The following is a 230,686-nucleotide window of genomic DNA, read 5'->3' as shown; positions in this document are numbered from 1 at the left end:
AAAAAAATGAATATGGATTACAGATTGATGAGATGCTTGAAAAGCTTTATATACACGGCATAACAGATATTTTGCTAGAAGGTGGAAGTAAAATGAATGCTTCCTTTTTACAGCAAGGTGCAATCGATAAATATGTAGTATATATAGCACCTAAAGTTTTGGGTGGAAATCTATCGTTAACGCCGTTTGCTGGCTATAATCCCTCTCTCATGCATGAGGCATGGAATGTTGAGTTTGCATCATTTGATAAAATAGGCGAGGATTTGCGTATTATTGCCTATCCAAAGCAGGGTGAAAAAAAGTGAACTATCAAGCAGATGTCTGTATAGTAGGGGCAGGTCCTGCTGGTGCATTGTTAKCCTACCTACTTGCTAAAAAAGGGCTGTCAGTGATTTTATTAGAGCAAAATGTAGCACTTGGTCAGGCATTTCGTGGCGAGCATTTAAATGAGGAAGGGGAGGCTGTTTTAAAAAGCCACCATCTTTTCGAAGCAGTCGAGGCACTCGGTATATTACGAATGGAGAAACTTGAGTATTATGCTGGTGGCAGAGCATTKAAAACAATTCTTCCAGATGAAGCAATAGGACATTTAGGCATTCATGTACCACAGGCAAATTTATTAAAAGGAATTTTACAAAAAGCACAGCTGTTCCCTAACTTTACATGCTTGCTACATACAAAGGTAACAAAGCTGATCGCGGATGCTACTGGTCATTWTAGAGGCGTTATGGCGATAAAAAACVGGGACCCTATACAAATCGATAGTCAGTTAATTATCGGTGCGGATGGTCGTTATTCTACTATTCGTAAGCAAGCACATATTGATGTTCAGAAACAGAAGCATGGCTTTGATTTACTGTGGGCTAAAATTCCTGCGCCAGCTGATTGGGAACCATCCATAAAAATGGCACTCATCGATGATAAGCAGCTGTCATTGTTTACACAAGTTGGTGGTTTTCTTCAAATAGGCTGGAATATTGAGCAAGGTAGTTTCCCTCAGCTTCGAAAACTAKCATTTACACCCTTTATCCAGCAGCTTRTGGAGGCATTTCCAGAATTAACGAAGACAGTGCAGGCACAGATAACTTCCTGGCAGGATTTTGTTTTGCTTGATGTCTTTAGTAGCCATTGTAATAGTTGGGGGACAAAGGGCCTTGTCTTGCTAGGRGACGCTGTTCATACAATGACACCAACAGGCGCTTTTGGGCTGAATAGTGCACTAAAAGATGCAGATTGTCTTGCATCATTGCTAAATAAAGACACACTAGCACAATTTAACGTACAATATTTTCAACAAATGCGTAAGCAAGCCATTGAGGAAGTATTAGCAAAACAAATTGAAAAAGAACAGACATTTGCTTCTAACTTTATAAACAAGGCTTCGTGAAAGGACGAACAACTAGATGAAGTTTGGCTTTGATATAGATGACACATTAATTGATTTACGAGCACATGCCTTTTCACTTTATAATAAAAAGCTTGGCAAAAAGGTTTCCTTTGAAACCTTTCAAGCGATACAACGAGTAGAAATTCATGAACCATTTGGATTAACAGATGAGGAAGGAACTGCCTTGTGGAATAGCGCATTGGAAGAGATCTATTTTACGGACTGTCCATCTTTTGATGGTGCTTTAAAAGCCCTCCAAGCTTTAGCAGAGCAGGGACATGACATTTACTATATTACATCTCGTCCAAAGCAATATTGTGCGCAAACAAAAGCTTGGATGGAGGCACAGGGCTTTCCAATAACAGACGGTCATTTTTTTTGTGGCATGCAAGATGCAGAAAAGGTAGCCATTATAAAAGAGCTTGCTTTAGATATTTATGTAGATGATAAACCAGCAGTACTTGAGACACTTCATGATGTGACAACTAAGGTAATCTTAAAGAATCAATCTTATAACCAGCATGTAAATCTTCCACGTTTATATGATTGGCAAGAGTTTCAAACGATGTTAACAAAATAAAGGATTGGTGCAACGACTAACCGTTGTACCGATCCTTTTTTGCTAAAATCGACTAAGTTTAAAGGTAGATAAATCTTGTTTACTTTTGCCTTCTATAATTAAATCTGCAAGAGCTTCTCCAACGGCACTACTAAATTTAAAGCCATGACCAGAAAAACCTGCAGCAATCACAATATTCTGATGTTCAGGTAAAAAGTCGATGATGAAATCTTCATCTGGTGTCATCGAATACTTACATGTTTTTCCGTATTTAAGCGTTCCATGCTGAGGCATAAACTGATCAWTRAAGTWTTKTAAGTYAMCAKCATCAGACGCATCAAHVGGACGTAGAGBGTCGTDKGGWTTAAHYACVTCACCVCCATCGTGTCGTCCAAGTTTTAACCCCGCTCCATCAATACTTGGAAAGCCGTAGTAGGTTGAATCGGCAAATTCAAAGCAATAGGCAGGAAAAACTTCATCACGATACAGCTGCTTATCTGCCTCAAACCATGCAAAGGTTTTCCGCGTTGGTGTGACGGGTATGCTCACATCTACTGTTTGTAATAATTCTGTTGCCCATGCACCCGCCGTTACTATTAATTGCTTTGCTTTATAGCTATTATGTACTGTTTGTACCTGTACAATAACACCAGCTTGGATAGCCAATACTTTTTCATTTGTTCGGAGGCTTGCACCCGCCTCCAAGGCTAATTTTTTATAGGCTTGGATACATGCTTCAACACGAAGGACACCAGCTGTAGGTTCAAAGCAAGCAACTAAATTTTTTGGCAAGAATAACCCTGGCCATKTGTTCATTGCTTCAGCAGGTGAATAGTGTTCAAGCGCTAAATTATAGAGCGCAGCACTAGCCTTCACATTTTGAATGAAGGCACATGTTGGCTCTCCAATATTAACTACACCAGTTTGTAAAAATAAGCTTTCATTTGCTAAAGACTCTAGCTCTTGCCAAAGCTCGCCAGCTCTTTTTACAAAAGGTACATAGCTAGCTCCTTCACCATAGGCAAAGCGAATGATTCTTGTATCCCCATGATGACTACCTTCTTCATGGGGTGGAGTAAAGGCATCTAGCATAAGTACATTTTTTCCTTCCTTTGCTAAAAAGTAACCAGCCGCCATCCCCATGGAGCCAGCACCAACTATTATGACATCATAGTCCATTTTAATCCCTACTTTTTTACTCTAGTATAACAGATTTATAGGAAAGGAAACAGAATTTTAGAAAATAAATAGACACAGCACCTGCAATCCGAATGGACTAGAGATGCTGTGCGTTGAGATAGCTACTATTTTGAGCTTGGTAAAATTTTATTAAGGAAAATCGCTACGAGCGCAGCGGTTGCAATAGGCGAACCAAATAAATACTGCACGGTTGTAGGTAAGGAATACAGGAAATCATTAGGCAATAATGTCAATGCTAACGTTAAAATAACAGGAATCGCGATGACATACATTTCCTTTTCACCAATATGTTCATTTTTCATGACCTGTAAACCACTAATGGCTATTATGCCGCAGACGATCACAAATACACCACCAATAACAGCTGAAGGAATTGCTGAGATGAGTGCTGCTAATTTACCAGAGAAGCCGAAGACGATAAACCAAATACCTGCTGCTATAAAGACACGACGGCTCGCAATCCCAGTAATAGAGATAACACCTGCATTTGTTGAATAACCTGTCACAGGAGTGGAGCCAAGTAAAGAAGCAATAAAGCAGCCAATTCCTTCACCAACAACACCACGGTTAATTTGTTTATTTGTTAAAGGTTGGTCGATGACATTGCTAATGGCAAACCATGTTCCTGTTGTTTCAGCCATTAAGACAATATATATAATGACCATTGTGATAATAGCAGAAAAATTAAAGCTAAAACTAAAATCTGCAAATGGAATTTGTGGCATGCTAAACCATTTGGCTTGCGATACAGGAGATAAATCTAAAACACCCATGATATTTGCTGCAATACTACCAGCAATTAAGGCGATGATGACAGAAGCAATTCGGAATAGACGTCCTTTTTGATGGAAGACTGTGCCTAACATGACACAAATAATTAATACGAATGCTGAGATAAGTGCTAAATAAATGTTTTGATTTATGGATGCGCCTGCACCATTAAAAATATTATCACTTAAACCAACAGGCATTAAGGACAATCCAACCACAAAGATAATCGTTCCACCAACAATTGGTGGAATAAATGTTTGGACAATTTTATTGAAGATACCTGTATAGCCTAAAATAATAACCAAAATGGCTCCAATTAAACTAGCACCTAGCACAGTACTCCAACCTAAATCACCACTACCACTTGCTGCATAGATCCCAACAATGGCACCAAGTGGAACATAGGATGGACCTTGTGCCATCGGTAATTTCATACAAMAATGTKTTYGSACAATCGTCGCGACCCCAGCTGCAATAAAGGTTGATTGAATCAAGGCGCTTGCCTGACCAGTTTGTAGACCGATTAGCATGGCAATTAAAAAGGGCACCACATAAACATCCATAGCCATAACATGCTGTAAACCGAGTAGAGCAGACTGACCGAACGAAATTTTTTCATCTGGTAACACGGTTAATTGTGTTTGTTTTGTTTGATTAGTTAGTTTTCTATGTTGTGTTTCCACGAAGTTGTACACCTCAAAATGATAGATTTTTATTAGAGAATAAGAGAATGGTTAGCCTCTCGTATGAACTTTATTTCCTTGCACCCATACCTCGCGGATATTTTCTGGGCGTACAAGATACATGATTTTTTGGAATATATCGTGTAAATCTTCATTTGGATCAAAAATCGGAAGCCTAGCAGTAGGAATTTTTGTATCGATAATTTGTACATCCCATGTATAGTTTTCCTGTAAACGGCCAATTGGAAGACTTAAGCTTTCTCCACCACCAGCTGTCGCTAGATAGAAGGCCTCATTTATTGTAATGCGTGAATTTGGGATACCACGCTTTTCGGCGGAAATGGTTGTATCTACACCATCCTCTAGCATTCTCGATGACATAACAGCTTGTCTTGCATTATCAAAAAGACTTGGAGAAAATCCGCCTGAAACATCTGAACCTAGTCCAATATCAACGCCCATTGCATGAAAGCGGGCGATTGGAATCACGCTGTTAGCAAAATAGGCATTAGAGATTGGACAATGACCTATGGCAGTGCCAGTTTCAGCAAATAATCTGGCATCCTCATCGCTTAAGAAATTACAATGAGCCATGACAGATTTTTCACCTAACAAACCAAAATTATGTAAGGCGACGGCATCATTTTTGTTGAATCGTTCTTTAACGTAGCTGTGCTCCCAGTCACTTTCACTACAGTGTGATTGGATATGTGTATCATACTTCGCAGCTAATTCACCTAAGCCCTTTAAGGCACCGTCTGTACAGCTTGGAATAAAGCGAGGAGTGACAACGGGGTAAACACCCTGTTTAGTCGTTTTGGCTAAATTTTTTACAGCTAAAATAAATTCCTCCGTATCCTCTAATGCGGTTTTTGTGTTTTCATCTCGATAAAAATCAGGATTCTGTTCAGGATCGTCCATGACCACTTTTCCGACTAATCCTCGTTGTCCCTTTTCAGCACAGATTTTCGCTAAAAGTACACTGGCCTCCTTATGGACCGTCGCAAAATATAATGATGTAGTTGTACCATTGGCAAGTAGTGTGCTTACTAAATCCTCATAAACTTCTTGAGCAAATACTAAATCGGAGAATTTTGATTCGATAGGGAAAGTATAGGTGTTTAACCAATCGTAAAGAGGAATGTCTAAAGCTGTCCCAGATTGTGCCCATTGAGGTGCATGTACATGCAAATCGACAAATCCCGGTAGGAAATATTGGCCTTCAGCTAATGCATGGAAGTTATTTTGATCTTGATATGTAATTAATAGTTGTTGGTAATCAGGTTGTTCGGGAGCGATAGTTTTAACAATCATACCGTCAGCATTAATGAAAAATAAATAATCCTTTAAAATGTGAACGTCAGTAGCAGATTTACTAGTAAAAGCTGTTCCTTTGAAAATACGCGTATATTCAGACATAAAAACCACCTTAATGTTCGTTTATTGATAATAACACGGATTATTATAGGCTATAAAAACTATTAAGTCTACAAAAAAACGAATATTAATATAATGACTAAAGAAATGCATGCACCTTTTTAACTACATTTTTACAGCTTTGACAAGCGTTGATAGATAATAAAAGAAGGCATCTATTTGAGAGTGCCTTCTTTCTATATGATCGATTCATTGATGATGTGAAGAAAATTATTAAAGGATGTGGAGTGATGCAATTCATTTTTTCTTGTACAAAGGTAAATCGGTCGTTGGATATCAATGTCCTTAATAAAAACGCGGGCAACTTGCTGCTGTAGAATAAAGCTAGAAGCTGCTATGGATGGTGCTAGCATTGTACCAAAACCTGCCGCAATGGCATGTATGGATTCATTAATCCCGTCTAGTTGTAAACCTACTTTCGGTGGAGGAATTTTATGCACTTTACATAGKGCATTTAAGTATTCTTTTGTGGAACTACCTTGTACCCTTGTGACGAAGGGCTGCTGCATAAGTTCTGCAAGCGATACTGTTTGACCTGCCAGATGATGATTGTACGGCACAATAAACCAATAATCCAAATTCATTAGAAATTGATAATTAATATCAGCATGATGTCCATCTTCTTTGACGATAAAAGCTAAATCAGCTTTATAATGGAGTAAATCCTCAATCACTTGCTGGGAATTGGCGGTCTTTAAATGAATATGTGTTGCTGGATAAACTTGTTTAAATTGAGCTAACCATTTAGGTAGTAAAAAATGGGAGGGAACATGCGTGGAGGCAATTTGCAGTTCTTCATTGCCCGTATTTTTAAGCTGTTCAACTTTATTTTCAATATCAGTTTCTAGATCAAATAAGCGCTGTGCCTGTTTGTATAAAAAAGTACCATTTTGTGTTAGCGAAATGCCCCTACCTTTGGCTTCTAGCAGTGTCAAGCCTAGTTCTTTCTCTAAATTTCGAATTTGAATGGTTACAGCAGGCTGACTTATCATAAGTGTCTGTGCCGCTTTGGAAACACTATTGAGTTCAGCCACCTTTGTAAATAAACGTAAAGCATGTAAATTCATGTCGTTACACCTTTCATAAATTTTTTTTATGCTTTTATATACATTATATATTAGATTTATTAATTTGCGCTCTGTATCCTTTTAATTACAGTAGAATATATGAGAGGGGGGTTCATCATGAATCGACAACATATAGGAATTGTCTTTGGAGGAATTTTATTATTAGTTGTTGCTATGGGGATTAGTCGATTTGCCTTCACACCGATTCTACCCTTTATGCGTCATGATGTAGGGTTTTCATTGGAAGTGGCTGGTTTTTTAGCTTCAAGCAATTATATTGGTTATTTCATTGGCGCATTATGGGCAGGGTTCATTTATCGTCAACGTAAAAATGTTTTAATGGTAAGTGTTGTTACCAATGTCCTATCTGTTATATTAAGAGACATAATAGAAGTGTATAGTGTTTGGCTAGTTCTGCGTTTAATTGCGGGCATTACAGGGGGCCTTATTTTTGTGTTAACATCGAGTATTATTATGGATTACTTGGCGAAGCATTCATTATCACGATGGTCTGGCTATGTATTTAGTGGTATAGGCTTAGGGATTGCTATTTCAGGTTTATGTGTACCTGCTATAGAAGCAAGATTTGCTTGGCAGGGTGCATGGTTAGGCTTAGGAATTTTATCAGCGATTTTTTTATTTATTACCTCTTATTTATGGAGAAGTTTAGTGGTGCAGGACATCACAAAAGTTACGAAATCTCTTGATACAAAAATGACAAAGGGTTTTATGCCATGGCTGATTTTATCCTATGGTTTAGAGGGGTTAGGCTATATTATTACAGGTACTTTTTTAGTCGATATTATTCATAATATTCCTTCTCTTCAAGCTTACTCTTCCTATAGCTGGGTCATTGTGGGGCTCGCGVCTATTCCATCAGCTCCTGTTTGGACGGTCTTATTAGAGAAGTTTTCAGCTATAAAAATTTTGTTTGTGGCATACATACTGCAAGTGGTTGGTATCCTGTTACCTKTTTTTGCACAAACGGTATGGAGCGTTTTATTAGCATCTTTTTTATTCGGTCTAACCTTTGTAGGAATTGTCACGCTAACTACTTCCTATGCTCGACAGCTATTCCCGACAAAGAGCGGATTCGTTGTTTCTTTATTAACAACCTTTTATGCTTTTGGACAAATTATCGGACCGATTATCGCAGGAAAACTGGTTGAAGTTTATAGTAGCTATAAAGCAGCACTTATATTTGCTGGTGTCATAGTGTTTCTTGCATTGCTCGTTATGGTAATTGGTAGATGGCTAACTGTAAAAAAAGAAGCTGTTGCTGAACATACAATTTCTATATAACGCATAAAAGCCAGAGATCCTATTTGGATTTCTGGCTTTATCATTTACTTAAAGAAGCCGTGCCTCTATCTACATGATATTAAAAAATAAAATAAAAGTCTATATATTTTTTTCTTTATATGGAAAAATAGACAAGTGCACACAGGACGTAACGTTACGATTTTACTTTGAAATGGGGACTGTAAATGAACACAGAACAAGCTATTCAACGCTGGAATCGATATGCGGAAAGGTATACAGCAAACTACGATGAGCAGGGGGATATTCATCGTGTCATACTGTTAAATCCCACTATCTTTTCTTTGCTAGGTGAGGTAGATGGAAACCATCTATTAGATGCAGGATGTGGAGAAGGCTATTTAAGCAGATTACTGGTAAAGAAGGGTGCAAGAGTAACAGCTGTTGATTTTTCACAAAAAATGCTAGACATTGCTATGGAAAGAACACCACAGCAGGAAGCTATTCAATTTTTACACGGGAATTGTGAAAATTTATCCTTTTTAGCAGATGAACAATTTGATGGTATTGTTTCAAATATGGTTCTCCAAGATTTAGAGGATTATCAGGCTGCTCTATGTGAGATGTTTCGATTATTAAAACCTAATCGCACTTTTATTTTTTCGATTTTACACCCATGCTTTGTGACACCAAATAGTGGATGGATGAGACATGAGCAGCTAGATCAACAGTATTGGAAAGTCCAACGTTATTTTTATGAAGGGGAGTATCACCAGCTAGATGCTGACCCACCAATAGTTCTATACCACCGAACATTAACAAGCTATGTGCAAGCAATTAGGCAAGTTGGATTTACTATTGAGACTATTGTAGAGCCCAAGCCATCACAAGACATGCTAAGGAAGTACCCTCAATTTGCGGAAGATTTGCATTGTGCAGATTTTATTGTTTTTAAATTAAAGAAATAAAGGAGAAGTACCGATGCGTTTATTTCATGTCAGTGAAGACCCTACTATTATGATTTTTCATCCTCGACTGCCTGAGCGACCAGATTTAGATGCCAAAAAAGGGCTAGTATGGGCAATCAACGAAAGATGCCTGCCAAACTATTTAACGCCAAGAGATTGTCCGCGTGTCTGCTTTCATGCAGGAGATCAAACAACAGAGCAGGACAGACAGCAATATCTACATCAAGCTTCACATGTAGTAGTCATAGAAAACAAGTGGTGGGAAGTATTGAAAACTACAAGTCTTTACCTATATGAGTTTGATAGTAATGGATTCACTTTACAGGATGATATTGCGGGCTATTATACGAGTGAATTAACACAAATGCCCATCCATGTCTCAGAGATCAATGATATAGCTAAAGCATTATTGGAGCGCAATGTTGAATTGCGAATCGTGGATAGCTTATGGGAAATACATGATAAAATCCAAACTACAAGCTTAAATTGGTCCATGTGCAGAATGCGCTTTGCACAACCAAGATTCTAAAAACAAGCCTCGTTATGCACCTATTGCATGGACGAGGCTTATTTATTATTAGACAGTCGATGTTTGTTCAATTGGTGCTGAAGAGATATTGACTAATTTCTTGTCTTGATATGTAAAAATATAATCATAGTTAGTTGTTTCATTGAGCATCTTAGGTAAATAATATTTTAAGTCCGCAATACCTACATTTTCAGGGTGTAAAATCCAAGTAAGCTCCTTCCAATCAAGAATGCCCTCAGCAACCTTTATCGGTGTTACATATGGAAAAGATTCAGGTAGTTCCGCTATAAACGCATACATACAGCCATAGTTAACAACGCCAKCTGTCCAKGTAATCTTACCCTTATAGGTAATATCCTCAACCGTAATGCCTGTTTCTTCTTTAATTTCTCGTAAGGCACCAGCTAATGGTGTTTCATCCTGTTCAATTTTGCCACCAACACCATTCCATGCGCCCATCCACTGAGGCTTATCTCTATTCAATAAAAGGATATAATCACCTTTCTTCAGAAAACAAATTGTAAATTCAGCCAAGTTTGTTCCTCCCTTTTCTTTAGTTATCTGAATTGGCAGGAGACCAGCCAGTCTGCTGACTCCAATGATTTGCTTGTTTTAAAATTTCCCATATGATCGATTCTTTAGATTTTGTATAAAGTTGACGATTATATAGGTATTTCTTAGCCAATTCATATTTTACCTGCTCATAGCGACGACAGTAATCTGGATGACGGCGCAAAAAATCTCGAAATAATAAGGCTAGCTGCTCTGCCCAACTACCAGCCTGTCGAACATGAATATGTACTCGTCTATCTCCAGGAGCCTCTCGAAAATAGCGTTTAGACTTGTCTGGATTTTCTGCTCGATAACTTAAACCTAGAGATTCTAATGGAGCTTTAAATGCTGCCAATGGTGTAAACGATGTGACGGATATTTGTATATCAATTACAGGCTTTGCTGCTAGCCCTGTTACAGCAGTTGAGCCCATATGATCAATTCTCAGCGCTATGTTTCCTAAGGCCTCCCTTAATTGACAGCCTATGCTATGAAATTCCTTAGCCCATTCATCTGTATAAGGTAAAATCAAAATAGGATCAGGCATTTTATCTCCTCCCTTGGTCTTCATAATTATTGTAGCATGCGTGTTATAGTGGAATAAAGATAGTAGAGGGAGTGAGAAAACGATGATTTTAATAAGTGCTTGCTTAGCAGGTTTAAATGTTCGTTATAATGGCACAAACAGTCTAGATGAAAAAATACAAAAGCTTGTGTTAGAAAATAAAGCTGTCACGATTTGCCCAGAGCTGATGGGAGGCTTTTCAACGCCCCGCGAACCGGCTGAAATTGTAGGTGGCAATGGACAAGATGTACTTGATGGCAACGCAACAGTGGTTGAAAGTTCTGGACGAGATGTCACAGATTTATATCTGAAGGGAGCCTATGCAGCMTTACAAAAAGCACTTGAGGTAGGGGCAAMTCATGTCATTTTAAAGGAATATAGCCCATCCTGTGGCAGTKCAAAGATTTATAACGGTGCGTTTAATGGAACAAAATTAGCTGGCGAAGGAGTAACTACGGCATTGCTTCGAAGAAACAATATCGTCGTGCTATCTGAAGAGAATTTTTTTGAATGATTAAAGAGAGGCCCCTAAACTAGTAGGGGCCAAATTTATTTATTCAACAATTAATATGCGAGGCGACGTTTTAGCAATTATTTTGGTCGAAATCCAGCCGCCAAAAATGGCAGCTATATGTGAATCAAACTGATTAACACTTAAGTAGTCCCTTATAATATTAGCTATATCATTTTCGTCTTCAACAATTAGTACTTTGATGTTCCCGTTGCTCATACATACTATCTCTCCTTAGTAAGATGTCTAAATCATTTTCTTCGGTTGACTAGGAAAAAAAACAAAACAATGATAAGGAATGCATAGATTATAATCCATGTGTATTGCCAATAAAAAACGTTGGGTATAACTTCAATTTGATCGCCCACACTCATCATTTCTAATGAAAAATGAAGAGGAGGAAGTAACCAAAGAAGTCCAGTTAGAATAGAATCTTTTAAAGTAGCGATCACGACAGAAATAATAAGGATGCCTATTACACCCCACCACGTATTTCGCCTATTTTTCACGAGTTCCCTAGTAAATAAAGCAGTGAGTGCAATGGCAAGTAACGATAAACTAAAATGAGACAAGAAACCTAGTAAAATATGTAATAGTTTGGGCTTCTCAAAAAATGCCTCTATTAGGATAGGATAGATGACAGAAACACAGCTTAGGCTAAAGGCAAGCAGCCCACAAATGATGAATATCCCTAAATTGTAGTCTATTGTTTTTCTCGTATGAAGGGTAGTAATCATTTTTTGTCCTTCATCTTCAGCATGAAATAATGTAACAGTAAACCAGCCCATTAAAAAAAAGAGCACAAGAGATGTAAATGAATAACTATCTAATATTGGATTAGGGACAAAAGTATAATTAACGATAAGACATAGAATGAAGATTGTAAAAGGTGGAACGTATTGATAGGTTCTTAAATAATTTATCAATTGATAACGTACTAAACTGCTCATCTTTTTCGATTCCTCCTTTCAAAAATGAGAAGAGAATTGTTCTTTTTTGTAGTGGACAGTAGCTAAATATTTAATTGAAGCATTGTGTTGTAATAATTTCAGTAAAATTTGATCTGAATCCTTTGCTGGAACAATCGTCACTATTTCATAATGTCCATTCACTAAAAGTTGTTGTTGTTGAATCTCTATCGAAGGTATGATTTCATCGAGTAATGATAGGCTAGCAATCTCAAAAATTAATCGATGCGTTGGATTGCGATCGAAACCCTCTATCTGAATGATCGTATTCTCTTGAATAAGTAAAACGGAGTCTACAAGGTTTTCGAGTAATTTGGTTTCATGACAGGTTAAGAGGATACTGAGTCCTTTGCTTCTTACTCTAGCTAAGATTTGTTCGAAATCATTTTGTGCCTTGGCATCAAGTCCTGACAATGGTTCATCCATTATCAGTAGATCAGTTTCTTCTAGCATCGCCTGCATAATCATCACCTTTTGCTTCATCCCTTTAGAGAAATGGACAATCCTTGTATCTTTTTCCTCTTTTAGTTGAAACATCTCAAGTAATTCTTCTATCTTCTGCAAAAGCTGCTTTTTAGCCATACCTCGTATACAGCCCATGTGATAAAGATATTCTTGAGGTGTAAATAAAATATGAGAAGGAGTTGTTTCTGGTACATAGCCAACTTTTAAAGACGTTTTATGCTTCACAATAGAACCACTGTCGGGTTTAATGAATGCTGCAATAATCTTGAGTAAAGTGCTTTTTCCAGAACCATTTTTCCCCACTAGAGCAATGATTTGATTGGACGCAATTGAAAACGATACATTCTCTAAAATTTTTTTCCCATTGTATTGTTTACAGATGTTTTGTACTTCCAAAATAGTAGTCATCTTCACACACCTTTATTTTTGGATAATTCTTCTCCATAAAATAATTATAATGAAAATCGACCATTCACTTCAATTAAATTGGTTATATTTCCTGTTTTTAGTTATTTCAGTTACATAAAAAAGCTCTGCTTTTTAAATAGCAGAACTTTTAAGGATTGATTACAACGAACGATATTTTTTTAAACTGATAATATTTAACGTAATGAAAACAATGGCAAAACAAGCAAGAATGCTGAGATTCACTATAATATCAGAAAGTGAATAACCTTTATACATCACACCATTCAATGCGTCCGCAGCATAGTATAGAGGCATGATACGCCCAATGTTTTGAAGCCATTCCGCCATACTATCCAGCGGGAAAATACCCGAAAAGAACACTTGAGGAACAATAACAAGCGGAATAAATTGCATCATTTGAAATTCTGAAGCGGCAAAGCTAGATAGCAACGCACCTAAGGATAACGAGACAAGAGCAACCATCATATTGATGAGTAGGACAAGCCAGATGGAGCCTACATGGACAATATCGAGCACATAAATACCAAACAGGACGATAATAATTGTTTGCAGGAACGCAAATAAACCATAGCCAACCATATAGCCTGCTACAATTTCTGAACGTTTAATCGGTGTCGCTAGTAAACGCTCCAATGTTCCAGAAGTACGCTCCTTTAATAAGGCAATGCCCGTAATTAAAAAAACAAAGAAAAAAACAAAGAAGCCAATGAGCATAGGACTAAATATATCAAAAATAGCCGTATCCTGATCACCATAAACATAGTCCGTTTTCATACTGCCTATAGAGGCTTGTGTAGGCTGTAAGATTTGAGCAAGTTGCATCATTAAAGCCTTTGCCAGAGAAGGATCATCATTTAATAAAGTTAACTTACTAACATTTTGCTCTACTGCTAGCCAACCATTATACTCTTTATCTTGTAGCTGTTTTTTTGAAAAATCATTGTCCACGATAATGGTAAAATCAGTCTCTTTTAATTTGTCGATCAATGGGGCGGGCGCATTAGAGACCACAAGTGTGACGGAAGCCTCTTCACTATTGAAAATAAAATACATTAAGGATAAGACAAGAAGTGGGGCTAAAAATAATAAAGCAAGTGTCCGTCTATCTCTTTTCATTTGTTGGATGATTCTTGTGATGATAGCACCTATTCTCATTGAACGTCACCTCCAGCTTTTACAAACACCTCATCAAAGTCTTTTGCTTGATATTGTTCTTTTAACTCTTGTGGGGTACCCTGTGCAATAATATGTCCACTTCTCAGCATGGCCAATTGATCACATCTTTCCGCTTCATCCATCGCATGCGTCGTCACTAAAATGGTTTTTTGTTCTTGATCTTTTAAACGAATCAGTTCTTGCCAAATTTCCTTTTTTAAGACAGGATCTATCCCCACCGTTGGTTCATCCAAAATGAGTAGTTTAGGATTTTGAATAAGGGCAATAGCAAGAGATAATCGACGTTTCATTCCCCCCGAATAATTTTCTACTTTTTGTCGTAAGTCATCTGTTAAACGAACGAGGCTTGCCGCATAGGCTACTCTTTCTATTCGTTCCGCTTTAGATAGTGAATAAAGCTTTGCAAAAAAATGTAGATTTTCTTCTCCCGTTAAATCTGTATAAAGTGCATCTGATTGTGCCATATAGCCAATGTCATTTAATAATTGTTTATGAGGAACATTCAAATCTAATACTTGAATAGTACCCCTATCAGGTTTCAGCATGCCCATAATCATTTTGATTAGTGTTGTTTTACCACAGCCTGACGGACCGAGTAAGCCCATTAACTGTCCCTTAGGAACATCCAAAGAAAGGGGGGCAATAACTTGCTTATGTTGAAATCGTTTTTCGAGAGACTTAATAGAGATTGCCTGGTTGCCCATATGGTCCTCACTCCTTCACTGAACACAATGTTGATTTGATAAAAATTTTACGGTAGCATGTGAGCAAATACAATCAACAGTTTATCAGCAAGTGTTAAGTAAAGGGAGGGAAATATGTGTCTGTACATGAAAAAATGAATTTTGAAACGAAGCAAGCCATTAAAAATGCTTTTATCCAACAAGTAGAGGAGGTAGGCTTTGAGCGTGTGACTGTAAAGAATTTAGCGTTTGTAGCTGAAATTAATCGTGGCACGTTTTACTTACATTATTCAGATAAATATGATGTGATGGAGGATTTGCAGCAAGAGCTATTAATGGAGTTAGAGCGCTATGTCAAACATGTTCAGCCGTTGGATGCTTTTCAAACGTTAAAAATGGGGCAACTCTATCAGCCATTTATCAAGGTGATAACGTGTATAAAAGAGCATGCACCAGCTTTTCGTATGTTATTAGGAGAGCAGGGGAGCCCTAGCTTTACACAAAAGGTGAAAATGATCTTTGGAAGTCATATTTTAGACAGATTATCGCTTATACGCAAGGAAGCACAAGATCCAGAGTTTCAACAATACTTACAAGCCTTTATAGCATCTGCCATTTTAGGGGTCATTCAGGAGTGGTTGGACAAGGGGAAMGAGAACTTAACAGTAGAAGAAATGGTCGCTCTACATTTTCGATTAATACGTTTTTTAGGAAATGTAGTAGGTACTATTTAATGAAAACCGCTACAGCACTGGATCTGTAGCGGCTAGAAATTTAGAGATGTAAATCTCGTTTTACAAAAAAACGAATTGCTAGACTATAGCAAAGCAAGCCAATGAGGAAAAGTGTACCTAGCATCCACCAGCAAGAGCTATTTTGTTGAATTAATTGAACGGAATCGAACAATGAATAGATTGTAATGTATTGTAATTTGTCTAGTGAACCACCCATATTGCTCAGTGCCTCAATCAGATAAAAGGCAATGGGAATGCCAGCACTATAGGCATAGGATGTTCTTAAATCTTTCGTGCTGCAAGACATAAGAAAACAGAATCCACTAATGGCAAAGTGCAATAAAAATAGCCCGAAATTTAACAGCAGTAGGGCCGTTATGTCCAGCTCATTAGGGAATAATATTTCTGCAAAGACAATCATGACCAACGTAGTAACAGCAAGGAGTGTAAAAAGGCTGATGATCAAAAATAGTGCTTGTGTAAAGACAATTTTAAAACGTGTATTCGGTGTAGCGATTAAGTATGCCATCGAACCATTATCAATATAGCCCATGATGAGCTTATTGGCTAACATGATAGAAAATACCAAAGGAAGAATCATTAATAAAAATCCATATAAATAGGTGGAGWRAWATTCTWTYAASGTWKMRCSWATKMTNSYCATAYMWAMRGCTGCCATCATCTCAGGCATTGTTTCTGTTAATTTTTTTAGTGTATCCGTCATTTCTGGGTTATACATATAAATTACACTGACAATATATAGCMKTRSTMSWMYRAWRWWYATRGTGAATAGTTTAAGAGATCCCAATAACAAATGCTTGAATCACAAACAATGCCTGATTAAGCACCTCCACTTTCGTAATAATGCATAAAAATATCTTCTAGTGACTGGGAAATAACGTCTAAGTCTATAATTTTATAGTTAGATAGCGTATGGAGAAATGCTTGAAGGTCTCCCATTATAGTAATCATAACTTTTGTAGAAGAGATACGTTCAAGTACATATTCCTCATCAAGGAAGCGAGTGAGCTCTTGCTCATCTTGAAACTCAAGCATGTATTTTTTAGATTTACGTTTCTTTAAATCTGTAATGGTTTCAGTCGCCACGATTTTACCTGCATTAATAATCGCTACACGATCACAAGTTTTCTCTACTTCTTCAATCATATGAGAGGACATGAAAATGGTCGTTCCTTTGTCCTTTTCAGCTAAAATGAATTCAATAAATTTGGTTTGCATGAGCGGGTCTAAACCACTAGTAGGTTCATCTAGAATGACAATTTCGGGATGATGCATGAAGGCACAAACTAAACCAACCTTCTGCTTCATACCTTTCGACATTTTTTTTATGAGCCGAGAAGCATCTAATTCAAAGAAATGCATTAATTCCTCGGCATGTGTGTAATCATTCATCCCTCTTAACTTAGCAATAAAGTGAATAAATTGCTTACCCGTCATTTTATCAATAAACGCAATTTCTCCAGGTAAATAGCCAACAACTTGTTGGATGGTTGCAGATGCCTCCCGACAATTTAAACCGTTAATGAAACAAGAGCCCTCAGTTGGCTGTAAAAAACCCATTAAATGGCGTATGGTTGCGGATTTTCCTGCCYCATTTGGTCCTAAAAAACCGAACACTTCACCCTTTGGAATTTGTATATGAACATTTTGTATACTATAAAAATCGCCAAACTTTTTAGTTAAATGGTTTACTTCAATCATGGACACGTCACTCACCCCATTTTATTGATACAATAATGTTTTCAAAAATAGAAAATATTCACTAGCCTCTTCCATGCATTGCTCGATTAATTCATTAAAGAGCTCTTGATTATCTACATGCGCTTTTAATCTTTCCTCATAACGATGACTGATACCATCTGTTACCCATTGAATAGTATCAATTGCCTTTTTTATATCCAAATTTTCTCGGAATAAACTAGTATCAATTCCTTCGAATGCAGTTACATAAGCATTTTTTTGAAAAGCGGCATTGTAATGATTTAGTTCATCTCGTACCTCAGAGCTTGTTTCAGCATAGTCCTTTTTCAAAAAATCAAACAGCGCATGATATTGCTTCATGAGATCAATTTTAATTTTCATGATCTGTTCATAACGCTTAAAAATATCAGACTCTGCTAAATCAATTTGGCGATTAAGTGCCACGGAGAATTTAGTAGGAGTATCGTCATATAAGAAAAGATATAAATTTTTTTTACTACCAAAATAGTGATATAAAATGCCYTTKGATATATTRGCATTGCTMACAATTTTGTTTGTTGAAGCGGTAGCATAGTTATTGAGCGAAAATTCCCTTAAGGCAGCATTAATAATTGCTTGGCGCTTTTCTTCGGTTAAATTCATAAAAGCTTGATACAATTTTTTACTCCTTTCCGTCATATTTTATGCCATTATATAGAAATTGACTACTGTGGTCAATGTGATTTGGGAAAATAAAAAAGAACATGATTGTGACCATTTCCAATAGTCTCACTCATGCTCTCCATTGCTTCAGTTTACTTATCATAATAATTGTTCAATGCAATTTCTAAACGTTATTCTAAATGCTTTGAAATATAGCTTAGAACGAATTGCTCTTTGTCCATTTCAATTTGTGCGGACTTGAAAAATTTGGTGAAAAAACCGACTTTATGATTTTGGGAATATTGCTGTAATGCTTCTGTACGTAATGTAGAAACGATTTCATTTTCTATATGACGCTCTCTAATCTTTTGGACAATGTCCTTCACGCTATTTTCTTGCAGCTCGGTAATTTGATTTTGTAGATGCTCATTTTCCTGCTTTAGCTCCAACGTTTCTTTTTGAATTTCTTCCACTTGAAGGATAGAATCGGTCGAAAGACGTTGAATGTTTTTGTCAAGAAAGTCCTGATTAATGTTAACTTGTAATGTCCCTTGCTCTTCATTCGKCAAAATCTGAAAAAGAMCTGTTTGAATCATTTGCTGTAGGACGTTTCCAAGCAAATCGATTTTATGTGATAAATCCTCAGAATCCATGGTCGTTGCGGTAATTTGGTGTTTCAGCAACTGACCGTTATCATCAATACCTAGCAATAATTTAATCCCCCTTACACGATACTCATCCTTCAATAATAAAATCATGCGCAATCTCAATATAGCAGGTAGGTTTAAACGAATATTGCTATTTGTATTGGGCGAAACATTGTCAAAAATATACTGTTCAAATGGTTTTAAATAGTAGCGAAGCATGGCGTCTGTAATATCAAACCAGCCCGCGACTTCTGCAATTGTATAGTGTTTCGATTCATCGATCTCTGCTAAATACCCATCATTATAGAGGTTTTCCTCTAAAGGTGTATGTTGCAGTGCCACAAACAATGGGTCATCTTGCACAATTTCAAGTACCATTTCTTTTGTATCATTTACTTTAAGCATCCTTACACACCCCACTTTATTTTTCCCATGACTAAATGTTCCCTATATAGGTTTCTATTCGATTGGCAGCAATTGTATGCCTATTTTATGTAGGAAATAGTCATTAGAACGAAGTACCTTTTAATCTTTTATGAATCTTAAGGGAAATTGTACTGATGTTCAGGAGGAAGTTAATACAGAAGAATTACCATCCTATACATTTTATTTTTTATAGATAAAAGATTATAATTAGTGTAAAATTACACTTAAATAATCATATTATATTTTTGTGGAGGTGAAGCTGAAATGAAAAGATGTATTCAAAGTATGTTGTCGCTATTTCCATTCCCGTTTTTATTTCATTTTTACGAGTATAATAGCCACCTCTCAAACCAAGAGGCTAGCTTCTTATTTCCGTTATTTCTTTTTTTCATTATTGGAGTTGGCATAGTATCTAGAAATGATCATCTACCTTTGTTCATTGTCCTAAATTTTTTGATGACTGCTTTGTCTTTAATGKKAGGCCATTTTTTTATAGATGATGATGGAAGTTGGTTTAAGCCTTTTGGAAGAGATGTAGCCATTATCTTTGTTTCATATTTTTATGTTTTAGGGCAATTAATTATAAGAGGGATTAATATTGGAATCATAAGACATAGAGTAAAAGATTAAAATTACAATAAGTCGTATAAGAAAGGACCATGCCTTTATAAGAAGAGAGGGAAATATGATCATTACTATTGATACAGCTAAAAATGAAGATTATATTGCGATCAATCATCTTGGGGAAACGGTTACTTAAACGTTATAAAGAATGGGGAGGAGGCTACATCTATAGAATTAATTGTGTGAGTTCAATACCAATGAAATTGAATTTTATGAGCATTTAGGGATGAAGAGTGTAAAAAGAAAAATGAAGATGAATATAGAAATCAAGCAATTAAGTCACTCATGAATGAAAATGAGCGACTTTTTTGTTTTCACCGTATGAGATCGTGTTGATCTACTAGCTAAATAATGTCAATTATTAAGAAAAAGTTAAGAATTCTCCTTGCAAATCTTTAAGAAAGTCTCTTTATAGTTAAAACCATCAATAAAGAAAGCAAAGCGAGGAGACAACTAAATGCAGCTCATCACCTTCCTTACTGAATTTATAAAGCATCCAAAAACAATAGGCGCTATATCACCTAGTTCTAAGAAATTAGCGCATAAAATGGTGCAACCTATTTGCTTTGAGACGGCTCAATGCATTATAGAGCTTGGCCCTGGGATGGGGGCCTTTACAAAGGAGCTTGTGAAAAGAAAAAAGCCAGCTACATTACTTGTTCTCATTGAACATAATGCGATTTTTTGTGAGAAACTGCGTAGGCAATTTGCTCATGTAGCCAATGTTGTAGTGATCCATGGTTCAGCAGAAAATTTGAAGCAATATTTGACGGATTTGAATATCAAAAAAATAGATTATGTTATTTCTGGACTGCCATTTACATCGTTAAAGGCGGAAGTATCGTGTTGTATTTTAAAAAATGTGAGGGATTGTTTGTACAATGGAAAATTCATTACTTTCCAATATTCACTTGTGAAAAAATCATTTTTTCAAACCTATTTTCAGAATATTTCACATGAGAAAGTATGGATTAATATGCCACCAGCCTATGTATTGAGCTGTAGGCTAGGAAATACGAGGGTCAGCTAATGGAGCTAAAGGATCTTTTATTATTTATTGAACAATATGGCTATTTTGCTTTGTTTTTTAGTTTATGGCTAGGGATCATAGGCATGCCACTACCAGATGAAATGATTGTCATGAGTGGTGGTTTTCTATCGTCGCTAGGAAAATTGATCATATGGAAATCTTTCTTACTTACTTATTTAGGCGTTGTTTCAGGGCTTTCTCTAGGATTTATACTTGGAAAACTATTTGGTCATCGTGTACTCGATAAACTTGTGAAAAAGAAAAAGGCAAAGTACTTAACCAAATCACAAGAATTGTTAGATCAATATGGACACTTTGCATTAGTCCTGAGTTACTTTATTCCAATTGTTCGACATATCCTCCCTTACTTGGTGGGAATGAATAATATGTCTTTTAAAACATATGCCTTATTTTCCTATACAACAGGCTTTGTCTGGACATTGATTTATTTTACACTAGGTTTATTATTTGGCAGTCAAATTGAATATATTTCTTTGATTGCTACGAAATATGGTATGTACTTTGGGTTATTCATCGTGACTGTTAGCTGTATTTATTATTTTTATATACGGAAAATAATAAAATAGCTAAAATGGAGGAGCATTATGAATGGAAAATATTTGATTAATGGTGGGATTAGATGAGTAATGAAACAATTTTAATTGTAGATGATGAAAAAGAGATAAGAAATCTGATAGGCATTTATTTGAAAAATGAGGGGTTTCATGTGTTAGAGGCATGTGATGGAGAAGAGGGCTTACAGTTAGTAAAGAAGCATAAAGTACATTTAATTGTATTGGATTTAATGATGCCTAAAGTAAATGGCATTGAAATGTGTATGAAGGTAAGAGAAATAGCAGAAATGCCTATTATTATGCTAACTGCCAAATCTCAAGATATGGATAAGATTAGTGGTTTAACGATAGGTGCTGATGATTATGTGACTAAGCCCTTTAATCCGTTAGAGCTAATTGCACGTATTAAATCACAGCTCCGTCGCTATCTGAAAATGAGTGGCTTACATAGCAGCAATAGAGAGGAGCTGGAAGTTGGCGATTTACGTATCAATACAGCGACACATGAAGTTTTTGTTAACAATGAAAGAGTAAAGCTGACACCTAGGGAGTTTGCTATTTTGGAATTGCTTGTTAGTAACCCTGGCATTGTCATGAGTGCAGAGCAAATCTATGAAAAAGTTTGGAAAGAGGAAGCATTTCAATCGGAAAATACTGTAATGGTACATATTCGAAAAATTAGAGAGCGAATTGAGGCAAATCCAAGGAATCCACAATATATTAAAACCGTATGGGGAGTAGGGTATAAAGTTGAAAAAGTTCTCTAGGCTTTTAAAGTTCCCAAGGTTTCTGAAGCAAATTGGTGCGAAAATAAAAAATAATATTCAACGTAGCATTCGTATTCAACTATTTACAACGTTTTTATTATGTGCACTTGGCAGTTTTTTAGTGGCACGTGCAGTAGTGCCATTTTTTGAGAATAACAATGAGACAGTGATTGTGGATTATAGTGGTAGTATGAAGATGATGTATTATCATGCACAGGATACAGCAGCATTGGCAACCCAAGAAAATAGTGTTGAAGCATTAAGAGAATTGATCGATCAAGAAAATGGAAAAATAGAAAATGAGGACAATGCATTCAAAATTGTCGTCACAGATGAGGCAGGTAAGATCTTATATAAAACAAAGCAGGTAAAAGAGCAACAAATCGATTTGCATGAAGAAATAAGGCATGTCATGGGCTTTACAATGAATCAACCTTTTGAAAATGCCTATCATATGATCGAAACTTCTCGTGAAGAGTTTACTACATTAGTGCCACTAACTTTACAAGATAAAAATTATTACTTCTTTGTTAGTGGACTTCCACAAGGAGAAGCCATCACAAGTACGAATGAAGGTCCCATACCTTTTTTCATTGGTGTTATGTTGTTTATCGTATCATTTTTCTCGATAACAAAACGCAAAATGAATCAAATTGAGGCATTAGCAGAGKGGRTTMTKKAAATCRCAAAAGGAAATTTARCCTTTCGTATTGAGAAAAAARGMCAAGATARAAKTGCWTCMCWAACGRATAATGWWAATAAAATGGCAGGAGAAATTATGACAAGAATAGAGATGTAGAGGAAAAATGAGCAACAAAGAAACGGGCTTAATGCAGATGTTTTACGTGACCTTAGAACAACTCTTACCTCAATCATGGGTTATTTGCGTTTATTAAGAGAAGAGAAGTATGAGACAAAAGAGCAATATGACGAATATTTGAAAATAGCCTTTTCTAAATCCGAACAATTAAACAATTTAATAGACGATTTATTTGAATATACTAAGCTCACGAATGATAAAAATACTTTAATGCGACAACAAGTTTGTGTAAATGAGCTGCTCGAACAACTAATGGAGGAATTAGTACCGTTAGCAGAGGAGAAACAACGTATTTTTATAAAACATTTTCCAGAGAATCGAATTGTTGCTGCGCTGGATTCGGAAAAGATTGTACGAGTTTTTGATAATCTCCTCATCAATGCGATCAATTATAGTACTGCTGAAGGGAAAATTATGGTTTCCCTTGAAGGACAAGCACACCATGTGCGTATTTGTGTAGCGAATCAAAGTGATGCCTTTACATCGGTGGAGCTTGCTAGTTTATTTGAGAGATTTTATAAAAAAGATCAATCGAGAACAAATGTAACCGAGGGCTCAGGGCTTGGACTAGCGATTGCCAAAAGTATAGTGGAGCTTCACGGAGGAACGATTCACGCAAAATACAAAAATGAGACACTGTACTTTATTATCACATTGCCGTTAGCAGCTACATAACTGACTACAATGGAAGAATAGTAATGGCATGTTGTGTTTGTGTATGATGTGACAGCATGTCTTGCAGGGTTGCTAGGGTAGCTGTGTTTCTGATTAATAATTGGATTTCAGTATGCTTGTATTGTCGTTGAAAGTCCATAATATAATCTGCAATGATATGTAAATTATWTTGATTTTTAATCTCTACCTCAACGAAAAATGGCAGTGTTAAATCTGGCAGCTTAATACTGCCACCACGTCGAATCCAAATTGCTTCCTGCACATAGTAGCGGATCGGTAATTGGCGGTTACTAGCTATAAAAATATCCATAAAAAACTCCCTTCAGTGTCTAATTACAGCCTAATGGAAATGCATTCAGTCGTCAAAAGAAAACATGTAAAAATCTGATTGAAGATTTTTTCATGTTTTTTTTGTTTGTTTTTTGTTGAATTTGATTTGAATATGTCCGTTTTTTGGACTAATTGTAAAGGRCGTGTAAACATTAATTTAATCCATTGTAAATGATATGTACAGCTAGCTTAAAACTATTAATAATAAAGTCTGACAACAAGGAAAGGGTTGAATGGATTGGCTATCAATGTACAGGAGATGATTTTCCAATTTCTTGGAGGGTTAGGCTTATTTCTTTTCGCTATTAAATTTATGGGAGATGGCTTGCAGAAGGCTGCAGGTGATCGACTAAGAGATATTTTAGATAAATTTACAACAAACCCATTGATGGGTGTACTAGTTGGTATTGTGGTTACAGTTCTCATACAATCAAGTTCAGGTACGACCGTTATAACTGTTGGACTAGTGAGCGCAGGACTTATGAAATTGCGTCAAGCAATAGGCGTTATTATGGGAGCTAATATTGGGACAACCATCACAGCATTTATTATAGGAATAGATGTAGGTGCTTACGCATATCCAATTATGGCAGTGGGCGCGATATGCTTATTTTTCTTTAAGAWARGTTTCATTCAAAATATTGGACAAGTATTATTCGGGTTTGCAGGTTTATTTATTGGTTTAGAGCTTATGAGTGGTGGAATGAAGCCACTTAGAGATTGGCAACCATTTTTAGATTTGACTGTACAAATGTCTGATGTGCCGATTTTAGGGGTATTAGTAGGAACGATATTCACCCTGATTGTTCAATCTTCCTCAGCTACAGTAGGGATTTTACAAGGGCTTTATGCTGAAGATTTAATAACTTTACACGGGGCATTACCTGTCTTGTTTGGAGATAATATTGGTACAACGATTACAGCAATTCTAGCCGCTTTAGGTGCTTCTATTGCAGCAAAGCGAGCAGCTGCCACACATTTACTATTTAATGTMKKKSGYACAAWYAWCTTTATGMKCMYATKGGGATYMTTTRCRMACTATGTGGAATSGATTGCAGGGGTGCTCAATTTAGAGCCGAAAATGCAAATAGCCTTTGCACATGGAACGTTTAATGTCATCAATACAATCATTCAGTTACCGTTCATAGGTGTTTGGGCTTATGTCGTAACGAAACTAATTCCAGGCGAAGATTCAGTTATTGAATACAAACCAAAATTTTTGGATAAAAATTTGATTATCAAATCACCATCAGTGGCATTAGGTCAAGCAAAAATGGAAGTAGTGCGCATGGGCGAGTATAGTATTCAAGGTCTAGAAGAAACGTTAACGATTTTGAAAACGGATGATGCTAAGTTAATCGGCAAGGTCGGCCAATTGGAGGAAGCCATTAATAATTTAGACCGCAAATCAACGGAATATTTAGTGGAGCTATCAAAACAATCTCTATCAACCCATGATTCCCAAGTGCATCATGCTTTATTTGAAAATATTCGGGATATCGAACGAATTGGTGATCATGTAGAAAATATAATTGAGCTTCTGCAATACAAGGATAGTAATCGCGTTCGTTTAAGTCAACAAGCGATGCAGGAGTTAGAAGATATGTTTGTTTTTACATTAGAAACTGTGAAAATGTCTATTGAATCCCTTGATAAGCGTGATCTTTCCTTAGCACAGCAAGTGATAGAAAAAGAAAATGAAATTGATAATATGGAGAGACGTTTACGTAAGTTGCATATTAAGCGATTAAATGAAGGAGTTTGCTCAGGTTCAGCAGGTATTGTATTTGCGGATATTGTGAGTAATTTAGAAAGAATTGGTGATCATGCTTCTAACATAGCGGAAACCGTTATTGCCTAATATTAAGCTGTTCAGTGGAGATAATCTGCTGAACAGCTTTTTTATTAGGGGAAGGATAGAATTGTTAAAATGACGGATAGAATTTCAAAACTGACGGATAGAATTCTCAAACTGACGGATAGTCATAAGCTTCTATGGCTTCTAAAAAATAAGTTAGGATGGGGGATTGTACTTCGTCCTTACGATAAATAAACCATGTAGGAATATGTGCTTGCTTGTTCTTTATCTTGTGCAATGTTAATGCTTGTGTTGCCATATATTTTTCCGCAATGGCAAGTGGTAGTAAGGTAATACCTAACCCAGCAGCAACACAGCCAATAATACCGTCAAGCGTACCAAGCTCCATTCGATTTTGTGGTCGAACCCCTTCTTCATGTAACCAATGTTCCAAGATGGCTCGATAGGAACAGCCATGTCGGAATGTAATCACAGTGCTTCCCTCTAAATCCTGTAGATGCTTAATAGGTTTATGCTTGCTAGAAGTGAGAATAACAAGCTCTTCACAGACAAACTCTTTCATCATTATATTTTCTTTATAAACAGGTCCGGTAACAAATGCGCCATCTAGTTCATAGTTTTCTACCCGTTCAATATTGTACTGAGAAGGGCTTGTTAATATGGTGATATCCACTTGTTCATGTGCTTGATGAAATGTGCTTAACAGAGTTGGTAAATGCAATGCAGCAGTTGTTTCCATCGAACCAATTCGTAAAACGCCTCGTTGTTCCTCCGTTTCATGTATGATCTCAAAGGTTTTTTCATAGAGATGAAGCATTTTTAGGACTAACTCGTAGAATTGTTCTCCTTTTGGTGTTAGCCGTATCCCTCGATGTCCACGATAAAAAAAGGTTGTTTCGTAGATTGCCTCAAGACTTTGTATTTTCATAGAGATATTGGATTGTGTGTAATTAAGTGCTGTGGCAGCTTTAGAAAAGCTACCTGTTTGGACGACTGTTCGATAAATCGTTAAATCATTAATATTCATATGCCCTCCAGCTATCAATTTTATTGATACTTATTATAAAGAATTAGATCTATTTTTGATACCTAGATATTCGATATAGTGAAATAGAAGGAGTGATGATATGCACAAGCAAACCGTACGCTATTTAATCGGGGGTATTTTTGCTTTAGTTATTGCTATGGGCATCGGCCGTTTTTCGTATACGGTTATTTTACCTTATATGCAAGAAACTTTTGAATTTAGCCGAGCAACAGCAGGTTACTTAGCAACAAGTAATTACTTAGGTTATTTGGTTGGAGCCTGGGTGGCAGGTCGTTTACCAATAGGGAATAAACGTATTCTCTTTTTGCAAATTACCCTTGGTATCAGCATTTTAACAACAGCCTTCATGGGCTTTACAAATGTAATCATCATTTGGTATTTATTACGATTTATCTCGGGTGTTGTGAGTGCTTTTATTTTTGTTGTTATAACAAGCCTTATACTAGACCAGTTAGCCAGCAGTAGTCATATGCATCTATCGGGGCTGTTCTATAGTGGGGTGGGAATAGGGATTGCATTAAGTGCGGTAATTGTTTCACCAATCCAAGCTGTTTTCCATTGGAATGGAACTTGGATCGTATTAGCTTTATTTAGTATTGTATTGTTTGTCTTGATTGTACTATTCATTAAGCCTATTACACCAAGTAAACAACTAGTGGAAAGCCAGATAATTTCACAGAAAACGCCTCCTCAGTCTTGGATGAAATGGTTAATCATCGCTTATAGCTTAGAGGGGCTTGGCTATATTGTCACAGGCACATTTATTGTATCAATTGCACAGGAGTCGACAAGCTTTCATGGAGATGCAGCCTTTGTATGGTTTGTTGTGGGTGTTGCAGCAATTCCCTCATGTATCGTTTGGTCTAAGCTAGCACAGCGTTATGGCTATGTGAAAATTTTACTCATCTCTATGCTACTGCAAGCGATAGGTATTGTTTTACCTGCGCTAGCTACAAATTCGATGACCCTTTATGCTAGTGCCTTCATTTTTGGGGCAACCTTTATGGGAATTACAACTGTTTGTACAACATTAGCGAGGAAACTTGCACCAGTTAATAGTCATCAAATGATAGGTTATTTAACGGCTGGCTATGCGCTCGGACAAATGATTGGTCCATCCATTGCAGGCACACTTGCAAGTTACACAAATAGCTATCAGTATGCCTTAGTTGGGGCTTCCTTAGTAGTAATGCTGGGAGGATTATGTTTAATAGGAGGCGTAAAATATGATAGAAGCAACTAAAAAAAGTAAGTAAGGCATAGTGCGCCTTACTTACTTTGAAATTAATGGATATCTCGTTTCTTAAAGTTACCACCACGAACTTCTGACACATCAGAAATGACTACAAAAGCGCCTTCGTCGATGTCTTTAATAATCGAAACTAATTTATTTTCTTCCATACGGTTAATGACACAGTTTAAGATTTCTGTTGGTTCATTGGAGAAACCACCACGTCCATGTGTATAGGTAACACCACGTCCTAAGCGGGCTTGGATAGCGTCTCCAATCTCCTCGGATTTTCCACTAACAACACGAACTTCTTTTGATTTTTCTAAACCAACTTGGATAATATCGATAACATTTTTGGCAATATAGTAAGTTAACGCTGAGTAGAGAGCACTCTCTAAGCCAAAGATAAAGCTTGCCCCTAAGAAAATAAAGGCATTGATAAATAATATAATATCGCCGACTGAAAATGGAATTTTACGTGATAATAGTACAGCTAAAACCTCTGAGCCATCTAAAGCGCCACCATTTCGTAGGACAATTCCAATACCCACACCAAGGAGCATACCACCAGATAAGACAATTAGGAGGGGATCATTTGGGCCTAAAATGGTTTTGACGTCATGTAAAAGCACTGTAGAAATCGATAATGCTGCAATACCAGCACTACTCATTAAGGCAAAGGTTTTTCCAACTTGCTTGTAGCCGATATAAATGAACGGAATATTTAATACAAAGAGCAGTACGCCTAACGGGATACCAAAGAGGTGCGCACCCATAATACTAAGACCTGTTACACCGCCATCAATGACAGCATTCGGAATTAACACGGCCTCTAGTCCGTATGCAGCTATAACTGCCCCAATAATGATCATAATTAATTTTCGTATATTTTCTAGTGACTTTCCTTTTTTCATAAATCTTCTCCATTTCTCTACGTCAATAGTACCTAAGGCTTTGGAATAATATTTAAAGCAATTGTTTTAGTCTCCAAACCTTTATTTGAGTCGGTCATATTATAGTATTTAGTTAATAAATCGTTTAATTCATTTTCAAAGTTTTTGAATTGATCGTCCGTTAACGTTAAGTCGATTAAAGAAAAAGTTGCTAAATCTGTTGTGCTTTCTTTTTCATCAAGTGAATGCAAGTAATTTTGATATTGAGATAGTAAAGCCAATTGATAGTAGGAAATATAATTTAATTTTTGCTTGGTTGTGAGTTGAGTCCAATCCTCCTTACTAAGTTTTGCTGCTCCTTCATTTAATGCATAAAACTTCTCTGTAACAGAACGAACTTTTCGCTCTTTCACAATTTTTATGATATTTTCATCGACTAAAATTTGGATATGACGATATAGAGTGGCTTGTGGTACATCTTTAATGACAGAAATCATCTCCAATGTGCTCAAACCCTCTTCTTTATTGTGCATCAGAGCTTGTAAAATTTTCATTCTCACAGGGTGCATTAATACCTCTGCTTTATTACGCATAAACCGATCCTCCTACCAGAAAATGAGATAGTATCAAGGGAAGCAATCAAATGTTATCAATTTGAGAACATTATCAAAAAATATACTATAGCGTTTTTTTAAAGATGTACAGTAAAAAGGTAATGAAATTTTTTCATTCTTTTGTTATCATTATTGATAATGATAATGAAAGGGGTTATAAAAATGAAATTACACTATGGTTTTGAAGACTTAAATCAAATTGATTGGGTAAGCATACTACCAATTCTTTTACCATTTGTACTCGTAGGTTTTTTACTTATCACTGTTGCACTAATAGATTTATATAAACATAGAGATAGCAGAGAAAACATACTAATGTGGGCCATTATTATTTTGTTCTTTAATACAATTGGTTCTGTTCTATATTTCGTGATGGGAAGAAAGGATGTCAATAAACGTGCGCTTAGAAATTAATAATATTACGAAAAAATTTAAACAGAAAACGGCAGTAAGTAGTTTTTCAATGGTTATAGATTCGAATGAATGTGTAGGGCTTATTGGACCAAACGGGGCAGGGAAATCTACATTAATTCAGATTATTGCTGATATTCTTTATGCAGATGAAGGGGACATTGTACTTGATGGGCAAAAAATTTCAAAGATGAAAAATCATATTGGTTATTTACCACAGTACCCTAATTTCTTCTCGTGGATGACCGCATCTGAAACTTTAGCCTTTATGGGGACACTTTCGGGTATTTCGAAAAATCAATTACAAAAAGACATCCCAATTCTTCTGGAAAAGGTAGGCTTAGGGAAAGAAGCACATGCTCATGTTGGAACATTTTCAGGAGGTATGAAACAGCGTCTTGGAATCGCACAAGCTTTATTACACAGGCCAGCTTTCATCATTATGGATGAACCAGTTTCAGCCCTAGATCCAATTGGTAGACGTGAAGTGCTGAATCTATTAAAAGACATAAAAAAAGAAACGACCATACTACTTTCTACACATATTTTAGGCGATGCGGAGGAAGTTTGTGAGCGCTTTGTGGTCATTAAAAATGGTTACAAAATAGAAGATGCAACAAAATTAGAGTTACTTAATCGCTATCAAGATTCAGCTATCTTTTTAGCGGTTCAAAAGAAAGATGTTAAGTGGCTAACAACGATTGAACATTTACCTTATGTAAAGAGAATCGAAAATTGTGGGGATGGTTTTAAAGTATATGTCAATCATTTGGAAGAGGACGCCCATCGATTGCTACAGTACGGATTGGATTCAAATGTACTATTTACAAAGTTTGATCTTGGCCTTCAAGAAAGCTTAGAAGAAATATTTTTAGAATTGGTGGTGTAATTTGAAGTGAATACGTTTATAGCACTAAGTAAAAAAGAAATGAATCAAATGACAAAGGAATATAAAGTCGTTTGGCTACCAATCGTCTATATCCTCCTAGGTTTAACTCAGCCGATTATGATGTATTTCTTGCCTGCTATTTTACAATCAATGGGTGGTATAGAAGGGATTATAATTGATCCAACAATGGCAAAGCCAGGAGGAGAAGAAGTGCTTGCTTCAACCCTTAATTCGCAATTTGATCAATTAGGTATAATCATCCTTGCTATTGCAACGATGGGTATTATTCAAGGAGAAAAAGCGAATGGAATGATGGCCTTCATTTTAACAAGGCCAGTATCAATCACATCCTACTTAAACAGTAAACTCCTTACTCATTTTATTTTAGCCGTCCTATGTATTTCGCTTGGCTATGCAATGTCCCTTGGCTATACATCTTATTTATTTACCTCTGTACCGATAATGCGCGCATTGATAGCTTTAGCATTTTATTGTATTTGGCTGTTGTTCATCATTACATTTGTTGCCATGATGAGTACATTTTTTAATAGTACACCATTTATTGCTTTAATTAGTATTGGTGTCTTATTTATTTGTCGTTTTTGTGCTGGTTTACATCCATTCTTAGATGTCATAAATCCAGCTAGTAATAGTTTGTATGCTACAACGATAATCATGACAGGTGACATAGAAAAATGGTATAGCTTTAATATAATTGTCACACTGTTACTTGTACTATCCATGATGGCTATCATGCATCATTTTATTGCCAAAAAGAAATTTTAATATGGAGGAAATCCTCGACAAATGAATGTAAAAGTAAATCGAAGAAGCAAAATTCCATATTATCAACAACTCACACAGCAGTTGCTTTTATCCATAGCGACTGGAAGCTTAAAAAAGGGGGAACATTTGCCTTCAATTCGCCAGCTAGCAGCACAAACAAACCTCAATCTGCATACAGTTCATAAAAGCTACAAAGAGCTTCAAAAAAAGGGGATCATCACCATTAAGCCTCAGTCTAGAGCATTTATTATCGTAGATCCTAATAAAGCAACGACTATTTCATGTCACCAAATAGCTATGAAAGTGGAGCAATTATTGATAGAGGCTTATATTTTAGGCATGAAAAAATCTCAACTAAAAGAAATGTTTTATGACATTTTACAAAAGTATTATACGGAGAGTGAAAGAGATGGCTACTGATAACCTAGTAACCATCTCTTACTATTTTTATTAAATTAAATTAAAAACACAGCAACTATCGTTGTCACAATCAGTCCAATGACTACAGGAATTAAATTTCGTCTTGCCAGTTCAAATGGGCTGACATTACAAATAGCAGCTGCTGGGATTAATGCCCAAGGAATTAGTGTACCACCACCAACCCAAATCGCTGTGATTTGCCCTAAAGCTGTTAAAGTTGCTGTTCCATCACCAATAGCATTCCCGAATAGACTACCAACCGAACCTGCTAAAGAAATTCCGGAGAAGCCCGAACCATCTAACCCAGTAATGGCACCAACAACTGCCAATGTAACAACAGCAATTTCCTTTGTTAACGGAACTATTGCTGCAAGACCGACACCCAGATCATTGACAATACCGTGTGAAGTAGCGGGGAGGTGATCTCCAAGAATTTGTGTAAAGCCAGCATCTCCAAGATAGAAGAAAGCAGCAATTGGAATTACGGGTCCGAAGACTTTAAAGCCGAATTGAAATCCTTGAATCAAATAACTTGTTGTCTTTTCTAATCCCGCTGATTTATGAGCAACCATACTAAGCAACAATAAAATAAAAACAGAGGTTCCACCGATCAAAGCCGTTGCATCGCCGCCCGTTAAATTGAATACTGACATAGCGATAACGTCTAAGATAAAGGCAATAGGAATAAGTACGGCGAAGAATCGTTTTTGCCCAATTGACAGTAAGTTTTCCGCAGTTTCTTGTTCACCCTCCTCCTCCTCATTGTTGCCAGTATTTAAAAGTAGCGTTCCTCGTTTCATATCACGTCTTAAAAAAATATAAGCAACAATTGTCGTTACAACGCCCATTGTGATAACAAGCGGAATACTGGCTGAAACAACATCTCCAACAGGGATACCAGCAGCATCAGCCGTTAATTTTGGAGCCCCTTGAATGACAAAATCACTCGATAATGCAATACCATGCCCAAATAAGTTCATGGCCATGGCAACCCCCAGTGCTGGGAGGCCCGCCCGAATCGCAACAGGCAAGAGCACGGCTCCTAATAGCGCTACTGCAGGTGATGGCCAGAAAAACCAAGAAATAAACATCATTAAAAGTCCAATCGTCCAATAAGCGAGTGCGGGTGTTTTAATGATCTTTGTGAAAGGGGCCACCATAACCTCATTAATACCTGAAGACATCATGACCCGACTCATCGCCACGATAATCGAAATAATAAGAATCGTTGATAGCAGCTCAGTTATGGCATAAATAAAGCTGTTAAACACACCACTTATGGAAGAAGTAAAATCACCAGTTGCAACAATCGCTAGCATAAAGATGCCTACTACACAAATGAGGGTGGTATCGCGACGTTTAACCATAAATCCGATGATGAGCACAATAAAAACCACGTAAATCCAATGGAGAGCTGTGAATTCAATCCCCATACGTTTCCCCCTCAATATTCTGATTCTATAGAATATGAAGAGAAAAAAAGATGGTGATGATTTTAAAAAATTTTGATCCTGGTGAAAAGCAGTCTGAATTAATGGGTAATTAAAATAAATTATTTGATGTAGATCAAGTAATCATAAAAGGAGAGGAATTAGAGCTTGCCATTAAAAATGAAAGTTGAATTAAACGAGTAAAGGTGAAGCAATAATCAGTTCTATTGACTTTATAGTCTTAACAATTTATTATATAGACCAGTCATTATAATTTCGGAGGGGAAAATGTCTAGAAATCAAGAAAGTAAAATGAAAATTTTATCAACCGCGTCAACACTGTTTCAAAAACAAGGGTACCATGCTACTGGATTAAATCAAATTATTAAAGAGTCGGGTTGTCCAAAAGGTTCGCTTTATTATTATTTTCCTGAAGGCAAGGAGCAATTAGCGACAGAGGCAATTAATCGAACAAAAGATTTTGCTGCTCAAGAGTTGAGAAATTTATTTTCACAGCATGATGATGTAATAAAAGCTTTAGAGTGTTTTTTTGGGCAATGTTTAAGTTTCAATCCAAAAATTGCACATGATGGAATTCCACTAGCACTTATTTCTTTGGAAACTTGGCATATGAGTGAGCAACTTCGTTTAGCATGCAAGAATGCCTATGAAGAACTTATCATGATATTAAGAGAAAAGTTTATCCAATCAAATTGGCCCCCTGAGGAAGCTACAGAAATGGCGTATTTAGTCTTTAGCATGATAGAAGGTGGCAGTATTTTCGTACTCACTTACAAATCAAATGAGTCACTTAAAAGAATCTGTAAAAGTATCATAGAATTAATAAAGTTAAAGCAAAAGGAAATTCGCAGAAAACTTAGAAATGAGCTTTAAGATCTCGTAAAGTTCGAAAGGAGGAAGTTGGTAAATGCCATTGGATAACATTTCAAGTAACTTATAGTACAAAATAAGGAGTGCTTGATATTTGCTAAAATCATATATTCATTCATTTTTAAACTCAAAAGAAGAGGGGTTTAGTGGAAATATCTTAGTGGTTGATCAAGGAGAAACAATATATAAAGAATCATTTGGAAAAGCTAATTATGAATGGGATATACCAAATACAGCTATTACAAAGTTCCGTATTGGATCTGTAACTAAAATCTTTACTACCATTGCAATTTTAATGCTAGTTGAAGAGCAAAAGTTACAGTTACATAATACTGTGGATAATTTTATTCCTAATTTTCCAAAAGGTAACCAAATTATGATCGAACATCTATTAACGCATACATCTGGCATTGGTAATATTACTGATCAACCTGATTTTTTATTAAAATCTTATCAACTACAATCACCAGATGATTTAATAAATTGGATTATTTCTTGTTCATTCAAATCTATACCAGGGAAAGAGTTTAATTATTCTAATTCAGGATACATTGTATTAGGTAAGATTATAGAAATGACAAGTGGTTTAAGTTATGAAGAGTTTCTTAAACAAAAGATTCTTCAGCCTCTATCTATGTTAAATACTGGTCTTGATTATAACGTGGCTATTCAAAAGTATAAAGCAAGCGGTTATGAGTTAGAAAAAAATAATATTTATCATGCTAGTTTCATCAATATGTCTAACACCTATTCTGCTGGTGGGTTATTTTCTACAGTAGAAGATTTACAATTACTTGATGATGCAATAAAAAATAATTGTTTACTATCGAAAAATATAACAACTCAGATGCTTTCATCAGGTCGTTTTGGCCATGGATATGGATGGAACATTACTAAGACAAAAAAGAATAATGCGCTCATTTTTCATCATGGCGGGATTAATGGTTTTACTTCCTCCTATTTAAGGTTGATAGAAAGTGACGCAACAATTATTGTTTTAAGTAATATATCTACGTTGTTAACATCAACTGTTGCCAATCAAATTGTAAGTTATATAGAGAATAGAGACTAGGGGTACAGACTCTTTTTCATATGAGAAGAAACATGATTACGGCTTAGGAGTTATTCCTAAGTCTTTTTGAAATAGTATAATTAAAAGGTTGCATTCGGTACGCAAAGTGCTGGTAAGCCCATATAAATTGCAACAGAGAAGATTAGTGGTTCATATAGCGCAACAGTTGTTAATGGAAGAAACAGGGATATACATCGTCAACTCATAACAAATCACTTTAAGATGAATGGCATACAAATTGTTAGACAATAACTAGCAGTTTGTGTGCATTTTTTATAGGTTATTATTGAGTAACTCATATCGCAAATTATCTCCATATACCGGTCTGATCAACTTAACACCATCTTTTTTGCATTTATAAATTTTCTCTTAAAAGGTACTTCATATTATTTAGTTACCTACCCAAAACAAGATATTTGAAAGAAATGAGTTTATAGATTAAAATACTTTTATAGATTATCGATAATCTATAATCCATAATATATAACGCTTTTAGCTAATCACCCTATACACTGAACTATGTTAAAATAAAAAGATATAAATTTATTGGAGTGGTTTAATGGGGTTTGATGAAAATTCAATTTCAAAAAAAACAATTTCTGAGCAAATAGCTGAACGATTATTATTCCGCATATTTTCTGGTTACTATGAACAAGGTCAGCGCTTAATAGAGGCAGAAATTGCAAAGGAGTTACAAGTAAGTCATGCACCTGTCCGTGAGGCTCTATATCTTTTACAAAAAGATGGTGTAGTTGAAAAAGTACAACATAAAGGTGTAAGAGTGAAGATTATAACGGATCAGGAATTAAAGGATTATTTGGAAGCGCTTTATCATCTATTGGATATTGCACTAACCAAGTGTGAATCTAAATGGACTGCCGATTTGCAAAATGAACTATTATTTCGATTTGAAGCTATGAAACAAAGAAAGTCTGCTGAAAATATTTATGAATATGTTGTTTCGTTTGCCCACTTGTTACAATTGTTTTTTGATGTTACAGGAAATATTGCTATGCTACGATTCTTTAAAGAAACAATATTTGTTACAAATGTAGCTGCACAAACAAAATGGAAGATGAATCTAGTTGAATCCTATCATATGTCCATCAATACTTTTATCAAGTGTATAGAAGTGTCGGATTTTGATCATGCACGAGTAGCTATTAAGGATGTTATTTTATGGTACCAATTTAAATAATTTTATGGGGGTAACATAAATGAAAGCTGCAGTTTGGCATGGTGTGAAAGATATTAGAGTTGAAGAGGTTGAATTACGCGCTTTAAGAGAAGAAGAAGTGAAAGTAAAAGTAGCGTGGGCTGGTATTTGTGGAAGTGATTTGCATGAATACGAAGAAGGTCCGGTTTTCGTACCAGTTAATGAAAAAGCTGAATTAACAGGTGAAGTTGCCCCACTTACAATGGGACATGAATTTGCTGGTATCATCGAAGAAGTTGGCTCTAAGGTTACTGACTTTAAGGCTGGGGACCGAGTTGTCATCAACCCTACATTAACATATAGAAATAAACATGAAGAAGTCGATCGTTATGATGGATTTAACTTCATCGGTTTACATGGAAACGGTGGATTTGCGGAATATGTTAATGTCCCTGTAACGAATATACATCGTTTAGCAGATAACTTAACATTACAAGATGGTGCACTGGTAGAACCAATGGCTGTTGCTGTACAAGCTGTTAAAGATGCTGGGGTTACATTAGGTGATTCTGTTGCTGTATTTGGAGCTGGACCAATTGGATTATTAACAGTAATCGCTGCAAAAGCATCAGGTGCTAGTAAAGTTATCGTATTAGATTTATCCGATGATCGATTAGAAAAGGCAAAAGAATTAGGTGCAACCCATGCTATTAATTCAGGTAAAGAAAATCCTGTACAAGCAGTTCGTGCGATTGTTGCAGATGGGGTTGATGTATCCTTTGAGGTGGCAGGAGTTGCTCCTACCTTTAAACAAGCAATTGATGTAACAAAACCTCGTGGTAACATGATGATTGTTTCGATTTTTGCAAGACCAATCGAATGGAATCCAATGCAACTTACAAACACAGGTGTTAATGTATTATCATCCATTGTTTATACACCGTCAATTTTCCAAAGAACAATTGATGCAATGAGCGCTGGTCAACTAAATCCACAAGGGATCATCACAAGTCAAATTGACCTAGATGAGATTGTTGAAAAAGGATTCAAAACGTTAACAAATGACAAAACACAATCTAAAATTTTAGTCGAAATAAGCGGAGAAAAATAAAATTGAGAGGAGTATGGCTGATGACAGCCATGCTCTTTTTTTATAGTCTGGAGGAGTATGGAGCTTAAGAAAAAATGACAAAAGGAATCGAGAATGAACTTCTCGACTCTTTCAGTAACTTAATCTCTTTCCCTAGCTCTCTGTGTGTCTCTAATATTCTTTTGAACCGTGATGGATGCAAATAAACTTAGAACAAATGACATACCATAGAACCCTTTTTCGCTTAAAACAATACTTCCAGCATTATATAACCCAATGCCCATTAATGAAATAGATACAATAAGTGCAACCCAGCTAATACCATAATAAATACTAGTAACTGGTATTCCCTCTTCTTTATCTCTTACTGCTTTTTGTAAGGATATTGCTGAATAGAGTCCAAATATTAAAACAGCTAGGTAATATCCTTTTTCGTTTAGTTGCATCGTTGCATTAAACAAGCCTATAAAATATGCCGTAACACCTACTAACAATGCGCCCCAGGAAGCCCCCTTGAAAGCAGCAGTTGGTTCCCCCTCTTTTCTTTCTACTTTAACTTTCGGATTAGGCTGCTTTTCCTTATCTAATGAAGACTCATTTTGATTAGACAATATCTTTCTCCTCCTTCTATCACTGTATAAAAACATTCTATCATTCTACAGGGAGGTTATGAGAATAGAAATTTTTCTAAATCTCGCTCTTCAATAATAATTTGGCTGTTATTTTTACTGGAATATAGAGTTAATATGGCTTTCTCAAATCTGAAAGCACTCTTATCATTCCTTGGTAAAATTGTGTTCTACACCGAGAACATTTTTTTGCTGTGATTTGCTGTAATTATTTTGAACAGATAAGAGCTAGGTGTATAACTTTTTTTCATATTATTCAAATAGACAGCTGAATATGTTAGGTGTATATGTCTGCCTGTTATTGCTATGTCTACCGCTTATTACGATTCGTGCCACCGATGAAAAAATAATTGAAATGGTTGATAAAGCTGTGAATACCACCGTTTATAGATTTAATTAAATCGCTAGTCCGATCACTTAGAAAGTGATTGCGCCACTGTAACCAACTTTTTTACTCCTTCTCTTAGCTGTTTTTCGTTTGCATAGGAATAGCTTAAACGTATCCAGGAGGATAGTTGTTTTAATGGATCACAAACTTGACCTGGCACAAAGGAGATCGATTGTGCGATGCTTCTAGATAATAATAATTCAGTTGGAAGATCGTCTGGGAGCTGTACCCATAAATTTAGACCGCCTTTTGGACTGTTCCATCGCCAGCCTGTTACAGCTAGCTCTTCCTCCATAATTTCCTTTCGAATCTGTAGGGCAATCCGGATTTTCTCCAAATGTTGTTGCAATCTTAGTGAGGAGAAGTAATGGAGAAAAATTTTTTGATTGAGAAGTGGGGAGCCATTATCAGCTAGCGATTTTTCTGTTAATAGTGATTTCATTAATGATGATGGACAAATAACAGTTGCAATTCTCAAACCAGGAGAGATGTATTTGCAAAAGCTTCGGATATAAATGACTGTCCCAACACTATCAAATGTGTAAATTGGAGCTGGTGGGGCTTGGTCAAAATAAATGTCGTGATAGGCATCGTCTTCTATTATTAGAAACCGATAGTGCTCAGCTAATTCCACTAATCTTTTGCGCTGCTCAACAGAAACCGTATAACCAGTTGGATTATGGAAGGTAGGGTTGAGATAAAATAGGCGTGGCTTGTATTTTTTAATATAGTATTCGACCTGTTCTAAATCGTAGCCCTCAGGGTGGATATCCACCGTAACAATCTGAGCTCCTTGTGCTTTAAAGATATCAATCGCAGCACTATAGCTTGGACGTTCAAATAAAACGACGTCTCTTGGCTTAATAAAAGCTTGAGCAATTAAGTGAATGGCTTGCTGTGAGCCAGATGTTATTAACAGTTCATCTGGACTCAAATGTGTTTTATAGTGGTTGATAAAATATTGGGTCAGTGTCTCACGTAGCTCTAAATCACCCTGTACCGTTGAGTAGGTTGCCAGTACTTTCGGATATAGGTCAAACACTTCCTTCACGTAATTTGAAAAATAGTGATTAGGCAAAAGATTAGGATCAATCAATGCCTGAGAAAAATGATAGGAAACAGATGGCTGATGGATTTCGGATAAATGATTTTTTTTTACGTATGCTGAAACAATGGGATTGTCCTGATCTAAACATTCAATATATTTTGTTACAATTGATTGGACAAAATAGCCTGATTTATCTTTTACATAAACTTTGTCATGCTGTTTTAATAGTTGATAAGCTTTTAATACCGTTAGCCGATGGACATTCATTTCAGATGCTAATTGCCGGACGGAGGGAAGCTTTTCATGTTCTTTCCATTCTTTACGCTCTATTCGGTGCAGTACATCATCATAGACTTTCTTAAAAAGATAATCTTCATTTTGATTTGCTTTGCCCACATCGATTCCTCCTATTCAAACCGATTGTACCACGAACCAAATTGATCTGTTCTATCCTTTTTAATCTGTTCTATCCTACTTCTTTTATGATAGAAAAAGAGGAGGAGTTTGATATGGTAATGATTAATTATTTATTTATGTGTTTGATTTTTGKGACAACATTTTTAGCAATTAAAGTTGWTRTTGATGCAGGAGTTCCTCCGTTTTTATCAGCTGGTCTTCGTTTTTTCATTGCCGGTTTACTACTATTTAGTTTTATGGTTTGGCGCGAAAAAACGACAATCCGGTTATTATTTCGAAAAGAAATGTTTTTTACAGGAGTGGCCTTAACCTTTGGAACGTTTGCCACATTATATTGGGCAGAACAGTATGTGACATCTGGAATCGCAGCTGTCTTATCTGCTACAGGTCCAATGATGATTATTGTTATTCAGACATTTATATTGAAGCAAAAAGGAGACCGAAAATCATTTATTGGTTGTGTTGTCGGAGTCATTGGTGTTACCTTCTTAATCTTACCTAGTTTTGCAATTGAGATTAGTCCCTTCTGGATGGTTGGTTGTTTCGCTATTATTTTAGGTGAAGTTTTCTATGCATCTGGAACAATTTATACGAAGCATGTCATCCAAAAATTTGGAACAACATCTCCAATTGCTTTAAATGCAGCACAAATGATGCATGGAGGGATTTTATTAATCATTTTGTCACTTTTTACTGAGAACATTCAGCTTCATTATCTTTTAAGTCCAGCTTCAATTGGTTCTCTTTTTTATTTGATTATTTTTGGTTCAATGATTGGTCACAGCATTTATTATTGGCTTGTGTCACGAACAAATCCTGTTTTTCCGTCCACATGGCTGTATATTTCACCAGTAATTGCCGTTATATTAGGTGTTACCTTCTATCATGAATATATTTCGTGGTTAACAGGAATAGGTACGCTGACGATTATTGTTGGAACGATTCTAGTCAATTTTGAAACATTGAGAGAGTTGCTTTGGCGGAAGAGGACCGTTCTTCAGGATGTAAAAGAATAATAAAATCTAATCATAAAGGGGAAGAAATGATGAAAATTTCTAGGGGAGTAGAGATTCTGGAGCTTAAATTTAACGGAGCCTTCATTCATCCAACGCTTTTATGGGATCAGGAGATGGCTGTTTTAATTGATACTGGATGTTCAGGTCAAATGGAAGATTTACGTAAGGCAATGGAAGAGGTAGGCGTGTCGTTCAACCAATTAAAAGTTGTGATTTTGACACATCAGGATATCGATCATATAGGCAGTCTTCCTGAAATATTGCAAAATTGCGGTAGTGATATAAAAATTTATGCGCACGAACTAGATAAGCCTTATATTCAGGGGGATTTACCGCTTTTGAAAGACGGGCACATAGAGAATCCACCCAAGGGGAAAGTGGATGAGACCTTGAAAGACGGTCAAGAACTACCATATTGTGGAGGAATACGAGTTATCCATACGCCAGGACATACGCCTGGCCATATTAGTTTATATTTGAAGCAAAGTAAAACGCTTGTTGCCGGCGATTCGATGTATAGTGTAAATGGTACACTGGGAGGGATTCATGTTCCAACCACTTTAGATATAGAGGTTGCTCAACAATCTTTAAAAAAATATGTAGACCTAGACATTGAATCGGTGATTTGTTATCACGGAGGATTATGCACGGTGGATATTAAAGAGCAGATTCAAAAGCTTTGAATCTTAAAAATAATGATTAAAGATGAAATTTCCTTAGAAAACCAAATGTTTAGAGGCTCGCTCGAACCGTAACAGGCAAGAGTACAGCCCTCCAACGCTTGTAAAACTTCTGTTTTATTGTGAGCCAGCTCATGTTATAATGAGGCACTTAAGATACTTAAGCTCTTTTTTTAACGGATGCCAAGAAAAGCCTCCGCGGAACGATTAAATATGGAGGTGTAAGGAAATGAATAAACGTTGGACGATTGGTGAAATTCAGAAATTTGTTGAGAACAATTCAGAAAGTAAGTTGCTAACGACTGAATACCATGGTTTTTCTCAAAAGCTACTATTTAAATGTGCATGTGGTACTAACTTTGAAAAAACATTTACGAAATTTAAAAATAAAAACCAACGAAAATGTGATGTATGCCAACCGCCAAAAGAGTCACGTTAAACGTTTGCGGCCGTTCTAATACTATTAGTGAACATTAAAAACATCTCACTTCTATGTTCTTTATAGAGGGGGGTGTTTTTTTTGATTGGATTATTACAGTATAAGATTTATGCTGAAGGAAATTGAGAAAAAACATTCAATTTAACATTCTTTATTAATGAAATACAAAGATAAAAGCCAAACCCTTGATACATGTGGGTTTTGGCTTTTTTATCATTTTTAAAAATTAGGTTTTCCTCTACGAGAGGATACATTATTAACGAAAAAAAGATTGTAAAATAACAATCTGTGATATATATTGGAGATTATGATTTTTTTCGACATCTCAAAATCATAAACAAAATTTCATCAATAGACAAGTTTTGAGAGGGAAGTGAATAATCAAGATGTATCTTTATCCCCTATTAGTAGTGATTGCAGCTAGTAGTTTTGGTATCGTTTCAACTATTATAAAACTGGCAATGCGTAGTGGCTTTTCTGTATCTGAGGCAGTTACAAGTCAGTTTTTTATCGGCTTTTGTATAGCAGTATGTATTTCCTTAGTTACAAATAGATCAAATTTTAGCTTTAAAGGCGTTAAAATCCTTCTGTTTGCAGGCATGTTAACAGGGTTAACAAATATTTTATATGGTCATTCTTTAAACTTTTTGCCTGCTTCCTTGGCAGTAGTATTACTGTTCCAATTTACATGGATTGGTATGCTGATTTCTTGTATCACAAAACGGCAATTTCCAAGTAGAATAGAATTCATCTCTTTAATTATATTAGTAGCTGGAACCATACCAGCTGCAGGTATAATTGATGTTGATTTGTCTCAAATACCTTTTCAAGGGTGGTTATGGGGTTTAGCAGCTGCTCTTTGTTACTCCTTATTTTTATATGTAAACGGAAAGACAACCGCAAGTATGACAACCTCTAATCGCTTAGTATTGGTTTCTTTCTTCGCTTTCATGACGACTGCGGCTTTTCAGTCTCCAGAAATTATTTGGAATGGCACTTTGTTTAACGAAGGACTGTGGATTTATGGTTTAGCATTGGGGTTATTTGGCATGATTATACCAGTTTTCTTATTCACAATTGCAGTGCCTAAAGTGGGATTAGGTATGTCATCCATATTGAGTGCTGTTGAATTGCCAATCGCGGTGATGGTATCAGTTATCCTCTTAAGCGAAACGGTTACAACTTTGCAGATAGCAGGTATTGTCATAATCGTTATCGGTATCAGTTTACCAACTTTGCTTGATAAAGATGGATTATTAAAAAATGTAAAAGCTAAATACAGAAAATCTGACAAAGTAGCAAAAGGATCTTCGATTTGAAGATCCTTTTTTTCATGTCAATTAAGCAATGTCATAGCAAAAGAATCATTAGGTCCTTTCTGTATTTATTTAATGACGTACTATTTTTTTGTTCATACGCTGTTCATATTGTTGTCATAGGCAGTACACCTTCATTGTATAAGCTATCCTTAGCGGTTTATGAAAGTAGCCGAGATAGATTGATAGGGAGAAGAGTATGAAAGGGAGGTGTGGCACGAGAAGAAAGGAAAACACAGTTATCGCTTGCTGTTCTATACCCTCGTGCCAAAATAATGAAAAAAACGATAACCTTTATAAGTAGAATAGTAGTAGGTTTAATTATAGCCATATTACTTTTATTAGCGGTTGTTTTCCTTGTTGATATTGTTTGTAGCAAAATGGAGCAAGGAAAACTAGAAACTTATGGTCAGTCTGTCACCGTAGATGGGAAAAAAATGAATGTCTTTATCCAGGGAGAAGGAGAAGAAACCGTCGTACTCTTACCTGGTTATGGAACAGCAGCACCAGCACTTGATTTTCAACTACTAGTAGATGAATTATCTCCATTTTACAAGGTTGTGGTCATTGAGCCTTTTGGTTATGGATTAAGTGCTCTTACGGAAAAAGAAAGAAGCACTGAGAATATTGTTAGTGAAATCCATGAAGCATTACAGCGTCTTCAAATTGAGCGTTATATTCTAATGGGTCACTCCATTTCTGGCCTTTACGGATTGGATTATGTGAACAAATATCCAAAAGAAGTAAGTGCATTTGTCGGGCTGGAAAGTAGTGTTCCGACAATAAGTGAAAGTAAGATTGAACCTTCAGTAATAACTACTTTAAAACTACTAAAAAAATCAGGTTTAGCTAGATTGCAGGTGAAGCTTAGTGATGACCCATATGTCGAACTACCCTATGATGAGAAAACAAAAGAACAACTGAAAATTCTTAAGCACAAAAATATGTATAATCTCAGCCAGTTAAATGAAGCTGAAATGATGTATGCTAACTTTAAAGCGGCTGAAAGTTTAATATTCCCTAAAAATCTTCCAGTTATTTTGTTTTTACAAGAGAAGCATCCAGTAACGGACAGATGGATACCAGAGCATAAAAAACAAATAGCTAATTCTGTCCATGGGAAAGTGATGACATTTGAAGGGGATCATTTCTTATATCGTACAAAAGCAAAAGAAATCGTTGAAGACTTTAGAGAATTTATGAAAGAGATAAAGTGAATGTTCTAAGAAAGATTTTTCATTTCTAAATGGAAAAAAACAGATTTAATTATTGTATTGCTTAATAGTGAAGTATTTAGTGCGTATGAGCAGCAAGCATATTATTATAGACCTAATTATTAACAAATAACCAGGCGCTCAAATGAGAACCTGGTCTTTTTTTGTGAACCATATGTTTTAATCCCAATGTTTAGATCTCAGAGCGGAAGTTATTTCCAAGGTTGCTACCCAAACCAAAATAATGACGAAAATTATAAATTAGTGGACTCCATTTATTTGGATCAATATGATTTTCGTCAATAATTATTTCTTCGTGGGCATGTACTTGTGTCGTTTGGGTCTCAACGATAGCAAAATTAGGAGAATAATCTGGAATACGTATATGTTTTACCTTTGCTTCGATTTGAATAGGACACTCCATAATTCGAGTAGGAATAACCGTTGTAGACCCAATAGGTGTTAAGCAACTAATATCACATTTCTCTTTTCTAAATGTAAAACCGATCTGTTTCTTAAAATCTGGAACTGGATTTTTTCCTGTGTAAGGAGCTAACTGTTCCACGTTTTCCCAGAGAGAGGGGTCTGGGATATTTATGACACATTCAGGATGATGTTCTAAGTTTTCAATTGCCTTTCCTCCAAGACCAATCCCTAAGATAATGCAATCTCCTAATACCCAAGAAGAAGATAAAGGGCTAATATTTACTGTTCCATCCTCATTTAACGTACTTAGTAAAATTACAGGAAATCCATAATATAAAATTTTAGGATTTATTATTTTGGTATTTGGCATTTGTTGCATTATTTTCATTTTTAGTTCCTCCCATAAATGTTTTCACTGTCAGACTCATTGTAAAATATAAACATTTCGACGTTCATCGAAGTGTTGATTACAAAATTGATACTTCAATCTATAATGTTGAGCAAAGGTATAGTTTCAAGTCTCCCTATTGCGAAAGTCCTGAAAGTAACCAGTCCGACGCTTGATCATTTTGTACAAACTTATGAAGAAAAATTGTTACAAGTAGTAGCTTTATCTGAGAATCAAAGGCTTTCAGAAGCCTTCCAAATAAAATCTTTTTCACAAGAAATAGGAGATGATTTGCAAGAAATTGCTTTTAGGAAGAGGATAAAAGATAGAGAAATGAAATGAGTGAGGTTGATGGATCTTTGGGTATAAGAGGGAGGCTTCAACTTAATTGACAATGATAATCGTTATCGATAAGGTAGGGATAGGCGAGAGCCGTCATCCCTACCTTTTTATATTTTTGGTAATGAATAAGATGAAAACTATAATTCAACCCAACTACCGAGGACTACACCTTGAAAAAGCAGTAACTTATTGTGGTACGTGCAGTTTGCTGTATGACAAATATTGGTTTTCCAAACAAATTACTATTGAAATGAGGTATATAAGTATGAAAATCGACGTAAATCAGCTTGCAGAGCATTTAGCAAACACTCCTTTCCAAGTAAAAGGAATCTATCGATATTCTAGAAATACAGGTGTACCTTCCGCGGATTATACAGATTCTTTTCCAGGATTTGTTTTTCCCCTTTCTGGAAAAATAGAATTTCAATTTAATGGCACCCCTTACATCTTTTCTCCAGGAAAAGTTGTACACGGGGGAGCGAAGATGAAACTAAATCAAAAAAATTTTGATGATGCAAATTGGGAATATATTCTGGTTTTGTACAGGATATGTACGGAGAATTTAGCAGAGACAAGCTTTTCACATCAGCATTTTGAATTACCGATAGGACAATCTCCTCGTCTAATCGAGTTAATTATGCGTCTATGGCATGTATATAATCAGCGTGGAGGTATATCAATGTTTCAGACAGAAATGCTATTTCGTGATGTACTGAATGAAGCATTATTATGTGTAGCTAATCGACAAAATAGCTGTGCGTCTCACACTCTATTCGAACGAATAACTACTTATATTCATGAAAACTATTATCAAAGCCTTTCCATTACCTCTCTTGCCGAACAATATAACGTTAATCGAAATCGACTATCCTATATATTTAGAAAGCATGCAGGGATGGGTCCAGCAGAATATTTATTAAACTATCGTATAAACATGGCTCAAAAAATGCTATTTACAAGTGAAGTGCCTGTACAACAAATTGCAGAAACGGTGGGAATTACTGACCCCTTTTATTTTAGTAGAGTATTCAAGAAGCAATTTGGTATCTCTCCTACTGAATATCGAGATAAGTTCATCAATAATCCATGCTAAGTTCACCAAGCATCCATTCTCCGCCAAACATGACTTTACTATACTAAGTGTATATCAGAGATATTATGTTGGAGGAATTTCAATGCAAAAGATTAAAGGACTGCTATTTTTAATGCTACTACTAGCAGGTATATTGGGAGGTTGTCATAAATCGCCTGCTGAAAATAAGGGGTTAACTACAGAAGACATATCTTCATCAGCAGCTAATGTAGAAGAAACTGCTTGGCCTAGAACAATTAAAGATGCCCTAGGTAAGGAATTTGTCATCGAGAAAGAACCAGAAAAAATTGTTTCATTATGGTATTTTTACCCTGAAATTTTAGTTGCATTAGGTGAGCCACCTGCAGCTTCTACTGATAAAGAATATTTATCCACTTTGTCTTATTTAAACGGTAAGCTAGATTCAACAGAGGAATTAGGCGATAAATTGTCTCCTAGTATTGAAAAAACGCTATCGATTGGTCCTGATTATATTTTAGCAACAGAACATCATGAAAAATTGTATGAATCCCTAGAAAAAATCGCCCCAGTCATTACGTTGCAATCACAGGACATCTACGAAGACTGGCAATATGGACTTCGCACAGTAGCCAAGATTATCGGAAAAGACGATGAGGCGGAAAAAGTAATTGATAAAATGATGAAAGATATCTCAACAGGACGTGAAGCATTAAAGTCAATTCAAGGAGAGTCTGTAGCGCTTATTTTGTCTTGGGACGGAAAAACGTTTAATGTTCTTGGTGAAGATAACCCTGTTTATACACTTGCTTTCGATAAAGAAAAGGGCTTGGGTCTAACACCAGATCATACATTTAAAGGGAATAATAATCAATTCGCTGCATTTGAAGGCATCTCAACTATTCAAGCAGACCATATTTTCCTTATCGGTGATATTACAAAAAAGGAAGCATTAATGAGTGAGTTAAATCAAAGCAATGTCTGGAATAATATGAATGCCGTAAAAAAAGGTAATATTCATTTAATGGATACTTCCGCTATTACAGGAGGTCCATTAGCTATCGAGTACGCTTTGCAAAATATAACAGAAGCCTTACAAAAGGACGAATAATAGGAAAAACCTTTTCCAAAAGTAAATAAGGAGAGATGAATATGCAAGATCAAGTTATCCATATAAATGAGAAATTATCCGAATTAAAGGAGCTTTGGTCACCGAAAATTATTGGTGAAATACACGATTTTCAATTCAAAGTGGTGAAGATTGCTGGGGATTTTATATGGCATGAACATCAAGGGGCTGATAAGGTATTTATTGTGCTCGAAGGGGAGATGTTTATTGCTTTTCGGGATGGTCAGGTGAAAATATCCAAAGGTGAGATGTTTATTGTTCCTGGAGGAGCGGAACACATGCCCTTTGCTGAAAAGGTATGCCATATTATGCTTGTGGAGCCTAAGTTCATGTAGGCATTACCAGAATAACAAAAAGAGATAGATGATTTTTTATCTTACCCCTTTAGATTAATCTAAAGGGGTATTTACCTTGGGAACAGTTCGTTATTAAGCTAAACCACCATTTACGAAGATTACTTGTCCATTTACCCAACGTGCTGGTCCTGCTAAAAAAGAAACAACTTCTGAAATATCCCTAGGTTCTCCTAGTCTTTCTAATGGTACAGCATTTGCTAAATTATGAATCTGTTTTTCATCTTTTCCATTGAAGAACAAAGGTGTTGCCGTTGGTCCAGGAGCTATTGCATTAACAGTTATATCTTTTCCTCTTAATTCACGAGCTAGAATCATTGAAATAGATTCAACAGCTGCTTTACTTGCTACATAAGCACCATAGTTTGGAAATTGGCTACGAGTAACAGAGGTAGAGAAATTAATTATGGAGCCACCTCTCCTTACTCGTTGTGCAGCTAATTGTGAGATAACAAATGTACCTCTGATGTTTGTGCGATGCATTTTATCTAAATCATTTAAATTCAAATCTGCAATTGGACTAAGTAACATGATTCCTGCTGTATTTATCACGACATCTATACCACCAAAAGCGTTTTCTACTTGATCAAAAGCCATACTCATTTCTATTTCATTTGCTACATCACCTCCCACACCTATAGCATGTCCTTTATCAGCTAATATTTCTTCAACTAATTCGTTAGCCTTTGATTCACTTGAAGAAAAGTGAACGCCAACTGCATAACCTTCTTGTGCTAATTTTGCTACAACAGTACGTCCTATCCCTCCAGATCCGCCTAATACCAAAGCAACACGTTTATACATTTCTTTCACCATAAAATTCATCCTCCACAACCTGTTATTAAAAGTTACAATTTTTTAATTTTGTAACTTTGTTATTGTATATTACACATGTTATAGTTACATTGTCAACAAAATGTAACTATGAGAAGCGAAAGGAGTATATTTAATGGCTATTCTTTCAGAAGAGAAGATTTTTTCTACGGCTGAAGCAATTATTTTAAGCAAAGGTATAAATAAAACAACATTATCAGATATTGCAAAGATGCTAGGCGTAACACATGCTGCGCTTTATAAACACTATAAGAATAAGGATGATTTGCTCCAAAAGCTTGCCCTTAAGTGGTTGGATAATACTTCTAAAGATTTGTTTGAATGGAGTCCTAAAAAAGGCGTTGATGCGGAAATCGCTTTACATGATTGGCTATGGCTTCTTCACGTCACAAAAAGAAATCTGTATCAAAATCATCAAAAAATGTTTCTGTTGTATACAAATTATATAGAAACAAATAAAGATTTAATTAAAGATCATCTCCAGCATCTTGCTAAAAAAGTTGAAGAAATTAGTGGTTGGGAAAATAAGGGGATGGCAGTTATTGTAGCTTTTACTTACTTCCATAATCCTTATTTTGCTGAACGGTGGAATCAGGGGGACCATCTACATTTGTTTGAACAGGTTTGGTCTGTTGTTAGTAGATCTCATTAAGTCTTGATCTTTCAAAGTAAGTACTGCTTGTTGTGATGATCAAAATTATAAAACGGATTGGGAAATAAGCATTTTCCCAATCCGTTTCTTTTTATTAATAGATTCAGCTAAGGCAATCTATTTCTTTTTGGAAGATAGGATAATGTGGTAAATGAAGAATTTGCAATCAAAGCATTCCGATACTCAATTGAATATTTCTAACGAGGCATAAATGGATAATAGAATCGTAGATGTAATTTCAGGAGGATAAAAATTTATGATTCTGTATATCATTATATCGAAAAAATAATGAAATCGGATTAGATTGAAAAAGGAATTATTTGTAAAAATAATTAAAACAGCTACTTTTGCCGTTAAAGGTTATAGTATTACTAAATTATAGAAATTTTTTATGAAAAGATTCCCTATATAACCAATGCAGTATTAAAATTACCTTATTTTTAGCGTTTATTTATTGGTAATGAAGTTATATTATTGTCTTGTAAAGCAAATTACAGTTTGATTGGGATATTTAATCATGAAAAATTTAGAAGATTGCTTTACATATAATTGGTTGAATTATTATTTGTGGGAATGATTTATACATATTTTTATAATTTTATAATTAAATAGCGCGATAATATTGTTCTCACAGAATAATATAATTTATTAAAATTCTGGAGGAATATACTATGACAAAACAAAACAAAGGTCGTAAATTTTTCGCAACTACAGCTACAGCAGCACTTGTAGCATCAGCAATCGTACCAGTAGCATCAGCTGCGGAATTTCAAGATGCAGCTAGCATTTCATCTTGGGCAAAAGAAGCTGTTCAATTTTTAACTGATAAAGGCTACATCCAAGGCGATGAAAAAGGAAACTTCAACCCAGCTGGTACACTTACTCGTGCAGAAGCGGCTGAAATTTTATCAAAAGCATTAGATTTAAAAGCTACTGGTACTGAAGATTTTTCTGATGTTAGTGAAAATGATTGGTTCTATAATGCTGTACTTGCAACTTCACCAGAATTATTTGATGGTATGGGCAATGGTAAATTTGAGCCTAAAGCTCAATTAACAAGAGAACAAGCTGCTAAAGTCATCGTTCAGGGCTACCAATTAACAGGTAAAGCAGATCTTAGCCAATTTGCAGATGCTTCTAAAGCTTCTAAATGGGCTGTATCTTACTTAGAAACAGCTGTAGAAAATGGTGTAATCAATGGTAAAGGCTCTTTATTAGCACCACAAGATAAAATTAGCCGCGAAGAATTCGCTACAATGGTAAAACGTACGATTGATGCAGTTCAAGAAGTAACACCAGCTGTAGAAGCTGTAAAAGGACTTAATGCAAAAGAACTTGAAGTGAAATTCAACACAGCTGTTGATGCAAAAGATGCAGCAATCACAACAAAATATGCTGTTGAAGGTGTAGCAATCACTAACGCAGTAGTATCTGAAGACGGTATGACAGTTACGTTAACAACTGATAAAGAAGTAAAATTAACAAATGGTAAAGTAACTGTAAAACCAATTAAAACAAAAGCGGATGCTAAAGTTCTAACTGAAGAGTTCAACAAATTAATCACATTTGCAGATACGACTCCTGTAAGCGTTAATTCTGTAGAAGCTAAAGGTACTAAAGCTGTTATCACTTTCGACGAGCCAGTACAAAGTGAAGGAACAATCAGCTTAAATGGTACAGAACTATCAAAAGAGCGCTATACTTTATCTGGTAAGAAATTAACAATTACTGGATTAACAGCAGAACAATCTTACAAAGTAGACATTGTTGGTGCAACTGACTTCGCTAATAATATCTCAAATCCTATCGCAGTTAACTTCACAGTTTTGAAAGCAGACGTTGATAATTCAAAACCAACTGTTTCTACAGCAGTGAATGGTACAGAAATTACGTTTGATTTCTCTGAAGAATTAATGAAACAAAATCTTAATGCAGATGCAGAGACTAAAGAATATGCAAAAGTAACAGTAGGATCAACTGTATTCTATTTAACAGATGCTGATATTAAAGATACAGAGGATAAAACTGTATTCACTATTGATGCTAAATCTGCTTTAGGTACAGCTACATTCATTAATACAAACATTAAAGTAGAAGGACAAAAAGATTTAGCTGGTAATGCAGGTGATGCATTTGAGTTCAATGCTATTCTTTCAAAAGATTTAACACCTGCTACACTTGTTTCTGCTGCTACTAAAATGTTAGTAGCTGATGATGTAAATGCTACTACAGACGTTGATGCATTATACCTTACTTTTAGTGAGCCAGTAAAAGTAGAAGGAAAATTAACTGTTAAAACACAAAATGGTATTGCTTACACTACTGGAAAAGAAACAGCAGTAAAAGCAGATGCAGGTTTCGATGTAGATGGTAACGGTAAAATCGAGGGTGCAGAGAAAAACACTGTAAAAGTTGACATTGATCTAGATAGCAATTCAACATACACTTTCGAGTTATCTGCTAAAGCAGTAACAGATTTAGCTGGCAATGTAACTGCTGATACTGTTACTTTCAATGTAACAACAGGCGTATTTGAAGCAACACCTGAAACACCAACAGATTCATTAGTATTCGGCGCTACTCCAGTTGTTGTAACTGACAATAACGTATTCACAGTTGAGTATGCTAAAGATGTGACTGCAACAGCTACAAATGCTGCTAACTACACACTTGGAGGAAAAGAACTTCCTGCAGGTACGCAACTTCAGTTTGTAGATGGTACTAAGAAAGTAAGATTCACTTTACCAGAAGGTTCTATCACAGCTAATGGTAATTATGTACTTGAAGCTAGCAATGTAGTAGATACAAAAGGTAACACGCTTAAAGGTGGAAAAGTGACAACTCAAGTAGCACTTAAAGAAAATATTGTTCCTGTTGCTACTAAAGTAACTGCAGTAGATAGCAAAACATTTACAGTAGATTTCTCTGAAAATATTGCTGATCAAGCTGCTCCAACAGGTGTTACTGTTAAAATTGCAGGATCAACTGTAGAACTTGCTTCTATTACAGTAGCTGGTGGTAAACTTACTGCGACAACTAAAGCTGACTATGCATTAACTGACAGCATTGTAGTTGAATTCAAATCAACAAACCTAGTTGATGCTAATAACAACAAAGTAAAAGACGGTTCTATTGCAAAATAATTAAATCGTTCATTGAAAAGCCCTGTGGAGATTTCCACAGGGCTTTTTTAGTGTTTAAATATGGATCATGCTAATAGGAGAGAAAGACCTGCGAGAGGTTGATTTCCGTTCCGCCAGCGGTCCTTTCCAGGGGGCGTCCGATGAGCCGCTGTGTTCGCTCCAGGGTCTCCTCTGAGACGCTATGATCTGACCCCAAAAATATAAACTTTTTTACGAAGCTTTTCGATACTCAACGGGACTTTTTCCGTTGAGTTTTCTTTTAATCCGCTCATGATTGTAATAGTAAATATAATCTGCTAATGCTTTTGTAAATTCTACATAGTTTTTAAACGTAGTTGTGTACAGAAATTCTGATTTCAGAATACCAAAAAAGCTTTCTATTACGGCATTATCTAAACAATTTCCTTTCCGTGACATACTTTGCTTGATTTCATGCGTTGTCAATAACGCTTTAAAACGGGGTATTTGATATAACCATCCTTGATCAGAATGAATGATTAAGCCACTCTTTTTCGATAACTTTGTATACGTAAACGCCTTTTTAAAAGACTGTTGAACTAACTCAAAATTAGGTGATTTTGATACCTCATATCCAACGATTTCTCGATTGAATAAATCTAATACAGCCGATACATAGATTTTTTGACCGTTTATTTTAAACTCTGTGACATCGGTTACCCATTTCTGATTGGATGCAGTGGCTTCAAAATCACGTTGGATGACATTCTCTGCGACATAGCCGACTGTCCCTTTATACGAACGGTATTTTTTAGGGCGTACCGTCCCTTTTAAGCCCAATTCTTGCATCAATCGTTGTACCGTTTTATGGTTGATGAAAAAACCTTCATTTCGGAGGGCAAGACAAATACGACGATAGCCATAACGCCCCTTATGGTGATGAAAAAGTGTCTGGATTCGTTCTTTGATCGCCTGATATTTATCTGGTTTTACCCATTTTTGAAGATGATAATAATACGTACTTTTCTTGATTTTTGCCACTTTTAATAGAGCTTGAAGTGGAAATTCCAGCCTTAGCTCATACACAGCTCTCATTTTTTCTTCGGTTTGAATGCTTCCTTTTCTTGAACTAAGGCTTTCAACTTTTTTAAATAGGCATTTTCCATCCGTAAATACTCAATTTCCGCTTTTAACTCTTCCGTTGTTTTTTCATTTAAATCAGACGAAGGTGGTTGTTTTTTTGGCATTGATTGGTGCTCCTTTTCTATTTGATAGAGCACCTTTCCAGCCTTGGACATCCACTGTTTTTTCCATCTCCGAATGGTTTCACGAGAAGGAATATTAAACTTCGCAGCAGTCTGAAGGAGCGAATCGCCCGTCTCTATCAGGTGTTGAATTACTTTTATTTTAAAAGAATCTTCGTAATTCGTGAACCCTTGAGGACGAATAATTCCTTCAATGCCATGGTATCGATATAATTCAATCCATAATCGAACGTACTGTCGATCCCTCTGTAATCTATTGGCAATCTGATACGTACTTTCCTTTTCTTCAATGTAAGCTAGAACTGCGGCTAACTTTTGTTCATCAGAAATCACTAACTGCACCCCCTATATTAGATTTTTTAAGTCCAATATTTTGGGTGCAGTTCACTAAATCCCCTAGGAGTGACGCTGGCTCCACTCCAATCAACCATTCTGCAAAAGTGTTTTTTCCTTATTTTTCATACTAGCAGAGCGATCAAAATAGCCCATGATTTGCATGATTAGAAAAAGGATAGGTTTTTATTTTCAATGTAGAGAAGTGATGCGTGATAACCCCTCTTCATAAAACCTTCACTTTATTTGAAAACCTTTGCTAATAAGGTAACACTTTTGTGGGGGAGGGGAGGGCTACTTGACTCCCGTGGGATAGCAAGACAGGCAAAACGCTAAACGGAGTGGTAGCGGAGGAAGCAATTCGGCGCTCGCCCACAGGAAAGTAAGTAGCCTGCAACGGAAATTCATTTTCACTTTTTATTGATTGCTTTTTTAACACTATGAAACCCCTTGGTAGATTTCCACAGGGTCTTTTTAATTTGTTTCTTCTTATTTAATAATGCACCACAGAAGAAACATTAGTATTTCAGTAACGGTAAGCACAAAATAACAGGTTCTCAACTAAATATACACCAGTTGACGGAAACAAATCGACGACTGGCTGTGCATATTGAACGGCTATTTGTAAGGGAATTTGCTCGGGATAGGTCCAAAGGCAATCCAATGATATTTAAAGAATCTGCCCATCAATAGCACGACCATCCATGTGACGAATAGAGCAAAGATAAAGCCACCAATGCTCCATAGGTGATAGATTATACTATTACCACCAGTACTTAATTGTCTATAAAGGAAAAGGAAAAATGGATGCAATAGATAGACGCCAAATGATACTGTTCCTAGATTGATTAAGCCATTTACAAAAGCATGGTTCCATTTATCATAGATCCAGAAAGAAAGCTGTAATAAGACAATACAGGCTGTTAAAGATTGTAGCTGAAAAACTAGCTCAAATATTGTGCTGTTCACTATATAGGTTTGTGATGTATAAACAAAGTAATATAAATAAACATTATATATAGTAGAAATTAGCCATATACACCACACAAAAAGTATCTTGATAGGAAAATTTTCTTTTTTTAGTTGAAGCCATCCTTTGTATTTTTCAAAATAAATTCCTAAAAATGCCCCTGCTAAGAAATAAAAGAGATAGGAAAAAGCGATACTCCCTCTATAGGGATACTGCCATAACTCAGCGTTTAATAGAATAAAGACCCATTGAAGAACGAACCCAATCCAAATTAAATAAGGAGATAGTGCTGGTTTTTTCTTTAAAATATATAGGAATAATGGGAACATAAGATAGAATTGAACAATAATAAAAATATAGTATAGATGCGTATACGCTTTGCCTAATAAAAGTTTTTCTAGAAATTCGATACTAAATAGAGAACGCCATGTGTCTACTAAATCATGTGTCACATAAAATTGCATCGCTGCATAATAAAAAATAGAAAAAAAGAGATAAGGAATGAGTATTTGGGTCACTCTTTTTTTATAAAAATGAATGATAAGCTCCTTTGTTAAATCCTTTTGTATATAATTGTAAAATAATACAAAGCCACTTAAAAAAATAAAAGCAGGGACAGCGAATTTAGGGGAGATATTGAAAAATACATAAAATGGATATAATTTTGAGTCACTAGATAAAGTCGTTACAGGTGTACTAGTAGAATGAATAAGAAGAACAGCTAGAATGGCTAAAGCCCGTGTAATAGCTAATTCATTAATATGTGCTCGCTTCATACGATCATCTCCAAAGTATTAATTATAGTATTGAATTCCCAGAATACTGCCTACATACTCTATTGGTATGCTTGTTAGTACAAATTTAGACAAGCTTTGTTGCCTAAATTTGTCTAAAGGAAACAAGTGGGTTGTTCATGAGCTACTATAAAGCGCTTTTATGTCAGGGAGATGTCAACAATAAAAAAAGCTACCACGCTCGCTTTGCGTAGTAGCTGTATGTTGTTATTTGCCAACTAGAATTATTTTCTGGGAAATAGAATAAAGAAGGAAGCTTAATTAAACTCCTTATAATGCAACAAGGATTCTACCTCTTGCTTGACCCTTCAGTAAAATAGGTAAAACATCAGGAAGTTGTTGTAGTGTTACCTCTTGCTGAATAAAATCATTAAGGTTTGCTGGTTTGAAATCAGTCGCTAGTCGATGCCAAATGTTTAATCGAATGTCCATTGGGCAATAAACAGAATCAACTCCAAGTAAACTCACGCCTCTTAAAATGAAGGGAAATACACTTGTAGGAAGCTGTGTACCTGCCGTTAAACCACTACATGCAACAGCCCCACCATATTGAATTTGGCTTAATAATGAGGCAAGTGGCTCTCCACCAACAGAATCAACAGCAGCAGCCCATTTTTGTTTGCCTAATGCTTTAATTTTTCCATCATAAACCTCTTCACGATTTACTATTGTAGTAGCCCCGAGTGATTGTAAATATTCATGTTCAGATTCTTTTCCTGTGCTCGCTTCAACTTGATAACCCAGTGTTGAAAGAATAGATACGGCAAAGCTACCTACACCACCTGTAGCCCCTGTCACAAGAATTTTCCCCTTTTCAGGATGAATACCATTTTCCTCTAACTTTTGAACAGATAATGCAGCTGTAAATCCTGCAGTACCAATTACCATAGCCTCTTTAAGGGAAAGTCCTTTTGGAAGCGGTACAATCCATTGCGCTGGGATGCGGGCATATTCACTAAAGCCACCAAAATGGGAAACACCTATTTCATAGCTAGTTGCAATGACCTCGTCATCAATTTTAAAGCGAGAATCCTCAGAAGAAACAACAGTCCCAGCTAAATCAATGCCAGGAACAAAAGGATAAGACGTAACGATTTTACCATCAGGAATAGAGGCAAGACTATCTTTATAATTAATACCTGAATAACTAACTTTAATTAATACCTCACCCTTTGGTAGATCTTCTAAAGTTAACTTGTTCACTTTCACTGTAAATGCATCATCTTTATTGACTACTAACGCACTAAAATTTTCTGCCGTCATCGTAAACGTCCCCCTACAATTTTATTCCATTAAACAGTATCAAAATTATTCTGACCGGTCAACATAAAATTGGATTGTTGCTACTCTTCATGTATAATAACTTCTATCAAGTCATCGGAGGCTCCTATGAAAAAGAAAGAGGAAGAACGTAAAAAACAGATTATGAAAGCAGCCTTTAACGCTGTTTCACAATTAGGTTATGATAAGGTTACACTACAAGACATAGCCAATCATGCCAGTGTCTCAAAAGGGGTAGTTCACTACTACTTTACAAGCAAACAAAACATTTTATTAGAATTACTTGAATCCACTACGAACAAAATCTACAGCTATGAAATCCAAGAAATAGGCAAGCATCAAACAGCTATAGACAAGCTTCATGCCTACTTAAATGCTGTATTTGTATCCCCTATAGAAAATAAAAAATTTTACAGGGTTTATTTAGACTTTTTAGCTCAGGCAAATAGCAATGAAGAGTACAAAAGAATTAACTTAAAATTTTATGAGAATTGCTGGGGAATTGGACAAGAAATTATTGAATTAGGAAAAAGAGAAGGTGTCTTTAGTTCAGACATTGATTCCTTAACCTATGCAAAAATGATGAGGGCAATGATTGATGGTTCATTAATTCAGTGGTTAACCTGCGATTTAGAAGAACAACATAAATTTTATAAAGAAACCTGTTTGAATAGTATTGTGCGATTATTAAAATAGGCAATTGAAAAGCCTTATTACTATTGTAGTAAGGCTTTTTTTTGCCGTAAAAAAGAAGAATAATTGAATGATCTTGGAAAATATTTATTAACATATTGCATTTATAGATAAAATTACCGTCAAAATTTTCGGAAAAAACTATAAAAAAAGAACAGTTTTAATATTTTGTTTAGTAATTTTTTACAAAAATACGCACTAAAAAGGAAAAAATTGTTTTGTTATGCATTGAAATAGCGTTTATGCAATCGTTTATACAAGAATAAATCTATGTTTTTAATAATTTAAACTGTATAAAAATTTAAAATAATGTCGAGTTGAGTCAATGTTGCAATTTCTTTATACTGTGAAAGTAATTGTTGGAGAGGAGAAAACATCATGAATAAAGAAGTGACAATTATTGGGGTGCCCATGGATTTAGGTCAAACAAGAAGAGGCGTAGACATGGGACCAAGTGCTATCAGATATGCGGGGGTAACTGAACGACTTGAGAGACTTGGTTATTCGATTTACGACGAAGGGGATTTAACTATTGACTTCGTACACGAAGATAAAGACGCAGAAGGAAAGACAAACTTAAAAAATTTAAAAACTGTCACAGAAAGTAACGAGAAGCTAGGCCAAAAAGTAGACCATGAAATTTCTTTAAACCGTTTTCCTTTAGTTTTAGGTGGAGACCATAGTATTGCTATTGGAACATTAGCAGGAGTTTCCAAGCATTATGAGAATCTAGGTGTCATTTGGTATGATGCCCATGGCGATTTAAATACTGGTGAAACATCTCCTTCAGGAAATATCCATGGCATGTCTTTAGCTGTAAGCTTGGGCCTTGGACATCCAGCACTTACAAATATCGGAGGCTATGCTCCAAAGGTAAAGCCTGAAAACGTTGTTATCATTGGTGCTCGAGATTTAGATCCTGGAGAAAAAAAGCTTATTAAGGAAATTGGTATTAAAGTATACACGATGCATGAAATTGATCGTTTAGGAATGACGAAAGTAATGTCAGAAACGATTGACTATTTAAAGGAGCGCACAGACGGTGTTCACCTATCATTAGATTTAGATGGACTGGATCCAAATGATGCACCAGGTGTAGGCACGCCAGTAGCAGGTGGTATTAGCTATCGTGAAAGTCATTTAGCTATGGAAATGCTGTCAGAAGCAAATATTATTACTTCAGCAGAATTTGTTGAGACAAACCCTGTATTAGATCAATACAATAAAACGGCTATTGCTGCGGTAGCTTTAATCAGCTCACTATTTGGCGATACATTACTTTAAGCCATGAATAGAAGTCATTTTGTATCCCAGAAGGAAGAACTTTTCTTAAAAAATTAGGTCGCGACAACCAACTATAAGAAAATAGCTCTCCCTATAGTAAGTTTACAATACAATTTAGCTATTCAATAGCCTTTATTTTGTCAGAAAATTGACAGTTCATAAAATATATAAAACAGTTTATCTATTAACATTCAAATTTTAGATTGTTATCTGTTTTGTACGAAAAAAAGAAAGTGCTTACACAGATAATGAATGTAAGGAGTTTTTTATGGCAGCAGAACAATATGAATTAAAAAGAAGTATGAAAGCAAGACACTTATTTATGATTTCACTTGGCGGATGTATTGGAACTGGTTTCTTTCTTGGATCAGGCTACACGATTAACCAAGCTGGGCCAACTGGTGCCATCCTAGCTTACTTAGTAGGCGGAGCAGTTATGTATTTAACAATGCTATGTTTGGGTGAATTGTCTGTTGCTATGCCGGTATCAGGTTCATTCCAAACGTACACAACGAAATTTATCGGTCCTGCTACTGGTTTTGCCGTTGGATGGCTATACTGGCTAGGTTGGGCAGTAACTGTTGCTCTTGAGTTTTTAGGGGCTGGACAACTAATGCAAAGATGGTTTCCTGATTCACCAGTATGGATGTGGTGCCTAATATTTGCAGCACTACTCTTTGTATTGAATGGTTTATCAGCAAAAGCATTTGGTGAAGCAGAATTTGTCTTCTCCAGCATTAAGATATTGGCAATTATTATGTTCCTTGCGGTTGGTGGAGCAGCTATGTTTGGGCTAATCGATATGAAAGATGGAACAAATGCCCCTTTCCTTACTCATTTTTATGAGGGTGGATTGTTTCCTAATGGTGTAACAGCACTGCTTATTACAATGATTACCGTGAATTTTTCATTCCAGGGTACAGAATTGATTGGTATTGCTGCTGGGGAGAGTGAAAATCCTGAAAAGACTATCCCTAAATCTATTAAGCAAACTGTTTGGCGTACGCTGTTCTTCTTTGTGTTATCCGTATTTGTACTTGCAGCAATGATACCAATGGATAAAGCAGGGGTGGTGGAAAGTCCATTTGTAGTCGTATTAGATAGCATAGGTATTCCATATGCAGCAGATATTATGAATTTTGTTATCCTAACAGCCTTATTATCTGTCGCAAACTCGGGTCTTTATGCTGCAACACGTATGCTGTTTTCACTATCTGTCGAAAAGATGGCAAGTCCCGTTTTAGGGAAAGTTAATAAAAGAGGTATCCCAATGAATGCATTACTAATCACACTCGCTGTAGCAGGTCTGTCTTTACTGTCAAGTGTATTTGCTGCTAATACAGTCTTTGTGTGGTTATTATCTCTAGCAGGCTTAGGTGCACAAATTGGTTGGATTGCGATTACAGCATCTCAAATTGCATTTAGACGCTCCTATATACGCCAAGGAGGAAAAGTAGAGGATTTAAAATTCAAAGCGCCGCTGTATCCAGTGATCCCTATTTTAGGTTTATTAGCGAACTGTATTGTTATGGCAAGCTTGGCTTTTGATCCAGCTCAACGTTTAGCACTCTACTGTGGTGGAGCATTCTTCATTGGTTGTTATATCGTTTATTATTTAAAAGTGAAAAAAGTGACGAATTTAGAAATAAACCAACAAGAAGTCCAATTAAAATTAAATCAAAAAATATATCTTTAATATCAAAGAGTAGCTACTTACATGGCTACTCTTTTCTTCATAGAGAAGCAACAACAAAGACGTATTTAACAAAGAATAGTTCCAATAATAAGAGAAAAAATTTATTGTTTTTCGATAAATAAATATTGAAATAAGATAATTTATCATTTATTCTTCATACAAGAAGCAATTTAATTATGAACAAGTTCATTTGAGGTGGATTCATGTTGAAGAATTTTATTAAAGACTTAGGAGTCTTTACGTATCATCAATCATTATCTTGTATTTTTCCCGTTGTGATATTTGCTACACTTGCACTCTCTAAAGCCATTCAAATACCTGGGGTAGGAAGATATGACTTTATTCTGGCAATCTGTCTATTGACTCAGTACTTGATGTATAAATTTGGTTTAGAAACAAAGGATGAAATAAAAGTCATTTGCTTGTTTCACATTATTGGGCTCGTGCTCGAACTATATAAAGTGAATTTCAATTCATGGTCATATCCTGAAGAGGCGTGGACAAAAATAGGGGGTGTGCCTTTATATAGCGGATTTATGTATGCGAGTGTAGCAAGTTATATTTGCCAAGCTTGGCGTAGGTTTGATTTAAAAATTGTAAGCTGGCCAAAAAGTTATGTAGCTATTCCACTTGGAGCCATTATCTACTTGAATTTTTTCACACACCATTTTATTTATGATTTTAGATGGCTGTTAATGGCACTACTATTTATTGTGTTTTATCGTACTGTTGTAAAATTTACAGTACGGAACAAAGTCTTTAAAATGCCCATCGTTGTATCGTTCTTTTTGATTGGCTTTTTCATTTGGATTGCTGAAAATATTGCAACGTTCTTTGGAGCATGGTCCTATCCAAATCAAGAGGTGTCTTGGTCGATTGTTCATTTTGGTAAAATCAGTTCATGGTTTTTACTTGTAGTCATTAGCATTATGATTGTTGCGCAACTTAAACTATTCTATCGTAATGTAGGTGAAAATTTGGAGAAGAAATCATTCAATATATGACATTCATTTGTAGAACTAGAGAACTTCTAAGAAAATAGTATGGGCTTTTGATAAACTAGTATTTTTACCTTGTACCCATGCCCTTTCATCAAACTGTCCCTTTTTTAACGTGCAATACTGCTGTAGACTCCTTTTTAGAAGAGGATAGGGGGAATGATAATGGTAACAGATATTCGGATGATAAATAGAGCTTGTACAGATGAAAAACAAATTAAACAATTATTAGAAGGCGCACAAACTGCATTTCTTGGTTTGGTAGATCAACATATGCCATATGTTATTCCGCTAAATTATGTTTACAAAGACGGAAGTTTTTATTTTCATGGTGCCAACGAAGGAAGAAAAATAGATATTCTAACAAATAATCGGAATGCATGTATCACAATAAGTGAAAATTATGGAACAATGGTAGACCCTATTCCTGCTAAGACTGATACGGCTTATATAAGTGTAGTAGCAAATGGTTTGGTGGAATTTGTTACTGATTTAAATGAAGCTACTGCTGCTATGCAGGCAATGCTTGATAAATATGTACCAGATTATTACCAAGCACCTTTATCAAAAAAGCATATCGAAAAATATCAGTCATCTTTAGGGAGCAAAACGCTTGTTCTCAAAGTGAAACCGACCAGTATAACTGTAAAAGAGAATAAATTAAATAAACAAATGCTATATTACGCAGGTAGAGTGGTAACACAGGATATGAGTCGAAAATCTACTACTACAGCAATCAATCCAACAAATTAATTACCAGAAAATGCGAGGCTTGGGATATAACCTAAGCCTATTTTTGATGTAGTAATAGTTCATTATGAAGCTATCTATGATTTTGTTAATATAAACTTATTAAAAGTAGAGCTGGAAAGATGTTTTCATCTAACTACCCTAATAATAGATATAGTCATGCGTAAGTGCTATAATGCCTGTGAAAAATCATTGGAAAACAAGTGGGGAGAAGGAGAGGGCAATACAGTTGAATATATTAGTTGTTGACGATGAAAAGGAAATTGCAGATTTAATAGAACTTTACTTAAAAAATGAAAACTATCATGTATTTAAGTTTTATACGGCTCAAGAGGCTTTGGCATGTATTGAGCATGAGAAAGTAGATTTAGCTGTTCTGGATATTATGATGCCTGATATAGATGGGTTTACTATTTTACGAAAAATCCGAGAAACACTAAATTTTCCAGTGATAATGCTTACGGCAAAGGAAGAAGAAATCGATAAAATAAATGGATTTTCTCTGGGAGCAGATGATTATATAACAAAGCCATTTCGTCCATTAGAGTTGGTTGCTCGTGTAAAGGCACAAATACGAAGGTTTACTTTCTACAACCAAGGTTCGAAGCAACAGGAAGATATCATTGATTTTGCTGGCTTGGTGATTAATAAAAACACACGACAAGTCTTTTTAAATGAAAGGTCCATATCCCTTACACCTACGGAGTTCGCTATTCTTTGGTATTTATGTGCAAATCGAGGGACAGTTATTAGCTCAGAGCAATTATTCCAAGAAATTTGGGGGGAAAAGTACTTTAGCAGCAATAACACGGTAATGGTTCACATTCGACATTTACGGGAAAAAATGAAGGATGCTGCGGAGAACCCAAAGTATATTAAAACGGTTTGGGGAGTGGGGTATACCATTGAAAAATGAGTTTGGCAAACTGAAAAGGAAAATGGTTCTACAAATTATTTCGATACTTGTCATCGCTAGCATCATAGGCTTTTTTATTAATTTTGCATTTATTGATGGGGTCTTACAAGCTCCCTTTGCAGATGCTTTTATTGCTTTTTGTGAAAATGTCTTGCAACTTGATTATTATGCTGCAAGCAATGCCTATCATGTGTTATTTCGACAAAATAAATCGCTTTGGCTTGCGATAGGATTTATTTTATTATTATTGATTATTTTCTATATCGCCTTGTCTCGATTTACCCGATATTTTCATCAAATTAGTTCAAGTATTACCATGCTTGCTGATGAGTCAGGGAAGGAAATTGAGCTCCCAGCTGAACTCGATTTTTTGGAAAAAAAATTAAATAACGTGAAATATAAATTAGAAAAGCGTGCAAGGGATGCACAAGAAGCTGAGCAACGAAAGAATGATTTAGTTGTCTATTTAGCGCATGATATTAAAACACCTTTAACATCCATTATTGGCTACTTAAGTCTTTTAGATGAAGCGAGGGATATGCCGGTAGAGCAGAAAGAAAAATATGTGACGATTACATTAGATAAATCTTATAGACTGGAACAACTAATCAATGAATTTTTTGAAATAACCAGGTTTAATTTACAATCCATCATTTTAGAGAAAGATTCTATTCCTTTACAACATATGTTAATGCAAGTGGCCGACGAGTTTTATCCATTGCTGGCACCAAAGGGTCAAAAAGCCATCGTCAAATTAGATGAAGATATTACTATCTATGCAGACGGTAATAAGATAGCAAGGGTATTTAATAATATTTTAAAAAATGCAATTGCCTATAGTGATCCAAATAGTACAATTGAAATTAGTGCGCAAAGCGAAAATAATCAGACATTTATTTCGTTTACGAATACAGGGAAGACGATCCCTCCTGAAAAATTAAAAATGATATTTGAAAAGTTTTACCGCTTAGATAGTGCAAGGTCTACCCAAACAGGAGGTGCTGGGCTTGGTTTAGCCATTTCTAATGAAATTGTACAGGCCCATGGCGGAACCATTACCGCAACTTCTAGTAATGATACAACCGTATTCACCGTGATGATTCCAACCAATTCTTAAGAAACCTTAAGAATTCACTAATAGTAAATTAAAAATAAGCTCCTTTTTTTATGGTTGAATAAAAGCATAAAGAGAAGGAGTTGTTTTTATGTTCAAGAGAAAAGGTATATTGAGTTTATTGTTCTTATCCATACTGATTTTCGTTTATTTACTATTGAAAGAATCGCCAATGACTTTACGTCAGGAAATAGATCATGCACCAAAAGTAGTACAAACAGCCAGTCAGCATATGCTCGATCTTGATATGTACAGTTCGAATGCAATTTTAGTGAATTTGGATGAAAATCAAATTGTTTTAGATAAAAAAAGTGAGGAAAAGATTTATCCTGCTTCTTTGACAAAAATGATGACGGTTCTAGTCGCGATAGAGCAGATCTCCAATTTACAAGAAGAAATCATTTTACCTAAACATATCTTTCGGGATTTATTAGAGGAAAATGCGTCAGTGGCGGGCTTTCTCCCAAATGAAAAGCTGACAGTAGAAGATTTGTTGTATGGCTCTATGTTGCCATCAGGTGCAGAGGCATCACTAGGTTTAGCTGAATATGTTGCGGGGTCAGAACGTGGATTTGTGAAACTGATGAACGAAAAGGCGCAGCAGCTAGGCATGAAAAATACGCACTTTGTGAATACAACTGGACTCCACCATTCAGATCATTATACAACTGTAAAGGATATGTCTTTACTTTTACAATACGCCTTAACAAACGATGATTTTCGAAATGTTTATACAGCAGAAAGATATTCTATAAAATCAACAAACCTTCATCCGGAAGGCATTACTTTTACCAGTCGCATGTTTCAGCATATGACGTCAAGTGCATTGCCAGGAGGGGAAATTTTAGGTGGAAAAACTGGCTATACAGAAGATGCAGGCTTATGTTTAGCAAGCTTAGCCCTTATAAATGGACAAGAATATGTGCTAGTGACAGTAGGAGCGGACGGCAGCCCTAGAACGGAGCAATATAATATTACCGATGCCATTTCGGTATATAGTCAATTATAACTAGCCCTAATAGTGTGTGATTAGAGAATAATTCATTTTCTAGTCACACTTTTTTGTAGTTGTAAAAATAATAGAATTGAATAATAGATGGGAGATTCCATATAAGTCTCTATAACCAACATGTTGTTGGTATGGCAGAAATAATTTATTAATTTTAATCTTCAGAAAAATGATATATAGTAAATATGATCAAATACATTCATCTTTAAGGAGGATACTATGGGGAGATTAGTTCATTTTGAAATTCATGTAAGTGATATGGATCGAGCTAAGGATTTTTATGGGGAAGTTTTTGGATGGTCATTTCAGGACTGGAGTGAATATGCAGGCATGCCTTACTTCGGTGCCGTGACAGGTGAAGATGGTGAACTTGGCATTAACGGTGCTTTAATGCAACGCCAAGGGCCTCCACCAGAAACAAACCAAGCGTTGAATGGCTATGCTTGTACAATGGGTGTTGAAAGTTATGATGTAACGGAAGCAAAAATTCTTGAAAACGGGGGCAAAGTAGCCATGCCAAAGTACGCATTACCAGGAATGGCATGGCAAGGCTATTATATTGATACGGAAGGCAATGTATTTGGTATTCACCAGCCCGATAAAAATGCCAAATAGTATTGAGGGATAAATCGCTCTAAGAAGGAGGGAACCCGCTCCTAAAGAAGCGAAAACCCGCTCTTAAAAGTGTGAGAGCCACTCCACTGTAGTGAAAAACCCACTCATTAGCAGTTGAAAGTAGTAAGACCTATGTTCGAGAAAACGAGCATAGGTCTTTTTTGATTATCAGATAGGTAAATGGGGAGATTTGTAAATATATAATGTTTTATTTTGGTAAATTTGGTATCGTTGAATGAGATAATTTATCAAATGATACATAGTATGCAAGGAGAAATAGCAATGAAAAAAAGAAGCTTTATGTTATTTTTATTCGCACCAATATTGATTTTAGCATCTTGTAGTAGTGAGGATAAAAGTGTTACTGCTAATGAGAAAAAGTATATTTCATCGATACAGAAAAAGGAGGTCTATGAGATTCAACAGCCTGCAAAAGTCAATATTGCTAGAGGTTCAATCATCAATAATATGAATAACGCTTTAAATATTAATGAAATTGAAAGAGGGCTCATGAATTTATCGGTGAATCATTTCTCAACTGACAAGTTTTATATGCAGGAAGGTCAATATCTCGAAGAGAAAATGATCAGCCAATGGTTAAGTAGAAAAACAGATGAAGGTATTGGGTTAAATCCAGCCATTGAAACTAGAAGTGACAATGTGCTAGAGGATGAAAAAAAGTATCCTTTGATTCTCTCACATGTGTTAGAACAAAATTTTATTAATAAAGAAAATAACAAAGTAGAGGGACTATCGATCGCGATCTCGTTAAATGAATTTTATGATATACGAGTTTCCGATGCCAATGGTTTAATTTACACAGGCCAAGTGAAAGTAGACCAAAATGATGATGATATCAACGATGTTAAAAATTATGGGAAGGAAGTAGCTAAAAGGATTCTTGAGGATATTAGAAAAAATGAAAAATATCCGAGAGTCCCTATTTATTTAACTTTATATCAAGAATCTAATATAAACGATATTATTCCAGGCATATTTTTAGCTGAAACCTTTATTCCTAAAGATACAGATACCATAACAAAATGGTTTGATATAGATAAAAAGCATTATATATTCCCATCAGATGCTTTATATAGTTTGGACCAAAATATGTATAATAAATTATTAATTTTTAAAGAGGATATTCAAGGTGGATTTAAACATTTAAATCCTAAAATCATGGGAAAACTTCGTTATGAAGATGGCAAATTAACAGATATTAATCTAGAAATACACGTACCACTGGTTAATGATATTGAATTAATTGGCTTGTTACAGCTCACTAGTACAAAAATAAATACAATTTTATTTGACTATATCCCCATCACCATTCGGGTAATCGATCAGAAGCAGGATGTTGGAATTGTTCTCTGGGACCCAACGGAAAAACAAATTTTTGCATCACCTATTTGAATAGAAAAAAGCTAAAGGGTGAAGCTCCATATTAAATTTCGTAACTTGTATTTATATCTACTGTAATTGAAGAACCATCATTATTATCAAATTTCATGAACCATTGACCAGCTTGGCTTGCATCCAACTCGTAAGTTGAAGTAAATGATTGTCCAGATTTAATGATCTCTCCGTCTATCCAAACCGTTCCATTAGGTGCAGTTAATATAAACCTAATAGATTGTGAGCTGTTATTTTTCACATAAATTTGAATTGTATCAGTGCCATTACTAGGTGCTTTAAAATTAAAGCTCATCGAACCCTGACCAGTTGGAAAGGTAGAAGACGTTGTAAGAAGAGAATCATCACTTTTTTCAGCTGTGGGGGTAGAATAAGATTCCTCAGCAGAAGCACCAAGGTTCGGCGGAATAGATGGTTGGAGTATAGGATCTTCTATAAAAGATGCTCCACCAATTGGAAATATAAAAAGAGTAACTATAAATAAAGAGGTAAATTTTCTCATGATTCCTCCGCTTAAATATTTTTGAATTATCTCAATAATACCTTTATTTAACTTTATAGTAAATATTAGTTTGGTTGCTTATTTTTCATTTGTTAGAGGACCTTCAAAAACTTAATAGACATTCATTGCAATCTCTGCCATGAATGATTATTATGAAAATGATAATCGTTATCAATTAAAAAGAAGGAGAGTAGCAATGAAAAGACACCTTATTATTGGAATGCATTTAGCTGTTTACGGTAATCATGGCAAACAGGGTGCCTTGATAGAAGAACATATTGCATTTGCGCAGCGTGCTGAAGCAGCGAAATTAGATTTTGTATTTAAGGCGGATTATTTAACAGCTCATCCAGAATTAATGGCTAAAATGAAAGGAACAGTTGGCTTAGACCCTAACTTTTTAATGGCGATGGTGGCAAGAGAAACGAAACAGATTGGCTTAGTAACAACGATTTCCACATCCTTTACGCCACCTTATCTGATTGCGCGTCAATTGCAGTCCTTAAATTGGATTAGCGAAGGACGAGTTGGATGGAATATCGTAACCTCTATAGATGGCGCCCATAATTTCAGCAATGAGCCCATGCCTTCTTCCGAGGAGCGTTATGCTAAAGCGGCAGAATGTACAGCGGTGGTCAAGCAGCTATGGCATAGTTATCCCTATGAAACATTAGAAATGGATGGGAATTTAGAGAAAATAAAAGAGCTTGTTAAGCCAATTGAGTATGAAGGAGAATTTTTCCATATAAAAGGTCCCTTAAATCTCCCAATGCATCCAGCAGGAGAGATTCCACTCTTCCAAGCAGGAGCGTCGGATGTTGGGCGGCAATTTGCGGCTACTGTTTCCAATGCGATTTTTGCGGCTACACCAGTCATGGAGGTGGGTATTGAGATGCGTAATGATTTGCGTCAGCAGGCTATAGAAGTAGGTCGTTCAGCCGACGATATTCGCTTATTACCCGGACTCTATTTCTTTATAGGGGATACATATGAAGAAGCACTCGAAATGCACCGACAAGCACATGCACATTTAACACTTGAGCGGCGCTACAGTGCTTTAGAATCTGTGATTGGCATGGATGTTCGTCATTTGGCACTTGAAGATCAGGTAACGATTGATATGCTGCCATCAAAAGATCAACAAGTACGTAGTAAAACACATGCAGATTTGGTACGTCGTTATATTGTAAACAATGAACCAACAGTCGCAGTATTGTTAGCACGCCCAGAGGTAATTGGCTCAGCCCACCTTGTAGCAATCGGTACACCACAGGATATTGTCGATCAAATCGTTACTTTTTATGAAGAGGGTGCATTGGATGGCTTTATTGCCATACCAGGCGGACCTGCGAAATCTTTGGATTTGTTCTTTAGCGACGTTATTCCCATGTTAGTAGAGCGGGGGTTATTCAGAGCTGAATATGAAGGTAGCACATTACGTTCCCATTTAGGCTTAGATGTGCAATCCCCTATTAATAGCTGAAAAAGGGCAAGCCATAAGCTTTGCCCTTTTATTGCTAGAAACTCATTCGAATATTAATAGGATAAAGATAAGGTGATTCAGGTTGTTCGATTGTTACCCAATCATCAATATGGATAACAGGTAAGCTTGCACCTTCATATGTTGTTTGACTAATTGTACCGACCACTTCAATCCATGTATCTTCTGTGAGTGTAGGAGCGTCCGAAAACTCTGTCAGAAAGCCGACGATACTGGCATCGGCGACGCAATGCGTAATAAGAAATCTTGAAATCACTAGTTGCTTTTCTGTAAAATTTTCTTCTTTTAAAACAAAGCCCTTCAACTGTATTTTCTTCCCCAAATAGTTAGCCAAATTTTGATTAATTTCTTCATAATAAATCGTGTAGTCCTCATCGGTCATTTTTAGCATGGATTGTTGGGATAGCTGTTGCTTTAATTGCTCATATTGTTTTTTTGTCATTTCCTGTTTTTCCTCTGTCAGTCGGGGATCAGCTTCATGTTCATCATAGATGTTTTCATCAATCGTTTCATTTGAAGTGAGGTAATCCTCTATTTTAGATGATTGATTTTGCTGGGTGAGAATAAATGCACCACCTTTTTTATCAGCGATGGATGCATCTAAAATTTTTGCTGGCACCAAGAAGCCTGTCATTATTGGTGTCATGATAATGAGGTAGGCTATCATTTTTTTTCGGGTAAAGGCTGTGTGACCATGGTCGTGATGGGAGCAGCATGCTTGTCCCGTTTGATCACATGAATGAGGAACCTTTGAAAAAGATATAATTCTTGTCACTTGAACAAGAAATAGTATAAAAAATAAAATGGCGGCTGTTTTACTCAGCCCTTCATATTTAGGGTTGATAAATTTTGTTAGTTCTCCGGTCCAATGTAGGTTGGCAATCATAGCCGAAAAGGCGAGTAACATGAAGGCTCTTAGCGCTTGTTGAACGTGAAATTTCATGGTTTTCCCCCTTAGAGATACGCTGAAAGAATCCATATACTAATGTAGACAACTGTAGCCACTAAGGCGATTAACCAAAAAACAAATTTTAAACGAAATACGCTCATCAACATAATGGTATTTTTCAAATCGATCATAGGGCCAAAAATAAGAAAGGCTAGAATGGATGGAGTGGAGAAAATAGCACTAAAGGATGCGCCAATAAAGGCATCTGCCTCAGAGCAAAGTGACAGAATGAAGGCTAAGCCCATCATAACTAGAATGGAGGAGGGTTCACCTTCTCCAATGGCTACGAGTGTTTTGGTAGATATATAGGTTTGTACAAAGGCAGCTAAAAATGCCCCGATAATTAAGTATTTACCCATATCAAAAAATTCATCGATGGCATGTTTGACCATATTTAATAATTTGGTGAAGAAGGATGTTTGTTGACTAGGGATTGTTAATGAGTAGGGCTGTAAAGAGCTCTTAAATTGGGAGCCTTTAAAAAATAAGCTGATAAGTAATGCTACTACAATAGCGATGACAAAGCCAACAAGCATTCGAAGGCTCGCTATTCTTAAATCATTTCCAAATGCCATATAAGTAGAAAGAATAACAACGGGATTAATAAGTGGACCAGTTAACATAAAGCCTATAGCTGCATGTATAGGTACGCCTTTGACAATCAATCTTCTAACAATCGGAACAATCCCACATTCACAGGCTGGAAATAATGCACCTACAAGACAACTCATGATAACTGCCATCACAGGGTTTCGGGGAATCCACCTTTGGATATGTTCCTCTGTTATAAAAATCTGAATAAAGCCAGCAATCAGTATTCCAATTAAGACAAATGGTAATGCTTCAATTAAAATACTTAAAAATATCGTATTTAAATTGAGTAGAGAGGAACTAAGGTCGTTTAGAGCTGAGACGTTGAATAACAGTAGTTGTAGCATGCCTAGGAATAAAATGAAGAGCAACCAAAAATTCAATACATATTTAGAAAAATGGAGACGTTCCACATAGACCTCCTTAAAGTGTAATGGTTACGTTTTAATTCAAGATATGACATAGATGATATTGTTAGTACTTCAAAAAAGGAAAGAGAAAGTAAAAATTGATTTCTACCATCCTTTTACTTTCCCTCTATATCGAATTATTTATGAGAATACTTAGTTCTATATTGTTTAGGGGTAATTCCCGTAAATTTTTTGAAAACTTTAATGAAATAGCTTTGATCTGTGAAATTAAGTAATGAACCGATGTCTAGGATTGGATAGTTGGTAAATGTTAAGAGTTTTTTCGCCTCATCAATCCTTTGCTGCTGAATATATTCACTAAAGGAAGTACCTACTTCCTTTTTAAATAAGGAGGAAAGATAATTGGGGCTTAGGTGGCAAATTGCTGAAAGCTGGTCGAGTGTTAGATCCCCATACAACTCATTTTCAATAAAATGGATACAGGTAGTAATGGGTCCAGAATACTTCATTGTATTTGCCTGTGATACACGGCTTGTATAGTCGTAAATAGCTTCCTCCATTAACGAAAGAATTTCGATTAAACTGTTTTGATCTTCTAGCTTTTGAATGTAAAAATCATTTAATGTAAAGGCTGTTTCTTCATTTAAACCACCCTCAATTGCTGCACGGCAAATAAGTGCAATGCCTGTAATCATCAAATATTGAACACTTCTTAAATTATTGCGTTTTGATAGTATTCCAAGTTCTGCTTGCTCAACAATGGAATAATTCAAAACTTCATTTAGTTTCTCTATACGCCCATTTTTCACATTGTCTAACAATATTTTTTCATAGTAAAGATTTGTATGAACAATATCATTTCTTCTTGCATAGGAGAGCTCAAGCGTAGTATTTTCCTCATGACGAATGAGAGGTCTTAATGCTTGGTTGTGATAAATGACAGCAGATTTATTTAATTTCCTTTGATAGATGGCGTAATACACAAATAAACTAATGGCTAAACTTTGTTGATAATGAAGAATAGGAATCAGCTCTTGATTAACACTTGTCTTTATGTCTTCCACTTCTGGAGAAAGGGAAGGGCCAACTACAATTGCACCTAAATATTGATCCTCTTGCTGCACATTAATATAGAAAAAATTAAMCTCAGCATAAGAGAAAAAAATTGGATAGGCATTAGAATCTTTATGGTAAGGATATGTTTTCAACTGTTCCTTTAAAGAAATGTAAGATGGATTATTTGTTGATGAATAGTCAAAGATTATTTTTCCTAATGAATTAATATAAGTGACTGGAAGATGATGTGTTTCATAGATTAATTGGCTGATGTATTGAAGATCAATAGTGTTAATTTTCATGTTCCTACACTCCAGTTCGTAATAATTCTATTAAAATGTAAGCATTTACATTTTTATTGGATAGACATTGAGAAAGTACTATTTTGTGTAGAATAATACAATAAATAAAGGAGAAGTAGCAATAAAATAGACAGTGACTTTAAAATGTTAGGGAGGAATAGAAGATGGATCTTTTGAATAAAATTGCAGTTGTAACAGGCGCAGGAAGCGGAATTGGAAGAGCTAGCAGCTTGAAACTTGCTAGCAATGGTGCAAAAGTGGTGGTAGTGGATTTCAACAAAGAAACAGGGGAAGAAACAGTAAGCTTGATTAGAGAACAAGGCGGGGAAGGTATTTTCGTTCAGGCAGACGTTTCAAAAAGTGAAGACGTTCAGAAATATGTCAATACTGCTGTTGATACGTACGGACGTATTGATGTATTTTTCAATAATGCTGGGGTTATTCAGAAAATTTCTCCGCTAACAGAGATTGAAGATGCAGAATATGACCGTATTATGTCAATTAATGTGAAGGGTGTATTCCTTGGCTTAAAATATGTTTTAAAAGTAATGGAGGGACAAGGAAGCGGTTCAATTATAAATACAGCTTCTACAGCAGGAGTTCGCAGTGAGCACAGTATGGCTGTCTATTCTGCAAGTAAGCATGCAGTAGTGGGTTTAACAAAATCAGCTTCTTTGGAGTATGTAAAAAAAGGTATTCGGATCAATGGTATCTGTCCAGGAGGAGTAGAAACGGCATTAACAAACAGTGTAACTGCGATGTTTGAAACAGGTGGCTATGTGCCAGAGGAGATTCCAAATATGAGAATGGGACGCTATGCAAAACCAGAGGAATTAGCAGAAATGGTAGTATACCTAGCATCGGACAAAGCAAGCTATATGACAGGCTCTATTGTGTTAGTAGATGGTGGTTTAACTTTATAATGAAAGAAGAAATCCAGTGAATCATTTCACTGGATTTTTTGCGGTAATGAATCGAATCGCTATAGGGTGAATTTTTTGAGCTCATTCATCAACGTATTAGTCATAGCTTCAAGATCGTCTATCTTAGCACTAATTTTTTGGAAGGAAAGTAGCTGTTCTTGCGTTGATGCCGATATTTCTTCTGTGCCAGCAGCAGTTTCTTCTGTAATAGCAGAAATATTTTCAATGGTACTATTTACTTGCTGGCTCATTTCATTCGTTTGTGCCATTTCTCTTGTGAGGTTTTGTAAATCGCGATGGATATTTGTTATGTGCATGGTAATAACAGAGAATGATTGTTCTGTCTCTACCATGGATTGAGATTGCTCATTTGACAGCAGATAACCTCTTTCAGCCGTAGTAAGGATGTGCGTAATGCCATCTTGAATATGCGAGACCATTGAAGTGATTAAATTCGTAGCATTCTCCGTTTCAGAAGAGAGCTTTTTAACCTCCTCGGCAACAATGGCAAACCCTTTGCCTGCTTCTCCAGCTCTTGCAGCCTCGATAGCAGCATTTAGTGCTAATAAATTTGTTTGGCTAGCAWTCGTATGGACAGCATTGGCTGCGCCWTCAATTTCCGAAGTGAATTGAGAAAATTGAGTTACAGCTTCCTTAATATCAAGTGATGTGGTTGAAATATCCTTTGYAWTGGAAGATTGTTTTTCTAATGAATATTGACCATTWTGAACAGCCTCCAGAGCTTGTTTACCAGTGTCAGCCGATTGCTCACTTGTACGCATTACATCCCTAAATTGATCTGCCATATTATTCATTTGGAGTGCCACTGATTGAATGTCTTCTGACATCGTATAGCTGCCTTTTGCTAATTCGTCGGTTGAGGTAGCGACTTGATTACTACTTTCATGAATATTGTTCATATGGCTCGTCACTTCTTGTGTAAACAAATTAACATCCTTTCCAATATTATCAATGGATTGTACAGTACTTTTTAAATTATTCATCATGTCTGCAAAGCTTTTTGTTAATTGATCAATCTCATATCGACTGTATGCTTGATAGGAAAGGGTAGAAGTATCCATTGTTAAGTTTCCTGTTGCTGCAGCCTGTGCGCAATCTACAATCTGATTAATGGGTTTGGTAATTCTTTTCGCAGCTACATAGGAATAAAGTATCGTAGCAATAATTAATAGCACACTACCTATGATGGTAGAGGTTGTAATGAAACCTATTTTTTGCTTCGTTACTTGGATCATTTCTTGATACCATTCGTTCGTTTCTTTTTTGAGCAAATACATATCGTTTAAAATTCCTTTAATTCTGATGGACTGCTTTTTAATTTCAGAGCGATTGTTTTCTTGAAACCCGCTTTCAGTCGCCTTTTCTAGATTTTCAAATTTACTAGCTATTTTTTCGACGATTGTCTGATGTTCAGGTATTCTCGTTAGGGAGGCTAATGCATCTAAATTACTTTTTGTTTCTTGTAAAATAGCGAGCGCTTCGTTTTTATTGGCTTCACTATCCAGGTAGGTAAAATTATTTAAAGATTGGCTGGCAACAACTAAACTTTGCTCTAGTTCTTTCACTGTAAGTAAAAGTTTCGTATCATCCTGTGCTGTTGTTTGGATCGTGAATGTTTGTATGATAATAAAGCCGATCATAGCCATAGCCAATACGATTGGAATCAATGTGTTCATAAATAATTTCTTACGTAGTGTCACTGGTCATTCCTCTTTTCCGCAGTAACTTTTATCGTACCTGAAATAATGGCTTCTTTCGCTTTTTCGATAGCAGTCTGTTGCTCAGCTGTCAGTTGAATTACACGAATATCTGCTAGTCCCACACCCTGATCCGCTAAACCTAATGCAAAGGATTTTTCTGTAATTTTACCATTTTCTACTAATGTCTTAGCGAGTTGATAGACGGCTAGATCAACATTTTTAAGCATGGATGTGACAACTGTTTTTTCGGCAACAAAAAACTGATCGATATCAACACCTGCTGCATAGATCCCCATTTCCTCTGCCTTTTTTATCGCCCCAAAGCCAGTAAAGCCTGCTGCATGGTAAATAAAATCAACGTTATTTTTGATATACCTTTCTGCTATTGCTGCACCAGCCTGGGTATCGTCAAAGGTACCAGCATAGTCACTCATAATTTCAATCGATGGCTGTACATAACGTGCCCCTTCGATAAAACCATTTTCAAAGTGATGGATAACAGGAGCATCTGCTCCACCAATAAAGCCAACTTTTCCTGTTTTACTTGTCATAGCGGCAATCATGCCAACTAAAAAGCTACCTTCTTGTTCTTTAAAGGTAATCGAAATGATGTTGTTAATATCAGATTGCCCGTCAATCAGTATAAATTGCTGAGAGGGATTTTGTTTTGCAGTCTTTTCTAGTGCTTCTTGTACAGAGAACCCGAGACCAATGATGATATCATATTTTTCTGCTACAAGTTCATTCAGCTTTTCCTCGTATTTACCATCAGGAGCCTCTTTGTAATCAAACAAAATGCCTAGCTCATCGCGCGCTTTTTCTAAGCCTTTAAAAGCGGAATCATTAAATGATTCATCGCCTAGTCCTGCATCTGATAGTAAAATTCCTATCTTATATCCTTCAGTTGATGTTTCTGTCGGTGCTGAGGAACAGCCTGCTATCAACAGAGTGATCAAAAGAAAACTAGTGAATAATTTCTTCAAATTTTGTGTACCTCCTGTTGTGTATAAAATATATATCGGCAAAAACTTAATATTTTTAGTCTGATGTCAGACATCCGTGCAAAAAATTTTTAGGATGTCTAAGAATAATGAATCATTTCTATATACGTCATTTTTTTTTAATATGATGCTAGATTACTGATCACCGAATTGATCTACAAAGGAGGTCGTCGCACGTCTTGTATGTACAGCACTATAAAAGCCTAACGCAAATAGCGTCAGGCTTTATATGTTCTAAACAGCGCCGAATAATTTTAATAAATTAATAATAATAATGCCGATTACCCCAAAGTCTGAATCACCGAAGGTTGTGCCCTCATAGCCAATGTCTCCCATAAAGATAAGGAGTATGGCTGGAATAAAGCTAATTAATAAACCATTGGCAAAGGCTCCGGACATCGCACCAATTCTACCGCCAGTAGCATTTCCAAAGACMCCCGCCGCAGCAVCTGTGAAGAAATGTGGAACAAGACCTGGTACGATGACTTTTAGTCCGATGAAGGGGAGTATAAACATGGAAACCAGCCCTGCTATAAAACTAAAAATGAAACCAATAATAACGGCATTTGGTGCAAAAGGAAAGATGGTTGGACAATCAAGTGCTGGTTTTGTGTTTGGTACAAGCTTATCTGCAATGCCTTTGAAGGCTGGAATAATTTCAGCAATTAACATCCGTACACCTGCTAAAATAATATAAACACCCGCTGCAAATGTAATCGCTTGCATAATAGCGAAAATAATAAAATTTGAGCCAGCTGATAATTGTGACTCAATATAGGAAGGGCCAGCAAAAAGGGCAACAATTACAAAGAACACACTCATTGTTAAGGAAATAGCAACTGAGGTATCTCGTAAAAAGCCTAATGCTTTCGGAACCTGTATATCTTCTGTGGATTTCATTTTATTACCAAAGAGCTTACCAATCTTTGCAGAAACATAATAGCCAACACTGCCAAAGTGACCAACAGCAAAGTCATTACTCCCTGTTATTTGTCGAACTGTCGGCTGTAAAATGGCAGGGAACACGACCATACAAAGTCCAAGAATGATAGACCCAACAAGAATAAGAGGTGTACCACTCATCCCTCCAACTGATAATGAAGCGGCGATTAAACAAGCCATAAATAATGTATGATGTCCAGTTAAAAAGATATATTTTAATGGCGTAAATCGCGCAAATAGTAGATTCATAATCATACCAAATACCATGATTAGTGCAGTAGCTGTACCAAAATTAGTCTGAGCAGCTGCCACGATGGCCTCATTGTTAGGAATGACTCCTTGTACTTGAAAGGCATGATCGAACATTTTACTAAAATGATCTAAAGAGCCAATTAAGACAGTGGCACCAGCTCCGAGGATGACAAAGCCCATTATCGTTTTTAATGTACCTGACAGAACAGTGGAACTTGATTTTTTTTGAATAAGTAAACCAATAAAAGCGAATAGGCCGACTAATATAGCTGGTGTTCCTAAAATGTCATGCATGATAACATCTAACATACCAACACCTCATCCTATCCAAATTTTTAATGCTTAAAGCAACGGTTCAAGCTTTTCTTTTATTTCTGAAATACTCATCATATTTACGATGCTCACAATGATTCCTTTGTCTTTCGCTAATTCATTCACGATATCTGCTGCCCCTAAATAAATATCTGCTTTCTCCGCCTTGGCAGACGCTAAATCTGTATGCGTTACCTCTGCATCTTTCCCCAATACTTCTAATGCTTTTTTAACATTCAATTCTAAAATAAAGCTACTTCCTAAACCGCTCCCACACACGACTAAAATTTTCATTCTGTTGACTCCTTTGTCGTATATTGTTTGATTTTCTCCCATATCATGTCCGCATGTTGACAGGCGATTAGGTCATCAATCTGATCGGGTTCTTGTAAGACTAATGCCAAATCAGCCAACACCTGTAGATGTGAAGCATTGTCAATGGCAGCTAGCACAATCAGTAGGTAGACAGGCTGATTAGGGCTAAAAAAAACAGGCTTTTGTAATCGTAGCAAGCTTATGGCTAGTTCAAGAACCCCATCAGATGGCCGTGCATGAGGAATGGCTACTTTGGGTGTGATGACAACGTAAGGACCATAGTATTCAATAGATTGAATCATGGCTTCGACATAGCGCTGTTCAATTTTGTGTTGTTGTACTAATGGGCTAGCCGCTAAATGGATTGCTTCTTGCCATGATCGGACAAAGTTTGCAAGCTGTATACAATCTTTTGTCAACAGCTTGGTTAGCAAGGACAACCCTCCTTTCATAAAAATATCTTCCCATTCCATGTTATTACGACTGTATGTGGAATTATGTCATCGTAGAAGACATTTTTAATTGCTTTGCTATTTCATAAACCGACATTTTGACAAATTCATCCTTTTTATGATCTAAGCGCGTTTTCGGATAAATCAATTGAATTTTTCTATTTAGTGTTACATCATGTAGATCTTTCTTCAGCAGTACACCTGATTTTAATTCTTCTTCTATTAAGGAAACAGATAGAAACGCCAAGTTTTTGCCAAAGGTCAGCATCTTTTTAATCGTGCTCACAGAATCCAGCTCAATTGTGTAAATAGAAGGCTGAAATGGGTCCATCCACTTTTCAATGAAGTGATTCGTGGAGCTAGAGGATGTATGCAACAATAGCTTGTACTTAAGAATATCTTCTTTGGTGATGTCTTTTTGTGCTGCTAGCTCGTGAGATGGGCTGAATGCCAATATAAGTGCATCTTCACCGATTGTTTCGTMATGAAGTAAAGGATTTTCCTGCTTAGTCTCCATGATGAGCCCGAAATCTAATTCTTGTAGTGCTACCTTTTTTTCAATTTCAGGTGCTKTTTTTACTTCTAATGAAWTGCGAATCTCAKGATAGGTCGTTGAAACTTGWTGAWTTWAATCTGGCATAAAAATATGGGCAGGTAAGCCACTCGCCCCTAGTCGTAATGAACCGATATGGCCTGCTAAAAGATTTTCAATAAAACGATCCATATCCTTTTGAAGTTGAACCATTTGACGAGCGTAATGATACACACCTTCGCCCGCTTATTTTAAACGGTATCCTCCAGCATTTGTTCGAAATAAATGAATACCGTATTCCTCCTCTATAGAGCGAATATGAAATGATACGGTGGGGGCTGTAATGCCAAGTGCTTTGGCGACAGGGGCTAATTTTTTTAATTCTACAAGTAAGCAAAATGCCTGTAATTTACTATTGTTCATTTTATCCTCCTAAAGGAAATTAGAAAAAATCTTGTATTTGCTTTAGTTTATTAGATTTTTTTTAACGTGTTATTAATAGTAGATTAATATTTTCTAAATATCTGGAATTTATAGTTGTAAGTAACGAGGAGGATACTTATGATTATCTCTTTANNAANTCTCTACNCAAAATATGGGCAGTCTCAAGCATTGTGGCCGTTTGATGTGGAGTTAGATTAGCAATTTATTACGATTCTCGGACAATCAGGCTGTGGCAAAACAACTTTATTAACGTTGATAGCTGGCCTTGAACAGCCATCAAAAGGAGAAATACGATTTGATGACACCGTCATTTATTCTTCGGGGTCTCGTAAAAATGTCAAACCAACTAAGCGTAATATTGCCATGGTTTTTCAAGATTTTGCTCTATGGCCACATATGACCATCTTCCAAAATATTGCCTTTGGCTTAAAGGGCATTATTCCGAAATCAGCTATTCCTGAACGAGTCGAGCATGTGATGCGATTGGTAAAAATGCAAGGCTATGAGAAACGAAAGCCAGGTGAATTATCGGGTGGACAACAGCAGCGAGTGGCATTAGCTAGAGCTTTAGCGACCAAACCGCAATTAATTTTATTTGATGAACCTTTATCCGCTCTCGATGCTGTTTTAAGAGAGCAAATGCAAGATGAAATCATGCACCTCATTCATGAGCTTAATTGCCAAGCCATTTTCGTAACACATGATCAAACAGAGGCCATGACAATGTCTGATCAAATTATCGTTATGGAGGCAGGGAGGATTGCTCAAATTGGCTCGCCTGAGGAAATTTATCGTGCACCAGCAACGCCCTATGTGGCAGATTTTATTGGCAAAGTGAATTGGCTTCACAATCGACAATCAATTGTGCGACCTGAGGGTGTTTCGAGAATATCGCGTCCTGGTACGATTGCCAAACAAGCGCAGATTGTGAAAAGTACATTTGTTGGCGATCGTTATCTAGTACAAGCACAGGTAGAAGGACAGTATTGGAGCTTTTATGAGAAGCAGCCATTAGAGCATGGAAAAAGATTGCAAGTTTTTATTGACGAAAAACAAATCTATCAATTGGAGGGTTTACATTGAAGAAACGACATTTTAAATTATGGGCAACTGCTGGCATTTTATTGGTCYTAGCATTAGCTGGCTGTGGTAATAAAGAGGCAAAAGAGACGAATGAAGCAAGTGCAAAGACACAGGAGGAGAAAGTTCTGACAGTGTATTCTGCTGGGCCAGATGGTTTAGCTGCAAATATTCAGCAAGCATTTGAAGAAAAAACAGGGATTAAAGTGGAAATGTTTCAAGGAACTACGGGTAAAATTCTCTCTCGTTTAGAAGCGGAAAAAAATAATCCTGTAGCTGACATTGTTGTACTTGCCTCTGTTGCCTCAATGGCTGGGTTAAAAGCAACAGATCAATTGCAAAGCTACGAAGCGGCTAAAAACAAGGACAAAATTAACAGTGATTGGTCGGATCAAGATGGATATTTTTATGGCTACAGTGCCTCTGCTTTAGGTATTGCCTATAATACGAAAAATACGACACAGGCGCCTACGGATTGGTCTGATTTAGGAAAAGCTGATTGGCAAAATAAAATGAATATACCAGATCCAAGTCTGTCAGGCTCTGCTGTTGATTTCTTATTTGGCTACACAGCAGCAGAAAAAACAGCTTGGAGTACGATTGATAGTTGGAAGAAAAATGGCTTACAAGTCAATGGTGCGAATAAAGAAGCCTTGGATGCGGTTATTACAGGCGAGAAAAATGCCACGATTGCAGGTGTAGATTATATGGCTTATAAAGCAAAAGCAGACGGTGAGCCAGTGGAAATTATCTATCCGACGAGTGGGACAGTAGTTAGTCCAAGAGCAGTAGGTATTTTAAAGGATGCACAACATGTAGAATCWGMMCMMSSYTATGTTGATTTTTTATTGTCAGATGAAGGGCAAAAGCTAGTAGCAGATGCTTACTTATTACCAGGGAATAAAGATATTGCTGTGAAAAATCGTGCAGCATTAGATGAAATTCCACAGTTAACAGTTGATTGGATGGGTGCGGAAGCGAAACAGCTGCAAGTACTAACAAAGTTTACGGATTTAATTCGCTAAATAAAGGGAGGTTGATATACCTCCTTCTAGTTTTCATAGAGAAGGGTTGACATGTCATGATAATGGAAGGAAGACGAGCTTTTGGATTTTTACTGACAATTGTCATCATATTTGCTATCGCACCGTTGATGGCCATTTTATTTTATACCTTTATAAAAGAGGGACATGTTGATATATCACAGTTTAGTCGAATGTTTACACACGATAGAATATGGAAAACGCTTGGAAATTCGATGGTTTTAGGGATTTTCGTGATTATTGGGACAACAATTATCGCATTACCTATGGCTTTCATTCGTACGAAAACAAGTTTATATCAATATGAATGGCTCGATATAGTGTTAACGATTCCATTTATGACACCTCCCTATATTGGTTCGATGGGCTGGATTTTGTTTATGCAGCACAATGGTTTTTTACAACAGCTTATTCCAAGTGCTGCTTGGATGACAGATTCCTTCTTTTCCTTATTTGGCATGGTAGTGATCATGAGCCTACACCTGTTTCCGTTTTTGTATTTAATGCTGAAAAATACATTGCTTCGCATAAATGGCTCATTTTTAGATGCAGCGCTGATTTTTGGGCGAAGTTCTTTGCAAAATTGGCTAAAAGTTGTGTTACCTCTTTTACTTTCGAGCTATGTTTTGGGAAGTCTCCTTATTTTTATTAAGACGCTTGCTGAATTTGGAACGCCAGCTACATTCGGCAGTCGGATTGGGTTTCAAGTGTTTACAACCGAAATTCATTCCTATTTATCAAGATGGCCAGTTGATATTCGCATGGCAACCTCGCTATCCTTATTCTTATTGTCAGTTTGCTTAGTCATTTGGTATTTCCAAAATCTCATTGGACGCAAATATACATATGGTGTGCTATCAGGAAAAACACCTGCTAGACGTGAGATCAAGGACAAGTGGTATATAAAAACAGCTTCTTGGACTTTTGTAGGGCTTGTTTTATTGCTATCTATCGGCATTCCTTATTTCTCTATTATCGTGACCTCTTTGCAAAAGGTACGGGGAGATGGTTTACAGGCAGGGAATTTCAGTTTGGCTTCTTATCAAGAGGTCTTCACTAGTGGAAGTGCAGGATTGACAGCATTTTTAAATAGCATTGTTTTTTCTATCATGACGGCCTTGATAACCGCCATAATAGGTTTATTCATAGCTCTTTATATTAAAAAAGGAGAAACCAGAAAGCAGCAAATATTAGACTTCTTTAGTTTAATGCCTAATATTATTCCGGGGATTGTCTTTGTTGTAGGTTTAATTATGTTTTGGAATGCTCCTTGGCTTCCCGCAACAATTTATAACACAAAGGCAATGGTAATAGTCACATACTGTGTACTGTTTTTACCTTATTCGGTGCAGTATATAAAGTCTTCTTTTTCACAATTGGATGCCTCTATTTTTCAATCAGCTGCTATTTTTGGACGTAGTAACATTGCGGTTTATCGTCGCATCATCCTACCACTTTTGATGCAGGGTATTTTTACAGGAATGATGATGACTTTTATTATTTCAATGCGAGAGCTTGTAGCTGGCCTTTTAATTTTGCCACCATCCGTAGAGACAGGGGCAACCTTTATCTATAGCCAATTTGAGCAAGGTAATGTAGGGGTTGGAATGGCAGTAGCTGTTATAACCGTCCTTATGACTGTTATTTTTATGTTCCTATTGGGTTGGCTGCAAAAACGAGGAGGGCAGGCCAATGCTTAGTGTTGAAATTTTAGGTGGTGTAGGCGAATATGGGCGCAATTGTTTTTATATAGAAAATCAGAGGCAGGCCATTTTATTGGATTGTGGCATTATGAAAAATACACAAAAAACGCCACCAAATATTACATTTAATCATATTGAAAAGCTAGTTGCTGTCTTTATTTCTCATTCGCATATTGATCATGTAGGGGCATTGCCAATACTACAGAACATGGGCTATACGGGWCCGATACTAATGAGTCATACAACTGCTCAGCAGCTTCCACTGCTTATCCCACAAGTCAGAACTTTCTATCCAGATACGATTGGAAAATGGATAGAGGTCAATGAATATCTTGCCTTTCAATGGGGATATAGTGGGCATTTAATTGGAAGCGTGTGGTACAAAATTCGTTTTTTTGATGAAATGATTTTTTTCTCTGGTGATTATGTAGTCGATTCGTATTTATTAAAGGCGACCTTGCCAGAGGAGGATGGAACGGTTTATGATGTAGCGTTTATTGATAGTGGACATGCGGAAAAATGCATTCGAAATCTTGAGGTGTTACAGCAGATGGCTATGTATGTAAAGGCTCATCCCAATCATTCATTTATATTCCCCTCCTCTTTTTCGGGCAAAACAGTCGATATTATGACGTATCTTTCCGAACATACAACTCGAGCGATTAGGGTAGATGCCAAGCTACAACCTTTATTGGGGCATTATGATGAAGAACATGAAAATATTTGGCCGAATAAAGTGATGCTTTTAGAACGACTCAAGCAAAAACAGGACAGTGACCATGTACTGTATTTTGTCTCAGAGCAGGATGTGGCTCAAGTGGAGGAGCTTGCAAAGGATTATCCGACGGCAATTTTTGTTCATACAGGCTATTCTCGTCATGCTTACAATCCAGCTAGCTTAAAGCATATCTCTGAGGAGTTCTTCTATAAAACACATCCAGACTATTGGGATTTAGTGGAACTGTCACAGAGACTTCGTGCACGACAAACGATCTATTTTCACAGTACACATACAAATTTAACAACAACATTTCCGAAGGAGGAATTAAAGCGTGACTAAACTAAAAAAATGGGCATTTTATCTGTGTGTCTTGGGCTTGATAGTGATTAGTATGATGGGTGTGAATACAACACAAGCGAAAGCAGCCATTGAGCCAGGCCATGAAATTAAATTCAATATTAAACCTGAGATTTTTAACGAATCAGCTATTGTCCAGGCTTTTCAAGCAACTAAAAAGGATGACGTAAAAGTTTATTTTTATGATACGCTGGACCAATCGTTTCTACGTCATGACTATATACACCGCTTACGTGTATATAAGGGTAGTAATAAAATGGATATAACCTACAAAAAGCGTTTTTTAAACACACCTTTAAGTGAAGCAATGGCAGAAACAATGAATCATGGTTTTACTGGTTCTGAGTCAAATTATAAGTTTGAGCTAGATATTAAGGGAGATCATCGTACATTTACGATAAGCCGAAAGGAATCTTTGAAGACTTCTGCTGAAGTCTCTTATGATTCAGTTGCTACAAATGTTGCGAAAAAACTCATTCTTGAAAATGCGCCAAAGAAAATTGTAAATTGGAACTCCGRAGCATGGTATAAAAATACGTTGTCTCAAGTGGTCGTATATGGGCCTGCTAATGCTACGAACTATAAMGGAAGCTTWTTAGGACATGAAGCGGATATAGAGGTATGGCAGTACAAAGGCGATATTATGGTTGAACTTTCTACGAAGGTAGATGATGCGGCTCAAGCAGCTACTATAGAAAAGCAATGGTATGAGCAACTATTATCCACTGGCTATCTAAGCGGGGATCAACGTGGTAAAACGGCATTTGTTATGGATAAATGAATAGGACGATAATGATTTCGCCTCATATAGAAATGAGGCGAAATTTTTCTTTGGCAACAGAGAGATTAAAAAAGTAGGTCCATGTTTGTTCTAACTTTGATAATTTCGCTTACACTTACTATAGGACGAACTTTGGGTGATATGAGGGGGAAATAACATAGCGAAAAAAATGGGCATTGTTACACTACTACTTTTCGGTGTTTACGTGCTTTGTATGTACTGGTATATTTTCCACAGCGGTGGTGGTAAAATACCAAGTGCCTTACAAGGAACGGCGGCAGATCCAGTGATGTTTATGTCTGGCAAGGAGCTTTTTTTAAGTGGTGAATATTCAAAAATACGGAACTTTGTATTCTTTGTAGCCACACCTTTAGAATGGCTTATTTACTTCTTGATTTTACTATTGGGTGTATCTCGTTATTTCGAAAATGTGACGACCTCCCAAACGAAGTGGAAGCTATTGCAAAATGCGGGTTACTTATTCCTATTATCTTTATTGCTCTATATTGTGCTATTCCCACTTGATTATTATCKMTATCAKCTAAGCAAAAGCTATGGCATCAGTACACAAGCATTTGCATCTTGGATGAAGGATGGTGTCATTGATTTTTGGGTGAATTTTGGCACTAGCTTGATTATTGTTACGGTGATTTATTGGCTCATTAAAAAGAGCGAAAAAAGATGGTGGCTCTATGCTTGGCTTTTAACTATCCCCTTTACAATCTTTGTGATGTTCATTCAGCCAGTTGTCATTGATCCTTTGTACAATGATTTTTATCCACTAAAAAATAAAGAACTGGAAACAAAGATACTTTCACTTGCTACACAGGCCAATATTCCGGCAGAGCATGTTTATGAGGTCAACATGGCAGAAAAGACAAATGCTTTAAATGCTTATGTGACAGGAATTGGGAGCAATTCGAGAATTGTGCTATGGGATACTACATTAAATAGACTAACGGACAATGAAATTTTATTTATCATGGCACATGAAATGGGACATTATGTTGAAAAGCATATTTATTTTGGCATTGCAGGCTATTTATTCTTAATGTTAATAGGGCTATGGCTAACAGCGAAAATTATGCGTCGCTTGATTTCACGATATGGACAGGTTTTAAAAATTAATAAAATCAGTAGCATTCGTTCCTATCCATTATTTTTACTCATTACTTCTATTTTACTATTTGCTTCCAATCCAGTATCCAATTTTATATCGAGATATCAAGAAACGAGAGCCGATCAATATGCTATTAACCTTATGAATGATCGAGAAGCGGCTGTAACAGCATTTCAAAAGCTAACGATTTCAGGCTTAAGTGAAGTGAACCCGCCACTCTTAGTGAAGTGGTTCCGTTATACACATCCACCGATGCTTGAGCGAATCTATAAAGTTGCGGATACAGGGGAACATAAACAAAATATGCCTTTAAAGGAAGAACAGAAGAAAAAGTAAGAGGATAGGTTTTTCAGGAGAGTAAATTGGGTAGTCTATGACAAAGATGTATCAAAAATTGGTCGTTGATTGATAGGGGATAGCATTATGCGAAATGTGATTATAATTACACTTTCTTCCATTTTAGTGGCCTTTGCCTATAATTATTTATTGATTCCCCATGAAATCTTGAGTGGTGGGTTGAGTGGTATTGCCATCATGCTTGGGATTATTACCCCTTTAAATACAGGCGTGTTAAATTTACTGCTTAACCTACCTTTACTGATTTTAGGTGTGATGAAGCTCGGCAAGCGATTTATTAGCTACACCATTCTTTCGGTGGCTGTGTTATCAGTGAGTTTATATATTATTCCAATACACAAAGCGACACAAGAGCCAATCCTCGCGTCCTTATTTGGTGGTGTTATTGTAGGGTTTGCAATGGGCATGATTTTCCGAGCAGCTGGCTCCTCAGGGGGCTTTGATATAATTGCTATGCTACTTAGCCGGAAACGTGATTTTCCGCTCGGTACGTTAATTGCCGCTATGAATGGAATCGTAGTGGCTGCTTCTGGCTTTGTCTTTAGCTGGGATGCGGCGTTGTTAACCCTTGTGTCCATTTATGCAACTGGAAAAGTAGTGGATACAATTCATACGAGCCATATTAAATTAACGCTGATGATTATTACGAGTAAAGGGGGCGAGGTCAAACAGCAACTATTAGAAAAGCTACATCGTGGAGTAACGATTATCGATGCAAAGGGAGCGTATTCAGGCGAGGGTCGGAAAGTATTAATTACTGTTATTACGCGTTACCAACTAGCTGATGTGAAAAGCACGATTAAGGAGACTGATCCAAAGTCGTTTGTGAATATTTTACAGACGACGGAAGTAATCGGGATGTTTGATCGTGGTACAACTAAATAATGCTATTCTCTACACACGTTTTAGGTTATACTTACCATAATCGAACGTGTGTTTTTATTTGAGGGGACGGGATTGTAAAGATGGAAAAAGAAATAATTCATGCTTACTGTATACAGCTTCATGGAACAACGTATGACTATCAAGAGGAGTGGCAAGCAGATCGCTATCATATCGGTGGAAAAATGTATGCCATGCTTGGAGGAAATAGAACAGGTAAGCCTGTTCTTACATTGAAATGTGAGCCTTCTCGAGCGGAGGAATTACGAGAAGCCTATGCAAGCATTATACCTGGTTACTATATGAATAAAACCCATTGGAATTCCATTTATATGGATGCTGAGGATGTCCCGATGGATTTGGTAGAGAATCTTATTAAGCATTCGTATGAACTTGTTTTCAATAAATTAACGAAGAAAGCACAGCAGGAAATTCAATTGATTGGCAACCCATCAAACAAGTAATGAATAGCGCATTTACCTTTTTGGCAAATGCGCTAATGACTAATTATAACCATGCTCACCATAAGGTTTTAGTGTCTCAAGCCATTTTTGCTCCAGCTTTTCGAGCTCTTTTTTTTCATCGAAATAGCCTTCTTCTTTTTTCTTTAAATACTCAACGATTTCCACCTCAAAAGCTTCTTGACCATATAAATTGTAATCTGCCTGAAGCACCTTATTCGTATGTGTATTGGTTTTTAGCATAAATTGAAAGCCATTTAAACGCKTTAAATTATTAAAGCTCCCCACAAATAATTTGCCTGTTTGTGTATTGGTCATTGTAAAAACGCCAGCTTCAATTTTCATCTCTTTATACATTTCTTTTAACTCTTTTTTATGAKCCATTTTTATTAACCTACTTTCTTATTTTTTTACCCAATAGGCACTGCCATCTGCTTTCCGKTCAARAAAACCGWATTMAATTAAGTAACGACGTAWGTGAACATAGTCTTCATACATCGGTTTAATCACTTCATTTAATTCTTTTTCAGTATAATGCTTTTCTTGGTCAAAAAGATTTGCAATTGCACGCAGCACTACAATTTTCTGTTTTTCGCGCTTTGGAAAGCGAACCAGTTCCTTGCCAACACCGTTTGGAAATAGCTTCTCTAATAATTGCTGTTCTTCCGTGAGGGTAACGTTATAGCGATCGTCGACCATAGTAGCTGTTTTATGAATAGGCACAAATGGTTCCTCCTTCTGATCTTGTTCTTTTAGTAACTCCATCATCACCATCAATGTTTTGGCTTGGCGTTCCTTTTCTTTTAAAGCAAAACGGTGATGGCGAATCGTGGTGGCACTGCCAATCTCTAATTCTTCTTTTATCTCCTGATCTGATTTTCCCTCATAAAATAAGCGTAAAATATGACTTTGATGTTCTGTTAAGCCTGTCATTTTTTTATTGAGACCGTTTAAATAATGAAAAACAGAATGGTGAGCCAATGTAATATGGTGTCGCATCATTTTCTCTGCTTCATATAATAAGCCCTCTTGAGGATAAATAATGCCTTTTTCTACTTTTTCACCGCATAGTAGGCACGTGAAGTGTGTCGCTTGATCGATATATCCCTTTTTTAGATCATCGATAGGAGCTTGCCAAAATAATTCATTTACATCCATTGCAATCCCTCCTTGATTTAACATTTCAACTATTAATTTGTTTGTTATTTWATATTTNNTCTAACAAAATGTTTGTATTAAAGCAATAAAAAACACATCGTATTCTAAACGATGTGTAAAATGGTTGGCTCATATTTAGTTATACTTTCTCTTAAATAAGATCATAGATGCTAGAGAAAGAACTACAATTGTACAGACAATCACAATTAGACTTGTTGTGGAGCTAAGTATATGTCCATTTAGTTCATAAACAATGCCATAATTCATTTTATAATCTTCCACATAAGAAACGGGCACACCATCAAAGACATTTGCAATAGAGCTCTCCATAAATGCATTGCGTAATAATAGTKTTGTATGGCTAATTGGAAAGTACATGATTATATGTTGTGCAAAGCTTGGTAGAGCTCCAAGAGGTACATAAACACCACATAAAAATCCAAGTAATGTACCAACAATTGTGCCGAGTGTTGAGAAAGCATTTTGGGTCGACACAAATAACGAAAGAAATAAATTAAAAACACTCGCAAGCAAGACAGATAAAAACAGTATGCTCAATACCTGAATAAAATCCCCAAAACTTAGAATCTTACCTCCCGTTGTGACAATAAAGATTTCACAGCCAAGGAGCGCAATAAAGGAAAAAATACAGCCGATAATAAATGCATTGAGCACATAGCTCAACTGAATAGTTGCACGAGAAAGGGGAGCTGTTAAAAAGTCGGCTTGTACTTTGGATTCTTGGTCTTTAACAGCGATACCATAGGCACCAAGTGTAGTCGAAACAGCAATCATGGATAGTAAACCTGCTACTAGCCACTCATTGACCATGGTGATCAATTCAGGTGTAGCTTCTGTTAGTTGTTCAATGGCATCTACCTGCATTTTTTGGAGAAAGACAGCGTACAACACAATGACAATAATGACTGACAGTAGGGAGAAGAACACCTGTGTTTTATCCCGTCTAAATATTTTGTTATTACGCAGAACTAGACTAATTAATGCTTCCACTACGCAACCTCCTCCTCTGCCATAATATGAAGAAAGACATCATCCATTGATCCTTTAATGACTTCGAAGGAGGCGATAAGTGGCTCAGCTTTTTTTAAAAGGGGAAGTGCTTGTAAGGTAGACGTTAAACGGATGGTGTATATCCCTTGATTCTCTGTGTAGGAGATCGCATTTTCCTCAAGAAACTTCACACCCTCCTGTGCATTTTGAAAAACGAGAGCCATTGAATCATAGGCATATTTTGTTTTTAGTGCATCGGGCGTTCCCTGTGCGACAATTTTACCTTGCTTTAAGACAGTGACTTGGTGAGCGACTGCCGCTTCCTCCATATAATGGGTCGTTAAAAAAACAGTCATATTGGTTTCCCGTTGTAGCTGCTTAATCGCCTGCCAAACAAATTGACGTGTTTGTGGATCTAAACCCGTTGTAGGTTCATCCAGAAATAAAATACTTGGACGATGAATCAGTGCACGAGCAATATCTGCTCGCCTTTTTTGTCCCCCTGATAATGTTCCATATTTTTTCTCTTCAATATCCTCTAAATGCAAATAGGTGGAAACAAATTGATAGTTATCGGTAAGYTGTGCTTTCGAWAAACCATATGTTTTACCTCGATGGWGGATATTTTCACGTACAGTTAATCGCTCATCTAATAGACTTTGCTGGAAAACGAAACCAATAGAKTWACGGAKWTYCGYRKKCYMRKTGYTKGTATCAAGAGACAGACCATTAATAGTTACTTGAGCACTCGAKTTTTTTAGTAAAGTACAAAGTATTTCAATCGTTGTAGATTTACCTGCACCGTTWTMACCTAAAAAAGCGAATAGGGTGCCTTGTTCGACTGTAAAAGAAATACCTTTGACAGCTTGCTGTTCTCCATACTGTTTACATAAATTTTCAACTTTTATCGCAAACGTCATAAGTGGTTAATCCCTTCTCTTTTGAATTTCTTTATTGATTTTTTCAATATCATTTAATTGAAGAACATATAGAATACACCAAACAATCAAGTAAATAATGGCTTCAGCAATAAGTACATACCATACACCTGAATCAAACCAACTACCAAAATAGCCTGCGGTTAGTACACATGCTGTCACCGCTACTAAATGGAGAAGAAGCTGAACTGTAAAAGGCAATTGCTCCATATCAAAAATGACGGATAGCAAACCAATGGCAATGCCAAGGATGGCCGCGATAACAATTTGCTCCAATAATTCTGTTCCTGAGGCCACCGCATTATTTGATAGGACGCTAAGTGTCACTAAGACATAAGAGGAGCTAAGGGAAATGAGTAGACCGATAATCATCATGCGTAAATACTTCATGCTATGAATCCCTCCCAATACCTAAGTGTCTCTTTAATTCTTTTAAATATTTTCGGCTGACATGAATGGCTACGTCATTTTCAAGTAATAGCTGTGTAGTGCCGATTTTGCCCATTTGAATAGAGGATATTTTATGGATATTGACGAGTGTAGACTTACTCACGCGTACAAAATCTTTGGCTAGCTGAGCCTCAAGCTCATATAATTTTCGCTTGGACTCAAACTCTTGCTCATCTGTCTGTAAAAATACTTTGGCATCCTCTGCGTAAATGGAATAAATATCGGAAATTTTTAAGAGATGAATTTCTTGTTGGTCATACCCATCTAGCATAGTAGTTTGGGATGCTTGAAGCTGTCTCATCAATCTTTCAATTTGCTCATTATATTCCTTGGCATGAATATGAACCTCAGTTTCCTCGAGCTCATGATTGATGGTTAAATGAATTTTCATAGGAGGCCTCCTTTAAAAACGCAGAATCAGGTATTACTAATGTAGCATAGAAAATTTTAGCAAGGATAAATTGTTCGATAAGAGGTTTTATTTGTTGGATAACAGGTTCTTTTTCAACGATAGCAAACAGCTCAAAAGTCGGTCCAGTAGAAAAAACGGTTTATAAAGGTCATAATAGGCTTATCGAGTTGAAGGGGTTGCTACCATGTTTATTTTTGATAAGCATATGTTCATCACATTATGCATTGGTTTAATAGGTGCTGTAGTTTTTCAATTTTTCCATATACCGATGCCTTGGCTGTTAGGAGCGATTACAGCGGTGCTCATCGTGCAGCTATCCACCAACGTCCAATTAAAATGGCATCATTCTTTCCGCAATTTTGGTTTAGTCGTAGCAGGTTATTCTATCGGCTATGCCTTTACACCAGAAGCTGTACAGGACATCAAGCTTTTTTTAGGAAGCATGGTCGTGTTAAATATCATATTTATTTTGTTGTTTTTTGCGGTAAGTTTCCTTGTTGCCAAGCGGACAGATTTAGATTTTGCGACTGCCTTAACGTGTTGTGTTCCTGGGGGCATGTCGCAGGTTGTGGCATTTGCGGAAGAGCAACAAGAGATGGATATGGTGGTCATCACATTCTTTCAAATCCTTCGCGTTCTTTTAATCGTTGGCTTTGTTCCTTTAATGGTGGCAGGGGCAGGTGGCAATAGTTCTATGATTGATGGAACATACACATGGAACCTTGTTGGCATACTTGTGGTATGTGGTGGCGCAGGGTGGCTAGCACAAAAGCTAAAAATTCCAACAGGCTATATGCTAGGCCCAGTGTTTTTACTAATGGGCGTTAATATGGCAGGGATAGAAGTGCCAAAATTACCATTATCGCTTCTGCATATTGCTCAACTCATGCTAGGAATTTATATTGGATTATTATTAAAAAAAGAGGATTTACATTTATCGAAGAAGCATATCTTTTATGCGTTTGTTTCGGCGGGCATTTTTATTGGGGCAGCCTATGGTTTAACATTTGTGATGGCAGCGTTGTACAGCCTTGATTTTAGGACAAGCKTTTTAAGTATTGTTCCTGGTGGTCTTGATCAAATGKGGATTATTGCCGYTTTGGTCCATGCAAATGTCACGATTGTCACGGCCTTTCAGATTTTTCGTGTACTAGTTGTCTCGATTTTTCTGGTGCCTGTGGTAAAAGTATTTGTAAGAAAAGTGAAAACATGATGGGGCTATGAATCAACCTCTCATGTTTTTCTTTGTGCGAATTTCGATCAAATAGAACTTTTGAATAATGATAAATGAACGTTAAATTTTCCCTTTCCAAATAATCCGAATAATGTTATGATAGCCATAACTACTATGAACGGAGGTGAGAAGGMATGAATAAAAACGCTACGAAAACATGTGTAAAAGTGGATACGGCTATGTATTTTGCACGTGTGATTACTTTCGATTTTGCGAACAACGGGATAGGTCTGTCCATTTTTAAGCAAAATCAAATAACAAACGTAGCGAATTAACCATTCTTTTTCACACATTTAATTGAGAAGAGGACTGCTTGTTAATGAGCAGTCTTTTTTGTGTTCTAAAGATGTTTTCGCACGTTTCAKTGGAGGAAAAAACGATGYAAATGAAAGCTGAACAAATTCAAAAAATTATGGGTGGCAATATATTATTCGAGAACCTACAGCTAGAGGTAAATAGTGGTGAACATGTGGCGATTGTTGGTGTAAATGGCAGTGGAAAAACGACTTTATTACAACTGCTTGCAGGGGTAGAGATACCTGACAAGGGACGAATAATTAAAAGTAAAGAAGCGACGATTGGCTATTTACATCAGATTCCACATTATCCACTCCATGCTGTGAAAGAAGTGCTGGAGGAAGCATTTGCGGATATTTATGCAATAAAGGCAAAAATGACAGCACTTGAGCAAGAGATGCAGTCGACGGTCACGGATAAAATATTACTACAATATGGGCAATTGCAGGAGCAATTTATGCTATTAGGGGGCTATGAAGTAGATGCACAGCTAGCAATGATTGCAAATGGACTAGGTATTTCAGATATGCTAGAGCAGCCATTTAGTAGTTTAAGTGGTGGGGAAAAAACAAAGGTTATGCTTGGACAAATTTTATTGAAAAAGCCCTCTATTTTGTTATTGGATGAACCAACGAACCATCTGGATATGCAAGCTATTGAGTGGCTTGAACATTATGTGCGAAACTTTGAGGGGATTGTCATTGTCGTATCCCATGATCGTCAATTCATGAATCAAGTAGCCCAGAAGATTATTGAAATTGAGGATGGGGAGGCTTTTACGTATAACGGCCATTATGATGCCTTTATAGCACAAAAAGAAGCAAAAATTGAGCAACAGTTTGCAAATTATGAAGAGCAACAAAAGAAAATTAAAAAGATGCAAGAAACAATTAAACGATTAAAGCAGTGGGCAAATGAGGCGAATCCACCAAACGCATCCATGCATCGACGTGCAAAGAGTATGGAAAAAGCATTAGCACGTATCGAGCGAGTAAAGAAGCCCCTCACTAAAAAGAAAATGAATTTAGCTTTAACGATGGCTGAACGCAGTGGTAAAGAGGTCGTGCTTTTGCAAGCCATTGATCATGGCYWKRMWAAGCCTTTATGGAAGGAAAGCAATCTAGCTATTTATTTTGGCGAAAGATTAGCGATTGTTGGGAGCAATGGTAGTGGAAAATCAACATTATTAAAAATGATATTAGGGGAAATCATTCCTAATCAGGGAGTGTGTCAGATTGGAAGTAATGTGAAATTTGGATACCTTTCCCAGCAATTTGAACATCCAAATCCTGCTATACGATTAATTGATGCCTTTCGTGAAAGTGTCGCCGTGTCAGAGGCGGAAGCTCGCCATATACTCGCACGATTTTTGTTCTATGGCTATGATGTCTTTAAAAAAGTGAAGGACTTAAGTGGTGGAGAAAAAATGCGTCTTCGTTTAGCACAATTAATGCATGAGGATATCAATGTCTTAATCTTAGATGAGCCAACGAATCATTTAGATATTGAAGCAAGAGAAGTATTGGAAGAGACACTGGAATCCTTTGAAGGCACGATTATTGGGGTGTCACATGACCGCTATTTCTTACAGAAAATTTTTACGAAAACGGCGTGGATTGAAAACCAGACTATTCAAGTTTTTGAGGGAGATTATGAGTGGGCTAGAGAAAAACGACAGGAACTTGCAATGAAAACGATTGAAAAACAACCAGTAAATAAAACGCAGCCACCTAAAAAAGAATTACCGATTGAACAACAAATTGAAAAATTAGAGACAAAACTACAACAACCATCGCTTGCTAAAGAACAACGGCAGAAGCTTGAACTTCAATTAGAAAATTTATATGAAAGATGGTTAGAAGGGGGCACAGAGCATGTTTAATTTAGAACGCATTATGCAGCTTGATATAGAGTATGTGAAGAGTTTCAGTGAAGTGGAGGTTTGTAAGGAGGGGGTCTTATTTTACAATCAGGCTATCCCAACCTATTACGATGCAAATCATGCACAGATTTGGAGAAAGGTTGAGCAACCGGATTTATTTTTACACGACATCAAAGATTTCTACCAATCAAAATCTCTGATCCCACGGATTTATTTATATAATCTAGAACAAAATCAGCTATGTATAGAGGCATTAGAGACGCACGGCTTTCAATATGAGCATTTTGTTAATGAAATTCAGTACTGGGATGGTGAATATGCGATACTTCCACCTAATCCTGCCATTCAAATTGAGCGTGTAACGGATGCAAATATGGAGGAAGCATTAGCAGTAGAAATGAGCATTTCTGCATTTGGGGAGCCTTCATTAATAAAAAAGGCATTTGAGCAAACCTATCATTCGTCACATTTTACGTATTATCTACTAAGACTAGATGGGGTGGCGTGCTGCTCAGCAAATATTTTTGTGTCAGAAAATCAAGGTAGGATTGAAAGTGTTGCAACAACTGAAGGCTATCGTGGTCGAGGTTTAATCGGCTATATGCTGCAGCATATTCAACAGCAATCAGTCAAGCTGGGATTGGACGATCTTTGGATATTACCAATTAGTGAACAGGTTGCCAAAGTCTATGAGAAGGCAAATTTTAAATCGGTGGGCTCCATGGCATCGATTCATGCGTTTACTGAAGGGAAGAGCATTCAAGATATCCGCCAACAGGCTTAAATAGCTACACATAAAGATCGCCAAATTCCTGTAGTGCTTACAAGGAATTTGGCAATTTTTTAGAACTGTACTTGTCAATTTTGATTACAGGTTGCTTTAATGAAGGGATGCTTTAAAATATAATCAGCAAAAATTATTTCCTGCTCCTGTAGAACGATAGCTGCTCATTACGACATCAAATTCCTCAGGCCTCAGTTAACAGCATTGTTTTTATCCATTGTTTGATATAAATTTGCGAGATGCAACATACACGGGTTAGTTGGAGAAGGTGGACCATTCATTTTTGCGATGAATGCCTATAAATGGAGGTGGGAGCTGTTTTATTGGAGCTTCTGTTACTTATTTTAATCGTGTAGTATATGTCTAATCGTTTGCGAATGAAACTTGTTAAAGGATAAGTAGGAATGAATGAAAACTAGTAAAATCCTGAATAGTATCGACTATTCGGGATTTTTGTTTTATTGTTAAAAAGAAGGATTTTCAATTATTAAAAGTTTTTTACTTGAAAAAATGTCGTATTCGATTTATTGTCTTTAGAGATACTTGTTTAATGGACTTGGAGGATATGAAATGCACGGAATTTATATACGCTATAATGTCTCAGATGAAACCCAAGCAGCACAATGGCCCAAAAAAATGGATGCATTTGCGTATGTTCAACGAGAAAAACCACAACAAGACAATGATAACTTGCTGTCAAAAGAAGAGCTAAAAAACCATGCCATTCGCTATATTAAAAGCTTGAAAGACAATGCAAGTGTCCATTTAGTAGAGCAGCGCAACGGTGAAATTGAACATTTTGATCGACGCTACATGGAGTCATTAAAGTTAAAGGAAAGCATCGATTCCCAACTTATTAATCTAGAAGAAATACGCTTATTATTGCAATTAATGAATGTCTTGAATTTATCCCATGCTTTTGGAGAAAATGCTGGCAAGCTACTTCGTCAAATAACGCCATATGCCAAAGAGGTAGAACATCCAACATTCCAAACAACACGCGTTGAGCGCCATTTTTATTCGGAGCTAATTGAACAAATTGAAATGGTTTACGCACGAATTATGCGTCAGCACAACCCATCGACAACGGAAATGCAGCAATCAGAAAAGCTCTGGACAACTGTCTGTGAGCAAGCAATAGAAAAAGTAGAAGCACGAATCGAACGTTTATCATCTATTAAATTAAAGCATGAGAAAAATTTACTAGAGTTTAGTCACTTAAAACAGCAAAATATCGAAGCGAAGGAACGCTTAGATCTAGCTGTCCATGAGCTGGATGCCATTTTAAATGTATTAGAATCATAAGAAAAGCATGTCTCTGTCAAAATCGGAGACATGCTTTTTATGTTGTCGTCGGATAGAGGGACAAAAGTGACGGTAAGCAGTGCGAAAGTGGTGGATAGCTTCGTAAGATTGACGGATAGCTGTGCTTTACTTCGCTTTCTCCTCTGTTTGATCCCGCTTAGTTTGGCGTGAAAGGCGGATTAAATCCAATCCAAGAAGCACAACAATGATATAGAATAGAGGACTTGTGAACGATAGGCCAATTTGTGATTGACCGCCAAGTAATGTTAAAACAATCCATAATCCAACTGTATACAATGTTAATCCGATATAAGCCTTTTTTGATAATCTTTTATATCTACCCTTGTCGAAGGCTAGCTGAATGATGACAAGCCCAACTAATATAAGCAATATTATTTTTTTAGTCAGCATCGCAGCAATAGCTGTATCAGGGAAGAAATCATTAACGAATAATAACGTGAAAAATATTAAAATTACAAAATTTAAGATTGTCGAAAGCTTCATGCCATTTCTCCTTAGTTGTCAGAATACTTTTCTATTGTAACATGGTTCTAATGAAAGCAAAAAATAATACTTTAAAGAAGAGTTTGAAAAATTTTGAAACTTTTCCTGAGGTACATCCGTATAGTAGGTAATATGATGAAAAGGGGTGAGCAACTTGACGCTATTTGGCTATTCACTCGAGCAGATCTTTTTGGTGGTTTTGATTTTCGCTGGCCTTGCCACAGTATTGGTTATGTTTTTTGGTGATGCAGTCGAAGGTATTGGGGAAGGACTACCCATTTTTAATCCGAGTGTCATTCTATCTTTCATTACGTTGATGTCAGCAGCAGGTTTTATTTTAGAAAAACTAGCCTGGTTCTCTAGCGTTTGGAACATCATTGCTGCATGTATCATCGGTGCTATTTTAAGTTCCATCTTTTATTTATTTGTTCTCGTTCCGCTACGTTCCGCTGATGTTTCTTTAGCTTACACAGAGGAATCGCTAGGCGGGCAATTAGGAAGAGTTATTGTGCCAATTCCAGTAGATGGTTTTGGCGAGGTTGTTATCGAAACGACAAGTGGCATGATTTCAAAACGCGCAACGGGCTATGATAATGAAGCTATTGACTATGATGAAACCGTACTTGTTGTGGATGTGAAGGACGGAACACTTTTTGTTAGAACGTACGAGAAAAAATTTGTTTAAAGGAGAGATATGTCTATGTCAACTGATATCTTAATTGTTTTAGGAATTGTAGCATTTGTATTAATTGCCCTAGTCGGCTTATATGTGACAAAGTATCGTACGGCGGGTCCTGATGAAGCACTGATTGTGACAGGTAGCTATCTCGGCTCTAAAAATGTACATAAGGATGAGTCGGGGAATCGCATTAAAATCATTCGTGGGGGCGGTACATTTGTATTCCCTATTTTCCAACAAGCACAGCCGTTAAGCTTACTTTCTAGTAAACTAGAAGTGACAACGCCTGAGGTGTATACAGAGCAAGGTGTTCCTGTTATGGCAGATGGTACAGCCATTATTAAAATTGGCGGTTCCATTTCAGAAATTGCGACAGCAGCAGAGCAGTTTTTAGGCAAGCAAAAAGCAGAGCGCGAAGGGGAAGCACGTGAAGTATTAGAAGGTCATTTACGTTCCATTTTAGGATCTATGACGGTTGAAGAAATCTACAAAAACCGCGATAAATTCTCACAGGAAGTTCAACGTGTTGCTTCACAAGATTTAGCAAAGATGGGTCTTGTCATTGTATCCTTCACGATCAAGGATGTACGAGATAAAAATGGCTATTTAGACTCACTAGGGAAACCGAGAATCGCACAGGTAAAGCGAGATGCTGATATTGCGACAGCAGATGCAGAAAAAGAAACACGTATTAAACGTGCAGAAGCGTCTAAGGAAGCACAAAAGGCAGAACTAGAGCGAGCGACGGAAATTGCAGAAGCAGAAAAAGAAAATCAATTAAAAGTAGCTGAGTTCCGACGTGAGCAGGATATTGCCAAAGCGCGTGCTGACCAAGCGTATGAGCTTGAAACTGCTCGTGCTAAGCAGGAAGTAACGGAGCAAGAAATGCAAATTCGCATTATCGAGCGTCAAAAGCAAATTGAATTAGAAGAAAAAGAGATTTTACGTAGAGAAAAGCAATATGACTCTGAGGTTAAAAAGAAAGCAGATGCAGATCGCTATGCAGTGGAGCAAAATGCTGCAGCTGAAAAAATGCGTGAGCTTGCACAGGCTGATGCGGAAAAATATCGTATTGAATCATTAGCAAAAGCAGAGGCAGAGAAAATTCGTTTGGATGGTCTTGCCAAAGCTGATGCAGAGCGAGCACAAGGGGAGACGGAGGCTGATATCATTCGTTTACGTGGTCTGGCTGAAGCTGAAGCTAAACGTAAGATTGCCGAAGCCTTTGAATACTATGGTCAAGCAGCTGTACTGGATATGGTTGTACGCATGATGCCAGAGTATGCAAAAGAGCTTGCAAGTCCACTTGGCAATATCGATAAGATTACAGTGGTCGATACTGGTGGTGGAGAGGGAAGTGGTGCGAATAAGGTGACATCTTACGCAACCAATTTAATGTCTACACTTCAAGAAACATTAAAAGAAACTTCTGGTCTCGATGTAAAAGAGCTGATCGAGAGCTATGCTGGGAAGCACACATTGCGTCCAGAATTAGAGCAGATTGCTTTAGGACTTGAAAAAAAGCAAGCACCTGAAGAAACGAAAGAAGCGGTAGAACAATCCTAACAAAAAACGACCTGATGATCTCATCAGGTCGTTTTTTTATAGTTGTTGCTGCCATTCACTTACAAGCATGCCATAAATAACGTGATTTACATAATGATCGTAGAGCCATTCTGCAGCTCGAATGGTTCCTTCTTGCATGAATCCAAGACGTTCTGGGATTGCGCGACTTTTGTGATTGGCTTCAGCAACACGAATTTCAACTTTATGAAGCTTCAATGTTTCAAAGGCATATTGCAATAAAGCTTTTACCGTTTTCGTCATGATGCCATGTCCTTGTGCTCCTTCGCTCAACCAATAGCCAATAGTGCCGATTTTATTGCTCGGGTTAATCGCGTTAAAGCCTGCAATGCCAACAATTTCATTTTTAAAGAGAATGACTAGGGAGAGGCTACTGTTCGCTTCATGGCCCTTAATACAGCCCTCAATATAGGCTTTTGTATCCGCCAGTTCTTTTGTGAAATCTAGCCATGGTAGCCATTCTTTCAGATATTCCCTCGAGGCATCCGTTAATGCAAAAACCTTCTCTGCATCTTCAGGTGCGATCATCCGTAAAGCTAAATCTTGGTTTATGGTAATTTGCATTATTGTTCACCTCATTATTATTTTAACGCATTGTGCATAAAGCCTTTCATTTCTCGGCTAAGTAAAGTTAATTCTTCTATAATTTCGCTGAAATCCTGTACGAGCTGTGCTTGCTCATTTGTTGCATCATTGATTTGTCCCATATTTTGCTTTAGATTATCTAGATTTCTATTGATATTCCGTAATGATGATTCTATATTTTCGGTAGCACTAGACGTCTCAAAGGACAGCTTTCGAACTTCCTGTGCCACAATATTAAAGCCAGCGCCGTGCTGTCCAGCACGTGCAGCCTCGATGGATGCGTTTAAACCTAATAAATTAGTTTGGCGAGATATACTTTTAATTAAATCTGTCACGGCATTTGTTTTTTCAGAGTCCTCTAGGGCATGCTGTGCCTGCTTATTAATTTCCTCACTAGTGGCTGCTAATTCCTCAGAATGAGAAGCGATTGTATGTACTTTATCCTGTAGACTGTTGACGATCTTATCCATCGTAGCCATATAATCTTCAAGTTTGAGCTCATTATCTATTGGTAAGCCAAAAGCTAATGCACCTACTACTTGACCATTTTCACGAATGGGGAATGAAAAAGCATTGATTGCTACACCGTAAACATCCTCTGGTATCACCACATCTGCATTTTGTCCATTAAAGGCGATGAAAACATTTTGGTCATTGGCGTTAACTTTTTGTCCATCATGGTAGCCGGAATCCACACGTTTACCTGCTAAGTATTTAACGACTGTTTCATTTTCCTTTTCAACAACAGCTACAATGGCTTCTTGTTTTAATGCTAGATGAATATAAGGTGTTGCGAGGGCTAAAGCTTCAATAATTTTCATAAAAATTCCTCCAAGTCTCGTCAATGAAAATGGTTGTGTCATCTGTCTTCATTGTGACAATGGTTCTAGATGATTACTTTTACTGTAGCACAATATTTGCCAAGTCAAAATAGCTATTTATATTTTTTATTAAAAGAAGAACATACAAATCCGAAGTGCTTTTATTTGTCAATTATTATTTTTTTGCAGCGGTGAAAATGAAGGCCTTTTTGTCTATTTTTTGACAAGGAGACGTGTGTTTTGCGAAATATTGTATTAGAATAATAGTAGCATGTGGAAGAAGTTAAGGAGAGAGTTTCATGGACTATATACAAAAGGGTACGAGGGCGTTTCATAAAGCGAATTGGGCCTTATTTTTAGCAGGCTTTATTACGTTTGCTAACCTATATGTAACGCAGCCATTACTACCAACATTTTCAGAAGCATTTCACGTCTCACCAGCTGTAGCAAGTTTATCTCTTTCAGTAACTACCTTTGCATTAGCGGTGAGTTTAATAATTGTCAGTTCGTTATCAGAAGCATGGGGAAGAAAATCATTGATGACGATTTCTATTTTTGCAGCTTCTGTCCTGACACTAGCTCTTGCATTTTCACCTAACTTTGAAATAATTTTAGTTTTACGTGTTGTACAAGGCATCGTTTTTGCAGGTTTACCAGCAATCGCTATGGCTTATTTGGGAGAAGAGATGGAACCAGCAAGCKTAGGGGTTGCCATGGGCTTATATATTAGCGGTAATTCAGTAGGGGGACTTAGTGGACGAGTTATTATTGGTACCTTAACGGACCATTATAACTGGCATACAGGCATGATGGTACTAGGAGGAATCAGCCTGCTAGTTAGTTTATTGTTTGTCTGGATGTTACCAAGCTCCAAACATTTCAGCGCGCGACCTTTACAATTAAAAGCATTGACCAAAACCCTACTGCAACATTTAAGAGATCCTTGTATGCTGTGTCTTTATGGGATGGGGTTTCTTTTAATGGGAAGCTTTGTCACACTTTATAATTATATTGGCTTTAAACTAATGGCACCTCCCTATAATTTAAGTGCCACAATTGTAGGTTGGATATTTGTCATTTATTTAGTTGGGACATTTAGCTCGGCATGGTTTGGCAGTTTAGCCGATCGTTATGGTCGCCAACGAATGCTCTTACTGGCCATTGCCATTATGTTAGCTGGAGCTATAGTAACGCTCAATGGGCTACTTACTTTAAAGATTATAGGGATAACCGTTTTTACCTTTGGCTTTTTTGCATCTCATTCAATTGCAAGTGGCTGGGTGAGCAAACGAGCATCCCACGATAAAGCACAAGCATCTTCTCTCTATTTATTTTTCTATTATTTTGGTTCAAGTGTTGGAGGAACAGTAGGAGGCGTTTTTTGGATGAAATATGGGTGGATGGGTGTTATAGTGATGATTGCTCTGTTTTTATTCATTGCTTGTGTCCTATCATTTTTATTAAAAAGATTCATTGTTAGACAACGTATCACAACATGATGTGAGGTGTCATTTTGCAGGAATTACTTTTCTATTTTTTCATTATCCTAGCAGCTTCTATTTTACAAACCAGTACAGGTTTTGGTTTTTCCGTTATGGCTACGCCTTTTTTACTGTTGCTTTTTACACCACAAGAGGCGATGCAAATAAATATAATACTGTCCCTTGTTATTTCATTTTCACTCATATGGAAGGTGAGACATGATATTGATGTAGCGTTGCTTAGTAAGGTGATGATCGGTAGTGTTGCAGGTGCTCCTTTTGGTAGTATACTATTTGCCTTAGTCGATGTGACGACATTTAAGCTGCTCATCGCTATCCTTCTTATAGGGCTTACGATTCTATTGATTAAAAATTTCTCTATTCAACAAACAAGGAGTAGAGATTATGGCGTTGGTTTTATATCAGGTATGTTCACAACAAGTATTGGGATGGCTGGACCACCACTGTTGCTCTATTTTGCGAGCACACATAGAAATAAAGAAACCATTAGAGCTGTTTCACTAGCCTACTATATATTTATCTATCTAATTAGCTTACTTTCTCAAGTCATTTTTGAGGGTACAAGTAAAATGGTTTGGATATATAGTATGTATGCTTTGCCAATTGTTTTCTTAGGACTTATTTTTGGACAAATGCTATTTACGCGATTAAATCAAAAATTGTTTAAAATCTTAATTTATTTTCTATTAGTAGCAGCAGGCTTAATTTTGTTGATCCAAAGTTTATGGACAATGCTATAAACAACAAAAAGAAGTATGGAAGGATAATACATCCTCCCATACTTCTTTATTGTTAACCCATAATATTGTAGCCAGCGTCGATGTAGATCGTCTCACCAGTCACACCACGTGATAGGTGAGATAGCATAACAATCGTCATATCTGCTACTTCGTCTTGTTGAACATTACGTTTTAAAGGAGCTGTTTCTTCAATTTTGTGTAAGATTGTGTTAAAAGAAGGAACACCTTTTGCAGCGAGTGTACGAATAGCACCAGCTGAGATAGCATTGACGCGAATATTATCTTGGCCAATATCAGCAGCAAGATAGCGCATAGAAGCCTCTAATGCAGCTTTTGCAACGCCCATCACATTGTAGCCATCAAGTACTCGTTCTGCACCTAAGTAACTCATTGTAACGATAGAGCCACCCTCTGTCATGTATGGATGAGCTGCTTTTGCAGTGGAAATAAGTGAATAGGCACTTGTATCTTGTGCGAATGCATAGCCTTCTCGAGTTGTTTCAAGGAAGCGGTTGTGTAAATCTTCTGCATGCGCAAAAGCCACTGAATGTACAATCCCATGAATAACGCCAACCTTTGAGCCTATTTCTTCAAAAGCTGCTTTTGTGCTGTCGTCACTATTCACATCACATTGAACAACAAGAGAATCGGATTGTCCGATATTTTCTAATTGTTTTTGTAATTTTTTTAATGAACGTTCTTGACGATAAGTGAAGATGACATTTGCACCAACGTCAAATAAACGTTTAGCAATGCCCCAAGCAATACTGCGATCATTTGCTACGCCCATGACAACAATGTTCTTATCTTTTAATTGTAATAAATTATCCATCATTATGAAGAAMTSYYWTSTKARMTWATAWYRKTMMTTAGAAAAAATTACTAAAAACTTATCATATAGAAAATATCGTTGCAATAACAAGATGAAAAGAGAAGTAGTTTAGAGAGCAAAAAAAATTCATCTCTTTACAGTAGAGACGAATTAAAAAGTGTGCTATTTTATTTTGTTACATAATGATCATACATATCTACTGCTCGATTAACAGCACTACTGACAGTGATTCTAAAGCAATTTTGTGACCGAATGACCTGTGCCAATATTTTGATTGCTCTTGTTTGATTTTTATGGAATAAAGCATTGTCTGTTTGAAAATCATCGTCTAAAAAGGCAAGATAATAAGGTATTCGATTTTGTGGTTTTAACAAATCAGATTCTGCACTTTTTTCAAGTGTATCGTACACCCATAAATCGATGGCATTTCCTAAGTGGAAGGCTGCAAAATACTGAAAATCATCATTCACACATTCTTTTACTTTCTGAATTATTTGAATTTTTCGGAGCTCATCTAATAAGAATGTATTGATGGAATAATAGATGGCTTTAGAAGGATTTAGAATGAGCTCATCGGTCTGCTGCGATTTTAAGAAAACCCAGTTATTTAACACGTTTGCCCATGCGTCCACATTATTCAAACATTTCGCACAAACATCTGGAAATATTGATTGCCACTTTGCAGCAAGATTTTTAAATCTATTCATATGGTCTTGATCAATATAAAATAAACTATGCTCAACTTGTAACTGCTCAAACATTCACATTCCTCCAATAGATTGGTATGTATAGCAATGGACCATATGCCTATTATCTTGATGCAAAAGATAGCCAATATTTTAATCAATAAGAAGGCATCCCCTGAAGGATGCCTTTTAAGATATACATCAACGGAAGACTATTCAAATTTTAATGAGTCACCATCGAATGTTTCATCTGCTACTTTGATAGAGTCTGTTGGACAACCTTCAAAAGCGTCTTGCATATCTTCCAATAGATCCTCTGGAACTTCAGCAGTTCCCATGTTATCATCTAAAATAACGAAGGCAATGCCTTCATCATCATAATCATAAATGTCTGGCGCTGCGGCTCCACATGCGCCACAAGCGATGCATGTATCTTTATCAACTATTGTGTATTTAGCCATTTTATTCTCTCCTTTAACGATGTTCCTACAAAGCTTCATACTCATTTTAAAGATGTTTATCTTACATTTCAACTTAAATACTATTAAATTGGAGGAATTTGCGTCAATGTTTCATCAAATTTTATTGCAAATCTTTCAAAAACTCAATAAAGAGCGGACGATTTCGGCTGCCTATCATGTCCTAAGAGGGAAGCGTTCAGGCCAGACGATTCAAGATATTGGTCTTTTTCAACTGCATCAATATTTTGGCCTCTTGCCAAAACTATCTCGTACTACATTTGATGAGGCTGTAAACTTATTTATGCAGAATAGTTGGTTAAATGTGCAGGAATCTGGTCATTTTTACATGGAAACGCTAGGATTACAACGTGCACAACAAACGCCAACCTTTTTCTTTGATGGTTGGCACTATCGGGGAAATGAGCATGTGTTTTTTGCGAGGCTCTCTCTCATTGTACAAAGTTTGTCACATCAAGCCGCAGCCGTTCGTACCTTTTCACCGATTAGTAGAGATACAATGATTCAAGCGTGGGTGCGAACTTTTTTACAGGCACATCATTATAAGGAAGGTCATTTACAGCAGCAATTATTGACAGAATGTAATCATGTGCTAACTATTCTCCCTGTGTCAGATGCAAGCAAACAGCTTGTTCTGTATCGTTTAAGTGGTTATCAATTACCAGGATGGACGTGGCAACAGCTTGCAGATGAACGGAAGGAAACTGTACTGGATAGTCAATTAGCTTTTATTGAAACCCTACATATATTATTAAATGAAGTGCATCAAAAAATAGATGATTACCCATTGCTAGGGCATGTGGCAGAAGGATTAAAAGTTAAAATATTGCTAACAGATTCTGCACAACAAACCGCACAATTATATGAACAAGGTTATTCGATGGAGCAAATTGTTCAAATGAGAAAACTAAAACAAAGTACAATTGAGGATCATTTTGTGGAATTAGCTATGTATGAACCGAACTTTTCTATTGGCCCATTCGTCTCCTATGATGAAGCCCAAAAAGTGTGGCAGGCATCGAAGMAGTATCAAACAAAAAAATTGAAAATATTACATGAAGCTTTAAACGATATGAGTTATTTTCAATTAAGGCTTGTCCTTGCGAAAGGAGAAGTATAAATGGAACTTGAACAATTATTGCATAAGCATTTTGGTTATTCATCATTTCGGCCAGGACAGAAAGAAGTCATTGAGGCATTACTACAAGAACAAGATGTTATTGCCTTATTGCCAACAGGAATGGGAAAATCACTCTGCTACCAGCTACCAGCCTATACATTAGAGAAACCTGTACTAATTGTTTCACCCTTACTGTCATTAATGCAGGATCAAGTAGAAGAGCTGAGGCGTTTTGGGGAAAAGAGGGTGGTAGCTTTAAATTCCTTTTTATCACTAACAGAGAAACGTTATGTATTACATTATTTAGAGCAATATCGTTTTATTTTTACTTCCCCAGAGATGCTGCTCCAGCAACAGGTACAAGAGAAACTGGCGCAGATGAAGCTAGGTTTAATCGTAGTAGATGAGGCACATTGTATCTCACAATGGGGCTTTGATTTTCGACCAGATTATTTACGAATAGGTGACTGGCTATCGAGAGAAAATCGTCCGCCAATTTTGGCATTATCTGCTACGGCAACAAAGAAGGTTGTTCGAGATATACGGGAAACTTTATCTCTCAAAGCTCCATTCGAGTTTATGTATAATGTTGACCGCCCGAATATTCATTTAGGTCGTGTAGTAGTGGAGGATAAGGCTGATAAAGCTAGATGGCTCATGCACCATGTTACGGAAACGGCAGGACCTGGTATTTTATATGTTTCCTCACGTAAACGTGCGCAACAATATAGCGAAGCCTTATTACAAGAGGGCGTTCGTGTTGCTGCATATCATGCTGGCTATGGGGTGGAGGACCGGCAATTTATTCAACAGCAATTTATAGCTGGTGAACTTGATTGGATTGTTGCAACAAACGCTTTTGGTATGGGCATTAATAAGCTTGATATACGGCAGGTCATTCATGAATCAATGCCTGCCAATATAGCGAATTATATGCAGGAGATTGGACGTGCAGGGCGGGATGGTCACTCTGCACTTGCTATATTACTGTATGCTGAAGGTGATGAGGAGCTGGCTAAATTTGTTGTGACAGGCGATTTACCAACTTTACATCATGTTGACCGCTACCAGGAGCTGCTATCTCAGCAAATACAGCCCATCCAAATGCTGAAAAATGGGGAGTTAAGTGAGACAGCCTTCCGTGTGTTAGACTATTGGCTGCAACGAGAGTCTTCGGAACAAGTGAAGGTCCGATTAAATCATTTAGCACTAGAGAAATACAATGCAGTGAATGAAATGCTTCAAATCATACAGACAAAAGACTGTATTCGTGAACATTTAGTCGGGTAGTTTGGGCAAAAATTGCAGAAAAAGCAGGAAAACTGTTGTGAAAATTGTGGAATCCATTATGATGTAATCAAGAAAGTACGCTTAAAAGAGAAAAAGAAAGTAGAAATGGCAACGTGGGAAAGTCGATTGCAAMAATTATTAATGGGTAATTAGACTAAAACTGACGGTCATTTACTTTTTTCGTAAAATTCGTCATAATAGAGATGATAGAAAGCGTAGTAAGGTTGGGGGAAAGGCGAATGAATAAAGAAGATTATCGCGATAAAATAGAAGAGCATCGTCAATCGTTTGAAGATGAGCAAAAAGAACAGCAATCCTTATCAAGAGTTTCCAGAATGAATAAAAACGGTAATAAAAACAAAAAGCCAAAAAATTCGAAACGTAAGACACCGTTAATGACGATTCTGTTTGTTATTTTTATCTTGATACCATTAACAATTCTTATTTATTTTTGGAAATTTTATGAACCAGGAAAAACGATTGAACAAGCCGAAAAGGATACAGCTGAACAGGTTGTCGAATTAGATCCTTCAGAAGCATCTGCGTCAGATAAAGACAAGGAAAAAGATGATAAGGGTCAAGACGCTCAGGGGGATAAGAAGGCTCAAGAGCAATCTCAAAAAGATGCTGATAAGTTAGCAGCGGAGCAAAAAGCTGCTGAAGAAGCGAAAAAGGCTCAAGAGGCGAAAAAGGCAGAGGAAGCAAAAAAAGCCGAAGAAGCTCGAAAAGCTGAAGAAGCAAGAATAGCTCAACAACAAGCAGAGGCAGCAAGAAAAGCAGAAGAGGCTAGAAAAGCGGAAGAAGCAAAACAAAATGCTAAAGCAACGACACATACTGTAAAAGCAAATGAGAACTTATACCGAATTGCATTAAATCACTATGGCGATGGCAGTGAAGCGACTTTAGCTAAAATTCGTGCTGCTAATGGGATGTCCTCTAATACTGTAATGGTTGGGCAAGTCATTAAGTTACCTTAATAGAATTTTTTATCGTTATATAGGTTTTCTAGTATAAAATTACAGACAAACGTTCACACCAAAACGTACGTCTGATTTAGCAAAAAGGCGATTCGTTTTTTAAGAAGAATCGCCTTTTTGCTGTCGTAAGGAGAAGTGAGAAAATGCTATATTTAGGGCTATTTCTTTTGGTAGTCATCGCCCCTCCACTTTATATGTGGAAGGTGGCACATGAAAATAATGTATTGTCTCACCAGCTTTCATTACAGGGTGAACAGGAGAAGGTACGATTATTTTTTATTTCAGATGTTCATTTACGTAAAATAAGTAAGAAAATGATTGCACAGTTACAGGGACATCATTTTGATGCAGTAATTATTGGCGGTGATTTTGCGGATAGCCGTACACCGATTGATCGTATTCATGAAAATTTATCATTATTAACGTCCCTTGGACCAACCTATTTTATTTGGGGCAATAATGACAGAGAAATTGGGGAAGAAAGACTGAAGGACATTTTACAGGCATACCATGTTCAAATTATTGTCAATGATGCCGTACAGCTTCCGCTTAAAAATAGCTTTTGGTTAAGTGCTATTGAGGATACAACTGTTAAAGAATATAGTTTTGAAAAAGCTTTTGCAAAGATAGGAGATCAGGATTTAGTTGTTTTTATCGCCCATAATCCAGAGGTTTTTGCGAAAGTTCGGGCTAAATATCGTGCGGATTTAATGATGGGGGGACATTTACATGGAGGGCAAATCAGATTCGGTCCATATGGTGTCCATCCAAATGGTTCCTATCGTCGGCGTGATGGTGTCATGACTTTAGTAAGCAATGGCTATGGGACGACATTAGTACCTTTTCGATTTGGTGCAAAGCCCCAATGTCATATAATTGACATTGATATATCGAGTAAATAAACAACCAAAACGTGTGAGAAGGCGTATAATAAAAAAGTATCGTCTATTCTATGAAATGTGAAAGCATGGAGCAGCAATTTTTGCTGTTCAAATTCGATTGGAGTGTCAAGAAATGCAGCAAGCAGATGCAATTATTGTTGGAGGAGGCCCATGCGGCTTAGCAGCAGCAATAGCTTTGCAAAATATTGGTTTACAACCTATTGTGATTGAAAAAGGAAATATCGTCAATGCCATCTATCATTACCCTACACATCAAACATTTTTTAGTACGAGTGAACGGTTAGCCATTGGTGATGTACCATTTATTATTGAAGGACGTAAGCCGAAACGCAATCAAGCCCTTGTCTACTATCGAGAGGTCGTCCGTTTAAAAAATATACAAGTTAATCGCTTCGAAAAAGTACAAAGTGTTGTAAAAAATAATGATTTGTTCACGGTTACCTCCGATAAGGAAATATATGAAACGCCCTATGTTGTCATTGCAACAGGTTATTATGATCATCCGAATTATTTAAATATCCATGGTGAGGAGTTACCTAAAGTTTTCCATTACTTTAAAGAGGGCCATGAATTTTTTGATACGGATGTTCTAGTTATAGGCGGCAAAAATTCAGCGATAGATGCCGCGTTAGAATTAAATAAAGCTGGGGCTCGTGTAACCGTAGCCTATCGTGGCAGCGAATACTCTCCAAGCATCAAGCCATGGGTATTACCCGAATTTGAAGGGGTAGTCAAAACTGGAGAAGTTGACATGCTTTTTAATACAAATGTATTGGAAATACGTGAGCACGAAGTTGTTTTAGAAGTAGAGGGTCAAGAGAAAATAGTAAAAAATGATTTCGTTTTTGCTATGACTGGCTATCATCCTGATCACTCCTTTATTAAAGCGATGGGAGTGGACATAGAGGAAGAAACGGGTCGTCCTTATGTTACGCCTGAAACGATGGAAACCAATGTTGAAGGACTATTCATTGCAGGTGTTATTGCAGCAGGAAATAATGCCAATGAAATTTTTATTGAAAATGGTCGTTTCCATGGCGAATGTATCGCTCAAACTATTGAGCAGAGAAAAAAATAACGATCGAGGCTGTATAGGCATGTAGCTTATACAGCCTTTTTAGCAAGGAGGCAGCTCAATGATTGGCTTGTATTGGCTCTTGAGTTATTTAATAGGAAACATCTTGACGGCTTATTTCGTTGGTAAGATATACGGTGTCAATTTGCAGGAAGAGCGTAGTAAAAATTTAGGCGCGCGTAATGCGGGAAGTGTGATTGGGAAAACAGCGTTTATTTTGACTCTTCTTGGCGATTCATTAAAAGGTGTACTTGTTGTCGGATTAGGACGCATGTGGCAATTGGATGAATGGGTCCTTATTGGCGGAGCTGCATGGGTGATAATTGGCCATCTATTTCCGATTTGGCTGAAATGGAATGGAGGGAAAGGTGTAGCTACTTTTATTGGTGTGGGTCTCGCCTTATCGCCAAGTCTTTTTTTATGGATGATTATTGGTACAGCACTTATATCTGCATTTACTAGAAGTCTGACACTTGGCATGGTTGGGGGCTTTGTTTTTTATATAGCCGCAATTATACAAGCAGGGAAATTAGAGCCATATGGACTTTTAATCATGGCAATCGTGTGTATGCTTATTAAGCATATGTCTAATATTCAGGAATCATTGAAAAGAGGGAAGTGAAGGAAATGTATTGGTGTAAAATTGCCAAGACAAATGAAGAATTTGAGGCGATTGCTCGATTGAATTATGAAACATTTGTAGAAGAAATTCCTCAGCATGAGGTAAATGCATCGCGAAAAAAAGTAGACCGATTTCATCAGGAGAATACCTATGTCGTTGTTTATAAGCAAACAGAATTAATTGGCATGGTGGCGTTTAGAGATCAACGACCATTTTCTATTGATGAAAAGATTGGTAAGGTCGAGCAGTATTTATCGAAGGAAAATTGTGAGAAGCTTTGTGAAATTCGTTTGCTTTCCGTGAAGAAAGGTTATCGAACGGGGCGAGTTCTATTGAAGCTTACTCAGGCCTTAACTACATTTGCCTACGAAAAAGGCTATTCTGCTGCAGTGATTTCAGGTACAACGAGAGAGGAAAAACTATATAAGCAGATGGGTTTTAAGCAGTTTGCACCAGCTGTCGGGGAAGAGGGTGCGATGTTTTTACCGATGGTGCTCACTAGACATGAATTTGAACAATCATTACAACATAGACTAACGACGGAACCCTCTACATTTTATCCTGGGCCGGTGAGGCAATTAGAGACAATTGCTCATTCAGATTTATCACATCGTTCATTACCTTTTTATGCGCTTTATGAACGAGTGCAGAAGAGGTTACTGCATTTATCGAAGTCCAATCATGTTGGTGTAATCGTAGGAACGGGAACGCTAGCAAATGAAGTAATGCTTGCACAACTAAAGGCACAGCAATTAGGAAAAGGGCTTATTCTCACAAATGGAGAATTCGGTGAACGTTTACAGAAGCAAGCCGCTCGTTGGTCATTACATTATGATGTGGTAGAAAAAGAATGGGGAACAGTATTTGATGACAAAGAACTGGCTTCACAGCTTGAGACGGGGTCTTATCAGTGGATGTTGGCAGTACATGGTGAGACTTCCACGGGAACTTGTAATAACTTAGATATTCTTAAAAAGCTTGCTAAACAATACAATGTAAAGTTATGTATAGATTGTATTAGTTCGTTCGGTGCCATGCCGTTCTCTTTACAGGACTGCTATTTAGCTACGGCTGTGAGTGGTAAGGCCATTGGTGCGTTAAGTGGGCTAGCATTTGTATTTTCGCAATCACTTGCACCCCCATCTGCCAATCTACCCGCTTATCTTGATTTAGCAAATTATCAGCAAGGTGTCATACCATTTACATTACCTGCTGTATTACTGAGCAATGTGGAGACTGCATTGCAAGCCTATCCAGCACGTTATGAGCAGCTACAGCAACGCTTTCAATCACTGCTGCAGCTACCAATCATGCAATTTCAATATCCAACTACTCAATATCCGATGTTGATAACTGTTCAATTGCCTAATAATTATGCCAACCTACTTATTGATTTAGCATTAAACGGGCTATTCGTTCATGGTGAAAGCCAGTATTTACGCCAAAAGAATTTCATTCAATTTTCTGTGATACAGCCAGATTTTGATGAAGCTTTGGCTCGACTTAGCGAGATACTGGGCTATTATGAACAGGTGATCGAGACTTTAGCGTTACAAGAAAAAGTCCTTTAAATTTAAAGGCGAGCCAGTTGTGTTAAGGCCTATTAATAATTTTAAGCGTGCCTTTTGACCATTAATACCTGTGGCGAATATGGCGCCTAAGTCTTCTAGCATTTTACCGCCGCCCATATAGCCATAAACACCTTCTGCAATTCCATTAAAGCAGCGGGAAACAAGTACAACTGGGATGTCTCGCTGTATAAGGCTTTCAATTCCCTTTACAACAGATGGCGGGACATTCCCTTGACCTAGTCCTTCTAGCACAACACCATCATATTTACATGCAAGCACGACATCCAATAAATCTTCTTCCATTCCAGCGTACACTTTTAGCATTGCAACACGCTTAGTTAAATTGTTAACATCTACATATTGTCGACGAATTGGTGCGTGATGGAATAAGATTCTGGATTTTGTAATAAGGCCAATCGGTCCATATTGTGGAGATTGGAAAGTATTTACAGAACTTGTGCTTGTTTTTGTTGTATTTACAGCAAGATGAACCTCATCATTCATCACAACAAGCACACCTTTATCACGTGCTTCTTCATCAACAGCTACTCGGACTGCCTCTACTAAATTATAAATCCCATCTGCTCCAAGTTCGTTAGATGAACGCATTGCTCCTGTTAGCACAATCGGAATGGCTAAGTTCGTAGTTAGCTCTAAGAAATAGGCGGTTTCTTCCAATGTATCCGTACCGTGGGTGATGACCACACCGTCAATTGGCTGTGCGTCAATTTGTTCCAAAATCAAGTTACGCAATAAAAGCATCTCTTTCGGTGTAATATGTGGAGAAGGAAGGTTAAAAGCTTCTATTTCGATAATGCTTGCTAGTGAAGCCAGTTTATTACTTTCCTTCATTAGAGGATTTTCCTTATTAGGCATGACCGCTCCTTCAGCACTCATCGCCATGGAGATTGTGCCGCCAGTATGAATTAATAAAATTGTTTTTTTCATAAAAAAATAAATCTCCTTTTAAAAAGTTTTTTTGTCATTACATGGTATAATAATAGCAGTCTATTGTTGAAAGGAGCCGGCATCATGATCATTTTATTATCTGCTGCCATTGCTCCCGGTCTAGCGCTTTTTAGTTATTTCTATTTGCGCAATCAGATGGCTACGGAGCCAAGAAGAACTTTACTACAAACGTTTTTATACGGCGCATTTTTAACGTTCCCAATCATGTTTTTACAGTATGTATTAACAGAGGAAGGGGTTTTTCGATATCTTTATCTTCAAGACGTACTATTTTCAAGTGTCATTGAAGAATTTTTTAAATGGTTTGTGCTATTAATTGCCATCTATAATCATATAGAATTTGATGACCCTTACGATGGTATATTGTACGGGGCAAGCATTTCACTTGGCTTTGCTACGATTGAAAATGTTCTTTATTTACTTTCATTTGGCTTAGACACGGCATTTATGCGAGCCTTATTACCAGTATCGAGTCATGCTTTGTTTGGTGTCGTAATGGGCTATTATTATGGACGGGCTAAGTTTTCGAAACTTGTTAAGACAAAAGAGATGATAGCTATGGCGCTTTGTGCACCAGTCGTACTTCACATTCTATACAATACAATATTATCATTCAAAGGTCACTGGGTTTATTTAATGATTCCTTTTATGTTGTTTTTATGGTGGTTTGGCTTGCGCAAAGTGAAGCTTGCACATTATCATCTGGTGCAGCATCTTCACATGCAAAAGAAAATATAAAGCGTAGAAATCGTCAAAGATTTCTACGCTTTATTTCATTTTTATCATGTATAAATTACTCCTTTTGTTTCAAGCTATAAAAAAAAGGAGTGATAAAAGTGCGTTTAGTAAGCATACTTTTTGCTTTGATATTAGGAATTAGTATAATTGCGATTCCTCAAAATGATGCAAATGCATTTAGCGATCAGCAAATTACTCGAGGTGCCTATGGAGATGATGTCATTGAATTGCAAGCAAGGCTACAATACTTAGGTTTTTATAAGAGTAAAATTGATGGCAAATTTGGCTACAACACATACTGGGCTTTACGTAATTTCCAAGAAAATTATGGGTTACCAGTAGACGGAATTGCAGGCGCTAAGACAAAGAAAGCGTTAACGGGCAATTCAGATTATGACGAAAAATGGGTGAAAGCTCAATTAAATGCAGGAAATCAATTTACTTATTATGGTGGGCAGCCACTTGATCAGCAAGTGAAAAAGAATACTAGTGGTGGCAGTAGCAATAGTAGTGGAAGTAGTAATAATAATGGAACACAGACACAAGTTCCTCCCAAATATACAGAGCGTGATTTACAGCTAATGGCGAATGCGGTATATGGAGAGGCAAGAGGAGAACCATATGAAGGACAAGTAGCAGTTGCTGCAGTTATTTTAAATCGTTTGGAAAGCCCAGATTTCCCGAATACTATTTCAGGTATCATTTTCCAACCGTTAGCATTTACGGCTGTTGCAGATGGGCAAATTTGGCTTGAGCCAAATGAGCGAGCGAAAGAAGCGGTTATTGATGCAATGAACGGCTGGGACCCTTCTGAAAATGCATTGTATTATTTCAATCCAAAAACTGCAACGAGCAAATGGATTTGGTCACGTCCACAAATTAAACAAATTGGAGAGCATATTTTCTGTTCATAGAAAGGAGGAACCTAGATGAAAACTTGGCTCGTGGTCTTAACGATTGCCGTTATTGGGTTAGGGGCATACAGTATTGATTTACATGGAGATAAAGAAGATTTACAACGTACCGTGCTAGCACAATATACAGATAAGTTAACGGATGCATCTGAAAAACTTTCCCATCTTCAACGCTCAGTATCACAATCCCTGTTGTTTCAAGATGAGCAGGCGATTCACAATGAACTAGATTCGGTTTGGCGTTTAAGCTCAGAAGTTCGTTCTTCAATTGCGAATATTCCAATAGGACAAGAACTATCAAGTGAATGGATGAACTATCTAGGGCGACTTGGCGATGAAGCAAAAAGGACAGCGAAAACAGGGGATTATGAAGCTTGGCGTGAAAAAATGCCCCAGGTTTCAACGAATTTACAATCTCTTTCCGATGAATGGACAGCTGCAACCGTCGATTTCTATAAGCATGATGGGAAAATGGATGTTTGGCTACAGCAAGTAGATAATAAAAATCCAAATAGCCAATTTGATACTGTAAAAGATACATTAAAGGGCTACGGCGAAAAGGATTTCCCGTTAACTTTATCTGAATCTGATTGGCAGAAAAAAATTGAGTTAAAGGCATTACAGGATGCAGTTATTACCGAAAAAGAAGCTCTAGAAAAAGTGAAATACTTATTTCCAGTCATTAAAGATGCCACATTTACAGTTACAAAAAGTAGTGATACAGCACCATATCCTTTTTATCATATCCAATTCCACCAAGGGATTCGATTAGGCTATGTTGATTTAACAGAAAAGGGTGGACATTTATTATCCTATTTAGTAGAACGTCCTGTGGATGAAGCCAAGTTATCACAAGAGGAAATCATGAAAAAAGCGCAGGAATATGTGAAGAAATTAGGCATGAAAGATGTAGCCTATGTGGAATCACGAGAAAATCATCAAGCTTGGCATGTGACATTTGCTCGTGTCCATCCTGGAGATAATGCGTTAATCTACGCTGATGGTGTTCAATTGAAAGTGGCGAAAGATACAGGTGAGCTGTTAGGTGCAAATGCAATGGAATATATTCAAGAAGAAAATATTAAAAAGCAAACAGCTAAGCCGATTGATTGGAAAACGTTCTTCCAAGACGATATCCAAGTACAAGAGGTAAAAAATATCTACACAGATAATGGACAATTTGAGCAACGTCTTTGCTATGAGGTCATTGCATTGCGTGATGGTAATACGCAGGAAACATTTAGAATTGTTATTGATGCGGAAAACCATAATGTATTAAAAGTGGAATATCTAACTTAATCAATGATGCTTCCGCTCTGTATCAACTTGACATGAAAATACTACCAATTTTTATAGCCAAAATAAGCTTCTCATGAGATAATTAAACTATATTTTTCGCACGGGGAGATGCTCATGGAAATAAAAATTGGTACACAATTACAACTTGAACCAACTTATACAGAGCGTTTGGAGAAATTCCGCTGTAAAGTTGTAGAGCAAAAAGATAATATTCTATATATTGATTATCCGGTTAATATGGCAACAAAGAAAACGGCATTTTTAATAGATGGCTCAGAATTTAGAGCAACTTTTCGTACCGAGGATAAACAATCCTTTGCCTTTAATACAGAGGTAGTTGGCCGTAAAGCAGGTAATATCCCAATGATTATGTTGCATTGTCCAACACCAGAGGAGTTTATAAAAATTCAGCGACGAGAATACGTTCGTGTGGAGACACAAGTAGACGTTGCTATTCAGTTGAAAGATTATAAATATCAGCTTGTGACTGTGGATATTAGTGCAGGAGGCCTAGCAGTCATGTTGAAAGGTCAAGTAGCTTTCACTGAGGGTGATGAAGTAAAACTAACCATCGTATTGCCATTTGCCAATGGAGATGTCAAGTATGTCATTACGGAAGCGCTGATCGTACGTATTTTTGAAAAAGAGGATAAACGCATTGCAACAATCCAACTAACAGATACAGATGATGTCGATCAACAGCATATTGTCCGTTTTTGCTTTGAACGTCAATTAGTCAATCGTCGTAAAGAAATAAACCCTTTTAATGTTTAATATCCTTTATGAATATTTTGATGAAGCCCTCTCCTAGTAGAGGGCTTTTTTGAGGTTATATGATACAATAAGAGGTGCAGAAAGTAGGGAAGAATATGAAGAAAAACATTCAAATTGCGATAGACGGGCCTGCTGGTGCTGGCAAAAGTACAATCGCGAAAATTGTTGCTGAAGCACTTGGCTTTACTTACATTGACACAGGTGCAATGTATCGAGCAGTTACGTATAAAGCGATGCAACAAAACATACATTTAGATGATGAAGCAAAATTAGCAGAGATGCTTGAAGTAAGCACAATTGAATTAAAACCATCACCTCAGGGACAGCTTGTTTTTTTAGATGGTCACAATGTGTCAGCGGAAATACGCTCTAATGAGGTCACTTCATCAGTCTCACAAGTAGCTGCCCATGCGAAGGTTCGTGAGCTATTAGTTGCTCAACAGCAAAAACTTGCAGCTAATGGCGGTGTTGTCATGGATGGCCGCGATATTGCTACACATGTCTTAAAGGATGCAGAACTAAAGATTTTCATGTCTGCAACAGTAGAGGAGCGTGCTAGACGACGCTTGATTGATAATCAAAAAAGAGGAATTGACTCCTCTCTTGAAAAACTTCAGGAAGAAATTGCGCTACGTGATAAAAAGGATAGTGAGCGTGAAGCATCGCCACTGATTCAAGCTGAAGATGCGATTTTTTTAGATACAACAGCATTGTCCATTGATGATGCAGCACAAGCTATTTTAAAATTAGCAGAAGAAAAAATGCTATAAATCCTAAAATTTCAGACATTTTTAGAATTTAAAGGATTTATTTTTGTCTTTGTCTTCAATATCGAATAAAATAGTAAGGGAAGATGCGAAGGAGGGTTACATATGTCTGAAGAAATGAACTATGCAGAACAAACGTTTAACGAGGGTGATATCGTCAAAGGCATTGCCGCGCAAGTTGATGAAAAGGCAGTATCTGTATCAATTCCAGGTGCTCCGTTTGATGGTATTGTACCGATTAGTGAATTATCTAGCTTACACATTGAGAAAGCGTCTGATGTCATCTCAGTTGGAGATGAATTAGAATTGATGATTACAAAGGTTGAAGAAGAAAACTTTGTCCTATCAAAACGTAAAGTGGATGCTCTAAAAGCATGGGATACACTGGAGCAGCAATTTGCCGCTGAGGAAATCTTTGAAGCGGAAGTAAAGGATATTGTTAAAGGTGGTCTTGTCGTAGATTTAGGTGTACGTGGCTTTGTACCAGCATCGCTTGTAGAGGACTATTTTGTTGATGATTTTGAAGGCTATAAAGGGCAAACATTAAGCTTTAAAATTGTTGAGCTTGATAAGGATAAGAATCGCCTTATTTTATCTCACCGAGCAGTGGTTGAAGTAGAGAAAGCTTCGCAAAAGAAAAATGTGATTAATCAAATAAAAGCTGGCGATGTATTGGATGGTAAAGTACAGCGTCTCGCGTCATTTGGTGCATTTATCGACCTAGGTGGTATTGATGGTCTTGTACACATCTCGCAAGTATCACATGAGCATGTGAGTGATGTGAGTGAGGTTTTAGCTGAAGGACAAGATGTAAAAGTAAAAGTTCTATCAGTGGACCCAGAAAATGAACGTATTTCTTTATCTATTAAGGAAACAATTCCTGGACCATGGTCTAATATTGAAGAACGTGCCGCTAAAGGCACTATTTTAGACGGTAGAGTGAAGCGACTTACTTCATTTGGCGCATTTGTGGAAGTATTCCCAGGCGTTGAAGGTTTAGTGCATATATCGCAAATTGCGCATAAGCACATTAACACGCCTCATGAAGCACTAAAAGAGGGACAAGAAGTACAGGTAAAGGTTCTTGATGTCAACGCTGACGAAGGCCGTCTAGCCCTTAGTATTAAAGAATTACTAGAAAATCCTGAAGCAGAAGAAGTAATCGACTATGAATTACCTGAAGAGAATACAGGCTTCTCATTCGGTGATGTGATTGGCGATAAACTAAAAAACTTTAAATAATGTATAAAGCGAGGATGCTTAAATGTATCCTCGCTATTTTTATGGTTGATAGGATTTTGAAAGTGAAGGATAGCGATTGAGGAGTGGATAAAATCTTTGAATTGAAGGATACAACTTTAAAAGTAGCGGATAAGATTTCAGAAGTGAAGGATAGCAAATAAGAAGAGGATAAAATCTTTGAATTGAAGGATAAAACTCTAAAAGTAGCGGATAAGATTCTCAAAATAAAGGATAGCAATTAAAAAGGCGATAAAACCTAAATAACTCGGATAGTTTGCTTAAAAAAATGAGGTAACACCTTTTATCACCATACATAGCGTTCTACATTATGGATATGATATGATATAATGGCATTTTTCGTGTATAATAGCGAAAGACAAGAAGTTGGAAGGATGAAGTACAGATGACGAAACCAGTAGTAGCCATCGTAGGTCGTCCGAACGTAGGTAAGTCGACGATTTTTAATCGTATCGTTGGAGAACGTGTTTCGATTGTGGAGGATATCCCAGGCGTAACACGTGACCGTATTTATAGTTCGGCAGAGTGGTTAACACACGATTTTAATATTATTGATACAGGTGGCATTGAAATTGGAGACGAGCCGTTTTTAGAACAAATTCGTCAACAAGCTGAAATCGCTATTGATGAAGCAGACGTTATTATTTTCATGACAAATGGTCGTGAAGGGGTAACGGCAGCAGATGAGCAAGTTGCTAAAATTCTATACAAAACAAAAAAACCAGTCGTATTAGCGGTCAATAAAATTGATAATCCTGATATGCGTGAAATGATTTATGATTTTTATGCACTTGGCTTCGGTGAACCTTGGCCTATTTCAGGTTCCCACGGTTTAGGTTTAGGGGATTTATTGGACGAATGTGCGAAACATTTCCCGAAAGAAGATGAAGAACAATACGGTGATGATGTCATTAAATTCTCTTTAATTGGTCGCCCGAATGTTGGGAAATCCTCTTTAGTGAATGCTTTCCTAGGGCAGGAACGTGTTATTGTTAGTAATATTGCAGGGACAACACGTGATGCGATTGATACGCCTTATGCATATGATGGACAGGAATATGTCATTATTGATACGGCGGGTATGCGTAAAAAAGGAAAGATCTATGAAACAACCGAGAAATATTCTGTGTTACGTGCGCTACGTGCTATTGAACGCTCAGACGTTGTTTTAGTAGTGCTGAATGCAGAAGAAGGTATTCAGGAGCAAGATAAAAAAATCGCTGGCTATGCACATGAGGCTGGAAAAGCTGTGATCATTGTTGTGAATAAATGGGATGCCATTGAAAAAGATGAAAAAACAATGAATGTCTTTACACAGCAAATTCGTGAGCATTTCCTATTTTTAGATTATGCCCCAATTATTTTTGTATCGGCGAATACAAAACAGCGTGTGCATCAAATTTTACCGATTATCCAACGTGTCAGCGAGAATCATGCGATGCGTATTCAGTCCTCTATTTTAAATGAAGTGATTGAGGACTCAGTGGCTCGTAATCCAGCACCGACAGATAAAGGTCGTCGTTTACGTATTTACTATGCTACTCAGGTAGCGATTAAGCCACCAACATTCGTTATTTTTGTGAATGAACCTGAGCTTATGCATTTCTCATATGAACGCTTCTTAGAAAATCGCATCCGCGAAACATTTGACTTTGAAGGGACGCCAATTCGTTTAATTACACGTGCGCGTGCTTAAGGCAATAGCTATAGACRTACAATACGCCAACCCGACATTATTGTTGGGTGGCGTCTTTTTACAAGAAAGAACTTACTTAATAGACAACCCAACAAAGGGAGGATTTTGTTATGGAAAAAGTTTGTGTGTTAGGGGCAGGCTCATGGGGTACTGCACTGGCAATGGTACTAGCGGAAAATGGACATGATACGCTTGTATGGACACATAGAGCTGAGCAGGCAGAAGAAATCAATCAACTGCATACGAATAAAAAATATTTACCAGAAACCATTCTACCTGTAAATTTACATGCGACGAGTGATATGGCACAGGTAKCTACTCATGCAGAAACCATTGTTGTGGCTGTTCCAACAAAAGCGATTCGTGAAGTATGCGAGAAACTAACGGCTGAATTAACAAAAAAAGTGTTGTTTGTCCATGTTTCGAAAGGAATTGAGCCTGACTCATTAAAACGAATATCTGAGATTTTAGCAGAAAGCTTACCAGCAATGTATGTGGAAGAAATTGTTGTTCTTTCTGGGCCAAGTCATGCAGAAGAAGTGGTACTGCATCATCCTACAACGGTTACTGCAGCTTGTGCTAATATTGATGCTGCTGAAAAGGTACAGGATTTATTTATGAATCAGTTCTTCCGCGTCTATACAAATGAGGATATCATTGGTGTAGAAATAGGAGGAGCTTTGAAAAACGTTATCGCTTTAGCGGCAGGTATTACTGATGGCTTAAATTATGGAGACAATGCAAAAGCGGCACTTATTACGCGAGGTCTTGCAGAAATTTCACGGTTAGGTGTAAAAATGGGTGGTAATCCATTTACGTTCTCAGGACTTACAGGTATGGGGGACTTAATTGTAACCTGTACAAGTGTCCACTCGCGAAACTGGCGTGCAGGTAATATGTTAGGGCAAGGTATGAAGCTACAAGAAGTGCTGGATCAAATGGGCATGGTCGTAGAAGGTGTCCGTACCACGAAGGCAGCCTATCAATTAGCAGAGAAATATGATGTCGCCATGCCGATTTCCACAGTGCTCTATAGTGTGCTATTTAATGATGTTGAACCGAAAGTGGCAGTAGATGCCTTAATGATGCGTATGAAAAAACGAGAAATAGACGATATGAAGCATTAATATTAATTTTTTGATTAGACTTGTCATTAAATGGACATAAATAAGGTGTCTCAACCAATCTGTTGAGACGCCTTATTGTGTGCCACTAGTTGAATAGAAATACAAGCTAAAAGAGTTGTCCATTTCTTGATAGTTATGGGACAACTATTTCTTTTTAGCAAAAGCACATAGTATAATATACTTTGATTGTGTCTTGACATTCAAAGAAAGGTGGTTTTTTGAAATGGGCCCGTTAGCTCATATGCCTGCGCTTGATGTAATGTGGGTGTCGTTTTATTGCATCGCATTTATGATTATATCAGTCGGCTTAATTTATTTAGCACGAAATAAGATTTCAAATGTATTTTTACGAACAGTCGTAAATTTATGTGCATACATACTGTTTGGACTTGGCACATTTTTAATGGTACTTGTAGTTGCCACTTGGCCAGCATAAATAATAATGAGGTGTCAGTAACATGAAAAAACTAAGTGCTTTGCTGTTGGTATTTGCAACCGCCATACTGTTAGTAGGATGTGCGTACCCAGAAGAAGAAAAAAGGGCTAAGGTCACGCCTGATGTCGATCAACTAGCGGCAGTTCAACGTGCTGTGGATGAATACCGTGAAGCAACAGGTGGACTAGTACCAATTAAAAATAGCGAGCTAGATACGGATATCTATATCAAATATTTAATCGATTTTGAAAAACTTATGCCGAAGTATTTGACGACAATTCCTGGAAATGCCTATGAAAAAGGTGGTATATATCAATATATCATTTGGGACCCTGAAAATGAGGCATCGGTCAAATTAGTAGATTTAAACGCGGCAGAGCGTATACGTGAAATAGGTATTCGTAAACTATCTACACAGTATTTACCAATAAAAGGGTCAATTTCAGATAATGTTTATCAGATCAACTATAAAGATTTGGGTTATAAAACAGAGGTAACTGTAAAAAGTCCCTATTCTGGCGTCGAGTTACCGCTTTTCATGACTGGTGATGGTGAATTACATGTAGACTATGCTGTGGATTTAGGCCAGCTTTTAAAAGAGGATAAGCCGAATGTAAAGCCAGGTGATGATATTCGCCAACTGCTTGTCGACAAATTTCCAGTGGTGCCTGCCTATTCTATTCCATATACAGTGGACGAGAATGGAGAGCCTATCTATGATATGAAAACGTATAATACGGATGTCAAAAAAGCGAAAGAATTACAAAAACAAGAGGCAGAAGCCGCCGAGAAAAAAGAGAAATAGCAAACAAGCTCCTTACATTTGTGAGGGGCTTTTTCATATTTGTCTACAGGCTTGCATATAGTGAAAAAGCGTAGATAAAGGAGGCAGAAACCTTGAGTGAAGCAGTATTTAGAGAAATTGCAGAGCGCACAAATGGCGATGTTTATATTGGTGTTGTCGGTCCAGTACGTGTAKGTAAATCAACATTTGTAAAAAAGGTAATGGAATCAGTCGTGTTACCAAACATTGTGGATGAAACGGAAAGAATGCGAGCACAAGATGAGTTGCCACAAAGTTCTCCGGGGCCAGTCATTATGACTGCTGAGCCGAAGTTTGTGCCTGCCCAAGCAACCCGTATTGTGGTCGGTGAAGATGAAATGCCATTCCAAATTCGATTAGCAGATTGTGTTGGTTATATTATCGATGGGACAAAAGGCTATGAGGATGAAAATGGACCAAAATTTGTTCATACGCCTTGGCATACGGAGCCAATTCCATTTCAGGAAGCCGCTAAAATTGGCACAGATAAGGTGATTCGCGATCATGCGAATATTKGTATTGTCGTAACGMCTGATGGTACAGTGAACGGAATCAGTCGACGAGCAGCAGAGAAGGCAGAAGAGGAAATTGTAGAGCAATTAAAAGACATCGGCAAACCATTTGTCATCTTACTCAATTGCCAAATGCCTGCGAGAGAAGAAACGGTTCAGCTTCGCAHTGRATTGTTTGAACGTTACAATGTCCCTGTTATTGCGATGTCCATTGATCAAATGAGAGAAACGGATATTCAATATATTTTACAAGAGGCGTTATTTGAATTCCCAATTCGTACCATTGAGGTGGAAAAACCAGACTGGCTGGATGTATTAGATGCTACACATCCATTAAATGTTGCATTGATTGATTCGATGGAGGAAGTCCTTTCTTCTGTTATGAAAATTCGAGATGTGCAACAGGCGTCAGATGCCTTTAAAGCCATTGACTTTATTGACCAAAGTGAAGTTGTTCATGTAGATGCAGGTGTAGGAACAGCTGTAATTCGGGTATCCCTACAGGGTGAATTGTATAAATCAGTTTGTAATGAATGGCTAGAAGAACCAATTGAAACGAAAAAAGATTGGTTACTCTTTATCAAAGAGGCGGCAGAGGCAAAAGAGGCCCAAAAACGCTTTAAAAGTGCTATTCACGATGCTGATACGACAGGCTATGGCGTGACATTGCCAATGATGCAGGAATTTGAGCCAACAGCCCCAGAGCTCATTAAACAGAATAATTTCTTCGGCGTACGAATGAAGGCAAAAGCGCCATCCTATCATATTATCCGAGTTGATATGGAGTCAGAATTTGCACCGTTAATTGGCTCAGAGTTCCATAGTCAGCAACTTCTAAAAGATTTAAATCATGCTTATTTACATGATCGTGATGCCTTATGGAATACACAATTATTTGGCACMCCATTGCATGAAGTAKTAAAAGAGGGGATTCGTTATAAAATGGATGCAGTTCCATCTACTGCCAAAAAACGTATGCGTCAGACGATTGAACGAATGGTTAACGAAGGAGATCGTGGTTTAGTAACATTTATTTTATAGTGATAAAATTCAGAAAAAATGCAAAAAATATACGCAGGGCTTTTCGTTTTTATGCGAAAAGTCCTTTTATTTTTGTTTTTTGGGTGAAAAACTGATTTTTTGGTTATAATCATGTATGAATACAGTTGCGTAGCGGTTTTCTATGTGTTACTCTTTTTACAGAATTGGTTCATGACCCTTTGAGAGGAGGTGAATGGTGTGAATAAAACAGAATTAGTAAACTCTGTTGCTGAAGCTGCAGGTCTTTCTAAAAAAGACGCTTCTAAAGCAGTTGAAGCTGTATTTGATACAATTCAAGATGCTCTTGCAAAGGGTGACAAAGTACAATTAATTGGTTTTGGTAACTTTGAAGTASGTGAACGTGCGGCTCKTRRAGRTCKYWWYSCRCRMMCTGSYMMASAWAWMGAAMYMGCTGCTAGCAAGGTGCCTGCTTTCAAACCAGGTAAAGCGCTTAAAGACGCGGTAAAATAATACACGTCTAGTAGTTACATAGAGCAGTCTTCATGTTAACGAACATGAAGGCTGCTCTTTTTAACTTCAAATTTGAATTTTACATAATAATATACAGTGATTTTCTTATCTAGAAGCGAATTTCTGATGAATCAGGTAAGTCATTTTGCGCTTACCTTTTGGATGTGCTACGATGCATAGGGAAATGTGTAATGTTTTGATATGCAGGAGGGTTTTTTGATGTCGAATATTGATTTATTAAAAATAGAAGAAGCGGTAAAAATGATTTTAGAAGCGGTAGGTGAAGATGTAAATCGTGAAGGTTTATTGGATACGCCGAAGCGTGTAGCAAAAATGTATGCCGAAATGTTCAGCGGCTTGCATGAGGATGCTAAAGATTATTTTAAAACGGTATTTCATGAGGATCATGAAGAACTAGTGCTTGTCAAAGATATACCTTTTTATTCGATGTGTGAGCATCATCTAGTACCTTTCTATGGCAAAGCACATGTTGCATACATACCAAATGACGGCGTTGTTGCTGGACTGAGTAAGTTAKGACGTGCAGTGGAGACGATTGCCCGCAGACCACAACTACAVGAGCGTATTACCTCTTCAGTAGCAGACACAATAATGGAGATGCTTTCGCCAAAAGGTGTCTATGTTGTGATCGAGGCTGAGCATATGTGTATGACAATGCGTGGATTAAAAAAACCTGGTTCTAAAACGGTGACATCTGTTGCACGCGGTATTTATGAGGAAGATGAAGTGAAACGTAGAGAAGTACTATCATTTATTCAAATGTCTTAAATTGCGTGTCTAATTATGTTATGATGAACTAAGAATTTGTCGGATTTAAGGAGTGTACAAAGATGTCACAAGATTATATTGTTATTCAAGCAGAAGAAGATGGTGTACATGTCATTGGATTAACACGTGGAACTGATACGAAATTCCATCATTCAGAGAAATTAGATGCCGGCGAAGTAATGATTGCTCAATTTACAGAACACACGTCTGCCATGAAAATACGCGGTAAAGCGCAAATTCATACAGCACATGGCGTGATCAATAGCGAAGCGAAAAAATAAGAAATTTTGTTTCTGACGATAGGTTTTAATGCTGTTCAACGTTCTACAACACATATAAAAACACTAGATGTGAAAAACTTAGTATAAGGTCTATGGGCAGTTAGCATTCCAACATTCAATTATGGGAGAGCTTTACTGCCTGTGCTATGAAGAAAGCAAATTTTTTTTATTCCGCATCGTTGCGTATGCTATAATGACTCAGTAAGCAAGCGTTTGGCCTTGTATAGGGCTAACGTATCTGAAAGTGAAATGGAGTAAGGTCTATGAATGCAACATACMTTCAAAATTCAATTGCACAGTTAAAAACAGAGATTTTCATGGATGTTCGTCATAGAACTTTGCAAAAATACACAGGTGTACCTGTGCTAGATGAAAATCAACTGTTTTATTTGTTAATCCCGTTTTTGAATGGTGAAGAGTGGCAACAAGAGCAACAAGAGGCTGCAATTACTGTTGGCATAGTGTACGCAGCATTAGCGGCTCACGATCATATAAAAGAATTAGACGCAACATCAAAAGAACAGCAGCTTACCGTATTAGCTGGGGATTTTTATAGTGGTCGTTATTATGAAATATTAGCAATGTCAGGGAATGTTGCATTAATTCGAAACTTGTCACAAGGTATTGTGGCACGATGTGAAAACCAAATTAAGGTTTATGAAAATAAACAACGAACAATGGAACAGTGGTATACATCGATGAGTACGATAGAATCTGGGTTAATTGCTCAATTTTTTGATCTTTATTCTTTCAGTGAATATATACCACTTATAGAAAAAAGCTTATTAATCTTGCGTTTAGAAAAAGAATGGACAGCTTATCAACGTGGGCAAATGTCTTTAATGGGTAAGGCACTAGAAGAAAGTGTCAGACGTAATGGCGCAACCTTTAATAGCGTCATCCAAGGGAAAATTGTGCATTTAAAAACAGAGCTATCACAGATCATTAATCAGGCATCCTTTTTACAAAGTGATATCAAACAAGCTTTACATGCACATGTAGAGGCATCCATTGCTTCTACTAACGGATAAGAGAGGTTTTTCAAAATGGCTAAAACGAAAGAAGAACACGTTCACGAAGTATTTGAAAGTATTTCGGAAAACTACGATAAAATGAATGGTGTAATTAGTTTCCAGATGCATGTTGGCTGGCGTAACGATACGATGAAGCACATGGCTGTAAAACCTGGATCAAAAGCACTTGATGTATGCTGTGGCACCGCAGACTGGACAATCGCATTGGCAGAGGCTGTTGGTGAAAGTGGAGAAGTAAAAGGGCTTGACTTTAGTCAAAACATGCTGAAAGTTGGCGAAAAAAAGGTAKAGCCATACCCACAAATTGAACTCATTCATGGAAATGCAATGGAGTTGCCTTTTCCAGATGATACGTTTGATTATGTGACAATCGGCTTTGGTCTTCGCAATGTACCTGATTATTTACAAGTTTTGAAGGAAATGCATCGTGTTGTTAAACCGGGTGGAATGGTGGTTTGTTTAGAAACATCTCAATCTGAAATCCCTGGTTATCGTCAGCTGTTCCGTTTTTATTTTAAATATATAATGCCGATATTTGGTAAAATATTTGCGAAAAGCTATAAGGAGTATTCTTGGCTTCAGGAATCTGCGAATGATTTCCCAGGTATGAAAAGGTTAGCGGCATTGTTTGAGCAGGCAGGATTAGAAAAAGTAACGTACAAAGCATACAGTGGCGGGGCTGCGGCAATGCATATGGGCTTTAAAAAGATACGTTAATGGGGGAAGGTTTTCACACGTGGAAAAGATGAAGTTAAAACTACTCTATTCCGATTTGAAATCAGATATCGAAATCATTGAACAAGAGTTAGAAAAAGCGGTGGACTCATCTTCATATTTGATCAACGATGCTTCTCTCCATTTATTACAAGCTGGTGGCAAACGGATAAGACCAATTTTTGTGTTACTAGGCGCAAAATTTGGTGATTATGACATTGAGAAGATGAAGGRTGTAGCAGTKCCTTTAGAACTCATTCATATGGCATCGCTTGTACATGATGATGTCATTGACGACTCCAATATGCGAAGAGGGCGCCCAACTGTCAAATCACAGTGGAATAACAGGGTAGCAATGTACACAGGCGATTTTATTTTCGCACGTGCGCTGGAATATATAACAAAGTTAGAAGACCCACTTGTTCATCAAATTTTAGCGCGTACGATGGTGGAGATTTGTAACGGTGAAGTCATTCAAATTGAAGATAAATTTAGATTAGATCAAGGTTTAAAAGATTACTTTAGAAGAATCAAACGCAAAACAGCATTACTTATTTCTTCAAGCTGTGAGCTAGGAGCTGTGGCAGCGGGGGTTGATGCTAAAACAGTTCGGCATTTAAAGCGCTTCGGCTACTTTGTAGGCATGAGCTTCCAAATTATCGATGATGTTTTAGATATTATGGCAACCGATAAAGAACTAGGGAAGCCAGCAGGTAGTGACTTACTACAGGGCAATATTACTTTACCGATTTTATTGTTGAAAGATGATCCGGAGATGCAACCATACTTAGTTAAAGTGTTTGCAGGCACGTTAACAGAATCGGAACGTCAAAATATGTTGCAATATGTGCGTAAATCTCATGCGATTGAGCAAGCTAATCGTATGAGTGATAAATATTTGAAAAAAGCCTTACAAGAAATTGATGCTTTACCAAAACATCCCGTTAAGAAAAAATTACGTGATGTAGCATTGTTCATGGGTAAGCGCAAATTCTAGCTTTTTGTTGTACAAAAGCTCATTTTTTGTTAATATTTATCGGTAGGTGTAAAACCTGTTAGACGAATTTAAGGAGTGTTTTAAACATGGCAATTGAACAAACTTTTTTAATGGTTAAGCCTGACGGAGTTGAACGTCAAGTAATTGGAGACATCGTTGATCGTTTCGAACGTCGCGGTTTTGTAATGAAAGGTGCTAAATTAATGGTAATTCCTAAAGAATTAGCAGAAAAGCACTATGCTSAGCATGCTGARMSTCSATTMTYTRGTGAAWYAGTTGATTTCATCACTTCTGGTCCTGTATTCGCTATGGTATGGGAAGKCGAGAACGTAATCAAGCTTGCACGTACAATGATGGGTGCAACGAAACCTGAAGAATCTAACCCAGGTACAATCCGTGGAGACTACGCAACAACTGTTTCTCACAACATCATCCACGGTTCTGACTCTCTTGCTTCTGCAGAGCGCGAAATCGGCTTATTCTTCGGTGAAGATTTAGTTTAATTTCGAATAGATCAAGCAATCTCAATTTTTTGAGATTGCTTTTTTATTGCGCAAAAAAGGGGAGGGATCATTCCGACGAATAATCTCTTACTAGAAACATATAGAATTGTTAAAAACTTCTTAGTCATGTACAATAAATAATGTAATATTCTGATAATTAAGTGAGGAATAGTTGAGTAGACTCGTCAATAAACTAAGAGGATGACGAGGAAAAGGGGTTATGGACATGAGAGAAGTGGTGATTGTAGCAGCTGTGAGAACTGCTATAGGAAGAAGTAAGGGCGCATTAAGTCAAGTTCGAGCAGATGATTTAGCAGCTGATGTATTACAGGAGGTTGTAAAGCGTGCAGGCATTGGTAAGGAACAAGTAGACGATGTCATTTTGGGGTGTGTGACGCAAACAGCTGAACAAGGGGCAAATATTGCGAGGACCTCTTTATTAATGGCTGGATTCCCCGATAGTGTGCCAGGTGTAACCATTGATCGTCAGTGTGGTTCAAGCCAACAAGCCGTGCACTTCGCAGCACAGGCAATTTTAGCCGGGGATATGGACATTGTCATTGCTGGTGGGGTAGAAAGTATGTCAAGAGTACCAATGGGCTCAAACATGCAACATGCCCATGCTAGTAACCGCTTACAGGAAAATTATGATATTATCCATCAAGGATTATCAGCAGAGAAAATCGCTTCCCAATGGTCTTTATCGAAAGAACAGCTAAATAGCTATGCTTATCAAAGCCATCAACGGGCGATTTCCGCCATTAGAGCGGGTCATTTCCAAGCTGAAATACTACCCATTCAAGTTCCACAAGAGGATGGCTCAGTGACAACATTTGCGGTAGATGAGGGTCCTCGTGCAGAAACTACCGTTGACATTTTAAATGGATTAAAAACCGTCTTTCAAGAGAATGGCGCGATTACTGCGGGCAATGCGAGCCAAATGAGTGATGGGGCCTCAGCTGTAGTCGTAATGGCATTGGATAAAGCGAGAGAACTAGGCATTCAACCACTCGCTAAAATTGTGACAAGAGTGGTCGTGGGCTCTGATCCGACATTAATGCTGACAGGGCCAATCGAAGCTACTAGAAAAGCATTAGAACGGTCAGGGCTCAACATTGAGGATATCGACACATATGAGGTAAATGAAGCCTTTGCACCTGTGCCGCTCGTATGGCTGCATGAAATAGGAGGAGACCCACAGAAGCTCAATCCTGATGGTGGAGCCATTGCACTGGGACATCCATTAGGGGCAACAGGTACGAAATTGTTAACGACCATGCTCTATCGAATGGAGCGAGAGAATTATCGTTACGGCTTGTTGGCGATTTGTGAGGGAATGGGAATGGCCAATGCCACGATCATTGAAAAAATGTAAAAGGGGATATGTCTGATGAAGGAACATGAAGTGGTGGCAGTCGTAACAGGGGGTGCCTCTGGTTTAGGAGAGGCAACCGTTCGGAAATTAATAGGACAGGGTGGCAAAGCAATTATTTTTGATGTCAATGATGAGCGTGGACAAGCTCTAGTGGAAGAATTAGGTCAAAATGTCCTTTATGCACGAGTAGACGTCACAAAGGAAGAGGAGGTGGCGACTGGCCTTGAGCAGGCTATTGCAGCTTTTGGCAAGATCAATGTTGCAGTGAACTGTGCTGGCATTGCAGATGCGAGTAAAGTTATTTCGAAGCGTGGTATACACGCCCTTGCGTTATTTGAAAAAGTGATTGCTGTTAATTTAGTTGGCACGTTTAATGTCATCCGTCTAGTGGCAGAAAAAATGCAACATAATGAGCCAAATGAGGATGGACAGCGTGGCGTCATTATTAATACCGCGTCTGTGGCTGCATTTGATGGGCAAATCGGACAAGCTGCTTATAGCGCGTCAAAAGGTGGCGTAGCAGCCATGACGTTGCCAATTGCAAGAGAGCTTGCGGAAATCGGTGTCCGAGTGATGACCATAGCGCCAGGATTAATTGAAACACCAATGTTTGCTTCGTTACCTGAGCCTGCACGAACAGCTCTTGCTCAAATGACACCATTCCCTAAACGACTTGGAAAACCTTCGGAATATGCTCTTTTKGTTGAAAGTATTATCCACAATGGCTTGTTAAATGGAGAGGTCATTCRACTAGATGGTGCCATTCGCATGCAACCGAGGTAACGGCAAAATCTAGTTCAAATAGTTTTTGTTTTGATTGTTTCTAAAATCGTAGATGAAGGGAAGCGGTATCATGCATATGATGGATACACCTTTATTATTAACAAGTTTTTTGAATCGTGCAGAACGATTTTTTCACTCAAAGAAAATCTATTCTCGAACAAGTGCCACTACTATTCACGAATTTACGTATAAAGAATATGTCAAACGGACTCGCCGATTAGCCGATGCTTTGACGAAACTAGGGATGGATCGAGGAATGAAGGTGGGCACATTTGCTTGGAATCACCATCGCCATTTGGAAGCCTATTTTGCTGTACCATGTGCAGGAGCAGTATTGCATATGATTAATATTCGATTATCCCCTGAGCATATTGCCTATGTCATCAATCATGCCGAGGATGAAATATTATTAATAGATGATAATCTGGTGCCACTAATTGCACCTATCGTCTCTCAGCTGAAAACGGTAAAGCATTATATCATTATGGGTGATGCTGTTGCAGTAGAAACTTTACCGATTCCAAATGCTCTTTCCTATGAATCGCTACTTGCGGAGGCAGATGAACATTTCACATTCCCAGAAGATTTAGATGAAAATACACCTGCAGGCATGTGCTATACCAGTGCAACGACGGGCATGCCAAAGGGAGTAGTCTATACACATCGCAGTATTGTACTTCATAGTTTAACAGCTGGTCTCGCTGACAGTATTGCAATTTGTGAGTCGGATGTGGTGTTACCTGTTGTGCCAATGTTCCATGCGAATGCATGGGGATTACCATTTGCCAGTGTCGCATTTGGTTCTACACAGGTCTTACCGGGACCTATGTTTACACCACAGCTATTGCTAGAATTATTTGATGTATATAAAGTTACATTGACAGCAGGTGTACCGACCATATGGCTGGGCGTTCTACAGGAGCAGCGTCAAAACCCTCGTGACCTATCGTCTATGCGATTAATTGTTTGTGGAGGTTCTGCTTCACCAATTGGTCTTGTCCGAGGCTTTGAGCAAGAACTTAATATCCCTTACATGACAGGTTACGGTATGACGGAAACCTCACCTCTTGTAAGCCTATCCACGTATTTAACACATATGCAGGACTATACGGCTGATGAAAAAATGAATGTTCGGATTACACAAGGTATGACGATGCCACTTATTGATACAAGGATTGTCAATGAAAATGGTGAAGTGCCTTGGGATGGCAAAACGATGGGAGAGCTTACGATTAGAGGACCATGGATTGCTAATGAGTATTATCAGGATGAACGAACGGAAGAGGCCTTTAAAGACGGCTGGCTCTATACAGGCGATATTGCTGTGATGACAACAGATGGCTATATAAAAATTACCGACCGTACAAAGGATTTAATTAAGAGTGGTGGCGAATGGATTTCTTCAGTAGAGCTTGAAAATGCATTAATGTCCCATCCAAAGGTCTTTGAGGCAGCTGTTATTGCCATTCCACATGAAAAGTGGTTGGAGCGACCGTTAGCTTGTGTCGTAGCAAAGCCAGAGTTTAAGGGTTCTATTACAAAAGAAGAGTTACTAGAGAGTCTACAGCACCAATTCCATAAATCATGGGTTCCTGATGATATTGTCTTCATTGACGAGGTACCAAAAACGTCTGTAGGTAAATTCTTGAAGGCTAAATTACGAGAAGATTTAAAAGAGTATCGCATACAAGTCTAACGATAATGGATAGAATGAGGGTGGTGAAAAACTACCTTCATTTTTTATTGGAATAAATTCCTGAAAAATGAAACTATTTTTTCCATTTTGCCGTATAATCAAAATAACGAAAGGAAGTGAACGGATTGTCAATTGCCATTGTAGCGATAATTGGGGGCGTCATTATTTCTCTAGCTGGAATTTTTACAGACGCTCGTACGAGACAACAAAAAATAAAACTGAAGGCTGTTGAAAAAGAAGTAGAATTAGAAAAGCTTAGGTTAGAAACTTATACGATTGAAACAGAAAAAATGAGACTTGAATTAGAACAGTCGAAAGTATTACTTTTAGAGGAAAAACAAAACGTAAGAAAGTAGATTTGCATACATGAGAAAGACTATTTCAGGATTGGGGCTTTTCCGCTATAATGGTAATACGACGCTAGAGGGGAAGATGACCATATGTCTGATTATGAACAGTTTATAGAAGGTATTAAGCGCAAAACAGGAATAGATTTAGCGTTATATAAAGAAGCGCAAATGAAAAGACGATTAACCTCTCTTTATGAGAAAAAGGGCTATCGTAATTTTGTAGACTTTCTAAAGGCACTCGAACAAGATCGTGATTTAATGAATGAATTCTTAGATCGTATGACGATCAATGTTTCTGAATTTTATCGCAATGGAAAGCGCTGGGAAGTATTACAAAAGAAAATATTTCCGAAACTTTTACAAACTAATAAGCGTTTAAAAATTTGGAGTGCGGCTTGTTCGACAGGAGAAGAACCATATTCTTTAGTAATGGTATTATCTCAATTGGTGCCTTTATCTCAAATTCAAATTATTGCCACTGATTTAGATGAGAATGTGATACAAAAGGCGAAGTTAGGTGTCTACCCTGAACGCTCTTTAGCCGAGGTCCCAAGTGATATTAAAGCAAAGTATTTTGAACAAGAAGGCTCCTTCTATCGCGTGAAGGATGAGATTAAGCGTTGTGTAACCTTTAAGAAACATAATTTATTGAATGACTCTTATGATGGCAATTATGATTTAATTGTTTGTCGCAATGTCATGATTTATTTTACAGAAGAAGCGAAAGATCAAATTTATAATAATTTTAGTAAAGCACTGCGCAAGGATGGCGTTTTATTTGTTGGATCGACAGAGCAAATTTTTAATCCAGCACGTTATGAATTTGATGTAGAAGACACGTTCTTCTATCGGAAAAATAATTAATAATATGGATGAAAAGCTTTGTACAAATAACACAATTGTACATAAAGTTGACCAAGCATTAAACATAGATAATTCATACGCTTTTCGCTTATCATAAGCAAAGGCGTATTTTTTATAAAATTTAGCTAGGTGTTTTTTATAACTTTCATTCAGAATATTCACATTTAGATCTATGAAAATGGTAACTACTTAAAAGACATTCGTAAAAGGACTGTTTTTTTAAAGAATATATGTTATAGTGAAAAATACATACTTTAGCGAGTTGAAGGGAGAAAGTGTTTATGCGTTACTTAACAGCAGGTGAGTCTCACGGACCTCAATTAACGACAATTATTGAGGGTTTACCGTCACTCTTACCCATTACAGCAGAAAAAATTAATCACGATTTAAAACGTCGCCAAGGAGGTCATGGACGTGGGCGCCGCATGCAAATCGAAACAGATACAGTGGAGATTGTAGCTGGTGTTCGTCATGGTCAGACACTTGGATCTCCTGTTGCACTCGTTGTCACAAATGATGACTGGAAGCACTGGACTAAAATTATGGGTGCAGAGCCACTAGCTGATGATATCAATCCTGAAGATATCAAGCGTCAAATCTCACGTCCTCGTCCAGGTCATGCAGATTTAGTTGGAGGCATGAAATATGGTCACCGTGATTTAAGGAATGTATTAGAGCGCTCCTCTGCGCGTGAAACAACTGTACGAGTAGCAGTTGGGTCTGTGGCAAAGGCGTTACTTAATGAACTAGGCATTTCCATTGTTGCACATGTTACAGAGATAGTGGGAATTAAAGCCGATACTTCTTTAATAGAAGGAAAAACAACAGAAGAAATTCGTGCAATTGTCGAAGCGGATCCTTGCTACTGTGTAGATCCAATCGCCTCTGCGAAAATGGTTGAGGCAATTGATGAAGCGAAAAAGGCCGGCGATTCGATCGGTGGTGTTGTAGAAGTCATTGTAGAAGGCATGCCAGCAGGTGTAGGTTCTTATGTACATTATGATCGTAAGCTGGATGCAAAGCTTGCTGCTGCTATGCTATCTATTAATGCATTTAAAGGAGTAGAGTTTGGACTTGGCTTTGAAATGGCACGTCGAAAAGGTTCTGAAGTACACGATGAAATCATCTGGTCTGAAGAAGAAGGTTATACTCGTGCAACCAATCGACTTGGTGGCTTAGAAGGCGGTATGTCAACAGGTATGCCAATTGTTGTACGTGGTGTGATGAAGCCAATTCCTACTTTATATAAACCATTACAAAGTGTAGATATTGAAACAAAAGAGCCGTTTAAAGCGAGTGTTGAGCGCTCTGATAGCTGTGCAGTACCAGCAGCGTCTGTAGTTGCAGAACATGTTATTGCCTGGGAAATAGCGAATGCAATTTTAGAGCAATTCCATAGTGATCAACTACCACAATTACAAGCTCAAATTGACGAGCATCGTCAATATACAAAGGGGTTCTAAGTTATGCGTGTACCAGTAGCAACAAAATCGCATCAATATGAAGTTGTTCTTGGGCATCAATTTCTAACTGAAGCTGTGGAGGCATTTGCTGATAAACTTCAAAAAGCGGATAAGCTCTTTGTGTTTACTGATGTCAATGTTTGGGCAGCACAGGGAGAGTACTTCAAAGCAAATTTCCCGTACCACTTTGAGGTTTTTATTTTGCCAGGTGGAGAAGCGTGCAAAACCTTTGATCAATACAATGCTGCTCAAACATTTTTATTAGAGCAAAAATGCTCCAGAAAATCCTTCATTTTTGCTTTTGGAGGAGGAGCAGTTGGCGATTTAACAGGTTTTGTTGCGGCAACCTATATGCGTGGGATTCCGTTTATTCAAATTCCAACGACTATTCTAGCGCATGATTCCGCAGTTGGTGGAAAAACTGCCATTAATCATCCACTAGGAAAAAATATGATTGGCGCATTTTATCAGCCAGAAGGCGTGATATATGATACAGCTCTTTTAGAAAGTTTATCAGAGCGTGAGGTACGTTCGGGAACAGCAGAGTTAATTAAGCATGCCATGATTTCTGACCCGAACTGGCTGGAGGAATTAATGACAGGAGATTCGGTGATCCATTTTAATCAAAATGAACTAGCAAAGCAACTAAAAAAAGGAATTGAAGTGAAAGCACAAATTGTTGCTGAGGACGAAACAGAGCAATCCGTTCGAAAGTTTTTAAACCTAGGCCATACATATGGACATGCCATTGAGGCAGCTGCGGGTTATGGCAAAGTGGCTCATGGTGAGGCGGTTATGATTGGACTCGTCTATTGTCTTCTATTGAGTGAACGATATGGAGAAATTGATCGAACGTTCACCCAATCCTTTTTACAGTTTGCGATAAAAAACGGCTATCCTTTTAAGGCTGTGAGTGATTATTCATTTGAACAATTATCTAGCTACCTAATGAAAGATAAAAAAGCGGAATATGGCATTTTACAATTTGTTCTTTTGGAGAAAATTGGAAAGCCTTTTGTCAAAGCTATTGATTTAGAAGAATGCCAAGAAATAGATGCTGAATATAGACAGTTATTAGCGGAGGTGCTTGTATGATTCGTGGACTTAGAGGAGCAATAACAATTGAATCTGACAAGCCAGAGCTTGTATGGGATGAGACAGCAAGATTAGTGCGTGAGGTTGTGGCAGCAAATAATGTGGACATTGATGATATCGCATCGATCCTCATTTCAACAACGCCAGATATTACCTCAGCATTTCCTGCTCGTGCAGTACGCTTGATGGATGGCTGGCAGTATGTCCCTGTTATGTGTACACATGAAATGGATGTGCCAGAAGCATTACCATTATGTATTCGTGTATTAATACATGCAAACGTAGAGGTAGCCCAAAAAGATGTAAAGCACTTGTATCTCAATGATGCAGTGAAATTAAGACCAGATTTGGCTCAGGCTAAATAAGTAGAGGAGATGTTTTAGATGAAGTGGAAACAACAATTGGACGGTATGCAAGCATATAAGCCAGGTAAACCAATTGAAGAAGTACAACGTGAATATGGCTTAAAGGAAGTTATTAAATTGGCATCGAATGAAAATCCATTCGGGTGCTCACCTAAGGTAACAGCTTATTTACAAAATAATGCAGTGAATCATGCACTTTATCCAGATGGCTATGCCCAAAACCTACGTACTGCTGTGGCAAATCATCTAGGTGTGAAAGAGACACAGCTTCTTTTTGGTAACGGCTCTGATGACATCATTGCTATTATTACTCGTGCTCTGTTGTATCCAGGGGTAAACACGGTTATGGCCGACCCTTCCTTCTCTCAATACTGGCACAATGCTGAAATTGAAGGTGCTGAAGTACGTAAAGTGCCTTGTCAAGATGGAGCACATGATCTAGAGGCAATGTTGGCTGCGATTGATGACCAAACTTCTATTGTTTGGGTATGTAGTCCAAATAATCCTACAGGAGTTGTCATTCCTGATGCTGCATTGCGTGCCTTTCTTGCAAAGGTTCCAAGCGATGTCCTTGTCGTGCTTGATGAGGCATACATTGAATATGTTACACATCCAGACCACAAGGATACGTTACCAATCATTAATGAGTATCCGAATGTGCTTTTACTGCGTACATTCTCTAAAGCATATGGCTTAGCTTCGTTCCGCGTAGGCTATGCTATTGGCCAACCTGATGTTATTGCTAAGCTTGATCCTGTGCGTGCACCATTCAATAATACAATCTTAAGTCAAGCTGTTGCTGCCATTGCCCTCAGTGACCAAGATTATATTGAAGCCTGCCGTGAAGCCAATGAAAAAGGTAAAAAACAATATGTAGAATTTTGTGAAAAGCATAATTTAAAATACTTCCCATCTGATACAAACTTTATTTTCTTTGATACCCATGCTGATAGTGATGTTGTTTTCCAAGAGCTGATGAAAAGAGGCTTTATCGTGCGCAGTGGTAATGCATTAGGCTTACCAGGATTTATCCGTGTGACAATTGGAACAGAGGCTCAAAATGCAGCATTGCTTAGCCAACTTGATGAAGTGTTAAAACAACAAGGGGTATTTGCATGACACGCAAAGTACTCGTTATAGGGCTAGGATTGATCGGAGGTTCTATTGCCCTTGCTTTGCAAAAAGCACCAGAAACAAAAATTATTGGCTACGACATGGACGCACAAACACGCGAGCATGCAAAAACATTAAATATTGTGCATGAAATTGTCGCAGATCCACTGGTTGTTGCGGCTGAGGTTGATGTTATTATCTTCGGTACGCCCGTTAATGCAACACTGGATTGGATGGAGCAATTAAAATCATGGCCCTTGAAAAATAAAGTCATCGTAACAGATACAGGAAGTACAAAAAAATTAATTATGCAAAAAGCCAGCGAATTACGAGAACTTGGCATAACGTTTATTGGTGGACATCCAATGGCGGGGTCTCATAAAAGTGGTGTGCTGGCTGCTAAGGCGCATCTTTTTGAAAACGCATATTACATGCTTACGCCACTCGCTGGGGAAGAAATTGTTCATATGGCACAGCTTGAAAGTTTGCTGAAATTTACCCATGCAAAAGTAGTCAGTGTATCTGCCAGTGAGCATGATCACATGACAGCGGTGGTGAGTCATTTTCCACATGTTATCGCAGCCTCACTTGTCCATCAATTAGGTGGCGAAAATGGGGAGTACCCAATGACACGTTCTCTTGCAGCAGGAGGTTTTCGTGATGTGACACGAATTGCCTCTTCGAATCCTATCTTATGGCGAGATATTACGCTGCAAAATCGCGAGGAACTCCTCACGCAATTAGATGGCTGGGAAAAAGAAATGACACGCATTAAGGAACTGCTGATGGAGGGTTCTTCACAGGATATTGAAAACTATTTTGCTGTTGCCAAAGAACTGAGAGATGAATTACCGATTAGTGCAGGGGCTATGTATACACCATTCGATCTATATGTTGATGTTCCTGACTATCCAGGTGTTATTTCTGAAGTGACGGGCTTTTTAGCAGATGAAGCAATTAGTATTACGAATCTTCGCATCGTTGAATCACGAGAAGATGTTTTCGGTATTCTAGTCATTAGCTTCCAAAGTGAAAATGATCGCGAACGTGCTGCAGCCTGTATTCAAAAACGAGCAAATTTCGAAACGTATATTTCTTAGCATAAGAAAGCGTCGGCATTTCGGCGCTTTCTATCTTCATATTGGAGGGAAAAAAGTTCATGAGTGAAAAAGTATTGCAATACAACAAGCCTTCTTTACAGGGCTCTTTAACTGTTCCAGGCGATAAGTCTGTATCTCATCGCTCTGTGATGTTTGGCGCCATTGCTAGTGGAACAACGACAGTAGAGGGCTTTTTACTAGGTGAAGATTGTTTAAGTACAATTGATTGCTTCCAGAAACTTGGCGTTCAGATTGAGGTGGAAGGGACAAATGTAACCATTCATAGTCCAGGGATGGATGGCTGGCAGGAGCCGACAGAAGTGTTATATACGGGTAACTCTGGTACAACAACACGCTTAATGCTAGGCATTTTAGCTGGTTCTACTGTTCACTCTGTCATGACAGGAGATGCATCCATTGGAAAACGACCAATGCGCCGTGTTATAGATCCACTGCGTCAGATGGGTGCACAAATTACAGGGCGTGCAGACGGGCAATATACACCACTAGCCATTCAAGGTACAAAATTACAAGCCATTGATTACAAGATGCCTGTAGCAAGTGCACAGGTGAAATCTGCTATTTTACTAGCGGGCTTGCGTGCTGAAGGAACAACTATTGTTAGAGAAATGGATGTTTCGAGAGATCATACAGAGCGAATGCTGCGTCAATTTGGTGCACATGTAGAAGTAGATAATGGCGTAGTATCGATTGAAGGAGGACAAGCTCTCAATGGTACGCATGTTTCTGTGCCAGGAGATATATCATCGGCTGCCTTTTTCTTAGTGGCAGGAGCCATTTGCAAAAATAGTCAGCTAACACTAAATAATGTGGGCATTAATCCAACACGTGATGGCATTATAGAGGTGCTGGAAAAAATGGGCGCCACGATGACGGTAACGCCGAATGATGATAATCAAGCTGAACCGACAGCAACAATCCAAATCGCGACATCTTCTTTAACTGGTACAATAATTGAGGGAGACATTATTCCTCGTTTAATTGACGAAATTCCAATTCTTGCATTACTCGCTACGCAAGCACATGGTCAAACGATCATTAAAGATGCCGAGGAGCTAAAGGTGAAGGAGACTGACCGTATCACGGCTGTTGTGACTGAATTGAAGAAACTTGGTGCCCAAATCGAAGCAACAGAAGATGGGATGATTATTGAGGGACCAACGTCTTTAAAAGGAGCAAACCTTCAAACATATGGTGATCATCGAATCGGCATGATGGGTGCAGTTGCAGCTTTAATAACAGACGGAGCTGTTGCACTAGATGATGCACAATGTATTGCTGTATCCTACCCATCGTTCTTTGAGCATATTGAGGCAGTGAGGTAACAATTAAAGAGAGGCTCTCCAAGCTTTTGGGGAGTTTTTTCTTGTTTCAGAGGTAAATGTTTTGTAGCATAAAGGTATCAACGAAAGAATAGGTGAATGACTGTGAACAATGCGATGACTGAAATGATGCAAGCACTTGAACAAGGGGATTTAGCATTAATAGATCAGCTACTAGAATCATTTTTAATGAAGGAGCTACCCGAGGAGATCTATGCACTTGCTGAGATTTTTATGCAGTATGGGTACATGAAGGAAGCTGACCGTGTGCTGGAGCATTTACAATTTTTATTCCCAGAAGAAGCACAGTTAAAAATAGATCGTGCCAATGTCCTAATGGAGCTTGGTAATGAAGATGAAGCATTAGATTTATTATTAGAAATTGAAGAAACCTCCCCAGAATATCCACAAGCGTTATTGGTTTTAGCTGATTATTATCAAATGCAAGGGTTATTTGAGGTTGCAGAAAAGCGTATAAATGAAGCATTAGCGATTTTACCAGACGAGCCATTATTACATTTTGCGAAAGCAGAACTTTTATTTGAAACAGGTCGTTTTTTAGAGGCAGCAAGACTGTATGAGGACTTATATGAGCAGCAAAATGAATTTGCTGGTATTCAACTTGTCGAACGACTAGCGGAGGTTTATCGTGCAGGTGCAGCCTATGAGACGGCATTTGATTATTATGTCAAAGCCCTTGAAGATGAAGTAAAGCCCGATATTTTATTTGGAGCTGCTTATTCAGCCTTCCAGTCACAAAAATACGAGATGGCTATTAAACAACTAGAGGAATTGAAAGAATTAGATCCTGATTACTTCTCAGCCTATTTATTGCTTGCGGAAAGCTATGCAATGACAGAGGATAATCAAAAAGCTTATGCTGCCATTCAAGAGGGGTTAAAGCGTGATGAATATGATAAATCGCTTTATTTATTCGCTGGTAAAATGGCATTGAAAAATGGTTTGCCAGAAGAAGCTGAGCAACATCTGAGAGAAGCTATAGCGCTCGATCCTGAATATATGGAAGCGGTACTGGCACTTATTTCAGTGTTTGGACAACAGGAGCGCCATGAGGATGTAATCGAGTTATTTGAGACATTACAGCAAAATGATTTTGAATGGAGCACTTTATATCCTTTTGCGGCAGAGGCATATGAAAATTTAGAATTGTACGACCGTGCATACGAATTTTACCGTTTGGCATATAATGATTTTAAGGAAGACGCAACATTTTTAGAAAAATATGTTTACTTCTTATTAGAAGAAGGAAAGCTTTCAGAGGCAAAAGAGGTTCTTGGACAATTAATCAACATTCAACCGGGTGAACCAGAGTGGCAGGAGAAGTTAGAAACCTTAGAATTTGAGTAAAGGAGGGAGTGGGTATGACTGCTTCTGTATCAGTTGTTGATAAAAAAGCATTTGTTCGATGGTTTTTAAAAAATTATCAATTGAAACGTCGTGAGTGTGTATGGATTTTAAATTACCTATTAAGTAATGATGACTTGTTAAAAAGAATCCGTTTTGTGGAAGAAGCTCACTATTGTCCTAGGGCAATGGTGATGTCAACAGTAGACTCAACAGGTGTGCCTTTTCGTTTCTATAAAGGCAATGTGATGACGGCAGATGCTGAGAAGTCTTTCCATGATTTACGCTTACATGAACAAGAAGATATGTATATACAATTGAATTTTCCTAATATACCACCAAGTGCACAATACTTAGCAGTTCTTGAAGAAAACCCTTATATGCCAGAAACACTGCTCGTCAGTGAAAAAGATCGTGTACTGGCAGAAGAGCTGCTTTCCAATAGCTTACTCGTATTCCAAGAAGAGAAATTACTTGCACAAATTGATGAAGCTCTCGACCAGGGAGATGAAGTGCGATTTTATGAATTGTCTAATTTGTTACAAGCATTGAAGGAAACGGCTAATTTACGTTAATTATAGGTAAAAATTGAATGTCCTTTATCCATTTCAATATGGTAACATTACTAGTGAATGATTGTTTTCACTTTTAATTGGGTATCCTATTGAAGAGTGGAAAAGGACATTTTTATTTTGCGATAAAAGGAGGTTTGTTGAATGTATTTTAATGCAAACGATGTAACATCGTTTATGGCACAAAAAGATTTTATTGATACCGCGGTTGTTCCACTTGTATCCATTGATCTCTCTTCTGAAAAAATGAAACAAAGTGGTGCCGAGGTAGATTTTGTCATGTCTTTAACTTCTTTTATAGAGCAGCAGTTTAAAGGTCGACTACTAGTCATGCCACCATTTTCTTATATGACAACTTTAAAAAACGACGATTTACCACAGCAATTAGAAGCACAATTACATAATGCTGGATTTAAGCATGTGTTCTTCATTACTTGTGACCATTATTGGACAAAGAGTGGAGAGATAGGCAATATGATTTGGTTACCAGCGATTCCTTTAGAAAGTATGGATGCCAGTGTGAAAAAATCCATTCTAGAAGATCAATTGCGACAAGTGATTCCAATGCTTTCGACTAAATGGGCACAGATTTAACAATTAGTTTCAATAAATGTTCACATTCTCCAGCTTTCCACAGAATGCTATATTGACCAAGCTATGGACTTGATATATCATATATATGTCCTAGTATTACTATTTGTAAAAGTATGTCCGTTGGACTGACCTTTAAGTTAGAGGGGGGAAAATAATGAGTAATAATCGAGTTTCACGTCGTCAATTTCTAAGTTATACTCTTACTGGTGTAGGTGGATTTATGGCGGCAGGTATGCTAATGCCAATGCTTCGCTTTGCAATTGATCCTGTGCTACAAAAGCATGAGGGTGGGGATTTTGTAAAAACAGAGCATAAAATCGCTGACTTGACTGAAGAGCCTGTAAAAGTGGACTTTTCATATGAACAAGTGGATGCATGGTATAAATCACAGGTTACAGATGTAGCTTGGGTTTATAAAAGTGGCGATCAAATCATTGCCCTTTCACCTGTTTGTAAGCATTTAGGATGTATGGTTGAATGGAATGGAGATTCTGCACACCCAGGTCAATTCTTCTGTCCATGCCACGCAGGACGTTATGAGAAAAACGGGAAAAACATTGCAGGTACACCGCCTCTAGGTCCGTTGGATGAATTTGAAGTACAAGAACAAGATGGCTATTTAATGATTGGTCCAGCTAAAGCAAATTCTCTAGTTAAATAAGTAAGGGGGTACGACAACAGTGCTAAATAAAATTTATGATTGGGTCGATGAACGCCTAGATATTACACCGATTTGGCGTGATATTGCCGACCACGAAGTGCCAGAGCACGTTAACCCTGCACATCATTTTTCAGCATTCGTTTACTGCTTTGGTGGATTAACATTCTTCATCACAGTAATTCAAATTCTATCTGGTATGTTCCTAACAATGTACTATGTACCAGACGTTGTGAATGCCTGGAAATCAGTTTATTATTTACAAAACGAAGTAGCATTTGGTGAAATCGTACGCGGTATGCACCACTGGGGAGCTTCATTAGTTATCGTAATGATGTTCTTACATACACTTCGTGTATTCTTCACAGGTTCTTATAAAAAACCTCGTGAGTTAAACTGGATGGTTGGTGTAGGTATTTTTGGTGTAATGATGGGTCTTGGATTTACAGGATACTTATTACCATGGGATATGAAAGCATTATTCGCTACTAAAGTAGGTATCGAAATTGCAGCATCAGTACCGTTTATCGGTGGGATGATTAAAGTATTATTAGCGGGTGACACAACGATTCTTGGTGCTCAAACGTTAACTCGATTCTTTGCGMTTCATGTATTCTTCTTACCTGCAGTATTGTTTGGGTTACTTGCAGCGCACTTTATCATGATTCGTCGTCAAGGAATTTCAGGACCGTTGTAATTGTCTTGACGGTTCGATGATCTTTAAAAGGAGGGGACACTATGCATCGCGGAAAAGGAATGAAATTTGTCGGCGATTCTCGTATTAAAGCGAATCACAGAATGCCGAACGTTCCAAAGGATTATTCCGAATATCCAGGTAAGACGGAAGCTTTCTGGCCAAACTTCTTACTGAAGGRATGGATGGTAGGTGCTGTATTTTTAATTGGATACTTATTATTAACTGTCGCTCACCCGTCACCACTTGAAGGGCCGGCAGATCCAACTAGAGCATATACACCACTACCGGACTGGTACTTCTTATTTATGTATCAACTTTTAAAATACTCATTTGCTTCTGGTCCATACAATGTAATCGGAGCTATTGTAATTCCAGGTCTTGCATTTGGAKCGCKATTATTAWTGCCATTTTTAGAYAASKGYCMAGAWCGTCGTYMWTCTAAAYGTMCATTGCSAAYAGSGKTTATGTTATTAACTTTAGCTGCTATGTTCTACCTAACTTGGGAGTCAGTTGTTAACCACGACTGGGAAGCTCAAAAAGCTATGGGTGCAATCGTAGAAACAGTTGAATTCGATAAAGAATCAGAAGGTTATAAACTATACGCTGGTTCAGCTTGTATTACATGTCACGGTGAAGGCTTAGAAGGTGGAGCTGGTGCACCATCTCTAATGAACACTGGATTAACAGCTGATGAGATTAAGGACATTGCTCATAATGGTCGCGGTAACATGCCACCAGGATTATGGACAGGTTCAGATGAAGATCTTCAAAAACTTGCTGAATTCATCGAAAGCTTAAAAGCAGAGTAATAGTAAAAGAGTCAGGAAACTGGCTCTTTTTTTCTACCTTGTTATACTATTGGGACTGGAAGCCATACAAAAAGGTTCCCTTGTATAAAGGATTTTAGCGAAAGATGTYGAAAAAACATTTATTCTTGAAACAAGTAAGCGAAWTAAAACAATAAAATAACACATATTGATGGTGAGATACAATTGAATTGAAAGGTAGAGTAAAGCTCTAGAATTTCAGAACTATACATAAATAATGGATTGTTTTTATCGGAAGGAGTTAACATCGTGCAACTAACAAGAGCAAATATTTGGTACCTTCTGACCCATAAATCATTCTTGATAGTGCTGCTAATTATTAATCTACTAGGTACAATTTATGGCTATTATTGGTATGGGTGGCAGCTTGCCATCACAGAGCCTATTTTTTATATTTTTGTTCCAGATAGTCCGACAGCCAGTTTATTCTTTTGTTTTGTGTTAATTGCTTGGATTATGGGGAAAAGCTGGCCACTGATGGAAGTACTTGCCCTTGTTACGTTGGTGAAATATGGCTTATGGGCAGATGTGATGAATATTTGGACATTAATTGAAACAGGTTCTATTGGCTGGCAGGGATGGATGCTAGTTGGTTCACATTTTGCCATGGCTGTACAAGCTGTACTATATATGAAGAAATATGTCTTCACTTATTGGCATGTTGTGATAGCAGCTGTTTGGACACTGCATAATGATGTCATTGACTATGTATTTGGGCAAATGCCGATGTATCGGGATTTAGCCAATTACACAAGCTATATAGGTTACTTTACATTCTGGTTATCAATTGCATGTATTTTACTTGCCATTTTCTCAATTAGGTGGCGCAAATATTTGCCGAATTAGGGTATAAATTATAGAATTATAGTATCGAGGTAGAAAGGGGTTAGAAAATTGTCAACGAGCATGTATATTGTTTATTTTGTGATTATTATGCTGCTTCCACTTTATGCTCAAATGAAGGTAAAGGGTACGTATAATAAATTTGCAAAGCAACGTACAATGAAGGGGCAAACTGGTGCAGAGGTAGCGCGTGCGATTTTAGATGCAAACGGCTTATATGATGTACGAGTTGTGCCAACACAAGGTGTGTTGTCTGATCATTATAATCCAGCAACCAAAMCAKTGGCTTTATCAGAAAGTAACTTTTATGAAGCAAGTGTTGCAGGTGCTSSGGKKGYTGSMYATGWGKWWRRKMRMGCCATCCAACATAAAGAAGCTTATTCCATGCTTACATTACGTAGTAAGCTAGTCCCAGTAGCAAATATTTCTTCTAATGCGTCTTGGATTTTCGTAATGATTGGTATTTTTGCAAGTAGTACGAATTTCTTGCTATTAGGTATCATATTATTAGCAGCAGGTGTTGTTTTCCAATTAGTGACACTTCCGGTGGAGTTTGATGCCTCAAAGCGAGCATTAGTTCAAATGAATTCACTTGGCATTATTACAAATGAAGAAGAACGACCAGCACGAAAAGTATTAAGTGCTGCAGCATTAACATATGTAGCAGCGGCAGCGGTAGCTGTACTAGAGTTATTACGTTTAATTTTAATTTTTACCAATATGCGTAGCGACGACTAAGAAAAAACTTGTTATAGTGGTACACCACTGTAACAAGTTTTTTATCTTCGTATGCTTAATGAAGGGGTTGCTTTTGATCGTCTAGTGTGAAGCCTTCTCCTGCCACATCTCGTACTTCAATGATGGAAACAAATGCGTGCGGATCAACTTCATGCACAATAGATTTTAACCGTACAACTTCATTGCGGCCAATTACACAATAAATAACCTCCTTAGGTTGTTTCGTAAAATGACCATGTCCTTCTAAAATGGTGATACCACGCTCCATTCGAAGAGCGATTGTTTCAGCAATGGCTCCAGACTTTTCTGATATGATAAGCGCACCACGAGCCGCATAAGCACCTTCTTGTACAAAGTCAATGACACGGGCTCCAACAAATACGGCTACTAATGTATACATCATGGAACGAGCATCCAAGAACGTCAGCCAAGAAAGAATGATGACGATGGCATCGAAGACAAACATGGTTTTCCCCATACTCCAGCCAAAATATTTATGCCCTAGTCGTGCCAAAATATCGACACCACCTGTAGTGCCACCGAAACGAAAGACAATCCCAAGTCCCAATCCAACAAACACACCAGCAAAAAGTGCTACAAGCAACATGTCATCCTCTAAATGGATGGTAAATTGATATTTTTGGAAAATTTTTAGAAAAAGAGATACGGATAAAGTGCCGACAAGCGTATAGACAAATGATTTTTTTCCAAGTAATCGATAACCTATGATAAACATGGGAATATTTAATAACAGGTTCATTAAGGCGGGGTCCCATCCTAATGTAAAATATAGTATGAGTGTAATCCCACTTAGTCCACCTTCACCCAGTTGATTTTGGATGTTGAAGTGAACAAAGCCGAAGCTGAAAACTGCTGCTCCGAGCATAATCGCGATAATATTACGTATTTTAATCTGTTTTAGCATTTGACCTCCTGTAGTTCCAAACAAATGAAGTAGTGTTATCTATTATCTGACATTTTATTGGTTTTGACAACAATGGTGTAAATTTTATACGATGGTAAATAGGAGTGTGATTTTTATGGCAGATCAACTAACAATGCAAGCTTTACAACAGCGTGTCGATGACTATATAGGACAATTTAAAGAAGGCTATTTTCCACCATTTGAATTACTTGCACGTCTAACAGAAGAATTAGGTGAACTTTCACGCGAAGTTCAGGATGTCTATGGACAGAAAAAGAAAAAGAGTACAGAGGATACAAACAGTATTGAAGAGGAACTAGGAGACTTTTTCTTTGTACTAGTCTGTTTTGCAAATGCCCAAGGTATTAAACTAGATGAAGCACTTTTACGCGTCATACATAAATTTGAAACTAGAGATAAGGATCGTTGGACTAGAAAGGATGAAGAATGATGTCGATTCGTGTAGCTATTGCGGGAGCAAGAGGAAAAATGGGAGCTGAGGCTGTACATACGGTCATGAAACATGACAAAATGGAATTAGTAGCTGTACTAGATTATAAGGAAGTAGGAAAAACTTTAGCTGATTTAGATATGTTTCCAGCAAGCTATACAGTGCCTATATTTACAGAAATGCATGATCTTGTAGAAGCAACTGCACCAGATGTACTAGTGGATTTAACTAATCCACATGCAGTCTACAAACATACAAAGGAAGCACTGAATTTAAATGTACGACCAGTAATTGGTACAACAGGATTTACAGATGCACAACTAGAGGAATTATCAGCCATGACCAAAGAAAAAGAGTTAGGTTGCATTATTGCACCAAACTTTGCGATTGGTGCTATCCTAATGATGAAGTTTGCAAAAGAAGCAGCCAAATACTTACCAGATGTAGAGATTATAGAAATGCACCATGATCAGAAGCTTGATGCACCATCTGGGACAGCGGTGAAAACGGCACAGTTAATTCAAGAGGTCCGTACGCCAAAGGCACAAGGACATCTAGAAGAGAAAGAAACCATTAAAGGTGCAAGAGGTGGAGATTTTGACGGTATGCGCATTCACTCCGTACGTTTACCTGGTTTAGTGGCACACCAGCAAGTATTATTTGGAGGGGATGGGCAGCTACTAACGATTCGCCATGATTCATTAAACCGTAATTCTTTTATGTCGGGTGTTGCATTTTGCATAGAAGAGGTTATGAAAATGGATCAGCTTGTTTATGGTTTAGAAAACATCATCTAAAGATTGGGATGGAAGCTATATGAAAATCGCATTGATTGCACATGATCGTAAAAAAGATAATTTAGTACAGTTTGCTATTGCTTACCAAAATATTTTACAAGAACACACACTATATGCTACCGGTACAACAGGACAACGTGTCATCGAAGCTACTGGTTTGGAAGTTACACGTTTTCGTTCAGGGCCACTTGGTGGCGACCAACAAATTGGCGCAATGATTGCCAATAATGATATKGACATGGTGATATTTTTCCGTGATCCTTTRWSWGSMYRRMSWMWYKAGSMWKATRACAAGGGGCTAATCCGTCTTTGTGATGTTTACCAAGTGCCACTGGCAACAAATATGGGAACAGCAGAAATATTACTAAAAGGCCTACAGGAAGGCTTTGTGGATTGGAGACTGATACAAGAAAGACGCAATTAACAAAAGACGTGATTCAGAAAGGATGATCATCGAATGAAAAAGCTAAAAATAGGCATTACCTGTTATCCTACAGTTGGTGGCTCTGGTGTCATTGCAACAGAATTAGGCAAAATGCTTGCAGAAAGAGGACATGAAATTCATTTCATCACCTCAAGCGTACCATTTCGATTGAATAAAATTTATCCAACCGTCTTTTTCCATGAAGTCGAAGTTAATAATTATTCAGTATTTCAATATTCTCCATACGATATTGCATTAGCGAGTAAAATGGCAGACGTCATCAAGGATGAAGAGTTGGATGTGCTACATGTGCATTATGCCATCCCACATGCAGTATGTGCGGTGCTAGCACGTGAAATGAGCGGCCGAGACATTGGCATCGTTACAACCCTTCATGGCACAGATATATCAGTGCTTGGTCAAGATTCTACGCTCTCACAGGCCATTAAGTATGGGATTGATAAATCTGATATTGTGACAACCGTGTCACAGGCATTAAAAGAACAAACCTATGAACTGATTGATACAGTAAAACCAATTGAAACGATTTATAACTTTGTGGACGAACGGGAATACTTCCCACGAAATTCAGGAAACTTAAAAGAGCAATTTGGTATACAAGAAGATGAAAAAGTCCTCATTCATGTATCAAACTTCCGTAAAATAAAGAACCTTCCACACATTGTAGACGCCTTTATGAAAATCCGTGCCAACATGAAAGCAAAGCTCTTATTAGTAGGTGATGGCCCAGAAAAGCATCGTGTCATGGACCAAGTAAAAGGAAGTCCGTATATGAAGGATGTTTTATTTTTAGGGAAACAAGAAAACTTAGCTGAACTGTATGCGATTAGTGATCTAAAGCTATTATTATCACAGCAAGAATCGTTTGGACTGGTGTTATTAGAGGCAATGGCTTGTGGTGTACCTTGTATTGGAACAAATGTAGGTGGTATTCCAGAAGTCATTGAGCATGGTGTAGACGGCTATATCGTGGAATTAGGGGATACAGAGGCAGTTGCGGCGTATGCAACCCATTTATTGCAAGATGAGGAACAATTACTGCGCTTCCGAGAAGCGGCCATCTGTGCAGTAAGTGAAAAATTCCACTCATCCAAAATTGTGGAACAATATGAAAATCTGTACGAGAAGGTTGCGGAAAGAAATCATGCAAAACAATAAAGAATGGCAGGCAGCCTATACAGTCATTGAGCAATTAGAACAGGCGGGATTTGAAGCAGTTATTGTTGGTGGAGCTGTAAGAGATGCTTTACTCGATCGTCCTGCCCATGATGTAGATGTGGCTACAAATGCCTTGCCTGAAGAAGTAAAAACTGTGTTTCAAAAGACTGTAGATATTGGGATTCAGCATGGGACGGTACTTGTTATCGTACCCGCTGGACCTGTGGAAGTGACTACCTATCGGACAGATGGGGAATATACAGATCATCGAAGACCACAGAATGTCCATTTCGTTCGATCTCTAAAAGAGGATTTACAACGCCGAGATTTTACAATGAACGCCATTGCCATGCGTCGTGATGGCTCTTTTATAGATTATTATGGCGGACAACAAGATATTGAAAAGCGCGTTATACGAGCGGTAGGAGAGGCAGAAAAACGGTTTGCAGAAGATGCTTTAAGGATGCTGCGAGCGATTCGCTTCTCTGCACAGCTTGATTTTACGATCGAGGCGAATACATTAGCAGCCATCCAGCAAAGGGCTGCTGATTTGGGCTTTATTGCAAAAGAACGCATTAAAGCAGAGCTTGATAAGCTTTGGGTAGGACAAACAGTTTTTGGGGGTATACAAAAACTAGAGGACAGTGGATTAACGGCCTATTTAACAGGTGATTTTCAAACTGCTCAATGGCATAATTTCCAAACAAAAGATGCCCTTCTTGGCTGGGCATACTTTGCCTTACTACAAGGAGCAGCATGGCGTGAGGTAGTGCGCGATTATCGATTATCGAATAAGGAAATGGCGTTTATTAATTCCGTTTTAACCGCTTATGACGCTTTAAAAGATGGTTGGACAAATCGCCATTATTTTTACTACACAGAGCAAGAACTAGAGGCTGCACAATATTTTGCCCAACTTCGCCAATTAGACGCTTCGATACCTCAACAATCTATCCGAGAATTACAGGCAAAGCTACCGATTCAACATAAGCAAGAATTAGCGGTGAATGGGGCTGATTTACTGAAATGGTCTGGCAAAAAGGGTGGGCCGTGGGTAAAAGCCGCATTGGAGGAGCTGCTGACAGCCATTCTTCATCATGAACTTCAAAATGATCGACAACAGATTAAAAGCTGGCTGGAGCAACAGGATCTTACTTAAAGCCGAATACATGATAGATAAAAGCCGTCTCCTGAAATGGGAGACGGCTTCATTAAATTCCTATCGTTGGTGGTCATTTACGTTAATTTACAGTATGATTAAGACAMAMTRAGTTACATAACAAGAKKACAGTTAACTAAAGGATWGATGTGAAGATGACAATTTMCATGAAGGACGAAAKTTTAAAAAGAATATTGGCWGCTGATGGAGAAGCGGTTTCAGGTCAGGAATTAGCAGATTCTCTTGGTGTCTCAAGAACCGCTGTTTGGAAGCATATGCAAACATTACAAGAGGAAGGGTATACATTTGATACAATTAAGAAAAAGGGGTATGTATTGACAGGTGTACCAAATAGCTTGAGCCCCACACAGATTAAGCTTTTTTTAAAGACAGAGCATTTTGGACGTGAGATCCATTATTACGATGTAGTTGATTCAACACAAACAATTGCGCATAAGCTTGCACAGGAAGGAGCTCCACACGGTACAATTATTATTGGTGAGGAGCAAACAGCGGGGCGTGGTCGTATGGCTCGTCCTTGGGAGTCTGCACATGGGACAGGTATTTGGATGACCGTTATCGTTCGGCCAGATGTTACGCCCCAGCAGGCCTCATCCTATACACTTGTGGTGGCAGTAGCTGTCACAATGGCCATTAAAACCTTATATAAAGATGTAGAGCCAGCGATTAAATGGCCCAATGATTTATTGATTAATGGCAAAAAATGTACGGGGATTTTAACGGAAATGCAAGCAGAGGCGGATCTTGTGCAAGCTTTACTTGTTGGAATTGGCATAAATGCGAACCAAGCAGCAGCTGACTTTTCACCTGATATTGCGGATATTGCCACTTCATTACGATTAGAAGCTGGAGAAGAAATCAATCGTGCAGCACTTGTGGCCTCTATCTTACACTATTTAGAACAATTTACAGAACTATACGTTAAAGAAGGTTTTGCGAGTCTAAAGACACTATGGCAGCAAATGTCTTGTACAATTGGTCAACGTATAGAGGTAACGACGATACGCGAACGTTTTGAAGGGGTTGCCAGTGGCATTACAGACGATGGTGTTCTGCAATTGACACAGGACGATGGAACGGTTCGAACGATCTATGCAGGAGACATCAAAATATTATAAAAAAGAAGCTGCAAGTAMWGKMCKWTACTTGCGSCTTCTCATGTTGTKGCAAAAAGATGATGTMAACTGCAGAAAAAGCAACTTTGCAAGGTGAGGGGGTGATTTCCGTTCCGCCAGCGTCCTTTCCAGGGGGCGTCCGATGAGCCGCTTCACTCACTTACGTTCGCTCCAGGGTCTYATCTGTGACGCTAAATCCCCTAGGAGTGACGCTGGCTCCACTCCAATCAACYATTCTGCAAAAGWKKCTTTKCYTTATCTTTCATACTRGCCGTAGCRAACAAAWTAAYCYATTATTTGTATKATTAGAGAAWSGATAGACTYTTAWTTTCAWTGYGRRGAAGTMATGMGTRTCARMASCYCTTCATAAAGRGTMGTGAASACCTTCACTTTATTKGRAAACCTTTGCAAAAAGGTAANACTTTTGTAGGTTGAAGTGGAAGGCTACTTGACTCCCGTGGGATCGGCGCTCGCCCACAGGAAAGAAAGTAGCCTGCAACGGAAACCATTTTCACCTTTCACAAAAATTCTATTAATGGTTTTGTTTTTCAACAATATGAAAAGCTGCAAGTAACGTCCTGTACTTGCAGCTTCTTTTATAGTCTATTCTTTATTTTAGTGACACATCTATATCACCATGTGATAAGGAAACATTCAGTTGGTGCTGACCCTTCGTTACCTGAGTCACGGTGCCACTTTGTTCTTCATCATTAATGGTCACATCACCGAAGTCTGTTTTGAGAGCATAGCCTACATCACTTTGTTTGTTTTGTAAGTGAATCGTTGTATCGCCAAAACTAGAGGTAATGGTTGTTTGCCCATTTAATGTGCCATCTATATCGATATCTCCATGCTCGCTCTCAATAGTGAAGCCGTTACTAGTAAGTTGCTGAAGCGTCAAATCACCAAAGGACTGCCTAATCTCTGTTTTGTCACCCGTCGTGCTGTTGAAAGTAATATCTCCATAATCCTGGATGAGATTAAGCTGCTGATACTGGAGCCCATGAATGGCTGTATCGCCAAAATTACTGTCTATTACAATCACCTCTATTTTTGTATCTTTTGGGACATAGAGTTTGATTGAAGGGGAAGAGAGGTTACCGAAGCCAAATTGAAAACCATCCTTTTTCTTTGCCATTGTTTCGATGGTTAAAGTTCCGTTATCAATATGATATGTTACATCTTCTTGCTCATGGACCTTTGTGTCTAATTTATAGTCACTATCACTTGCAACAATCTCCACATCTCCATAATCATTTACGATATTAATGCTTGTGAATGCATCTAAAGCATGAGACTGACTTATTAATTTAGTATTACTTGGGACATAAAGACCCTCTGAATCTTTAAGAATCAGCCAGCGACCCCCTGAAAAATAGCCAATCAATGCGAGTAGAATGCCTAATGCAATCATTGTCATGGCTATAAGGGTATTTTTTGACGTCATTTAGAAGTCCCCCTTTTTTTGCTTCTTTGTCATTTTATGGAACAGTCTGCCTAATGTTTCAACAGAGACAACAACGGTTTTCTTGATAACACGAGCAACAACTGGGAACAGTAGGACACCCAAGCCCGTTACGATTAACCCGACACCCATAAAGAGCAGTGCGGTCGGCCAATGCTCTGTTAAAATTAAGAAACCTGAAATGATCGCCACAACGCCACCAGCAAAAATACTAATAACAGTTGCGACAATAGCAAAGATTAAGCTGATAATGACTGCGCCAAATGAAAAAATGAGTGCAATGGCTGTTGCAAGTAATGGCAATGAAAGGGGCGCAGACAGTATAGCTAGAATAATGAGCCAAATGGCAGACATATTCTTTTTTGTTGATTTTGCCGAGGAGGTTTCTAAATCCTTTAATGCGAAATCAGCTAATATTTGTGAGGCGACGTGTGAAGGAGAGCCAAGTTGTGAAATGACCTGATGCTCATTTTCCTCTCCAGCTTCCTCAAAGTATTCTTCATAATAGGCAAGCGCAGCGTCTAACTCATGCGCAGGAAGCCGACGTAATTTTCCTCGTAGCTGTTTCAAATAGCTTGCTCTATCCATCTAAATTCCCTCCTAAAAGTACACAATCAACCTTTTCCTTATACATTTGCCATTCTTTTAATAGCTCTAATAATCGTATACGTCCTTGCTCCGTAATTTGATAATAGCGTCTATTTCTACCTTGATAAGGTTGATCGTACGTTGTTAAGTAATGCGCTTTTTGTAAGCGGCGTAATACAGGATACAGTGTAGACTCTGAAATCTCCATGACTGATTGTACCTGCTGTGTTAAAGAATAACCGTAGGCGTCCTCTTTCTCGACAATAGCCAGTACACAAGCATCAAGTAAAGCTGAACCAAGCTGAAATGTCATCTTTTCACCTCACATGTAATACCTATACTTCATTTTATATTATATGACATATAGTATGTGGATAGTATATGACGTATAACATTGATTGTCAATTCTAAAAGAAAATTTTTTCCAATGTTGTTAGACGAAGATATTGTAAGAAAATAATATTTGAAGATTAATAGGAAAATCTGTTATAGTATGTGCGAAGGGCAGTATCCATTGTGAACGGCACCTTCAAAAACGCAATAGACTATACTATCAAATATCTGCCTTGATCTTTTAGACAGGGACGGAAGAAAAYGATACGTTCAAATATAGCTTTCATTTTGTAAGCTATTGCCTCTTTCAGGKGTCTTTTTATCATTBAACGACACACTACCCTTCWGTCTGTTTTCGGCCAGAAGGGTTTTTCTGTTTTCTTCCTTTAAAAAAGGAGGACTACAAAATGAAAACGACAACAGATTTTTTAAAGATGAAAGCGGCAGGCGAGAAAATCGTGATGGTGACGGCCTATGATTATCCAGCTGCTAAATTCGCGGAAGAAGCTGGCGTTGAGATGATACTAGTCGGGGATTCACTTGGAATGGTCGTGCTTGGCTATGATTCTACAATGCCTGTAACTGTAGCGGATATGGTCCATCATGCAAAAGCAGTAAGACGAGGGGCAAAGGATACGTTTATAGTCGTTGATATGCCCTTTGGTTCTTATCATGGCGATGTCAATGAGACACTCAAAACAGCCATTGCGATGATGCAACAAACAGGAGCAGATGCTTTAAAGGTTGAGGGGGCAGGTGAAGTTATACCTGTCATTCGTAAATTAACGTCAGCTGGTATTCCAGTAGTAGCTCACTTAGGCTTGTTGCCTCAATCAGCGGGAGTGCTTGGTGGTTATAAGGTACAAGGAAAAACAGCTGAACAGGCTACTACACTGCTTGAAGAAGCAAAACAATGCGAAGCGGCTGGAGCATGTGCAGTCGTGTTGGAATGTATCCYTCAKCAGSTGACAGAAATTGTTTCWGCKWGTCTTGTTATKCCAACCATTGGCATRGGCGCTGGTAKTGAGGCTGATGGACAAGTGCTGGTGTATCATGACATGCTAAGCTACGGTTCGCACCATGTACCGAAATTTGTTCAACAATTTGCTGATATGGGCAAAGAAGCAAGCGCGGGGATGATGGGTTACGTAGAAGCAGTGAAAGCGGGTACTTTCCCAGCTCCAAAGCATTTCTTCACAATGAAAGAGGAAGCATTAGATCAGCTATATGGAGGCGTTAAATGATGAAAGTCATCACGACCATACAGGCATTAGCCACAGAAATTCAAGCAGCTAAGCATGCTCAAAAAACGATTGGACTTGTTCCGACAATGGGCTATTTACATGAAGGTCATTTAACATTAGCACAAACAGCTCGTGTAGAAAATGATGTCGTTGTGATGAGTATATTTGTCAACCCAACACAATTTGGGCCAAATGAGGATTTTGAAAGTTATCCTCGTGATTTGCCAAGAGATACTGCATTAGCTGAATCTGTGGGCGTTGATATTGTGTTCGCACCAAGTGTGGAAGAAATGTATCCTCAAGATGGAGGGATTCGTCTACATGCAGGTGAGCAGGCTACCATTCTTTGTGGTGCAAGTCGTCCTGGTCATTTTGATGGCGTTTTACAGGTTGTCTCTAAATTATTTCATTTAACACTGCCAACAAGAGCTTATTTTGGTCAAAAAGATGCACAGCAGGTTGCGATTATTGCGACAATGGTACGTGATTTTAATTTCCCTTTAGAAATGCGTGTTGTCCCAATTGTACGCGAGGAGGACGGTTTAGCGAAATCTTCTCGTAATGTCTATTTAAGTGAGTCAGAGCGACAAGAGGCTCCAGCAATCAATGAAGCATTACAGTTGGCTCGCGATAGCTTTTTAGCGAATGGTGATGCTGATAAAGCACTTGCAAAAGCAAAAGCTCATATTCATGCAAGAACACATGGCCGCATTGATTATATTGAATTATTAACATATCCAGATTTAACACCAGTGACAACTGCAACTCAGCAAGTTCTGTTGGCAGCAGCTGTTTATATAGGTAAAACACGTTTAATCGATAATTGTATTTTTACTGTGAAAGAGGGACKATAGTAYGTTACGTATGATGATGAATAGTAAAATCCACCGTGCAACAGTGACACAGGCAGATTTAAACTATGTAGGCTCCATAACAATAGATGAAGATATTTTAGATGCAGTAGGTATGCTGGCAAACGAAAAAGTACATGTTGTTAATAACAATAATGGCGCTCGTTTTGAAACATATATTATAGCTGGTGAACGAGGATCAGGTGTCATTTGTGTTAATGGCGCAGCAGCAAGACTTGTGCAGCGTGGTGATATTGTCATTATTATTTCCTATGTGTATGTGGATAATCATGAGGCAAAAGACCATCAACCAACTGTAGCCATCATGGGAGAGGGCAATACAATTAAGGAAATGATCGCACACGAGCCAGAAGCAACTGTGATGTGAATTCAGCCATRGAATAAATTAATACTAGAGAGGAGGATGGCAAAGCATAGCCAATCCTCCTTTTTTGCGATTACGTTTATATCAAAAGTTACTGGCAAAAATTTGCTTTTATTACTATTAAACTAGTTAACAAAATTATAATTTTACAAATGTTCTAGTATTTTGCGTCATATTTATGTAGAATTTAGTTGTTAGTACATCATTTTACTAGTGGAGGTATCATTTGTCATGGAAAATAAACGTAACAAATTTTTAACAGTAACTGCAGCAGCATTGGCTGTAACAGCGGTAGCGGTAGTACCAGCATCAGCAGCAAGTCCTTTTTCGGATGTAAAGGAAAGTCATGCAGATTTTGAAGGCATTTCTACACTTTATGCAGCAGGGATTATTAGTGGTTACCCAGATGGTACATTCAAACCAGATACAAATGTCACACGTGGACAAGCGGCAAAAATGATTGCAGGCGCATTAAAATTGGATACAAAAGAAGTAGAGGATCCAAAATTTACGGATATTAGTGCATCAAATCCTTATTATGGCTCAATTGCAGCCCTTGTAGGATTAAATGTCATTACAGGCTATGGAGATAATACTTTCCGTCCAAACCAAACAATTACACATGGTGATTTAGCAAAAATTTTAGCATCTATCCCAACATTACCAGAGCTAGAAAGTGCAAAAAATCATGAGGCTAGTGAAAAAGTTACACGTGGACAACTGGCAACATTCATTGCTGAGGCTCTAACAAAATCAAACCCAGAAACTCCAGAGACTCCAGAAACACCAGAAACACCAGAGACTCCTGAAACACCAGCAGATGCATTCTCATTATCGATTTTACATGTGAATGATACACATGCTCGTGCAAATGAATTACCTAAATTGGCGACAGCTGTAAAAGAACAAAGGGAAGCAAAGAAAAATGTTTTAACATTACATGCTGGCGATGCATTTAATGGTACATTATATTTCAATGAATTCCATGGACAAGCAGATCTAGCGCTATTAAATGAAATTGGCTTTGATGCAATGGTATTTGGTAACCATGAATTTGATTTAGGTGCCTCTCCAGAAGGTCATCAAGCATTAGCGGATTTTGTTAAAGGGGCTAAATTCCCATTTGTGGATGCCAATACAGATTTCTCAGCAGATGATAAATTCACTGGTTTATTTACAGACTTAATTTCAAGTGAACCTGAAAATGGTAAAATTTATTCTGGTATTGTAAAAGAAATTGATGGAGAAAAAGTTGGTATTTTTGGTTTAACAACAGAAGAAACAAAAGCTGTTGCATCTCCAGATAAAGTAACATTCTCAAATTACATTGAAGAGGCCAAAAAAGCAGTAGCGGCTTTTGAAGGTATGGGGGTTAACAAAATTATCGCCTTAACACATATTGGATTTGAAGATAATGCGAATATAGATAATGACCAACTATTAGCAAAAAATGTAGATGGTATTGACATTATTGTAGGTGCACATGATCATACAAAATTAGACAAACCATTTATCGTAGATACAAATACAGCTGGCGAAGCAAAAGAGGCTACATTAATTGTACAAGCTAATGAGTATGTAAAGTATTTAGGTACACTAGATGTAACATTTGATGGAAATGGTGTTGTGACTGAATATAATGGTGAATTAATCGACCTTGGTAAAGTAGCAGAGGATAAAGCGGCATTAGAAAAACTTGCACCGTTTAAAGAAAAAGTAGATGCAATCATGAAACAAGAGATTGGTGTAAAACTTAATGAAGCATTAGATGGATCACGTGAATTAGTACGTACACAAGAAGCGGCATTAGGTAATCTCATTACAGATGGCATGTTAGCAAAATCACAACAATACTCAGATAAAAAAGTTGTGATGGCATTTACAAATGGTGGTGGTATTCGCGAGACGATTCCAGCAGGTGAAATTACTGTAGGTCATGTTATGACAGTACTACCTTTTGGTAATACATTAGCATTAATGGATGCAACAGGTGCTGAGCTACAAGCAGCATTTGAAGTGTCCTTAGAAAAAGCACCTAAAGAAAATGGTGGCTTCTTACACATTGCTGGAGCGAAATTACAATATGATTCGTCAAAAGAAGTAGGCTCACGTGTTGTATCTATCGAATATTTAGATAAAGCAACAGGTAAATATGTTGCTATTGAAGATGGTAAAACTTACACAGTAGCTACAAATGCCTATACTGCTAAGCAAGGTGGAGATGGCTATGAAGTATTTTGTAAAGCATATGAAGAAGGTCGTGTTACAGATTTAGGCTTATCTGATTGGGAAAACCTTCAAGAGCAATTACTATCACTTAAAGAAGTGAAAACAACAACAGAAGGTCGTATTGTTGATGTAGCAAAAAAACAATAAGCGTAACGTTGTTTGAGTAAGCACTCCATAGCGATTCCACAACGCAACCTTAGGGGATTGATTTCTCCAAGGTTGCGTTTTTTGTATGGATGCGGTGATTCAACAAAGAGGAGAAAGGATGCCGCAGAGCCAATAATATGATAAAATTCAACTTATCTAATGTGAACTGTGAGTTGAGATGTATGATGGAAAGTCAAAAATATGCAATTGTAGATTTGGAGACAACTGGTCATTCACCAGCCAATGGGGACCGGATGATTCAAATTGCCATTGTTATTATGAAGGATTGGGAAATTGAGCGTACCTATACGAAGTTCATAAATCCAGGGAAAGCTATTCCCACTTTCATTCAAGATTTAACGCATATAACGAATGAGGATGTAAAGGATGCCTTCCCATTTGAAGCGCATGCGGATTACATATATGAGCTACTTGCTGACTGTGTATTTGTTGCACATAATGCAGATTTTGACTTATCCTTTTTACAAGCAGAGTTTAAACGTGCTGGACTACCGAAATGGCAAGGTAAAAAAATGGATACGGTGGAGCTAGCTAAAATTTTGTTCCCTATGTCCCTTGGTTTTAAGCTAGGGGATTTAGCGGCCGATTTAAATATTGAGTTAGCAAATGCTCATCGAGCGGATGACGATGCTCGCGCGACAGCGGAGCTATTCAAGCATTGCTGGAAGGAGCTACTAAGTTTACCACAGCTTACACTTGAACAGATGCATAAGCGTTCCTTTCGCTTAAAATCAAATATTTCTCAGCTTTTTTTTGAGGCGTTGCAAATTAAGCGCCAGCATACGACGGGCCGCGAAAATGTACACTATTACCGTAATTTTGCGATTGGCAATGGCCGAAATAAGCATGAGCATGTGACAGAAACGATTGCCTACCCTCAATCAGTAGATGAGAAAATAACTTTAATGTCAAAGGCACTGCCAAATTTTGAGGAACGTCCTGCACAATTTGACATGATGGACACGATTTGGCGGGCATTACATGAACAACAGGAGTGCGTGATTGAAGCTTCTACGGGTATTGGTAAAACTGCTGGCTATTTACTTCCAGCCATCTTATTTGCCCGTGCTGTTAATAAAAAGATTGCCATCAGTACGTATACTTCCTATTTACAAGAACAGCTTGTAGAAGAAGAGCTACCAAAGATCGAAAAAATCCTTGGGACAAAGGTGAATTTGTGTGTGCTGAAGGGAATGCAGCATTATATTGATCTCGATCGCTTTGAGCAATGTATGGCATATGCTGATGAATCCTATGATGATACATTTACTATTTTACAAATACTTGTGTGGTTGACCAAAACAGAGACTGGTGTGTTGAGCGAGCTCAATGTTTCTGGTGGCGGACAACTGTTTTTAGAGAAAATCCGAAAAATACCGAATGACAAGCCTTCAAAGGGCTTTGATTTCTATGAGCAAGCTTTAAAGAACAGTGCAGTTGCTGACTGTATTGTAACGAATCATGCCATGGTTTKAAGTGATTTAGTGCGTCAAACACCACTTTTTACAGAAATAGATGGCTGGATTATTGACGAGGCGCATCAATTTATTCAGGCAGCTATGCAGCAGGATGAAGTAGTCTTCTCCTATACACAATGGAAGTATATTTTTGGACAAATTGGTACGATGGAGGACACGGCTTTATTTCAACAGTTTTGCCAGGCAGCGAAGAGAAAACAGCGAGTAGCCATGCAAAATTTACAGCATCTTGATGCACAATTCATACGTTTGCAGCGGACATTTGATGAAACAATCCAGAGAACTATTCAAAAATTGCAACAGCAAATGAAAGGGAAACAAGCAGGTAGTAAATGCACCTTGTTTTTAGAGGATGTTTCATTTGCGAAAGAAACGTTTGCACAAGTAAGCAAACTAACCCAGCAATGGCTGGATCTCGCTACTAGCATTACACAGTCGTTCGAAAATGCGATTGAGCAGCTAGATAAAAACGATCAATATGTATTATCTGAATGGCAATATTGGATTCGAGAAGTGAAGATAAAAATTGCTGAATGGGACGATATTTTTCTGTCACCACAGGAAGGCAATTCTGTTTGGTTAGAATTTGATGTACGGAGTGTCCCTGGCAGTCTCCATGTTTTTAAGAAGCCTGTCAATGTGACGCCGATAATTGAAAAAGTATTAGCACCTTTACGTCAGCAAGCGAGTATTGTTTGGACATCAGGCACATTAACGGTACCAGGCAATGAGCGCTTTGTTACACGCCAGCTAGGCATTTCTGATAATGTTGAAGTCTTGAAACTACAAGCTCCACCAGCCTACTATGCTGGGGCTAAGGCATTTATCGTCACCGATATGCCAGATATTCAGCATGTCAGCCAAGAAGAATACATTGAGGCTGTTGCCCATGCAATTACGCGGACTGTTCGAATGACAGAAGGGCGTTGCTTTGTACTCTTTACAGCACAGGATATGCTACGAAAAACAGTTGAGCTTATCCAAGATAGTGAACTATTAGATGATTACATGCTATTTGCACAAGGTGTTACAGGCGGTAGCCGTATGCGCATTCTAAAATCCTTCCAAAAATTTAGTCATGCCGTTCTATTTGGCACAAACAGTTTTTGGGAGGGGGTAGATGTTCCAGGAGATGCACTTGCCTCTGTTATTGTCGTACGATTACCATTTTCTTCACCAGAAGAGCCTGTTTTTAAGGCGAGGGCAAAGCATCTAACTACTCTAGGCCGCAATTCCTTTACGGAGCTTTCCTTACCAGAAGCGATCATGAGGTTTAAGCAAGGCTTTGGTCGATTAATACGTTCTTCGCAGGATAAAGGAGCTTTTATTGTCCTAGACCGACGAATTACTAGTAAGTCATATGGGAAAGAGTTTATTAAGGCATTACCACCTATCGATGTAAAGAAATTGCAGCTACCCGAATTGTTAAAGGAACTAAATCATTGGCAAAAATAGCAGAAACCCCTTTTAGCATTGCTAGAAGGGGTTTTTACGTATTGTAGAAGCGTTTAAAGAAAGGCAATTGCTAGTATGATTCTCATTGCTTATTTTTAGTTTGCTCATCAAAAAGGTTAGCATTACGAACGATTTCTGTAATATATTTCATAGTGATTGCCGTTGCTTGTTTGGCATCATAACTTTTGCGATTATTCAATAGGTTTGTAAACATACCTTGCCAAATTAATAGTGTGATTTCATTGATGGCATCAACATTGCCTTCAGTTAAGTAGCCTTCTTTTAAAGCGATCTCTAACATAGAACGCCCTCGTTTCGTTAGACTGTGTTGAAATAAAATGKTCTTTAAATCATCAGGGATATTGATTAAATCATTGGGGTAAAAATTATAATAATTTTCCAATAGTGCTTCTGGTGTTTCCCCTAAATCCATGATAAAGACTGCGTGAAAAATCTGAGGTTGTTTGAAGGAATATTGACAAAAGCACTCCCAAGCCAATAAGTATTTTTCAATAGGATCTTTGCCTCTTTCTATGTAGCGAGCAACTTCGTTGGTATAATCTTGCATGCATCTCATCGATGCAAAAAATAGAAGATGCGAGACTTCTGAAAAATAATTGTAGATAGTAGCACTGTTGTAACCTGCTTTATCAGCAACCTTTCGGATTGTGACATTTTCCAGCCCTTCTTCTTCGATGATTTCCGCAGTGGCATCTACAAAGTATTTCCACATACGACTCCTTTGTATTTCATTTTTCTTCAAAGTAATATCCCCCTAACAAACAATTAATTACTGTRAAATCATTAATTAAATGTATATATTTACCTTATTGTAGCTAATTTAAACTTATTATAGCATAGCAATTTTAATTATCTTCTTTCATTATAGCATTAGCTTTTGTCATTTTCAGAGTTGTGCATTAGAATTTCAGGTGATATACTAATCACAATTATTTTATAATCATGATTACTAAATAATCAAGATTCAGAATAATTAGACGAAGAGGATGTTATAACTAGGAGTCTTGCACTTAGACACAAGGGGAGGATTATACAATGAGTAAAAAAATTGTGACACAATTTGAGTGTACATATGAAACGATTGAAAACACATGGATCGAGTTAGCAGACGGCACAAGGCTTTCAAGTCGTATTTGGCTACCAAATGTAAAATTGGGAGAGAAAGTACCAGCCATTTTAGAGTATATTCCTTATCGTAAAACAGATGGGACAAGAGCAAGAGATGAGCCTATGCACGGTTATTTTGCAGGACATGGTTATGCTGTTGTGCGAGTGGATATGCGAGGTTCAGGTGAGTCAGATGGTTTATTAAAGGACGAATATCTAAAGCAAGAGCAGGATGATGCCCTTGAAGTCATTGAATGGATTGCTAACCAAAGCTGGTGTGATGGCAATATTGGGATGATGGGGAAATCGTGGGGCGGATTTAATTCTCTACAAGTAGCAGCTCGTCGACCAAAGGCGTTAAAGGCGATTATTACCGTAGGCTTTACAGATGATCGTTATAACAATGATATTCACTATAAGGGCGGTTGCTTGTTAAACGATAACTTCTGGTGGGGTGCTATTATGTTAGCCTACCAGTTACGTCCAATTGATCCACATATTGTTGGCGATAGCTGGCGTGATAAGTGGATGGAACGATTAGAAAATATGCCTTTATGGATGGCACAATGGATGGAGCATCAAACAAGAGACGATTATTGGAAACATGGTTCAGTTTGTGAGAATTATCAAGACATAGAAATCCCAGTTTTTGCGCTAGATGGCTGGGAAGATTCCTATACAAACACAGTCTTAAGTTTAATGGAAGGGCTTTCTGTTCCGAGAAAAGGCATCATTGGCCCATGGGCACATGTTTATCCCCACGATGGAGTGCCGGGTCCAGCAATGGGCTTTCTACAAGAAGCTGTGAAATGGTGGGATCATTGGTTAAAAGGAATAGACAACGATGTAATGGATGGACCAATGGTGAATGTCTGGGTAGAAGAGAGCATGGAGCCATCCGTTAAGAAACCAATTAGCAAAGGCTATTGGGTTGGTTTAGAATCGTGGCCAGCAGCGGAATCGATACAAACTAAGGTGTATCAACTGACACATGGAAAAATAGTAGAAAACCGTAGTGAGCAACAAGAGCAAGTCCTACTAAAAACTCCTCAAAATCATGGACTTTTATCTGGTGAATGGATGGGCGCTGGCGTACTAGGTGAAAGTCCAGCAGACCAACGATTAGATGATGGAATGGCCATGGTTTTTGAAACGGATAGGCTAGAGAAAGCCTTAGAGATTGTGGGCTATCCAAAATTTGAAGTGGAATTAATGAGTGACAAACCACATGCAATGCTATTTGCACAGCTATCAGACGTAGCACCTGATGGAGCTGTCACTCGTGTATCCTATGGCGTGATGAACCTGACACACTTAAATGGGCATGATCATGTTGACCTGTTAACACCTGGTGAAAAAGTGAAGGCCTTTGTTCAGTTAGATTGCTGTGGCCATCAATTTAAAGCGGGGCATCGTTTACGCCTATCCTTAGCTACAACGTTTTGGCCGATGTTTTGGCCAATGCCAGAAGACGCTACATTGACATTAAATCTAGAAACGGCTACCTTATCATTGCCAACCTTCCATGGTCAGCAGGTAGTAGGACCTAATATGAATGCTGAAAGTGCACCATTAACGCCAATCACAACGCTGCAAGAAGGAAGAGTTGATCGTTCTATATCCTATGATATTTTAACAGATACATGGACATGCATTACAGATGGGGTTGGAGGCGTATTTGGTGAAGGTATTTATCGCTTTGATGATATTGATGTCACTGTAGAACATAATTTGAAACGAGAATTAACCTTAACGAATGCTGATCCACTGTCAGCTCAGTATACAATCTATCAAAAGATGAAAATTGGTCGTGAAGGCTGGTGGATTGACGCGGATATTACGGTTACCAAAACATCCGATCAGGAAAACTTCCAAATTGTTGGGGAAATGGTCATCAAAGAAAATGACAAACAAGTCTTCCATAAGGAATGGAATCAAAAAATTAAACGTCATGGCTTGTAAATAACATATAAGGGGTAAACATATGGAAGCTAAGTTAAAAAAGAATACAGCTACTTTAGTTATTTTAGCTGTTTCAGGTGCCTTAATTTACGCATTGCCTTATTTTAGAAACTACTATTATGATGTCTTTCTGGATGCATTTCATTTAACCAATACACAAATGGGGACACTTGGTAGTGCGTATGGTGTTTGTTGTTTAATTTCCTATATTTTTGGAGGATTTTGTGCAGATCGTTGGAAAACGAAATATTTATTAACCATTTCTTTAGTAGCCACAGGATTATTAGGGTTTACATTATTATTGTATCCACCCTATCCAGTTCTTCTACTGATTCATGCTGCTTGGGGAATCACGTCCATTATGACGTTCTGGGGAGCATTAGTAAAAGCGGTTCGTTCTTTAGGCTCTGAAAATGAACAAGGAAAAGCTTTTGGATTTTTTGAAGGCGGACGTGGTGTAACCAACATTATTCAATCTGCTGTGATTTTAGGGATCTTTGCTTTTTTTGCAAAACATATGAGTGATAAAATGGCTCTTTCAGCAGTTATTACGGTGTATTCTGTGATTTGTCTTTTGTTGGGCCTCATGATTATGATGCTGTATAAAGATCCAGATCAAGCAACTGTCAGTCCAGAAGATAGAGAGAGCAGTAAAACGTTTGATTGGGCAGTCCTTTGGAAAGTGTTGAAGATGCCAACTACCTGGCTTGCGACTATACTTATCTTTACGTCCTACGCGATGATTATTAGCTATTATTACATTACACCTTATGCAACGGCCGCATTTGGTGCGTCTACGTTAATTGCTGCGGCTTTGGGCTACTTCTCGCAATATTGTCGTCCAATTGGTAGTTTTAGTGCAGGAATCATAGGAGACCGGATTGGTGTGTCGAATATGGTGTTAATCGGCTATATTTTATTAGCACTTGGTTTAGTAGGGCTCATTTTATTACCAGGAAAAGCTTCTTTTATCCTTATGCTTTTAGTGTTCATTGGGATTATCTATACATCTATGTATGCTTTGCAAGCGATGCATTTTGCAATTCTAGTAGAAGGCGATTATCCAGTAGAATCAACAGGAACTGTGTCCATGCCACTGATGATAATTGGTTATAGTGGTGAAATCTTTATGCCAATTATTGCAGGTGCTTGTTTAGATTACTGGGGTGGCACAGCGGGCTATAAAGTATTCTTTGGTATTTTATTAGGCTTAGCTATTATTGGATTCATTACAGTAGTCATTTGGCAGCGTGTGACGAAAGAAAAACGCCGAGAAATTGCTTTACAACGAAAGCTTTCCAAGGAACAGGCACTTACTTAATTTAGTTTAGAACTAACATTGGTTTCTTCCAAAGCCAGCTTTTTTTAAACATAATGATGAATAGCTAAAAAGGCTGCGAATAGTTTTTTACTATTTATACAAGTTGATTATTCACAAATCAATATGTAAACAGGGAAACAGAGGCGTCAAGATAATGACGCCTCTATTTTCGTCTCCGGTTTTGTATGATCCAGTAAAAATTCCACACGATTTCTACCATGGTGTTTGGCCTGATATAAAGCCTTGTCACATCTAGATAATAAGGAATGAATTGTATCGCCCATCACAAAGCAAGTCACTCCAATAATGATATACATATCAATGCTATCTAGTTTATCTGTTACCTCTAGCCAATGGGATTCATTTTTATCTATTCAAATATTATCCATGGTTAAACGTAACCAAATAGTATCTCTCGTATGCCAGAAGAATGGATACGATTGATTTCTAGCCACAAAAGAATGATCATGGACATCACTCAATATATCTTCGATGGAGACCATTTTGGAATTAAATGCTGTCCTAACACAATAGGATCTAGCAGCTTATCTGTTGGGCTATTGCGCTAACAGGGGGGATGAGAGCGAACATAACTAGGATAATAAGTGTGAATAAATTTATTTTTCTGACTATTGTATTTTCCATGTTATTTGCTAAAACATTATTATAGACCATAACAGCAAGATTGAGGACGAAATAAAAGGATAGTTCCTGATAATATAAGGTCTAACAAACAGCATGGAGGCTTATATTATGTCAAAAATTCAGCAATTTTATGATTTACATTTTTCACAAGAGCTATTATTTATTGGGAATGCTTGGGATGTTATATCAGCATTAACATTAGAAAAGGCAGGCTTTCAAGCAATCGGTACAACAAGCTGGGGCATAGCGAACTCACTTGGCTATGCAGACGGTGAACAAATCGATTTTCAACGACATCTAACAATTATTCAATCCATTACAGAGCAAGTCAAGATACCCGTATCAGCAGATATAGAAGCGGGGTATGGCCATGATGAACAAAGTATTATCGACAATGTTTTGAGAACGGCAGATGTAGGAGTAGCAGGGATTAACATTGAGGATTCCTTTAAACATCAAACAGGCTTAAGAAGCATAATTGAACACTGTTATTTATTAACAAACATGAGGAAAGAATTAGATAATCATGGCTATAAAGATTTCTTTATTAATGCTCGAACAGATACGTATTTTCAATTAGAGCAACCATTTGAAGAAACAATAACAAGAGCAAAAGCTTATATTGAGAGCGGAGCAAGTGGTATATTTATCCCAGGCTTAACAGATGCCAATGAAATAAGCGCGATGACTCGTAATATAAATGCGCCCATTAATCTTCTTTCATTACCTAGTTTAACGAATGTCAAGCTACTAAAAGAATTAGGGGTGAAACGCTTTAGCTTTGGAAATGCACTTTCAGATAAAATAATTGCGCATTTAACACAGCATGCTGCACAATTATTAAAAGACCAAGATACTTCTGCGTTATATATATAGTCGATGGGAATGAGGTGAGATAATCGTGGACAATGCCATCAATTTATCTTTTGAGGAAAAGTGGGAAAAGATTATAACATGTGATCAAACCTATGATGGGCTTTTTTATACAGCGGTTAAAACTACTAAGATTTATTGCCGTCCTTCCTGTAAATCCAGAAAGCCGAAAAAGATGAATGTTGAATTTTATGAAGATATCCAAAAAGTAGAGGCGGCTGGCTATCGGGCATGTAAACGATGTCAGCCTGAAATCGAACATTCCCCACACACGCAATTGATTAAAAATGTCACGACTTTTATTATGAACGAATATAAACAAAGAGTGACTTTACAGGATATGGCGGAGCATGTTGGCCTCAGTCCCTTTCACCTTGAACGACTATTTAAACAAGAGACTGCTGAGACGCCTCGAACGTATTTAGAGAAAATCAGAATTGATAAGGCTGCCCATCTATTAAAACATACCGACTTTACAAATTTAGAAATATGTTATGAAGCTGGCTTTCAAAGCCCATCTAATTTTTATAAAGTTTTTCGACGGCTGAAAAATTGTTCGCCTACAGAATACCGTAACCTATCGTAGGAGAGGGAAATGATATGAAATGGACAAACGATGTTGGCTATTTAGTTATCGAGTTACCACAAGCATTTAATTATAGAGAGTGTTTGCAGTTCTTAAAGCGCTCACATCACGAAATACTTCACCATATAAAGGATGATGTGCTCTACAAATTATTGAAGATTGATGAACAATTTATTTTATGTGAAATAACTGAACAAGCACATAAAATAATAGTAATATTTCCAATGAAACAGCCAGCTAGCCATGAACAGGCGATCATCGCACAATATATCGCAGAGTGGTTTGATTTAACAAAGGATTTGCAGGGGTATTACCAGATGGCTGAAAACGATCAAATCCTAAAGCCACTTGTGAAGAAATATAATGGATTACGGTTAATCGGGATTCCTGATTTATTTGAAGCATTAATTTGGGCAATTATTGGTCAACAAATAAATTTAACTTTTGCCTATATGTTAAAAAAAAGATTTGTCGAGCATTTTGGAGAATATGTTTACTTTGAGGGGCAAAGCTACTGGCTGTTTCCAACGCCAGAGAGAATAGCCGTTATAGCGTCAGATGAATAAATACAGCTCCAATTTACACGGAGGAAATCAGAATACATTATTGATATTGCCAAAATTATGGCAAGCGGACAATTGACAAAAAATTTGCTGTGGCAACAAGAGGACTACGAAGCCATGAAAAAACGATTAATGGACATTCGAGGAATTGGTGCATGGACAGCAGATTATGTGCTTATGAAATGTCTGCAACAACCGACAGCATTTCCTATAGCAGATGTAGGTCTACATAATGCTTTAAAAATACAACTAGCATTAGAACGAAAACCAACAATTGAAGAATTAAAGAACTATGCGGAACATTGGCAAGGCTGGCAAGCTTATGCCACCTTTTATTTATGGAGGTCACTGTATGAAACGGTATAAATTAGATTATTCATCACCAATTGGGATTATAGAAGTTGAGGGAAGTGATACAGCAATTGATGCCATTAACTTTGCAGAGCGAGAGCAGGTCGTCAATACTCCTCAGCAAGACACACCTGAAGTTTTACTAGAATGTGTTAAGCAATTGCATGAGTATTTTCTAGGTGATCGTCAGGAGTTTTCATTTCCTTATGTTTTTCGAGGTACAGATTTTCAACAAGCTGTTTGGCATGTTTTACCGAGTGTAGGATTTGGTGAAACGGCTTCATATAAGGATATCGCCATTGCTATTAACAATGAAAAAGCTGTAAGGGCTGTTGGTAGTGCGAATGGTAAAAATAATATCAGCATTGTTGTGCCATGTCATCGAATTATCGGYTCCAATGGAACGCTGACAGGTTATGGAGGCGGAATGTGGCGCAAAGAATGGCTGCTTCAGCATGAGCAGACACATAAAAATTTATCCAAGTAACGCCATTCATCAGAGTACGTCATTTCGCCATTTGTACACAGTATAAAAAAGAGGTTATTGCAAAAAATAAGACCGTCAAAATGGCGGTTGTAATGACTAGTCTTTGTCATTTTATCGCTTCTTATGACACCTCCCTGCTAAGAAATATAGCTTGGAGTATTGAAAATAAAGGAGGTGTACACATGAGCGTGCTTTATAGAATCGCCTTAGTACTAGTTATTATAGGTGCAATCAACTGGGGACTCATTGGATTCTTTAGATTTGATTTAGTGGCTTATTTATTTGGTGGACAAACGGCGGTCTTATCTCGTTGGGTTTATGCACTCGTTGGTCTTGCTGGGCTAATTTCGATTCCTATTCTTGTAAAGCGATTTGAAGACGAGGATGATGTAGATACATTTACTCGTATGGATAGAAATCCTAGCTATGGCATGGAGGCTGGAGAAGAAACAGATTTCTCAGAAGTAAGAAAAACGGAAGAGAAAAAAGAGAACAAATAGTTAAACTGTAAAATCTAGTGACCATGTTGGCGCGTCAGTTTTTTCAAAATATTCGCGTAGCTATTGACTACGCGAATATTTATTTTTTAGGATTAGTCCTGATTACTTGGAAATGCAAAGGAAGAGGTAACGTCATTCCCTTGTTCTATCCATTTTTCTGAAATGGTTTTCGCTTTTGTGAAGAAACGTACTTGGTCAGGTCCAAACATATGCCCCTCACCAAATCTTGAACKTTTCCAGCCACCAAAGTTATGATAGCCTACTGGAATAGGAATGGGTACATTGACACCTACCATACCTACTTCAATTTCAGTGGTAAACTTTCGAGCTGCAGCACCATTGTTCGTAAAGATGGTTACACCATTTCCTAATTCATGGGCATTAATAAGGGCTATAGCTTCCTCTAATGATGCCACGCGGACGACATTACGTGCAGGTCCAAAAACCTCTTGTTCATAAATTTCCATTCCAGGCTTTACATGATCGAGTAATGTAGGTCCAAGATAGAAACCGTTCGATTGTTTGGAAATTTCCGGATTTCGCCCATCGCAGACCAATGTTGCGCCTTCTTCTAGGCTACGATCGATATAGCCAATGATGGCATCCTTTGATTGCTGAGTAATGACTGGTCCAAAATCAACTTCGGCATCTGTATAGGGACCCACTTTTAATTTGGCAATTTTATCGGCAAGAATACCCACTAATTTATTGGCTGTATCCTCCCCAACAGGAATAATGGTTGACAGTGCCATACAACGCTGGGAGGCAGCTCCATAGGCAGCCCCTAAAAAGGCATTTGCTACATGCTCTAAGTCAGCATCTGGCATAACCACCATATTATTTTTACCTCCCCCAAGTGCTGTGACACGCTTCCCATGTTTAGAGGCTGTAGCATAAATGGCTTCTGCAACTGGCGTAGAGCCTACAAAGGAAATCGCTTCAATGGCAGGATGGCATAACAGCTCATTAACAGCATCTTTGTCTCCATTAATAACAGTCCAAACCCCATCTGGTAAGCCTGCCTCTTTCCACAGCTCTGATAAAAATAATGCTGAGCAAGGAACCCGCTCTGACGGCTTGAGAATCACACAGTTTCCTACAGCCACCGCCATACTTGTAATTGCTAGCGGTACCATGACAGGGAAATTAAATGGTGAAATAGCCGCTACAATGCCTAATGGTTCTTTCAGAGAGTAGGCATTGATATGACCACCAACATTCACCGAATACTCTCCTTTAAGTAAATGGGGGGCATTGATAGCTAAATCAACAGATTCTAAACCGCGAGTAATTTCGCCCTTGGCATCCTCAATCGTTTTGCCACTCTCTGTACAAATCATATCAATTAGTTCATCGATATTTTCTGTTATGAGTTGGCGGAATCTAAGGATAATTTCAGCTCGTTTACCAACTGATAAGGCACGCCAAGCAGGAAAAGCCGCTTGGGCAGCAGCAATCGCTTCCTGTACCTCTTGTTTTGTTGCCAAAGGTACGCGAGCAATGACAGTACCTGTGCTTGGGTTGTAAACATCTGAAAACTGACCGCTTTTCCCTAGAACTGTTTGTCCATTGATAAAATGACCTAAATCCTGTATGTCTGTATTTGTTACCATCTAGCTATTCCTCCTACAGTTTAATAGAGTGTAAGGCTTGCACAAATTTTTCAACAATGAAATTCGTCTCGTCTGAGGAAATAATCAGAGGAGGAGATAAGGTTAACACATTATTGAAACCTGCCACGGTCACCCCATTTTTCCCAATGAGTAACCCTTGTTCCTTACATTGTGTGATCACTTTGTTTACAAGTGTCATGTCGAGCGGAGTTTTGCTATCTTTATCTTGTACTAGCTCTACGCCAATTAATAAGCCTTTCCCACGAATATCCCCAACATTCGGGTGCTCCTTTAATTGCTCCTGTAATGTAGTGAGTAATGTAGCACCTAGTGCAGCTGAGTGGGCAAATAAATTTTCTTTTTCCATTATTTCAATATTTTTTAATGCGACGGCACATGCTGCTGGTGATCCACCGAATGTGTTGACATGACGGAAAAAGTCATATTCCTCAGTTCCAGCAAACGCCTCATAAATTTCACGACGAACAGCTGTAGCAGACAGTGGCATATAAGCGCTTGTTAAGCCTTTCGCCATAGTCACAATATCAGGCTGGATGCCGTAGTTTTGGAATCCAAAAGCTTTGCCTGTACGACCAAAACCACAAATAACTTCATCGACAATGAGTAGTGCGCCATGCTTCTCACAAACAGCTTTAACTCCTTGTAAGTAGCTGTCGTGGGGCATAATTACACCACCGCCAGTAATAATAGGCTCCATAATGACTGCTGCTATGGAATCTGACATTTCCCAAGTCATGACATGATCGATTGCTTGGACGGATGGTAATGCACAAGGGTCCTTACTTTGAATATGGTCTTCATTGGCACGATAAGCGTCAGGTGGAGTGACATGTATAAAACCTGGTGCCAGTGGCTCATATTTATACTTTCGTTGAGCTTGTCCAGTTGCTGCAAGAGCACCCATCGAGCTACCATGATAGGCCCGGTAACGAGAAATAATTTTCGTTCGATTGACGTGACCTTTTTGTTGATGATATTGTCTAGCTATTTTGAAGGCTGCCTCATTTGCCTCGGAGCCACTATTGGAGAAGAAGACGACATAATCATCCCCWWMAAGCTCAYTAATTTTTTCACTTAATTGAATAGCAGGGATATGCCCAACAGATAATGGGGTATACGTATTTTCTAGCAATTGCTCATAGGCAGCTTTGGCAATCTCCTCACGTCCATAGCCAACGTTTACACACCATAAACCTGCCATTGCATCTAAATAGCGCTTGCCTTCAATGTCAGTAATCCATGCCCCTTTAGAGGATTGGACGATCATTGTTGCATTTGGATTGTAGGGCTTCATAGAATGCCATACGAATTGTTCATCTTTTACTTGCCAATTGGGACTTGTTACATTTGTCACGAAGCTTCACTCCTTCTAAACAGGTAGTTGATTAGCATGCATATGTTTTCCTCAGATGTGGACAACAAAAATGCGCAGTCGCCCCCATTTGTACTTTATATGTATGCTTCAAGAATTTTAGAAGGAGTATTTAATGAGAAAGATAATTCAGTTAATTTAATGTTGTGACAGGCTATTGATGCATTAAGACATCCTCAATTAAAAAGGCAATATACAAATTAGTCTTCGTAAAGGGATTGCTTAAGTCCATATCTAATAGCATTTCAATTTTCTTAATTTTATAGAGGACGGTGTTTCGATGTATAAATTGACGTTCACTAATCCTGCTTGTACTGCCATTTTCCTCAACAAAAATACGTAAAAAAGGTACATAGTCTGTCCCATGTAGTTCATCATAGCGGTAAAGTTGTCCTAAAATATCCTGACTAAACGATTTCATTAGGGGCTGATTTTTCACAGCCATCAATATTTTATAGGCACCGATTTCTTTGTATTTATACAAATAACGATTGTTATGAAGCTGTGCTAAATGGATGACGGTTAAGGACTCATCATAGCTTTGGCGAACATTTTCTAGCTCTTTATGAAAGTTACCTTTGCCGATAATAATATCCAAGTAACCATTTTTTAGCGTGATTTTTTCATAGATTTCTTCTACAACTTTTGAGAAGGGTATATTAGGTGTATTGATTTGTGCTTTATCAATTAAAAAGATGAGGTGATTTTTATGCTTTAATTTTAAGAAGCGTTGATAGCGATTTTGAAAAGCGAATTGGATCATGACCTCATAACGGTCAATAGCTGCTTTGGAGCCAATGGTTGTACAAGTTATGATCGCTAATTCTCTTCCTTGAGGAAATCCTAGCTGTGCTAGTTGATCTTTCATTGTGTTAGTGTTTTGTTTGTAATGAAATAGTAGATTGAAAAGAACCTTTTCTTCGATAGAAAGCTCTTGATGGTGATTGGCAATAAATTGAAAGGTAGTTTTTAATAGATCAGCTATGCGATAATTCCATGGCATTTGAAAAATTGGGAAATCATGTTGATTGGCAAAAGAGATGACGGCTTCTGGAATGCTAGGAATGAATGGTCCTGTATTAATGATAAAGCCAGCTACTTTTTTTGTGTATGCCTGTTTGACAAGATGTTCCAAGGAGTCTTGCTGCGCATCTAAATTAATACCTGTTGTGACGACTAATTCATTGGGTCTACAAAACATGATTAAATCACTGCTTTCCACAACATTAATACCAGTAACTCTGCGATACGTACCACTATGTCCAGCGACTAATGTGAGCATTGGGAAATGAACTCCCTCTACAATTTTACGAATCGTCCCCATACGTTCCCCCCTTAATTATGAACATAACTTACCATATATGATGTGCAGTTGCACATATTTTTTTAGTTTACTATCCATATCTCACAAATTTTATCTATTTTAGAATGTTTATTAACTACTGTGAAAGAGAGGACTTGCATATGTATAAATGTAATAGTAGACGATTGCAAGAGTTAATTGAACAATTTAGTCAATTTGGGGCCACCGAAAATGGTGGTGTCACACGTTTGTCTCTTTCGAATGAGGATGTATTAGCAAGAAACTATTTTTGTGAGTGTTGCAAAGCGTTAGGAATGGATATTCAGGTGGACGATATGGGCAACATTTACGCCACTCTTCCTGGTAAAAAGAATGTGCCACCCATTGTCATGGGTTCCCATTTAGATTCAGTAGAAAAAGGTGGAAGATTTGATGGTGTGTTAGGTGTACTAACAGCGATCGAGGCCATTCGAACAATAAAGGAAAATGATATCGAAGTGGACATTCCTCTTACGATTGTCAATTTCACGAATGAAGAAGGGGCACGTTTTGATCCAGCCATGATGAGTTCAGGCGTCATCACCTCAAAATTTGACAAAGAAAAAATGCTCCAATCTACGGATAAAAACGGCATTCGTTTTCAACAAGCTTTACAAGCAAGTGGCTATGAGGGAGAGCAAGCCAATCGTCTGAAGGAGGCACTTGCTTATATCGAATTGCATATTGAACAAGGGCCAGTGTTAGAAGCAAAACAGCAGGAAATTGGTGTGGTTGAAGGTGTGCTAGGCATGGTCTGCTATGAAATTACAATTAGTGGGCAATCAAACCATGCAGGTACAACCCCAATGTCAATGCGTAAAGACCCAATGATTGTGGCATCAACCATCATTAAAGAGCTATATGAACAATTAGGAAAAATTGACGAACAACTTGTTTTTACTTTTGGTCGTATGAATGTTTCCCCGAATATTCATACCGTTATCCCAAATAAGGTGACATTTACAATTGATTCACGTCATCAAAAGCCAGAGGTCATGCAACAGGTTGAGGATATTCTCAACGCGCTTCCTGAGACAGCGGGCGGATGCCATATTCAGCCTGTCAAGTTATGGGGCAGAGATACCGTGCATTTTGATAGTGCGATTTGCAATGAAGTAGAAAGAGCTTGTCAAAGCTTTGGCTATTCATCTCATCGTATGTTTAGTGGCGCTGGACATGATGCACAGTATATGGCAAGTATGGTTCCTTCCGCGATGATTTTTGTTCCAAGCATTCAAGGGAAGAGTCATTGTGAAGAAGAGGAAACAGCCTTTGAAGATTGTGCAAAGGGCGCAGATATTTTATTGGAAACGGTGTTAACGCTACAAACGAAGTTTAGTATGGACGAAACATATACACTGCATTAACTATCAAGCATTCTCTAATTTTGTGATGAAGGGTGAGAGGCATAGTGAAAAAAATCATTAAAGGTGGACGAGTAGCAACTGCTGCTGATGTATTTGAGGCAGATATTTTAATTGAGAACGGTAAAATTGTTCAAATTGGACAAAATTTAACGGATGCTGGCGCTGAAATAATTGATGCTACAGGCAAGTACGTATTGCCTGGTGGCATTGATCCCCATACGCATTTAGACATGCCATTCAATAACACGGTGACGGATGATGATTGGAAATCAGGCACCATTGCAGCGGCTTTTGGTGGGACAACTACTATTTTAGATTTCTGTTTAACAGCAGGAGAAGAAAAATTATCGACAGCCGTAGAGAAATGGCATGACAAGGCAAAAGGAAAGTCTGCTATTGACTATGGCTTCCACTTGATGATTGGTGATCTAACACCTGAAACCGAAGCTGAATTACCACAATTATTAGAGCAAGAGGGCATTACTTCTGTCAAGGTCTTCATGGCTTATGCAAAAGAATTCCAAGCGACAGATCGTACATTATTTAAAGCCTTTAAAATCGCTAAGGATCTTGGTGCGATAGTGATGGTCCATTGTGAAAATGGCTCTGTTATAGATGAGCTAGTAGAGGAGGCAAGACGTGCTGGACATAAGGAACCGATCTATCATGCACTAACTCGTCCAGCGGAATTGGAAGGAGAGGCAACAAAGCGTGCTATCGAATTAGCGCATATAGCTGGTGCGAAGCTCTATGTGGTGCATGTGACATGTAAAGAAGCGGTAGATGAAATTATTGCCGCTCGTGAAAAGGGCTATGATGTTTATGGTGAAACTTGTCCACCGTATTTAACGCTCGATCAATCCGCATTAGCGCAACCAGGCTTTGAAGGAGCCAAATATGTTTGGTCACCGCCACTTCGTCCTAAATATCATCAAGAACATTTATGGAATGCCTTAAAGGCAAAACAGCTACAAACGATTGGCTCAGACCAATGCTCCTTTAGCTTTAAAGGTAAAAAGCAATTAGGCTTAAATGATTTCTCGAAAATTCCAAATGGCGGACCATTCATTGAAGACCGCTTCAGTATCTTATACTCTGAGGGCGTGGCAAAAGGCAGAATTTCCATCAATGAATTTGTTGATATGATCTCTACTAGTGCCGCAAAAATATTTGGCTTATTCCCGCAAAAAGGAACGATTGCAATTGGTTCAGATGCGGATATCGTCATTTTTGACCCAGAGGCACAGCGTCAAATTTCAGCTAAAACACATCATATGAATGTGGACTATAACCCATATGAAGGCTGGGAGGTAACAGGTGAGCCTGTTAGTGTACTCGTACGTGGGGAATATGTCATTAAAAATAAAGAATTTGTAGGTGTACTTGGCAGTGGACGATACATTAAACGTCCATTAAAAACAGTAACTGCGGAAGCTCTAAACATTTAGCTTCCTACAGGATAGGACCGATTGTTTTGACTGGAGAGCAAAACAATCGGTTTCGTAATTAGGGTACGGAAAAAATGAACACATGAGGGGGATGTGGAAATGGCTCCGATTCAAGAAAATGCAATGACCGTGCAGCTTAGACGTAATTTTGTGGAATTAAAAGGTAAGATGACAAAGAATGAGGCTATTGAGGAAGCCAATCGTTGTTTGTATTGCTATGACGCACCATGTATTAAATCATGTCCAACAAGTATTCAAATACCAAATTTCATAAAAAAAATTGCATCTGGTAATATGAAGGGTTCGGCTACGACTATATTAGAAGCAAACCCAATTGGTGCAAGCTGTGCAAGAGTTTGTCCAACGGAAGAACTGTGTGAAGGGGCGTGTGTCTTAAATTCTTCAACAAAGCCAATTAAAATTGGTGAGTTACAACGTTATGCAACGGATTGGGCAATGGAAACCAATGCTCAGCTATTTAAGGCAGGTCCACATAATGGACAGAAAATAGCCATTGTAGGGGCAGGTCCTGCTGGTTTGTCGGCAGCTCGTGAGCTCAGTCGTTTAGGCTATCAAGTAACTATTTATGAGGCTGAAGCGAAGGCAGGGGGCTTAGGAAGCTATGGGATTGTAGCATTCCGATTACCAAATGATGTCGTAGATTGGGAAGTAGAGCAGATTGAACAGCTCGGTGTGGACATTCAAACGAATACAGCTGTAGGTGTGGATATTTCTGCTGATGAAATTTTGGCTCAGTATGACAGTGTGATTTTAGCTGTCGGTATGGGTGCTGTCCCAAATCTGGGCATTGATGGGGAAGATTTAGAAGGGGTACATGATGCTATTGAGTTTATTCGAAAAACAAAAATGGGACCGCTTACAAATGATATTGTAGGGAAACGAGTAGCCGTAATCGGTGCTGGAAACACGGCGATAGACGGTGCTACAAGTGCGGTGCGTTTAGGCGCAGATAATGTACAAATTCTCTATCGTAGAACAGAAAAAGAAATGACAGCATACAAATTTGAATATGAATTTGCCAAGCAGGATGGTGTGGAATTTAAATGGCTAACTGCACCTAAAAAAATTATTGGCAATGAAGCAGGAAAGGTGACAGGCATTGAATGTGTGAAAATGAAGCTTGGTGAGGCAGGTCCTGATGGTCGACAACGCCCTGAAGAAGTAAAGGGCTCCAATTTTATCATTGAAGTGGATGCTGTTATTAAAGCCATCGGGCAAACTCGTTTTGTATCGTTAATTGAAGCCTTTGGTTTAGCTCATACAAATGGTGTCGTAGACATTGATGAGACAACAATGCAAACGTCCAATGACAAAGTATTTGCATGTGGAGATGTTGTCTTTGGTAATGGACAGGGTGAAGCGATGGTAGTGACCGCTGTACAGCAAGGAAAAGATGCAGCATATAAGATTCATGAACGTTTAAGAAAACCAAGTGAGATTGCATAAAGTGAACCTTCAATCAGGGAGGCTCTTTCTCCACTGATTGTTAGATTCACCAATCGGGTTTATACAGGCTGTTAATCCTCCATCTGAATGATTACATTAGCTTTTGAAATGGTGGTCATACAGCCTGTATCTGGCACTATGCTTTCAGTTGACAAAAGATTGTTAGTACGGATAGAGGGGGAACTTATATGGCAGACTTACGCATTAATTTAGCGGGCATCAAATCGCCGAATCCATTTTGGCTAGCATCTGCTCCACCAACGAATTCAGGCTATCAAGTCCAACGTGCATTTGAAGCGGGCTGGGGTGGCGCAGTTTGGAAAACGTTAGGAGAACCGATTTTAAATGTGTCTTCCCGTTTTGCAGCAGTTAGCTATAATGGCCAACGTGTGGCAGGCTTGAACAATATTGAATTAATTACGGATCGACCATTAGAAGTGAATTTACAAGAAATTTATGAGACGAAAAAGAAATTTCCTAATCACGCAATTATTGCCTCGTTAATGGTGGAACCAAAGCAAGAAAAATGGCATGAAATTGTGAAACGAGTAGAAGATGTGGGGGTTGATGGTCTTGAGCTTAACTTTGGTTGTCCACATGGGATGGCAGAACGAGGCATGGGTTCTGCCTCTGGTCAAGTCCCTGAATTGGTGGAAAAACAAACGTATTGGGTAAAGGAAGCGGCGCGTACACCTGTTATTGTTAAACTAACGCCCAACATTACGGATATTACCGTGACGGCGGAAGCGGCAACACGAGGTGGAGCAGATGCTGTGAGTATGATTAATACGATTAACAGTTTAGCTGGTGTTGATTTAGATTCTTGGAATACAGTACCACATGTGGCTGGAAAAGGAGCTCATGGGGGCTATTGTGGTCCAGCAGTTAAACCAATTGCACTGAACATGGTTGCAGAATGTGCTCGTAATCCATTAGTCAATGTACCGATTTCGGGCATTGGGGGGATCTCCAATTGGCAAGATGCAGCGGAATTTATATTAATGGGTGCGACAGGCGTACAGGTATGTACAGCAGCAATGCATCATGGCTTTAGTATTGTGGAGGATATGATTGATGGGCTGAATAACTACTTAGATGATAAAGGTCTAGCTTCAGTCATGGATTTAGTTGGTCGCTCTGTACAAAGGTATTCAAACTGGGGTGATTTAGATTTAAATTATAAAATTGTCGCAGAAATTAATAATGATGTTTGTATTAATTGCAATAAGTGTCATATTGCTTGCGAGGATACATCCCATCAATGTATTGACCTTTATACGGAGGATGGTCGCCCAATGCTAAAGGTTCGTGAGGAAGACTGCGTAGGCTGTCATTTATGCTCAATTGTTTGTCCTGTCGATGGAGCCATTTCAATGGTTGAACGCCCATCTACAATTCCGCCAATGACATGGAATGAACGCCAATCACTTCTTAGCAGTCTCTCAAAATMAMGGAMCGTTGTTCATTTTWGAATAAAGATTAAAATCGAAATTCCACCTTCCTTCAGCACTGTGGGTGAAGGAAGGCACTTCAAGTAGGTTGTCACGGAAATTAGAAAAAAAGGAGAGAAACATTATGGAACGTGAAGGGAATTATTTAAAATCCCCAGATTTACTTCCAGTGACACATCAACAAAGAAATATTGGAACATTTGGTTTTGCGGTGATTTGGATAGGAATGGCAATTGTATTAGCGGCTTTTGCCATTGGTGGTTCGGCTATCATGAATTTATCCTTACCAATGGTGATTGTGGCAACATTGGTAGGTTCTTGTTTAATTGGCGTCTTTATGACGTTAATTGGTGACATCGGAATAGAGCATGGATTATCTTTCCCTGTTTATATGCGTGCACCATTTGGCACATTCGGTACTCATATACCTTCCCTTGTACGTGGTGTTACAGCTGCCTGTTGGTTTGGTTTGAATACGTATTTTGGTGCATTAGCGATAAACGGAATTTTAAATTTATTGTTTGGCTTTGATAATTGGTTTATCTGCTTCCTTGTGTTTGCAGCGCTTCAACTCTTTAATACATCTCTTGGTATTAAATCCATTGAGCGTTTTGCTGATTTAGCAGCCCCTGTCATTATTTTAATTTCTTGTTGGATGTATTACACATTGGCAGATAATGCAACATCTCAGGGAAAAAATATTTGGACGTGGGTGGAAACCCCAACAACAGGCTTCGCTGCTTTTACCGCCTTTATGGTAGTGGTGATGGCAAATATGGGCTTTTGGGCAACCTTAGCAGCAGATATGCCATCCTTGTCCCGTTTCTTTAAAGMACCCAAAAATGAGCGTAATTGGTTCAAGCGTAATAAAACACAGCTTGTAGGCTCTTTAATTGTCATGCCCATTACAAACACATTCATTGTTACGATTGGTGCAGTTTGCTATATGGCAGTTGCCTCGGCAGACCCAATTAATGCCTTACAGCAAAGTGCAAGCGGCTTTATTCTTGGGATTCTATTGCTGATGATTGTATTAGCACAATGGTCGACAAATACCTCTGCCAACGTTGTACCAGCAGCTACTATTTTCTCTAATATCGGTGGACCGAAAGTGCCATTCTGGGTAGGGGTAGTTATTGCAGGGATTATTGGTATTCTTGCACAGCCTTGGAGTCTATTTGATGTCATGGTCAATGTCCTATTAATCATTGGCGGTATTTTAACAGCGATTGTAGGTATTTTATTTGCTGATTACTACCTGATTCGTAAACGGCGCGTACATGTAAAAGAGCTTTATGAATTAGATGGGCAATTTAAATATTATAAGGGCTTTAATATGGCTGGGTTAATCGCCTGGGTAATCGGTGGTGCAGTTGCCAATATATTTTCAACTTACTCTTCTTTAGTAGGGTTCGCTGTAGGCGCGATTGTATATTATGTATTAGCGAAGTATTGGTGGTTTAAAAAGTATCCACAAGCTGAGCTAGATGATCCAAGTGATGCCAAATATTTAGGTATTACAGTCGGACATAATTTAGATGAAATATTTGGCCAACCAGCAGCTCCAGCGGCGGTCCCAGATGAAGATGAACTGGTGGAGCAACCAGATCCTCTGTTAGAGATGAAGGGTGCCGAGTAAGTGAGACAACATCAAGACATTTTCAAAAGAAGGTGAGGTGATGGCATGTCTGAATTCCAACAAAGCACAGAGGAAATTCAAAAAGTAGATCATTATTTAGATAGTGGCTTTAAAATCAAATATGTCTACGAAAATTTAAGTGGGATGTTTGTAGAATTTGCACGTCAAGAAGAAGTGACTTTGCTACAAATTCTAACAGCAGATGCACGTAAATACTTCTCTTCAAAATTACAGGAACAAACTTTAATTCAATAACGAAGTAAACTCTATTCCTTTCGACTTGAACGGAATAGAGTTTTTTGAATTTTCTGATTTAAATTATGTTGAAGTAACATCATATTTCGTATAAATCGTCGTTATTACCTATTTTTTGTAACTGATAGTAAACTAGCTATTTTTTTTGGTTTTTTGAATTTTACATTTGTCTTTTTTAGAAAAATTGATTATTATTTTAAAGTAAAAACATCGTAGAAAGAACAACAGGAAAAGAGGCGTTATGGAGTGGCCAATAAGGAATTGAAAAGAGGATTAGAAGCACGTCATATTCAAATGATTGCACTTGGCGGTACGATTGGTGTTGGGCTATTTATGGGCTCAGCAAGTGCTATTCAATGGACAGGACCTTCTGTACTCCTTGCCTATGGTATTGCAGGTATTTTTATTTTTTTCATTATGAGGGCAATGGGTGAGATGCTTTATATGGAGCCAAGTACAGGCTCTTTTGCCACATTTGGCTATAAATATATTCATCCTTTAGCAGGGTACTTAACAGCGTGGAGTAACTGGTTCCAATGGGTTATTGTTGGGATGTCTGAAATTATAGCAGTAGGAACGTATATGCAATATTGGTATCCAGAATTACCAGCTTGGATACCTGGTCTAATTGCAATGGTGATTTTGGGTGTGGCAAACTTCATTTCTGTCAAATCGTTTGGAGAATTTGAATTCTGGTTTGCGATGATTAAAATTGTTACGATTATTTTAATGATTATTGCAGGGGTCGGACTCATCTTCTTTGGCTTTGGCAATGATGGAATAGCAATCGGCTTATCTAATCTTTGGAGTCACGGTGGCTTCTTTACAGGTGGCTGGACAGGATTTTTCTTTGCCTTATCTTTAGTCGTTGCTGCCTATCAAGGGGTGGAGCTCATTGGGATTACAGCAGGAGAAGCAAAAAATCCTCAACAAACGATTACGAATGCCATCCAAAGCATTATTTGGCGAATTTTAATTTTCTATATCGGTGCAATCTTTGTCATTGTTACAGTGTATCCTTGGGATGAGCTTGGCACAATTGGTAGTCCTTTCGTTGCGACATTTGCTAAGGTAGGTATCACAGCTGCTGCAGGTATTATTAATTTCGTCGTCATCACAGCTGCAATGTCAGGGTGTAACAGTGGAATCTATAGTGCTGGACGTATGTTATATACACTTGCTATGAATGGACAAGCACCAAAATTTTTCGCAAAGCTTTCTAGTAATGGTGTGCCTTTATTTGGAACAGCGGGCGTATTAGTTGGCTTAGTCGCTGGTGTTATTCTAAGTTATATTGCCCCTGAAAACTTATTTGTTTATGTGTATAGTGCGAGTGTTTTACCAGGGATGATTCCATGGTTTATCATTTTAATCAGTCAAATTCGTTTTAGAAAAGTAAAGGGAGCGCAGCTAGCAAAGCATCCTTTTAAAATGCCGTTCGCACCGATTACAAACTATGTAACAATCATCTTTTTAATCATGGTACTAGTCGGCATGTGGTTCAATGATGATACACGCGTGTCATTAATAGTGGGCATTATTTTCTTGATTCTCGTAACCATTAGCTACTATGTATTTGGTATTGGTAAAAACCGATACAGCAAAGATTCTATAGAATAACCTTTAAGGATGTATCTCTCATTNGGATGCATCCTTTTTGTATGGCTATTTTTGCTAGCACAATTTTTACATAATTAAATGAAAAAAAGACAAACTACTAAAAAATGAATGATATGGMCTGGTATTTATCGGAACAAAAGGGGTGGAGAAAAATGAACGAGATACCCGAGCAGATTGTCGCTAAATTAAAGCAGGAGATTAACGAAGTCGATGACGTAAAACTGAAAATGATCGCTACAGAAGAAGGGGATGTGACGGTCATTTATTTCTCCTCACTCATCGAAAAAATGACCTTACAAACCATGGTGACGATTCCACTAGCTAATAATTTGAAACAAATTCATCAAATGGCTCAATATGTGGACCCAAAAGATGTGAAAGGTGTCGTTAAAAAATTGAATGCTGGGCAAACCCTTCTTTTTTTTCACGAAACCAACGCCCTATTAAGTGTCGATACGTATAGTGCGCCTACAAGGGCCATTACGGATACGGAAACAGAGTCGACTGTAATTGGTCMACAGGATGCATTTACAGAATCACTGGAAACGAATATATCGTTAGTGAGAAGACGGATTCAAAGCTCCATGCTAAAAAATGAAAACCGAATTGTTGGGTCAGAAGCCAATATTAAAATATCGATTATGTATATGGATAATATCGTGAGCCATGAAAATTTAGATGATTTAAGAAACCGTATTGACCAGGTAGATTATCCGTTATTTACGGATATATCCGTGTTGAAGCAATTAATTGAGGATAATCCATTATCGCCCTTTCCTCAATATTACATGACAGTCCGTCCAGATAGTATTTGCCGTTATCTTCTGGATGGTAGAATCGTCGTTTTTATGGATAATAGTCAACTAGCCATTGTCTGTCCCACTTCTTTTTTTGAAATGTTCGTGTCGATTGAGGATTACTACAACCGTTGGACAACAGCATCTTTATTAAGGATGCTGCGCTTTTTTGGTTTTTTCTTAACGATCATGATTACACCAATGTATATATCAGCCTTAACCTTTCATCCAGAAATTTTGCCATACGAATTATTACTAAATCTTCAAGAATCAAGAAGTAAGGTACCATTTCCACCACTGATTGAGGTATTATTTATCGAGCTTATAATTGAAGTGTTGCGAGAAGCGGGCTCTCGAATGCCTGCCAAAGTCGGACAAACCATTGGTATCGTAGGAGGTATTGTAATTGGTACAGCGGCCGTAGAAGCTGGATTACTCAGTAATATACTCATTGTGTTAGTCGCTACCTCAGCACTACTTTCCTTCTTACCGCCTATTTTCTTAATGAGTAATACTAGCCGATTTATTCGTTATATTTTTATCTTATCAGCAGGTTTATTTGGCTTGTTTGGACAGATGCTCGCCTTTGCGTGGTTAATCCACCATTTATTAAGTCTCAAATCCTTAGGAACGCATTATATGACACCTGCTATTCCAAGAAAGCCAAGCGATTTATTGGATAGTGTCATCCGATTTCCAACTAAATATATAAGAAGTAAGACTGGTATTTCAAAAGTACAGAAAAAATAGTGTCAGAATGAGAATGAGGTGGTTAACTTTGAATACAACAAAAGGAAAGGTGTTAAATCGTTATCATGTCATCTTCTTAGCGCAAAGTATTATGATTGGTACCGGTATCCTTTCGCTCCCTCAGAAATTAAGTCCTATGGGCTACACACAATCATTTATGCCTCTTCTCTTTGGTGTGATTGCTAGCCTGACACTATTTGCGATGGTATGGCTTTGTTCAAAGTTTCCCAATGATGATTTATTTCGAATGAATGAAATATTATTGGGAAAATGGCTCGGAAAATTTATAAATCTACTCGTCATTATTCAATTTATTGTTTTTAGTGCAGGGATTATTAGTAATTATATGCACTTAATTCAAAGTACAGCATTGCAGGAACAAACCATTACCATGCCTGTCCTTTGCTTTTTACTTCTACTTATTTATATTGTAAGTGGGGGTATTAAATCTATTGCACGATTTTGTATAATGACATTTTTTATTACCATTGGATTATTCTATTTTACGCGCTGGGCCATTGAAAAAGGTGATCCAAGTCATTTTTTGCCTCTATTTAATTTTACGCCTAAGGAATTTTATGAAGCGTTAAAGCAAGGATATTTTTCTATCCTTGGTTACGAATTAATTCTATTTTATTTTCCATATATCATCGATCAAAAAAAGGCATTTCGTCATTCCTTAATCGGTATTTGGAGTAGTATATTTTTATGATTTAGAACAACAGCTATTAGCGTAATGTATTATTCAGAGTGGCAATTAAAAAATGTAGAGTTTTCAGTATTAAACCTATTTAAGGCAGGAGAATTTACCTTTATTGAGCGAATCGATATCATTGGCATTACGCTTTGGGTTTTTCTAATCTTATCCTCGATTACAGCCTATGTATGGTGTGCAAAAAGGGGTATGGATACCTTCCTTAAAAAGAAAAAGCAAAGTTATCAGTTGTATATCATCGCCTTGATTATTTTCTTTATTGTAAAAATGCCCTTTTCGCGTGAATTCCAAGAAAAATTATTTATGGCAAGTAACTATGTAGGCTATGTGCTGGTAAGCTGGCCAGTGTTTTTAATCCTGATATATGTTATTCGAAAAAAGCAGGTGCAGGTATGAAAAATAAACATCTATGCATCATTTCTTTTTTGATTTTCGTTTTACTTACAGGCTGTTCTAAAAAAGAATTAAAAGTTCCTCTAGAAGATGTTGGGATGGTAGACTCGATGGCTTTTGACTATATCGATGAGAATCAGATGAGACTCACAGTAGCGATCCCCCAATATTCTCCAGAAGCAGAAAAGGACACACAAACTTTTTCTATCACAACAGATTTAGTATCAAGCGGCATCGTGGAAATAGAAAAGCAATCCGATAAGAAAATAGTCTTCAATCAATTGCGAGTTGTCTTAGTAAACGAAGATTTTGCGCGGAAAGGGAATGTTCGAAAAATTGTTCAGCACTTATATCGCAATGCGGAAGTAGGTAATAAAGTATTGATAGCTGTTGTGAAGGATAATGCGGAAGCGATTTTAAAAGGGGATTATCCTGATAAGCCAAGTATTAATTTTTATTTGAACAATCTATTAGAGCCGAGTATCAATACTGCTTTTAACCCCAATACCAATATTCATGATTTTATGTACTCGATTACAAATCCTGTAGTGGATACAGTATTACCCTATGTTGAAAAACGAGGGGAGAAATTAGAGATTAAAGGCGTTGCCATATTTAAAGGGAATCAGATGCATGAATTAATTAAACCTGAGGAAGCACTAGTTATTCAAGCTTTAAGTGGACAGAAAAATCTTGCTCCTTTGCACCTTGATTTAAATGCGGGACATGGAGAAGAAAAGGTAATGATTGATTTAATCGAGAGCAGTGTGAAAAAAGAGAGTAATAAAAATATGGAATCACCCAAATTAACGATTTTCTTAAAAATAAAGGGTACTTTAAGCGAATATAAGGGAGAAAGAGAATCACATTTATTTACAGTTGAAAGTATAAGTGATTTGGAAAAAGATGTGAATAAACAGCTGGAACAGGATATTAGTGAATTTTTAGCGCGATTAAATAAAACAGAGGTAGACCCAGCTGGCTTAAGCGAAGAATTTAGAATGTATCATCATGGAAAATGGACATCGAAAAAAACAAGAGAGCTTATTAGAAAATTAGACGTGAAGGTCCATGTAGAAACGTCCATTATTAGTACAGGTACTTTAAAATAACAGCAAAGACCCATTCGATAAGAAGGGKCTTTGCTGTTATTGTGTTTTTCGCATAATAAAGCTTAAATGTCTTCCAGCTTGTTTATCTTGACGATAAGAAAAGCCATCGGGACTAAGGAATGTACAGGTTTCATCAATTTGTATTTGATTCACTGGAATACCCGCAAGCTCACATTGCTTTTTGACTGTCTGCTGATTATCAATATGGTATTTTTTCGTTTCTGCATTGTAATACATAAATTCTTCGGCATAACCAAGACTGTGAAATTTTTCATATACATCTGCGTCTACCTCAAATTTCTGCTGACTCAGTGCCATACCGATTTGAACATGAAAGTCCTCAGGTCGACACTGTTCTTCATTCATAAGATGCTGAAACAGTTTGGGTGTTATTTCTTTGACTGTTCCTTGCCATCCCGAATGAATCACACCGACGMGTCCATTCACAGCATTATAAAAAATAACGGGCACGCAATCTGCTGTAAAACTACATAATAGTAAGTTAGGCTCAAGTGTATAAAGCGCGTCTGTATTCTTCACCGCTGTATCCATTTGCGCAGCTCCTCGTCCTTGATCGGCTAATGTGACTTTATGAAAGTTCGCACTATGTGTTTGCTCTGTACAAATAAAATTTTGTAAATCACAGTTCAATGTCGCAGCTAAATGCTGACGATTGTTAATGATAGCTTGAACATCATGGCAACTATGCAAAGCCATATTATTGTGTTCAATCTCCATCTCATCTTTTAAGGTCGTTCCTGCGATAAATTGCTCATTATCTATATACATTTTTATTTTCATTTAATCACCTCGTTTTACTATATAGGATCGCTTGTGGAATGTATAGGTTGCCGTTTTTTACTATTTAGCACTCCTTTACCCGTCTATCAAACTTTTAGACATAAAGAATCGATTTCCTCATATAGTAGAAGGAATGCTAGAGAGGGGGAGAGCGTGAATGTTGAGTGAACAAGACATATTATTAATTTGCCAAGTAGGAATGGGTCNNTTTTGGATTTTTACATATATACTTGTTATTTACAAAGGATGGCAAGATAAAACCTATGGCATGCCTATGGTCSCTATTTKTGCCAATATTTCATGGGAATTTWYCTTTKCYTTKTWCTRSMYMMMMAAYSMCMWSYWWCGCTATATYMYKYTKWYYTGGTTTGTATTGGATGTCTTTATTTTGATGCAATTTTTACGTTATGCTCCAAATGAATATCGAAAGATGCTATCAAAAAAGCTATTGTANTTCTCCTTTTTGATCACGTTAATCTTTAGCATGCTGATCATTTTAGGTATAGTCTATGAATTTCAAGATTTCGAAGGAAAGTACGTAGCATTCTTTCAAAATCTTATGATGTCAGGACTATTTATTGCTTTACTCTTGCAAAGAGGGAATTTAGCTGGTCAATCCATGGGGATAGCAGTTTGTAAGATGGTGGGTACATTATTTGCAGCGGTTGGATTTTATCTATACTTYCGCACACCTTTAATTACCATTATTTCTGTAGCAACGCTCTTTTATGATTGGCTCTATATTCTCTTAATTTATCGATTACAGCGTAAGCAATTAGCAAAATAGGWTATTTTGTGCAGCAATTGATVACTGAATCTATTAGTAATGTATGCCAATTACAAACATATTGCAACTTGATGACAATTCCAATGGGAAAGAATAGCGAGAGAAAGGGCTTTAACTAAACATATGGCGAGCTTGTCATACAATTGTAAAAATCCTTCCAAATATTTTGTGATGATTATGGCTCAGAAACTATTTACGATAATGGTAGAGCAATTAGGAAGGGTGATTAAAAAAATAAAAAAAGTAGCACTAGCTTCAGTAGTAGCAACTTCATTATTAGTACCAGTTGCGGCAATGGCCGCCGAATCCTATACAGTGACATCTGGCGATACGCTATGGAAAATAGCATTAAAAACAGAAACGGGTGTACAGGAATTAATTGATGCCAACCCACAACTCGCTAACCCAAATCAAATTTCTCCAGGTCAAAAAATTAACGTCCCTGTAAAAGAACAGGCAACAGTTGAACAAGAGGTTGTGAAACTTGTCAATGCAGAACGGGCAAAAGCAGGTCTTCCAGCATTGCAAGAAGATTGGGAGCTATCAAGGGTTGCTAAATATAAGTCGCAAGATATGCAGGATAAAAATTACTTTGACCACACAAGTCCAACGTATGGTACACCTTTTACCATGATGAAAAACTTCGGTATTACGTATAAATCTGCTGGTGAAAATATCGCGAAGGGCCAACGCTCCGCACAGGAAGTTGTAACGGCCTGGATGAACAGTGAAGGACACCGTGCCAATATCCTTAATAAAAGCTACACACATATTGGTGTAGGCTATGTACAGGAAGGTAATTACTGGACACAAATGTTTATTCAAAAATAAAAAAAGAAAGAGTATCTATTGGCTTTTGTGATAGCTAGTAGATGCTCTTTTTCGCGTTAAATTCTAAAGTATACCGTATTGGAAGCGTATATTACTTCTTCTAGAATTAATCCCCCTAAATCATTAAAAGGTTAATTAAGTACAAGAATACACATCAAACTATCTTTAGATATGTCAGGCTAAGGATAATGTAGCGTGTTTTTGCTATCTTGACAAATAAAAATAACCAAAAAACAACACACTATGAGCAATAGACGAATAAGATGTCTCTGTAGTATGAAGATAGAGGTGGTGTTTATGGTTGAAAAAGAAGTGGTTAGCTACATGTTGCGTTATCTGTATGACGGGTCTCGTAGGTTGTGAAAAAACAGCAGTCCCTGATAACAAGCTAGAACAAGAAATTCAACAACGTGAGGAAATACAGCAACCTGTTACATATGAACAAGAACAAATGATTGATCCTATTGTAGAGGTTGTTGATCCAACTACGAGTAAGGTACTTAAAACAATATCTCCAAAGGAATTTGGCTTCGATACAGACCCACAAGCCTATCAAAAACATCTAGAGCAATTAGCAAGGGAATGGGCGAGAGGAACGGACACATCAAATGGCTATGATCAGCGTATGATGCTTGATCGATTGGATGAAAACGGGCAAGTGATCAAGGGGAAGCCGCAAATCATTTTAAAGGAAAGTGAGCTAGTGGAGCGTATTATCGAAGCTTCTGCGACTGGCGGTCAGGTAGAAATGCCGCTCTATATAACAGAAAGTGGCTATTATTTTGAGGATCTTCCTTTATTAGAGGAAGTGGTTGTTGCATCTTATACAACTTATTTCAATCGTGCTGATTTAGGAAGAAATAAAAATATTGAGCTCTCTGCTAGAGCCATTCATAATGTGATTGTAGGCAGTGGCGATTATTTTTCTTTTAATACAATTGTAGGTCCAAGAGATGAGGCAAATGGCTATCAACCCGCACCTGAAATTATTAATAAGAAGGTAGTCATGGGAATTGGTGGTGGAATCTGTCAAACTTCTTCAACCTTGTTTAATGCAGTAGACCAAATTCCCGTCAAATATGTTGAGCGCCATCATCATTCGTTAGATGTAGGATATGTCCCAAAAGGAAGAGATGCTACGGTTTCTTATGATACGTTAGATTTTAGGTTTCAAAACTCAAATGATGTACCATTTTTAATTAAGGCAAATTATGGAGAGAATTCTCTAACAATTGAAATTCGAACGGCAGAAAAATATGTAGAATTATTGAAAAAAACATAATGTTGTAAGGAGACACCACTAGACGTTGGTGTCTTTTTTCGGATCGCATGATATAGTTAAATTGATACAATTCAGAAAATTTTAGGGGGAAAAAGACAATGCATCCTAAACTACAAGCAACGATTGATTCRATTGATTTATACCAAGCAACTTACCCAGAGGATGCTTGTGTCATCGTGGCAGATACGGAAAAAGTGCTTGCCTACAAACCAGGAAAAAAGGTTGACTTGAAAGTTGGGGTTGGTGATCCAGTACATAAATATCGAGGTACAGCAACAGAAATAGCGTTAAGTTCAGGAAAATTTGTGAAAGAGGAGCGTAGCGCAGAAGGTTTTGGTATGGCCTATATCGCCTCTGCCCAGCCTATTTTTGAAGGAGGACGTATTATTGGCGTAGTAAGTGCCATTATTTCGAACGAAAAAATGGATAGTATGCGTCTATTGGCAACTGAGCTTTCGAGTGCTGTAGAAGAAATGACAGCTACAAATGAAGGATTAGCCACTGCCAGTAAGGATGTATCCAATCGTTTGGAAGAGCTATCTAATTTCGCGGAATCGATGACAGGCGATATTGAACAAATTAATGTGATTGTCCATTTAGTAAAAGATTTAGCTATGAAATCGAGAATTCTTGGTCTAAACGCATCGATAGAAGCAGCACGTTCAGGTGAGCATGGGCGTGGCTTTGCGGTGGTCGCTTCTGAAATACAAAAAATGTCCCAGAGTAGTACAGAAAGTGCTGATAGCATAACTGTGCAACTAGAAAATATTAAACAATCCATCGATCAGGTCAATGCATCAACAAATCAAATTGCTGCGTTTACACAGCAGTTTGCTGCGAGTATGCATGAATTAACAGATGCCTACAAAGGGGTTAATAGTACAGCAGAAAAGCTAATGCAAATTAGTGACATCAAAGGATAGGCATATAAAAAGGATAATAGACAAGTGCTATTATCCTTTTTCATGATTAAATGATCTCTAAAATTTCCTGTGGTGTTGAGACACTGTATTCAGGTTCGTCATTTTGTACGACTTCTTTGGCATCATAGCCCCATTCCACCCAAATAATTGGTATACCGGCTTTCTTACAAGCAACAATATCCCTTTGCTCGTCTCCAATGTATACGACGTTAGACGAGTCGACATTTGCTTCCTTTAAAAACTTTTTCATTACTTTGTCCTTACCAAAAATGCGGTTGGAGCAAAGTACATCTGCTACACAATGAATACCGTTCATTTTAAGAAATTCTAAAATATTCTCTTTAGAGTTTGAGGAAATAATCAGGATTTTATAGCCTCTTTTATCAATCTCTATTAATAGTTCCTTCATTCCTTCAAAAAGATGAACATCATTTAATGATTGACGATACAATTTATAAAATTGCGGTAAAATCATAGGCCACTTATACATTGGAAAGTCGAATAATTTACTGCGTTCTGAAATTGATAATTTTTTTAATGTATCAATTTCCTTTAATTCAATGCCTTTAAATTTATATTTTTGGGCTAAAGTATTCCATGCTGAGGCAAACACAGCAGTAGAATCTGCAAGCGTCCCATCAAAATCAAAGATAATATGCTTCATTGCAAACTTTCTCCTTTTTCATCTCGTTGTATTGACGTTCTATGCTAAAAAATTTTACATGGAATGGGCATCTAGTATTCTTGAAATAACAACCATTTTGAGCGTACGTAAACATCTTATGGTAAATATTATCAGAAAATACGGCGATTGCAATGAAAATGGTACAACAAAAGGAGGTGTCTCAAAAGTCCATTGAGACACCTCGACATTATTGTGTTTTTTTCAAAAAGAAGGAGAGTATGACATTGATTATTGCCAGAACAAAACTGATAGAAAAGACAAAGGCCGAACCTGAAGCTGCTGCTTCTTGCGTATTAGTTGTTATGTCACTTAGGAGGTGCTGTTGTTTTGCTGAGAACAACGACACCATCACAGCAATACCAATTGCACCAGAAACTTGCTGAGAGGTTTGTGTAATCGCAATGCCATCTGGAAAGTATTGTCTTGGTAAGGCATTCAGCGTATTTGTTTGAACAGAGGCTAATACCATTCCAACACCAAGCATCATGATAATATGCGTTACGACTAATAGCCAAGTAGCTGTTTCTGTACCAGATAAAGCATAAAGTCCATACCCGATTACAACAAGTATAGTGCCAGGCGTAATGACTGCACGAGGGCCATATTTATCGAAGAATTTACCAATTGTAGGGGCTAATATACAGTTTAATAGACTACCAGGAAGCAACATTAAACCTGTCCCAAAAGCCGATACGAAAAGGACCATTTGCATATACATAGGAAGCACTACCAGCATAGACAACATATTGAAGAAGGTAATCATATTCATAAGAAGACCTAACACGAACATGGGGTATTGAAACGCTGTCAAATTTAACATCGGATGTTGCATTTTCAATTGACGTATTACAAATAAACATAAGGCGATTACACCTAGCAAAATGGTGCCTAGTACAGTAATATTTGACCAGCCTAAATCTCCGCCAGCACTGACACCATAAACGATGCCACCAAAGCTAATGGTAGATAAGAGAATGGACCAAAGATCAATAGCCAGCTGCTTTATTTCATTTACATTAGGAATAAAGATAAAGCCAAAAATAATGGAGAATAATAGGAAGGGGATGGTAACCCAGAATATCCAGTGCCAGGACAAACTATCTAAAATCATCCCAGCCAAGGTTGGACCGAAAGCGGGTCCAGCTAAAATAACGAGACCCATTACGCCCATAGCACTACCACGATTATTAGCTGGGAAAATTGTGAAAATCACATTTTGCGTTAAAGGTAATATAATCGCAAGTCCTGCTGCTTGAATAATACGTGCTAAAAGTAGGACAGCAAAAACGGGTGCGACTGCGGCAAGTATAGTACCGATTATCGAAAAGAGTAAAGACGCCATAAACATTTGGCGAGTAGTAAACTTTTGCATTAAAATGCCTGTTACAGGTACTAAAATGCCTAATGTGAGAAAGTATCCTGTTGCAAGCCATTGGATGGTTGTAGCGTCCACATCGAAGAGCAGGCTTAGCTCTCCAAGTGCAATATTTAATGCTGTCTCACTAAACAATCCTACAAAGCCAGCTACTAAGAGAGCAGCCATAATCGGACTTGTTTTTATTTCTTTATTCACAGTAAAAGCTCCTTTAATAAATGTTAGACGATCATAGGAGATTAAAATACAGAATATTTAGAAATTAATAGACGAATTTCTAGCAATCTTTTATTTTCTGCACAATAAAATGACCATGACGATGTTATCGTGATGTGGATTATCAGCGATCGTTTTTCCTATTAGCCAGTACACCTCCACGATACTGGCTTTTCTGATTTTTACTATAGCAAAAAAATTTTCTCGAATGTAAGTATTAATTCTAGCTTCATCTATACGATTTCACAATTTGGACAAACATTTTTGACATAGCATTCATTTTTTGAATGAATTAGAGGAGAAACGACGAGCACCTATCACAAATGCATGATAGGTACTGGTAATTTTTATAAAAGTTTTTCTGTTTTTTCGCGTGTTCGAATTAAATAAAAGGCATTGATGCAGGCGGCAATCGGAATAATCAATGCAATGCCGATTCCTGCACAAAAAATGGTTGTCATTTCGGCACTAAAAACCTTGGAGTTAACAATTTCCCCAATCGAATAGGAGAGGTCCTTGAACCAGATTAATAAGCTTAAATAGCCACCAAAGAAAGCAAAAAATAACGTATTGGTATAGGTTCCTAATATATCTCTTCCTATGCTTAAGCCAGCTGTAAATAATTTTTTTCTACTAATCGAAGGATTGCGATAAAAAATCTCATGCATAGAGGTAGCGATGGAAATGGCTACATCCATAATGGCACCTATCGTACTCATAATGATGACTGATGCACCAATCTGCACAAAATTAACACCAATGTAGAGAGAAAAGATGCTGATTTCTTCAGTTGATTCTTCGCCAAACCCTTGGATCATCGACTTTTCCGTTACAAAGGTAATAAAGAGTAGTAACACACCTATCGTCACCATCGTCGAGATAAAGGCTGTAATGGTTTTACTGTTTGTTTTATTGATATAGAAAAGACTAATACAGCTAATGACCGTACAGGCAATAAACGTCAAGATGATGGGGCTATTTTTAGGGTTTGTCATTAAAAAAATGGTGACAAAGAGCACACCAAAGTTTAGGAATAAAGAAAGAAATGAGCGTATCCCCTGTCTACCGCCGACAAGTACCATTAACACGAATAATATAACTGCTAATAAGACGACAACATTCATCCTTGAACCCTCTTTCGATTAATGAAAAATATAGCGGTATACTGACTGATAGGAATCGTAAGGACAACACCAATACCCCCTGCTAAGGCACGGGCTAATTCTAAAGAAAGATTTAAGGACAATGTAAGCCCTAATGTGGAAGAATTTTTTAAATAGAGAATAATCATAGGTATGGAGCCGCAAAGGTAGGCAAAGAATAAGATACTTGTAATGGTACCCATAATATCTTTACCGATTTCATGTCCCGAAGATTTAAGAGCCTTGACAGAGATTGTAGGATCTTGCTCGTATAAAGCAAAAATTGAGGAAGCCATTGTAATAGAAACATCCATTACTGCCCCAAGTGAGCCAATAAATAAACCTGCCATAAAGACAGTACGATAAGGACGTGTTAAAAATTGCATTTCTTCATAACGAAGACCATTTTCACCTGTCAACCACATTACAATAGAGCTTATGATAAGCGCTATAACAGTGCCTAAAAGTGTGGACACGATGGCTACATATGTTTTTGTATGCAATCCACTAATAAGTAGTAGCGAAATAATCGTAAATAGCAGGGCGCAAATGCCGCTGACTAATAACAGGCTTACGCCCCCATGCTTCACATAAAGATCTAATGCGAATGATAAAATCACAGCATTGACACTCAAACTAATGATAGAAAATAAGCCTTGTCTTTTACCTACAATAAGTAGGGCAAAAATAAAAATCCATGCAATCATTACCATGGTTTGATCTCGTTTTAAATCGAGAATGGTTCCTGTTAAAACAGATTGTGTTTTGCGATCATCTAGCGTGACAAAGATTTCATTGCCTACATGGTATTCTTGATCAAAAGCACCAGACGAAGAATAGTCATTCGTCAAATGAATGGATTGCCCCTTATGCTGACCATTTTTGATAATGGCCATAATCTCCTGTGTAAACAAAAAATCCTCATTTTCATACATATCTGTCATGGGTTCTGATGCTGTTACATCCACTTGCGTTATTTCCGCTATCGGTCGATCATAAAATTGTTCGTTATGATGTACGAAAACGATCGAAACCCCACAACAGAGTGCTAATAGGGCATAGAAAATAGCTTGTTTAAAAGGTATATTTTTAAAAAATGTCAAGTAAATGACCTCCAAACTGCTAGACTGAATAGTCACTTGTAAAGGAACGTTTTTTTGATGAAGAAGTTCCATAAACAGGTTAAATGTCATCATTTTAATAATATCTTTTACATTTTTCAAGTCGAGTCAGAGCTGTTTAAAATTTATGCTTCGAAAAAAATTTAAAAAGAAGGATGGATAATATAATAAAATAGTGTTATCGTAAGACTAGCTAAATAAAAATATTCTTCGGGGTAGGGTGAAATTCCCGATCGGCGGTGATGAAGCAATTCAAAGTCCGTGAGCGCAAGCTGATTTGGTGCAAATCCAAAACCGACAGTTACAGTCTGGATGGGAGAAGGGTAAAAATGCGAACTTTTTAAATTGATACTAATTTAGAAGGTTTATTTGACTATGCATTTATTACAAAACTTCCCAATCATCTTGTGGGAAGTTTTTTTGTATATTTTGAAAACCCCTTGCTATGCGAGGGGTTCCAAAGAGCTTCTAGCTATGGACAAGAAAAAAACCCCAGCCGTACAATGAAATCAGGTCTGGTCAACCGACTTCGTACGAAAGGGGCTCCAAATGGATAATAAAAGTTTAGCACACACGACATGGAATTGTAAGTATCACATCGTCTTTGCGCCAAAATATAGAAGGCAGATTATTTATGGACAAATCAAAGCAGATATAGGTAGAATTCTTCGCCAGTTATGTGAAAGAAAAGGAGTAGAAATCATTGAAGCCACAGCCTGTCCTGATCACATTCATATGTTGGTGAGTATTCCACCAAAAATAAGTGTTTCATCGTTTGTGGGTTATTTGAAAGGGAAGAGTAGTTTAATGATATTCGATCGGCATGCGAACCTGAAATACAAATATGGAAATAGGAAGTTTTGGTGTCGCGGATATTATGTAGATACAGTAGGACGAAACAGAAAAATCATACAGGAATATATAAAAAATCAATTGCAAGAGGATATACTTGAGGATCAAATGACCATGAAAGAATTCATTGATCCATTTACAGGAGAAGAAATACAAGCAAAAAAGCGAAAATAATAAAACCACTTTAGTGGTAGCGTGAAAACGGAGTGCGGTTGGCGGACCTTTCAGTGTGTCTTTAGACATGGGCCAGTACCCCAGCGTTTCACGCGTAGAGCAAACCACCAGTTAGACTGGTGGTTCTGATTTAGCCACAATCGAATAGAAGATGTTCTTCGGGGTAGGGTGAAATTCCCAATCGGCGGTGATGAAGCAATTCAAAGTCCGTGAGCGCAAGCTGATTTGGTGCAAATCCAAAACCGACAGTGATAGTCTGGATGGGAGAAGAACGAGTGAGATGACAGTCTATGAAAAAATTGTTTTCAAATAGGCTTATTTGTTGATGTCTTATACTCCCAAAACCCCTTTGATGTAAAGGGGTTTTTATTTTTTATTGCTAACGAGAGAAGGGAGAAGGATAAGGCACAAAAATAGGTAGATCAACTTTAAAAGTTAAGGATAGAAGTGCTAATAAAGTAGAGTAGGTGATGGAATGTTTACAGGACTTGTAGAGGATATTGGTATCATAAAAGCCTTGCAAAGTGATCGGGACAGTATGAAAATTACGGTTCAATCAGCCAAGATAACGGAGGATGTCAAGCTTGGTGACAGTATAGCGGTCAATGGAGTTTGTTTAACGGTGACAAATTTCACACAACAGCAGCTTACGATGGATGTTATGCCTGAAACAGTCAAAGCAACAAATCTACAGCAGCTGGCAATAGGTGATTCTGTTAATTTGGAGCGTGCCATGCCTGCTAATGGGCGATTTGGTGGCCATTTTGTTGCTGGTCATGTTGATGGAGTCGGCAAAATTTTGCGAAAACGTCCAGTAGCAAACGCCGTTTATATTGATATCGAAATGTCAGAGGAACTAACCAACTTTTGTATTCCAAAGGGTTCCATAACAATTGATGGCACAAGCTTAACCCTTTTTCATGTTGAAGCCAAGAGTGTCACAATTTCACTTATTCCTCATACTTACAAAGAAACCGTTTTAGGTATGAAGAGGGTTGGAGCAATCGTTAATATCGAAACCGATTTAGTTGGAAAATACATTATAGGGCAATTAAAAAAGGGGCAAACAACGCCAGCTATTACAAGAGATTATTTAGCACAACATGGTTTTTAAATCACAGAATAGGAGTTGATCATCGTGCTACATTCAATTGAAGAAGCCATAGAGGATTTAAGGCAGGGCAATATGATTGTGGTGGTTGATGATGAGGATCGAGAAAATGAAGGAGATCTTCTGGCACTCGCTGAATTCATCACACCAGCAACAATCAACTTTATGGCAAACAATGGTAGAGGTTTAATTTGTACGCCGATTTCGCAGCAGCTTGCACAAAAGCTAGATTTMTATCCRWYKSTTMWRYACMWYWCMGAKMMCMMKMRAMCCGCATTTACGGTAAGTCTCGATCATGTAGAAACAACGACAGGGATTAGCGCCTTTGAGCGTGCGCTAACGATACAAAGAATGATAGAAAAGCAAGCTAAGCCAACTGATTTTCGTCGACCAGGCCATATTTTTCCGTTGATTGCGAAAGAGCAAGGAGTGCTGGAACGGAGAGGGCACACGGAGGCCACTATTGATCTAGCGAAGCTTTGTCATAGCGTACCTGCAGGTGTTATTTGCGAAATTATGGGTGATGATGGGCACATGCTTCGGTTTGAAGAACTAACAADTWAHGHWGMACATMAWRSRWKRRMARYGWWMRMGATAGAAGMATTGGTTGCTTATCGTAAACAATTATCCACTAATAAAACTAAAATTTCTATGTAAAAAGGAGAAGGAACAATGGGTCAAACATTTGAAGCACAATTAATTGGAACGGATTTGAAAATTGCAGTAGTAGTGGGTCGTTTTAATGAGTTCATTACTAGCAAATTATTGGATGGGGCAATGGATGGTTTAACTCGTCATGGGGTTGATTCTGCATCTATTGATGTTGCATGGGTGCCAGGAGCTTTTGAAGTTCCTTTTATAGCGAAACAACTGGCAGAAACCAAGAAATATGATGCTAYWRWWRRTKKMRSTACTKWTAKTMRKGSMKMWWYAACACACTATGACTATGTTTGTAATGAATCGGCAAAAGGCATTGCCAATGTGTCATTGTCAACGAATGTACCTGTTATTTTTGGAATTGTTACTACCGACAATATTGAACAGGCAATTGAACKTGCAGGAACGAAATCKGGTAATAAAGGCTATGATGCTGCAATGTCTGCAATTGAGATGGCAAATCTAAAGAAAATGATTGGATCAGGACAATTTGAATAGTCGTCACAACATTTGTTTCTTTGAATATTTTGAACAACCATGGGAAAAATATGCTTAAGTGTATTTATTGAAGGTGATTGTTTTCATAAATGTACTAATCTTGAGCTGGCTCAGTAGGAGATGAGAAGTATTTCATCAATGGAACAAATTAATTTGAAAATGTTGAAATCACTATTTCAACGCTCTGCTGATGTGATTTTCCAACAATATAATTTTCAGCAATATACAGTACATTTTATAACTTGTGATGCAATGGTCAATGAGCAAATACTTCAAACTGTGGTTGTTCAACGTGTTCAATCTTTGTTAAGCAATGTCACTGAGGACATGCTAGAGAAAGAAATTGAACAGCATTTACACATTCCCTATTTACAAAAGATTTTATCGAAAGAGGATGCGGTAACTAGGGTCTATAAAGGCCATGTTTTACTGTATTTTGAAGAAAATCAATTACTTTATTCTAGTGATATTTCAAAAAGACCCAATCGAGAGCCTGGGGAAACAACATTAGAACTAGTAGTAAAGGGACCTAGAGATGACTTTATTGAAGATGTTTTTATTAATATTGCTTTATTAAGAAAACGATTACCGACTAATTCTTTTAGTGTAGAGACATTAGAAATTGGTAAGCGTTCTAAAACAACCGTAGCCATACTATATATGGAAGACATTGTGAATTTAAATATGCTGGAACAAATTCGACTTCAATTACAAAAAATTGACACGGATATTGTTATCAATGGCGACTTATTAATGGAAAAAATTGAAAAGACAGCGACAGTTCTTCCAAGACATGATTATACAGGAAGACCTGATTTTGCTATGCAGGCCTTAATTAGAGGAAGAATACTCTTAATGATTGATGGTGTGTCCTATGCCATAATTACACCTGCAAATATTATGTTGCTCTTTAAATCAGCAGAGGATAATGAGTACCCACTCATTGTTAGCTCGATGGAACGATTACTCAGAATTGTCGGGATATTAATAAGTATGCTACTGCCAGGTTTTTGGCTTGCATTGACGACATATCATCAAGAACAGCTTCCATTTCTACTACTTGCTACGGTTGTAGAATCGAGGTCAGGATTGCCCTTTCCAACCATTCTAGAAATTTTAATGATGCTATTTATGTTTGAATTGTTTCGAGAGGCTAACTTGCGCCTTCCTAGTGCAATCAGTGGCTCAGTTAGTGTGGTAGGGGGACTAATTATTGGGGATGCAGCGATTAAAGCAGGTGTTACAAGCCCCTCAATGATAGTTGTGATTGCCATTTCTAGTATCGCTGCATTTACATTGGTCAATCAATCCTTTGTGACGGCTATGAGTATTTTTCGATTAATCATTATTATGGCTTCGGCGTTTTTTGGTTTATTTGGTTTTTTTATATCCGTGTTTTTCATCCTTTTATACACTGCGAATATGAGAGTCTTGGGAGTGCCATACGTAAACTTTAGTGCCGATTTTGAAAAGGGCAATATACGTAAGTCCCTATTGCGACTATCTCCAAAGGGCTATAGTAAACGACCTACCTTTCTTAAGCCGCAAGATCAAACACGGACTTCAAGTAAAAAATAAGCATATTGTGATGAGATCAGGTATTGTTGATACCTGATCTTTTTTTGATACCTTTGCTTTAGTGGTTTTTTCAATTTTCCATTTAAATAGGAAATGAGACATAAAAAGTTATTACTTATCTTTTTAGTTTACTTTCTTGTCAAGGATTATTAAACTATTTGTTACAGTGTGTAATTTTGGGTATGAATAAAATAAAAATTGATTTTGTGTTTTAATTTATGTAGGATATACAAGCAATGTTTGCTTTACAAACAAAAAATAGAGTTAATTATAATATAATAATATTCTAGAATATTTATAGATGAGGAAGTACCGTTTTTTATGAAAAATAGAAAAATAAAACTAATATTAATTCTATCAACGATTTTATTATGTTTGTTTACAAGTTTAAACATCTTTACATCCTATGTAAAAATAAAAAAGACCGTTGAAGAGTCGATTGCCAATCAAAGCTTAGAGGCAGCCCATTCTATTGCTGCATCCATAGATACGGATTCCTATCAGCAATTTTTAAATAATCCACAGGAAAATGATTATTATTGGAAAGTAAGAAATTATTTAAACGATGCAAGGATAAAATTAGGTGCACTATTTGTTTACACCTTAAAGGTGGATAATCCTGAAGTATCTATAGCCATGATTACAGGGATGCCAAAAGAAATGAAAGAGGGCTTCGGTATTGGCGTGGTTTGTACTGTTCCTGCAAAGCATGTTGAAAAGGCCTATAATGGTGAAACCTATGTTACAGAGGTAATTCATGATTCTGAACATGGGTCTTATTTATCTGTTGGTGCACCCATCAAAGATGATAATGGAACAATTATCGGGTATTTAGGCATTGACATTAGTGCAGATACGCTAAATGGTATTAAGGGTAAAGTCATTGAAGACAACCTATTTAATTTTATTTTTAATGGTGTACTTATTTTAATTGTCATCGGTTCTTTTTTATTTTTACAAAGATGGTATCAAAAAGAGGTAGCGAAGGAAGTTGGCGCTACAGAGGACACATATCTAGCAGAAATCAAAACATTGATTACTTCGGTGTCGTCCCTACGTCATGATTTTACGAACCATATCCAAGTGTTACATGGTTTATTACAATTAGAAAAAACAGATCAGGCGAGACAATATTTATCCTCACTATCAAAAGAAGTTCAGGCGATCAAGTCATTAAAATTAAATATTGATCATCCAGGTTTGTCCATCTTATTGCAAACGAAGAAATTAACGGCTCAAAATCATCATATKGATATGGATYTTACSCWKWCWCAAAWKGMMTTTAATAAGATTAAAACGACAGATTTAATCAAGATTCTATCCAATTTAATTGATAATGCGATTGATGCTGCTGTTGAATTACCTGAGGAACAACGTAAGATTAAGATTTGCTGTACAGCAGATGAATCTCAGTATGAATTTAAAATTACCAATACTGGGCCAAATATTGCGAATCCCGATCACATATTCAAACAAGGATTTTCAACGAAAAAACATGAGAATGGTAGACTAAGAGGGCAAGGCTTATTTATTGTCAAAGAAATTGTCACTAAATATAATGGTCATATTTCAATTGATTCATCAAAACATTTAGAAACGACTGCTATTGTCAGAATTCCAATAAAATAACAGAAAAAAGCTTCCTACAAAAAGTTGTGGGGAGCTTAGAGGCATGCCCATCWMWTRCATTACAAAGTAGAAAGTGATATGATGAAGGAGATGAAGAAAATGGAAAAGGGTCTCCTAGCGTTATTGAGAAAAGGTGGGCTAACTTTATATGCAAGACACGGAACAGCAACTATTGGTGTAGATCAAGCATATGGTACATTTCAAAGTTGTCAAAATCAACGGAATTTATCCGATCAAGGTCGTAGGGAGGCAATTTATTATGGTCAAATGCTACGCTATTGGCAAATTCCCATCCTTTCCACCATCACTACCAGTCCTTTTTGTCGGACCATTGAAACAGCACGTTTGGCATTTCCAAACAGCAATCTCCAAATTGACCCCTTCTTGTTTGAAATCTTTATGTTAGGTGGCAATCTTCCTACAGTAGTGCAAAGCAGTATATTAACGATTTCTACATCGATGCTGGAAATCATCCCACCCGAGGGCATAAACAACATAATCATTGGGCATAGCTTTCCAAGAAATGCGGGGCTGGGCATCATTTCGAATATGGGGACGGTTGTCATAAAACCAAAAGGTCAAGGACATGGTTATGAGATTGTGAGAAAACTAACCTTAGAAAATCTAGCAGCATTAGATTCCATTTGAAAAGAGGGATTGTATGAAGATTAAAACAGTTGCACAATGTACATTAGATGAAGTATTGAAAGCATGGAACAAAGGCTTTGAAGGTTATTTTATTGAAATTAATATGACAGCAGAAATGTTTTTACAGCGACTAGTGGGGGAGGGCTTATCTTCTGAGCATTCTATTGTCGTTTTTGATCAAGAGGAACCGATTGCCATTGTGATGAATGGCTTTCGTACCATCGATGGCCAAAAAACAGCTTGGAATGGTGGGACTGGTATTTCTCCAGCATATCGTGGTAAGGGTGTCTCGCGCCTATTAATGGAGGAAACCCTAGCTATCTATAAGCGAGAAAATGTAGAATTGGGTACGTTAGAAGCCATTAAGGAAAATCAGGTAGCCATTGCCTTGTATGAAAAATATGGCTATGTGGTTGCCAATCAATTACTATTTTTAAGCGGCGAGTATGAAGCCAAGGTAACATCTACAGTAGCCCTTCATATAGCGACCATTCGCCCAGAGCAGCTAGCACATCTATCTTTCTATCGGGAAAATGTTCCTTGGCAGTGTAACTGGCAGAGCGTGAAGCATGGGGAAGCAAAGGTGTTTTATAATGATAACAATGAACCACTTGGCTATATGCTATACAAAACATTGTGGAATGAATATGGTGAGGTGGAGCGTATTCTACTTTATCAAATGGTAATACTAGAGGAAAGTAATGTAGAGTTAATAACACAGTTTTTAGCAAGTATTACAACACATAAAGTCCATTTGACGACAGTGAATTTCTTAGCGAGCAATCCAGCAACGAGCTATTTGTTAAAGCATGGATTAAAGGTGACAACAGAGCAGGTACAGATGACAAAGCAACTATAAGCCAGGCTGTCGTTCAGTATACAAATTAATAAAGAGTGGAAATAGAGCGACGTATGTAAAAAGCAGAGGGAAAAGTAATTACAAAACAACAAGGGCTCCTTATGGTACATGAAGCGCCATAAGGAGTCCCAGCTATGAAAAAATAATTGACCTATTGATTAATTTGAGGGTCTTGGAGTGCCTCATTATTGTTATTATCAGGAGATTTATTGAGTTGCACCGAATTATTGGATGTGTTCGATAGCGAAGAAGTTCCTTTCGCCAAAGTCAGAACCTTAGCAACATATTCTGTAGATGAATCAAGTTGATTACCAAATGCATCTACTGGTATGCTTAGCGCTTGGCTGACGTTAGAGAGATTATTCGGATAAATTCTGGTGCTATTTGGATTGCTAATAGCATCCTCCAATTTGAAACTATCTGCTTTATCCTTAGGTAACATAAACACTCTATACTCCGTTACGCTTTGACCATTTTTGACATCAAAGCTAATGTTTATATTGTTATATTTATATCCGTCGCCCTGAAGACTGAGTGTTACTTTCTCCACTGATCCAGGAGCTGAAAGGTCTTCCAAAGCAATGTAGGAAGATGGGTAGGATAAGCTATACATTTCCTTAGAATTTCCACCACCTACAGACAAGATGTATACGCGATATTCTTGGCCATTCGTTATAAGTCTTCCGTCTGTATCTCTACTATTAGCCCCTAATTTCACACTATACTGGCCTTTACTCCAACCTGTATAATTAGTTGCTCTAATAGCTGTATTCAGATCAAAGTCATTTGCCTTTGATGCGGGCACAACTAGAATACGGTAACTATCTATATTTGATTCATCAGAAGGTTTTGTAAACGAAATCTGTAGATCTCGACCATCTCCATAATCACCAACATCGCTAACATTAATATTGCTTACTGCCTGAACAGCTTTGCTTTTACTAATTGTAATCACAGGTGAAGGAGAGGATAAAGCGTAGGCATTTAAAGAGTTACCATTGGCAACAGTCAGTACATAGACGCGATAGCTAGTTCCTTCTGTAATAAAATTACCTCGTACATCCCTAATCCCATCCAATGTTCTATTTGCTGCTAAATTTCCACCTTTGCTTTCTGTGATGTAATAAGAGCTACTATTGGCTTGTGAAAGATTAAAGCTACTGTAATATGCAGTTGGTACCATTAAAATCCGATAATGATTAACATTCGATTCATCTGTAGGCTTCGTGAATGTTACTTGCACATCACGGCCATCCCCTTTATCATCGATATCTGCAACATTCAAATTAGTTACAGCTTGCACAGTGAAGTTCTTAGTTAGTGTAACTGTAGACGTTGCGGCAGTTAGCGCATTGTTTCCTAATGTATTTCCATTGGCAACAGTCAGTACATAGATACGGTAGTTCGTACCTTCTTTAATAGTATTTCCGCGCACATCCCGAGTATTTTCAGATAACGCTTGCTCATATGTGGATTTCCCAGATTTATTAACAGTTGTGTAATTGCTGCTRGATACGCTATTAGCATCCGTCAGACTAAAATTATTGTAATTTGCTGTTGGTACCACCATAATTCGATAGTGATTAATAGGTGCCTCATCAACAGCTTTATTGAATGACACAAAGAGGTCACGACCGTTACCATAATCGCTCACATCGCTGGCAATGATATTCGACACTGCACCCACATTGTTGCTAAGCAGCGAAATCATATTGGAGGCTGAAGAAAGCACATTATTTGCAGAGTTATTAGTTACTGCCATAATAAATACACGATAGCTAACGCCATTTTGAATGGCATAACCGTCAGTATCTTTTGCCCCTGCAGAGAGCACCTGAGTAATATTGCTGCCTGTTTTGTTCACTTGTGTGTAATAAGTGCTAGGTAAACTGTTGGCTTTTGTCAATGTAAAGTTCGTATAGTTGTTAGCTCTTACAACAAAAATTCGGTAAGAGTTAACATTAGATTCGTCAGACACTTTGTTGAAGCTAACTCTCAAATCGCGTCCATCGCCAAAATCATTAACATCATCTACTTGTGTAATAGTTGGAGTAGATACAGTAAGCGTTACTGCTAATGAAGCAGGCGAGAGTTTATTCATGCCAGAATTCGTATTACTTACAGACATAACGAACGCTGTGTAGGATTCGTTATTCTTTATAAAGTCACCTGAAGTATCTCGTGTTGAGGAAGACAGAGTTGCTATCAACGTACTGCCGTTGCTTCCTGATTTGTCCACTGTTGTATAATAATTGCTGGATAAATTATTCGCAGTGGTAAGACTAAAATTGTTAGCATCCTTGGTCTTTACTATAAACACACGGTAATTGGAAGTATTGCTATCATTTTGTGGACGAGTAAAGCTAACTGAGACATCACGTCCATCGCCAAAATCGTTAATATCKCTAATCTTCACATTTGTTACTGCGGTAACAGTAGACATGTTTGTTAGAGTAATCTTCGGAGAAGAAGTTGATAATACGCTAGAATAAGAACCTTTACCAATGGCAAGTATATAAACCACATAAGACTGATCATTTTTTATGTAGTCTCCGTCCACATCTCGCGAGTTTTGCGATAAAGTTACGGCACGATTCGCATTTGAAGTCGATACCACTGAATAATTAGAAGAGGAGACTTTAAGAGCTGATGACAAATTAAAACTTTTAGAAGCCTTCACAACCATAACCCGATAATGATCTACATATGATTCTGTAGACGATTTAGAGAAGCTAACCTCAAGATCACGCCCATCTCCCTGATCATTCACATCTCGAACTGACACATTGCTCGCTGGAGCAATACTGATATTACTTGGAGTGTCAGATTTAATAGATACTTGCTGTTTTTCCGAGTTCCAATCAACATCCTGCCCAAGTGCTTCACTGACGAAGCGTACTGGTACCATTGTTCTACCTTTTAATACCTGTGCTGGTACATCAAGCGTTACAGTCTGGTTATTAATAGTAGCTGTCTTTGATTTAATCTTGAGAACTACCGTTGTATCACCTTTTATCCCTGTGACTGTTTGAGTCTTTTGGTCCCAGTTTACGCTTGCATTCAATGCTTCAAAGATCGCTCTAAGTGGTAGCATAACACGTCCTTGAATCATCGCTGGTGGCTGATCGGTTTTTAATTGCACCCCATCCACATTAATTGTGATGGCTTTTGCCGCTTGTGCGGTTGCCGGCTGTAATACTAACGGTACAATAAGTATCACAGCAAAAAGTAAAGTCCATATTTTTTTCATAAATTCCACCCTTCTTCATGCCATTTGATTGACTTAGCATGACATCTAATTTAACGTATGAGCAGCCTAAAAGTTTCACCCTTTTACCTTTTGAAGAAAATTTAACCATCATGCAGTTTTGATACGTATTCTGGCTTACTTTCCTTACAAGAGGATTGAAAAGAGTAAGGGAATTTTGAGTGGATAACCTCACACTATTCGACGTAGGAGAATTGAATAAAGCAGGTTAAATTGAAGTGTTACAATTTACGGGAAGTGCAATTTTCTTAAAATAACTGCACGACTGTATGTATATTACCAACTAAATTTTTTATGACATATTTTTTGTACACTTTCACCAAACTAATGGAAAGGCAGAGGAAGGTGAAGAGATGCAACAACCATTTGATGTGGGTGATATTGTTTATATTTTTTACCGCAATCCACATATTCAAGATGTAACGAATATACAGGAAGCGGCAGTCGTTTATCATCCAGAAAAACCAGAGGAGMTAGCTCTATTTTTATTTGAAACCTATTATCCAATCACGAATGACATGGTAATTTTTGCAAGCGAGATGGCGGCTGAACAGGCCTATCACCAGTATTTTCATTAAGGGAGGACTCATATGATAAAGCCATTTACCCCTCAGCTTGTTTATTTTGAGCCAGATGCCCTCCAGTATCCATTAGGTCAGGAGCTAAAAGAGAAGTTTGAGCAGATGGGAATTGAAATTCGCTATACAACTTCCCATAATCAAGTGAGAAACCTTCCTGGAGACAATGATTTTCAAAAGTATCGGGTAGCAAAATCGACCTTAGTAGTGGGTATTCKAAAAAMATTAAMGTTTGATACATCTAAGCCCTCAGCGGAATATGCCATMCCATTTGCKACTGGCTGTATGGGACATTGTCATTATTGCTATTTACAAACAACTATGGGCAGCAAACCTTATATTCGGACGTATGTCAATGTCGATGAAATCCTAGAACAGGCCGATCACTATATGGCTGAACGAGCACCTGACATCACTCGCTTTGAGGCATCCTGTACTTCTGATATTGTAGGAATTGATCATCTTACGCATACCTTAAAGCGAGCCATTGAGCATTTTGGACAAAGTGAGCTAGGTCAGTTACGATTTGTAACGAAATTCCATCATGTGGATCATTTATTAGATGCCAAGCATAATGGTCGTACAAGGTTTCGTTTTAGTGTCAATGCTGATTATGTGATTAAGCACTTTGAGCCAGGTACATCACCATTGGAAAAGCGCATTGAGGCAGCGGGGAAAGTGGCAAGAGCTGGATACCCACTCGGATTTATTGTTGCGCCCATCTATCTTCATGATGGCTGGCAGGAGGGCTATTATCATATGTTTGAGCGATTGGACGCTGAATTGCCAAAGGATGTGCGCGATGACATCACCTTTGAATTTATTCAACATCGCTTTACAAAGCCTGCAAAACGAGTGATTGAAAAAAATTATCCAATGACAAAGCTAGAGCTCGACGAGACGGTAAGACGATATAAATGGGGCAAATATGGCATTGGTAAATATATTTATCAAAAAGAGGAAGAGGAAGACATTAAGGAACATTTGTATCGCTATATGCAGAAATTTTTCCCTCAAGCAAAATTAGAATATTTTACATGATAATTAGAGAGAGAACGGCTTGTTTTCTCTCTAAATTAATTGTGCGATATAAGGTTCAATATATCGACGATCTTTTAAATCGTTTGGTMAATGGTAAAGAGAGAAATATTGCATTGTCTCTGATTCATTGTAATCAATCACTAAATTACCAAGCACATTTCTTGTATAGAAGACTGCTGTAACGGCGTATAATTCGTCCCCATTCGAAACTTTAAGGTAACAATCCGGACCAGAAAAAACACCTAGTAACTGTAAATCTGTGATGGCTAGTCCTGTCTCTTCTTGTACCTCTCTTTTGGCAGTATCCTCTAAGCTCTCGCCTAATTCCATTAAGCCTCCAGGGAGCCCCCAACCGCCATCATATCTTTTTTGTAATAATATTTCGTTTTCAGTATTAAGAATGAGAACCACCGAACCAGGTAAAATAATTGGTTGGTGTCCTACATACTGTCTTAAAAATTTATAGTATTCCATAATGACACCCCTTTCTCTAAATAGTTTTAATTGGTAAATTCTTCTTAATTATGGTCTTTGTATAATCTGAAAGTCAATGGTAACGCTAACAGAGATTGTTGTGAAGAAGGAGAGAAAACTTGAATGGATTCATTTCAACTAAATTGTTGGTCAGAACATGGAGAACTGAAAGTAGTGATGCTTTGTGCACCTTCACTCGTAGATGTAACGGATTTAACAATAGCAGAGCAGGTTGGTTGGAGTGATACAGTCAACCATCAGAAGGCGATGGATAATTTCATGGCATTAAAGACAACATTCGAAAACGCAGGGGTACATGTACTTGATTATGCAAGAGAACTAGCCCACGATCAGCAGCTATTAAGTGAGCAGCTCCTCAATCGTTATTTTGTGCGTGACCTAGCCTGTGTCATTGGGAATCGGCTTTTACTTGGAAATGCTGGAACCTCACTTAGAAAACCAGAGTACCCTCTTGCACATTCACTATTAGAAAAATGGTTTCCACAACAATGGAAAGCTAATTTGCAGCCGCTTCATTCCTTCGAATGTGGAGATTTGTTAATTTTAAATAAAGMTGCTGTACTTATTAATCTTGGAATGAGAACTTCGATAGAAGCTATCGAAAGCTTAAAGGAAGGCATTTTTCAAGAGGGGTTTTCTGAAATTGCCATAATTGATTTACCGAAAAGCAATGATACGCTGCATTTAGATATGAATTGTAATGTTGTAAATGCGAAKCTGGTTGTTGCTAAAAGCTTTGTACGCCATTTTCCTATTCAGGTGTTAACAGCTCAAAGCAGTCGTTTTGATATGGTAGAGTCATTTTTAAAGCGTCATGGTTTGGATGTTTACTGGCTGAACTCGTATAAGACCATTCCAGACATCAACTTTATTAACCTGAATCCAGAAACACTGTTGATAAGCAAGCAGGCAACACAACAACAATTATTAGCGCATCCACTGCTGAAGAATAAAAACTTGCTTGAAGTTGATGTCACGGAGCTTGAAAAAGGCGGTGGTGGCATTCGATGTATGACATTGCCATTGGTAAGAACGTAACGAAGGGTTGAGAACAATGACTTCAAAATCAGCTAAAGGAAGTATGGCCTGGTGGCAGCTTTCGCTTCTTGGAATCGGTTGTACTTTGGGCACGGGCTTTTTTCTTGGGACAAGTATGGCCATTCATAAAAGTGGGCCTGCGGTATTAATTCCTTTTTTATTAGCGGCCATTTGTACGTATATCGTGTATGATGCACTTGTTAAAATGTCTGTGGAAAATCCAGATAAAGGCTCTTTTCGTACCTATGCCAAGCAAGCCTTTGGACGCTGGGCAGGATTTAGCAATGGCTGGGTGTACTTGATTTCTGAGCTATTAATCATGGGAAGCCAGCTGATGGCGCTCGGCATTTTTACGAAATTTTGGTTTCCGGCACTGCCCCTGTGGATTGCTGCTTCGATTTATGCTGCTATTGGTTTAGTCGTTATTCTCACAGGCATGAAGGGCTTTGAAAATTTCCAAAATATCTTCGGTGCCTTAAAKGCAGCTGCCATCATTATGTTCATTATTGTTGCAGTGGTTATCATCATGRGAGGTACACCATCTACTACAATGGCTTCACTTCAAGCTAATTATGAAGCATTTTTTTCACAAGGACTAAAAGGTATTTGGCTCGGATTACTTTATGCCTTTTATGCCTACGGAGGAATTGAAGTGATGGGTTTAATGGTCATCGATTTGAAAAATCCAAAAGAGGCGCCAAAAGCGGGGAGAATTATGCTGATCGTGATTACCGTTATTTTTATCATGGCCATCGCCCTTGCATTAGTACTCGTTTCGTGGAAAGACTTTTCGATTGATGAAAGTCCCTTTATTACAGCGCTTCAAGGACACCATATCCCTTTTGTGGCAGATATCTTTAATGGTGTGCTAATCATTGCTGGTTTTTCAACGATGGTGGCCTCGCTTTACGCGGTGATCACCATTCTCACTACACTTGCAGAGGATCATGATGCACCGGCAGTCCTTGCAAAGAAAGGAAAAATGAAAGTTCCTTTTCCAGCCTTTTTATTTTTAACGAGTGGGCTAGTAATTACGATTGTAATTGGTTTTTTGATGCCAGAAAAAATCTTCGAATATTTGATTACAGCGGCGGGTTTAATGTTGATCTATAATTGGCTTTTTATTTTAGTAACCTACTGGAAGCTCATGGAGTTAACTAAGTGGGGGCATGTAAAGAATGCTATGGGGATGTTGCTCATTGCTGTGACGGTATCTGGAACTTTAGGTGAAAAAACAAGCAGACTCGGTTTTTATGTGAGCCTGCTCTTTATAGTCTTAATCAGTGTGGCGACCTGGATTGTTGTGAAAAGGCAAAAAAACMTTACGTAATGAACCGTTTTCCTGAKACATCCTTAAAAAAGGACATTTGGATGGACTATGGTTATCATCACTTAAGAAGTACTGCTTCCATTCATAACTATCTTCTTGCCCATACCATTTTAAATCTGGATGTCCTGGAACTGTGTCGTAGTCTGCAATCCGCTGACGAATGAGCTTTTTGATTTTTCGCCCAAAGGCTGTGGTGTCGTTTATATCATCGAATATCCAACGGGGTTGAATGGCCATTAATAAAGTGGAAAAATGACGACTCTTTCGCAATTTATGGGCTGGTGTTGCACAAGAGATAAAATAGGGTTCACCATGAAAGCAAAACTCCCATTCATGGTGAGTAGGCTCCATTGGTATTCCTTCAGGCCAATTCATCTCATCCAAATTGGTTAAATTATTTAATATGGACCAAAATAACTGCTGATAATCTGCTACCTCAAAGCTATCTTGCATATCGTGAGGGGTATGAAAGAACACAGTAAGAGTTGTATACTTCCCGAAAGTTCGTGATGCTTTCGTATAGTCCTTTAAGCATTGTGCTAACATTTTAATCGATTGCTCTTCCCGTGGATCCCCGACAAAACTATAGCGCAAATGGTTTGATAAAAAGCCCATTCTTGCTGGTATACACGGAAACGTATTTGCTTCATCCGCAATCGTGGCAGCAAAATCTGTATAGGCTGACCGTTGCCATAATGGAAGTGTATCAAACTGTTCTTCAATCCACTCCCGATCAAACACTACTTCCACTTGAGACTCCTCCTTCTACTCACCTTTATACTATTAAAGAAAAGACAAAGTGGTTACGAATCTGTGGTGCGTGACACTAAAGATTTTTAATGATTCAAGTCAAATTATGGCTAACCTTTTTGCGTGTAAGATGAATAATTCCATAAAGAAGAATGAGCAGTTTTGGTTTAGAAGTGATCACTCCGAGCAAGGAGATGAGCAATTTGAAGTAAAAGAGAGCGCTTCGAACCAAGGAAAGAGCGGCTTTGCATGAAAAGAGAGTGTTTCAAGCCAATAAAAGAGCAGCTTTGAATCAGAAGCGAGCACTTTAAACCAAAGAAAGAGCGGTTTTGAACAAAAAATGATCACTTCGAGCAAAGAAAAGATCGGTTGTGAAAAAAATGATCACTTCAAACTAAAGCAAGAGCAATTTCAGTCAAAAAAGATCTCGCCTCCAGCTTCTCCAATAGTAGCGATCACCACACCCGAAAAGCAGCATGGTCTTAGCCGTTTTGCTGTAAAACCTTTTCCTCTAAAATGGTTAGAGCATGTTGGATGTCCTTTAGATCATCCTGTGTTGCGTGTTGAATAAGCTGTAAAAAGCGTTCTTCGATACAGGCAAATGCCTCCTCCATCATTTTTTCACCCTCTTTGGATAAACGGACATACTGCTTTCTGCGGTCGGCTGTGTCGTTAAATTTTTCGATTAGCTGCCGTTCCAGCAATTTCCGAAGTTCACGGCTTGTGTTGGGTAGGGACATATGCTGACATTCACTGATTTCTGTTGGTGTGACAGGTTGGCTTACTTTAATATATTCAAGAATTTTATATTGTAGCGGTGTAATATTCGCAGTGTTAACATTTTGTGTGAGATCATGTGTCACTTGATGGATTGTGGCTGTAAATGCTACAAACTGATGAAATAAAGCGCTTTTATTCAATGGGATCACCTCTTACTGTCAAGATAACAAATAACTTGTCCTAAAACAATTATCATTTGACAACTAAAATGAAATGAATTATTATTTTGTTATCAAATGATAAGTAACGAGGAGGCGCACAATGAAAACGTTAATTGTTTATACATATCCCAACCATAAAAGTTTAAATTATGCTTTTTTACAAGAAGTGATAAAGGGGTGTCGAGAGAATCCTACCATCGAGGAGATTCAGATACTAGATTTATATGAAGAAGAGTTCGATCCACGCTTAATTTTCCATGAACATAAACGACGTCGTGATATGTATCGGGATCCGAAAATGGAAAAATACCGCCAACAGCTCTCTTGGGCAGATCAAATTGTATTTGTTTATCCGATCTGGTGGGGGAGACCGCCAGCCATGCTGTTAGGATATATCGACCAATTATTTGCAGCAAATTTTGCTTATCGAGATACAAAGGGTTTATTTCCAGAGGGTCTTTTAAAAGGGAAGTCTGTAGTCTGTGTGTCCACGATGAAGGGGCCAACCAATTATCCATTTTTATGGTTAAACAATGCACATAAAATTTTAATGAAAAGGGCGTTGTTTAAATTTGTTGGAATGAAAAAAGTGAAGTTTTTTGAGTTTGGTAATATGGAAAGTAAAAAGGGGAAGCAACAGCAAAAACTAAATAAAGTATATCGATACTTTAGTAAAGTAGCATACTAGAAAAAACAACTCATGCAGACGGGGTTAGTCGTTTGCATGAGTTGCCGTACTGTCGATGGGGACAGTAATCAAAAATCTTGTATATTCTGCTATTTGGCTTTCTACAGCAATGGTTCCATGATGCATCTCAATTATTTTTTTGACAATGGCTAGCCCTAATCCGCTACCGCCATTTCCAGCAGTTCGCGATTGATCGGCCTTATAAAACCTTTCGAAAATATGCTTTTGTTGTTCTTCGGTTAAGCCTATGCCAGTATCTTGAACCCGAACGGTTATCGTGTCGAACTGCTTTTTCATAGATAATGAGATGGTTCCATTGGTAGGTGTAAACTTAATACTGTTTGTCAGTAAATTCATCCAGACTTGATTCATCAAATCCTCATCTGCAGTGATGCTCAGGTTATCAAGATCGAGATCAAAGTCAATCTGTTTGGCTAACCAATTCGGTTCTAGTGCCAGCACAACATTGCGTAGTTGTTTATCGAGTCGATAAGTTATAGGCTCAAATGGATGATGCTGCGATTCTAAGGAAGTTAGCTTGAGTAAATTGTCGCTAATTTTTGATAGACGATTACTTTCTAATTCAATTATAGCTAGATAATGCTGACGTTTTTCTTCAGGTAGGTTAATATTTTTCAAAGCCTTGGCAAAGCCATTAATAGATGTTAAAGGTGATTGAATTTCATGGGAGACATTGGAAATGAACTCCTGACGCATTCTTTCCAGTTCACCTAACTCAACAGCCATATGATTAATACCATGAATCAATTGCCCAAATTGATCCTCCTCATCTGCTCTCAAATCCAGCTGAACATCAAAATCACCTTTTGCCATACGGCTTAATGCATCTACAATCGTATCCCAATAGTTACGTTGTCGATTTAGTCCGATTAAAAAGATAATGGCAGCTGAACAGGCAAAGAGTGCAAACACCCCAATCACTGTTGCTAGTTGTAGCCAAAATCCATGAGGCTCAGTTCCTAACCGTCCATACAGCCATGAAGTTACATGATAGGAAATAAAAGCGAAAACGGTGTTTGCAATCAGAAACAGGCAAAAGACCATCGCTAATCTTAACAAGAATCTTCGTTTTCTCATGTGCCTAGTTCCAAGCGGTAACCAAGACCACGAATGGTGCGAATGACAAAGCCACTCGTCTCCTGTGGAAAGCGTTCTCGTATTCTTTTGATATGGACATCAACTGTTCGTTCATCTCCCTCATAGTCGTAGCCCCAGATTTCTTCGATCAACTGTTCACGGGAAAAGGTTTTGCCAACATAGCTTGCAAGTGTAAATAATAGCTCGAACTCCTTCAAACGAAGGAGAATCGTCTCGCCGTTCATTTCCACTTCATGTGTATGGCGATTTAATTTGACATGACCAGCCTCTACAACTTGAGAAAGGGAGATACGATATCTTTTTAAAATAGACTTAACACGTACGATTAGCTCGGCAGGCTCGAATGGCTTCACAAGATAATCATCTGTCCCTAAATGAAAGCCCTTGATTTTTTGAGAGGTTTCTCCTTTAGCTGTTAGCATAAGGATTGGTAGATCTGTATTAAATGAACGTATWTCCTCACATAATGCCCAGCCATCCATGTTGGGCATCATAATATCCATCACGACCATATCGACTTTCTCAGTGTCTAATTTAGACAGTGCATCGACACCATCGATAGCCTCTATTACTTCTAAGCCCTCGTTTTGCAGAAACACTTTTACCAATTCGCGAATATGTGCATCATCATCCACGACTAATAGTTTTGTCATCTCAACAAACCCCTTTATTCTACGTCTTTAATGCGTAATTGCTGCATGGCAAACTCACGATACATAGCATGTGTTTCAAAGAGTGTTTCGTGTGTACCACAGCCTGTAATATGCCCTTTCTCAATAAACAATATTTGATCGGCATCTACCACTGTCGATAAACGGTGCGCAATGACTAGTGTTGTGCGTCCTTGCATTAAGTTGTCTAATGCTTTTTGTACATAAATTTCTGAATTACTATCTAAGCTTGATGTTGCCTCATCCAGCATTAATATTTGCGGATTACGTAAGAGCGCTCTTGCGATAGAGATACGCTGACGTTGTCCTCCTGAAAGCTTGATGCCTCGTTCTCCAACTTCAGTATCGAACTTGTCTGGAAGCTCGTTAATAAATTGATCTGCATAGGCCATTTTAGACACTTTTTCTAGCTCATCATCTTRCACTTCACGGTCWAKACCATAGCAAATGTTTTCTCGAATCGTACCTGAGAGCAGGGCACTTTCCTGCGCTACATAGCCGATTTGACTGCGCCAAGAGTGGAGTGAAAAAGTTTCGATTGGTGTATCTCCTAGTGTGATACTGCCGTTCGTTGGCTGATAATATCGTTCTAGCAGTGAAAATGTAGTTGTTTTACCGCCACCACTTGGTCCAACGATGGCTGTTACTTTGCCTGGCTCAATTGTGAAGTTAATATCGGATAAAATGGGCTCCTCACCATAAGAAAAATCAACATTTTTAAGATAAATGGGTTGATCTATTTTTTCTACTGTTAAGCCTTCTTCAATATGTTCTTCCTCGTATTCAAGCARTGCACTAATTCGTTCTGTAGCACCCATGGCTTTTTGGAGCTGGGTAAAGAACATCGTTAATTGCGTCATTGGCATAATGATTTGGATTAAATATAAAATAAATGCCACCATATCGCCAGCCGTCAGCTCTCCAGAGGAAACACGGACACCACCATAGCCAATAATAGCTACAAGCACAGACATCAGAACGAATGAAATCAGCGGGGAAATCAGTGCATGAATTTTTGCTTCTTTTAAGCCAAATGTAAAGAGATTCGTAATGCCCTTTTTTCCACGCTCATATTCAATTTGCTCAGCATTTGAAGCCTTGACTAGGCGCGTTTCAGGTAAAACTTGATTTAATACAGACGTAAATTTTGCTGTTTCATCTTGCATTCCTTTTGAAATCACAAACATGCGTCGCCCTAACAACATTAAGATCACCATAGCCAGTGGTACGGCAATCAGCATGACTAATGTCATTTTCCAATCTAAAAATAGAAGAATGATAATAGAACCTATTATGGAGATAACGCCAGATAAACAGTTTGCTAAATGCTCTGTTATAAGCTCTTTCACAACCGCCGTGTCATTCGTAACACGGCTCAATGTTTCACCAGTATCATGTTCATCATAATAAGGGATTGGTAAATGCAACAGCTTTCTCCATAGCTGGTCACGTAATTTTGCCACAACATGATGTCCAACTCGATTTAAATAATAGATGGATAATCCACTGGCAATAGCCTGTGCGATAAAGGCAATACCTAGTACAATAATTTGCCAATAATTAAGCGATTCTAACGAAAAGCCATCCACTAATTGTTTTGTAAATAATGGAACAATAAACCCTACACCTGTCGTTGCTAAACTCATCACTAAAGCGATGACAAGTAKCCATATCGGTGGTTCGGCACGTTTTACTAACTGTATAAAACGGCGCCAATCTTTTTGTTTAGACATATCATTTGATGTTTCTTGCAAAGAAATAAGCCTCCTTCATTGTCTGAAAACAATGTATTTCGTTTCTATGGCTTTACTATAGCATGCGTTTATGAACTGAATATGAAATGAATGGTCATCAAAAAAGGTGATGCGATCACCACCTTTTGATACTAGTCTGCAAATTCATCGTGGTATAAAGACTTACCAAGCAAGCGATAGATTCTTAAGGCTAGCTGGATTTGTAACAGCTCCTCATAGCTTTTTAAATCGGTTTTTAAAATTTCTTTAATCTTTTCAATCCGATAAATTAACGTATTGCGATGGATAAACATTTCCTTGGCTGTTTCACTTATATTCATATGATTGATAAAGTAATTTTCTAATGTAAGTAGATAGCTTGTCCCATGTAATAGATCATGCTCAAAGACAGAACCCAAGCTTTCTAAGAAAAAGTCCTTTAGCTGCACTTCATTAATATTCGAATCTAAAAAATGAWAAATGGAGTGATCCGCATAATGAGCCACTGCCCCACGCTCTTCGAAGCGGTGCATAAGACGGAGAGCTTCATGTGCCTCTGCAAAGCTTTTATGGACAAAACGTATATGTTTATATTCTTTGCCAATCCCCATTAAGAAAGAGCTTTGCGTATGTTGCTGTACTAATAATTGGAGAATGTTTTCTGCGTATTGCTTTGTTTCATTGATCGTGAAATCTTGTTTGCTGTCTTGCTGTCCAACTAATATAATGATTTGATTGTTGCGATAAAGGCATGTAATTTCCCCATTAATTGTGCTAGAGTGCTCATAAATTAAATTCATACATTTTTTTGCAATATTATCGGTTTCGTATTTTCTAGAAATTAAATCATKCTGGTTTTGCAAATTTTCATGGCTAATAGAGATGACGATGCAATAATATTTATGGTTGATCTTTAAGCCGTGGAGATCGCATAGTGTTTGTAGCGTTTCAAGCGAAGTGATTTTTCCAGTCAATAAATCATCAAAAAACTCTTGTTTAATCTTTAGACGTACACCCTCAATTTCCTTCTGTTTTATCCTTTCTAGTGCCACAATCGTGGAGGCTTGCTCTAAAACGATGAAATCAAACTCATTCAGATCCCGTACAGTTTGCCAAATGACAATATAGCCATAAATATAGTTGGCTACTGCAACAGGAAGAATTCTACATTTTATGGCTAGATCTTCTAATTGATAGATTCGTGTAATGGATTTTTGCATTTCATTGAGATCATTCGGAATGGTATTTATAAAATCCTTTGAAAATGTTGGACGATTCTTCTTTAAATTAATGCCATAGGCAAGGGGCACAGGATTCGTATCAAGATCTGTATAATGCAGTAAATTCCAGTCATTATCTAAAAAAATAATCGGGTTATTAATTGTTTCAGCTAACTTAGAGGAAATAGATTCGATGCCTCCTCCTTCAAGCGCCACCTTAAATAGCGTATTGTGCATGTCCAAAGATTTTCTATTTAATAGATCATAACGGCCGGATGCCTTTTCATTGATAATCGAGATGACCTTGGAAAGGGTGTAATTATAAGGTAACTCTAATAACGGCAATCCATGCTGATTGGCAATATCGATCATGTTTTGAGGCGTCTTTTGTAAATAGCGTCTCATTTTAATAACAAGGCCTGCACAATTGATTTTAGAGATTTCTTGGATAATTTTATTTTGTAAGGCTTCGTCATCTTGGAAGATGTAACCAGTCGTTAACAGTAATTCATTCGGTGTCAGCCAATCAAATGCATCGGGATTTTCGATAATATTCACAAGTGCAATTTCATTGTGAATTCCTTGCTCTCCAGCAACAATTTTAATTCCTTCAAGTGCCTTTATCTCTAATATATCTTTAATTGTTAGCAAATGATTTCACTCCTTCGCCATAATCTTATCACAAAACATTGTACATATTGCCTAAATGATCTTCATTCTTTTTGGTTTTGCTAAACAATGATATCTACGGCATAAGAGAATAAAATAAAGCTTGTAAGACGGAAATGTGAAAGTAGTAACATTCTCGCGGTTTATTTCTTTTTAGTTGAAATGAACAATAGGTCAGAGAAATGGAGGAATGAAATTGGTAGATATGAATGTGGTCTCAGAATTTTTAACTGCAGCTGAAGCAGGTGATAATAACGCTCTGAAAGGTTATTTACAACAAGGTGTGGATATTAATTCTCAAAATAAGCGCAAACGTACAGCAATTTTACTTGCTGCGATGAATGATCAATTAGAAACAGTAAAATTTTTAATTCAGGAAGGGGCAGATATTGACCTTCAAGATCAAATTTGTTTAAACCCATTTTTGTATGGATGTATAAATGGAAAGTTAGAGCTTGTGAAAATAATGCTACAAGCAAACACAGATTTAGAGCGTTTAACACGCTTTGGCGGTGTAGGGATTCATCCAGCAAGTGAGAAGGGCTTTGTTGAGGTAGTTCGTGAACTTGTAACGACTACAGACATCAATGTCAACCATACAAATATTTGTGGATGGACACCATTGATTGAAGCCATTCTCCTCAATGATGGGGGAGAAAAGCAACAAGAAATAGTTCGTCTATTAGTAGAACATGGAGCAGATACACAATTAGTGGATCAATATGGTGTGACACCATTAACAATGGCTAAAGAAAAAGGATTTACTGAAATTGAAAAAATTCTACTAGAAGCAGGAGCGAAATAGTAGTACTCCTACGACATAAAGAGGTGTACATATGATACATGCCAAATTAGGTGATGATTATTTCCTGCAGCAAATAGTGGCGACGTTTACGGGAACGGTTCATAGCGTGTTTAAACATGCCTTAAATATACGGAGTGATGGTAATGATGAAATTTTTACACTTGCTACGAAGGCAATGGATCGGGCACCCAATACACTTGTCATTGATCTTGATACATTGGATCACCTGGGCATTCAGCAACATGACAGGGTATCGGTTCGCMATAATCAACTATTAATAGAAGAAAAATTAATAATAGCGATCCCAACCGCCTCTCGTTGGCAATGTCAGCTACCTATTTATCCAGCAAATTGTACACGCTTAAAAATGAATATGATCCGTGTAAAACAATTCATTGATTTACATGGGAAAGGCGGCGGCATAAAACGTAATGATTCTCCCGTCAGTGAATTTGAAGCGGAGACATCGAGATTATTACAGCAGCGTACAACTTTACTTTATGAGGAAATATTGAATCAACGTTTGGATCGTTTTCAGGCATATGCTGCTGATTTAGTAGGCTTGGGGCCAGGGCTAACACCATCAGGGGATGATTTTTTAGTAGGCTTATTTGCTATCATTCACTTACAAAATAGCCCGTGTTCTATGTATAAACCTTTGTGTGAAAGCGTCATCAAAGTGATTCAGCCTTTGACCAACGAGATTAGCTTTACAACATTGAAGAAGGCAGCATATGGACAAGTAAGGGAGTCCATCTGTTCATTCATACACGCCATTTTATATGGCACAGAAGTGGAATCCATTGAGGCTCTGAGAAAGGTGCTTGCTATTGGCTCTTCCTCAGGAACAGATATTGCCTTAGGGCTGATAAGTGGCTTAGAAGCCAATATAAAATTAGGAGGATAATGATGAGTATTAAAGTCGTAATTAAGCGCAACACATATTTTGATTCAGTGTCATTGATGTCACTATCTACAAAAGCGAATCAAATTGAAGGCGTCGAGCAAGCATTTATTGGTATGGGTACGGAGATGAACAAAGGAGTCATTCGTAACGTTGGTTTGATGACGCCAGAAGTGGAGGAAGCAACAGCAGGGGACTTAATGATTATTGTTAAAACTGCTAATGCGGATCAAACAGAAAGCGCTTACCTAGCAGTGGAAGAATTACTAACAAATAAAGATAAAGCACAAGCAAAAAGTGATATTAAATATGCAACGATTGATTCAGCTGCACAAGGAATTCCTGATGCAAACTTTGCGGTCATTTCTGTCAATGGGGCATTTGCTGTTCGCGAAGCACGCAAAGCACTTGAAAATGATCTACACGTGATGCTGTTCAGTGATAATGTAAGCGTTGAAGACGAAGTAGAATTAAAAACTTTAGCACATGAAAAAGGCTTATTAATGATGGGACCAGACTGTGGTACCGCTATTATTGGTAATACAGGACTTTGCTTTGCAAACGCTGTAAGAAAAGGCAATATCGGTATCGTAGCGGCATCTGGTACAGGTAGCCAAGAAGTAAGTGTTCGCATTCATGACTTCGGTGGTGGTATCACACAACTGATCGGTACTGGCGGAAGAGATTTAAGTAAAGAAGTGGGCGGTATGATGATGCTTGATGGAATCAAAGCACTAGAAGCCGATGAAGCCACTAAAGTGATTGTACTTGTATCGAAGCCACCTGAAGCAAGTGTTGAGAAAAAAGTACTCGCACAAATTAAAGAATGCAGCAAACCGGTAGTGGTTTATTTTATAGGTGGTAATGAAGAGGCTGTAGTGGCAGCTGGTGGACAATTTGCTAAAACATCGAAAGAAGCAGCCTTAAAGGCAGTCTTACTAGCAGGTATTGATGAAGCAGGTATTAACAAACGTGCACTTAACATTCCATTAGTTGAAGCGGTTCGTGCAAAATTAGCGCCAGAGCAAAAATACATTCGTGGGTTATTCTGTGGCGGTACGCTTTGTGATGAATCTATGTATCTAGCTATGGAAAAATTAGATAATATTTACAGTAACATCCAAAAGAATCCTGATTTCTTATTGAAAGATATCAATGTGAGTCAGGAACATACATTCATTGACTTCGGTGATGATGATTTTACAAATGGTAAACCACATCCAATGATCGATCCGTCTTCTCGCATAGAGCGCTTCTTACAAGAAGCAAAAGATCCGACAGTTGGTGTCATTGTGATGGACTTCGTATTAGGCTTTGGCTCTCATGAAGACCCAGTAGGTGTTATGCTTCCAGCCATCATTGAAGCTAAACAATTTGCTGAAAAAGAAGGTAGACATTTAGAGATCATTGGGTATGTCCTTGGAACAGACTTAGATACGCCAAACATAGATGAGCAAGTGGAAAAATTAGTCGATGCAGGTGTTACACATGCAAGCAGTAGTACAAATGCAGGATTACTTGCTAGAGAAATGGTGTTGAAAGGAGAAAATCATGAGTAAGATTAATGAACTTTTCACAAGTAAAATTAACGTAATTAACGTAGGTATTGAACTTTTTAAGGATGATATATTAGCACAAAATGCAAGTGCTACACACCTAGAGTGGTCACCACCGGGTGGAGGTAAGCCAGAAATTATTGCAGCACTAAACAAAATCGATAAAGCAGAACTTGCTGAAAAAATCGAAGCAGCAAATCGTCTTGCAGTGGAAAAAATTGTTAACTCTCAACCCGTGTTGATTGGTTTCGATCAAGCCATCAATGTTGTACCTGGCATGACGAAAAAAACAATTTTACACGCAGGACCACCCATTACTTGGGAAGATATGAATGGCCCAATGAAGGGCGCTGTGATGGGTGCTCTTGTATTCGAAGGATTAGCAAAAGATTTAGAAGAAGCAGCAGAGGTAGCGGCGTCTGGAGATATTACATTCTCACCTTGCCATGAGCATAATGCAGTTGGTTCAATGGCTGGGGTAACATCTGCTTCGATGTTTATGCACATCGTTGAAAATAAAACGTATGGCAATATCGCCTATACAAATTTAAGTGAGCAAATGGCAAAAATCTTGCGTATGGGTGCCAACGATGACAGCGTTGTCGAGCGATTAATATGGATGCGTGATGTGTTAGGACCAATTTTACGTGATGCAATGAAATTAAATAAAGACGGCATCGATCTACGATTAATGCTTGCACAAGCGCTCCACATGGGTGACGAATGTCATAACCGTAATAATGCAGGTACAAGCTTATTAATTCAAGCATTGACACCATATATCTTAGAAACAGATTATCCTGTTGAACAAAAGCGAGCAGTATTTGATTTCGTGGCAAGTAGTGATTATTTTTCAGGTCCTACATGGATGGCATGCTGTAAATGTGCATTAGATGCTGCACATGGAATCGAATATAGTACTGTCGTGACAACAATGGCACGTAACGGTGTAGAATTTGGTGTTCGTATTAGTGGCATGCCAGGTAATACATGGTTTACTGGCCCAGCACAAAAAGTAATCGGACCGATGTTTGCTGGCTACAAACCAGAGGATTCAGGTCTTGATATAGGGGATAGTGCTATTACAGAAACTTACGGTATTGGTGGTTTCGCAATGGCTACTGCACCAGCAATCGTTGCTTTAGTAGGTGGAACAGTGGATGAAGCAATTGGTTATTCTCGTAAAATGAAAGAAATTACGACGACAGAAAACCAAAATATTACCATTCCATTATTAAACTTCATGGGAATTCCTACTGGTATTGATATTCGCAAAGTCATCCAATCAGGTATTCTTCCAATTATTAATACAGCTATCGCACATAAAGAGGCTGGAATCGGTATGATTGGTGCTGGTATTACAAATCCTCCAATGGAAGCTTTTGAAAAAGCATTAATTACAATTAGTGAGAAGTGGGCTTAAGCCCACTTCCTATAAGTAGGAGGAGCTTTCTATGGAACACGCAAAAATTGAACAGTCCAATCAAGATTATAGAGCACTTGGCTATTCGGAAGAACTTTTACCAAAAGGTCCTCAGGAAAGAGACTGGGGAATCTTTAACTACATTACCGTGTGGATGGGTGCAGTTCACAATATTATGTCTTATATGACGGTTGCAGNGTTTTTTGTCTTAGGATTATCAGTTAATCAAGTTTTCTTAGCCATTATGCTTTCAGCAGTAATCGTCTCAGCAGGCTATTGCTTAAATGGATATTCCGCCTCTAAATATGGCATTCCGTTTGCCATATTACTAAGAGATTCATTTGGAGTAAAAGGCTCTATTATTCCGGCGTTATGTCGAGGGTTGATTGCTGGGGTTGTATTCTTTGGTACGACGACCGTTGTGGGCGCTCAATCCCTTAATGTATTATTTGCAAGATTTATTCCGAACTATATGTCTATTGGTGGAGATTTCACTATTTTTGGCTTAGATGTTCCGACTATGATTTCTTATATTATTTTATGGGTAATTACAGTTTTACTTTTTTTAGGTGGCATGGATATGCTAACAGTCTTCGGTAAATACTCATCACCGATTGTTTATATTTTCATTATTGGCGCAGCGATTTGGGCAATTAATATTGCTGSAGGAATTGGACCAATTTTAGAATATARGCCKTYKACYWSKAKRKAWAKKCSATTRKTCTTTATTGCWTGTKTTAGCGCATTGGTGTCTAACTGGGCTGGTCCAATTGTAAATATTGCAGATTTTACGCATAGAGCTAAATCGCCAAAAGCAATGATCTATGGCTTATCCATCGGTATGATCGGCTCGTATCTATTATTTGCGATTACTTGTATTAGTTTAATAGCAGGGACAGAAATTGCTTTTGGGCAACCAATTTTTAATATTGTAGATGCTATTGATAAAATTCAAAATCCCTTTTCAGTGATTGTAWKMAKWWKAGCTTTAAATGTAGGCGCAACAGCTTTTGTAGTTTTTGGTAATTTATTACCATCTGGATTACAAATGACAACTTTATTCCCTAAAGTATTTACGGTCAAAACAGCAGGTATTTTAACAGCGATTATTGGCACAGTCATTTTGCCTTGGAAACTAGTATCGAGTACAGAAACGTTATTTTTCTTTTATAGTTTTATAGGCTCTATGTTTGGACCGATTGCAGGTATTATGTTGTCTAGCTTCTTTATCGAGCGTAAAAGACGTTTAGATTTATCTATGATGTATGTGGAAGAAGGTCATAATGGAGCTTATAAATCTGGCTATAACATCGTAGCATGTATCGTTCTATTAATAAGCTTCCTCTTACCAATGTCAGGTGCTTTCCTGAAAAGTGTGCCGTTTTTAGTACAGCTAAATAACTTTGCTTTCTTTAGCGGACTGATCGTGTCATTCATTTTATATACGCTGTTATATAAATTTAATCAGCAAAATGTTCAAAATAGTGTAGAAAAAGAAGTAGGGGTGTAGTTGTGAATAAATTAGTAATTGTAGCAATCGGCGGTAACTCGTTGGTAAAGGATAGTGGAAGTGAATCTATTCAAAGTCAGCAAGAGGCAGTTGCTCAAACTGTCGAGCATATCGCGGATATGATTCAGGA

General features: G+C 37.7%; 219 protein-coding genes, 13 pseudogenes and 2 riboswitches (2 of these 234 cut by a window edge). Of the genes and pseudogenes, 158 read left to right on the top strand and 74 right to left on the bottom strand.

The genetic code is table 11. The features are described 5' to 3' along the window. The 3 genes in view from ribD to ACHZEU_RS07260 are tightly spaced (at most 16 nt apart) and all read left to right on the top strand, a layout consistent with a single transcriptional unit that may run on beyond the window. Positions 1–305, top strand: partial view of a bifunctional diaminohydroxyphosphoribosylaminopyrimidine deaminase/5-amino-6-(5-phosphoribosylamino)uracil reductase RibD gene (ribD, locus tag ACHZEU_RS07270; RefSeq protein ID WP_404804584.1) — the final stretch only. Its footprint begins 808 nt before the window's first position; the window shows 305 of its 1,113 coding nt (coding positions 809–1,113); its start codon lies beyond the left edge, outside the window; its stop codon occupies positions 303–305. Beyond that, complete coding sequence (locus ACHZEU_RS07265; protein ID WP_404804293.1) at positions 302–1,387, top strand: FAD-dependent monooxygenase; 1,086 nt, start codon at positions 302–304, stop codon at positions 1,385–1,387. Before ribD ends, ACHZEU_RS07265 begins: the two co-directional genes overlap by 4 nt. Positions 1,388–1,403: 16 nt before the next feature. Next, positions 1,404–1,967, top strand: a complete 564-nt coding sequence (locus ACHZEU_RS07260; protein ID WP_066036621.1) for a 5' nucleotidase, NT5C type — start codon at positions 1,404–1,406, stop codon at positions 1,965–1,967. A gap of 42 nt (positions 1,968–2,009) precedes the next feature. On the opposite strand, the gene solA is transcribed toward ACHZEU_RS07260, so the two are convergent. The 4 genes from solA to ACHZEU_RS07240 form a co-directional block, all read right to left on the bottom strand. After that, positions 2,010–3,125: an N-methyl-L-tryptophan oxidase gene (gene solA / locus ACHZEU_RS07255; RefSeq protein WP_404804292.1), complete on the bottom strand. Its 1,116-nt coding sequence runs from the start codon at positions 3,123–3,125 to the stop codon at positions 2,010–2,012. 125 nt (positions 3,126–3,250) lie between these two features. Continuing rightward, a complete protein-coding gene (locus ACHZEU_RS07250) occupies positions 3,251–4,600 on the bottom strand; it encodes a uracil-xanthine permease family protein (protein ID WP_404804291.1) in 1,350 nt (449 codons plus the stop codon). A gap of 51 nt (positions 4,601–4,651) precedes the next feature. Continuing rightward, positions 4,652–6,019, bottom strand: coding sequence for a guanine deaminase (gene guaD, locus ACHZEU_RS07245; protein ID WP_103117658.1), 1,368 nt, complete (start codon positions 6,017–6,019; stop codon positions 4,652–4,654). Positions 6,020–6,213: 194 nt separating this feature from the next. Then, complete coding sequence (locus ACHZEU_RS07240) at positions 6,214–7,104, bottom strand: LysR family transcriptional regulator (RefSeq protein ID WP_404804290.1); 891 nt, start codon at positions 7,102–7,104, stop codon at positions 6,214–6,216. A gap of 117 nt (positions 7,105–7,221) precedes the next feature. Between ACHZEU_RS07240 and ACHZEU_RS07235 the strand changes: the two genes are divergently transcribed. The 3 genes from ACHZEU_RS07235 to ACHZEU_RS07225 all read left to right on the top strand — a co-directional run bounded on the left by ACHZEU_RS07235 (position 7,222) and on the right by ACHZEU_RS07225 (position 9,861). Then, a complete protein-coding gene (locus ACHZEU_RS07235) occupies positions 7,222–8,406 on the top strand; it encodes a YbfB/YjiJ family MFS transporter (protein WP_404804289.1) in 1,185 nt (394 codons plus the stop codon). A gap of 185 nt (positions 8,407–8,591) precedes the next feature. Continuing rightward, positions 8,592–9,332 (top strand): class I SAM-dependent methyltransferase, encoded by a 741-nt coding sequence (locus tag ACHZEU_RS07230; RefSeq protein ID WP_404804288.1) that lies wholly within the window; start codon positions 8,592–8,594, stop codon positions 9,330–9,332. 13 nt (positions 9,333–9,345) lie between these two features. Continuing rightward, a complete protein-coding gene (locus ACHZEU_RS07225; RefSeq protein ID WP_404804287.1) occupies positions 9,346–9,861 on the top strand; it encodes a DUF6886 family protein in 516 nt (171 codons plus the stop codon). Positions 9,862–9,909: 48 nt separating this feature from the next. On the opposite strand, the gene ACHZEU_RS07220 is transcribed toward ACHZEU_RS07225, so the two are convergent. Together ACHZEU_RS07220 and ACHZEU_RS07215 are read right to left on the bottom strand one after the other, a co-directional pair. Then, positions 9,910–10,395, bottom strand: a complete 486-nt coding sequence (locus ACHZEU_RS07220) for an NUDIX hydrolase (protein ID WP_404804286.1) — start codon at positions 10,393–10,395, stop codon at positions 9,910–9,912. A gap of 19 nt (positions 10,396–10,414) precedes the next feature. Next, positions 10,415–10,960: a GrpB family protein gene (locus ACHZEU_RS07215; protein ID WP_404804285.1), complete on the bottom strand. Its 546-nt coding sequence runs from the start codon at positions 10,958–10,960 to the stop codon at positions 10,415–10,417. Between the two features lie 82 nt (positions 10,961–11,042). Between ACHZEU_RS07215 and ACHZEU_RS07210 the strand changes: the two genes are divergently transcribed. Beyond that, positions 11,043–11,492 (top strand): DUF523 domain-containing protein, encoded by a 450-nt coding sequence (locus ACHZEU_RS07210; protein ID WP_404804284.1) that lies wholly within the window; start codon positions 11,043–11,045, stop codon positions 11,490–11,492. Between the two features lie 39 nt (positions 11,493–11,531). Here the strand turns inward: ACHZEU_RS07210 and ACHZEU_RS07205 are convergent, their stop codons facing one another. The 5 genes from ACHZEU_RS07205 to ACHZEU_RS07185 form a co-directional block, all read right to left on the bottom strand. Then, positions 11,532–11,708: a hypothetical protein gene (locus ACHZEU_RS07205; RefSeq protein WP_259949938.1), complete on the bottom strand. Its 177-nt coding sequence runs from the start codon at positions 11,706–11,708 to the stop codon at positions 11,532–11,534. 32 nt (positions 11,709–11,740) lie between these two features. After that, positions 11,741–12,439, bottom strand: a complete 699-nt coding sequence (locus tag ACHZEU_RS07200) for a hypothetical protein (protein WP_048391214.1) — start codon at positions 12,437–12,439, stop codon at positions 11,741–11,743. Positions 12,440–12,457: 18 nt separating this feature from the next. Beyond that, positions 12,458–13,330, bottom strand: coding sequence for an ABC transporter ATP-binding protein (locus ACHZEU_RS07195; protein ID WP_115673490.1), 873 nt, complete (start codon positions 13,328–13,330; stop codon positions 12,458–12,460). A gap of 159 nt (positions 13,331–13,489) precedes the next feature. Beyond that, positions 13,490–14,506, bottom strand: a complete 1,017-nt coding sequence (locus ACHZEU_RS07190; RefSeq protein ID WP_404804283.1) for an ABC transporter permease — start codon at positions 14,504–14,506, stop codon at positions 13,490–13,492. Beyond that, entirely contained in the window at positions 14,503–15,231 is a 729-nt protein-coding gene (locus ACHZEU_RS07185; protein WP_404804282.1) for an ABC transporter ATP-binding protein, read from the bottom strand. Before ACHZEU_RS07185 ends, ACHZEU_RS07190 begins: the two co-directional genes overlap by 4 nt. 116 nt (positions 15,232–15,347) lie before the next feature. Here ACHZEU_RS07185 and ACHZEU_RS07180 point away from each other — a divergent pair, with 116 nt between their 5' ends. After that, positions 15,348–15,944 carry a TetR/AcrR family transcriptional regulator C-terminal domain-containing protein gene (locus ACHZEU_RS07180; protein ID WP_404804281.1) on the top strand — a complete coding sequence of 199 codons (597 nt, stop codon included), beginning with the start codon at positions 15,348–15,350 and terminating at the stop codon, positions 15,942–15,944. Positions 15,945–15,984: 40 nt separating this feature from the next. On the opposite strand, the gene ACHZEU_RS07175 is transcribed toward ACHZEU_RS07180, so the two are convergent. From ACHZEU_RS07175 to ACHZEU_RS07160, 4 genes are all read right to left on the bottom strand, one after another. After that, positions 15,985–16,608: an ABC transporter permease subunit gene (locus ACHZEU_RS07175; protein ID WP_404804583.1), complete on the bottom strand. Its 624-nt coding sequence runs from the start codon at positions 16,606–16,608 to the stop codon at positions 15,985–15,987. A 176-nt stretch (positions 16,609–16,784) separates the two neighbouring features. Next, positions 16,785–17,666 (bottom strand): ABC transporter ATP-binding protein, encoded by an 882-nt coding sequence (locus ACHZEU_RS07170; RefSeq protein WP_404804582.1) that lies wholly within the window; start codon positions 17,664–17,666, stop codon positions 16,785–16,787. 21 nt (positions 17,667–17,687) lie between these two features. After that, complete coding sequence (locus ACHZEU_RS07165; protein WP_404804280.1) at positions 17,688–18,323, bottom strand: TetR/AcrR family transcriptional regulator; 636 nt, start codon at positions 18,321–18,323, stop codon at positions 17,688–17,690. Positions 18,324–18,499: 176 nt separating this feature from the next. Continuing rightward, positions 18,500–19,360 carry a hypothetical protein gene (locus ACHZEU_RS07160; RefSeq protein WP_404804279.1) on the bottom strand — a complete coding sequence of 287 codons (861 nt, stop codon included), beginning with the start codon at positions 19,358–19,360 and terminating at the stop codon, positions 18,500–18,502. Between the two features lie 285 nt (positions 19,361–19,645). Between ACHZEU_RS07160 and ACHZEU_RS07155 the strand changes: the two genes are divergently transcribed. The 5 genes and pseudogenes from ACHZEU_RS07155 (at position 19,646) to ACHZEU_RS07135 (ending at position 23,872) form a co-directional block, all read left to right on the top strand. After that, the gene (locus ACHZEU_RS07155) at positions 19,646–20,011 is read left to right on the top strand and encodes a hypothetical protein (protein WP_404804278.1); all 366 of its coding nucleotides are present in this window, start codon (positions 19,646–19,648) and stop codon (positions 20,009–20,011) included. Between the two features lie 451 nt (positions 20,012–20,462). Then, positions 20,463–21,035 carry a class I SAM-dependent methyltransferase gene (locus ACHZEU_RS07150; protein WP_048391198.1) on the top strand — a complete coding sequence of 191 codons (573 nt, stop codon included), beginning with the start codon at positions 20,463–20,465 and terminating at the stop codon, positions 21,033–21,035. Next, the gene (locus tag ACHZEU_RS07145; protein ID WP_048391197.1) at positions 21,035–21,622 is read left to right on the top strand and encodes a DedA family protein; all 588 of its coding nucleotides are present in this window, start codon (positions 21,035–21,037) and stop codon (positions 21,620–21,622) included. Before ACHZEU_RS07150 ends, ACHZEU_RS07145 begins: the two co-directional genes overlap by 1 nt. A 53-nt stretch (positions 21,623–21,675) precedes the next feature. After that, the gene (locus ACHZEU_RS07140; RefSeq protein ID WP_048391196.1) at positions 21,676–22,377 is read left to right on the top strand and encodes a response regulator transcription factor; all 702 of its coding nucleotides are present in this window, start codon (positions 21,676–21,678) and stop codon (positions 22,375–22,377) included. Further along, positions 22,361–23,872: pseudogene (locus ACHZEU_RS07135) on the top strand (sensor histidine kinase). Before ACHZEU_RS07140 ends, ACHZEU_RS07135 begins: the two are co-directional and overlap by 17 nt. Positions 23,873–23,876: 4 nt before the next feature. Here the strand turns inward: ACHZEU_RS07135 and ACHZEU_RS07130 are convergent. Then, positions 23,877–24,182, bottom strand: coding sequence for a hypothetical protein (locus ACHZEU_RS07130; protein WP_404804277.1), 306 nt, complete (start codon positions 24,180–24,182; stop codon positions 23,877–23,879). 279 nt (positions 24,183–24,461) lie between these two features. Between ACHZEU_RS07130 and ACHZEU_RS07125 the strand changes: the two genes are divergently transcribed. Next, a complete protein-coding gene (locus tag ACHZEU_RS07125) occupies positions 24,462–26,063 on the top strand; it encodes a Na/Pi cotransporter family protein (RefSeq protein ID WP_404804581.1) in 1,602 nt (533 codons plus the stop codon). Between the two features lie 106 nt (positions 26,064–26,169). Here ACHZEU_RS07125 and ACHZEU_RS07120 read toward each other — a convergent pair whose 3' ends face one another. Continuing rightward, positions 26,170–27,048: a LysR family transcriptional regulator gene (locus tag ACHZEU_RS07120; protein ID WP_404804276.1), complete on the bottom strand. Its 879-nt coding sequence runs from the start codon at positions 27,046–27,048 to the stop codon at positions 26,170–26,172. A 100-nt stretch (positions 27,049–27,148) separates the two neighbouring features. Between ACHZEU_RS07120 and ACHZEU_RS07115 the strand changes: the two genes are divergently transcribed. Continuing rightward, positions 27,149–28,312 carry a YbfB/YjiJ family MFS transporter gene (locus ACHZEU_RS07115; protein ID WP_048391187.1) on the top strand — a complete coding sequence of 388 codons (1,164 nt, stop codon included), beginning with the start codon at positions 27,149–27,151 and terminating at the stop codon, positions 28,310–28,312. A 41-nt stretch (positions 28,313–28,353) separates the two neighbouring features. Here the strand turns inward: ACHZEU_RS07115 and ACHZEU_RS07110 are convergent, their stop codons facing one another. Together ACHZEU_RS07110 and ACHZEU_RS07105 are read right to left on the bottom strand one after the other, a co-directional pair. Further along, complete coding sequence (locus ACHZEU_RS07110; RefSeq protein ID WP_048391185.1) at positions 28,354–29,214, bottom strand: YitT family protein; 861 nt, start codon at positions 29,212–29,214, stop codon at positions 28,354–28,356. Positions 29,215–29,246: 32 nt separating this feature from the next. Then, positions 29,247–29,786, bottom strand: a complete 540-nt coding sequence (locus tag ACHZEU_RS07105) for a transcriptional regulator (RefSeq protein WP_048391183.1) — start codon at positions 29,784–29,786, stop codon at positions 29,247–29,249. A gap of 183 nt (positions 29,787–29,969) precedes the next feature. On the opposite strand from ACHZEU_RS07105, the gene ACHZEU_RS07100 reads away from it, so the two are divergent. From ACHZEU_RS07100 to ACHZEU_RS07085, 4 genes are read left to right on the top strand one after another with little or no spacing between them, the layout of a single operon-like run. Further along, entirely contained in the window at positions 29,970–30,221 is a 252-nt protein-coding gene (locus tag ACHZEU_RS07100; RefSeq protein ID WP_279494361.1) for a PLD nuclease N-terminal domain-containing protein, read from the top strand. Further along, positions 30,205–31,107 (top strand): ABC transporter ATP-binding protein, encoded by a 903-nt coding sequence (locus ACHZEU_RS07095; RefSeq protein WP_279494362.1) that lies wholly within the window; start codon positions 30,205–30,207, stop codon positions 31,105–31,107. The genes ACHZEU_RS07100 and ACHZEU_RS07095 overlap by 17 nt, the downstream gene beginning before the upstream one ends. A 6-nt stretch (positions 31,108–31,113) precedes the next feature. Next, the gene (locus tag ACHZEU_RS07090; RefSeq protein ID WP_279494364.1) at positions 31,114–31,893 is read left to right on the top strand and encodes an ABC transporter permease; all 780 of its coding nucleotides are present in this window, start codon (positions 31,114–31,116) and stop codon (positions 31,891–31,893) included. A gap of 21 nt (positions 31,894–31,914) precedes the next feature. After that, positions 31,915–32,313: a GntR family transcriptional regulator gene (locus ACHZEU_RS07085; RefSeq protein WP_048391179.1), complete on the top strand. Its 399-nt coding sequence runs from the start codon at positions 31,915–31,917 to the stop codon at positions 32,311–32,313. Positions 32,314–32,348: 35 nt separating this feature from the next. Here the strand turns inward: ACHZEU_RS07085 and ACHZEU_RS07080 are convergent, their stop codons facing one another. Then, positions 32,349–33,746, bottom strand: coding sequence for a hypothetical protein (locus ACHZEU_RS07080; protein ID WP_048391177.1), 1,398 nt, complete (start codon positions 33,744–33,746; stop codon positions 32,349–32,351). A 285-nt stretch (positions 33,747–34,031) separates the two neighbouring features. Between ACHZEU_RS07080 and ACHZEU_RS07075 the strand changes: the two genes are divergently transcribed. The 4 genes from ACHZEU_RS07075 (at position 34,032) to ACHZEU_RS07060 (ending at position 37,973) form a co-directional block, all read left to right on the top strand. Further along, positions 34,032–34,637, top strand: a complete 606-nt coding sequence (locus ACHZEU_RS07075) for a TetR/AcrR family transcriptional regulator (RefSeq protein WP_257961466.1) — start codon at positions 34,032–34,034, stop codon at positions 34,635–34,637. Positions 34,638–34,728: 91 nt separating this feature from the next. Next, positions 34,729–35,706 carry a serine hydrolase gene (locus tag ACHZEU_RS07070; RefSeq protein WP_279494367.1) on the top strand — a complete coding sequence of 326 codons (978 nt, stop codon included), beginning with the start codon at positions 34,729–34,731 and terminating at the stop codon, positions 35,704–35,706. A gap of 559 nt (positions 35,707–36,265) precedes the next feature. Continuing rightward, positions 36,266–36,904 (top strand): GntR family transcriptional regulator, encoded by a 639-nt coding sequence (locus ACHZEU_RS07065; protein WP_048391171.1) that lies wholly within the window; start codon positions 36,266–36,268, stop codon positions 36,902–36,904. A gap of 19 nt (positions 36,905–36,923) precedes the next feature. After that, a complete protein-coding gene (locus ACHZEU_RS07060; protein ID WP_048391169.1) occupies positions 36,924–37,973 on the top strand; it encodes a 2,3-butanediol dehydrogenase in 1,050 nt (349 codons plus the stop codon). Between the two features lie 119 nt (positions 37,974–38,092). Here ACHZEU_RS07060 and yiaA read toward each other — a convergent pair whose 3' ends face one another. Beyond that, the gene (gene yiaA / locus ACHZEU_RS07055) at positions 38,093–38,563 is read right to left on the bottom strand and encodes an inner membrane protein YiaA (RefSeq protein ID WP_048391167.1); all 471 of its coding nucleotides are present in this window, start codon (positions 38,561–38,563) and stop codon (positions 38,093–38,095) included. 431 nt (positions 38,564–38,994) lie between these two features. Then, positions 38,995–40,413, bottom strand: coding sequence for a PLP-dependent aminotransferase family protein (locus tag ACHZEU_RS07050; RefSeq protein ID WP_279494368.1), 1,419 nt, complete (start codon positions 40,411–40,413; stop codon positions 38,995–38,997). Between the two features lie 113 nt (positions 40,414–40,526). Here ACHZEU_RS07050 and ACHZEU_RS07045 point away from each other — a divergent pair, with 113 nt between their 5' ends. From ACHZEU_RS07045 to ACHZEU_RS07025, 5 genes are all read left to right on the top strand, one after another. Further along, entirely contained in the window at positions 40,527–41,450 is a 924-nt protein-coding gene (locus ACHZEU_RS07045; protein ID WP_404804275.1) for a DMT family transporter, read from the top strand. Between the two features lie 29 nt (positions 41,451–41,479). After that, positions 41,480–42,133, top strand: coding sequence for an MBL fold metallo-hydrolase (locus tag ACHZEU_RS07040; RefSeq protein WP_004232417.1), 654 nt, complete (start codon positions 41,480–41,482; stop codon positions 42,131–42,133). 226 nt (positions 42,134–42,359) lie between these two features. Continuing rightward, a complete protein-coding gene (locus ACHZEU_RS07035; RefSeq protein WP_048391161.1) occupies positions 42,360–42,569 on the top strand; it encodes a hypothetical protein in 210 nt (69 codons plus the stop codon). Positions 42,570–42,955: 386 nt separating this feature from the next. Next, complete coding sequence (locus ACHZEU_RS07030; protein ID WP_054550654.1) at positions 42,956–43,888, top strand: EamA family transporter; 933 nt, start codon at positions 42,956–42,958, stop codon at positions 43,886–43,888. A 272-nt stretch (positions 43,889–44,160) separates the two neighbouring features. Continuing rightward, the gene (locus ACHZEU_RS07025; protein WP_404804580.1) at positions 44,161–45,102 is read left to right on the top strand and encodes an alpha/beta fold hydrolase; all 942 of its coding nucleotides are present in this window, start codon (positions 44,161–44,163) and stop codon (positions 45,100–45,102) included. Positions 45,103–45,292: 190 nt separating this feature from the next. Here the strand turns inward: ACHZEU_RS07025 and ACHZEU_RS07020 are convergent, their stop codons facing one another. Further along, positions 45,293–45,913, bottom strand: a complete 621-nt coding sequence (locus tag ACHZEU_RS07020) for a flavin reductase family protein (RefSeq protein ID WP_269898837.1) — start codon at positions 45,911–45,913, stop codon at positions 45,293–45,295. Between the two features lie 72 nt (positions 45,914–45,985). Here ACHZEU_RS07020 and ACHZEU_RS07015 point away from each other — a divergent pair, with 72 nt between their 5' ends. The 4 genes from ACHZEU_RS07015 to ACHZEU_RS07000 all read left to right on the top strand — a co-directional run bounded on the left by ACHZEU_RS07015 (position 45,986) and on the right by ACHZEU_RS07000 (position 48,770). Further along, positions 45,986–46,255, top strand: coding sequence for an opine metallophore biosynthesis dehydrogenase (locus ACHZEU_RS07015; RefSeq protein WP_305210566.1), 270 nt, complete (start codon positions 45,986–45,988; stop codon positions 46,253–46,255). Positions 46,256–46,520: 265 nt separating this feature from the next. Further along, a complete protein-coding gene (locus ACHZEU_RS07010) occupies positions 46,521–47,348 on the top strand; it encodes an AraC family transcriptional regulator (protein ID WP_279494370.1) in 828 nt (275 codons plus the stop codon). 82 nt (positions 47,349–47,430) lie between these two features. After that, the gene (locus ACHZEU_RS07005; protein ID WP_279494371.1) at positions 47,431–48,417 is read left to right on the top strand and encodes an ABC transporter substrate-binding protein; all 987 of its coding nucleotides are present in this window, start codon (positions 47,431–47,433) and stop codon (positions 48,415–48,417) included. A 41-nt stretch (positions 48,418–48,458) separates the two neighbouring features. After that, positions 48,459–48,770: a cupin domain-containing protein gene (locus ACHZEU_RS07000; protein WP_279494372.1), complete on the top strand. Its 312-nt coding sequence runs from the start codon at positions 48,459–48,461 to the stop codon at positions 48,768–48,770. Between the two features lie 93 nt (positions 48,771–48,863). Here the strand turns inward: ACHZEU_RS07000 and ACHZEU_RS06995 are convergent, their stop codons facing one another. Next, entirely contained in the window at positions 48,864–49,604 is a 741-nt protein-coding gene (locus ACHZEU_RS06995; RefSeq protein WP_254659983.1) for an SDR family oxidoreductase, read from the bottom strand. Positions 49,605–49,737: 133 nt separating this feature from the next. Between ACHZEU_RS06995 and ACHZEU_RS06990 the strand changes: the two genes are divergently transcribed. Next, positions 49,738–50,274: a TetR/AcrR family transcriptional regulator gene (locus ACHZEU_RS06990; protein ID WP_048391146.1), complete on the top strand. Its 537-nt coding sequence runs from the start codon at positions 49,738–49,740 to the stop codon at positions 50,272–50,274. A 671-nt stretch (positions 50,275–50,945) separates the two neighbouring features. Then, on the top strand, positions 50,946–53,417 hold the full coding sequence (locus tag ACHZEU_RS06985) for an S-layer homology domain-containing protein (protein ID WP_279494373.1): 2,472 nt from the start codon (positions 50,946–50,948) through the stop codon (positions 53,415–53,417). Between the two features lie 210 nt (positions 53,418–53,627). Here ACHZEU_RS06985 and ACHZEU_RS06980 read toward each other — a convergent pair whose 3' ends face one another. The 4 genes from ACHZEU_RS06980 to ACHZEU_RS06965 form a co-directional block, all read right to left on the bottom strand. Then, on the bottom strand, positions 53,628–54,470 hold the full coding sequence (locus tag ACHZEU_RS06980; RefSeq protein ID WP_066038259.1) for an IS3 family transposase: 843 nt from the start codon (positions 54,468–54,470) through the stop codon (positions 53,628–53,630). Beyond that, the gene (locus tag ACHZEU_RS06975) at positions 54,467–54,973 is read right to left on the bottom strand and encodes a helix-turn-helix domain-containing protein (protein WP_066038258.1); all 507 of its coding nucleotides are present in this window, start codon (positions 54,971–54,973) and stop codon (positions 54,467–54,469) included. Before ACHZEU_RS06975 ends, ACHZEU_RS06980 begins: the two co-directional genes overlap by 4 nt. A gap of 618 nt (positions 54,974–55,591) precedes the next feature. Continuing rightward, positions 55,592–56,719 carry an acyltransferase gene (locus ACHZEU_RS06970; protein WP_259949968.1) on the bottom strand — a complete coding sequence of 376 codons (1,128 nt, stop codon included), beginning with the start codon at positions 56,717–56,719 and terminating at the stop codon, positions 55,592–55,594. Positions 56,720–57,007: 288 nt separating this feature from the next. Further along, positions 57,008–58,000 carry an acryloyl-CoA reductase gene (locus ACHZEU_RS06965; RefSeq protein WP_279494374.1) on the bottom strand — a complete coding sequence of 331 codons (993 nt, stop codon included), beginning with the start codon at positions 57,998–58,000 and terminating at the stop codon, positions 57,008–57,010. Positions 58,001–58,126: 126 nt separating this feature from the next. On the opposite strand from ACHZEU_RS06965, the gene ACHZEU_RS06960 reads away from it, so the two are divergent. The 10 genes from ACHZEU_RS06960 to ACHZEU_RS06915 all read left to right on the top strand — a co-directional run bounded on the left by ACHZEU_RS06960 (position 58,127) and on the right by ACHZEU_RS06915 (position 68,506). Further along, positions 58,127–58,714 carry a TetR/AcrR family transcriptional regulator gene (locus ACHZEU_RS06960; protein WP_054550665.1) on the top strand — a complete coding sequence of 196 codons (588 nt, stop codon included), beginning with the start codon at positions 58,127–58,129 and terminating at the stop codon, positions 58,712–58,714. Positions 58,715–59,089: 375 nt separating this feature from the next. Further along, positions 59,090–59,995 (top strand): arginase, encoded by a 906-nt coding sequence (rocF, locus tag ACHZEU_RS06955; protein WP_048389666.1) that lies wholly within the window; start codon positions 59,090–59,092, stop codon positions 59,993–59,995. A 268-nt stretch (positions 59,996–60,263) separates the two neighbouring features. Then, positions 60,264–61,691: an amino acid permease gene (locus ACHZEU_RS06950; RefSeq protein WP_004232450.1), complete on the top strand. Its 1,428-nt coding sequence runs from the start codon at positions 60,264–60,266 to the stop codon at positions 61,689–61,691. A 203-nt stretch (positions 61,692–61,894) separates the two neighbouring features. Next, complete coding sequence (locus ACHZEU_RS06945; protein ID WP_054550667.1) at positions 61,895–62,695, top strand: DUF817 domain-containing protein; 801 nt, start codon at positions 61,895–61,897, stop codon at positions 62,693–62,695. A gap of 159 nt (positions 62,696–62,854) precedes the next feature. Beyond that, complete coding sequence (locus ACHZEU_RS06940; RefSeq protein ID WP_066038246.1) at positions 62,855–63,442, top strand: pyridoxamine 5'-phosphate oxidase family protein; 588 nt, start codon at positions 62,855–62,857, stop codon at positions 63,440–63,442. Positions 63,443–63,662: 220 nt separating this feature from the next. After that, positions 63,663–64,355, top strand: coding sequence for a VanR-ABDEGLN family response regulator transcription factor (gene vanR / locus ACHZEU_RS06935; protein ID WP_199768326.1), 693 nt, complete (start codon positions 63,663–63,665; stop codon positions 64,353–64,355). 22 nt (positions 64,356–64,377) lie between these two features. Beyond that, complete coding sequence (locus ACHZEU_RS06930; RefSeq protein ID WP_244205601.1) at positions 64,378–65,472, top strand: cell wall metabolism sensor histidine kinase WalK; 1,095 nt, start codon at positions 64,378–64,380, stop codon at positions 65,470–65,472. Between the two features lie 88 nt (positions 65,473–65,560). After that, complete coding sequence (locus ACHZEU_RS06925; protein WP_131519623.1) at positions 65,561–66,478, top strand: D-alanyl-D-alanine carboxypeptidase family protein; 918 nt, start codon at positions 65,561–65,563, stop codon at positions 66,476–66,478. A 219-nt stretch (positions 66,479–66,697) separates the two neighbouring features. Beyond that, positions 66,698–67,093, top strand: coding sequence for a VOC family protein (locus ACHZEU_RS06920; RefSeq protein ID WP_103117691.1), 396 nt, complete (start codon positions 66,698–66,700; stop codon positions 67,091–67,093). A gap of 282 nt (positions 67,094–67,375) precedes the next feature. Beyond that, complete coding sequence (locus tag ACHZEU_RS06915) at positions 67,376–68,506, top strand: CamS family sex pheromone protein (protein ID WP_081011057.1); 1,131 nt, start codon at positions 67,376–67,378, stop codon at positions 68,504–68,506. 31 nt (positions 68,507–68,537) lie between these two features. Here ACHZEU_RS06915 and ACHZEU_RS06910 read toward each other — a convergent pair whose 3' ends face one another. Beyond that, on the bottom strand, positions 68,538–69,008 hold the full coding sequence (locus ACHZEU_RS06910; protein ID WP_054550673.1) for a hypothetical protein: 471 nt from the start codon (positions 69,006–69,008) through the stop codon (positions 68,538–68,540). A 220-nt stretch (positions 69,009–69,228) separates the two neighbouring features. Between ACHZEU_RS06910 and ACHZEU_RS06905 the strand changes: the two genes are divergently transcribed. Next, the gene (locus ACHZEU_RS06905; protein WP_279496440.1) at positions 69,229–70,491 is read left to right on the top strand and encodes an NtaA/DmoA family FMN-dependent monooxygenase; all 1,263 of its coding nucleotides are present in this window, start codon (positions 69,229–69,231) and stop codon (positions 70,489–70,491) included. Positions 70,492–70,525: 34 nt separating this feature from the next. Here the strand turns inward: ACHZEU_RS06905 and ACHZEU_RS06900 are convergent, their stop codons facing one another. From ACHZEU_RS06900 to ACHZEU_RS06890, 3 genes are all read right to left on the bottom strand, one after another. Further along, complete coding sequence (locus tag ACHZEU_RS06900; protein WP_279494377.1) at positions 70,526–71,452, bottom strand: TIGR03943 family putative permease subunit; 927 nt, start codon at positions 71,450–71,452, stop codon at positions 70,526–70,528. Between the two features lie 11 nt (positions 71,453–71,463). Beyond that, on the bottom strand, positions 71,464–72,462 hold the full coding sequence (locus ACHZEU_RS06895; RefSeq protein ID WP_279494378.1) for a permease: 999 nt from the start codon (positions 72,460–72,462) through the stop codon (positions 71,464–71,466). Positions 72,463–72,596: 134 nt separating this feature from the next. Next, positions 72,597–73,778 carry an AraC family transcriptional regulator gene (locus ACHZEU_RS06890; protein WP_404804273.1) on the bottom strand — a complete coding sequence of 394 codons (1,182 nt, stop codon included), beginning with the start codon at positions 73,776–73,778 and terminating at the stop codon, positions 72,597–72,599. 164 nt (positions 73,779–73,942) lie between these two features. Between ACHZEU_RS06890 and ACHZEU_RS06885 the strand changes: the two genes are divergently transcribed. Beyond that, complete coding sequence (locus ACHZEU_RS06885) at positions 73,943–74,701, top strand: SDR family NAD(P)-dependent oxidoreductase (protein ID WP_404804272.1); 759 nt, start codon at positions 73,943–73,945, stop codon at positions 74,699–74,701. 59 nt (positions 74,702–74,760) lie between these two features. On the opposite strand, the gene ACHZEU_RS06880 is transcribed toward ACHZEU_RS06885, so the two are convergent. From ACHZEU_RS06880 to ACHZEU_RS06850, 7 genes are all read right to left on the bottom strand, one after another. Continuing rightward, the gene (locus ACHZEU_RS06880; RefSeq protein ID WP_404804271.1) at positions 74,761–76,422 is read right to left on the bottom strand and encodes a methyl-accepting chemotaxis protein; all 1,662 of its coding nucleotides are present in this window, start codon (positions 76,420–76,422) and stop codon (positions 74,761–74,763) included. Beyond that, positions 76,419–77,405, bottom strand: a complete 987-nt coding sequence (locus ACHZEU_RS06875; protein ID WP_115673461.1) for a BMP family protein — start codon at positions 77,403–77,405, stop codon at positions 76,419–76,421. The genes ACHZEU_RS06880 and ACHZEU_RS06875 overlap by 4 nt, the downstream gene beginning before the upstream one ends. Before the next feature lie 252 nt (positions 77,406–77,657). Further along, a complete protein-coding gene (locus ACHZEU_RS06870; RefSeq protein ID WP_404804270.1) occupies positions 77,658–78,926 on the bottom strand; it encodes a PTS ascorbate transporter subunit IIC in 1,269 nt (422 codons plus the stop codon). A gap of 33 nt (positions 78,927–78,959) precedes the next feature. Further along, positions 78,960–79,223, bottom strand: a complete 264-nt coding sequence (locus ACHZEU_RS06865; RefSeq protein ID WP_004232490.1) for a PTS sugar transporter subunit IIB — start codon at positions 79,221–79,223, stop codon at positions 78,960–78,962. Next, positions 79,220–79,678 (bottom strand): PTS sugar transporter subunit IIA, encoded by a 459-nt coding sequence (locus ACHZEU_RS06860; RefSeq protein WP_404804269.1) that lies wholly within the window; start codon positions 79,676–79,678, stop codon positions 79,220–79,222. Before ACHZEU_RS06860 ends, ACHZEU_RS06865 begins: the two co-directional genes overlap by 4 nt. A gap of 61 nt (positions 79,679–79,739) precedes the next feature. Next, positions 79,740–80,441: a LysR substrate-binding domain-containing protein gene (locus ACHZEU_RS06855; protein ID WP_404804268.1), complete on the bottom strand. Its 702-nt coding sequence runs from the start codon at positions 80,439–80,441 to the stop codon at positions 79,740–79,742. Positions 80,442–80,474: 33 nt separating this feature from the next. Beyond that, positions 80,475–80,651, bottom strand: coding sequence for a LysR family transcriptional regulator (locus ACHZEU_RS06850; RefSeq protein WP_404804267.1), 177 nt, complete (start codon positions 80,649–80,651; stop codon positions 80,475–80,477). A gap of 273 nt (positions 80,652–80,924) precedes the next feature. On the opposite strand from ACHZEU_RS06850, the gene ACHZEU_RS06845 reads away from it, so the two are divergent. From ACHZEU_RS06845 to ACHZEU_RS06810, 8 genes are all read left to right on the top strand, one after another. Then, the gene (locus tag ACHZEU_RS06845; RefSeq protein ID WP_404804266.1) at positions 80,925–81,755 is read left to right on the top strand and encodes an ABC transporter ATP-binding protein; all 831 of its coding nucleotides are present in this window, start codon (positions 80,925–80,927) and stop codon (positions 81,753–81,755) included. Continuing rightward, on the top strand, positions 81,752–82,777 hold the full coding sequence (locus ACHZEU_RS06840; protein WP_404804265.1) for an ABC transporter substrate-binding protein: 1,026 nt from the start codon (positions 81,752–81,754) through the stop codon (positions 82,775–82,777). The genes ACHZEU_RS06845 and ACHZEU_RS06840 overlap by 4 nt, the downstream gene beginning before the upstream one ends. Before the next feature lie 56 nt (positions 82,778–82,833). Further along, positions 82,834–84,495, top strand: coding sequence for an ABC transporter permease (locus ACHZEU_RS06835; protein ID WP_404804264.1), 1,662 nt, complete (start codon positions 82,834–82,836; stop codon positions 84,493–84,495). Beyond that, positions 84,488–85,558: an MBL fold metallo-hydrolase gene (locus tag ACHZEU_RS06830; protein ID WP_404804263.1), complete on the top strand. Its 1,071-nt coding sequence runs from the start codon at positions 84,488–84,490 to the stop codon at positions 85,556–85,558. The genes ACHZEU_RS06835 and ACHZEU_RS06830 overlap by 8 nt, the downstream gene beginning before the upstream one ends. Next, positions 85,551–86,357: a hypothetical protein gene (locus ACHZEU_RS06825; RefSeq protein WP_404804262.1), complete on the top strand. Its 807-nt coding sequence runs from the start codon at positions 85,551–85,553 to the stop codon at positions 86,355–86,357. The genes ACHZEU_RS06830 and ACHZEU_RS06825 overlap by 8 nt, the downstream gene beginning before the upstream one ends. 157 nt (positions 86,358–86,514) lie before the next feature. Next, positions 86,515–87,813 (top strand): M48 family metallopeptidase, encoded by a 1,299-nt coding sequence (locus tag ACHZEU_RS06820; RefSeq protein WP_404804579.1) that lies wholly within the window; start codon positions 86,515–86,517, stop codon positions 87,811–87,813. Between the two features lie 87 nt (positions 87,814–87,900). Continuing rightward, positions 87,901–88,719: a YitT family protein gene (locus ACHZEU_RS06815; protein ID WP_404804261.1), complete on the top strand. Its 819-nt coding sequence runs from the start codon at positions 87,901–87,903 to the stop codon at positions 88,717–88,719. 80 nt (positions 88,720–88,799) lie between these two features. Further along, positions 88,800–89,180 (top strand): MmcQ/YjbR family DNA-binding protein, encoded by a 381-nt coding sequence (locus ACHZEU_RS06810; RefSeq protein WP_048389704.1) that lies wholly within the window; start codon positions 88,800–88,802, stop codon positions 89,178–89,180. A 39-nt stretch (positions 89,181–89,219) separates the two neighbouring features. On the opposite strand, the gene ACHZEU_RS06805 is transcribed toward ACHZEU_RS06810, so the two are convergent. The 6 genes and pseudogenes from ACHZEU_RS06805 to ACHZEU_RS06780 all read right to left on the bottom strand — a co-directional run bounded on the left by ACHZEU_RS06805 (position 89,220) and on the right by ACHZEU_RS06780 (position 93,125). Next, complete coding sequence (locus ACHZEU_RS06805; protein WP_404804260.1) at positions 89,220–89,561, bottom strand: GIY-YIG nuclease family protein; 342 nt, start codon at positions 89,559–89,561, stop codon at positions 89,220–89,222. A gap of 18 nt (positions 89,562–89,579) precedes the next feature. Then, positions 89,580–90,335, bottom strand: coding sequence for a DUF2087 domain-containing protein (locus ACHZEU_RS06800; protein WP_404804259.1), 756 nt, complete (start codon positions 90,333–90,335; stop codon positions 89,580–89,582). 135 nt (positions 90,336–90,470) lie between these two features. After that, positions 90,471–91,346, bottom strand: a complete 876-nt coding sequence (locus ACHZEU_RS06795) for an ABC transporter permease (RefSeq protein WP_404804258.1) — start codon at positions 91,344–91,346, stop codon at positions 90,471–90,473. Further along, positions 91,346–92,266, bottom strand: a pseudogene (locus ACHZEU_RS06790) (ATP-binding cassette domain-containing protein). Before ACHZEU_RS06790 ends, ACHZEU_RS06795 begins: the two are co-directional and overlap by 1 nt. 6 nt (positions 92,267–92,272) lie before the next feature. Beyond that, positions 92,273–92,674, bottom strand: a complete 402-nt coding sequence (locus tag ACHZEU_RS06785) for a DUF3021 domain-containing protein (RefSeq protein ID WP_048389711.1) — start codon at positions 92,672–92,674, stop codon at positions 92,273–92,275. Between the two features lies 1 nt (position 92,675). Next, entirely contained in the window at positions 92,676–93,125 is a 450-nt protein-coding gene (locus ACHZEU_RS06780; RefSeq protein ID WP_048389715.1) for a LytTR family DNA-binding domain-containing protein, read from the bottom strand. 205 nt (positions 93,126–93,330) lie between these two features. Here ACHZEU_RS06780 and ACHZEU_RS06775 point away from each other — a divergent pair, with 205 nt between their 5' ends. The 5 genes from ACHZEU_RS06775 to ACHZEU_RS06755 all read left to right on the top strand — a co-directional run bounded on the left by ACHZEU_RS06775 (position 93,331) and on the right by ACHZEU_RS06755 (position 98,648). Then, positions 93,331–94,359 carry an AbrB family transcriptional regulator gene (locus tag ACHZEU_RS06775; RefSeq protein WP_404804257.1) on the top strand — a complete coding sequence of 343 codons (1,029 nt, stop codon included), beginning with the start codon at positions 93,331–93,333 and terminating at the stop codon, positions 94,357–94,359. 155 nt (positions 94,360–94,514) lie between these two features. Next, positions 94,515–94,655: an RAxF-45 family protein gene (locus tag ACHZEU_RS06770; RefSeq protein WP_004232534.1), complete on the top strand. Its 141-nt coding sequence runs from the start codon at positions 94,515–94,517 to the stop codon at positions 94,653–94,655. 104 nt (positions 94,656–94,759) lie between these two features. Continuing rightward, positions 94,760–96,559, top strand: coding sequence for a ribosomal protection-like ABC-F family protein (abc-f, locus tag ACHZEU_RS06765; protein ID WP_404804256.1), 1,800 nt, complete (start codon positions 94,760–94,762; stop codon positions 96,557–96,559). Next, a complete protein-coding gene (locus tag ACHZEU_RS06760; RefSeq protein WP_048389724.1) occupies positions 96,552–97,343 on the top strand; it encodes a GNAT family N-acetyltransferase in 792 nt (263 codons plus the stop codon). Before abc-f ends, ACHZEU_RS06760 begins: the two co-directional genes overlap by 8 nt. 570 nt (positions 97,344–97,913) lie before the next feature. Further along, positions 97,914–98,648 (top strand): hypothetical protein, encoded by a 735-nt coding sequence (locus ACHZEU_RS06755; RefSeq protein WP_048389726.1) that lies wholly within the window; start codon positions 97,914–97,916, stop codon positions 98,646–98,648. A gap of 126 nt (positions 98,649–98,774) precedes the next feature. Here ACHZEU_RS06755 and ACHZEU_RS06750 read toward each other — a convergent pair whose 3' ends face one another. Next, complete coding sequence (locus ACHZEU_RS06750; RefSeq protein WP_269898819.1) at positions 98,775–99,152, bottom strand: hypothetical protein; 378 nt, start codon at positions 99,150–99,152, stop codon at positions 98,775–98,777. A gap of 154 nt (positions 99,153–99,306) precedes the next feature. On the opposite strand from ACHZEU_RS06750, the gene ACHZEU_RS06745 reads away from it, so the two are divergent. Then, entirely contained in the window at positions 99,307–99,837 is a 531-nt protein-coding gene (locus ACHZEU_RS06745; protein WP_004232545.1) for a hypothetical protein, read from the top strand. Between the two features lie 15 nt (positions 99,838–99,852). Further along, positions 99,853–101,397, top strand: coding sequence for a flotillin family protein (locus tag ACHZEU_RS06740; RefSeq protein ID WP_004232547.1), 1,545 nt, complete (start codon positions 99,853–99,855; stop codon positions 101,395–101,397). A 36-nt stretch (positions 101,398–101,433) separates the two neighbouring features. On the opposite strand, the gene ACHZEU_RS06735 is transcribed toward ACHZEU_RS06740, so the two are convergent. Next, positions 101,434–101,979: a GNAT family N-acetyltransferase gene (locus ACHZEU_RS06735; RefSeq protein ID WP_103117709.1), complete on the bottom strand. Its 546-nt coding sequence runs from the start codon at positions 101,977–101,979 to the stop codon at positions 101,434–101,436. A gap of 17 nt (positions 101,980–101,996) precedes the next feature. Then, on the bottom strand, positions 101,997–102,821 hold the full coding sequence (locus tag ACHZEU_RS06730; protein WP_048389774.1) for a methyl-accepting chemotaxis protein: 825 nt from the start codon (positions 102,819–102,821) through the stop codon (positions 101,997–101,999). 299 nt (positions 102,822–103,120) lie between these two features. Between ACHZEU_RS06730 and ACHZEU_RS06725 the strand changes: the two genes are divergently transcribed. Both ACHZEU_RS06725 and ACHZEU_RS06720 read left to right on the top strand, forming a co-directional pair. Then, complete coding sequence (locus ACHZEU_RS06725; protein WP_404804255.1) at positions 103,121–104,320, top strand: MFS transporter; 1,200 nt, start codon at positions 103,121–103,123, stop codon at positions 104,318–104,320. Between the two features lie 14 nt (positions 104,321–104,334). Beyond that, on the top strand, positions 104,335–105,063 hold the full coding sequence (locus ACHZEU_RS06720) for a sulfite exporter TauE/SafE family protein (protein WP_404804254.1): 729 nt from the start codon (positions 104,335–104,337) through the stop codon (positions 105,061–105,063). A 52-nt stretch (positions 105,064–105,115) separates the two neighbouring features. On the opposite strand, the gene ACHZEU_RS06715 is transcribed toward ACHZEU_RS06720, so the two are convergent. The 3 genes from ACHZEU_RS06715 to ACHZEU_RS06705 form a co-directional block, all read right to left on the bottom strand. Next, positions 105,116–105,898, bottom strand: a complete 783-nt coding sequence (locus tag ACHZEU_RS06715; RefSeq protein ID WP_004232559.1) for an enoyl-ACP reductase — start codon at positions 105,896–105,898, stop codon at positions 105,116–105,118. Between the two features lie 164 nt (positions 105,899–106,062). Continuing rightward, positions 106,063–106,656 carry a hypothetical protein gene (locus ACHZEU_RS06710; protein WP_404804253.1) on the bottom strand — a complete coding sequence of 198 codons (594 nt, stop codon included), beginning with the start codon at positions 106,654–106,656 and terminating at the stop codon, positions 106,063–106,065. Between the two features lie 137 nt (positions 106,657–106,793). Continuing rightward, a complete protein-coding gene (locus tag ACHZEU_RS06705; protein WP_004232564.1) occupies positions 106,794–107,042 on the bottom strand; it encodes a ferredoxin in 249 nt (82 codons plus the stop codon). A gap of 106 nt (positions 107,043–107,148) precedes the next feature. Between ACHZEU_RS06705 and ACHZEU_RS06700 the strand changes: the two genes are divergently transcribed. The 7 genes from ACHZEU_RS06700 to ACHZEU_RS06670 all read left to right on the top strand — a co-directional run bounded on the left by ACHZEU_RS06700 (position 107,149) and on the right by ACHZEU_RS06670 (position 114,617). Beyond that, positions 107,149–108,180, top strand: coding sequence for a helix-turn-helix domain-containing protein (locus ACHZEU_RS06700; protein WP_404804252.1), 1,032 nt, complete (start codon positions 107,149–107,151; stop codon positions 108,178–108,180). Beyond that, positions 108,181–109,470, top strand: a complete 1,290-nt coding sequence (locus tag ACHZEU_RS06695; protein WP_404804251.1) for a RecQ family ATP-dependent DNA helicase — start codon at positions 108,181–108,183, stop codon at positions 109,468–109,470. Positions 109,471–109,709: 239 nt separating this feature from the next. Further along, entirely contained in the window at positions 109,710–110,447 is a 738-nt protein-coding gene (locus tag ACHZEU_RS06690; protein ID WP_054550700.1) for a LysM peptidoglycan-binding domain-containing protein, read from the top strand. A 143-nt stretch (positions 110,448–110,590) separates the two neighbouring features. After that, positions 110,591–111,349 carry a metallophosphoesterase gene (locus ACHZEU_RS06685; RefSeq protein WP_103117713.1) on the top strand — a complete coding sequence of 253 codons (759 nt, stop codon included), beginning with the start codon at positions 110,591–110,593 and terminating at the stop codon, positions 111,347–111,349. Positions 111,350–111,461: 112 nt separating this feature from the next. Beyond that, positions 111,462–112,427, top strand: coding sequence for a YpdA family putative bacillithiol disulfide reductase (locus tag ACHZEU_RS06680; protein WP_279494437.1), 966 nt, complete (start codon positions 111,462–111,464; stop codon positions 112,425–112,427). 58 nt (positions 112,428–112,485) lie between these two features. Continuing rightward, complete coding sequence (locus tag ACHZEU_RS06675; protein WP_112117657.1) at positions 112,486–113,046, top strand: glycerol-3-phosphate acyltransferase; 561 nt, start codon at positions 112,486–112,488, stop codon at positions 113,044–113,046. Positions 113,047–113,051: 5 nt separating this feature from the next. Then, on the top strand, positions 113,052–114,617 hold the full coding sequence (locus ACHZEU_RS06670; protein ID WP_103119058.1) for an aminotransferase class V-fold PLP-dependent enzyme: 1,566 nt from the start codon (positions 113,052–113,054) through the stop codon (positions 114,615–114,617). On the opposite strand, the gene ACHZEU_RS06665 is transcribed toward ACHZEU_RS06670, so the two are convergent. Next, a complete protein-coding gene (locus ACHZEU_RS06665; protein ID WP_066037611.1) occupies positions 114,597–115,565 on the bottom strand; it encodes an asparaginase in 969 nt (322 codons plus the stop codon). The genes ACHZEU_RS06670 and ACHZEU_RS06665 overlap by 21 nt on opposite strands. A gap of 84 nt (positions 115,566–115,649) precedes the next feature. Between ACHZEU_RS06665 and prsW the strand changes: the two genes are divergently transcribed. The 37 genes and pseudogenes from prsW to ACHZEU_RS06480 all read left to right on the top strand — a co-directional run bounded on the left by prsW (position 115,650) and on the right by ACHZEU_RS06480 (position 149,603). Next, positions 115,650–116,324 (top strand): glutamic-type intramembrane protease PrsW, encoded by a 675-nt coding sequence (gene prsW, locus ACHZEU_RS06660; protein WP_004232588.1) that lies wholly within the window; start codon positions 115,650–115,652, stop codon positions 116,322–116,324. A 98-nt stretch (positions 116,325–116,422) separates the two neighbouring features. Beyond that, positions 116,423–117,238 carry a spore cortex-lytic enzyme gene (sleB, locus tag ACHZEU_RS06655; RefSeq protein WP_279494445.1) on the top strand — a complete coding sequence of 272 codons (816 nt, stop codon included), beginning with the start codon at positions 116,423–116,425 and terminating at the stop codon, positions 117,236–117,238. Between the two features lie 15 nt (positions 117,239–117,253). Next, positions 117,254–118,537, top strand: a complete 1,284-nt coding sequence (locus ACHZEU_RS06650; RefSeq protein WP_048389800.1) for a PepSY1/2 domain-containing protein — start codon at positions 117,254–117,256, stop codon at positions 118,535–118,537. 114 nt (positions 118,538–118,651) lie between these two features. Continuing rightward, entirely contained in the window at positions 118,652–119,311 is a 660-nt protein-coding gene (locus ACHZEU_RS06645) for a flagellar brake protein (RefSeq protein WP_279494449.1), read from the top strand. A gap of 95 nt (positions 119,312–119,406) precedes the next feature. Further along, entirely contained in the window at positions 119,407–120,081 is a 675-nt protein-coding gene (gene cmk / locus ACHZEU_RS06640) for a (d)CMP kinase (protein ID WP_004232599.1), read from the top strand. Between the two features lie 102 nt (positions 120,082–120,183). Then, positions 120,184–121,320 carry a 30S ribosomal protein S1 gene (gene rpsA / locus ACHZEU_RS06635; protein WP_279494451.1) on the top strand — a complete coding sequence of 379 codons (1,137 nt, stop codon included), beginning with the start codon at positions 120,184–120,186 and terminating at the stop codon, positions 121,318–121,320. 403 nt (positions 121,321–121,723) lie between these two features. Further along, a complete protein-coding gene (der, locus tag ACHZEU_RS06630) occupies positions 121,724–123,034 on the top strand; it encodes a ribosome biogenesis GTPase Der (protein WP_004232601.1) in 1,311 nt (436 codons plus the stop codon). 110 nt (positions 123,035–123,144) lie between these two features. Beyond that, on the top strand, positions 123,145–124,161 hold the full coding sequence (locus ACHZEU_RS06625) for an NAD(P)H-dependent glycerol-3-phosphate dehydrogenase (protein ID WP_404804250.1): 1,017 nt from the start codon (positions 123,145–123,147) through the stop codon (positions 124,159–124,161). Between the two features lie 223 nt (positions 124,162–124,384). After that, a complete protein-coding gene (locus ACHZEU_RS06620; RefSeq protein ID WP_004232605.1) occupies positions 124,385–124,597 on the top strand; it encodes a DUF2768 domain-containing protein in 213 nt (70 codons plus the stop codon). 22 nt (positions 124,598–124,619) lie between these two features. Continuing rightward, the gene (locus ACHZEU_RS06615; RefSeq protein WP_048389808.1) at positions 124,620–125,402 is read left to right on the top strand and encodes a hypothetical protein; all 783 of its coding nucleotides are present in this window, start codon (positions 124,620–124,622) and stop codon (positions 125,400–125,402) included. A gap of 92 nt (positions 125,403–125,494) precedes the next feature. After that, positions 125,495–126,973: a stage IV sporulation protein A gene (spoIVA, locus tag ACHZEU_RS06610; RefSeq protein WP_404804249.1), complete on the top strand. Its 1,479-nt coding sequence runs from the start codon at positions 125,495–125,497 to the stop codon at positions 126,971–126,973. Positions 126,974–127,171: 198 nt separating this feature from the next. After that, a pseudogene (locus tag ACHZEU_RS06605) lies at positions 127,172–127,444 on the top strand (HU family DNA-binding protein). 219 nt (positions 127,445–127,663) lie between these two features. Next, on the top strand, positions 127,664–128,233 hold the full coding sequence (gene folE / locus ACHZEU_RS06600; protein WP_404804248.1) for a GTP cyclohydrolase I FolE: 570 nt from the start codon (positions 127,664–127,666) through the stop codon (positions 128,231–128,233). A gap of 62 nt (positions 128,234–128,295) precedes the next feature. Beyond that, positions 128,296–128,514 carry a trp RNA-binding attenuation protein MtrB gene (gene mtrB / locus ACHZEU_RS06595; RefSeq protein WP_004232621.1) on the top strand — a complete coding sequence of 73 codons (219 nt, stop codon included), beginning with the start codon at positions 128,296–128,298 and terminating at the stop codon, positions 128,512–128,514. A gap of 263 nt (positions 128,515–128,777) precedes the next feature. Then, positions 128,778–129,545, top strand: a complete 768-nt coding sequence (locus ACHZEU_RS06590) for a heptaprenyl diphosphate synthase component 1 (RefSeq protein ID WP_404804247.1) — start codon at positions 128,778–128,780, stop codon at positions 129,543–129,545. Positions 129,546–129,560: 15 nt separating this feature from the next. Further along, positions 129,561–130,265, top strand: coding sequence for a demethylmenaquinone methyltransferase (locus ACHZEU_RS06585; protein WP_404804246.1), 705 nt, complete (start codon positions 129,561–129,563; stop codon positions 130,263–130,265). A gap of 19 nt (positions 130,266–130,284) precedes the next feature. Beyond that, entirely contained in the window at positions 130,285–131,259 is a 975-nt protein-coding gene (hepT, locus tag ACHZEU_RS06580; protein ID WP_404804245.1) for a heptaprenyl diphosphate synthase component II, read from the top strand. 86 nt (positions 131,260–131,345) lie between these two features. Further along, positions 131,346–131,762: pseudogene (gene ndk / locus ACHZEU_RS06575) on the top strand (nucleoside-diphosphate kinase). A gap of 226 nt (positions 131,763–131,988) precedes the next feature. Continuing rightward, a complete protein-coding gene (locus ACHZEU_RS06570; protein WP_054550709.1) occupies positions 131,989–133,137 on the top strand; it encodes a thiolase family protein in 1,149 nt (382 codons plus the stop codon). Between the two features lie 15 nt (positions 133,138–133,152). Then, entirely contained in the window at positions 133,153–133,920 is a 768-nt protein-coding gene (locus ACHZEU_RS06565) for a 3-hydroxyacyl-CoA dehydrogenase (RefSeq protein WP_404804243.1), read from the top strand. 70 nt (positions 133,921–133,990) lie between these two features. Beyond that, positions 133,991–135,616, top strand: a complete 1,626-nt coding sequence (locus ACHZEU_RS06560; protein ID WP_048389825.1) for a long-chain fatty acid--CoA ligase — start codon at positions 133,991–133,993, stop codon at positions 135,614–135,616. A 125-nt stretch (positions 135,617–135,741) separates the two neighbouring features. Beyond that, positions 135,742–135,972, top strand: coding sequence for a hypothetical protein (locus tag ACHZEU_RS06555; protein WP_048389827.1), 231 nt, complete (start codon positions 135,742–135,744; stop codon positions 135,970–135,972). 84 nt (positions 135,973–136,056) lie between these two features. Further along, positions 136,057–136,830 carry a protein-glutamate O-methyltransferase CheR gene (locus ACHZEU_RS06550; RefSeq protein WP_048389829.1) on the top strand — a complete coding sequence of 258 codons (774 nt, stop codon included), beginning with the start codon at positions 136,057–136,059 and terminating at the stop codon, positions 136,828–136,830. Between the two features lie 281 nt (positions 136,831–137,111). After that, a complete protein-coding gene (gene aroC, locus ACHZEU_RS06545; protein WP_004232644.1) occupies positions 137,112–138,293 on the top strand; it encodes a chorismate synthase in 1,182 nt (393 codons plus the stop codon). Positions 138,294–138,296: 3 nt separating this feature from the next. Next, positions 138,297–139,388 (top strand): 3-dehydroquinate synthase, encoded by a 1,092-nt coding sequence (gene aroB / locus ACHZEU_RS06540; RefSeq protein ID WP_016994409.1) that lies wholly within the window; start codon positions 138,297–138,299, stop codon positions 139,386–139,388. After that, the gene (gene aroH, locus ACHZEU_RS06535) at positions 139,385–139,753 is read left to right on the top strand and encodes a chorismate mutase (protein WP_004232646.1); all 369 of its coding nucleotides are present in this window, start codon (positions 139,385–139,387) and stop codon (positions 139,751–139,753) included. The genes aroB and aroH overlap by 4 nt, the downstream gene beginning before the upstream one ends. An 18-nt stretch (positions 139,754–139,771) precedes the next feature. Next, a complete protein-coding gene (gene hisC / locus ACHZEU_RS06530) occupies positions 139,772–140,872 on the top strand; it encodes a histidinol-phosphate transaminase (protein WP_066037622.1) in 1,101 nt (366 codons plus the stop codon). Then, positions 140,869–141,966 carry a prephenate dehydrogenase gene (locus ACHZEU_RS06525; protein WP_279494465.1) on the top strand — a complete coding sequence of 366 codons (1,098 nt, stop codon included), beginning with the start codon at positions 140,869–140,871 and terminating at the stop codon, positions 141,964–141,966. The genes hisC and ACHZEU_RS06525 overlap by 4 nt, the downstream gene beginning before the upstream one ends. A 59-nt stretch (positions 141,967–142,025) precedes the next feature. Further along, positions 142,026–143,312 (top strand): 3-phosphoshikimate 1-carboxyvinyltransferase, encoded by a 1,287-nt coding sequence (gene aroA, locus ACHZEU_RS06520; RefSeq protein WP_115673441.1) that lies wholly within the window; start codon positions 142,026–142,028, stop codon positions 143,310–143,312. 96 nt (positions 143,313–143,408) lie between these two features. Beyond that, a complete protein-coding gene (locus ACHZEU_RS06515; protein ID WP_279494468.1) occupies positions 143,409–144,677 on the top strand; it encodes a tetratricopeptide repeat protein in 1,269 nt (422 codons plus the stop codon). A gap of 14 nt (positions 144,678–144,691) precedes the next feature. Next, positions 144,692–145,249, top strand: coding sequence for a ReoY family proteolytic degradation factor (locus tag ACHZEU_RS06510; protein WP_048389838.1), 558 nt, complete (start codon positions 144,692–144,694; stop codon positions 145,247–145,249). A gap of 141 nt (positions 145,250–145,390) precedes the next feature. Next, positions 145,391–145,840 carry a YpiF family protein gene (locus ACHZEU_RS06505; RefSeq protein WP_279494469.1) on the top strand — a complete coding sequence of 150 codons (450 nt, stop codon included), beginning with the start codon at positions 145,391–145,393 and terminating at the stop codon, positions 145,838–145,840. Positions 145,841–145,994: 154 nt separating this feature from the next. After that, the gene (locus ACHZEU_RS06500) at positions 145,995–146,501 is read left to right on the top strand and encodes a ubiquinol-cytochrome c reductase iron-sulfur subunit (protein ID WP_404804241.1); all 507 of its coding nucleotides are present in this window, start codon (positions 145,995–145,997) and stop codon (positions 146,499–146,501) included. Positions 146,502–146,520: 19 nt separating this feature from the next. After that, the gene (gene qcrB / locus ACHZEU_RS06495) at positions 146,521–147,195 is read left to right on the top strand and encodes a menaquinol-cytochrome c reductase cytochrome b subunit (protein ID WP_404804240.1); all 675 of its coding nucleotides are present in this window, start codon (positions 146,521–146,523) and stop codon (positions 147,193–147,195) included. A 41-nt stretch (positions 147,196–147,236) separates the two neighbouring features. Continuing rightward, positions 147,237–148,004, top strand: a pseudogene (locus tag ACHZEU_RS06490) (c-type cytochrome). Positions 148,005–148,271: 267 nt separating this feature from the next. Further along, positions 148,272–148,868 carry a DUF1405 domain-containing protein gene (locus tag ACHZEU_RS06485; protein ID WP_048389842.1) on the top strand — a complete coding sequence of 199 codons (597 nt, stop codon included), beginning with the start codon at positions 148,272–148,274 and terminating at the stop codon, positions 148,866–148,868. A gap of 60 nt (positions 148,869–148,928) precedes the next feature. Then, positions 148,929–149,603: pseudogene (locus ACHZEU_RS06480) on the top strand (zinc metallopeptidase). Between the two features lie 55 nt (positions 149,604–149,658). On the opposite strand, the gene ACHZEU_RS06475 reads toward ACHZEU_RS06480, so the two are convergent. Continuing rightward, positions 149,659–150,528 carry a YitT family protein gene (locus ACHZEU_RS06475; RefSeq protein WP_004232676.1) on the bottom strand — a complete coding sequence of 290 codons (870 nt, stop codon included), beginning with the start codon at positions 150,526–150,528 and terminating at the stop codon, positions 149,659–149,661. 115 nt (positions 150,529–150,643) lie between these two features. Here ACHZEU_RS06475 and ACHZEU_RS06470 point away from each other — a divergent pair, with 115 nt between their 5' ends. The 6 genes and pseudogenes from ACHZEU_RS06470 to ACHZEU_RS06445 all read left to right on the top strand — a co-directional run bounded on the left by ACHZEU_RS06470 (position 150,644) and on the right by ACHZEU_RS06445 (position 155,677). Further along, entirely contained in the window at positions 150,644–150,979 is a 336-nt protein-coding gene (locus ACHZEU_RS06470) for a nucleotide pyrophosphohydrolase (protein WP_036077682.1), read from the top strand. Further along, positions 150,979–151,776, top strand: coding sequence for a 4-hydroxy-tetrahydrodipicolinate reductase (gene dapB, locus ACHZEU_RS06465; protein WP_048389847.1), 798 nt, complete (start codon positions 150,979–150,981; stop codon positions 151,774–151,776). The genes ACHZEU_RS06470 and dapB overlap by 1 nt, the downstream gene beginning before the upstream one ends. A gap of 19 nt (positions 151,777–151,795) precedes the next feature. Next, a pseudogene (mgsA, locus tag ACHZEU_RS06460) lies at positions 151,796–152,200 on the top strand (methylglyoxal synthase). 33 nt (positions 152,201–152,233) lie between these two features. Beyond that, on the top strand, positions 152,234–153,379 hold the full coding sequence (gene bshA / locus ACHZEU_RS06455) for an N-acetyl-alpha-D-glucosaminyl L-malate synthase BshA (RefSeq protein ID WP_281216740.1): 1,146 nt from the start codon (positions 152,234–152,236) through the stop codon (positions 153,377–153,379). Further along, on the top strand, positions 153,366–154,538 hold the full coding sequence (locus ACHZEU_RS06450; protein WP_404804238.1) for a CCA tRNA nucleotidyltransferase: 1,173 nt from the start codon (positions 153,366–153,368) through the stop codon (positions 154,536–154,538). Before bshA ends, ACHZEU_RS06450 begins: the two co-directional genes overlap by 14 nt. Positions 154,539–154,693: 155 nt before the next feature. After that, positions 154,694–155,677 carry a biotin--[acetyl-CoA-carboxylase] ligase gene (locus ACHZEU_RS06445; RefSeq protein WP_404804237.1) on the top strand — a complete coding sequence of 328 codons (984 nt, stop codon included), beginning with the start codon at positions 154,694–154,696 and terminating at the stop codon, positions 155,675–155,677. A gap of 607 nt (positions 155,678–156,284) precedes the next feature. On the opposite strand, the gene ACHZEU_RS06440 is transcribed toward ACHZEU_RS06445, so the two are convergent. The 3 genes from ACHZEU_RS06440 to ACHZEU_RS06430 are packed head-to-tail and all read right to left on the bottom strand — an operon-like array spanning position 156,285 to position 158,040. Continuing rightward, positions 156,285–157,121: a DUF4097 family beta strand repeat-containing protein gene (locus ACHZEU_RS06440; RefSeq protein WP_404804236.1), complete on the bottom strand. Its 837-nt coding sequence runs from the start codon at positions 157,119–157,121 to the stop codon at positions 156,285–156,287. Further along, positions 157,122–157,727: a DUF1700 domain-containing protein gene (locus tag ACHZEU_RS06435; protein ID WP_066037628.1), complete on the bottom strand. Its 606-nt coding sequence runs from the start codon at positions 157,725–157,727 to the stop codon at positions 157,122–157,124. It abuts the gene before it with no gap. Beyond that, a complete protein-coding gene (locus ACHZEU_RS06430; protein WP_004232706.1) occupies positions 157,720–158,040 on the bottom strand; it encodes a PadR family transcriptional regulator in 321 nt (106 codons plus the stop codon). Before ACHZEU_RS06430 ends, ACHZEU_RS06435 begins: the two co-directional genes overlap by 8 nt. Positions 158,041–158,467: 427 nt before the next feature. Here ACHZEU_RS06430 and panB point away from each other — a divergent pair, with 427 nt between their 5' ends. The 5 genes from panB (at position 158,468) to dinG (ending at position 165,870) form a co-directional block, all read left to right on the top strand. Beyond that, entirely contained in the window at positions 158,468–159,304 is an 837-nt protein-coding gene (panB, locus tag ACHZEU_RS06425) for a 3-methyl-2-oxobutanoate hydroxymethyltransferase (RefSeq protein ID WP_404804235.1), read from the top strand. Further along, on the top strand, positions 159,304–160,158 hold the full coding sequence (panC, locus tag ACHZEU_RS06420) for a pantoate--beta-alanine ligase (RefSeq protein ID WP_404804578.1): 855 nt from the start codon (positions 159,304–159,306) through the stop codon (positions 160,156–160,158). Before panB ends, panC begins: the two co-directional genes overlap by 1 nt. Positions 160,159–160,168: 10 nt before the next feature. Next, positions 160,169–160,543: an aspartate 1-decarboxylase gene (gene panD / locus ACHZEU_RS06415; RefSeq protein WP_404804234.1), complete on the top strand. Its 375-nt coding sequence runs from the start codon at positions 160,169–160,171 to the stop codon at positions 160,541–160,543. 228 nt (positions 160,544–160,771) lie between these two features. Next, positions 160,772–162,916 (top strand): 5'-nucleotidase C-terminal domain-containing protein, encoded by a 2,145-nt coding sequence (locus tag ACHZEU_RS06410; protein ID WP_404804233.1) that lies wholly within the window; start codon positions 160,772–160,774, stop codon positions 162,914–162,916. A gap of 182 nt (positions 162,917–163,098) precedes the next feature. Then, the gene (dinG, locus tag ACHZEU_RS06405) at positions 163,099–165,870 is read left to right on the top strand and encodes an ATP-dependent DNA helicase DinG (RefSeq protein ID WP_404804232.1); all 2,772 of its coding nucleotides are present in this window, start codon (positions 163,099–163,101) and stop codon (positions 165,868–165,870) included. Between the two features lie 82 nt (positions 165,871–165,952). Here dinG and ACHZEU_RS06400 read toward each other — a convergent pair whose 3' ends face one another. Continuing rightward, positions 165,953–166,603, bottom strand: a complete 651-nt coding sequence (locus ACHZEU_RS06400) for a TetR/AcrR family transcriptional regulator (RefSeq protein ID WP_404804577.1) — start codon at positions 166,601–166,603, stop codon at positions 165,953–165,955. Between the two features lie 323 nt (positions 166,604–166,926). On the opposite strand from ACHZEU_RS06400, the gene ACHZEU_RS06395 reads away from it, so the two are divergent. Together ACHZEU_RS06395 and ACHZEU_RS06390 are read left to right on the top strand one after the other, a co-directional pair. After that, entirely contained in the window at positions 166,927–168,960 is a 2,034-nt protein-coding gene (locus ACHZEU_RS06395; protein WP_279494476.1) for a CocE/NonD family hydrolase, read from the top strand. 22 nt (positions 168,961–168,982) lie between these two features. Continuing rightward, the gene (locus tag ACHZEU_RS06390; protein WP_279494477.1) at positions 168,983–170,281 is read left to right on the top strand and encodes an MFS transporter; all 1,299 of its coding nucleotides are present in this window, start codon (positions 168,983–168,985) and stop codon (positions 170,279–170,281) included. Between the two features lie 146 nt (positions 170,282–170,427). On the opposite strand, the gene ACHZEU_RS06385 is transcribed toward ACHZEU_RS06390, so the two are convergent. Beyond that, positions 170,428–170,565 (bottom strand): hypothetical protein, encoded by a 138-nt coding sequence (locus tag ACHZEU_RS06385; protein WP_404804231.1) that lies wholly within the window; start codon positions 170,563–170,565, stop codon positions 170,428–170,430. Positions 170,566–171,034: 469 nt separating this feature from the next. Between ACHZEU_RS06385 and ACHZEU_RS06380 the strand changes: the two genes are divergently transcribed. The 5 genes and pseudogenes from ACHZEU_RS06380 (at position 171,035) to ACHZEU_RS06360 (ending at position 174,286) form a co-directional block, all read left to right on the top strand. After that, positions 171,035–171,802 carry an isocitrate lyase/phosphoenolpyruvate mutase family protein gene (locus tag ACHZEU_RS06380; protein WP_054550721.1) on the top strand — a complete coding sequence of 256 codons (768 nt, stop codon included), beginning with the start codon at positions 171,035–171,037 and terminating at the stop codon, positions 171,800–171,802. A 25-nt stretch (positions 171,803–171,827) separates the two neighbouring features. Then, complete coding sequence (locus tag ACHZEU_RS06375) at positions 171,828–172,385, top strand: bifunctional transcriptional activator/DNA repair enzyme AdaA (protein WP_112117678.1); 558 nt, start codon at positions 171,828–171,830, stop codon at positions 172,383–172,385. Between the two features lie 14 nt (positions 172,386–172,399). Next, positions 172,400–173,314 (top strand): annotated as a pseudogene (locus ACHZEU_RS06370) (DNA-3-methyladenine glycosylase family protein). Next, on the top strand, positions 173,301–173,786 hold the full coding sequence (locus ACHZEU_RS06365; RefSeq protein WP_404804230.1) for a methylated-DNA--[protein]-cysteine S-methyltransferase: 486 nt from the start codon (positions 173,301–173,303) through the stop codon (positions 173,784–173,786). The pseudogene ACHZEU_RS06370 and the gene ACHZEU_RS06365 overlap by 14 nt, the downstream one beginning before the upstream one ends. 182 nt (positions 173,787–173,968) lie before the next feature. Continuing rightward, a complete protein-coding gene (locus ACHZEU_RS06360) occupies positions 173,969–174,286 on the top strand; it encodes a DUF378 domain-containing protein (protein WP_048389879.1) in 318 nt (105 codons plus the stop codon). A gap of 92 nt (positions 174,287–174,378) precedes the next feature. On the opposite strand, the gene ACHZEU_RS06355 is transcribed toward ACHZEU_RS06360, so the two are convergent. From ACHZEU_RS06355 to ACHZEU_RS06345, 3 genes are all read right to left on the bottom strand, one after another. Beyond that, entirely contained in the window at positions 174,379–175,899 is a 1,521-nt protein-coding gene (locus ACHZEU_RS06355) for a CoA-acylating methylmalonate-semialdehyde dehydrogenase (protein WP_404804228.1), read from the bottom strand. A 13-nt stretch (positions 175,900–175,912) separates the two neighbouring features. Next, entirely contained in the window at positions 175,913–177,274 is a 1,362-nt protein-coding gene (locus tag ACHZEU_RS06350; RefSeq protein ID WP_404804227.1) for an aspartate aminotransferase family protein, read from the bottom strand. A gap of 172 nt (positions 177,275–177,446) precedes the next feature. Next, a complete protein-coding gene (locus ACHZEU_RS06345; protein WP_048389885.1) occupies positions 177,447–178,616 on the bottom strand; it encodes a PucR family transcriptional regulator in 1,170 nt (389 codons plus the stop codon). Positions 178,617–178,756: 140 nt separating this feature from the next. On the opposite strand from ACHZEU_RS06345, the gene ACHZEU_RS06340 reads away from it, so the two are divergent. From ACHZEU_RS06340 to ACHZEU_RS06295, 10 genes and pseudogenes are all read left to right on the top strand, one after another. Beyond that, positions 178,757–180,001, top strand: coding sequence for a Zn-dependent hydrolase (locus ACHZEU_RS06340; protein WP_048389888.1), 1,245 nt, complete (start codon positions 178,757–178,759; stop codon positions 179,999–180,001). 44 nt (positions 180,002–180,045) lie between these two features. After that, the gene (hydA, locus tag ACHZEU_RS06335; protein ID WP_048389890.1) at positions 180,046–181,449 is read left to right on the top strand and encodes a dihydropyrimidinase; all 1,404 of its coding nucleotides are present in this window, start codon (positions 180,046–180,048) and stop codon (positions 181,447–181,449) included. A 99-nt stretch (positions 181,450–181,548) separates the two neighbouring features. Then, entirely contained in the window at positions 181,549–182,916 is a 1,368-nt protein-coding gene (locus ACHZEU_RS06330; protein WP_404804226.1) for an NAD(P)-dependent oxidoreductase, read from the top strand. Between the two features lie 188 nt (positions 182,917–183,104). Next, a pseudogene (gene preA, locus ACHZEU_RS06325) lies at positions 183,105–184,361 on the top strand (NAD-dependent dihydropyrimidine dehydrogenase subunit PreA); the annotation flags it as partial. A 130-nt stretch (positions 184,362–184,491) separates the two neighbouring features. Further along, entirely contained in the window at positions 184,492–186,006 is a 1,515-nt protein-coding gene (locus tag ACHZEU_RS06320; protein ID WP_404804225.1) for an NCS1 family transporter, read from the top strand. A gap of 45 nt (positions 186,007–186,051) precedes the next feature. Next, on the top strand, positions 186,052–186,261 hold the full coding sequence (locus tag ACHZEU_RS06315; RefSeq protein WP_404804224.1) for a hypothetical protein: 210 nt from the start codon (positions 186,052–186,054) through the stop codon (positions 186,259–186,261). Positions 186,262–186,507: 246 nt separating this feature from the next. Next, a complete protein-coding gene (locus ACHZEU_RS06310) occupies positions 186,508–187,881 on the top strand; it encodes an amino acid permease (protein WP_404804223.1) in 1,374 nt (457 codons plus the stop codon). Positions 187,882–188,033: 152 nt separating this feature from the next. Then, entirely contained in the window at positions 188,034–189,428 is a 1,395-nt protein-coding gene (locus ACHZEU_RS06305; protein ID WP_404804222.1) for a spore germination protein, read from the top strand. Positions 189,429–189,435: 7 nt separating this feature from the next. Continuing rightward, a pseudogene (locus ACHZEU_RS06300) lies at positions 189,436–190,539 on the top strand (GerAB/ArcD/ProY family transporter). Further along, entirely contained in the window at positions 190,536–191,648 is a 1,113-nt protein-coding gene (locus tag ACHZEU_RS06295; protein ID WP_112117688.1) for a Ger(x)C family spore germination protein, read from the top strand. Before ACHZEU_RS06300 ends, ACHZEU_RS06295 begins: the two are co-directional and overlap by 4 nt. Positions 191,649–191,684: 36 nt before the next feature. Here ACHZEU_RS06295 and pgeF read toward each other — a convergent pair whose 3' ends face one another. Further along, on the bottom strand, positions 191,685–192,449 hold the full coding sequence (gene pgeF / locus ACHZEU_RS06290; protein ID WP_404804221.1) for a peptidoglycan editing factor PgeF: 765 nt from the start codon (positions 192,447–192,449) through the stop codon (positions 191,685–191,687). 562 nt (positions 192,450–193,011) lie between these two features. On the opposite strand from pgeF, the gene ACHZEU_RS06285 reads away from it, so the two are divergent. The 4 genes from ACHZEU_RS06285 (at position 193,012) to ACHZEU_RS06270 (ending at position 196,272) form a co-directional block, all read left to right on the top strand. Continuing rightward, a complete protein-coding gene (locus ACHZEU_RS06285) occupies positions 193,012–193,236 on the top strand; it encodes a hypothetical protein (protein ID WP_404804220.1) in 225 nt (74 codons plus the stop codon). Positions 193,237–193,407: 171 nt separating this feature from the next. Then, a complete protein-coding gene (locus tag ACHZEU_RS06280) occupies positions 193,408–194,067 on the top strand; it encodes a CAP domain-containing protein (protein WP_404804576.1) in 660 nt (219 codons plus the stop codon). A 301-nt stretch (positions 194,068–194,368) separates the two neighbouring features. Beyond that, positions 194,369–195,349, top strand: coding sequence for a VanW family protein (locus ACHZEU_RS06275; RefSeq protein WP_404804219.1), 981 nt, complete (start codon positions 194,369–194,371; stop codon positions 195,347–195,349). A 98-nt stretch (positions 195,350–195,447) separates the two neighbouring features. Further along, positions 195,448–196,272 (top strand): methyl-accepting chemotaxis protein, encoded by an 825-nt coding sequence (locus ACHZEU_RS06270; protein ID WP_048389914.1) that lies wholly within the window; start codon positions 195,448–195,450, stop codon positions 196,270–196,272. Between the two features lie 46 nt (positions 196,273–196,318). Here the strand turns inward: ACHZEU_RS06270 and ACHZEU_RS06265 are convergent, their stop codons facing one another. The 4 genes from ACHZEU_RS06265 to ACHZEU_RS06250 all read right to left on the bottom strand — a co-directional run bounded on the left by ACHZEU_RS06265 (position 196,319) and on the right by ACHZEU_RS06250 (position 200,793). After that, positions 196,319–196,936, bottom strand: a complete 618-nt coding sequence (locus ACHZEU_RS06265) for an HAD-IA family hydrolase (protein ID WP_404804218.1) — start codon at positions 196,934–196,936, stop codon at positions 196,319–196,321. Positions 196,937–197,144: 208 nt separating this feature from the next. Continuing rightward, entirely contained in the window at positions 197,145–198,530 is a 1,386-nt protein-coding gene (locus ACHZEU_RS06260; RefSeq protein WP_083225374.1) for a DHA2 family efflux MFS transporter permease subunit, read from the bottom strand. 365 nt (positions 198,531–198,895) lie between these two features. Beyond that, a complete protein-coding gene (locus ACHZEU_RS06255; protein ID WP_279494493.1) occupies positions 198,896–199,672 on the bottom strand; it encodes a YibE/F family protein in 777 nt (258 codons plus the stop codon). Further along, a complete protein-coding gene (locus ACHZEU_RS06250) occupies positions 199,669–200,793 on the bottom strand; it encodes a YibE/F family protein (RefSeq protein WP_066037650.1) in 1,125 nt (374 codons plus the stop codon). Before ACHZEU_RS06250 ends, ACHZEU_RS06255 begins: the two co-directional genes overlap by 4 nt. Positions 200,794–201,013: 220 nt before the next feature. Beyond that, a riboswitch (FMN riboswitch) is annotated at positions 201,014–201,139 on the top strand. Between the two features lie 221 nt (positions 201,140–201,360). Here ACHZEU_RS06250 and tnpA point away from each other — a divergent pair. The 8 genes and pseudogenes from tnpA (at position 201,361) to ACHZEU_RS06210 (ending at position 208,817) form a co-directional block, all read left to right on the top strand. Further along, complete coding sequence (gene tnpA, locus ACHZEU_RS06245) at positions 201,361–201,837, top strand: IS200/IS605 family transposase (protein ID WP_115673398.1); 477 nt, start codon at positions 201,361–201,363, stop codon at positions 201,835–201,837. A gap of 150 nt (positions 201,838–201,987) precedes the next feature. After that, a riboswitch (FMN riboswitch) is annotated at positions 201,988–202,113 on the top strand. A gap of 199 nt (positions 202,114–202,312) precedes the next feature. Beyond that, positions 202,313–202,951, top strand: a complete 639-nt coding sequence (ribE, locus tag ACHZEU_RS06240; protein ID WP_048389920.1) for a riboflavin synthase — start codon at positions 202,313–202,315, stop codon at positions 202,949–202,951. 24 nt (positions 202,952–202,975) lie between these two features. Then, positions 202,976–203,605 (top strand): annotated as a pseudogene (gene ribB / locus ACHZEU_RS06235) (3,4-dihydroxy-2-butanone-4-phosphate synthase). Positions 203,606–203,620: 15 nt separating this feature from the next. Further along, positions 203,621–204,103 (top strand): annotated as a pseudogene (gene ribH, locus ACHZEU_RS06230) (6,7-dimethyl-8-ribityllumazine synthase). 138 nt (positions 204,104–204,241) lie between these two features. Next, positions 204,242–205,681: a spore germination protein gene (locus ACHZEU_RS06225; RefSeq protein WP_404804217.1), complete on the top strand. Its 1,440-nt coding sequence runs from the start codon at positions 204,242–204,244 to the stop codon at positions 205,679–205,681. A gap of 321 nt (positions 205,682–206,002) precedes the next feature. Next, entirely contained in the window at positions 206,003–207,310 is a 1,308-nt protein-coding gene (locus tag ACHZEU_RS06220; protein WP_404804216.1) for an ATP-binding protein, read from the top strand. Between the two features lie 99 nt (positions 207,311–207,409). Then, entirely contained in the window at positions 207,410–207,958 is a 549-nt protein-coding gene (locus tag ACHZEU_RS06215; RefSeq protein WP_048389924.1) for a histidine phosphatase family protein, read from the top strand. A 13-nt stretch (positions 207,959–207,971) separates the two neighbouring features. Further along, complete coding sequence (locus ACHZEU_RS06210) at positions 207,972–208,817, top strand: GNAT family N-acetyltransferase (protein ID WP_048389925.1); 846 nt, start codon at positions 207,972–207,974, stop codon at positions 208,815–208,817. Between the two features lie 151 nt (positions 208,818–208,968). Here the strand turns inward: ACHZEU_RS06210 and ACHZEU_RS06205 are convergent, their stop codons facing one another. Further along, positions 208,969–212,067, bottom strand: a complete 3,099-nt coding sequence (locus tag ACHZEU_RS06205) for a copper amine oxidase N-terminal domain-containing protein (protein ID WP_404804215.1) — start codon at positions 212,065–212,067, stop codon at positions 208,969–208,971. A 371-nt stretch (positions 212,068–212,438) separates the two neighbouring features. Between ACHZEU_RS06205 and ACHZEU_RS06200 the strand changes: the two genes are divergently transcribed. Both ACHZEU_RS06200 and splB read left to right on the top strand, forming a co-directional pair. Further along, positions 212,439–212,663 carry a transcriptional regulator SplA domain-containing protein gene (locus tag ACHZEU_RS06200; protein ID WP_404804214.1) on the top strand — a complete coding sequence of 75 codons (225 nt, stop codon included), beginning with the start codon at positions 212,439–212,441 and terminating at the stop codon, positions 212,661–212,663. Between the two features lie 12 nt (positions 212,664–212,675). Beyond that, on the top strand, positions 212,676–213,704 hold the full coding sequence (splB, locus tag ACHZEU_RS06195; RefSeq protein WP_404804213.1) for a spore photoproduct lyase: 1,029 nt from the start codon (positions 212,676–212,678) through the stop codon (positions 213,702–213,704). Positions 213,705–213,734: 30 nt separating this feature from the next. Here the strand turns inward: splB and ACHZEU_RS06190 are convergent, their stop codons facing one another. Further along, complete coding sequence (locus ACHZEU_RS06190; protein ID WP_404804212.1) at positions 213,735–214,178, bottom strand: NUDIX hydrolase; 444 nt, start codon at positions 214,176–214,178, stop codon at positions 213,735–213,737. Positions 214,179–214,301: 123 nt separating this feature from the next. Here ACHZEU_RS06190 and ACHZEU_RS06185 point away from each other — a divergent pair, with 123 nt between their 5' ends. After that, the gene (locus ACHZEU_RS06185; protein ID WP_404804211.1) at positions 214,302–215,237 is read left to right on the top strand and encodes an arginine deiminase family protein; all 936 of its coding nucleotides are present in this window, start codon (positions 214,302–214,304) and stop codon (positions 215,235–215,237) included. 16 nt (positions 215,238–215,253) lie between these two features. Next, on the top strand, positions 215,254–216,567 hold the full coding sequence (locus ACHZEU_RS06180) for an amino acid permease (protein WP_404804210.1): 1,314 nt from the start codon (positions 215,254–215,256) through the stop codon (positions 216,565–216,567). Here the strand turns inward: ACHZEU_RS06180 and ACHZEU_RS06175 are convergent. Together ACHZEU_RS06175 and ACHZEU_RS06170 are read right to left on the bottom strand one after the other, a co-directional pair. Continuing rightward, positions 216,514–217,317 (bottom strand): YqcI/YcgG family protein, encoded by an 804-nt coding sequence (locus tag ACHZEU_RS06175; protein ID WP_404804209.1) that lies wholly within the window; start codon positions 217,315–217,317, stop codon positions 216,514–216,516. The genes ACHZEU_RS06180 and ACHZEU_RS06175 overlap by 54 nt on opposite strands. 482 nt (positions 217,318–217,799) lie before the next feature. After that, entirely contained in the window at positions 217,800–218,237 is a 438-nt protein-coding gene (locus ACHZEU_RS06170; protein WP_115673420.1) for a MarR family winged helix-turn-helix transcriptional regulator, read from the bottom strand. Between the two features lie 121 nt (positions 218,238–218,358). Here ACHZEU_RS06170 and ACHZEU_RS06165 point away from each other — a divergent pair, with 121 nt between their 5' ends. Next, positions 218,359–218,946, top strand: coding sequence for an NAD(P)H-dependent oxidoreductase (locus ACHZEU_RS06165; RefSeq protein ID WP_054550751.1), 588 nt, complete (start codon positions 218,359–218,361; stop codon positions 218,944–218,946). Between the two features lie 24 nt (positions 218,947–218,970). On the opposite strand, the gene ACHZEU_RS06160 is transcribed toward ACHZEU_RS06165, so the two are convergent. The 4 genes from ACHZEU_RS06160 to ACHZEU_RS06145 all read right to left on the bottom strand — a co-directional run bounded on the left by ACHZEU_RS06160 (position 218,971) and on the right by ACHZEU_RS06145 (position 224,340). Continuing rightward, entirely contained in the window at positions 218,971–220,044 is a 1,074-nt protein-coding gene (locus ACHZEU_RS06160; protein ID WP_259950083.1) for a cell wall metabolism sensor histidine kinase WalK, read from the bottom strand. After that, entirely contained in the window at positions 220,041–220,718 is a 678-nt protein-coding gene (locus tag ACHZEU_RS06155) for a response regulator transcription factor (RefSeq protein WP_404804208.1), read from the bottom strand. Before ACHZEU_RS06155 ends, ACHZEU_RS06160 begins: the two co-directional genes overlap by 4 nt. 14 nt (positions 220,719–220,732) lie before the next feature. Further along, positions 220,733–222,490: an ABC transporter ATP-binding protein gene (locus ACHZEU_RS06150; RefSeq protein ID WP_404804207.1), complete on the bottom strand. Its 1,758-nt coding sequence runs from the start codon at positions 222,488–222,490 to the stop codon at positions 220,733–220,735. A 131-nt stretch (positions 222,491–222,621) separates the two neighbouring features. Then, positions 222,622–224,340: a PucR family transcriptional regulator gene (locus ACHZEU_RS06145; protein WP_404804206.1), complete on the bottom strand. Its 1,719-nt coding sequence runs from the start codon at positions 224,338–224,340 to the stop codon at positions 222,622–222,624. Positions 224,341–224,554: 214 nt separating this feature from the next. Here ACHZEU_RS06145 and ACHZEU_RS06140 point away from each other — a divergent pair, with 214 nt between their 5' ends. The 6 genes and pseudogenes from ACHZEU_RS06140 to arcC form a co-directional block, all read left to right on the top strand. Beyond that, positions 224,555–225,163: an ankyrin repeat domain-containing protein gene (locus tag ACHZEU_RS06140; protein ID WP_081011059.1), complete on the top strand. Its 609-nt coding sequence runs from the start codon at positions 224,555–224,557 to the stop codon at positions 225,161–225,163. 31 nt (positions 225,164–225,194) lie between these two features. Then, complete coding sequence (locus ACHZEU_RS06135) at positions 225,195–226,070, top strand: DUF2877 domain-containing protein (RefSeq protein ID WP_404804205.1); 876 nt, start codon at positions 225,195–225,197, stop codon at positions 226,068–226,070. A gap of 2 nt (positions 226,071–226,072) precedes the next feature. Next, the gene (fdrA, locus tag ACHZEU_RS06130; protein WP_404804204.1) at positions 226,073–227,626 is read left to right on the top strand and encodes an acyl-CoA synthetase FdrA; all 1,554 of its coding nucleotides are present in this window, start codon (positions 226,073–226,075) and stop codon (positions 227,624–227,626) included. Continuing rightward, positions 227,619–229,046 (top strand): DUF1116 domain-containing protein, encoded by a 1,428-nt coding sequence (locus ACHZEU_RS06125; RefSeq protein ID WP_048389952.1) that lies wholly within the window; start codon positions 227,619–227,621, stop codon positions 229,044–229,046. Before fdrA ends, ACHZEU_RS06125 begins: the two co-directional genes overlap by 8 nt. A 31-nt stretch (positions 229,047–229,077) precedes the next feature. Beyond that, positions 229,078–230,556 (top strand): annotated as a pseudogene (locus ACHZEU_RS06120) (cytosine permease). A gap of 2 nt (positions 230,557–230,558) precedes the next feature. Continuing rightward, positions 230,559–230,686: the beginning of a carbamate kinase gene (gene arcC, locus ACHZEU_RS06115; protein WP_404804203.1), read on the top strand. Its footprint extends 823 nt past the window's final position; 128 of the gene's 951 nt are visible here — the first part of the coding sequence; its start codon is at positions 230,559–230,561; the stop codon falls past the right edge of the window.

Origin of the sequence: Lysinibacillus sp. S1, assembly GCF_044986265.1 — a bacterium.
GTDB lineage: Bacteria > Bacillota > Bacilli > Bacillales_A > Planococcaceae > Lysinibacillus > Lysinibacillus capsici.
This window is presented reverse-complemented; position numbering and strand designations above follow the sequence as displayed.

Bases quoted from the DNA above. Each gene is read 5' to 3' on its own strand.
- ACHZEU_RS07260 (WP_066036621.1), top strand. From the start codon at position 1,404: ATGAAGTTTGGCTTTGATATAGATGACACATTAATTGATTTACGAGCA.
- guaD (WP_103117658.1), bottom strand. From the start codon at position 6,019: ATGTCTGAATATACGCGTATTTTCAAAGGAACAGCTTTTACTAGTAAA.
- ACHZEU_RS07230 (WP_404804288.1), top strand. From the start codon at position 8,592: ATGAACACAGAACAAGCTATTCAACGCTGGAATCGATATGCGGAAAGG.
- ACHZEU_RS07225 (WP_404804287.1), top strand. From the start codon at position 9,346: ATGCGTTTATTTCATGTCAGTGAAGACCCTACTATTATGATTTTTCAT.
- ACHZEU_RS07215 (WP_404804285.1), bottom strand. From the start codon at position 10,960: ATGCCTGATCCTATTTTGATTTTACCTTATACAGATGAATGGGCTAAG.
- ACHZEU_RS07205 (WP_259949938.1), bottom strand. From the start codon at position 11,708: ATGAGCAACGGGAACATCAAAGTACTAATTGTTGAAGACGAAAATGAT.
- ACHZEU_RS07200 (WP_048391214.1), bottom strand. From the start codon at position 12,439: ATGAGCAGTTTAGTACGTTATCAATTGATAAATTATTTAAGAACCTAT.
- ACHZEU_RS07195 (WP_115673490.1), bottom strand. From the start codon at position 13,330: ATGACTACTATTTTGGAAGTACAAAACATCTGTAAACAATACAATGGG.
- ACHZEU_RS07190 (WP_404804283.1), bottom strand. From the start codon at position 14,506: ATGAGAATAGGTGCTATCATCACAAGAATCATCCAACAAATGAAAAGA.
- ACHZEU_RS07185 (WP_404804282.1), bottom strand. From the start codon at position 15,231: ATGGGCAACCAGGCAATCTCTATTAAGTCTCTCGAAAAACGATTTCAA.
- ACHZEU_RS07150 (WP_048391198.1), top strand. From the start codon at position 20,463: ATGCAGCTCATCACCTTCCTTACTGAATTTATAAAGCATCCAAAAACA.
- ACHZEU_RS07145 (WP_048391197.1), top strand. From the start codon at position 21,035: ATGGAGCTAAAGGATCTTTTATTATTTATTGAACAATATGGCTATTTT.
- ACHZEU_RS07140 (WP_048391196.1), top strand. From the start codon at position 21,676: ATGAGTAATGAAACAATTTTAATTGTAGATGATGAAAAAGAGATAAGA.
- ACHZEU_RS07120 (WP_404804276.1), bottom strand. From the start codon at position 27,048: ATGAATATTAATGATTTAACGATTTATCGAACAGTCGTCCAAACAGGT.
- ACHZEU_RS07115 (WP_048391187.1), top strand. From the start codon at position 27,149: ATGCACAAGCAAACCGTACGCTATTTAATCGGGGGTATTTTTGCTTTA.
- ACHZEU_RS07110 (WP_048391185.1), bottom strand. From the start codon at position 29,214: ATGAAAAAAGGAAAGTCACTAGAAAATATACGAAAATTAATTATGATC.
- ACHZEU_RS07105 (WP_048391183.1), bottom strand. From the start codon at position 29,786: ATGCGTAATAAAGCAGAGGTATTAATGCACCCTGTGAGAATGAAAATT.
- ACHZEU_RS07100 (WP_279494361.1), top strand. From the start codon at position 29,970: ATGAAATTACACTATGGTTTTGAAGACTTAAATCAAATTGATTGGGTA.
- ACHZEU_RS07085 (WP_048391179.1), top strand. From the start codon at position 31,915: ATGAATGTAAAAGTAAATCGAAGAAGCAAAATTCCATATTATCAACAA.
- ACHZEU_RS07080 (WP_048391177.1), bottom strand. From the start codon at position 33,746: ATGGGGATTGAATTCACAGCTCTCCATTGGATTTACGTGGTTTTTATT.
- ACHZEU_RS07075 (WP_257961466.1), top strand. From the start codon at position 34,032: ATGTCTAGAAATCAAGAAAGTAAAATGAAAATTTTATCAACCGCGTCA.
- ACHZEU_RS07065 (WP_048391171.1), top strand. From the start codon at position 36,266: ATGGGGTTTGATGAAAATTCAATTTCAAAAAAAACAATTTCTGAGCAA.
- ACHZEU_RS07060 (WP_048391169.1), top strand. From the start codon at position 36,924: ATGAAAGCTGCAGTTTGGCATGGTGTGAAAGATATTAGAGTTGAAGAG.
- ACHZEU_RS07040 (WP_004232417.1), top strand. From the start codon at position 41,480: ATGAAAATTTCTAGGGGAGTAGAGATTCTGGAGCTTAAATTTAACGGA.
- ACHZEU_RS07035 (WP_048391161.1), top strand. From the start codon at position 42,360: ATGAATAAACGTTGGACGATTGGTGAAATTCAGAAATTTGTTGAGAAC.
- ACHZEU_RS07030 (WP_054550654.1), top strand. From the start codon at position 42,956: ATGTATCTTTATCCCCTATTAGTAGTGATTGCAGCTAGTAGTTTTGGT.
- ACHZEU_RS07025 (WP_404804580.1), top strand. From the start codon at position 44,161: ATGAAAAAAACGATAACCTTTATAAGTAGAATAGTAGTAGGTTTAATT.
- ACHZEU_RS07020 (WP_269898837.1), bottom strand. From the start codon at position 45,913: ATGAAAATAATGCAACAAATGCCAAATACCAAAATAATAAATCCTAAA.
- ACHZEU_RS07010 (WP_279494370.1), top strand. From the start codon at position 46,521: ATGAAAATCGACGTAAATCAGCTTGCAGAGCATTTAGCAAACACTCCT.
- ACHZEU_RS07005 (WP_279494371.1), top strand. From the start codon at position 47,431: ATGCAAAAGATTAAAGGACTGCTATTTTTAATGCTACTACTAGCAGGT.
- ACHZEU_RS07000 (WP_279494372.1), top strand. From the start codon at position 48,459: ATGCAAGATCAAGTTATCCATATAAATGAGAAATTATCCGAATTAAAG.
- ACHZEU_RS06995 (WP_254659983.1), bottom strand. From the start codon at position 49,604: ATGGTGAAAGAAATGTATAAACGTGTTGCTTTGGTATTAGGCGGATCT.
- ACHZEU_RS06990 (WP_048391146.1), top strand. From the start codon at position 49,738: ATGGCTATTCTTTCAGAAGAGAAGATTTTTTCTACGGCTGAAGCAATT.
- ACHZEU_RS06985 (WP_279494373.1), top strand. From the start codon at position 50,946: ATGACAAAACAAAACAAAGGTCGTAAATTTTTCGCAACTACAGCTACA.
- ACHZEU_RS06980 (WP_066038259.1), bottom strand. From the start codon at position 54,470: ATGAGAGCTGTGTATGAGCTAAGGCTGGAATTTCCACTTCAAGCTCTA.
- ACHZEU_RS06970 (WP_259949968.1), bottom strand. From the start codon at position 56,719: ATGAAGCGAGCACATATTAATGAATTAGCTATTACACGGGCTTTAGCC.
- ACHZEU_RS06965 (WP_279494374.1), bottom strand. From the start codon at position 58,000: ATGACGGCAGAAAATTTTAGTGCGTTAGTAGTCAATAAAGATGATGCA.
- ACHZEU_RS06960 (WP_054550665.1), top strand. From the start codon at position 58,127: ATGAAAAAGAAAGAGGAAGAACGTAAAAAACAGATTATGAAAGCAGCC.
- rocF (WP_048389666.1), top strand. From the start codon at position 59,090: ATGAATAAAGAAGTGACAATTATTGGGGTGCCCATGGATTTAGGTCAA.
- ACHZEU_RS06950 (WP_004232450.1), top strand. From the start codon at position 60,264: ATGGCAGCAGAACAATATGAATTAAAAAGAAGTATGAAAGCAAGACAC.
- ACHZEU_RS06945 (WP_054550667.1), top strand. From the start codon at position 61,895: ATGTTGAAGAATTTTATTAAAGACTTAGGAGTCTTTACGTATCATCAA.
- ACHZEU_RS06940 (WP_066038246.1), top strand. From the start codon at position 62,855: ATGGTAACAGATATTCGGATGATAAATAGAGCTTGTACAGATGAAAAA.
- ACHZEU_RS06930 (WP_244205601.1), top strand. From the start codon at position 64,378: ATGGTTCTACAAATTATTTCGATACTTGTCATCGCTAGCATCATAGGC.
- ACHZEU_RS06925 (WP_131519623.1), top strand. From the start codon at position 65,561: ATGTTCAAGAGAAAAGGTATATTGAGTTTATTGTTCTTATCCATACTG.
- ACHZEU_RS06920 (WP_103117691.1), top strand. From the start codon at position 66,698: ATGGGGAGATTAGTTCATTTTGAAATTCATGTAAGTGATATGGATCGA.
- ACHZEU_RS06915 (WP_081011057.1), top strand. From the start codon at position 67,376: ATGAAAAAAAGAAGCTTTATGTTATTTTTATTCGCACCAATATTGATT.
- ACHZEU_RS06910 (WP_054550673.1), bottom strand. From the start codon at position 69,008: ATGAGAAAATTTACCTCTTTATTTATAGTTACTCTTTTTATATTTCCA.
- ACHZEU_RS06905 (WP_279496440.1), top strand. From the start codon at position 69,229: ATGCATTTAGCTGTTTACGGTAATCATGGCAAACAGGGTGCCTTGATA.
- ACHZEU_RS06900 (WP_279494377.1), bottom strand. From the start codon at position 71,452: ATGAAATTTCACGTTCAACAAGCGCTAAGAGCCTTCATGTTACTCGCC.
- ACHZEU_RS06885 (WP_404804272.1), top strand. From the start codon at position 73,943: ATGGATCTTTTGAATAAAATTGCAGTTGTAACAGGCGCAGGAAGCGGA.
- ACHZEU_RS06865 (WP_004232490.1), bottom strand. From the start codon at position 79,223: ATGAAAATTTTAGTCGTGTGTGGGAGCGGTTTAGGAAGTAGCTTTATT.
- ACHZEU_RS06850 (WP_404804267.1), bottom strand. From the start codon at position 80,651: ATGAACAATAGTAAATTACAGGCATTTTGCTTACTTGTAGAATTAAAA.
- ACHZEU_RS06835 (WP_404804264.1), top strand. From the start codon at position 82,834: ATGATAATGGAAGGAAGACGAGCTTTTGGATTTTTACTGACAATTGTC.
- ACHZEU_RS06815 (WP_404804261.1), top strand. From the start codon at position 87,901: ATGCGAAATGTGATTATAATTACACTTTCTTCCATTTTAGTGGCCTTT.
- ACHZEU_RS06810 (WP_048389704.1), top strand. From the start codon at position 88,800: ATGGAAAAAGAAATAATTCATGCTTACTGTATACAGCTTCATGGAACA.
- ACHZEU_RS06785 (WP_048389711.1), bottom strand. From the start codon at position 92,674: ATGAAGTATTTACGCATGATGATTATCGGTCTACTCATTTCCCTTAGC.
- ACHZEU_RS06780 (WP_048389715.1), bottom strand. From the start codon at position 93,125: ATGAAAATTCATTTAACCATCAATCATGAGCTCGAGGAAACTGAGGTT.
- ACHZEU_RS06770 (WP_004232534.1), top strand. From the start codon at position 94,515: ATGAATAAAAACGCTACGAAAACATGTGTAAAAGTGGATACGGCTATG.
- ACHZEU_RS06760 (WP_048389724.1), top strand. From the start codon at position 96,552: ATGTTTAATTTAGAACGCATTATGCAGCTTGATATAGAGTATGTGAAG.
- ACHZEU_RS06755 (WP_048389726.1), top strand. From the start codon at position 97,914: ATGCACGGAATTTATATACGCTATAATGTCTCAGATGAAACCCAAGCA.
- ACHZEU_RS06750 (WP_269898819.1), bottom strand. From the start codon at position 99,152: ATGAAGCTTTCGACAATCTTAAATTTTGTAATTTTAATATTTTTCACG.
- ACHZEU_RS06740 (WP_004232547.1), top strand. From the start codon at position 99,853: ATGTCAACTGATATCTTAATTGTTTTAGGAATTGTAGCATTTGTATTA.
- ACHZEU_RS06735 (WP_103117709.1), bottom strand. From the start codon at position 101,979: ATGCAAATTACCATAAACCAAGATTTAGCTTTACGGATGATCGCACCT.
- ACHZEU_RS06730 (WP_048389774.1), bottom strand. From the start codon at position 102,821: ATGAAAATTATTGAAGCTTTAGCCCTCGCAACACCTTATATTCATCTA.
- ACHZEU_RS06715 (WP_004232559.1), bottom strand. From the start codon at position 105,898: ATGATGGATAATTTATTACAATTAAAAGATAAGAACATTGTTGTCATG.
- ACHZEU_RS06710 (WP_404804253.1), bottom strand. From the start codon at position 106,656: ATGTTTGAGCAGTTACAAGTTGAGCATAGTTTATTTTATATTGATCAA.
- ACHZEU_RS06705 (WP_004232564.1), bottom strand. From the start codon at position 107,042: ATGGCTAAATACACAATAGTTGATAAAGATACATGCATCGCTTGTGGC.
- ACHZEU_RS06695 (WP_404804251.1), top strand. From the start codon at position 108,181: ATGGAACTTGAACAATTATTGCATAAGCATTTTGGTTATTCATCATTT.
- ACHZEU_RS06690 (WP_054550700.1), top strand. From the start codon at position 109,710: ATGAATAAAGAAGATTATCGCGATAAAATAGAAGAGCATCGTCAATCG.
- ACHZEU_RS06685 (WP_103117713.1), top strand. From the start codon at position 110,591: ATGCTATATTTAGGGCTATTTCTTTTGGTAGTCATCGCCCCTCCACTT.
- ACHZEU_RS06680 (WP_279494437.1), top strand. From the start codon at position 111,462: ATGCAGCAAGCAGATGCAATTATTGTTGGAGGAGGCCCATGCGGCTTA.
- ACHZEU_RS06675 (WP_112117657.1), top strand. From the start codon at position 112,486: ATGATTGGCTTGTATTGGCTCTTGAGTTATTTAATAGGAAACATCTTG.
- ACHZEU_RS06670 (WP_103119058.1), top strand. From the start codon at position 113,052: ATGTATTGGTGTAAAATTGCCAAGACAAATGAAGAATTTGAGGCGATT.
- ACHZEU_RS06665 (WP_066037611.1), bottom strand. From the start codon at position 115,565: ATGAAAAAAACAATTTTATTAATTCATACTGGCGGCACAATCTCCATG.
- prsW (WP_004232588.1), top strand. From the start codon at position 115,650: ATGATCATTTTATTATCTGCTGCCATTGCTCCCGGTCTAGCGCTTTTT.
- ACHZEU_RS06650 (WP_048389800.1), top strand. From the start codon at position 117,254: ATGAAAACTTGGCTCGTGGTCTTAACGATTGCCGTTATTGGGTTAGGG.
- ACHZEU_RS06645 (WP_279494449.1), top strand. From the start codon at position 118,652: ATGGAAATAAAAATTGGTACACAATTACAACTTGAACCAACTTATACA.
- cmk (WP_004232599.1), top strand. From the start codon at position 119,407: ATGAAGAAAAACATTCAAATTGCGATAGACGGGCCTGCTGGTGCTGGC.
- rpsA (WP_279494451.1), top strand. From the start codon at position 120,184: ATGTCTGAAGAAATGAACTATGCAGAACAAACGTTTAACGAGGGTGAT.
- der (WP_004232601.1), top strand. From the start codon at position 121,724: ATGACGAAACCAGTAGTAGCCATCGTAGGTCGTCCGAACGTAGGTAAG.
- ACHZEU_RS06620 (WP_004232605.1), top strand. From the start codon at position 124,385: ATGGGCCCGTTAGCTCATATGCCTGCGCTTGATGTAATGTGGGTGTCG.
- ACHZEU_RS06615 (WP_048389808.1), top strand. From the start codon at position 124,620: ATGAAAAAACTAAGTGCTTTGCTGTTGGTATTTGCAACCGCCATACTG.
- mtrB (WP_004232621.1), top strand. From the start codon at position 128,296: ATGTCACAAGATTATATTGTTATTCAAGCAGAAGAAGATGGTGTACAT.
- ACHZEU_RS06570 (WP_054550709.1), top strand. From the start codon at position 131,989: ATGAGAGAAGTGGTGATTGTAGCAGCTGTGAGAACTGCTATAGGAAGA.
- ACHZEU_RS06560 (WP_048389825.1), top strand. From the start codon at position 133,991: ATGCATATGATGGATACACCTTTATTATTAACAAGTTTTTTGAATCGT.
- ACHZEU_RS06550 (WP_048389829.1), top strand. From the start codon at position 136,057: ATGTCTGATTATGAACAGTTTATAGAAGGTATTAAGCGCAAAACAGGA.
- aroC (WP_004232644.1), top strand. From the start codon at position 137,112: ATGCGTTACTTAACAGCAGGTGAGTCTCACGGACCTCAATTAACGACA.
- aroB (WP_016994409.1), top strand. From the start codon at position 138,297: ATGCGTGTACCAGTAGCAACAAAATCGCATCAATATGAAGTTGTTCTT.
- aroH (WP_004232646.1), top strand. From the start codon at position 139,385: ATGATTCGTGGACTTAGAGGAGCAATAACAATTGAATCTGACAAGCCA.
- hisC (WP_066037622.1), top strand. From the start codon at position 139,772: ATGAAGTGGAAACAACAATTGGACGGTATGCAAGCATATAAGCCAGGT.
- ACHZEU_RS06525 (WP_279494465.1), top strand. From the start codon at position 140,869: ATGACACGCAAAGTACTCGTTATAGGGCTAGGATTGATCGGAGGTTCT.
- aroA (WP_115673441.1), top strand. From the start codon at position 142,026: ATGAGTGAAAAAGTATTGCAATACAACAAGCCTTCTTTACAGGGCTCT.
- ACHZEU_RS06515 (WP_279494468.1), top strand. From the start codon at position 143,409: ATGACTGTGAACAATGCGATGACTGAAATGATGCAAGCACTTGAACAA.
- ACHZEU_RS06510 (WP_048389838.1), top strand. From the start codon at position 144,692: ATGACTGCTTCTGTATCAGTTGTTGATAAAAAAGCATTTGTTCGATGG.
- ACHZEU_RS06505 (WP_279494469.1), top strand. From the start codon at position 145,391: ATGTATTTTAATGCAAACGATGTAACATCGTTTATGGCACAAAAAGAT.
- ACHZEU_RS06500 (WP_404804241.1), top strand. From the start codon at position 145,995: ATGAGTAATAATCGAGTTTCACGTCGTCAATTTCTAAGTTATACTCTT.
- ACHZEU_RS06475 (WP_004232676.1), bottom strand. From the start codon at position 150,528: ATGCTAAAACAGATTAAAATACGTAATATTATCGCGATTATGCTCGGA.
- ACHZEU_RS06470 (WP_036077682.1), top strand. From the start codon at position 150,644: ATGGCAGATCAACTAACAATGCAAGCTTTACAACAGCGTGTCGATGAC.
- dapB (WP_048389847.1), top strand. From the start codon at position 150,979: ATGTCGATTCGTGTAGCTATTGCGGGAGCAAGAGGAAAAATGGGAGCT.
- bshA (WP_281216740.1), top strand. From the start codon at position 152,234: ATGAAAAAGCTAAAAATAGGCATTACCTGTTATCCTACAGTTGGTGGC.
- ACHZEU_RS06450 (WP_404804238.1), top strand. From the start codon at position 153,366: ATGCAAAACAATAAAGAATGGCAGGCAGCCTATACAGTCATTGAGCAA.
- ACHZEU_RS06440 (WP_404804236.1), bottom strand. From the start codon at position 157,121: ATGACGTCAAAAAATACCCTTATAGCCATGACAATGATTGCATTAGGC.
- ACHZEU_RS06435 (WP_066037628.1), bottom strand. From the start codon at position 157,727: ATGGATAGAGCAAGCTATTTGAAACAGCTACGAGGAAAATTACGTCGG.
- ACHZEU_RS06430 (WP_004232706.1), bottom strand. From the start codon at position 158,040: ATGACATTTCAGCTTGGTTCAGCTTTACTTGATGCTTGTGTACTGGCT.
- panD (WP_404804234.1), top strand. From the start codon at position 160,169: ATGATGATGAATAGTAAAATCCACCGTGCAACAGTGACACAGGCAGAT.
- ACHZEU_RS06410 (WP_404804233.1), top strand. From the start codon at position 160,772: ATGGAAAATAAACGTAACAAATTTTTAACAGTAACTGCAGCAGCATTG.
- ACHZEU_RS06395 (WP_279494476.1), top strand. From the start codon at position 166,927: ATGAGTAAAAAAATTGTGACACAATTTGAGTGTACATATGAAACGATT.
- ACHZEU_RS06390 (WP_279494477.1), top strand. From the start codon at position 168,983: ATGGAAGCTAAGTTAAAAAAGAATACAGCTACTTTAGTTATTTTAGCT.
- ACHZEU_RS06385 (WP_404804231.1), bottom strand. From the start codon at position 170,565: ATGGGCGATACAATTCATTCCTTATTATCTAGATGTGACAAGGCTTTA.
- ACHZEU_RS06380 (WP_054550721.1), top strand. From the start codon at position 171,035: ATGTCAAAAATTCAGCAATTTTATGATTTACATTTTTCACAAGAGCTA.
- ACHZEU_RS06360 (WP_048389879.1), top strand. From the start codon at position 173,969: ATGAGCGTGCTTTATAGAATCGCCTTAGTACTAGTTATTATAGGTGCA.
- ACHZEU_RS06345 (WP_048389885.1), bottom strand. From the start codon at position 178,616: ATGGGGACGATTCGTAAAATTGTAGAGGGAGTTCATTTCCCAATGCTC.
- ACHZEU_RS06340 (WP_048389888.1), top strand. From the start codon at position 178,757: ATGTATAAATGTAATAGTAGACGATTGCAAGAGTTAATTGAACAATTT.
- ACHZEU_RS06330 (WP_404804226.1), top strand. From the start codon at position 181,549: ATGGCTCCGATTCAAGAAAATGCAATGACCGTGCAGCTTAGACGTAAT.
- ACHZEU_RS06315 (WP_404804224.1), top strand. From the start codon at position 186,052: ATGTCTGAATTCCAACAAAGCACAGAGGAAATTCAAAAAGTAGATCAT.
- ACHZEU_RS06295 (WP_112117688.1), top strand. From the start codon at position 190,536: ATGAAAAATAAACATCTATGCATCATTTCTTTTTTGATTTTCGTTTTA.
- ACHZEU_RS06280 (WP_404804576.1), top strand. From the start codon at position 193,408: ATGATTATGGCTCAGAAACTATTTACGATAATGGTAGAGCAATTAGGA.
- ACHZEU_RS06265 (WP_404804218.1), bottom strand. From the start codon at position 196,936: ATGAAGCATATTATCTTTGATTTTGATGGGACGCTTGCAGATTCTACT.
- ACHZEU_RS06255 (WP_279494493.1), bottom strand. From the start codon at position 199,672: ATGAATGTTGTCGTCTTATTAGCAGTTATATTATTCGTGTTAATGGTA.
- tnpA (WP_115673398.1), top strand. From the start codon at position 201,361: ATGGATAATAAAAGTTTAGCACACACGACATGGAATTGTAAGTATCAC.
- ribE (WP_048389920.1), top strand. From the start codon at position 202,313: ATGTTTACAGGACTTGTAGAGGATATTGGTATCATAAAAGCCTTGCAA.
- ACHZEU_RS06225 (WP_404804217.1), top strand. From the start codon at position 204,242: ATGGAACAAATTAATTTGAAAATGTTGAAATCACTATTTCAACGCTCT.
- ACHZEU_RS06215 (WP_048389924.1), top strand. From the start codon at position 207,410: ATGGAAAAGGGTCTCCTAGCGTTATTGAGAAAAGGTGGGCTAACTTTA.
- ACHZEU_RS06210 (WP_048389925.1), top strand. From the start codon at position 207,972: ATGAAGATTAAAACAGTTGCACAATGTACATTAGATGAAGTATTGAAA.
- ACHZEU_RS06165 (WP_054550751.1), top strand. From the start codon at position 218,359: ATGAAAACGTTAATTGTTTATACATATCCCAACCATAAAAGTTTAAAT.
- ACHZEU_RS06160 (WP_259950083.1), bottom strand. From the start codon at position 220,044: ATGAGAAAACGAAGATTCTTGTTAAGATTAGCGATGGTCTTTTGCCTG.
- fdrA (WP_404804204.1), top strand. From the start codon at position 226,073: ATGAGTATTAAAGTCGTAATTAAGCGCAACACATATTTTGATTCAGTG.
- ACHZEU_RS06125 (WP_048389952.1), top strand. From the start codon at position 227,619: ATGAGTAAGATTAATGAACTTTTCACAAGTAAAATTAACGTAATTAAC.